188 protein-coding genes and 2 riboswitches (2 of these 190 running past the window's edge) are annotated in these 230,686 nt (G+C 54.9%); of the genes, 55 read left to right on the top strand and 133 right to left on the bottom strand.

The window, feature by feature from the left end:
* From MKZ15_RS03095 to MKZ15_RS03055, 9 genes are all read right to left on the bottom strand, one after another.
* Positions 1–1,408: the 5' portion of a glycoside hydrolase family 2 protein gene (locus MKZ15_RS03095; protein ID WP_339819758.1), read on the bottom strand. It extends 1,268 nt beyond the left edge of the window; 1,408 of the gene's 2,676 nt are visible here — the first part of the coding sequence; it begins with the start codon at positions 1,406–1,408; its stop codon lies off the left edge, out of view.
* 40 nt (positions 1,409–1,448) lie between these two features.
* On the bottom strand, positions 1,449–3,041 hold the full coding sequence (locus MKZ15_RS03090) for a helix-turn-helix domain-containing protein (RefSeq protein ID WP_339819755.1): 1,593 nt from the start codon (positions 3,039–3,041) through the stop codon (positions 1,449–1,451).
* A complete protein-coding gene (locus tag MKZ15_RS03085) occupies positions 3,038–4,921 on the bottom strand; it encodes a sensor histidine kinase (RefSeq protein WP_339819753.1) in 1,884 nt (627 codons plus the stop codon). The genes MKZ15_RS03090 and MKZ15_RS03085 overlap by 4 nt, the downstream gene beginning before the upstream one ends.
* Positions 4,922–4,961: 40 nt before the next feature.
* A complete protein-coding gene (locus tag MKZ15_RS03080) occupies positions 4,962–5,843 on the bottom strand; it encodes a carbohydrate ABC transporter permease (protein ID WP_193416865.1) in 882 nt (293 codons plus the stop codon).
* Positions 5,844–5,873: 30 nt separating this feature from the next.
* A complete protein-coding gene (locus tag MKZ15_RS03075; protein WP_339819752.1) occupies positions 5,874–6,752 on the bottom strand; it encodes a sugar ABC transporter permease in 879 nt (292 codons plus the stop codon).
* Between the two features lie 63 nt (positions 6,753–6,815).
* Positions 6,816–8,135: an extracellular solute-binding protein gene (locus MKZ15_RS03070; protein WP_339819750.1), complete on the bottom strand. Its 1,320-nt coding sequence runs from the start codon at positions 8,133–8,135 to the stop codon at positions 6,816–6,818.
* A gap of 108 nt (positions 8,136–8,243) precedes the next feature.
* Positions 8,244–8,624, bottom strand: a complete 381-nt coding sequence (locus tag MKZ15_RS03065) for a VOC family protein (protein ID WP_167521283.1) — start codon at positions 8,622–8,624, stop codon at positions 8,244–8,246.
* A 2-nt stretch (positions 8,625–8,626) separates the two neighbouring features.
* A complete protein-coding gene (locus MKZ15_RS03060; protein WP_339819748.1) occupies positions 8,627–9,388 on the bottom strand; it encodes a class I SAM-dependent methyltransferase in 762 nt (253 codons plus the stop codon).
* A 20-nt stretch (positions 9,389–9,408) separates the two neighbouring features.
* Positions 9,409–10,296 (bottom strand): TIGR01777 family oxidoreductase, encoded by an 888-nt coding sequence (locus MKZ15_RS03055; RefSeq protein WP_193416678.1) that lies wholly within the window; start codon positions 10,294–10,296, stop codon positions 9,409–9,411.
* Between the two features lie 163 nt (positions 10,297–10,459).
* Here MKZ15_RS03055 and MKZ15_RS03050 point away from each other — a divergent pair, with 163 nt between their 5' ends.
* The gene (locus tag MKZ15_RS03050; RefSeq protein ID WP_339822269.1) at positions 10,460–10,765 is read left to right on the top strand and encodes an antibiotic biosynthesis monooxygenase; all 306 of its coding nucleotides are present in this window, start codon (positions 10,460–10,462) and stop codon (positions 10,763–10,765) included.
* 261 nt (positions 10,766–11,026) lie between these two features.
* Here MKZ15_RS03050 and MKZ15_RS03045 read toward each other — a convergent pair whose 3' ends face one another.
* The 9 genes from MKZ15_RS03045 to MKZ15_RS03005 all read right to left on the bottom strand — a co-directional run bounded on the left by MKZ15_RS03045 (position 11,027) and on the right by MKZ15_RS03005 (position 22,392).
* A complete protein-coding gene (locus MKZ15_RS03045) occupies positions 11,027–11,893 on the bottom strand; it encodes an SDR family oxidoreductase (RefSeq protein ID WP_339819745.1) in 867 nt (288 codons plus the stop codon).
* A gap of 81 nt (positions 11,894–11,974) precedes the next feature.
* A complete protein-coding gene (locus MKZ15_RS03040; RefSeq protein WP_155608279.1) occupies positions 11,975–12,730 on the bottom strand; it encodes an AAA family ATPase in 756 nt (251 codons plus the stop codon).
* A complete protein-coding gene (locus tag MKZ15_RS03035) occupies positions 12,730–14,670 on the bottom strand; it encodes an ABC transporter ATP-binding protein (protein ID WP_339819743.1) in 1,941 nt (646 codons plus the stop codon). The genes MKZ15_RS03040 and MKZ15_RS03035 overlap by 1 nt, the downstream gene beginning before the upstream one ends.
* Positions 14,648–16,456, bottom strand: coding sequence for an ABC transporter ATP-binding protein (locus MKZ15_RS03030; protein ID WP_339819742.1), 1,809 nt, complete (start codon positions 16,454–16,456; stop codon positions 14,648–14,650). The genes MKZ15_RS03035 and MKZ15_RS03030 overlap by 23 nt, the downstream gene beginning before the upstream one ends.
* A gap of 145 nt (positions 16,457–16,601) precedes the next feature.
* The gene (locus tag MKZ15_RS03025) at positions 16,602–17,669 is read right to left on the bottom strand and encodes an ABC transporter substrate-binding protein (protein ID WP_339819741.1); all 1,068 of its coding nucleotides are present in this window, start codon (positions 17,667–17,669) and stop codon (positions 16,602–16,604) included.
* Positions 17,670–17,800: 131 nt separating this feature from the next.
* Positions 17,801–18,763: a galactofuranose ABC transporter, permease protein YjfF gene (yjfF, locus tag MKZ15_RS03020; RefSeq protein WP_155608282.1), complete on the bottom strand. Its 963-nt coding sequence runs from the start codon at positions 18,761–18,763 to the stop codon at positions 17,801–17,803.
* Positions 18,756–19,790, bottom strand: coding sequence for an ABC transporter permease (locus tag MKZ15_RS03015; protein WP_339819738.1), 1,035 nt, complete (start codon positions 19,788–19,790; stop codon positions 18,756–18,758). The genes yjfF and MKZ15_RS03015 overlap by 8 nt, the downstream gene beginning before the upstream one ends.
* Positions 19,787–21,298 (bottom strand): sugar ABC transporter ATP-binding protein, encoded by a 1,512-nt coding sequence (locus MKZ15_RS03010; RefSeq protein ID WP_339819735.1) that lies wholly within the window; start codon positions 21,296–21,298, stop codon positions 19,787–19,789. Before MKZ15_RS03010 ends, MKZ15_RS03015 begins: the two co-directional genes overlap by 4 nt.
* Positions 21,299–21,321: 23 nt before the next feature.
* The gene (locus MKZ15_RS03005) at positions 21,322–22,392 is read right to left on the bottom strand and encodes an ABC transporter substrate-binding protein (protein WP_193416687.1); all 1,071 of its coding nucleotides are present in this window, start codon (positions 22,390–22,392) and stop codon (positions 21,322–21,324) included.
* Between the two features lie 248 nt (positions 22,393–22,640).
* On the opposite strand from MKZ15_RS03005, the gene MKZ15_RS03000 reads away from it, so the two are divergent.
* Genes MKZ15_RS03000 through MKZ15_RS02990 form a run of 3 tightly spaced genes read left to right on the top strand, consistent with a single transcriptional unit; the run spans position 22,641 to position 27,162 of the window.
* Positions 22,641–24,437, top strand: a complete 1,797-nt coding sequence (locus MKZ15_RS03000) for a sensor histidine kinase (RefSeq protein ID WP_193416688.1) — start codon at positions 22,641–22,643, stop codon at positions 24,435–24,437.
* A gap of 3 nt (positions 24,438–24,440) precedes the next feature.
* Positions 24,441–26,111: a response regulator gene (locus MKZ15_RS02995; RefSeq protein WP_339819731.1), complete on the top strand. Its 1,671-nt coding sequence runs from the start codon at positions 24,441–24,443 to the stop codon at positions 26,109–26,111.
* Positions 26,086–27,162: a substrate-binding domain-containing protein gene (locus tag MKZ15_RS02990; RefSeq protein ID WP_339819729.1), complete on the top strand. Its 1,077-nt coding sequence runs from the start codon at positions 26,086–26,088 to the stop codon at positions 27,160–27,162. The genes MKZ15_RS02995 and MKZ15_RS02990 overlap by 26 nt, the downstream gene beginning before the upstream one ends.
* A 60-nt stretch (positions 27,163–27,222) precedes the next feature.
* Here the strand turns inward: MKZ15_RS02990 and MKZ15_RS02985 are convergent, their stop codons facing one another.
* The 7 genes from MKZ15_RS02985 to MKZ15_RS02955 all read right to left on the bottom strand — a co-directional run bounded on the left by MKZ15_RS02985 (position 27,223) and on the right by MKZ15_RS02955 (position 33,099).
* A complete protein-coding gene (locus tag MKZ15_RS02985) occupies positions 27,223–27,825 on the bottom strand; it encodes an AAA family ATPase (RefSeq protein WP_155608287.1) in 603 nt (200 codons plus the stop codon).
* 169 nt (positions 27,826–27,994) lie between these two features.
* Positions 27,995–28,537, bottom strand: coding sequence for an NADPH-dependent FMN reductase (ssuE, locus tag MKZ15_RS02980; protein ID WP_213623647.1), 543 nt, complete (start codon positions 28,535–28,537; stop codon positions 27,995–27,997).
* 156 nt (positions 28,538–28,693) lie between these two features.
* Positions 28,694–30,334, bottom strand: coding sequence for an NAD(P)H-hydrate dehydratase (locus tag MKZ15_RS02975; protein WP_339819725.1), 1,641 nt, complete (start codon positions 30,332–30,334; stop codon positions 28,694–28,696).
* 46 nt (positions 30,335–30,380) lie between these two features.
* A complete protein-coding gene (locus MKZ15_RS02970) occupies positions 30,381–31,049 on the bottom strand; it encodes an NAD(P)H-binding protein (protein WP_339819723.1) in 669 nt (222 codons plus the stop codon).
* A 343-nt stretch (positions 31,050–31,392) separates the two neighbouring features.
* Positions 31,393–31,770, bottom strand: a complete 378-nt coding sequence (locus MKZ15_RS02965) for a DUF1634 domain-containing protein (RefSeq protein ID WP_339819720.1) — start codon at positions 31,768–31,770, stop codon at positions 31,393–31,395.
* Between the two features lies 1 nt (position 31,771).
* On the bottom strand, positions 31,772–32,605 hold the full coding sequence (locus tag MKZ15_RS02960; protein WP_155607503.1) for a sulfite exporter TauE/SafE family protein: 834 nt from the start codon (positions 32,603–32,605) through the stop codon (positions 31,772–31,774).
* 65 nt (positions 32,606–32,670) lie between these two features.
* On the bottom strand, positions 32,671–33,099 hold the full coding sequence (locus MKZ15_RS02955; RefSeq protein WP_193416693.1) for a GNAT family N-acetyltransferase: 429 nt from the start codon (positions 33,097–33,099) through the stop codon (positions 32,671–32,673).
* A gap of 134 nt (positions 33,100–33,233) precedes the next feature.
* Between MKZ15_RS02955 and MKZ15_RS02950 the strand changes: the two genes are divergently transcribed.
* A complete protein-coding gene (locus MKZ15_RS02950) occupies positions 33,234–34,172 on the top strand; it encodes a hypothetical protein (protein ID WP_339819715.1) in 939 nt (312 codons plus the stop codon).
* Positions 34,173–34,264: 92 nt separating this feature from the next.
* On the opposite strand, the gene MKZ15_RS02945 is transcribed toward MKZ15_RS02950, so the two are convergent.
* From MKZ15_RS02945 to MKZ15_RS02925, 5 genes are all read right to left on the bottom strand, one after another.
* Entirely contained in the window at positions 34,265–34,489 is a 225-nt protein-coding gene (locus MKZ15_RS02945; RefSeq protein WP_155607421.1) for a YezD family protein, read from the bottom strand.
* Between the two features lie 767 nt (positions 34,490–35,256).
* Entirely contained in the window at positions 35,257–36,117 is an 861-nt protein-coding gene (gene cysW, locus MKZ15_RS02940) for a sulfate ABC transporter permease subunit CysW (protein ID WP_155607422.1), read from the bottom strand.
* Between the two features lie 27 nt (positions 36,118–36,144).
* Positions 36,145–36,975, bottom strand: a complete 831-nt coding sequence (gene cysT / locus MKZ15_RS02935; protein WP_155607423.1) for a sulfate ABC transporter permease subunit CysT — start codon at positions 36,973–36,975, stop codon at positions 36,145–36,147.
* A 36-nt stretch (positions 36,976–37,011) separates the two neighbouring features.
* Positions 37,012–38,088 (bottom strand): sulfate ABC transporter substrate-binding protein, encoded by a 1,077-nt coding sequence (locus MKZ15_RS02930; RefSeq protein ID WP_339819711.1) that lies wholly within the window; start codon positions 38,086–38,088, stop codon positions 37,012–37,014.
* Between the two features lie 526 nt (positions 38,089–38,614).
* On the bottom strand, positions 38,615–40,135 hold the full coding sequence (locus tag MKZ15_RS02925) for a beta-propeller fold lactonase family protein (RefSeq protein WP_339819708.1): 1,521 nt from the start codon (positions 40,133–40,135) through the stop codon (positions 38,615–38,617).
* A gap of 133 nt (positions 40,136–40,268) precedes the next feature.
* Here MKZ15_RS02925 and MKZ15_RS02920 point away from each other — a divergent pair, with 133 nt between their 5' ends.
* Positions 40,269–40,760 carry a cytochrome c biogenesis protein CcdC gene (locus tag MKZ15_RS02920; RefSeq protein ID WP_155607426.1) on the top strand — a complete coding sequence of 164 codons (492 nt, stop codon included), beginning with the start codon at positions 40,269–40,271 and terminating at the stop codon, positions 40,758–40,760.
* A 28-nt stretch (positions 40,761–40,788) separates the two neighbouring features.
* Here the strand turns inward: MKZ15_RS02920 and MKZ15_RS02915 are convergent, their stop codons facing one another.
* The 4 genes from MKZ15_RS02915 to MKZ15_RS02900 form a co-directional block, all read right to left on the bottom strand.
* Positions 40,789–41,268: a GGDEF domain-containing protein gene (locus MKZ15_RS02915; protein WP_339822266.1), complete on the bottom strand. Its 480-nt coding sequence runs from the start codon at positions 41,266–41,268 to the stop codon at positions 40,789–40,791.
* The gene (locus MKZ15_RS02910) at positions 41,269–42,222 is read right to left on the bottom strand and encodes an MASE4 domain-containing protein (RefSeq protein ID WP_339819704.1); all 954 of its coding nucleotides are present in this window, start codon (positions 42,220–42,222) and stop codon (positions 41,269–41,271) included.
* 195 nt (positions 42,223–42,417) lie between these two features.
* Positions 42,418–42,639 carry a cold-shock protein gene (locus MKZ15_RS02905; protein WP_193416699.1) on the bottom strand — a complete coding sequence of 74 codons (222 nt, stop codon included), beginning with the start codon at positions 42,637–42,639 and terminating at the stop codon, positions 42,418–42,420.
* A gap of 170 nt (positions 42,640–42,809) precedes the next feature.
* Entirely contained in the window at positions 42,810–43,010 is a 201-nt protein-coding gene (locus MKZ15_RS02900) for a cold-shock protein (protein ID WP_009223993.1), read from the bottom strand.
* Between the two features lie 303 nt (positions 43,011–43,313).
* Positions 43,314–43,426: riboswitch (TPP riboswitch) on the top strand.
* Between the two features lie 156 nt (positions 43,427–43,582).
* Between MKZ15_RS02900 and MKZ15_RS02895 the strand changes: the two genes are divergently transcribed.
* The 4 genes from MKZ15_RS02895 to MKZ15_RS02880 are packed head-to-tail and all read left to right on the top strand — an operon-like array spanning position 43,583 to position 46,610.
* Entirely contained in the window at positions 43,583–44,650 is a 1,068-nt protein-coding gene (locus MKZ15_RS02895; RefSeq protein ID WP_339819700.1) for an ABC transporter substrate-binding protein, read from the top strand.
* Positions 44,651–44,705: 55 nt separating this feature from the next.
* Positions 44,706–44,999 (top strand): MTH1187 family thiamine-binding protein, encoded by a 294-nt coding sequence (locus MKZ15_RS02890; RefSeq protein ID WP_339819697.1) that lies wholly within the window; start codon positions 44,706–44,708, stop codon positions 44,997–44,999.
* A complete protein-coding gene (locus MKZ15_RS02885) occupies positions 44,996–45,766 on the top strand; it encodes an ABC transporter permease (protein WP_339819694.1) in 771 nt (256 codons plus the stop codon). Before MKZ15_RS02890 ends, MKZ15_RS02885 begins: the two co-directional genes overlap by 4 nt.
* A gap of 28 nt (positions 45,767–45,794) precedes the next feature.
* Positions 45,795–46,610 (top strand): ABC transporter ATP-binding protein, encoded by an 816-nt coding sequence (locus MKZ15_RS02880; protein WP_339819691.1) that lies wholly within the window; start codon positions 45,795–45,797, stop codon positions 46,608–46,610.
* Positions 46,611–46,630: 20 nt separating this feature from the next.
* Here MKZ15_RS02880 and MKZ15_RS02875 read toward each other — a convergent pair whose 3' ends face one another.
* The 3 genes from MKZ15_RS02875 to MKZ15_RS02865 all read right to left on the bottom strand — a co-directional run bounded on the left by MKZ15_RS02875 (position 46,631) and on the right by MKZ15_RS02865 (position 48,899).
* Positions 46,631–46,960 (bottom strand): hypothetical protein, encoded by a 330-nt coding sequence (locus MKZ15_RS02875; protein WP_155607431.1) that lies wholly within the window; start codon positions 46,958–46,960, stop codon positions 46,631–46,633.
* 31 nt (positions 46,961–46,991) lie between these two features.
* Positions 46,992–47,612, bottom strand: a complete 621-nt coding sequence (locus MKZ15_RS02870; protein ID WP_155607432.1) for an HD domain-containing phosphohydrolase — start codon at positions 47,610–47,612, stop codon at positions 46,992–46,994.
* A 321-nt stretch (positions 47,613–47,933) separates the two neighbouring features.
* Positions 47,934–48,899 (bottom strand): tyrosine-type recombinase/integrase, encoded by a 966-nt coding sequence (locus tag MKZ15_RS02865; protein ID WP_193416703.1) that lies wholly within the window; start codon positions 48,897–48,899, stop codon positions 47,934–47,936.
* A gap of 213 nt (positions 48,900–49,112) precedes the next feature.
* Between MKZ15_RS02865 and MKZ15_RS02860 the strand changes: the two genes are divergently transcribed.
* Positions 49,113–49,937 carry a TatD family hydrolase gene (locus MKZ15_RS02860; protein WP_339819681.1) on the top strand — a complete coding sequence of 275 codons (825 nt, stop codon included), beginning with the start codon at positions 49,113–49,115 and terminating at the stop codon, positions 49,935–49,937.
* Positions 49,938–50,006: 69 nt separating this feature from the next.
* Here MKZ15_RS02860 and nfsA read toward each other — a convergent pair whose 3' ends face one another.
* On the bottom strand, positions 50,007–50,750 hold the full coding sequence (gene nfsA / locus MKZ15_RS02855; RefSeq protein WP_339819679.1) for an oxygen-insensitive NADPH nitroreductase: 744 nt from the start codon (positions 50,748–50,750) through the stop codon (positions 50,007–50,009).
* A 119-nt stretch (positions 50,751–50,869) separates the two neighbouring features.
* Positions 50,870–51,493: a LysE/ArgO family amino acid transporter gene (locus MKZ15_RS02850; protein WP_339819676.1), complete on the bottom strand. Its 624-nt coding sequence runs from the start codon at positions 51,491–51,493 to the stop codon at positions 50,870–50,872.
* Positions 51,494–51,655: 162 nt separating this feature from the next.
* On the opposite strand from MKZ15_RS02850, the gene MKZ15_RS02845 reads away from it, so the two are divergent.
* The 5 genes from MKZ15_RS02845 to MKZ15_RS02825 all read left to right on the top strand — a co-directional run bounded on the left by MKZ15_RS02845 (position 51,656) and on the right by MKZ15_RS02825 (position 56,173).
* Complete coding sequence (locus MKZ15_RS02845) at positions 51,656–53,104, top strand: PLP-dependent aminotransferase family protein (protein WP_339819673.1); 1,449 nt, start codon at positions 51,656–51,658, stop codon at positions 53,102–53,104.
* 61 nt (positions 53,105–53,165) lie between these two features.
* A complete protein-coding gene (locus MKZ15_RS02840; protein WP_339819670.1) occupies positions 53,166–53,840 on the top strand; it encodes a hypothetical protein in 675 nt (224 codons plus the stop codon).
* Between the two features lie 663 nt (positions 53,841–54,503).
* The gene (locus tag MKZ15_RS02835; RefSeq protein ID WP_155607505.1) at positions 54,504–55,355 is read left to right on the top strand and encodes an SPFH domain-containing protein; all 852 of its coding nucleotides are present in this window, start codon (positions 54,504–54,506) and stop codon (positions 55,353–55,355) included.
* 19 nt (positions 55,356–55,374) lie between these two features.
* Positions 55,375–55,581, top strand: a complete 207-nt coding sequence (locus MKZ15_RS02830) for a toxin-antitoxin system HicB family antitoxin (RefSeq protein ID WP_155607439.1) — start codon at positions 55,375–55,377, stop codon at positions 55,579–55,581.
* Positions 55,556–56,173: a hypothetical protein gene (locus MKZ15_RS02825; protein ID WP_339819667.1), complete on the top strand. Its 618-nt coding sequence runs from the start codon at positions 55,556–55,558 to the stop codon at positions 56,171–56,173. The genes MKZ15_RS02830 and MKZ15_RS02825 overlap by 26 nt, the downstream gene beginning before the upstream one ends.
* Before the next feature lie 76 nt (positions 56,174–56,249).
* Here MKZ15_RS02825 and MKZ15_RS02820 read toward each other — a convergent pair whose 3' ends face one another.
* The 3 genes from MKZ15_RS02820 to MKZ15_RS02810 form a co-directional block, all read right to left on the bottom strand.
* Positions 56,250–58,484: a heavy metal translocating P-type ATPase gene (locus MKZ15_RS02820; RefSeq protein ID WP_155607441.1), complete on the bottom strand. Its 2,235-nt coding sequence runs from the start codon at positions 58,482–58,484 to the stop codon at positions 56,250–56,252.
* 149 nt (positions 58,485–58,633) lie between these two features.
* Positions 58,634–58,834 carry a copper chaperone CopZ gene (gene copZ, locus MKZ15_RS02815; protein ID WP_155607442.1) on the bottom strand — a complete coding sequence of 67 codons (201 nt, stop codon included), beginning with the start codon at positions 58,832–58,834 and terminating at the stop codon, positions 58,634–58,636.
* A 66-nt stretch (positions 58,835–58,900) separates the two neighbouring features.
* Positions 58,901–59,197, bottom strand: a complete 297-nt coding sequence (locus tag MKZ15_RS02810; RefSeq protein ID WP_155607506.1) for a metal-sensitive transcriptional regulator — start codon at positions 59,195–59,197, stop codon at positions 58,901–58,903.
* A 281-nt stretch (positions 59,198–59,478) separates the two neighbouring features.
* Here MKZ15_RS02810 and MKZ15_RS02805 point away from each other — a divergent pair, with 281 nt between their 5' ends.
* Complete coding sequence (locus MKZ15_RS02805) at positions 59,479–60,618, top strand: site-2 protease family protein (RefSeq protein WP_339819664.1); 1,140 nt, start codon at positions 59,479–59,481, stop codon at positions 60,616–60,618.
* Between the two features lie 34 nt (positions 60,619–60,652).
* Here MKZ15_RS02805 and qoxD read toward each other — a convergent pair whose 3' ends face one another.
* The 5 genes from qoxD to MKZ15_RS02780 all read right to left on the bottom strand — a co-directional run bounded on the left by qoxD (position 60,653) and on the right by MKZ15_RS02780 (position 65,991).
* On the bottom strand, positions 60,653–60,937 hold the full coding sequence (gene qoxD, locus MKZ15_RS02800) for a cytochrome aa3 quinol oxidase subunit IV (RefSeq protein ID WP_155607443.1): 285 nt from the start codon (positions 60,935–60,937) through the stop codon (positions 60,653–60,655).
* A 1-nt stretch (position 60,938) separates the two neighbouring features.
* A complete protein-coding gene (qoxC, locus tag MKZ15_RS02795; RefSeq protein WP_155607444.1) occupies positions 60,939–61,535 on the bottom strand; it encodes a cytochrome aa3 quinol oxidase subunit III in 597 nt (198 codons plus the stop codon).
* Positions 61,532–63,505 (bottom strand): cytochrome aa3 quinol oxidase subunit I, encoded by a 1,974-nt coding sequence (gene qoxB / locus MKZ15_RS02790; protein WP_155607445.1) that lies wholly within the window; start codon positions 63,503–63,505, stop codon positions 61,532–61,534. The genes qoxC and qoxB overlap by 4 nt, the downstream gene beginning before the upstream one ends.
* A 24-nt stretch (positions 63,506–63,529) precedes the next feature.
* Entirely contained in the window at positions 63,530–64,486 is a 957-nt protein-coding gene (gene qoxA / locus MKZ15_RS02785; protein ID WP_339819661.1) for a cytochrome aa3 quinol oxidase subunit II, read from the bottom strand.
* A 530-nt stretch (positions 64,487–65,016) separates the two neighbouring features.
* Positions 65,017–65,991: a diaminopimelate dehydrogenase gene (locus MKZ15_RS02780; RefSeq protein WP_339819659.1), complete on the bottom strand. Its 975-nt coding sequence runs from the start codon at positions 65,989–65,991 to the stop codon at positions 65,017–65,019.
* A gap of 315 nt (positions 65,992–66,306) precedes the next feature.
* Between MKZ15_RS02780 and MKZ15_RS02775 the strand changes: the two genes are divergently transcribed.
* A complete protein-coding gene (locus MKZ15_RS02775) occupies positions 66,307–68,004 on the top strand; it encodes a copper resistance protein CopC (RefSeq protein ID WP_339819657.1) in 1,698 nt (565 codons plus the stop codon).
* A gap of 51 nt (positions 68,005–68,055) precedes the next feature.
* Positions 68,056–68,799 (top strand): YcnI family protein, encoded by a 744-nt coding sequence (locus MKZ15_RS02770; protein WP_339819654.1) that lies wholly within the window; start codon positions 68,056–68,058, stop codon positions 68,797–68,799.
* A gap of 79 nt (positions 68,800–68,878) precedes the next feature.
* Here MKZ15_RS02770 and MKZ15_RS02765 read toward each other — a convergent pair whose 3' ends face one another.
* The 10 genes from MKZ15_RS02765 to MKZ15_RS02720 form a co-directional block, all read right to left on the bottom strand.
* A complete protein-coding gene (locus MKZ15_RS02765; protein ID WP_155607449.1) occupies positions 68,879–70,105 on the bottom strand; it encodes an SLC45 family MFS transporter in 1,227 nt (408 codons plus the stop codon).
* A 3-nt stretch (positions 70,106–70,108) separates the two neighbouring features.
* Complete coding sequence (locus MKZ15_RS02760) at positions 70,109–70,846, bottom strand: glycerophosphodiester phosphodiesterase (protein ID WP_155607450.1); 738 nt, start codon at positions 70,844–70,846, stop codon at positions 70,109–70,111.
* 346 nt (positions 70,847–71,192) lie between these two features.
* The gene (locus tag MKZ15_RS02755; protein ID WP_155607451.1) at positions 71,193–71,759 is read right to left on the bottom strand and encodes a flavodoxin family protein; all 567 of its coding nucleotides are present in this window, start codon (positions 71,757–71,759) and stop codon (positions 71,193–71,195) included.
* 137 nt (positions 71,760–71,896) lie between these two features.
* Positions 71,897–73,603 carry a hypothetical protein gene (locus tag MKZ15_RS02750; protein WP_339819651.1) on the bottom strand — a complete coding sequence of 569 codons (1,707 nt, stop codon included), beginning with the start codon at positions 73,601–73,603 and terminating at the stop codon, positions 71,897–71,899.
* 1 nt (position 73,604) lies between these two features.
* Positions 73,605–74,495 (bottom strand): glycoside hydrolase family 43 protein, encoded by an 891-nt coding sequence (locus MKZ15_RS02745; protein WP_193416719.1) that lies wholly within the window; start codon positions 74,493–74,495, stop codon positions 73,605–73,607.
* Between the two features lie 18 nt (positions 74,496–74,513).
* On the bottom strand, positions 74,514–75,353 hold the full coding sequence (locus tag MKZ15_RS02740) for a carbohydrate ABC transporter permease (RefSeq protein ID WP_155607452.1): 840 nt from the start codon (positions 75,351–75,353) through the stop codon (positions 74,514–74,516).
* Between the two features lie 5 nt (positions 75,354–75,358).
* Positions 75,359–76,309 (bottom strand): sugar ABC transporter permease, encoded by a 951-nt coding sequence (locus MKZ15_RS02735; protein WP_155607453.1) that lies wholly within the window; start codon positions 76,307–76,309, stop codon positions 75,359–75,361.
* Positions 76,310–76,393: 84 nt separating this feature from the next.
* Complete coding sequence (locus tag MKZ15_RS02730) at positions 76,394–77,749, bottom strand: sugar ABC transporter substrate-binding protein (RefSeq protein WP_240908774.1); 1,356 nt, start codon at positions 77,747–77,749, stop codon at positions 76,394–76,396.
* 103 nt (positions 77,750–77,852) lie between these two features.
* Positions 77,853–79,430 carry a response regulator gene (locus MKZ15_RS02725; protein ID WP_339819643.1) on the bottom strand — a complete coding sequence of 526 codons (1,578 nt, stop codon included), beginning with the start codon at positions 79,428–79,430 and terminating at the stop codon, positions 77,853–77,855.
* Positions 79,423–81,222 (bottom strand): sensor histidine kinase, encoded by a 1,800-nt coding sequence (locus MKZ15_RS02720; protein WP_339819641.1) that lies wholly within the window; start codon positions 81,220–81,222, stop codon positions 79,423–79,425. Before MKZ15_RS02720 ends, MKZ15_RS02725 begins: the two co-directional genes overlap by 8 nt.
* A 316-nt stretch (positions 81,223–81,538) precedes the next feature.
* Here MKZ15_RS02720 and MKZ15_RS02715 point away from each other — a divergent pair, with 316 nt between their 5' ends.
* Together MKZ15_RS02715 and MKZ15_RS02710 are read left to right on the top strand one after the other, a co-directional pair.
* Positions 81,539–81,763 (top strand): PspC domain-containing protein, encoded by a 225-nt coding sequence (locus tag MKZ15_RS02715; protein WP_155607456.1) that lies wholly within the window; start codon positions 81,539–81,541, stop codon positions 81,761–81,763.
* A gap of 46 nt (positions 81,764–81,809) precedes the next feature.
* Positions 81,810–82,484 (top strand): PspA/IM30 family protein, encoded by a 675-nt coding sequence (locus MKZ15_RS02710; protein ID WP_339819638.1) that lies wholly within the window; start codon positions 81,810–81,812, stop codon positions 82,482–82,484.
* A gap of 54 nt (positions 82,485–82,538) precedes the next feature.
* Here MKZ15_RS02710 and MKZ15_RS02705 read toward each other — a convergent pair whose 3' ends face one another.
* Positions 82,539–83,117 (bottom strand): NAD(P)H-dependent oxidoreductase, encoded by a 579-nt coding sequence (locus MKZ15_RS02705; RefSeq protein ID WP_339819635.1) that lies wholly within the window; start codon positions 83,115–83,117, stop codon positions 82,539–82,541.
* Positions 83,118–83,260: 143 nt separating this feature from the next.
* Between MKZ15_RS02705 and MKZ15_RS02700 the strand changes: the two genes are divergently transcribed.
* Positions 83,261–84,274 carry an AraC family transcriptional regulator gene (locus MKZ15_RS02700; protein ID WP_339819632.1) on the top strand — a complete coding sequence of 338 codons (1,014 nt, stop codon included), beginning with the start codon at positions 83,261–83,263 and terminating at the stop codon, positions 84,272–84,274.
* Positions 84,275–84,332: 58 nt separating this feature from the next.
* Here MKZ15_RS02700 and MKZ15_RS02695 read toward each other — a convergent pair whose 3' ends face one another.
* The 10 genes from MKZ15_RS02695 to MKZ15_RS02650 all read right to left on the bottom strand — a co-directional run bounded on the left by MKZ15_RS02695 (position 84,333) and on the right by MKZ15_RS02650 (position 93,200).
* Positions 84,333–85,268: an SPFH domain-containing protein gene (locus tag MKZ15_RS02695; RefSeq protein WP_155607459.1), complete on the bottom strand. Its 936-nt coding sequence runs from the start codon at positions 85,266–85,268 to the stop codon at positions 84,333–84,335.
* Positions 85,268–85,702, bottom strand: coding sequence for an NfeD family protein (locus tag MKZ15_RS02690; protein WP_155607460.1), 435 nt, complete (start codon positions 85,700–85,702; stop codon positions 85,268–85,270). Before MKZ15_RS02690 ends, MKZ15_RS02695 begins: the two co-directional genes overlap by 1 nt.
* A 152-nt stretch (positions 85,703–85,854) precedes the next feature.
* Entirely contained in the window at positions 85,855–86,469 is a 615-nt protein-coding gene (locus tag MKZ15_RS02685; RefSeq protein ID WP_339819629.1) for a hypothetical protein, read from the bottom strand.
* Positions 86,466–87,011 carry a hypothetical protein gene (locus tag MKZ15_RS02680; RefSeq protein WP_339819625.1) on the bottom strand — a complete coding sequence of 182 codons (546 nt, stop codon included), beginning with the start codon at positions 87,009–87,011 and terminating at the stop codon, positions 86,466–86,468. Before MKZ15_RS02680 ends, MKZ15_RS02685 begins: the two co-directional genes overlap by 4 nt.
* Positions 87,008–87,967, bottom strand: a complete 960-nt coding sequence (gene pilM, locus MKZ15_RS02675) for a pilus assembly protein PilM (protein WP_339819624.1) — start codon at positions 87,965–87,967, stop codon at positions 87,008–87,010. The genes MKZ15_RS02680 and pilM overlap by 4 nt, the downstream gene beginning before the upstream one ends.
* On the bottom strand, positions 87,934–88,710 hold the full coding sequence (locus MKZ15_RS02670; RefSeq protein ID WP_339819621.1) for an A24 family peptidase: 777 nt from the start codon (positions 88,708–88,710) through the stop codon (positions 87,934–87,936). Before MKZ15_RS02670 ends, pilM begins: the two co-directional genes overlap by 34 nt.
* The gene (locus tag MKZ15_RS02665) at positions 88,710–89,159 is read right to left on the bottom strand and encodes a prepilin-type N-terminal cleavage/methylation domain-containing protein (RefSeq protein WP_155607465.1); all 450 of its coding nucleotides are present in this window, start codon (positions 89,157–89,159) and stop codon (positions 88,710–88,712) included. The genes MKZ15_RS02670 and MKZ15_RS02665 overlap by 1 nt, the downstream gene beginning before the upstream one ends.
* Before the next feature lie 44 nt (positions 89,160–89,203).
* The gene (locus tag MKZ15_RS02660) at positions 89,204–90,412 is read right to left on the bottom strand and encodes a type II secretion system F family protein (protein WP_339819618.1); all 1,209 of its coding nucleotides are present in this window, start codon (positions 90,410–90,412) and stop codon (positions 89,204–89,206) included.
* A gap of 50 nt (positions 90,413–90,462) precedes the next feature.
* A complete protein-coding gene (locus MKZ15_RS02655; RefSeq protein ID WP_339819615.1) occupies positions 90,463–91,524 on the bottom strand; it encodes a type IV pilus twitching motility protein PilT in 1,062 nt (353 codons plus the stop codon).
* Positions 91,521–93,200, bottom strand: a complete 1,680-nt coding sequence (locus MKZ15_RS02650; protein ID WP_339819613.1) for an ATPase, T2SS/T4P/T4SS family — start codon at positions 93,198–93,200, stop codon at positions 91,521–91,523. Before MKZ15_RS02650 ends, MKZ15_RS02655 begins: the two co-directional genes overlap by 4 nt.
* 292 nt (positions 93,201–93,492) lie before the next feature.
* On the opposite strand from MKZ15_RS02650, the gene MKZ15_RS02645 reads away from it, so the two are divergent.
* The 3 genes from MKZ15_RS02645 to MKZ15_RS02635 are packed head-to-tail and all read left to right on the top strand — an operon-like array spanning position 93,493 to position 95,743.
* Positions 93,493–93,978 carry a type II secretion system protein gene (locus MKZ15_RS02645; RefSeq protein ID WP_339819611.1) on the top strand — a complete coding sequence of 162 codons (486 nt, stop codon included), beginning with the start codon at positions 93,493–93,495 and terminating at the stop codon, positions 93,976–93,978.
* Positions 93,975–94,463 (top strand): prepilin-type N-terminal cleavage/methylation domain-containing protein, encoded by a 489-nt coding sequence (locus MKZ15_RS02640; protein ID WP_155607470.1) that lies wholly within the window; start codon positions 93,975–93,977, stop codon positions 94,461–94,463. Before MKZ15_RS02645 ends, MKZ15_RS02640 begins: the two co-directional genes overlap by 4 nt.
* Before the next feature lie 11 nt (positions 94,464–94,474).
* Positions 94,475–95,743 carry a hypothetical protein gene (locus MKZ15_RS02635; protein ID WP_193416731.1) on the top strand — a complete coding sequence of 423 codons (1,269 nt, stop codon included), beginning with the start codon at positions 94,475–94,477 and terminating at the stop codon, positions 95,741–95,743.
* 345 nt (positions 95,744–96,088) lie between these two features.
* Here MKZ15_RS02635 and MKZ15_RS02630 read toward each other — a convergent pair whose 3' ends face one another.
* The 3 genes from MKZ15_RS02630 to MKZ15_RS02620 all read right to left on the bottom strand — a co-directional run bounded on the left by MKZ15_RS02630 (position 96,089) and on the right by MKZ15_RS02620 (position 99,197).
* The gene (locus MKZ15_RS02630) at positions 96,089–97,042 is read right to left on the bottom strand and encodes a DUF4367 domain-containing protein (protein WP_193416732.1); all 954 of its coding nucleotides are present in this window, start codon (positions 97,040–97,042) and stop codon (positions 96,089–96,091) included.
* Positions 97,011–97,622 carry a sigma-70 family RNA polymerase sigma factor gene (locus MKZ15_RS02625; protein WP_155607473.1) on the bottom strand — a complete coding sequence of 204 codons (612 nt, stop codon included), beginning with the start codon at positions 97,620–97,622 and terminating at the stop codon, positions 97,011–97,013. Before MKZ15_RS02625 ends, MKZ15_RS02630 begins: the two co-directional genes overlap by 32 nt.
* Positions 97,623–97,805: 183 nt before the next feature.
* Entirely contained in the window at positions 97,806–99,197 is a 1,392-nt protein-coding gene (locus MKZ15_RS02620; protein WP_193416733.1) for an L-cystine transporter, read from the bottom strand.
* Between the two features lie 492 nt (positions 99,198–99,689).
* On the opposite strand from MKZ15_RS02620, the gene MKZ15_RS02615 reads away from it, so the two are divergent.
* A complete protein-coding gene (locus MKZ15_RS02615; RefSeq protein WP_339819608.1) occupies positions 99,690–101,399 on the top strand; it encodes an alpha-amylase family glycosyl hydrolase in 1,710 nt (569 codons plus the stop codon).
* A 328-nt stretch (positions 101,400–101,727) separates the two neighbouring features.
* Here MKZ15_RS02615 and MKZ15_RS02610 read toward each other — a convergent pair whose 3' ends face one another.
* The 4 genes from MKZ15_RS02610 to MKZ15_RS02595 all read right to left on the bottom strand — a co-directional run bounded on the left by MKZ15_RS02610 (position 101,728) and on the right by MKZ15_RS02595 (position 107,451).
* Positions 101,728–103,803, bottom strand: coding sequence for a methyl-accepting chemotaxis protein (locus tag MKZ15_RS02610; protein ID WP_339819606.1), 2,076 nt, complete (start codon positions 103,801–103,803; stop codon positions 101,728–101,730).
* Positions 103,804–103,898: 95 nt separating this feature from the next.
* The gene (locus MKZ15_RS02605; protein WP_155607477.1) at positions 103,899–104,744 is read right to left on the bottom strand and encodes a sugar ABC transporter permease; all 846 of its coding nucleotides are present in this window, start codon (positions 104,742–104,744) and stop codon (positions 103,899–103,901) included.
* The gene (locus tag MKZ15_RS02600) at positions 104,741–106,042 is read right to left on the bottom strand and encodes a sugar ABC transporter permease (RefSeq protein WP_155607478.1); all 1,302 of its coding nucleotides are present in this window, start codon (positions 106,040–106,042) and stop codon (positions 104,741–104,743) included. The genes MKZ15_RS02605 and MKZ15_RS02600 overlap by 4 nt, the downstream gene beginning before the upstream one ends.
* 89 nt (positions 106,043–106,131) lie before the next feature.
* The gene (locus MKZ15_RS02595) at positions 106,132–107,451 is read right to left on the bottom strand and encodes a maltose ABC transporter substrate-binding protein (protein ID WP_193416737.1); all 1,320 of its coding nucleotides are present in this window, start codon (positions 107,449–107,451) and stop codon (positions 106,132–106,134) included.
* A 615-nt stretch (positions 107,452–108,066) separates the two neighbouring features.
* On the opposite strand from MKZ15_RS02595, the gene MKZ15_RS02590 reads away from it, so the two are divergent.
* From MKZ15_RS02590 to MKZ15_RS02575, 4 genes are all read left to right on the top strand, one after another.
* On the top strand, positions 108,067–109,809 hold the full coding sequence (locus MKZ15_RS02590; protein ID WP_193416738.1) for an alpha-glycosidase: 1,743 nt from the start codon (positions 108,067–108,069) through the stop codon (positions 109,807–109,809).
* Positions 109,810–110,071: 262 nt separating this feature from the next.
* A complete protein-coding gene (locus MKZ15_RS02585) occupies positions 110,072–111,109 on the top strand; it encodes a LacI family DNA-binding transcriptional regulator (protein ID WP_155607488.1) in 1,038 nt (345 codons plus the stop codon).
* A 108-nt stretch (positions 111,110–111,217) separates the two neighbouring features.
* Entirely contained in the window at positions 111,218–111,877 is a 660-nt protein-coding gene (pgmB, locus tag MKZ15_RS02580; protein ID WP_155607489.1) for a beta-phosphoglucomutase, read from the top strand.
* Between the two features lie 135 nt (positions 111,878–112,012).
* Positions 112,013–114,337 (top strand): glycoside hydrolase family 65 protein, encoded by a 2,325-nt coding sequence (locus MKZ15_RS02575; RefSeq protein WP_339819598.1) that lies wholly within the window; start codon positions 112,013–112,015, stop codon positions 114,335–114,337.
* A gap of 416 nt (positions 114,338–114,753) precedes the next feature.
* On the opposite strand, the gene pulA is transcribed toward MKZ15_RS02575, so the two are convergent.
* The 8 genes from pulA to MKZ15_RS02535 form a co-directional block, all read right to left on the bottom strand.
* Positions 114,754–116,778: a type I pullulanase gene (pulA, locus tag MKZ15_RS02570; RefSeq protein ID WP_339819596.1), complete on the bottom strand. Its 2,025-nt coding sequence runs from the start codon at positions 116,776–116,778 to the stop codon at positions 114,754–114,756.
* 6 nt (positions 116,779–116,784) lie between these two features.
* The gene (locus tag MKZ15_RS02565; RefSeq protein WP_339819593.1) at positions 116,785–118,899 is read right to left on the bottom strand and encodes an amylo-alpha-1,6-glucosidase; all 2,115 of its coding nucleotides are present in this window, start codon (positions 118,897–118,899) and stop codon (positions 116,785–116,787) included.
* 175 nt (positions 118,900–119,074) lie between these two features.
* Entirely contained in the window at positions 119,075–119,899 is an 825-nt protein-coding gene (locus MKZ15_RS02560; protein ID WP_155607491.1) for a carbohydrate ABC transporter permease, read from the bottom strand.
* Between the two features lie 12 nt (positions 119,900–119,911).
* A complete protein-coding gene (locus MKZ15_RS02555; RefSeq protein ID WP_155607492.1) occupies positions 119,912–120,781 on the bottom strand; it encodes a sugar ABC transporter permease in 870 nt (289 codons plus the stop codon).
* A 64-nt stretch (positions 120,782–120,845) separates the two neighbouring features.
* A complete protein-coding gene (locus MKZ15_RS02550; RefSeq protein WP_339819591.1) occupies positions 120,846–122,132 on the bottom strand; it encodes an extracellular solute-binding protein in 1,287 nt (428 codons plus the stop codon).
* 12 nt (positions 122,133–122,144) lie between these two features.
* Positions 122,145–123,872 (bottom strand): glycoside hydrolase family 13 protein, encoded by a 1,728-nt coding sequence (locus tag MKZ15_RS02545; protein WP_339819588.1) that lies wholly within the window; start codon positions 123,870–123,872, stop codon positions 122,145–122,147.
* Between the two features lie 33 nt (positions 123,873–123,905).
* Positions 123,906–124,898: a LacI family DNA-binding transcriptional regulator gene (locus tag MKZ15_RS02540; RefSeq protein ID WP_339819585.1), complete on the bottom strand. Its 993-nt coding sequence runs from the start codon at positions 124,896–124,898 to the stop codon at positions 123,906–123,908.
* A 178-nt stretch (positions 124,899–125,076) separates the two neighbouring features.
* A complete protein-coding gene (locus MKZ15_RS02535; RefSeq protein WP_339819582.1) occupies positions 125,077–128,589 on the bottom strand; it encodes a DUF6359 domain-containing protein in 3,513 nt (1,170 codons plus the stop codon).
* 454 nt (positions 128,590–129,043) lie between these two features.
* On the opposite strand from MKZ15_RS02535, the gene MKZ15_RS02530 reads away from it, so the two are divergent.
* Together MKZ15_RS02530 and MKZ15_RS02525 are read left to right on the top strand one after the other, a co-directional pair.
* Positions 129,044–129,514: a DUF2628 domain-containing protein gene (locus tag MKZ15_RS02530; protein ID WP_339819579.1), complete on the top strand. Its 471-nt coding sequence runs from the start codon at positions 129,044–129,046 to the stop codon at positions 129,512–129,514.
* Between the two features lie 94 nt (positions 129,515–129,608).
* The gene (locus MKZ15_RS02525; RefSeq protein ID WP_339819576.1) at positions 129,609–130,985 is read left to right on the top strand and encodes a metallophosphoesterase; all 1,377 of its coding nucleotides are present in this window, start codon (positions 129,609–129,611) and stop codon (positions 130,983–130,985) included.
* 122 nt (positions 130,986–131,107) lie between these two features.
* On the opposite strand, the gene MKZ15_RS02520 is transcribed toward MKZ15_RS02525, so the two are convergent.
* Positions 131,108–132,547, bottom strand: a complete 1,440-nt coding sequence (locus tag MKZ15_RS02520) for an NAD(P)/FAD-dependent oxidoreductase (protein WP_155607498.1) — start codon at positions 132,545–132,547, stop codon at positions 131,108–131,110.
* A 65-nt stretch (positions 132,548–132,612) separates the two neighbouring features.
* Positions 132,613–132,712, bottom strand: a riboswitch (purine riboswitch).
* Between the two features lie 263 nt (positions 132,713–132,975).
* On the opposite strand from MKZ15_RS02520, the gene MKZ15_RS02515 reads away from it, so the two are divergent.
* Positions 132,976–134,280 (top strand): hemolysin family protein, encoded by a 1,305-nt coding sequence (locus tag MKZ15_RS02515; protein ID WP_155607499.1) that lies wholly within the window; start codon positions 132,976–132,978, stop codon positions 134,278–134,280.
* 74 nt (positions 134,281–134,354) lie between these two features.
* On the opposite strand, the gene MKZ15_RS02510 is transcribed toward MKZ15_RS02515, so the two are convergent.
* Together MKZ15_RS02510 and MKZ15_RS02505 are read right to left on the bottom strand one after the other, a co-directional pair.
* Positions 134,355–135,884, bottom strand: a complete 1,530-nt coding sequence (locus MKZ15_RS02510; protein ID WP_339819572.1) for a DUF4129 domain-containing protein — start codon at positions 135,882–135,884, stop codon at positions 134,355–134,357.
* Between the two features lie 199 nt (positions 135,885–136,083).
* Positions 136,084–137,052 (bottom strand): NAD-dependent epimerase/dehydratase family protein, encoded by a 969-nt coding sequence (locus tag MKZ15_RS02505; protein ID WP_339819569.1) that lies wholly within the window; start codon positions 137,050–137,052, stop codon positions 136,084–136,086.
* A gap of 209 nt (positions 137,053–137,261) precedes the next feature.
* Between MKZ15_RS02505 and MKZ15_RS02500 the strand changes: the two genes are divergently transcribed.
* Together MKZ15_RS02500 and MKZ15_RS02495 are read left to right on the top strand one after the other, a co-directional pair.
* The gene (locus MKZ15_RS02500; RefSeq protein WP_339819567.1) at positions 137,262–138,332 is read left to right on the top strand and encodes an LCP family protein; all 1,071 of its coding nucleotides are present in this window, start codon (positions 137,262–137,264) and stop codon (positions 138,330–138,332) included.
* On the top strand, positions 138,325–139,620 hold the full coding sequence (locus MKZ15_RS02495; protein WP_339819565.1) for a glycosyl hydrolase family 28-related protein: 1,296 nt from the start codon (positions 138,325–138,327) through the stop codon (positions 139,618–139,620). The genes MKZ15_RS02500 and MKZ15_RS02495 overlap by 8 nt, the downstream gene beginning before the upstream one ends.
* Before the next feature lie 595 nt (positions 139,621–140,215).
* On the opposite strand, the gene MKZ15_RS02490 is transcribed toward MKZ15_RS02495, so the two are convergent.
* From MKZ15_RS02490 to MKZ15_RS02425, 14 genes are all read right to left on the bottom strand, one after another.
* Positions 140,216–141,694 (bottom strand): sugar transferase, encoded by a 1,479-nt coding sequence (locus MKZ15_RS02490; RefSeq protein ID WP_339819563.1) that lies wholly within the window; start codon positions 141,692–141,694, stop codon positions 140,216–140,218.
* A complete protein-coding gene (locus tag MKZ15_RS02485) occupies positions 141,672–142,886 on the bottom strand; it encodes a glycosyltransferase family 4 protein (RefSeq protein WP_339819560.1) in 1,215 nt (404 codons plus the stop codon). Before MKZ15_RS02485 ends, MKZ15_RS02490 begins: the two co-directional genes overlap by 23 nt.
* A complete protein-coding gene (locus tag MKZ15_RS02480) occupies positions 142,883–144,070 on the bottom strand; it encodes a glycosyltransferase (protein ID WP_339819559.1) in 1,188 nt (395 codons plus the stop codon). Before MKZ15_RS02480 ends, MKZ15_RS02485 begins: the two co-directional genes overlap by 4 nt.
* On the bottom strand, positions 144,039–145,322 hold the full coding sequence (locus tag MKZ15_RS02475; RefSeq protein ID WP_213623217.1) for an O-antigen ligase family protein: 1,284 nt from the start codon (positions 145,320–145,322) through the stop codon (positions 144,039–144,041). The genes MKZ15_RS02480 and MKZ15_RS02475 overlap by 32 nt, the downstream gene beginning before the upstream one ends.
* Positions 145,319–146,455: a glycosyltransferase gene (locus MKZ15_RS02470; RefSeq protein WP_339819556.1), complete on the bottom strand. Its 1,137-nt coding sequence runs from the start codon at positions 146,453–146,455 to the stop codon at positions 145,319–145,321. Before MKZ15_RS02470 ends, MKZ15_RS02475 begins: the two co-directional genes overlap by 4 nt.
* Positions 146,452–147,915, bottom strand: a complete 1,464-nt coding sequence (locus MKZ15_RS02465) for a polysaccharide deacetylase family protein (RefSeq protein WP_339819553.1) — start codon at positions 147,913–147,915, stop codon at positions 146,452–146,454. Before MKZ15_RS02465 ends, MKZ15_RS02470 begins: the two co-directional genes overlap by 4 nt.
* Positions 147,916–147,919: 4 nt before the next feature.
* Complete coding sequence (locus MKZ15_RS02460) at positions 147,920–149,365, bottom strand: oligosaccharide flippase family protein (protein ID WP_339819552.1); 1,446 nt, start codon at positions 149,363–149,365, stop codon at positions 147,920–147,922.
* Between the two features lie 31 nt (positions 149,366–149,396).
* Positions 149,397–150,443 (bottom strand): DegT/DnrJ/EryC1/StrS family aminotransferase, encoded by a 1,047-nt coding sequence (locus tag MKZ15_RS02455; protein WP_240908736.1) that lies wholly within the window; start codon positions 150,441–150,443, stop codon positions 149,397–149,399.
* Positions 150,444–150,599: 156 nt separating this feature from the next.
* Positions 150,600–151,187, bottom strand: a complete 588-nt coding sequence (locus MKZ15_RS02450) for an acyltransferase (RefSeq protein WP_155606749.1) — start codon at positions 151,185–151,187, stop codon at positions 150,600–150,602.
* Positions 151,188–151,303: 116 nt separating this feature from the next.
* Positions 151,304–152,638: a nucleotide sugar dehydrogenase gene (locus MKZ15_RS02445; protein ID WP_339822260.1), complete on the bottom strand. Its 1,335-nt coding sequence runs from the start codon at positions 152,636–152,638 to the stop codon at positions 151,304–151,306.
* Positions 152,639–152,682: 44 nt separating this feature from the next.
* Positions 152,683–153,702, bottom strand: coding sequence for a Gfo/Idh/MocA family oxidoreductase (locus MKZ15_RS02440; protein ID WP_339819548.1), 1,020 nt, complete (start codon positions 153,700–153,702; stop codon positions 152,683–152,685).
* Positions 153,699–154,391 carry a GNVR domain-containing protein gene (locus tag MKZ15_RS02435; RefSeq protein WP_213623211.1) on the bottom strand — a complete coding sequence of 231 codons (693 nt, stop codon included), beginning with the start codon at positions 154,389–154,391 and terminating at the stop codon, positions 153,699–153,701. Before MKZ15_RS02435 ends, MKZ15_RS02440 begins: the two co-directional genes overlap by 4 nt.
* An 11-nt stretch (positions 154,392–154,402) precedes the next feature.
* Positions 154,403–155,464, bottom strand: a complete 1,062-nt coding sequence (locus MKZ15_RS02430) for a polysaccharide deacetylase (RefSeq protein ID WP_339819546.1) — start codon at positions 155,462–155,464, stop codon at positions 154,403–154,405.
* A gap of 125 nt (positions 155,465–155,589) precedes the next feature.
* Entirely contained in the window at positions 155,590–156,864 is a 1,275-nt protein-coding gene (locus MKZ15_RS02425) for a glycosyl hydrolase family 28-related protein (RefSeq protein WP_339819545.1), read from the bottom strand.
* 169 nt (positions 156,865–157,033) lie between these two features.
* On the opposite strand from MKZ15_RS02425, the gene MKZ15_RS02420 reads away from it, so the two are divergent.
* The 3 genes from MKZ15_RS02420 (at position 157,034) to MKZ15_RS02410 (ending at position 159,677) form a co-directional block, all read left to right on the top strand.
* Positions 157,034–157,957 carry a GNAT family N-acetyltransferase gene (locus tag MKZ15_RS02420; protein WP_339819543.1) on the top strand — a complete coding sequence of 308 codons (924 nt, stop codon included), beginning with the start codon at positions 157,034–157,036 and terminating at the stop codon, positions 157,955–157,957.
* 173 nt (positions 157,958–158,130) lie between these two features.
* The gene (locus tag MKZ15_RS02415) at positions 158,131–158,997 is read left to right on the top strand and encodes a hypothetical protein (RefSeq protein WP_213623207.1); all 867 of its coding nucleotides are present in this window, start codon (positions 158,131–158,133) and stop codon (positions 158,995–158,997) included.
* 2 nt (positions 158,998–158,999) lie between these two features.
* Positions 159,000–159,677, top strand: a complete 678-nt coding sequence (locus tag MKZ15_RS02410; protein ID WP_339819542.1) for a class D sortase — start codon at positions 159,000–159,002, stop codon at positions 159,675–159,677.
* A gap of 26 nt (positions 159,678–159,703) precedes the next feature.
* On the opposite strand, the gene MKZ15_RS02405 is transcribed toward MKZ15_RS02410, so the two are convergent.
* The 4 genes from MKZ15_RS02405 to MKZ15_RS02390 all read right to left on the bottom strand — a co-directional run bounded on the left by MKZ15_RS02405 (position 159,704) and on the right by MKZ15_RS02390 (position 162,699).
* Positions 159,704–160,789, bottom strand: a complete 1,086-nt coding sequence (locus MKZ15_RS02405; protein WP_244868478.1) for a DUF58 domain-containing protein — start codon at positions 160,787–160,789, stop codon at positions 159,704–159,706.
* A 3-nt stretch (positions 160,790–160,792) separates the two neighbouring features.
* Positions 160,793–161,770, bottom strand: a complete 978-nt coding sequence (locus MKZ15_RS02400) for an AAA family ATPase (RefSeq protein ID WP_213623205.1) — start codon at positions 161,768–161,770, stop codon at positions 160,793–160,795.
* 71 nt (positions 161,771–161,841) lie between these two features.
* Entirely contained in the window at positions 161,842–162,180 is a 339-nt protein-coding gene (locus tag MKZ15_RS02395) for a thioredoxin family protein (protein ID WP_339819541.1), read from the bottom strand.
* A 96-nt stretch (positions 162,181–162,276) separates the two neighbouring features.
* Complete coding sequence (locus MKZ15_RS02390; RefSeq protein ID WP_339819540.1) at positions 162,277–162,699, bottom strand: VOC family protein; 423 nt, start codon at positions 162,697–162,699, stop codon at positions 162,277–162,279.
* 147 nt (positions 162,700–162,846) lie between these two features.
* On the opposite strand from MKZ15_RS02390, the gene MKZ15_RS02385 reads away from it, so the two are divergent.
* Positions 162,847–163,806: a YafY family protein gene (locus MKZ15_RS02385; RefSeq protein WP_155606759.1), complete on the top strand. Its 960-nt coding sequence runs from the start codon at positions 162,847–162,849 to the stop codon at positions 163,804–163,806.
* 6 nt (positions 163,807–163,812) lie between these two features.
* Here the strand turns inward: MKZ15_RS02385 and MKZ15_RS02380 are convergent, their stop codons facing one another.
* Both MKZ15_RS02380 and MKZ15_RS02375 read right to left on the bottom strand, forming a co-directional pair.
* Positions 163,813–165,738: a beta-N-acetylhexosaminidase gene (locus tag MKZ15_RS02380; RefSeq protein WP_339819539.1), complete on the bottom strand. Its 1,926-nt coding sequence runs from the start codon at positions 165,736–165,738 to the stop codon at positions 163,813–163,815.
* 41 nt (positions 165,739–165,779) lie between these two features.
* Positions 165,780–166,640, bottom strand: coding sequence for a helix-turn-helix domain-containing protein (locus MKZ15_RS02375; RefSeq protein WP_155606761.1), 861 nt, complete (start codon positions 166,638–166,640; stop codon positions 165,780–165,782).
* 142 nt (positions 166,641–166,782) lie between these two features.
* Here MKZ15_RS02375 and MKZ15_RS02370 point away from each other — a divergent pair, with 142 nt between their 5' ends.
* Genes MKZ15_RS02370 through MKZ15_RS02360 form a run of 3 tightly spaced genes read left to right on the top strand, consistent with a single transcriptional unit; the run spans position 166,783 to position 169,640 of the window.
* Complete coding sequence (locus tag MKZ15_RS02370; protein WP_213623202.1) at positions 166,783–167,841, top strand: Gfo/Idh/MocA family oxidoreductase; 1,059 nt, start codon at positions 166,783–166,785, stop codon at positions 167,839–167,841.
* Between the two features lie 27 nt (positions 167,842–167,868).
* On the top strand, positions 167,869–168,747 hold the full coding sequence (locus MKZ15_RS02365) for a sugar phosphate isomerase/epimerase (protein WP_155606763.1): 879 nt from the start codon (positions 167,869–167,871) through the stop codon (positions 168,745–168,747).
* Positions 168,748–168,782: 35 nt separating this feature from the next.
* Positions 168,783–169,640, top strand: coding sequence for a sugar phosphate isomerase/epimerase (locus MKZ15_RS02360; RefSeq protein ID WP_339819535.1), 858 nt, complete (start codon positions 168,783–168,785; stop codon positions 169,638–169,640).
* Between the two features lie 398 nt (positions 169,641–170,038).
* Here the strand turns inward: MKZ15_RS02360 and MKZ15_RS02355 are convergent, their stop codons facing one another.
* The 12 genes from MKZ15_RS02355 to xylA all read right to left on the bottom strand — a co-directional run bounded on the left by MKZ15_RS02355 (position 170,039) and on the right by xylA (position 191,032).
* Positions 170,039–172,774: an alpha-mannosidase gene (locus MKZ15_RS02355; protein WP_339819533.1), complete on the bottom strand. Its 2,736-nt coding sequence runs from the start codon at positions 172,772–172,774 to the stop codon at positions 170,039–170,041.
* A 50-nt stretch (positions 172,775–172,824) separates the two neighbouring features.
* The gene (locus MKZ15_RS02350) at positions 172,825–173,823 is read right to left on the bottom strand and encodes a glycoside hydrolase family 130 protein (RefSeq protein WP_213623198.1); all 999 of its coding nucleotides are present in this window, start codon (positions 173,821–173,823) and stop codon (positions 172,825–172,827) included.
* Between the two features lie 26 nt (positions 173,824–173,849).
* Positions 173,850–175,169 (bottom strand): glycoside hydrolase family 125 protein, encoded by a 1,320-nt coding sequence (locus MKZ15_RS02345; RefSeq protein ID WP_339819532.1) that lies wholly within the window; start codon positions 175,167–175,169, stop codon positions 173,850–173,852.
* A 162-nt stretch (positions 175,170–175,331) separates the two neighbouring features.
* Positions 175,332–178,448, bottom strand: coding sequence for an alpha-mannosidase (locus tag MKZ15_RS02340; RefSeq protein ID WP_339819531.1), 3,117 nt, complete (start codon positions 178,446–178,448; stop codon positions 175,332–175,334).
* Positions 178,449–178,453: 5 nt separating this feature from the next.
* Entirely contained in the window at positions 178,454–180,751 is a 2,298-nt protein-coding gene (locus tag MKZ15_RS02335) for a glycoside hydrolase family 3 N-terminal domain-containing protein (protein WP_339819529.1), read from the bottom strand.
* A 152-nt stretch (positions 180,752–180,903) separates the two neighbouring features.
* On the bottom strand, positions 180,904–181,821 hold the full coding sequence (locus MKZ15_RS02330) for a carbohydrate ABC transporter permease (protein WP_155606770.1): 918 nt from the start codon (positions 181,819–181,821) through the stop codon (positions 180,904–180,906).
* Between the two features lie 24 nt (positions 181,822–181,845).
* The gene (locus MKZ15_RS02325) at positions 181,846–182,775 is read right to left on the bottom strand and encodes an ABC transporter permease subunit (RefSeq protein WP_213623194.1); all 930 of its coding nucleotides are present in this window, start codon (positions 182,773–182,775) and stop codon (positions 181,846–181,848) included.
* An 82-nt stretch (positions 182,776–182,857) separates the two neighbouring features.
* Positions 182,858–184,345, bottom strand: coding sequence for an ABC transporter substrate-binding protein (locus tag MKZ15_RS02320; RefSeq protein ID WP_155606772.1), 1,488 nt, complete (start codon positions 184,343–184,345; stop codon positions 182,858–182,860).
* 198 nt (positions 184,346–184,543) lie between these two features.
* Positions 184,544–186,076: a response regulator transcription factor gene (locus tag MKZ15_RS02315; protein ID WP_339819527.1), complete on the bottom strand. Its 1,533-nt coding sequence runs from the start codon at positions 186,074–186,076 to the stop codon at positions 184,544–184,546.
* Entirely contained in the window at positions 186,069–187,892 is a 1,824-nt protein-coding gene (locus tag MKZ15_RS02310) for a histidine kinase (protein ID WP_339819525.1), read from the bottom strand. The genes MKZ15_RS02315 and MKZ15_RS02310 overlap by 8 nt, the downstream gene beginning before the upstream one ends.
* Positions 187,893–188,110: 218 nt before the next feature.
* Positions 188,111–189,607 carry a xylulokinase gene (gene xylB, locus MKZ15_RS02305; RefSeq protein ID WP_339819524.1) on the bottom strand — a complete coding sequence of 499 codons (1,497 nt, stop codon included), beginning with the start codon at positions 189,605–189,607 and terminating at the stop codon, positions 188,111–188,113.
* 108 nt (positions 189,608–189,715) lie between these two features.
* The gene (gene xylA / locus MKZ15_RS02300) at positions 189,716–191,032 is read right to left on the bottom strand and encodes a xylose isomerase (RefSeq protein WP_193416783.1); all 1,317 of its coding nucleotides are present in this window, start codon (positions 191,030–191,032) and stop codon (positions 189,716–189,718) included.
* A gap of 239 nt (positions 191,033–191,271) precedes the next feature.
* Between xylA and MKZ15_RS02295 the strand changes: the two genes are divergently transcribed.
* The gene (locus MKZ15_RS02295; RefSeq protein ID WP_339819523.1) at positions 191,272–192,471 is read left to right on the top strand and encodes an ROK family transcriptional regulator; all 1,200 of its coding nucleotides are present in this window, start codon (positions 191,272–191,274) and stop codon (positions 192,469–192,471) included.
* 64 nt (positions 192,472–192,535) lie between these two features.
* On the opposite strand, the gene MKZ15_RS02290 is transcribed toward MKZ15_RS02295, so the two are convergent.
* On the bottom strand, positions 192,536–195,580 hold the full coding sequence (locus MKZ15_RS02290; protein WP_339819522.1) for an EAL domain-containing protein: 3,045 nt from the start codon (positions 195,578–195,580) through the stop codon (positions 192,536–192,538).
* 175 nt (positions 195,581–195,755) lie between these two features.
* Entirely contained in the window at positions 195,756–196,562 is an 807-nt protein-coding gene (locus MKZ15_RS02285) for a formate/nitrite transporter family protein (RefSeq protein ID WP_155606778.1), read from the bottom strand.
* A 241-nt stretch (positions 196,563–196,803) separates the two neighbouring features.
* Between MKZ15_RS02285 and MKZ15_RS02280 the strand changes: the two genes are divergently transcribed.
* Complete coding sequence (locus MKZ15_RS02280) at positions 196,804–196,962, top strand: hypothetical protein (RefSeq protein WP_155606779.1); 159 nt, start codon at positions 196,804–196,806, stop codon at positions 196,960–196,962.
* Positions 196,963–197,061: 99 nt separating this feature from the next.
* Here the strand turns inward: MKZ15_RS02280 and MKZ15_RS02275 are convergent, their stop codons facing one another.
* On the bottom strand, positions 197,062–198,213 hold the full coding sequence (locus tag MKZ15_RS02275; protein WP_155606780.1) for an HD domain-containing phosphohydrolase: 1,152 nt from the start codon (positions 198,211–198,213) through the stop codon (positions 197,062–197,064).
* Between the two features lie 336 nt (positions 198,214–198,549).
* Between MKZ15_RS02275 and MKZ15_RS02270 the strand changes: the two genes are divergently transcribed.
* Positions 198,550–199,536, top strand: coding sequence for a LuxR family transcriptional regulator (locus MKZ15_RS02270; RefSeq protein ID WP_339819520.1), 987 nt, complete (start codon positions 198,550–198,552; stop codon positions 199,534–199,536).
* Positions 199,537–199,609: 73 nt separating this feature from the next.
* Here MKZ15_RS02270 and MKZ15_RS02265 read toward each other — a convergent pair whose 3' ends face one another.
* Positions 199,610–201,091 carry a glutamate synthase subunit beta gene (locus tag MKZ15_RS02265; protein WP_339819519.1) on the bottom strand — a complete coding sequence of 494 codons (1,482 nt, stop codon included), beginning with the start codon at positions 201,089–201,091 and terminating at the stop codon, positions 199,610–199,612.
* A gap of 369 nt (positions 201,092–201,460) precedes the next feature.
* On the opposite strand from MKZ15_RS02265, the gene MKZ15_RS02260 reads away from it, so the two are divergent.
* The gene (locus tag MKZ15_RS02260; RefSeq protein WP_339819517.1) at positions 201,461–203,188 is read left to right on the top strand and encodes an EAL domain-containing protein; all 1,728 of its coding nucleotides are present in this window, start codon (positions 201,461–201,463) and stop codon (positions 203,186–203,188) included.
* A gap of 22 nt (positions 203,189–203,210) precedes the next feature.
* On the opposite strand, the gene MKZ15_RS02255 is transcribed toward MKZ15_RS02260, so the two are convergent.
* From MKZ15_RS02255 to MKZ15_RS02220, 8 genes are all read right to left on the bottom strand, one after another.
* Positions 203,211–204,506, bottom strand: a complete 1,296-nt coding sequence (locus MKZ15_RS02255; protein ID WP_339819516.1) for an MFS transporter — start codon at positions 204,504–204,506, stop codon at positions 203,211–203,213.
* A gap of 36 nt (positions 204,507–204,542) precedes the next feature.
* Positions 204,543–205,445, bottom strand: coding sequence for a polysaccharide deacetylase family protein (locus MKZ15_RS02250; protein ID WP_339819515.1), 903 nt, complete (start codon positions 205,443–205,445; stop codon positions 204,543–204,545).
* Positions 205,446–205,540: 95 nt separating this feature from the next.
* Complete coding sequence (locus tag MKZ15_RS02245; RefSeq protein WP_193416789.1) at positions 205,541–206,014, bottom strand: RDD family protein; 474 nt, start codon at positions 206,012–206,014, stop codon at positions 205,541–205,543.
* Between the two features lie 154 nt (positions 206,015–206,168).
* On the bottom strand, positions 206,169–206,939 hold the full coding sequence (locus MKZ15_RS02240) for a GNAT family N-acetyltransferase (RefSeq protein WP_339819513.1): 771 nt from the start codon (positions 206,937–206,939) through the stop codon (positions 206,169–206,171).
* Positions 206,936–207,934 (bottom strand): glycosyltransferase, encoded by a 999-nt coding sequence (locus tag MKZ15_RS02235; protein WP_339819511.1) that lies wholly within the window; start codon positions 207,932–207,934, stop codon positions 206,936–206,938. Before MKZ15_RS02235 ends, MKZ15_RS02240 begins: the two co-directional genes overlap by 4 nt.
* A 277-nt stretch (positions 207,935–208,211) precedes the next feature.
* Positions 208,212–209,183, bottom strand: coding sequence for a phosphotransferase (locus tag MKZ15_RS02230; protein WP_339819509.1), 972 nt, complete (start codon positions 209,181–209,183; stop codon positions 208,212–208,214).
* 159 nt (positions 209,184–209,342) lie between these two features.
* Complete coding sequence (locus tag MKZ15_RS02225; RefSeq protein ID WP_339819508.1) at positions 209,343–212,852, bottom strand: copper amine oxidase N-terminal domain-containing protein; 3,510 nt, start codon at positions 212,850–212,852, stop codon at positions 209,343–209,345.
* Positions 212,853–213,077: 225 nt separating this feature from the next.
* Complete coding sequence (locus tag MKZ15_RS02220) at positions 213,078–213,737, bottom strand: MOSC domain-containing protein (protein WP_339819507.1); 660 nt, start codon at positions 213,735–213,737, stop codon at positions 213,078–213,080.
* Between the two features lie 195 nt (positions 213,738–213,932).
* On the opposite strand from MKZ15_RS02220, the gene MKZ15_RS02215 reads away from it, so the two are divergent.
* Complete coding sequence (locus MKZ15_RS02215; RefSeq protein ID WP_155606789.1) at positions 213,933–214,352, top strand: hypothetical protein; 420 nt, start codon at positions 213,933–213,935, stop codon at positions 214,350–214,352.
* 67 nt (positions 214,353–214,419) lie between these two features.
* Here MKZ15_RS02215 and MKZ15_RS02210 read toward each other — a convergent pair whose 3' ends face one another.
* The 3 genes from MKZ15_RS02210 to MKZ15_RS02200 all read right to left on the bottom strand — a co-directional run bounded on the left by MKZ15_RS02210 (position 214,420) and on the right by MKZ15_RS02200 (position 220,322).
* The gene (locus tag MKZ15_RS02210) at positions 214,420–216,345 is read right to left on the bottom strand and encodes an LTA synthase family protein (RefSeq protein WP_339819504.1); all 1,926 of its coding nucleotides are present in this window, start codon (positions 216,343–216,345) and stop codon (positions 214,420–214,422) included.
* 272 nt (positions 216,346–216,617) lie between these two features.
* Positions 216,618–219,167, bottom strand: coding sequence for a glycoside hydrolase family 2 protein (locus MKZ15_RS02205; RefSeq protein WP_339819502.1), 2,550 nt, complete (start codon positions 219,165–219,167; stop codon positions 216,618–216,620).
* 108 nt (positions 219,168–219,275) lie between these two features.
* Entirely contained in the window at positions 219,276–220,322 is a 1,047-nt protein-coding gene (locus tag MKZ15_RS02200; RefSeq protein ID WP_339819501.1) for a tellurite resistance/C4-dicarboxylate transporter family protein, read from the bottom strand.
* A gap of 221 nt (positions 220,323–220,543) precedes the next feature.
* Here MKZ15_RS02200 and MKZ15_RS02195 point away from each other — a divergent pair, with 221 nt between their 5' ends.
* The 8 genes from MKZ15_RS02195 to MKZ15_RS02160 form a co-directional block, all read left to right on the top strand.
* Complete coding sequence (locus MKZ15_RS02195) at positions 220,544–221,542, top strand: substrate-binding domain-containing protein (protein ID WP_339819500.1); 999 nt, start codon at positions 220,544–220,546, stop codon at positions 221,540–221,542.
* Positions 221,523–223,487, top strand: coding sequence for a sensor histidine kinase (locus tag MKZ15_RS02190; protein WP_339819499.1), 1,965 nt, complete (start codon positions 221,523–221,525; stop codon positions 223,485–223,487). Before MKZ15_RS02195 ends, MKZ15_RS02190 begins: the two co-directional genes overlap by 20 nt.
* Complete coding sequence (locus tag MKZ15_RS02185) at positions 223,466–224,725, top strand: response regulator (protein ID WP_244868476.1); 1,260 nt, start codon at positions 223,466–223,468, stop codon at positions 224,723–224,725. Before MKZ15_RS02190 ends, MKZ15_RS02185 begins: the two co-directional genes overlap by 22 nt.
* A 149-nt stretch (positions 224,726–224,874) precedes the next feature.
* A complete protein-coding gene (gene chvE / locus MKZ15_RS02180; protein ID WP_339819495.1) occupies positions 224,875–225,969 on the top strand; it encodes a multiple monosaccharide ABC transporter substrate-binding protein in 1,095 nt (364 codons plus the stop codon).
* A 91-nt stretch (positions 225,970–226,060) separates the two neighbouring features.
* On the top strand, positions 226,061–227,590 hold the full coding sequence (gene mmsA, locus MKZ15_RS02175; RefSeq protein WP_213623173.1) for a multiple monosaccharide ABC transporter ATP-binding protein: 1,530 nt from the start codon (positions 226,061–226,063) through the stop codon (positions 227,588–227,590).
* 4 nt (positions 227,591–227,594) lie between these two features.
* The gene (gene mmsB, locus MKZ15_RS02170) at positions 227,595–228,758 is read left to right on the top strand and encodes a multiple monosaccharide ABC transporter permease (RefSeq protein WP_339819491.1); all 1,164 of its coding nucleotides are present in this window, start codon (positions 227,595–227,597) and stop codon (positions 228,756–228,758) included.
* Positions 228,759–229,052: 294 nt separating this feature from the next.
* On the top strand, positions 229,053–229,463 hold the full coding sequence (locus MKZ15_RS02165; RefSeq protein WP_339819489.1) for a TetR-like C-terminal domain-containing protein: 411 nt from the start codon (positions 229,053–229,055) through the stop codon (positions 229,461–229,463).
* 160 nt (positions 229,464–229,623) lie between these two features.
* Positions 229,624–230,686, top strand: the 5' portion of a protein-coding gene (locus MKZ15_RS02160; protein WP_339819486.1) for an oleate hydratase. 518 nt of this gene lie beyond the right edge of the window; the window shows 1,063 of its 1,581 coding nt (coding positions 1–1,063); the start codon lies at positions 229,624–229,626; the stop codon falls past the right edge of the window.

The following is a 230,686-nucleotide window of genomic DNA, read 5'->3' as shown; positions in this document are numbered from 1 at the left end:
TGTCACCCGCTGCCGACTTCATGTCAACCAGCCAGTCGATTTCATTGTTGCCGCACCAAAGCGCAAGCGAGGCGCGGTTCCGCAGCCGCTTGACGTTATCGATGATTTCCTGACGCACATTGTCCATGAAGTCGCGGTTAAAGTCCGGAAATAGCGCATTGGCAAAAGCGAAATCCTGCCACACGAGCACCCCGCGGCGGTCACATTCCTCGTAAAAAATCTCCTTCTCATAAATGCCGCCGGCCCAAACGCGCAGCATGTTCATATGCCCCTCCACGGCCAGCTCGATCAGTCCGCGATACATGGGTTCCGAGATCGATCCGATCATATGATCTGCCGGAATCCAGTTGGCTCCTTTGGCATAAACCTTAATGCCATTAAGGATAAAGGCAAACGACGGACTGCCGTCGGGATTTTGCAGCGATAATTCCAGCGTGCGTATGCCAAAAGGCTGCTCGTAGCGGTCAATCTCCTCGTCGTCGGCAAGAAGCGTCACCTCCAAAGTGTACAGATAAGGCTCGCCCAAATCATGCGTCCACCAACGCCGCGGCAGGGCGATCCACAGTTCGGCCGACGCCGATCCCTTCGTTCGAAAAGCCTCCGGAAAGGCTTGTCTCAGCCCTGCTTGAACGCCTAATAGAGCCCCGCATTCCTCCAGCACAGGAAGCTTGGCAGACGTTACCTCCGCCCCATCCCCGTCCAGCAATCGTACGACGGCCACCGCCGTCGTTCCGGAACGAAAGGCCTCCGCTTCGGCGCTCACCCGGATGACCGCCTCCTCCGCCGACGCGGATAACGTTGCGGCATATACGCCGGTCAGCTTCGCCCGTCTGCGCCGCTCCAGCCGAACCGGACTCCAAATGCCGGTCGTCACGATCCGCGGCCCCCAGTCCCATCCGAAGTTCATCGCCGCCTTGCGGATCCAGGGACGCTCCTTCGTATAGGAGGACCATTCGAACTGCTCTTTGTCCCGGTGATGTAGATCTAGCGGATCGAATCGAACCGCCAGCGTATTTCGGCCTTCACGGACGATCCGCGTGACGTCGAACGTATAGCAGCGAAACATGTTGGATGCCGAGCCAATCTCATGTCCGTTGACGTAAACAGTCGCAAACGTGTCCAGCCCTTCGAACGTGAGTTCCATCCGCTCTTCATCCCCCGGTACGGCATTCAACTCAAACGTCGTGCGGTACCACCATACTTTCCGCTCGATCCAGCGGCACTTCGCATCGTTATGCCCGTAATACGGGGGCTCGATGATCCCGCGTTCCAGCAGCGCCGAATGCACGTCGCCCGGAACGTTTGTCTCGATCCAGAAGCGGTCGTCCAGTCCGGGGGCGGCCAGCTCCAAAGGTGGTTTCTCCCCAACCTCAAAATGCTGCAGCTTCCATGGTCCCGATAAAATCATGAATCGTCCCTCTTTTCCCGATGGTGATGTAGGATGGCGATTAATTCTCGCTCGCTGTCACGCCTGCCGGATCATAACCCAACGCTTCCTCGCGAAATTCGCTGGGCGTCTTCCCCGTATGCTTCTTAAACAGCCGGCTGAAATATTTCACGTCCTCGTACCCGGTCATTCCGGCGATTTCGCTCACCTTGGCCGGGGATACGACCAGCAGGTCCATCGCTCGGCGCATCCGCAGAGCGGTGACGTAGTCGCCGAAGTTGCTTCCCGTCTCTTTCTTAAACAGCTCGCTAAGATGCCCGGGATGCAGGTGCACATAAGCTGCGATCTGCTGCAAACTTAGCTCCCCCGCCGGGCAGGACTCCATAAACGCCTTGGCCCGCTGCACATGGGAAGCCTGCCCTTCGCCGAGCTGGCTGTGATACAAGTTCATCACGGCATGCAGATGACGAAACAGCTCCTCTTTCAGCTTGCCCCCTTCGACCTGCTGCTGCAGCCATGGCTCGAAGCGCGCTTCTCCTTCTTTCCCTAAAGCCCGGAGCGTTCGCTCTAGCCAACGGTGCGCGGCGACGGCCGCCGATTGCAGACAAGCCTGATACGATTCCGGCGTACATTCCGGGTCCGCGGCCAGCTCGTCGGCCAACCGCTGTGTCCAAGCCCGCAGGGCCATCGGATCCTGCTCCAACAGGATCGCGCCAAGCCCGTTCTCCTCCTCTTGCGATAACACCGTCCTCCCGCCTTTGCGATCGGCGATTTCCCGGTAATCCAGCAATTTATGGCTCATCAGCAGATCACGGTAAGCAAGGGCGGCGGCCGCCGTCAAATAACTTCGATGGACCTGGTCCAGATCGTCCACGGCAATACCAGCCGCCAGGCGCAGCCGGCAGTTCAGCAGATTTTCGATCCGTTCAAGTACCCCCTTCAAACGCCCGACCGTAGCGAATGCATCCCCCCTGTCTAGCCCGGTCACGCAAACGATTTGACCTTGGTGGATCAATACCGCCGCACCCGGCAGCAAGTCCTCCAGCATATTTTGCACGGCAAATCGCAGCAGCGAATCGGCGTCGTCCTCCTGGCCCCAGCCGTCGGCGGACAAAAGTAAAACCTGCCGGTATCCCGGGCTAATAGAGATTTCCCTTTCCTGATTTTCCTGCTCGGAAAGAACCGGGACCGATCCTACCTCGCCTTCGATCACCCACTTAACCAACTGACGCCGCCGCTCTTCCCGAGCCTGCCGCTGAGCGCGGGAGTCCTCGGCCCGGCGCTCCTGCAGCCGTCGCTTGGCCCGAAGCACCGTTCGGATAATTTCCTCCGGTTTGCTGGTCTTCAGCAGATAGTCGCCAACTCCCTGGCGGATGGCTTGCTGGGTATAGGCAAAATCCCCGTAACCCGACAAAATGATCACCTCCAGCCCCGGCAGCCTTGCGGCCGCTTCCTCCGCCAGCTCCAAGCCGGTCTTGCCGTTCATTCGGATATCGGTGATCAGGATATCCGGCCGCTCCGCTTCCAGCCGCTCGAGCGCTTCCTCCGCGGATGCGGCCGGCGGAAGCAGATTCAACCCGAGCTCGCTCCAGGAAATAACGCTGGCTAGACCGGTCCGGATGATGACCTCATCATCCACTATCAATACGTTCATGGCGATCCCTCCATGATCGGAATAGAGAACGAAACCTGCGTCCCTTCGCCTTCCCGGCTATCTACGGTAAGGCCCGCTTCTTGTCCGTAATGCAAGAACAGCCGCTCGTTTACGTTGCGAAGCCCATATCCAGCGTTCAATTCTGCAACCGTGGCCATCATAGCCGCGGTCTCTGCCATAACCGCCCCCGGCATCGCCGCTTGATCCTGCGATTTCCCTGTCCCTTCAACTCCCGGCAGCGACAGCGCCTGACGGACCTCATCCAAACGCGCGGCGCTCATCCCCAGCCCATCGTCCATGACCATTACATGCATGCGTTTCCCCTCCGGCTGGATCAGGATGGTGATCGTTCCGATGCCCTCGCGTTTTTGAATCCCATGGATCAAGGCGTTCTCCACCAAAGGCTGCAGCAGCAGCTTCAGCATCCATTTATCCAGAAGCCCTTCCTCCACGATATACTCAACATCAAATTTATCGGGAAAACGAATCGATTGGACCCGAACATAGTTACGGATATGCGCCAGTTCCTGCTCAACCGGACAATAATCTCGGCCCTGATTAAGGCTGATCCGCAAGAAGTCGCTAAGCCCCTCGACCATATCGGCGATTCGCCGCTCCCCCGACATCAAGGCGATCCAATGGATCGAAGACAAGGTATTGTACAGAAAATGCGGATTGATCTGCGCCTGCAATGCCCGCAGATCGGCCTCCTTCTTGCGCGCCTCCCCGCGGATGACCTCCCGCTTTAATCGTTCGATATGAGCGCCGAGCATATTGTAGCTCTGACCTAGCCGGCCGATCTCATCATCCGAGGTCGCTGGAAAACGCGGCAAAGGCCGCTCCGGATCGATCCGCGACAAATGTCGGGTCAACACGCGCAGCGGCCGGGTGATCCGGCGCACCGTAAACCAAATCAGCAGCGTGCACGCCAGCACGGAGACACCAACCACCATAGCGGTTAACGTCAAGATATAGCGGTTCTCCGCTTGGTATTGGTCGTAGGGGACACTGCCCACCAGCATCCAGCCGGTCAACGGCTCGCGGCGGTACAGCACCGTCGATTTTGAATCCCCGCTGCCATAGATCACGCTCCCGTTCTCAATCAGGCGGTTGCTGCGCGGTTCCCCTCCGTCGTCCGCCGCCGCGACCCCGCCCGGGATCAAAGCGAACAGGCCGGGCGCAAAGGTATCCAGCGGCTGGCCTAACCTGGACTTGTCGGCGGATGACAGAATGGTACCGTCCTCTCCAATCAATTCGACTTTACCCATCCCCTGGCCAAACTCCGGCGATTCCAGATTGCGGGCAAGCTCCCGTTCGTCAAGGCTGATCGCCAGCCAACCCAGTCGGCGAAAATCATAGATGCTGCGAATCGGCCGGAACAAGGTCATGACCTGCTCCATCCCGGCGTAATCGCGAATTTCGTATACGCCAGACCATGTTTTCACGCCCCCGGCAATCGCTTCCGCCGCCGCAGGCGGGAGCTCATTTTCATACCATGTGGCCGTAGACAGGCGTCCGTCAAACCGTTCGGGATAGATGGCGATATTGGCGATATAAGGCTTGGAGGCCGCCAGATTCGTCATTCTCCCTACTAACTCGGTCCGCTTAGCCTCATTGTCCTCCGGGCCGGTCAGATAGGTCTGCAAATCCCGTTCCCCGATCAAGAAGATCGACAACGTTTCGATATCCTCCAGCATAAAGCGCAGATTGGCATCCATTTGCTTCAGCATGTCGCTGCCGGTCAGCTTCGTTTTCTCCTCTGTAATGTTGGAAGAGATCATAAAGGCGAACAAACCCAAAGCCAACATCGGCACGATCATGGACGCCGCAACCACCACCGACAGCTTGCGCTGAAGCGACGTAGTCAGCCATTTATGCATGTTGCGCTCCCCCTTTGCTCCGGTGTAGGATATTCCTCCCTTATCCTTTCACCGCGCCGGCCGTCATCCCCTTCATCATTTGTTCCTGAAACAGTAAATAGAGAACGATGGTCGGGATCACCGACAGCGTCATGCCCGCCAGCGACAAGCCGTAGTCCGTCTGGTAGCCGTCTGCGAAGTTAGCGATGGCCAGCGGCAGCGTCTTGAGCGCCGTCTTGTTGATAAACACGAGGGCGAAGGAGAAGTCATTCCAGGAATGCAGGAAGCTAAGAATGGTCACCGTGGCTAAGGCCGGAACCGACATCGGCAACATGATGCGGAAGAATAACCCCCACAAGCCGGTGCCATCGATAAAAGCCGCTTCCTCCAGCTCGCGGGGCACACTCGTCAGGTACGCCGTCAGCACGAATACCGCCGTAGGCAGCGCAAATGCGGTGTAAGGCAGAATCAGCGCCCAATACGTGTTCAGCAGCGACATCTGCTTCATGAGAATAAACAGTGGAACCAGGGTGCTATGAATCGGGATCAGCATCCCGATCACGAAGAAGGTCAAGACCCCACCTTTCCAGCGGAACTGGAAACGGGCCAGGATAAACGAAGTCAGCGCGGCTATGAACAAGGTCAGCACAAGCGATCCGAGAGCCACAATAAGCGAATTCCCGAATGCGGTACCGAGCCGCGAGCTCTCCCAAGCCCGCGTGAAGTTGTCGCCATGCCACACCTGCGGCAGCCCAAAGGGACGGGCGTAGAAATCGGCGTTCGTCTTAAACGCGCTGATCACCAGCCAGAAGAACGGGTACAGGGTCACCACCCCATAGAGCGTCAGCAGGCCCCAAAACAAAAGCCGGCCCGTTTTGCCCAGCACCCGCCCGCCGCCGCCATTCCCCGCGTTTTTCGCCGATAGAGGGGTTGTTAGATTCATGTTCATGTTCAATGGGTACCTCCTTTCATCTTAAGCGGCGTCTTTCTTCCGATTGGTCAGCCACTGGCTGGTGCCAATCAATAGCAGACTGATGATCATGATGCTGGTGGAAATCGCGCTCCCGAACCCATAACGATAGGTCGAGAAGGTCGAATTGTACATATATGTCGCCAGCAGCTCGGTCGCATGCGCCGGGCCGCCCTTCGTCATGATGTAGACCAGGTCGAAGGACTTGAGACTTCCCGATATGCACAGGACAACCGCCACTTGTACCGTATTCTTAATCATCGGCAGCGAGATCGTCAGGAGCTTGCGAACACCGGAGACGCCGTCGATCTTAGCCGCGTCGTGGATTTCACCTGGGATGTTCTGGAGCGCAGACATGAAGATGATTAGATAAAGTCCGACATAACTCCAAATCAGCGGCGGAAGAAGCGAATAAATGGCGATATTGCCGTCCGACAACCACTCCAGCTTCCAGCTGGATAGACCCAGCGCGTCCAGCAGAAAGTTCAGGATGCCGATCTGCGGATGATAAATGTACTGCCAGATCATCCCGATCACCACCGTGGACAAGACCATCGGAAGAAAAACCGCCGAGCGAAGGAAGCGCTGCAGCAGATTGCTTTTGTGCAACAACACCGCCAAGGCGAGAGCCAGCGGAATTTGCCCGAACACCGAAGCCAGCACGAACACGACATTATTTGTCAGCGCCCGCCAAAACACCGGATCCCGCAATATTTCCGCATAGTTGCTTAGGCCGGTATATTTCGCTTCGCCGATGCCCGACCAGTTGAAGAAACCGTAATACGCCGACCAGATCACCGGTACGAAAACAAACAACGAGTAAATCACCAGCGCGGGCAGCAGGCCGGTGATGATGAAGCTCTTGCTGCGTAAGGCGTTCATGCTCTCTCACATCCTTTAAGGGAAAAAATAATCCCCCTCCCCTGAGGGGAAGGGGGAACTCTGCTAATTCGAAGCCACAGCCGCGGCTTGTGCGTCCTGAATCTTGCGAGCGATTTCCTCCGCTTTGCCGCCCATGAGCAGCTCCTGCAGCCCGTTGTTCACCACTTCTACGGTTGCCGAGCCCAACTTGGAGTCGTAAACGGGTACGATTTTGACACGTTGGATCAGATCATACAGCTCTACGAACAGCGGATGCGCTTTGCTCTTGTCGAGCTCGATGTTGTAGCTGACTAAGGTGCTGCTGTCCAAAGTAGCCTTTTGCCCGTCGGGACCTGCCATCGCGTAGAACAGCTTCATCGCCGCTTCCTTCCGGGCACCGGTCAACTTCTTGCTGACGCCAAGGCCCGTACCGACGACGCCTGCGGTCGTATCTGCGGCTCCTTTGCCGCCATCAATCGTAGGGACGATGGTGATATGCGTGTTGTCCAGCACTTCCGGCGGCGCATTGTTGACCAGGTTGGCCAGCGCCCAACCGCCGTTGACGACCATCGCGGCATTCCCCTGGAAGTACAACTGCATCATCTGCGTCTCGTCGAGGCTATTGAAGCCATCCTGGAACGCCTTGATGTCGCCAAGCTTCTGGAACTTGGTCAACGCCTCGACGAACTCGGGATCTGTAAACTTGGCCCCATCCTGCGCAACGGCCTTCAGGAACCACTCCGTGCCGGTAACCCGGTCGCCCACGGTGCTGAAGAACGTCGATTGTGCCACCCAGTTCGCTTTGTTGCCCAGCGCGATCGGGATCACGCCGTTGTCATTAAACGTTTGGATCGCAGTCTCTAATTCTTCCCATGTTTCCGGTACCTTCACGTTATATTTCTTAAACAAGCTATCGTTGTAGTAAATAAAAGAGCTTGGCGCCAGGTTCATCGGCACGGAGTAGATTTTGCCGTCTACCGTGTAACCGTCCAGCGCATTCGGAATGAAGTTGTTCTTCCAATCCGGATTGGCATCCAGTTCATCGTTGATCGGCTGCAGCAGATCGCCTTTGACGAATTCCTTCGTCATCGCGTCCGGCCACATCACGAACAAGTCGGGCATTTCGTCTGCCGCGGCCACTGTCCGCAGCCGGGTCTTCAGCCCGTCCGTCGGCAGCCCTTCGTCAACAACCTCGATTTCGGGATGAGCTGTCCGGAAATCCTCGATAATTTTCCGCATCGCCACCGCTTTGGCATCTTGGCCTGTCCAGTTATGCCAGATCGAGATGCTCACTTTCTCTCCACCGTTATCTCCGCTGCCCGAAGCCTCATTTCCCCCGCCGCAGCCGGCGAGCAACAACGCCAACATGGCGGCACTGCACAATAGTGATATCCATTTTTTCATCGTATTCGAATCCCCCCTTGCTTTGATTAAACTCATTGTAATGTTAGCGCTCTCAAAACATAAGGAGACGAATCGCGGCACCAGGGGTGAAAAATTTCGGTTTGGAACTTAGACAAAGGGTTCTATTCTGCTTCTAAAGCACACGATATTGCCGTCCGGATCGCGAAAATGCATCGACCTGGCTCCCCAAGGGTACGTGGTAGGAGTCGCCACGAATTCAACGCCCAGCGCTTTTAACCGCCCATATTCCGCATCGACGTCCTCAACATTAAAACCCAAAGTGAAGTTCCCCGATCCCCAATAGGTGGAGAAATCAAACCCCATATCCGTTTCCGCCGCCCGCCGCGAGTAAATCGCGAGTCCCGTGCCCTCGGTCTTCATTTCCACGTGAATCTCGTCCCCCACCGCCGTCGCTTGCAGGACCGTTTCATAGAACCGGGTCATCGCCACCACCTGATCCGTTAAGATCGCGACATCTACAAATTTCATCCTCATCTCTCCTTCCGCGCCAGAATCAAAAACCGATGCTCCCGACTGGATACAAATCCGGTTTGATCTATAATGTTCTGCAACTCGCATAACTTCTCGAAACAACGTTCCACAGAGAAATCGGCAAACTCCCATTCTAGGATTTTGGCAAAATAGACGAGCGCACCCACATCGCGAAACTTCACCTCGGGAAAAGCCTCCTGCTGAACCTCGACGTCGAAGCCCGCTTCAATCATGTCTCGAACCGTATGGGCCAAATCGAACTCGGCGGGCGTCTTCATTGCCCCTTCGCCAAGTAGATTCCGCGACAGCTCCCGGTTGTTCCGCCCACCCACTTGCTGGGTGATAAACACTCCGCCCGGCTTCAGGATTCGATAGACCTCCTTGGCCGAAAACGATTCATGACGGTTAAGGACCAAATTGAAAAATTCATCCTCATACGGCAGCCGGTCATCCTCCTCCACCTTAGACACTTCAATCCCATAAGCCGGCAGCTTGGCAAGGCACAGCTCATAGTTGGGCGGGTACGCTTCCGTCGCATAGGTGCGGCCGGGTGGCGGTGACAAGGACAGCAGAAACTCGCCCCCGCCGGTTCCCATATCGAGCATCACTGCGTTCTCGCTCATCTCCTGCTGAACCAAGGTCCGATAATCCCAAGGCAATTCCTCTTCTTCCAACCGTCCGTCCAGCTCCGAGAAGTCCCAACCCTGAAAAGCCTTGGCCTCCTCCGCTTCCCACCGCTTCTTCAATTCGCTTCGATCCACTGCCTTTGCTCCCCCTTGTCCTAGTTACGTGCGACAATTTCTTGCAGCGCCTTCCCCAACGTATCGAATCGGAAGGTGAATCCCGCCCGTTGCAGCCGCTCCGGCAACACCCAGCGACTCTTCAGCACCAACTCGGTCTCCGTGCGAATTAGGCGAGCGCCCAGCTCCAGCAGCCAACTCGGCGCGGGCAGGCCGATTGGAACGCCCATTGCCCGTCGCAAGCCGGCCATCAGCTCCCGGTTCGTGACCGGATGCGGGGCGGAGGCGTTAAACACGCCGTCGAGCTCGGGATGCTCCTGCAGGAATCGGACGATCCGGAACAGATCCTCCATATGAATCCAGCTGAACTGCTGGCGGCCGGACCCTTGGGCTCCGCCTAATCCGAAGCGTACCAGATTACGCAATGGGCCCATCACCCCGCCGTCGTCCAGTACGATCGCAATACGCAGCGCGACCCGCCTTGTTGCCGGGAGGTCAAAGGCGAAGAACGCCTCCTCCCATGCTTTTGCGACGTCAACCGAAAAACCCGAGCCCACTTCTCCGCTTTCCTCCGTCATCGGACGGTCCTCCGCATGCCGGTAAATCGTCGCCGTACTGGAGTTGATCCATAACGCTGGCGGACGCTGGCAGGCCAGGATGCACTCCCCAAGCTGACGCGTTGTTTCCGTCCGTGACTCCAGAATAAGCCGTCGATTCTCAGGGGTGTACCGGCAATTCACCGATCTACCGGCGAGGTTAATCAGCAGATCCGCCCCTTCCAACGCCTGCACGATGGCACTTTGGTCCTCCCAGGGAATATGGGGCGCTTGTCTTGAGATTACCTTAACCTCGGCTCCCAGTTCCTTGAACCTCTGCGCAAACGCCTGTCCAACAAACCCGGTGCCCCCAGCCAATACCACTTTCGGCATGCGATCCGCTCCTTTGCCCTGACATTTAGTTTTATTATACCATGCCGTCACGGGGGATTTTTCCAATGAAGTTGTTGCTTGCCAGATGAGGTTAGGCGATAATTCTCCTAAGCAAAGTTAGAGTTACAGTTGAGTTTATAGACACTATATGAGGAGGATGACGGTGGACAAGTTCGGCATGTACGCTAAATTCACAGCCAAACCCGGGGAACGCGACCAGCTGGTCGGCATCTTGCTGGAAGCCGCCGCCGGCGCCGGGAGCGTTCCGGAATGCGAGCTGTATGTGGTGAACGTTTCGGAAACAGAGCCCGAAACCGTGTGGGTTACGGAGGTTTGGAGCAACGCGGAAGCTCATGCCGCTTCACTGCAAGATGAAGCTACGCGAGCGATGATTCAACGCGCGATGCCGCTGATCGCCGGAGTGGAATCCATTCCGATCCGCCCGGTTGGCGGGAAGGGAATCAAGTAGCCGCGCGCATGAGTGAGATGTAAAAGTGCAGTTCTTTTTCGCCAATTTGGTTCGATTCGGGCGATCAAGTGCAAAAGTGCAGTCTAAATCCGGCAAATCACCTCTTATTCCCGGATTCGTCCCTGAATCAAATGCACTTTTGCAGTTCAGTCGCGAGATACGAAGGTTTAGCGAAATATCAACTGCACTTTTGCAGTTGGCTGGCTAGGAGGATAGCCCCAAAAAAGCCCTGTTCCATATCGGAAACAGGGCTTTCGTTGTTTAGGCTTGCAGATCCTTCACGATGTCGCGTACCGCTTCAACGAGCGGGGTTGCCGGACGGCCCAGCAGAGTTTCCAGGTCACCGCTCGGAACGTCCAGCGCCCCTTCGCGGATCCAGCGCTGAATGGAGACGAGGAACGGCACCACTGGCTCCGGCACGCCCGCACCGCGCATTACATCGGCGTAAGTCGCATCGTCGACGTGTTGGACCGGAACTTCACGGCCCAGGGCCTCGCCAATGATCCGGGCCAGCTCGGCATGCGGAATCGGCGTGCCCGAGAGCTCATAGATTTTGTTCTCATGCCCGTTGCCGGTCAGCACGGCTGCTGCCGCTTGCGCATAGTCCTCACGTGTAGCCCAGCCGACTTTGCCTTCTCCAGCGGAAGTCACGAGCGGCGCTCCAGCCAAAACACCTTGGATCGTGCCGGTTTCGTTCTCGATATACCAGTTGTTTCGTAAGAACACATAAGGAATTCCCGTCTTCGCGATCGCTTCCTCGGTCGCTTTGTGAACAGGCGCCAGCTCCAGTGAATTATGCGCCGCATTTACCACGCTTGTATAAGCGATGAGCTGAACCCCCGCCCGCTGCGCCGCCGCAACGGCCGCCAAGTGCTGGCGGATCCGCGTGTCGTTATCGCCTTGCGTCGATACGATCAAGAGCCGCTCCACGCCGGCAAATGCCGGTTCCAACGAAGCGGGGTCCTCGAAATCCCCTCGGCGTACGTCTACACCCCGCGCGCTAAACGCGCGGGCTTTCTCCGGATCACGTACGCTGACCGCCAGCTGCTCTGCCGGCACCTTTGCCAGCAACGCTTCTACCACCTTTGCGCCGAGTTGCCCCGTCGCCCCTGTCACTAAAATCTTCATCCTGGAATCCTCCTTATCGATTGGGTTGCCATGAAGCCATCGATCTACCTGTAACCATTATAGTTACACTAGATAAGGAAGTCAATGATCTTCTCGCAACAGTTCCCTTAGCATACCCTCCCGATGATTGACGAACTCCTTCATGATGATGTAATGATCGGTCTCTTCCAGCGTGGTCTCCTCGATCCCGTCCGGCGTGAGCTCGTACATGAGGCTGTCCGGATACGCCATCAGGATCGGCGAATGCGTGGAAATGATGAACTGGGAGTGGCGTCCGACCAGCTCATGAATCCGCGCCAGCATCGCCATCTGCCGATACGGGGACAACGCCGCCTCCGGTTCGTCCAAGATGTACAGACCGCGCCCGCTGAAGCGGTTCATGAACGCGGCGAAAAACGATTCGCCATGCGACATTGTATGCAGCGATTTTCCGCCATAAGAGTCCCGGATAGGTGGACCGAAGCTTGGTTCCCGATCCAGATTATCGATTTCCGTCGCCAGATTATAATAGCTCTCCGCCCGGAAAAAGAACCCGTCCCGCGGCCGCATCGGCCCCCTTACGGTACGCAGATAGCGATGAAGCTCGGAATGGGTCTCGGCCGTCGCGAAGCTAAAGTTCATCGTGCCGCCTTCCGGGTTAAACCCCAGGGCGACGGCGATGCCCTCCAGCAGCGTAGATTTGCCCATCCCGTTTTCGCCGACGATGTACGTCACTTTCGGGTGGAACTCCAGCTGACCCAGCGACGAGATCGCGGGCAGATGAAAGGGATAGTCGGCAAACGTCGGCACCTCCTGCCGCTGCAGCGTGATCCTCCGCAGATAGGCGTTTAACTCCATTAAACGTCGCTCCCTTCCCCTTCCAGCGCACCGTGGTACAAGCTATGATAGAACCCGTGTCGTCGCAAGAGCTCCTCGTGCGAGCCCTGCTCGATCAAGCGGCCTTCCTTCAAGACCAGAATCTTGTCGGCCTGGCGGATGGTGTTCAGACGATGAGCGATCACGAAGCTCGTTCTGCCTTGCATCAACCACTGCAGGCCTTCCTGGATTTTGATCTCCGTCACGGTATCGATGCTGCTGGTCGCCTCGTCCAGTACAAGAATCGACAGATCCGCCAGTATCGCCCGCGCGATGGCCAGCAGCTGTCGTTGCCCTTGGCTGATGCCCCCGCCGTCTGCGCCGAGTACCTTGTCGTAGCCGCCAGGCATCCGCACGATGAAGGAGTGTGCGTTCGCCAGCTTGGCGGCTTCTTCCACCTCCGCATCGGTCGCATCCAATCGACCAAAGCGGATATTGTCGCGGATCGTGCCCTGGAACAGGAAGGACTCCTGCAGCACGAACGCCATCTGCGAACGCAGGCTGTCGCGCCGGATCGTCCGGATATCGCGGCCGTCGACCGTGATCGTCCCGCGCGATGGTTCGTAGAAGCGCGACAGCAACTGGATCAGCGTCGTTTTGCCGGCCCCCGTCGGCCCGACCAATGCGATCGTCTCGCCCGGATTTGCCGTAAAGCTAATCTCCTCCAACGTATCGCCGACCTCGTTTCCATTTTCCTCATAAGAGAAGTAGACGTCCGAGAAGACCACCTCGCCCCGAACGGACGACAGCTCTACCGTCTCTTCCTCGGCGCTAGCTTCGATCTCCTCGTCCAGCACCTCGAACACCCGCTCCGCGCCGGCAATGGCCGACAGCAACGTGTTCCACTGGTTCGCCAGATCGTTCAGCGGCCGGGTGAATTGCCGTGCATACTCAACGAACACAACGATCACCCCGACGGTCACTCCGGCACTCCCCTGAACCGCCAACACCCCGCCGATCCCGGCCACGATCGCGAAGCTCAGGTTATTGAGCCCGTTCATCAGCTTGGGGATGAAGCCGGATATCGTCTGTGCCCAGAAGCTGGAGCTACGAATTGCCCCGTTACGTTCGCGGAAGTCTTGCAGCACTCGCTGCTCTTGAGAGAACGCCTTAATGATCCGCTGCCCCGACAATGTCTCCTCAATGTAACCGTTCAGGTTGCCAAGATCCTGTTGGCGCCGCTTGTACAGCGGCCCCGTCCGCTTCGTGATCCATCGCATCCCGGCCATCATCAGCGGCACGACGAGGAACGTCAGCAGCGTCAGCAGCGGGCTGAGGTACAGCATCACGGCGACCGTGCCAACCAGTGTCAGTACGCTGGAGAAAATCTGGATCGCCGAGCTGTTCAGCGTCGAGCTGACATTGTCCATATCATTGGTCAGTCGGCTCATGATCTCGCCTTGCTGGCGTTTCCCATAATACGGAATCGGCAGCCGATGCAACTGGGCGAACAACTCGGAGCGCATGCGGTACACCGTCTCCTGAGCGATTCCGATCATCCAGATGTTTTGCAGCCAGGACGTGAGCGACGAACCGGCAAACACCAGCGTTAATCCGATGAGGAACATTACCCAAGGACGGCCGCCACCTGACTCCAAGTAATCATCCACTGCCATCCCGACCAGGTATGGGCCTAGCAGTGCTAATCCCGAACTGAAGACAACCATCAGCAAGACGGTCGCCAGCCGGGCTTTATGGGCAGATAGGTAACTCCAAATCCGCCCTAACGTGCCTGACCAATTTTTAGCCCGCACCTTGGGCCTTACGCCGCCGGGTCCGCCGCCATGTCCGGGCCGGCGCGGCGCAGCCGCCGTCGCAGACGGAGCGTCCTGACGAGCCCCTCCGCCCTGCGTTGCCTGCGAGGATGGACCCAGCTTCGGGTACGGATGGCGAAACGGTTCAGTGAAGGTCTTGAACGGCATGGGGATCCGCCTCCTTTCCTTGCTGGGATTCGCAAATCCGCCGATACAATTCCGAATGCTGCAGCAGCTCCTCATGTTTCCCGCTGGCAATCAGCCGCCCGTCATCCATAAGAAGAATCAAATCCGCCGTAGCTGTCGAGCTAATCTTCTGAGTAATAAGCAGCGTCGTGCAAGAAAGGCTCGAGATCTCCTCCAGCAAAGCTGCCTCCGTGCGGACGTCCAGCGCGCTGGTGCTGTCGTCCAGAATCAGGATGGCCGGCTGCCGCACCAGCGCCCGGGCGATCGACAAACGCTGTTTCTGCCCGCCGGACAGATTAACGCCGCGCTGACCGAGCCGCGTCTCGTAGCCGTGCGGTTGTCGCTCGATCGTCTCGTGAATTTGCGCCTGCCGAGCCGCGGCCTGAATTTGCTCCAGCGTCGCATCCTCGCGGCCCCAGGCAATATTCTCCTGGATCGTTCCGGAGAATAACATGACCTCTTGCGGCACATAACCGATGGCGCGTCGGAGCCGTCTCCGATCGAGCTCGCGGATATCGATCCCATCGATACGGATCGTTCCCTCCGTGGGCTCGTACATGCCGGGGATCAGCTGCACCAGAGATGTTTTCCCCGAACCGGTCGCGCCCATGATGGCGATTCGCTGCCCCGGCTCCACCGTAAACGATACGTGCTCCAGCGCCATCACGTCGCGGCCCGGATAACGGAAGGAGACCTCGCTAAACTCGATGCGGCCTTGGATCGGTGACACTCCTGCTGCTGCCGCCATCTCCGCCGTTGCCCCCAACTCTCCATCCGTTTTCTCACCAACCGCCTCCGTCAAACGACCTTCGCGCTCCCCGGCCGGATCATCCTCCTCCAGCACTTCGCGTACCCGTCCGCCTGATGCGGCTCCCCGCGACAGGGAGCTCATGATCCAGGATAACGCCGATAACGCGCCGATCGTCCGCAGCGAATAGTTGATAACGGCGACGACTTCGCCAATGCTGGCGCCCCCGTCCGCGATTTCGACCCGGCCAAACCACAGCACCGCAATGATCCCGGCGTTCATGATGAACAGCAGGAACGGCATCGTTGTCTCCGTCAGCTTCAGCGCGGCGACTGTGCCCTGACGCAAATCCCGGTTGCGCTGTTCAAAGCGCCCGATCTCATGCGACATCCGCACGAAGACACGGATGAGGCGCATGCCGGTCAGATTTTCCTGAATCAGGCCGTTGACGCTGTCTGTGCGCCGCTGCACCGTACGAAATAAAGCGGACGCTTTACGGATCATCCACAGGACAAATCCCAGCAGCACGGGAACCGTAATCGTCAGCAGCAGCCCCAGCTTCGCATGGACGACCAAAGCCATTACGACGCTCCCAATCACAACCAGCGGCACCCGCGAAGCAAAGCGCAGGCACATAAAAATCACATCCTGCAGAACCGTGATGTCCCCGGTCAGCCGGGTGATCAACGAAGAAGCCGCAAAACGGTTAAATACCTCATACGAGAAGGATTGCACCTTTTCGTACAGCTTGTCGCGCAGGTCATAACCGAAGCCTTGACTCACATGCGAGGCGAAGAAGGAACTGGTAATCCCGGCGAGAAACGCCACCAATGCGCTCGCCATCAGCACCCCGCCCCAAATCCAGGCGACGGACACCTCGTGCTGCCGAATCCCCTGGTCGATGATCCGCGAGATGATCAGCGGCTGAACCAGCTCCACCGCCAGCTCAATCAGCAGCATGACGATCGCCGAAATGGCGGCAACCCGGTATTTTCTAAAAATAGCGGTCATAACGGACATCCTGATTCCTCCAGTCCGGGTGATTCCGTAAGAATCGCCAAATTGGTAAACTCTGCTGTTTTATTATAAAACAGTTGGGGGTGCTTGTGTATTTAGGATAGACTTTGGCAATCCGAATCCGAACCGAATTCACCGGGAGGCCGCTCTAGTACTCTCGGTTATCCACCTCTAATTCAGCGGTTACTTCAGTAAAGACGGTTTCAGGGGTGACAATCCTTTTGGGCAGCGTCCGCCCTTCCGTCAGCTCTCTCACCGCCTGCATCAGATTCGGTCCAAGCAGGGGATTGCATTCGACCACCGCGTTGATTTTGCCTTCGGCCATGCTTTTTAGCGCCCTGCGCGTCCCGTCGACGGAAATGATCACGATATCCTTCCCCGGCCTAAGCCCGTAAGCCTCGATAGCTTTGATGGCGCCCAGCGCCATATCGTCATTATGAGCGTACAGCACATCCATCTCTCCACCGTGTTTCTGCAAAAAAGAGCGCATGACCTTCTCCCCCTGTTCCAGCGTAAAATCGGCATGCTCACTTTCCAGCACCTTGAATCTCTTATCCCCGAGAACCGTATCCGCAAATCCCCGGCCGCGATCAATGGACGGCGTCGAGCCCTCCGTCCCCTTCAGTTCCACGATTTGGATTGGCCCGGGGTGACCAACCATTTTATCCAGCAGGAATTTGCCCGCCTTCTTCCCTTCTTCGTACAAATCGGAACCGATCAGAGTCACGTAATTGGACGCATCGACCGCCCTGTCGACGATGATCACCGGGATTCCGGCCTCCTCGGCCTCGTCCAGGATCGGTACCCATCCGGTCTGAATAACCGGAGCGATCGCGATCACATCGACCTTGCGCGAGATAAAGCTGCGGACCGCCTCAAACTGCTTTTCTTGAGATTGCTCGGCATTTTCAAACAGCAGCTCGATCCCCGCCTCTTTGGCCGCTGTCTTGATCGATTGGCTATTCGCGTTCCGCCAGTCGCTCTCCGAACCGAGCTGGGAGAACCCCAGCACAATGCGGTGTTTCTCCGCAGCCGGCTCTCTTGAGGAAAGCTCAGGCCCCGAGGTGACATAGGTCATGGCCGTTTGATCCGCTTCAGGGTGAACCCAAGTCTCCTCCGCGGTTCCGGCCTGGCAGCCGGAGAAGATGAACAGAAGAGCAAGCAGGGCCAGAAGAGGCATGGGTTTCCATAATGTGAAGCGATTGCGCCTACGCATAACACGTCTTCCCCCTATTTCGTGATATCCCATTAACCGGAAGCTTATCACAAGCGATTTCACCGGAAAAGAGCGAAAAAAACCTGAGCGTTTCGCCACAGGTTTTTTTCGTAAGCCTCCCCGTTCGTTCCTTACCCTCGCTCGGCCAGCCGACGCTCACCAAGCAGCCTCTGCAGCAAGATAAACAGCAGGAGCAGTACGCCGATCACGATCCGCGTCCACCAAGAGCTAAGGGTACCTTCAAAGCTAATAATCGTCTGAATCACGCCCTGAATCATGACCCCAAAGAAAGTACCAACAACATACCCAACGCCGCCGGTAAGCAGCGTCCCGCCGATCACCACGGCGGCGATGACGTCCAGCTCCATCCCGTTCGCATGGAGTCCGTAGCCGGACAGCATATAGAATGTAAACACAACACCGGCCAATGCGGAGCAAAGTCCGCTGAAGCCGTAGACCATCAATTTCGTGCGGGCTACCGGCAACCCCATCAGCAAAGAGGATGCCTCACTCCCCCCGATGGCGTACGCGTTTCGTCCGAATTTCGTGTAATGGGCCAAATAAATGCCAAGGGCAACCACGACCAAAGCGATGATGACGCTAATGGATACGAAGTGATCGCCCGGCAGCTTGATCTTCGTCTGGGCCGCCGCCGTGTAAAAGGCATTATCGATCGTAATCGTGTTGATGCTGATGACGTAGCACAGGCCGCGGGCCAGGAACATCCCCGCCAACGTCACGATAAACGGCTGAATGTTGAAATAATGAATCGCCGCCCCCATCGCCGTTCCGAATCCCGTCCCCATGATCAGAACGAGTAAAATCACGAGCGCGGGCGGCCACCCCTGCTGAAGCAGGCTCGCGGAAACCATCGTCGTCAAGGCGATCACTGAGCCGACCGACAAGTCGATCCCCCCGGACACGATCACGAAGGTCATGCCGACCGCGGTAATAAGCAGAAAGGCGTTGTCGATCAGCAGATTGAGCAGCACCTGCCCGGAGAAGAACCCGGTATACCGGAACGAGCCGGCGACGAACATCAGCAGAAACAGGCCGATCGTTACCCCTAACGGAATGTAATTACGTTTAAGCATGCGGCTTCACCCCCGGTTTCGCCGCAGTCGGCGTTCCTGGCTTCTTCCGATTCCCGCTCAGGGCAGCCCGGAATTGATCGGATTGGATCAAACAAACCGCGAGAACGACAACCGCCTTAACGACCAGCGTGATTTCCGGCGGTACGCCCACCATGTAAATCGTTGTCGTCAGCGTCTGAATAATCAGCGCCCCCACCAGTGTCCCCGCCAAATGGAATCGCCCCCCGTTTAAGGAAGTCCCGCCGACAACCACGGCCAAAATCGCGTCCAGCTCGTACCATTGCCCGGCATTGTTCCCGTCCGCGCTCGAAACGTTGGAGCTGAGAAGCAGACCCGCCATCCCTGCGCATAAGCCGCAGAACGAATAAACGGCCAAGGTCACCGTCCGTGACCGGACACCCGCCAACCGGCTGGCCGTGGGCTTGCAGCCGACCGCCTCGATAAACAGTCCTAATGCGGTTTTGCGGGTCAGCAAGGAGGCGACCGCAAATACAGCCGCAACCACAAAGATCGAAAACGGCAGCGAAAGCCAAAATCCGGCTCCCAGATATTGATACTTGGAGCTCTGTACCGTAATGATCTGTCCGTTTGTAATCAGCTGCGCGATCCCTCGCCCGGCTACCATCAGGACCAGGGTGGCTATGATCGGCTGGATGCCGACCCGGGAGACCAGAAATCCGTTCCAGAGGCCAAGCACGGCGCACAGAACCAGCGCGAGGCCGACGGCGCACAGAACGGGAATCAAGCTATTCTGGTCCGTCGCCCGGCTAATCTGCAGACAGGCCATCGCTCCCGCAATCGCTACAACCGAGCCGACAGACAGGTCAATGCCTCCGGTCGCAATCACCAGAGTCATCCCGATCGCCACGAGAATTAGCGGAGAACCAAAATTCAGGATGTCGATCAAACTGCCGTAGAGATGGCCGTCCCGCATTTTGATGGAGAAGAAGTCCGGCGAATAAATCAAGTTAAACAAGAGCAACAAGGCGAGCACGAGCAAAGGCCATACCAAACGATGTTTTCTCATCCCTTCTCCCCTCCGGCGATCGCCTGCATCACCTGCTGCTGATTCATTTCGGCGCCCTTCATTTCCTTCACCTTCCGGCGGTCGCGGAGCACGGCGATCCGATCGCTCACCCGCAGCACCTCCTCCAGCTCGGAAGAGATAAACAACACGCTCATCCCCTTCTCCGCCAGCGTCAGTACCAGCTTCTGAATTTCCGTCTTAGCGCCGATGTCGATTCCGCGGGTCGGCTCATCCAGAATGAGCAGCTTGGGCTCGGTCACCAGCCATCGGGCTAGCAGAACCTTCTGCTGATTGCCGCCGCTCAAGTTGCGGATCAATTGCTCCGAATCGGGCGGATGAATATTCAGCAAGCGGATATACTCCTCCGCAATTTCCTCTTGGCGTTTGCGCGGAATTGCGCGAGACCACCCCTTCGCCGCCTGAAGCGCCAATACGATGTTCTCCCGAACGGTCAAATCGTCGATAATGCCTTCCTTCTTCCGGTTCTCGGAGCAAAAGGCAATGCCTTCGTCTATGGCCTGACGGGGGGAGTGAATACTCCCGCCGCTGCCGGCCATTTGAAGGCTTCCCTGATCGTGCCGGTCGGCCCCGAAGAGAAGGCGGGCCATTTCGGTCCGACCGGAGCCAAGCAATCCGGCTAACCCGACAATCTCCCCTTGGTGAATCTGCAAATCGAAGGGCTCGATTGACCCTTGCTTCCCCAGTCCCGCCGCGTTCAACAGCCATTCGCCTTCCGGCTTACCGCCGTCCGCCGCCGAGCTTGGGAATTCCTCCAGCAGCTCCAGTTCTTTGCCGATCATCTTCGACACCAACTCGATGCGGGGAAGCTCATTCACGAGATACTCCCCCATGAATTCCCCACCGCGAAGGATCGTAATGCGGTCGGAGATTTCGTAGACCTGATCCAAAAAATGCGTGACGAACAAAATCGCCAGTCCCTCTTCTTTCAGCTTCCGCATAATGGCAAACAACTGCCGAACCTCGCTCTGATCCAAGCTGGAGGTCGGTTCATCCAGAATCAACACTTTGGCGGAAATGCTGAGCGCCCGTGCAATGGCGACCAACTGTTGAACCGCAACCGAATAAGTTTCGAGCGAACGGGTCACATCGATGTCCAAATGCAGCCTTTCCTTCAGCAGACGCTCCGCGTTCCGGTTCATTTCCTTCCAACGGACCCGGCCGAACCGGTAAGGCTCGTGGCCGATATAAATATTTTCCGCAACAGACAAGTTCGGGCAAAGGTTGATCTCCTGATAAACGGTGCTGATGCCGGCAAGCTGCGCCTCCTGCGGACTATGCACCCTGATCGGTGACCCTACCATCTCAACAAGGCCTTGATCCGCGGCGTAAACCCCGGTCAACACCTTGATCAAGGTCGATTTGCCGGCACCGTTCTCGCCCATCAGCGCATGCACCTCACCGGGAAACAGCCGGAAATTCACATTTTTCAGTGCTATTACGCCGGGAAATGTTTTATGGATCCCCGACATGTGCAGAATCGGTTCCATAGGCTCCATATCCTTCATCTCGCTTAATACTTCCGGTTAGGCAGCTCACGCTTGGCGTCTTCAGAAGTAAACACGCCTTCTTCGGTCACGATCCGCTTCTCGATTTCCTTACCGTCGACGACATCTTGAACGGCTTGCATCAGTTGGGGTCCCAGCAGCGGGTTACATTCCACGATAAAATTGATTTTGCCTTCGCTGGCCGCGACGAACCCGTCTTTGACCCCGTCCACCGTGATAATGAGGATGTCCTCACCCGGCTTCAACCCGGCCGCTTCAATCGCTTGGATGGCTCCTAATCCCATATCATCATTGTGGGCATACAGCACATCGATCTTCTTATTCGCCTTCAGGAAGGACTGCATGACTTCCTTCCCCTTCGCCCGCGTAAAGTCACCGGTTTGCGAAGCAATCACTTTCAGATTCGGATTCGCCGCGATCACTTCCGCAAATCCCTTTTGGCGGTCGATCGCCGGTGCGGAACCCGTCGTTCCCTGCAGCTCCACGATGTTGATCTCCTCGGTCGAGTCCTTGAATCGATCCACCAGCCATTGTCCAGCCCGACGTCCCTCTTCCACGAAGTCGGAACCGATAAACGTCTTGTACAGCGAGTCGTCTGGAGAATCGACCGCTCGGTCAGTCAGAATCACCGGAATCCCGGCGTCCTTCGCTTCCTTCAGCACGGTATCCCAACCCGACTCCACCACCGGCGAAAAAGCGATGACATCCACTTTCTGCTGGATGAAGGTACGAATCGCTTTAATCTGGTTTTCCTGCTTCTGCTGGGCGTCGGAGAACTTCAGCTCGAAGCCGGCCTCTTTGGCCGAATCTTGAATCGATTTCGTGTTCGCCGTTCTCCATCCGCTTTCCGCGCCAACCTGCGAAAATCCAAGCACGATTTTTTTGCTTTCCGCCGTTGTGTCCTTCGCGTTTTCCGTCGTTGTGTTGCTTGCCGAATTGGATTGCTCCGCTTGTTTGCCGCCGTTATTCGCCGGCTCCTGGGCATTCCCGCCCGAGCCGCTGCCGCCGCATGCGGACGCCAAAAGAAGCAGCAAGGATGCCGCAACAATCAGTCCGGATTTTTTGATCGAAACCATCTTCAAATTCCTCCCCTTTTTGGATCACCATGGTCTGGCGTGATCCGATTATAAAACGCTTACATCCTCTCGAGATACGGAGTTTCATCGCAGACGTTTGCGTTTTCTTTCGTTTCTATACTCCACTTCGATCTGTCCAGTTTGTTTTTTTGCGGCGTTCCTTTGTTTTTTTATGAATGATTGCGTTTTCAAGGGGGTTGCTTCATAATATGGGATCAAAAGAGCCCTTCTTGAAAGGCAGGCCTCCCATGAAGCTGATCAATTGGATCTCCTCCAGCCTGCGCGCGAAGCTCCTCCTGATGTTCCTGTTCCTGACGGTCATTCCGCTCATCGCCATCGGGTTGGTCGCTTATCAGAAGTCTTACAACACGGTCTACGAGAACAGCAAAGCCAGCGCAGTGCTCACGGCGGATCAACTGGCGCGAAGCCTGGGAACGTTGTTCACCGACAGCAGTAAATTGCTTGAACTCGGCAACCATTCGCAGGTGCTGCATTTTCTCTACTCGCAAAACGACACCTATGAGGATGCCAAAGAGATCCTGCGGACGATCGACTCCTACCGTCAAACCTACAAATATGAAAGCGTCCTGAATATTACCATGATCAACCTGTATGGGAGGGGCATCAGCGAACGGCGCGGTGTATTTGTGCTGGATAAAAACCCGCTGCGTAATCCCCATTTCGCCTATTTAATCGACAATCCTGATGTCGTACTCACCGTCCCTCCGCTTGACGCCCTGACGTTGGACCATCCCGACGGACTTCAGGAGAAACCCGCCATTTCGATCATGGCCGCCGTCAAACAGCGGATTACGCACGAAACGATCGGCTTCATCGTCATCGATGTAGATGCTTCGGCGGTCAGCCGATTCTGCGACGAGGTCAAAGTGGGCGAAACCGGATTCTTCTATATCGTCGACGCCAGCGGACGTCCCATCTTCATGCCGTCCGGGCTCGTCCCGGATCAGGTCTTGCCGGAGCGGGACGTCTTGGCCCGAATGGCTACCGGCGCTTTGACCAGTTATGTCGATAAATCGAACGGAGGGCCGAAGTTCATCTTCGCCTCCTCCCCCCAGGCCGCTGGCTGGAAAATCATCGGCCAGGTCAACTTGCGCGAAATCGTCAAAGAGGCCGATTCGATTCGGCAACTCATCATCGTCAGCGTGGCGCTGAGCATTTTGTTTGCCGTTTCATTGCACTTTTTTATTTCCTCCCGGCTCACGCGCCCGCTCAAGCTGCTGAAGAACAAGATGAAGCTGGCCGCATCCGGCTTTCTGGAATCCAAGGTCACGCCCGCAGGCAATGATGAAGTCGCTGACTTGGGGCGCAGCTTTAACATTATGCTTGGGAAAATCAAGGCCCTGCTCGAGCAAAGCATCCGGGAACAGGAAGAGATCAAGAAAGCCGAATTGCGCGCCCTGCAAGCCCAGATCAACCCTCACTTTCTGTACAATACGCTCGATTCGATCCTGTGGATGGCGGAGGCGGGCAAGAACGACAGGGTCATCACGTTGGTGCAATCGCTCTCCCGACTGTTCCGCATCAGCTTAAATCGCGGGCGCGACTGGATCCCCTTGGAGAAGGAAATTGAACATGTCCACAGCTACCTGATCATTCAACAGATGAGGTATCGTGATATTTTGGAGTACCGGATCGAGGTGGAGCCGCATCTCCTCCCCTGCTCCGTTCTCAAAATGACGCTCCAACCGATCGTGGAAAACGCGCTGTATCACGGCATCAAAAATAAGCGGGGCAAAGGAATGATTACGGTATCTGCTCAGGAATCCGGGCGTGAGCTTCAGCTAACCGTAAGGGACAACGGGTGCGGAATTCCTGCGGATAAGCTCGAACGGCTGCGCCGCGATTTGCTGAACGGACGCCTGCCCGTGGAAACCGGCGAAGAAGTGTCGGGCGGCTTTGGACTTCATAACGTCCATCAGCGGATCAAGCTCTTTTATGGCGAACCCTACGGGGTCGTGATCGACAGCGTTGCCGGAGAAGGCACGACCGTAACGATATCCATTCCAAGAGGCAAGGAGGAATGACCGATGAAGAAAGTGCTGCTCGTCGATGATGAGATTCTCGTCAGGGAGAACATTCGGGATTGCATTCCGTGGGAACGGGAAGGGTTCGATTATCTCGGCGACGCTTCCGACGGAGAGATGGCTCTGCCGATGATCGAGCAGTTGCAGCCCGATATCTTGATCACCGACATTAAAATGCCGTTTATGAATGGCCTTGAGTTATGCCATGTGGTGCGCGCTAAATTCCCTCAAATCAAGATCATTATTTTGAGCGGACACGGGGAATTCGATTATGCCAGAAAAGCGCTCAGCCTTGGCGTGGAGGAGTATTGTCTGAAACCGATCAGCGCCTCGGATCTGGTTGGGTTGCTTCGGGCGGTAGGCGACAAGATCGATAAGGAGCGAAGCGAAAAGGAACAGCTCGCGGGGTTGATGCGCCGGGAACTGGAGAAAGCCGGGAATTCACGGCACAAGCTGTTAAGCGATTTATGCGGAGGGATGTTGTCCGCACCGGAGGCCATTCAAACGGCCGAAACTTTATCGGTTCCGTTGGTTGCCCGCTGGTATGCCGTAACGATTATCGATCTGCGTCCTGCGGAACCTTCAACCGGAGAAATGGATGTCGAGGGTGCCGCGGATTGGACCGATCTGTTAGAGCATATTCGGAAAGAGTGCGATCATCGCCAGATGCTGCAGTATCCAGCCAGCCGGACCAAAAAGGTATGTATCGTCAAAGGGGATACGGAAAGTGCGATCAAGAAATTGCTGGAGCCTTTTCGCCGAGTGCAGGCCATCCTCGAAGAACCGGCCTGCCGCTTCCCGCTTTCCCTCGGGATCGGCTCGGGACATGAGCGTATCCAGGGCATTCACCTTTCTTTTCTCGAAGCCGAGGAATCGCTTCACTGGCTACGGCTCACGAGGCAAAACCGGCAAAACCTGCTGGAGGCGACGCGCAGCTCCATTCAACACAATATTTTGCTGGACCGGCAGGCCTTTATTCGGTTTCTAAAGATCGGAACCTCCCGGCAACTGTCTTCCTTTATCCCTGAATTCGCCGCCGTACTTCAGTCGATCGATTGGGATGCCTCTCTGACCGGTTACTACATCCTGAACGACCTGACGTTGGAGGTGTTCAAGGTGGCCGAGGAGTCCATCCGGGGACCCGGGGACTCGGGCCAGAGCCTCCGGTCGTTTCAGGGGCGGATCGAAGCGGTGGACCGTTGGGAGGAAGCCTGCGCTTATTTGACCCACCTGGTGGAACAATTCTGGTTGTGGCGCGCCAGATCCACCGACCGTTACGCTGATTTACTTCATCGGGTGAAGGATTATATCGCCGCCAATTATGACAAGGGCTACATTTCCCTGCAGCATGCCGCCGAGCATGTCAGCATGAGCCCGAGCCACCTGAGCAAAATCTTCAGTCAGGAAACCGGTCAAACGTTTATTGAGTTTCTGACGGAAACACGGATTCGCAGAGCGATGGAGCTGCTGCAGTCGACGCAATGCAAAACGTATGAAATCGCATGTCAGGTCGGCTATAGCGATGCGCATTATTTCTCGAACCTATTTAAGCGGGTGACCGGGATGACGACAACCGAATTCCGTAAACATGGCGCGTTGACCGCTGTCAAAACCAGCATCCGCCTCACAAGGGAGGAGCCGCATGATCATGCCGTTTCAGAGTCGCTGGAATAAACGCTCGATAGGGGGCGCTTGGTTGGGAAGGCTGATGAGCGGACGTACCTTGGGGCCGGCGTTGGGTTTGCTGTTGGTGTTGGCGCTCACGGGATGCCAGAGGGCTCCGGCGTCTGTCGCGGAGGGTGGAGGTGCAAGCACTACGGTCTCAACCGCCGTCCCTGCCGCCGTCCTTCCGCCTTCAACTTCGTCTAAGCTCCAAGCGCCGAAGTACATTTTCGGCATCATCTATCCGATGGCGCATCCTTTCTATGAGGAAATCACCCGGCTTGCGGAAGAGGCGGGCTCTCCCGAAAAGGTGAGGCTTGTTGTCAAAGCCCCCGAAACGGTAAGCGTAGAACAGCAAATCCATATGATGGAGACGATGATCCAGCAGCAGGTTGACGGTATCGCGATTTCCCCGATCGATTCCGTCGCACTCACCCCGATGATCAACAAGGCGGTAGACGCCGGAATTCCCGTCATCTGCTTTGAATCGGACGCCCCGGATAGCCGACGTTCGGCTTATATCGGCACGGACAACGTGGAGGCCGGGGCGGAAATGGGCCGCGTGATCCAGAAACGGATGAAAGATAAAGGCATGGTCCTCGTCGCATCCGGCGTTTCTTCGATGAGTCAGGATCGGGACCGGCTGGAGGGATTGCTGGACTTTTTGCATGACGAAACGAATATCCAGGTGTTGGAGATCCGCCACAACGAGGGGGACGACGGCAAGGCGCTGGCCGACCTGGAAGCGATGATTGACGCCCACCCCCATTTCGATGCCTTCATCTCGGTCGATCTTACCTCCAGCTCCGCCTCCGTGCTCGTCTGGAAAGCGATGGGACTAAACCGTTATGCCGTGGCCTTCCATATGACGCCGGAAATGAAGGAGGGCTTGCGCAACGGACAGATCACTTCCGTGCTTTCGCAAAATGAGGATGGGTGGGGTGGATTGCTGGTCGGCCAATTGCTACGGTTGGCCCGTGGAGAGTCGGTTCCCGCCATTAGTGATACCGGGTGGACGGTCATCGATAGCTCACCCAAAGCGATGGCATCCAAAACGAAGTAAGAGGCGTAAGCAAAAGCCCTTCCAGCGGCACAACCGCGGAAAGGGCTTCTTTGTCGTTGATTAAGCTTGTCCTTCTTCTCCCAAAACAAAGCGATAAACGCTGTCGACCTTCTCCTCCGTCAAATCCCCGCTGTTGTCGAACACTAGGATAGAGGAAGCCGGGATGTCCCAATTGATCTCCGGTACGAACTGCACACGGTGCTTGAAATCATCCCAGTGCTCCAGCTTCCAGGTATCGCGGTCCGTGCGACGGTCAATAATTCTTTCCTTTTGGGTCTCCATGTCCTTCAGCGCGACGACCACAACCTTGACGTCCACTTCCCTTTTGGACAATCCCGCCTCTTGAAGGAGCGTTTCTAGCCACGCTTTGTTTTTCAGTTCCGCCGTGAATGGAGAAATCATAAATACGTTTTGGCCGGCCGCCAAGTTTTCAATGCAGATGTCCCGCGTCGTATCGTATTCCAGATCACGCAGATGCTTCTTGTAAAATTCGGAGTCCCGGTCGTTCACGTCCAGACCGTTCATCTCCAACATTTTCTCCACACAGCGTCCCCCTACGGTATCGCGGTCCAAAAAAGCCGCCGGTATCCGTCTTGCCAACTTGCGGGCCACCGTCGTTTTCCCCGTTCCAGCGACTCCTACGAAAAAGACCAATTTCAGCATGATGTCCAAATATCCTCCTTCGGCAATTGCGAGCAGTTATGTATTTTGTCCTATTGTAACATTTTTTCTCCCGTTTGCGCCGTTGGCTGGCCGCCACAAAAAAACCGGCCCGGGAAATCTCCCCGAAACCGGCGATTGAGGCCCGTGTTCCGCACGCCATCGCAATGGCTTAGGATTGCTGCTGCCGCAGCCGCGTCTCCCGGGCGAGCTCCTTGACGTTGTCCTCCAGTCGGCTGCGCAGCTCCTCGGCGATTTCGAAACCACCCGCTTCGGTGCGCGCCACTTGGGTGTCCACCGCATACACGCCGCCCAAGATATAACGTGCGCCCAGCACGGACAAGACCGGCTTCAATGCGTAATCAATCGTAAGCAGGTGAGCAAGACTCCCCCCGATAAAGAGCGGCAGAATCACTTTTCCGGCCAAGCCCTTTTGCGGCACCAGATCCAAGAACGTCTTCAATACGCCGGTATACGACGCTTGATAGACAGGGCTGGCGACGATCACTGCGTCCGCTCCAGCCACCAGCGCATTCGCTTTAACGATCGCTTCACTTTCAAATTTGGTGTGGATCAAATCCTCCGGCGGCAACTCCCCCACGTTCAAATGGCTGACTTCGAAGCCTTCCCCTCGCAACAGCTCCTCGGTCAACGCGATCACCGCTCCCAGCCGGGACCCCAGTGTTGGATTGCCGTTAATCACCGTAACTTTCATTTGGATTCTCCCCTTGTCTCATTCGGACGTTCGCCTTCCCTCGAATCCCCGACGAATTCCCTAAATTTTAAAACGATGCTATCAAGATTTGAATGAAAAGTCAATGCAAGCCGGGGCGCCTTCCCCACGCGGGCGAGCCGCTCGGTCAGGCTTTCTCTACAAGGCCTCGATGATGTCTCCGGCGAGCAGCGACGCCGGGTTGCCCGTACGGGCCGCGGCCGCGCGCTCGCCGGCCAGGCCGTGCAGATAGACGCCGAACGCCGCCGCTTGCACGGCGTTCAAGCCTTGCGCCAGCAGCCCGGCGATGAGGCCGGTCAACACGTCCCCCGAGCCCCCGGTCGCCATGCCGGGGTGCCCGGTGACATTGACGAACACGCGGCCGTCCGGGGCCGCTACGACGGTGCGCGCGCCCTTCAGCACGAGCGTCACGCCGTGCTGTAAGGCAAAGCGCCGCGCCAGGCCGATGCGGTCCCGCTGCACCTCGGCCGTGGACAGGCCGGCCAGCCGGGCCATCTCGCCGGGATGCGGCGTTAGGATCGTCGCCGCCTCCCGGCGCTGCCACGCCGCTAAGCCGTTCGCGGCGGCGAGGATGTTCAGGGCGTCCGCGTCCACCACGAGGGGACGCGGAGCGCCCTCCCACACGGCGCGCAGGAAGCCGTCTTCGCCCGGGAAGCGGCCCAGCCCCGGGCCAACGGCGAGCACGTCGCGCGCCGCCAGCAGCCGCAGCAGCTCGGGGGCTGCTGCGGCGTTCCACGCGCCGGCTTCGGGAGCGCCGCCGGCCGGCGCGAGCATCAGCTCGGGCACGGCCCCGAGCACATGCGGCAGCAGCGCCTCCGGCAGCGCCCATGTGACGAGGCCGCTGCCGGCGCGGAGCGCGGCTTTGGCGGCCAGCAGGCCGGCGCCGCTCATCGTGAGGCTGCCCGCCGCCAGCAGCACGTGCCCGTACGTGCCCTTATGGCCGTCGGCCTCGCGCCGCCGGCCGGGGTCCACCCCGAGCTCGCCGCGCAGTGCCTCCTCGGTGAGCAGCACCCCCGCTTCCGCCGCAAAGTCCGGCGGAAGCGCGCGGGGGATGCCGATATAGCGGACGATCACGTCCCCTGCGGCCTTCGCGCCCGGATACTGCGTCAGCCCCGCCTTCAGGAAGGCGAGGCATACGGTGATCCGGGCCTGGATGCACGGGTCGTGGACCGCGCCGGTATCGGCGTCCAGCCCGCTGGGGATGTCGGCTGCCACGATCGGCAGCCGGCTCTCGTTCGCCTCCCGGATGAGGGAGGCGTAGGCTCCCCGGGGCGCGCCCTTCGCCCCGGTGCCCAGCAGCGCGTCCACGATCCCGGTCACCCCGCGGGATCGGGCCGCGGCCACCGCGCCGGGTGTGTACGCCTCGCCCGGCAACCCCAGGGCTGCAGCGATGTTGTGCTGCAGCCCGGCTTCACCGCCGAGTCGCTCCGGCTCCTCGGCGTACAGCAGGCTCACCTGCACGCCCGCATCCGCCAGATGGCGTGCGCACACCAGACCGTCGCCGCCGTTATTCCCCTTGCCGACGAGGATCAGCCAATGCTCCGCCGTCTTCTCCTCCTCCGAGACCCGCTCCCCGCCGCTCACCAAGGCATGACGCTCGCGAATCGTCTCCGCCGGGCGCTCCGGAAGCCGACCTTCCCGCCGCAGCCGGCAAAAGGCCAACACCTCCTCGGCAATCGCCCGTCCGGCGTTCTCCATCAAGGCGACCGCCGGGATTCCGATTTGCACAATGGCATGGTGGTCAATGGCGCGCATTTGCTCCGACGTCACCAATTTCATGGTTTCTCCCCTCCCCCTGAACTTACTTGCGCCAAATCACTCTTCCCTAGTACCCCACCGTGAATCGGGTGCCGATATAATACGGGTCCTCCGCCTCGTCAAGCAAGGCTGCCGCGTAATCCTCCGTCGTAATCCGGCTGTTGTCGCGCTCGTCGGTAACTAATCGGTCTAGGCCCAACCGGAACATGCCCGTGCGGTTACCCGGCTCGATGAACGCCGGCGGGCTCAGCACGGTCCATTTGAGATCCGACGCCTGGTAAATACTCAGCGCCTCTTCATGGGCCCGGGCCAGCGGACGTACTTCCTCCGGGAACTCCGGCGTATCCATCAAGCGCACCCCCGGCGCGACCTCAAGGCCGCCGGCCCCGCCAACGGCGATCAGCCGGCAGACGCCGCCGCGCTTGACGCCTTCAATCAGCGAGCGCGTCGCTTCCAGCAGCTCGTCCTCTTCCCCGAAGCGCGGCCCGTACGCGCTGATCGCGAGGTCCTGCCCCTGGACCAGCCGGGCGATCGATTCAGGGACCAAGATGTCCCCTTCCTCCAGGAACAAATGCCCGGCCTTTTTGGTGTCCGCCGGGACGAGATCCGGCAACCCCATCTCGGCCGCCCGCGTCCGATCTCTGACCACCGCCGTCACTTCATGTCCGCGCCGCACCGCTTCTTCCGCAATTCTTTTTCCGATCGAACCGGTCGCGCCAAATAATACGATCTTCATCTATGTCTCGCCCTTTCCTCGCGTTGGATGGTAATCCCAGGTTTTGCTGTTTACATTATAATCATCCTGCCCCAGCAAGTCCAAAAGAACAAGGCCTCCCCGCTGCCGCGCAGCCAGAGAAGCCCACTGTCATCTGCAGAGGACCCATTGTTGTAGTTTGTGCAACATTTTCATCGGTCCGTGCTGGGATGGATCTATTTTGTTGTCCTTGTTGCAACATTTTCGGCACCTTTTGCAGCATTTTCACCTAAATTAGTTCGGGCTGTATGGATAGGTTGCCTAATTTGCAACAATTCGGGGATCGCTCGTTTTTACGTCGTACCCCGCGTACAATCGCAGCCCGTTATCCTGCTTTGCCTAACGCGAAGCTTAAGATCAAAATCACGAACACCACCGTGGTGATGATCACATACCGGTAATCCCGCTCCGCCCAAAACAGGAACAAGGAAACGAAAACGCGGAATACCGGCGTCAAGATCAGCAGCAAGAGGCCGGTCTGGATCACCGCTGCAGCCTTGAAGGCTACCAAGCCGGACACGATGGCGCCGAAGCTGGTCGGATACGTATCCCCCGGATACCCGCTGTCGCCGGTGACTAAATACTGGACGAGTCCGGTTACGATGACGATTGCGGCAAGCATGACGCCGATTCGTAGCATTTTGCTAATCGCCGTTTCGATTTCGAAGGTACGGCTTTGCGACGATTCGTTAGAGCCAGCCATATCAACCCCTCCATCCTTGGTAGATCATTTGAAATGCGACGTACACCATGACCGGGATAAAAAGCTTGCGGATCGTCTTGCTCTTCATCCGCTGCATCAGGCGAGACCCTACGGTTGCTCCTATCAGCACACCCAGCGCTACCGGCGCCGAAATGATCGGTATAATATCGCCGCGGAGCAAATAGATGCCTGCGCTTGCCGCTGCCGTTACGCCCATCATAAAGTTGCTGGTCGCTGACGACACCTTTAGCGGCATTTTCATAAACACGTCCATCGCCATGACCTTGAAGCTGCCGCTGCCGATGCCCAGCAGTCCGGAAATGACGCCCGCGCCGTACATTACCCCGAAGCCCTCGTATACCCGGTCCACGTTATAAGCGACGGTTTGGCCCAGCGCCTTATCGTAATACTCGCCCTGCAATCCGAGCTTTTGAGCTACCGGATGCAGCGGGACGTTCTCCGGAACTTCCTGCTTGCCCTTTTTGATCATGGCATACGCGGAGTAGAGCAGCAGCAGCGCGAAAATAATATACAGAAACCGCGGGGCAATCAAGACCCCGATAAACGCACCGGTAATCGCCCCGACGGTCGTGGCGATCTCCAGAAACATGCCGACCCGCAGATTGGTGATCCGATCGCGGATATACGCCACCGCCGAGCCGCTTGATGTAGCGATGACGGAGATGATGCTCGCCCCGATCGCATGGTTGATGTCAACGCCAAACAACAAGGTTAACGCGGGGGTTACGATGATTCCTCCGCCCAATCCGAGAACCGAGCCGACGATACCCGCCAAAATGGCGATCATGAAAATTTCAATTACTGTAGAAGTCAATCCGATGGCATCTCCTTTGCCCTTTACTTTCATGGTGGCGTGCCCCTACCACCGCGTTCATCATGTCATTGCTTTCTCCAATACATCCCAAGACCGCCGGGAGCGGTGTATTCGAAACCGAAGCTCCGGTACAATGGATCCGCCGGGACGTCGGCAATCAGACTGACGTAAGTTAGCGGCAGCGCATGCCCTTCCAGAAATCCCATGATTTCTCCCATGATCCTTTTGCCTAGGCCTTTTCCCTGAAGATCCGGACGTACGATGATATCGACGACCTGCAAAAAGCACCCGCCGTCGCCAACGATTCTTCCCATCCCCGCCAGCCCCGATGCATCATGCAACGAGACAGCAAATATGGAGTTGGCTAAGCCCGTGGCTGCTCCTTCTGCGCTGCGCGGGCTCATTCCGGCTTGCTCCCGAAGCCTCAGATAATCGTTAACTTCAGGGGCCACCCGTATGATTTTAACCTCAGCACCGGGTGTCCGTTCATTCATGTTGTTCCCTCCGTCTGCCGTTTATTTTCACAAGTTTTCATCAGTTTCCAAGTATACCATATTTCCGAATCTCTTGAACCAAGCTTGAATCCGAACGGCACGTGTGCAATAGTGAAAGGAGGAATATGGAAAGGGTGATCACCATGTCACTGTCGGAATGGGTTACCTGGCTGCAGACGTCTGAACATTCGGCAATAGCCGCTTTCCTGGCGTTATCAGCGTTTCTCGCGCTTTACGGTGCGACACGCCGCAAAATCGACCGGGATGAACACAGACGACTGGAATACGTCAACTCCACTTTGGATCGTTATGCTTCGGCTGCCGGGTCTTTAATGACAGCTATGGATCTGTCATCGCAAACTTCCCTGGACCCGGACCTAGGCCTCCTACGAGACAAGCTGCTCGCTTGCCGAGCCGCGCCTTATACCAGTGAAAATCTTCTGGCCCAAATCGCCGCTTTTGTCGAGGACAGCGATGCTTCCCGCCTTCCTCTGATGCTGAGAACGATCGAGCGGGAAAGCGAGGCTCTCATCGCCGAGCGGGACAAGTTGCTTCGCCTGATGGAACGGCCCGGCTGGGGAAGTTGGCTCTGGCGCGTTGTCCGGCCTCTTTTGCCGGTGTTGTTCGCCGCTGCTTTCTTTCTAACACTGCTTTGGTTATGGCGCTTGCTGGGAACGAGCCTCTCCAGCGAGACGGTAACTGAAGACGTATGGGAGGTGGCGACGGGCTGGATGCAATTAGCCTCATGCTGGTTTGCGTTGCTGCTGCTTTACATGGCAATCATGGGCGGGCGGAATCGGCATGACAACGCCGTCCCCGCTCGTCTGCTGGCCTCCTTCATCGCCGTGTTGGCTGCGGTCCATATAGCTGGAGGTCAGTTAGCCCCTTATATTTTGGGCACCCAACTGCTTCTGTTTCTCGGCGGGTTCCGCCTAAACAGCCGCAAGCCAAGGAAGGCGCGTCCATACGTCGGCCACGACCCGCTGCCGATGTCACCGGGGGCTGTTGAAACGCCCCTTCCCGGAGCCGTGCAGGCGGAAGGCCGACTGGGAGAAGGCGAAACGCCGCAATAAACACAAACAACCCCGATTCCTTGTAGGCGGCGCAGGCCTCGCTGCCTGACCGCCCGGAATCGGGGTTGTTCTTATGGAAACCGTTATGCGAGTTACCGCTGTCCGGATTCGCGCAAAGGTTTGGCCGTATGACGGGAAGCACCGGAAGCCCTGGAGGCGCTGCCTGGATTCAACTCGTAACGTTTGCGCTCCGTGCGTTCCATTTGCACGATTTGGCCTTCATGAACGACGATGTTCAGCGAACCGAATTCCATGCCGCCCAGCAGTTCCGCGATCCGTTCCAGCCAGATTTCGTCGACTTTCAATGGTTTCGCCATCCCCCTACCCCTCCCCTTATACAGGTAAATCAAAAGTTATCTTTGGATCACGAAGCTCTCTCATTAAGAAGCCTATCCGACAGCGAATCTTGAATTCAGCCGAGCCTTCCGTTGCTCACGTAGCTTACAGCTACGCTCCGCTACTCTGTCTCTAGCTTCATCCAACCTTCTTGGTGCTCCCAACCTAACTTTTGATTCTTGATTTGAAGCGGTAAATCAAAAGTTATCTTTGGATCACGAAGCTCTCTCATTAAGAAGCCTATCCGACGGCGAATCTTGATTTCAGCCGAGCCTTCCGCCCGCACACACGTCGTTAACCAGCGCCTAACGTCAACTCAACCGGTTACTCTACTAACTACTAACTTACGCAACGCCCTACTACCGCTGCTTCCACCGCATGAACTCCGCTACCTCCAACTAACTTTTCGCCTTCTAACGGAACCCAGAGCCGTTATTTGTCCGTTTCGCGAATGATCTAGTTTCTAACGGAACCAGGAGACCTTATTTCGGGCAAATACAGTCCATTCTCCGCGAGATGAGCCCAATAAGGCGTCTGAGTTCCGTTACAGCGGGAAATAGCCGGGAAATGAGCAAATAACGACGCTACGTTCCGTTAGAAGTTGGCTGCTCGGTTCACGGTTCACAGTTTACCGCACACGGCACCTACAACACGCTCTCGGCAAACCTCCGTATTACGTCCCCAAAAACCCTGAACCGCTTAACCTAACCCCATTAAGCAACTTGGCGGCGGAGCTTGCGTTTCTACCTTAATGGCGGCTTTGGCGCGTGAACCAGCCTTTGAGCAGCAGAGTCACGAGCGCCAGTAGCAGCAAAAGAGAGGCTACGGCAAACGATGCGGCAAATTGGTATTCGTTATACAAAATCTCCACATGCAGCGGCAATGTGTTTGTTTCTCCCCGGATATGGCCCGAGACGACGGAGACGGCACCGAACTCCCCCATCGCTCGCGCGTTGCAAAGCACAATTCCGTACAATAGACCCCATTTGATATTCGGGAGCGTGACCTTCCAGAAAATCCGGAAGCCCCGAGCTCCCAACGTGACCGCGGCCTCTTCCTCCTGCTGCCCCTGATCCTCCATCAAGGGGATGAGCTCACGGGCAACGAACGGAAAAGTCACGAACAACGTCGCCAGGATAATGCCTGGCAAAGCAAATATGATTGAAATCTGATGTTCGTCCAGCCACGGTCCAAACCAGCCGTGCGAGCCGTATACGAGCACATAAATCAGGCCTCCGATGACCGGAGATACGGCAAACGGCAGGTCGATCAACGTGACCAGCACCTGCTTGCCGCGAAACTTGAATTTGGTGACGGCCCACGCGGCGGCCACCCCAAAGATTGTATTCAGCGGTACGGTAATCAAAGCGACGAGCAGCGTCAGCCGCAACGCAGACAACGCATCCGGATCGCGGATCGCCGCAACGTACACGTCCCAGCCTTTCTTAAGCGCCTCCGTCAGCACGACGGCAAGCGGCAAGACGATCAGCCAGAGCAGAACGAGTGCGGCCGCCGTAATCAATACCCACTTCATGGCGCCGCCCCTCTTCCCCACCTGCCTACGCGGGGCCGTCGGCTTGCTTGCAGCTAATGGCACAGAACCGGCCATAATCTTCCCTCCTATCGAGTTCGTGTCTTACCGCGCGGTCTTGCGGATCCGGCGCTGAAGCGTATTGATGAGCAGCAGCAGCACGAACGAGATCATCAGCAGCATCAAAGCTACCGCCGTCGCTCCGGCATAGTCGAATTGCTCCAGCTTCGACATAATGAGCAGCGGAGCGATCTCCGTCTTCATCGGCATGTTGCCAGAGATAAAGACGACGGAGCCGTATTCGCCGATGCCGCGAGCAAACGCGAGCGCAAACCCCGTTAGGAGCGGCGGCAGGAGCTCCGGCAACACCACTTGGCGGAAGGTACGGAAGCGGCTTGCGCCGAGCGTCGCCGCCGCCTCCTCCACCTCGGCATCCAAATCCTGCAGCACCGGCTGTACGGTGCGTACGACAAACGGGATGCCGATAAACATCAGCGCAAGCGTGATACCTGCCGGCGTAAATGCGATGCGGATCCCCAGCGGTTCAAACAAGGAACCGATCCAGCCGTTAGCCGAATAGATCGCGGTAAGCGAAACGCCGGCCACCGCCGTAGGCAAGGCAAAAGGAAGGTCGATCATGGCATCAAACACGTTTTTGCCGGGAAAATCGTACCGGACCAGCACCCAGGCTAGCAGCAGCCCCAATACGGCATCAATAAGTCCGGCCACCGCCGCGGTCACAAAGCTCACCTTGTAGGAAGCCAGTACACGCGGGTCGGTCGCGACATCCCAAAATTTCTCCCAGGTTAGTCCTGTAGAATTCAGCAGCAAGGCGGAAAGCGGGATCAGCACGATTAAACTGAGATACAGCACGCTGAATCCCATCGTCAGCCCGAAGCCGGGCAAAACGCCGCGCTTTGTGGTGCCACTGTGCATATTTTTTCGCCTCCGATTCGTTACGGTCGGTTTGGATTATTGTGGTACATAGATCTGACTGAAGATGCCGCCGTCATTGAAATGCTTCGCTTGCGCTTCGGCCCAGCCACCGAATTCCTCAATCGTAAACAGCTTGATCTCCGGGAATTTGTCGGCATACTGCGTCTTCACGCTATCCAGTGTCGGGCGGTAGTAATTCTCCGCGGCTATTCTCTGGCCTTCTTCCGAATACAGGTATTTCAAATAAGCTTCAGCTACTTCACGGGTGCCCTTGGCATCCACGTTCTTGTCTACCACCGCGACTGGCGGTTCGGCCAGGATGCTCTCCGACGGATAGACGATATCGAATTTGTCCGGACCGAGCTCCTGCACAGACAACCAGGCCTCATTCTCCCACGCCAGCAGAACGTCACCCAGCCCGCGTTCCACGAATGTCGTGGTTGCGCCGCGTGCTCCACTGTCAAGAACCGGAACATGCTTGAACAGTTCCTGCACGAACTCCCGTGCTTTCGTTTCATCGTTATTGTTATGATGCAGGGCGTATCCCCATGCCGCCAGGTAATTCCACCGTGCTCCGCCAGAGGTTTGCGGGTTCGGCGTAATGACCTCGACTCCCTCTTTGATCAAATCGTCCCAATCCTTGATCTCTTTGGGGTTGCCTTTGCGAACTAGAAATACGATGGTCGAGGTGTAGGGCGAGCTGTTGTGCTCGTATTTTTGCTGCCAGCCTTCACCGATCAGACCGCTTTGCGAAATGGCGTCAATGTCGTATCCGAGGGCCAATGTGACCACGTCGGCTTTCAAACCGTCGATGACCGCCCGGCTTTGTTTACCCGATCCTCCATGCGACTGCTTGATTGTCACTTTCTGTCCTTTTTCCTTCTCCCAATAGGCCGCGAAGGCTTTGTTATAGTTCTCGTATAATTCCCGTGTCGGGTCGTAGGATACGTTCAGCAACTCCACCGCTTTGGGCTTCACCCCACTGCCGGAATTGCCGGCTGCCGCGCTGGCTGCCTCGTTGCCCCCGCTATTGTTCGCCGAGCAAGCCGCCAGGACTCCAACCAATATCAACGTCAAACCTATTAGAACCCCTTGCTTCAACCTTCTGTTCATCGTATCACTCCCCATACTCACTTTCTTCTCGCTTTACTAGGGCAGGGCTGTCATCTACCGCATCAGAATCCATTGGAAAAAGGAAAACGGAGAAACGCCCCACCCCCTACGGTCAAACCGAGCCACTACCCGTGTCTGCCAAGGCAAGTAGAGCGTTCCTCCGTCCGTACGGTGAGAACATTTTTAATTATTCCTACCTGTTTAGTATGCTATGGTGTTATTTTATATGCGGCAGCCTAAAAATGTCAAACCTTTTTATGCAAAAAAATCAAATTATTTATAAGCTCCCCTTATAGCCGGGACAGGCCCTGGCTTGGAGCGCTATATGCCCCCTTCCACAAGAAAAGAACCCGGAAGCCAGCGGAGTGCGGGCCTTCGGGTTCTTGGGTCGGAACCTTCGTCTTTCATTTGAAATTGAAGCTTCTGCCTCACTTGGTACCTGCCGGCCGCTGGGCGTTTTCCCTACTAGTAGAGATATGCCATTTCAGGCTTCCAGGTTCCTTGACGCTTCGAAATTCTTCCGGAGTTACTGCAACATCCCCGCCGCAAGGTTCGCCGGAAGCGGCTCGATGCAGGACGGCTTGTCGACCTTCAAGCTATGCGCGGTCGGCGTAAGATGGCCGCTCTTCGGATCCCGGCGTAAAGCGGCGATATTGCCGCTGTTCTGATTCGCCACCAGGACGTAATCTTCCAAGACCGCAAAATTACGCGGCCAACTCCCCTCCACACTCGTCCATGCCGGGTCATCCAGACGTCCGGTCTTGGGGTCCAGGTGGAAGCGAACAATGCTGTCATGTCCACGATTGGAGCCGTATACGTATCGACCGTCCGGCGAGAAGTGAATATCGGCCGGATAATTCTCCCCATGGAACTCAGTCGGCAGCGAGCTGACGTGCTGAATCACCTCAAGCCGCCCCTCCATCGGATCAAAAGCGTAAGCTGTCATCGTGTTGTTCAGCTCGTTCATGCCGTAAGCAAATCGCTCCGATGGATGGATTACGAAATGCCGCGGCCCCGCTCCCGGCGGCAACTCCGTCACCCCGTGCTTCACGAGTTGCCCGCACTCCAGACGGTAGATCACGATTTGATCGGTTCCTAAATCGGAGACGAATGCGAACCGACCGTCCAGACTTGGCACAGCGCTATGCGCATGAGCCGATTCCTGGCGTTGCCGGTTTACGCTGCTTCCCTCATGGCGGATGAGGGAGATCATGTCCCCCGGCGCACCCTCCGGATCGAGGGCAAACGCATTGACATGACCGCTGGAATAATTAGCGACCAGTAAGTGCCGCTCCGGCCCAGGCTGTAAAGCCAGATAGCAAGGATCTGCCCCAAGCGTAGCCTTTTCGCCTTTCATCGACAGCTTCCCGTCCTTCGGATCTACCTCGAAACCGGCGACCCGCCCTTCCGCTTGTTCACTTACCGCATACAACCGCAGTCCCTTGGCATCGAGTGTCAAAAAGGATGGATTCACGAGACCCGAAATGCTGTGAAGAATCCGCATTTCCCCGGTGCCTCGCTGCAGTTCGCAGAGATAAATTCCCGGATCCTTATTTTCGGCGTAGGAACCCGTATAGAACAGCCAGACATCTTGGCTTTTTTCACTCATTAAATCCTCTTCCTTCCTATGATCGGGTTCATCCAGCAACCGTTTCACCTCGGACAAAGGCAGCCGGTCAAAATACATCTCCACCTGATGCTCCGCCCCGCCATAAATCTGGTTCATGACGGCAGGGATATTCGAGGAAATGGCACAGGAGGAATGCTCGCTGCCGGAGCACCAACTCGGACGCAGCGAACCTTGGGCGAAGATGCGATACAAATCGCCGAGAGACACCTGAGAGAGCTCGGCCTTTAGCAAGTATCCGCCGTGCGCCCCCTCTTTGGTGGTCACGAGCTCGTGGCGGCGAAGCAGGCTAAGCACCTTGCGCACTCTCGCTGGATGTGTCGCCACACTGCAGGCGATCTGTTCGCTGTTGGCCATGCGCTCTTCCCTGGAATTCAAAAACAACAAGCAATGGACGGCAACCGTCAATTCGCTGTTCATCTTTCTTCCCCTTTCCCTTACCGATTTGAAACAAGTGCAGGTGAGTATGATATAATGTTCTCGCGAATCTCTATTACCTAGTAGCCATTATTGTTGGGTACAGCGCACAATTACCTACAGAAAGGGAACCTCTATGAAGCTGATGAATCCCTCTTATATGCAAATCTTTTTTACTTTCGGTGCGATGGCCATGGCCGTCGCAGTTCTGTTTATCCGTCTGAAAGCGAGCCGTCGGCCTGTCACCGTGAAGAAGATCGTCATTCCGCCGCTTGGGATGACTACCGGCCTCATCATGTTCGTCGTCCCGGAAACGCACATTCCATTCCTGTGGGGCGTGATCGCTTTCGCTTTCGGCTGGCTCCTGTTCTCCTATCCGCTGATTCGAACAACCAAGTTCGAGAAAATCGACGACGAGATTTATGCGGAGCGCTCTCGCAGCTTTATCCTGATCCTGGTCGGGTTGCTGGTCGTTCGTCTCCTGCTCCATGAAGTCGTGGAACAATATGTCTCCGTGATGCAAACAGGAGCGCTGTTCTTCCTACTCGCATATGGTATGATCATTCGCTGGCGTCTGTTTATGTTCAAGCAATACCGGGTCATGACCGAGAATATCGAGGCCTCCTGACCCTAATCAGGCGCAGGAGGCAAAACTCTTAACCTTCCACAACCGATCGGTTGCGCCCCTCTTCCTTTGCCCGATAGAGGCAGCGGTCTGCACGACGGATCAACTCCTCCGCCTCCATCGGATCAAAGGGAGCAAGGCGATATCCCCCGATGCTGATCGTAACGTATGGCTCCGCCTTGGAGCGTTTATGCTCGACGGCCAGGCTGGCGATCGCTTGACGCAGCCGCTCCGCAGCTTCCAAGGTTTCCTGCGTCTCAAGTCCTGACAGGACGACCACGAATTCCTCTCCCCCATACCTGGCAGCAAAGCCCTGCTCCTGCTTCGCCACACCATATATTGTCCAAGCGATCTCTTTCAAGACGTGATCCCCGCCTTGATGTCCATAATAATCATTATAGGCTTTAAAACAATCGATATCTATGATCAGCAGCGACAGCGCCGTGTTTCGCTCCTCCGGGGAGACCATTTCCCAAGCCAGTATCTCATCAAACCGCCGGCGATTAGGTATCTACGTCAACCCGTCGAGATTGGTTAACCGAATCAGCTGTTCGTTCGCATGCTCGAGCTGCAAGCCGGATTCCATCAACTGGCGATGCTGCTCCGATAACCGGATAAATAGTCGATTCACTTCATTTACCACTGCACAAATCACGACTGTCGAAGCGATAACCGAATTGATTTTGGCTACATACCACCCCAGAGTAAAGCGCATGCCGGCAAACAGCGTCAGCGTCACGTCCATCAGTAAGGCAAGCATCGCCACCGCCAACCATAAGTGCAACATCGACCATCCTTTGATTCTTCTCCATACCGCCATCAGGGCAAAGAAATTCAAAATCCACAAGACGGGTCCGATCCCTGAGGTGTTTAGTTTGCGGTAATCGTTCTCTTGAATGATGTCAGGCAGCCAGCGATCGCCTAAAGCGGTGAGCTCAAACACGGCAAATACGCTCAACAACGTCAATGTGATACCGGCTGTACCGTAATTGAAAATCATCTCTTTTGAGCTTAATGGCTTGGACCACTTTCGATTCACCCAAGCGTATAACAAGATACCAAAGGAAAATCCGCTATGCCAAAATACCCATAGCCAGCCCGCGGTTTGCCCCCCGGCCCCTATCATCTCCCCGAATCCGCCAAAGAGATCGGGAAAAGTTAATATATGCAAAAACGTCATCAATCCACTATATAAATAGGTGCAGGACAACACGAGCAACGCCGGAAGACCGGAGGCCCGATATTGGCTGTAGATGATGAAGGCCGTTAGCATATCCCCAAAAATCAGCCAGCCGATCGCGGCGGAGAGAAAGGTTTCTGTGGCGGGAAGCGCTGTCATCCCAAATGGCAAAGCCACGAGCGACACGGAGATAATCAGAACACCGATGAGAATGGCCAGCTTCCTTTGCTTGCTGCTGGAAGGAATATCGAAGACTTGAGAAGCAACCTTATAATTACCGTGCATCGATGCGGGGGTTCTCCCTTCTGGATGTCAAACATTGTAGTAGTTCAAACATATTAAATTTTTAATATAGATGCAATCCTTTTATGGATATTTCATTTTTGCATACCCAAAAAAAACAAAAACAGCCGTATTCGCTTTGATGCGAATACGGCTGTGGCTGCTGTCAGCGTCCACCGATTCCGGCGGCGTCCTCGTCTATGCCTTCTTGGCCGACGATCTTTGATCGGAGCTTGGATTACTCAGTTGGGGAAGCATGCGCGTTCCCATGACCATCTCAGACGAGCAAAGCGGACAAGCCGGACTATGTTCAAACGTGAAGTTGTCACGCATCCATCCATTGCAATCGTCGCTCGTGCAGGTCCATACCGGTGTATTTTCCTCAGGAATTTCTTCTAACGTTTTTTTACGGTAGTTCATAATTCCCCTCCTTCAAGGTGAGCGTTCTAACCGGGTGCATAGATGTGGTTCGTCATAGTGCTATATGTACCATCAGAAGCGAGGTTTCCGAATGTTAACCTCATGAATGATCTTTGAGTAGAAAAACTGCCCTCAATGCGAGAACGCATTAAGAGCAGTTTCTGGCTAGCTTACAGTTTTACAACGTTTTCGGCTTGAGGGCCGCGGTTGCCTTGAACCACGTTGAATTGTACGCGTTGGCCTTCGTCGAGGGTTTTGAAGCCTTCGCCAGTGATCGCGCTGAAATGAACGAATACGTCATTTCCGCCTTCCACTTCGATGAAGCCAAAACCTTTCTCAGCGTTAAACCATTTTACTGTTCCGGTTTCCATAGGGGAATACCTCCTGTTTAAAGATTAACATGATTCATTTTTTTAACAGAAGTCGCTCAAAAGGGCTGACCCTTATGAACATGCACCACTTGTATAAAAAAAATTCACACATTGAAAAAAGTTCCAGGTTTTAAATAGTGACACTCTTTTCAATGGGTGAATGATCTTCTTTCTAAAACACGAGATGAACTCATTATATCCTTTTGCCAGATAAAAAGCAAATCCCCTATTTTTGCAAACCTGTTCGGAAAGACTGGACAAATGCGGCAAGCGAAAACTATAATGACAGTTGTAATCTGCAGTCATACTGTTCAGGGGTGCTGGAATTGGCCGGCTGAGAGTGTATCCCTCAAAGATACTGACCCTTTAACCTGATCTGGATAATGCCAGCGTAGGGAGCTATACTATATGGATATGAACTCGTTATTCATTTCATTTCCATTGCCTATCGCGTCCCGGATCCGGGACGTTTTTTTGTATCCGAAATTTGGATTGCGCTTAAGGTCGCGTTTCCAGGGTTATACCAAGAACAAAGCTGCGGAAATTTAAACAATCGAAGGAGAGAATGTGTCGTGAAAGTTCAACTACGCACCGTGCTGGCGCTGTTCCTCGGCTGTATGCTGCTAATTCTGTCTGCCTGCGGCGGAGCCAACGGAAATAGCGCGGGCAAGGCTGCTGCAGGAAACCAAGGCGGGCAAAATGCCGAGAATGCCGCGCCTAACCAGGCGACCGGCGAAGAGCTGCGCAGCGTCAAGGTTGTGCTCGACTGGAGCCCTAACACTAATCATACCGGCCTTTACGTCGCTAAGGACCAAGGGTATTTCGCCGAGGAAGGGCTGAATGTGGATATCCTCCTTCCCGGCTCTGGCGGCGCTGAGGCGATGGTTGCCTCCGGGGAGGTCCCGTTTGGCGTCAGCGTACAAGAGAACGTCACCCAAAGCCGGCTCCAAGGCGTCCCGCTTGTATCCATCGCCGCAATCATTCAGCATAATACATCCGGCTTTGCTGCACCTGTTGCCAAGAATATCAAGACACCTAAGGATTTTGAGGGCAAAGCCTACGGCGGATGGGGGTCTCCTGTGGAAGAAGCGGTCATTAAATCCATTATGGACCTGCAGGGCGCCGATGTCGGCAAGGTAAAGTTCCTCAACATCGGGGATGCCGATTATTTTACGGCCGTGAAGCGGGATATCGACTTCGCCTGGATCTTCTACGCATGGACCGGCATCGAAGCCGAACTGCGGGGTGAGCCGCTGGATATGCTTTACGTTAAGGACTTCTCCGAACAGCTTGACTATTATACGCCGGTGCTTGTCACCAACGAGAAGACGATCAAGGACGACCCGGAGCTCGTGAAGGCGTTTATGCGAGCGGTGTCCAAAGGCTATGACTATGCAATCGCCCACCCTGAGGAGTCGGCGCAAATTTTGCTCAAGGCTGTACCGGAACTCGACAAGGACCTGGTAGTTGCCAGTCAAAAATGGCTGAGCCCGAAATACAAGGACGACGCTCCGCGCTGGGGCGAACAGAAGAAAGAAGTATGGCAGAACTACTCTGATTGGATGCATGAGCGTGGCTTGCTGGAGAAACCGCTTGAGGTAGATACCGCTTTCACCAATGAGTTTTTGCCGAGCGAATAACTCCCTGAAATTATGTTTTCAACCAATTCCCATTATCGAAAGGATGAACTCATCGATGCCAAACGCACTTTTAAGCATTCAAATCATTCCAAAAACGCCAAATGGTGAAGACGTGATACCGTATGTAGACCGGGCCATTGAAGTGATTCAGGCTTCCGGGGTGAAATATCAGGTCAATCCCCTGGAGACCACCATGGAGGGGAAACTCGACGAGTTGCTGGCTATCGTGAAGAAAATGAATGAAGCCGTCATCGAGTTTGGCAGTACAGGCATCATTTCGCAAATCAAAATCTCGTATAACCCCAAAGGCGTCAGCATGGATAAGCTGATTGAAAAATATCGGCCATGAATCTCCGCAGCCTTTGGCACAGCATCTGGCCGCCCCTTGTGGCGGTCATGCTGTTTTTGCTGATTTGGCAGGGCGCCACCGCCTGGTTTCACATTGAAAAATGGATCCTCCCCAGCCCGGTTGATATCGGGCGTGAAGCGGCCGCCGGTGCGGCCAGTTTAGGGGAGCACACGCTGGCAACACTACGGCTGATGCTGATTGGTTTTGCCATCGGAACGTTCGTGGGCTTGTTGATGGCGTTTGTGCTCCATTATGTCCCGTTTCTTAAAGCGTCGCTGTATCCGTTGATCATCTTGAGCCAAAACGTGCCGACCATTGCGCTGGCCCCACTGCTCATGATCTGGTTCGGGTTCGGGATCCTGCCGAAGATCATCGTCATTACGCTCGTCTGCTTCTTCCCTGTTGCGGTGGCGACCATGGACGGACTGAGCCGCACGGATCGCGCGATGCTGGATTATATGCGGATGATCGGTGCGTCCAAGGCGGATATCTTCCGCAAGCTGGAGGTGCCCTACGCGATCCCCTCGATCATGTCCGGGGTTAAAATCGCCGCAACTTACAGCGTCATGGGTGCGGTCATCGCCGAATGGATCGGTGCGGACAAAGGAATCGGCTATTATATGATGCTGCAAAAGGCGTCGTTCCGCACAGACAAAATCTTCGTCGCCATCGCGATCATCGTAGCGATCAGCCTGGCGATGTTCGCCTGCGTTGCTCTTTTGGAAAAATGGCTTATCCGCTATAAACCGTCGAACGACCGGAGTTAACGCAGCTTACAGAAAGGGTGGCTCGGTTATGAGTGAAAAATCAACGATAAGGGATCTGGCCGTACCGGCGCTCGAGGTCCGGCAGATCCATAAGACATTCCGCGACCGGCGACGGGAAGTCCCCGTACTGCGCAATATCTCGCTACGTGTGCCTGCCGGCGAATTCGTGTCGATGATCGGCCCATCCGGCTGCGGCAAAAGCACGCTGTTTCACATCATCGGTGGGTTGACGGCCCCGGAACAAGGAGAAGTCCTACTTCAGGGACGCCCGGTTACCGGTCAACGCGGGCATATTAGTTACGTGCCGCAGCAACCCGCGCTGTTCCCCTGGCGGACGATCGAGGACAACGTCGTTTTGGCGCAGGAAATCGCCGGAACCAGAAACCGCAGCGATCGTAAGGAAATCCAGCATTGGCTTGAAAAGGCCGGGCTAGGCGGTTTTGAACGAGCTTACCCCCATATGTTATCCGGCGGTATGCAGCAGCGAGCTTCTTTCCTCCGGGGGCTGCTCGCTCCCCAGGAAGTGATGTGCCTCGACGAGCCGTTTAGCGCCCTTGACGCGCTGACGCGCAGCGAAATGCAGCGCTGGCTGCTGGATATTTGGGAAGAGAATAAGCGTTCTGTCTTGATGATTACGCACAGCATCGAGGAGGCGCTGATGCTCTCCGATACCATTTATTTATTCTCGAGCCGGCCAGCGAGCATCCTGCATGCCATTCAAGTGCCTTTCCCCCGACCGCGGCGTGATGAAATGACGGAAGATCCCGACTTTATTCGTTTGAAGCGAGAAATCGCATCCATGATGGCAGAGGAACAACGCAAAACGACAGCAGGAGGAGTCTAGATCATAGACTCCTCCTGCGATTATGTATTGATTTCGGCGACAGTAACTTGATCCACTTCCAGCATCAATTCTACCCATCTTTGCAAATGCTCGGCTTCCCCTGCGAAGGCAATCAGCCAGGTCACGGATTCAATGGATTCATGAGTTCCCTCCGGATCCACGAGATCCGGCATTCGGGCAAGTACCCGCTCATAGGCGTTCAGCTTTGCGTCGATCAGCCGGAATCGTGCCAGCCTCTGCGCACAATCGGGAAATAAGGTCACGCGAAGGGACAGCAATTTCCGGTCTGCCCGTTTGGCTTCCTCCAGTTCCGCCGGAGATACAAGACGGTTCCAGGACCCATTATCCATGCCCATCCTCCCCCCCTTGTAACCGCGACATTTACATGATCGAGTAAATGTTCAACATCTCATCGGACAGCTGCATTAACGCATCGACAATCTCCGGGTCGAACTGGGTTTCACGATGACGGAGCAGCTCCTGCTTGGCTTCAGCCATCGTTAGCTTCCGCTCCCGGTAATGCCGATCCGATGTCATGGAATCAAAAGCGTCGACAACCCCGCAAATTCTCGCATTATAGGGGATTTCCTCCCCTTGCAGCCTGTCCGGATATCCGGCTCCGTCCCAACGCTCATGATGCCACCGGACGATATCCGCGATACCTGGGCCAAACGCCGGATCCGCTTCGACGAGTTCCGCCCCGATGACCGGGTGCAGCTTAATGATCTTCCACTGCGCTTTCGTAAGCGGCTCCCGCTGTTCGATGATCGCACGAGGAATCATCGTTTTGCCGATATCATGCATAAAACATCCGCGGACCAGCATGTCCTTCTCCGCCCCGCGAATCTCAAGCGGTTCGGCGATCTTCTCTGCCAGCATGGCTACTCGAATACTATGATGATAGGTTTCTGGATGTTTGCGCACGAGCAGGTTAAACCACTTCACTGCATCTGGGCTATTGTCCATATACAGTTCGTCAATGAACTCATTAAAAACAGTCAACCGTTCTGCCCCCTAAAACCTGTGTCTTCATTTGCCTTTCCCGTTCTGGATTCGCACTTTCCTTCCTTCCCTGAAGAAAAAAAGAACTTTTCCTAAAATCCAGTTAAATTTTTATGCTTTTTACCCGATGATGAATCAGAGCAAACGGATGAAAAACAGATCATGTCGTACAATAACAATTATGCGACAAATCTAAGTAAAAAATGGTCAAAATTTGGCAAGGTTTGTAATTAACTCTTGTTACATTATAGGACAAAAGGGCGATTTTTGCATTATTTTCAGCAAAAAAATAGACAAAAAGCACTAAAATTTTTGAGAGAACTACATAAATTCCATCAAGCAGTCCTGCACGTAGTCGGGGGCGGCTTTTTTCATTTGCTCGACGGTGTGTAAGTAACGTTGGGTCGTGTTGATATGAGCGTGCCCCAAGGTTTCTTGAACCTGCTGCAGCGAGGCGCCCTGAAGTAAGGCCAAAGTCGCGTTGGTATGCCTTAACCAGTGGGGTGTCGGTTGCTTCTGGATCCCGCTTGTGGTCCCCGCTTGTTTGATGATCCGTTCGATTTGCCGCGGCGTTATCGCAAACAATACCAGTTCCGGGTCCGGTTCAGGGGAACCCGCCAATTTTCGCGCATGCTCCTGATACATCCTCCAAAGGTCATGCGGAATCTTGACCTCGCGCGTTTTTCCGCGCTTTGCGTGAGAGACGGTCAACCACACGGACGTTTCTAGCAAATCAGCGTTAAAATCCTTCCATTTGATTCCGCACAACTCGGATACACGAAGCCCTAACAGCACCAACGAAAGACCGATCAGATAATTTCGCAGGCTTTGACGCCGCAATGTTTCCAGCAGCTTGCCGACTTCATTGCGTGTGAGATAATGCCTGCGGCTCGTAACGACAATCGCAGGGATGCGAATATTTTGTGCCGGGTTATGATCAAAAAGACCGATACCGCGGTCGCTCCCCCATTTGTAAAACGACTTCAACGGCGCGATAAATGCAGCCACGCTGGCCGGAGCAAGCGGTTTTTGGGCATCTCGGTAGAATCCTTTCGTCAGGTAGATTTTATACGCTTCGATTTCCCTCCAGGACACCTCTCGAAACGGGACCCCTGAAAGGAATTGCCTAAATTGCTCCAGCGCCCGATAATAGTTTCTGCGGGTATTTGGCGCTTTGGCGCACGCGGTCAGGAACATCTGAATGATTTGCTCATCCTGATATTCCTGTGCGGATGATAAATGAAAGGGATATTGTTGGGCTACAGCCGACAAATAGTTAATTGCCATATTTTGTAGTGGACCTCCTGTTGACGTAATTTTTGTCGCATAATTGTTATTGTACGACATGTCTGCTCGGCTGTAATAAAAAACCATTTACAGAGGGTCCGCTCCCCTTGCAAAAAAAGGTATAAAAGCCGCAGAAATCGCTGAACTGCATACCCAAAAAACAGGTATAATAAAGACATGCTGGTAACCTGTTTCTGGAAAGGGTCTGGTGAGATGTCCTGCGTTCTTCATGGTTTACCGTTGGAAACTCAAATTCCGTTGATCGACGCCCATATTCATTTGGACCTTTACGACGAGGTCACCCGGGAACGTCTGCTGCAGGAACTGCCGGGATGCGGGGTTGAATCCGTAATTGCCGTTTCGATGCATCTGGCCTCTTGCAAGCTGAACAGCGCTTTGGCGGAGCGCCATCCGAACCTGGTACGCCCGGCGTTTGGATTTCACCCTGAACAGCCAATTCCCGCGAATCGGGAAATCGATCTGCTACTGGATTGGATCAAGCGACATGCCGGGGAGATGATTGCGGTAGGCGAAGTCGGGCTCCCTTATTATGCTAGGCAGGAGGCGCTGGAACAAGGAAACCCGTTTGAGCTTGAGCCCTACGTGGATTTACTGGAGAAATTTCTAGTTCTAGCCAAGGAGACGGGTAAACCGGTCGTGCTGCATGCGGTATACGAGGATGCCGACCTTGCCTGCGACCTGCTGGATCGGCATGGTATCACCAAGGCTCACTTCCACTGGTTCAAAGGCGCGGAATCGACGGTCCAACGCATGGCTGAACGGGGCTATTTTATTTCGTTTACGCCGGATATCGTCTATGAAATGGAAATTCAGGAGTTGGCCCGACGCTATCCGCCCGAGCAGGTTATGGCCGAAACCGATGGCCCTTGGCCATTTGAGGGGCCGTTTGCGGGTCAGATCACCCATCCGCGTATGACCAGTCACGTCGCCATGGCTTGGGCGAATCTCCAGGGCATTCCCTCGGAAGAGGCTGCAAAGACGTTGTATCGGAACACGCGGCGTTTTTACGGATTGTGAAGGAAACGACGCTTAAAACAAAAGCTGTCCCCCAGGTCACCACAACCTGGACGGACAGCTTCTTTGCTGTTATTTCAATTCAAAACCGCGTTCGGCCAAAAATTCACGCATATGAAGGCGCGCCGGTTGAGCCAACTTCTCGGCCATCAGTTCAGACCAAGCCGTATCCTTCGCCCCGCCGGTCCGTTCGCGCAGATACTTCGACATCACCTCGTCGTAGGCGGCCACTTGTTCATCCTGACCGGCGGTGTCATAGCCGTTCCAATGCAGCACGGCCGGCAATGGAAGACGCGGCCGTAAACCCGGCTCCTGATCCGGGTAACCCAGACACATCCCGAAGACGGGATACGCCAAATACGGTAAACCAAGGAGCTCGGCCACTTCTTCGCTTCGGTTGCGGATACCGCCGATGTACACGATGCCAAGCCCCAGCGATTCCGCAGCTACCGCAGCATTTTGCGCCGCCAGCGCCACATCGACTGTAGCTACGATGAAGTTCTCCGTCGTGTCTTCGTAAGTTTTTTGCGATGGAATATGCCGCTCTGCTGCCCTTTTTAACCTGGACAGATCCGCGCACCAGACTAGAAACACGGGGCACTCCGCCACATAGGACTGTTGCCCGCAAAGCTCTGCCAGCTTGACTCTTCGACCCGCGTCCGTCACCGCGATTACGCTATAAGCCTGCACATTGCTCGAACTGGAGGCCATTTGCCCCGCGGACACGATTTGCTCCACCAGTTCTTTGCCCACCGGGCGATCGCTGTATTTGCGAATCGAACGATGCTCCATCAATCTGGATATCGTCTCGTTCATCTTCCACACTCCTGTTCCCTGCATGATGTTAGTCCCATTATGGAACTTTCCTCCACCGGAAGCAAGGCGACCACTCGATCACTAGCCCTGATTCATCAACCGCTTCTCCCAAAGCCCCACTACAATTTACCGACAGCAACCCCCGTGTACAGCATATAAATCGCCATTCCCCATACGATCAGTGCTGACACCCGATTGATCCCCCGCAGCATCGCGCCTCCCCGATCCAGGCTTCCAATGGTTTTCCCCGCCATCGCCAAGCCGAAGAACCATATCCACGATACCAGAATCGTAGCTAGTGTGAACGCCCATTTCGCGCCGCCCGCATATCCCAGCGAGCTTGTCCCAATCACGCCGATCGTATCCAGAATCGCATGCGGGTTCAAAAACGTCACCGATAAAGCGAACACCGCCTGCTTCTTGGCAGGCAACCCGGATGGCCCGGCGGAAGCCGGCGCGGAGGCGTCCCGCCAGATCGTCCAGCCGATAGACATCATAAAGACAGCCCCCGCCGCAAACAACGCGATCTTCAGCCAAGTCCAGGACAAGACCAGCACCGTTACCCCCAATACCGCCAGCAAAATCAGGATCGTATCCCCCACAGCAGCAGTCAGCACGGCCGGCAAAGCCCTGCGCAGTTTACGGCTGGCGGCCCCCTGGTTAAACACGAACACGTTCTGCACGCCTAACGGCAAAATGAGGCCAAACGCCAACAAAAAACCATGGATCACTGCACCCAGCATGCTCTCTCCCCCTTCCATCTCTATGCGACTAATTGTACCCGTCCATTCCCCATTTGGCTCCATCCATTTGGATGGAATTCAAACCAACCAAACGATATAATAGGGGAAAATAACGTCGTTCACGCGAGAAAGCGGCAATCTGCAAAAAGGGGGTTATCCAACATGAACCATTCGACTTGGCGTCCCAGCCGAAGTTCACCCTTCCCGCTCCATCGCCAAATCATGGAGCATCTGCGCGACCTGATCGCCGGCGGCGAATGGCCGGTTGGGACGCGTATCCCGTCCCAGCGAGAGCTTGCCGCGCGTTATGGCGTCAACCGCAGCACAGTGGTCGCTGCGCTGGATGAGCTGATCGCCGCCGGCTTGCTTCAGGGCGACCGCGGCGGCGGCACCCGCGTCGTCAATCGGACCTGGGGCGTGCTGACTGCTTCACCGCCGCCGGACTGGAACGAGTACGTCCGCGCCGGCGTGCAGCACCCCAATCTGCCGGCGGTGCAGGAGATTAACCAGGCCGAGTTCCGTCCGGGCATCCTGCGGCTTGGTACCGGTGAGATGGGGCCGGATCTGCTGCCGCAAACCGAGATGGCCGAGCTGTTGGGGCGAATGGCCCTACGTCCCCCAAACCTCGGCTATGGCGAGCCGAACGGGGATCTACGGCTGCGGGAAGCGATAGCCTCTCGGTTGAACCGGCTGGGCATCGCCGTATCGCCGTCCTCGCTGCTGATCGTCTCCGGTGCCTTGCAGGCGTTGCAACTCATAGCCGTCGGGTTGCTTCACCGGGGTTCGACGGTATTAACCGAACGGCCGTCTTACCTGTATTCGGTCCCCGTATTTCAGAGCGCCGGGATGAAGCTGCGAGGCGTGCCGATGGATGAACAAGGACTTCGCGCCGACTTGGTTTCTGTGTACGCCAAGCAATATTCAGGCGCGTTGTTATATACCATTCCGACTTTCCACAATCCAAGCGGAACGGTGATGAGCGAAGCCCGACGGAATCAACTGCTGGAGGTTTGCGAAGCGGCCCGCCTTCCCGTCGTCGAGGATGATGTCTACCGCGAGTTATGGCTGGACGAACCGCCGCCGCTTCCTTTGAAGGCGAAGGACGCCAGCGGCAGCGTGCTCTATCTTGGCAGCTTGTCCAAATCGCTGAGCCCCGGGCTGCGTATCGGCTGGATTGCCGGCCCTCAGCCCGTGATCGAACGGCTCGCCGACATCAAGATGCAAAGCGATTACGGCTCCAGCGCCCTTTCGCAGCAGGTCGCGGCGGAATGGCTGGAGAGCGGCCTGTACGACCGCCATCTCGAGCGGTTAAGATCTGCGCTCCGTCTGCGGCGCGAGGCGGCGCTCGACGCTTTAGGGCGGCATTTTCACGATATCGCGGAGTGGGAAGCTCCGCGGGGAGGCTTTTACATATGGTTGAACCTTCATGGATCCCCCTCCCCGCGCAAAGTGTTTGATGCCGCGCTGAAGGCCGGCCTTCTCATCAACCCAGGACACTTGTATGACCGCGAAGCGGAAGGCCGCTTGCGCCTTTCCTACGCGTATGCCACAGCCGATGAGTTAACAGACGGTATCGCCCGCCTTAGTGAGATCGTTCGCGCTTTGGAGTAAACCAATCAGGAAACTATTTACCGTTCGGAAGCGTCTACTATGTAACGAAGGAGGAATCTACATGCGTTTGCGAAAGGGGCTGCGGGGCTGCCTATTCTGCCTGGCCGCAGTGACCGTGTTGATCATGGCAGTCGCCTGCTCTCCTAGCAGCGAAGGAAACAAAACAACGGCTCCGCCGACAGTCGAACTGCCCGTTTCGGAGCAAGGCCCACCATCTGGCGAAACCGGAGAATCAGGAACGGGAACGGATAGCGGTAATCTATCGGACGCAGAGGACGAGGAAGAAACCGCAACCGGGGACGAGGAATCTGAGACGTCAGCCGAGAACATGAATGGATCGGCCGGACAACTCTATGCCATCACGTTTGAAGCGATGATGGAACTGGACGAAGGGTTGAACCATGAGATGAACTATATCGCCGTCGACCTGAGCGAGATGACTCAACTAACGGAAGACGACAAAACCTATATCATTGAATATTTGCAAGACTTCGGCACCGAAATCCGTGACCGGACGTTGGATCAGTTGATGGAGGAAGAAAATCCGGAACAGAGCAGTCCTTCCTTGAAAGGCGTGCTGCTGCGCGTCGACAAGGTCGAGATTAACGAGGACTCCGCCCAAATTGAGGGTTCCAAATACCGCTCCGGCACCGGCGCCGTCGGCGCCAAGATTACCTTGAAGCTTGAGGAAGGCGCTTGGAAGCTGTCCGGATCCGAGATGACCTGGATTAGTTGAGAAGGGGGCCGGGGCCGGACGCGAGAGCAGAGGCAGGCACGTGGAGAGCGGCGTGCAAGTCGAATGCGGCGAAGTTGCTGCGGACCACCGTTACCGTTTGGGATTACCAGTGACCAAGTACACTTCCGTTCCACCCCGAGTCCTCATCCAAAAAATGTTGCATTTTATACAACATTTCTTGGTGTTGTCGCCACTCTGAGCATAAATGTTGCTAAAAGCACAGCATTCTAGCCCGTTATCTCCAGCAACTCGATTTCGTCTCCACTTGCCCGCCCCCACAACCAGCTTGGTAGCCTCTATTCCCCCTCCCACCAAAACCACGAGTTAGTCAGAAATACGCTCCCCCTATCCTCTCCTAGCACTTTACGCACTTACGCATCTTCTCCGCCCATTCGCTCTCTCTAACACCAGCTCACTTCCTCACGATCCACGCACGTATACTCTCTCTACTTCTACCTCAAACACTTAACCAGCTTCTACTCCACATCCATTCCATCAAACGCCCTACGCACCTCTCCACCTCTCCCTCTCTCTCCGGACCCCTTTGGATGCCCCTCCAACTTGTCAAGTAACTTTGACTTCATCCACCTATTTACAATATATTGCAAAAGTGATATCATATCAGTATCAATTCAATATGCAGCTGAAGGAGTGTCATTCATGATGAAAGAAAAAGAGATTTCGTACCTGAACGGTTTTGTCGCCCTGCTGTTCATTTTGGGATTTGCCGCGTTGGGGACTTACCTTATTACGCTGAACGAGGTTTTACCGATTGCGGGCGGAGTGCTCTCCTGCGTTATCGCTCTCGTGCTTTTGACCGGTCTCACGACCGTGCAACCGAATCAATCGGCAGTGGTCACCTTCTTCGGCCGTTATCTTGGCGTCATCCGGAAGAACGGTTTCTATCTGGCGATTCCATTTTCGACCCGCAAGAAAGTGTCGCTGCGCGTTCGCAACTTCAACAGCGCCAAGCTGAAAGTCAACGATGTCAACGGGAACCCGATTGAAATCGCTACTGTCGTTGTGTTCTCGGTCGTCGACTCCGCCAAGGCGCTGTTTGAAGTGGACGAATACGAAACCTTCGTCGAAATCCAAAGTGAAGCCGCGCTGCGACATGTTGCCAGCAAATATCCGTACGACCAGTTGGATGACGTCGGATTCTCCCTCCGTGCCAATACGGAAGAGATTGCACTGGAGCTGACCGGCGAATTGCAAAACCGTCTGGCCATCGCCGGGGTTAAAATCATCGAGTCGCGTCTGACGCACCTGGCCTATTCGACCGAGATCGCCAGCGCAATGCTGCAGCGTCAGCAAGCCGAAGCCATCATCGCAGCCCGCGAGAAAATCGTCGACGGTGCCGTCACCATGGTGCAAATGGCCATCGAACGGCTGCAAGCCGGCCAGGTTGTCGAGCTGGACGACGAACGCAAAGCCGCGATGATCAACAACCTGCTCGTCGCCGTCGTATCCGACCGTTCCGCCCAGCCGGTCATCAACGCCAGCACGTTGTACTGATTAGGGGCATCCATTCACGATGGCCAGCAAAAAGAGCTTCCCACTTCGCCTTGACCCGACTCTCTATCAGGCTTTGGAACGCTGGGCAGCGGACGAATTCCGAAGCGTGAATGGTCATATCGAATACCTGCTGCGAGAAGCTTTGCGCCGCGAGGGAAGACTGCCTTCCACCCGGGCGCCGGGCAAGGAGGAGGAGAAGCATGACACAGACGAAAGAAATCCGTAAGCCGTGGTGGGAATCCAAGTCGACAGCCCTGCTGAAGGAGTATGCCAAAACCTCCGGGAGTGCTTACACCGCTGGGAAGTTCAGTGGCTGGAGATACAAGAGCCAGCATGTGCGCGTGCCACTCCCCCGCAGCTTCGGCAGCTGCGAGGTGGCGATCACCGATCCGAGTAACGACTCATCCGGTAATGAGTACGTTATCTCCGTGAAATACATTTACCGGCCGCGCCGCAAGCTGGAGTTTGTTTTATTTTCAGCCAAACGTCATCTCTTAGCTTGGTTAACCGGAGGACTCCGGGAAACGCCGCTCCCGAACTCCGCCATGAACAAGCGGTTTCAGGCCAAGGCTTCCCATCCCAGTCTGCTCCGGTCGGCATTGAAGCATGAGGGGCTTGAGGAGCTCCTAGACCTTCATCCCAACGTGCATTTTCGATTACGGATCAAGAGCGGACGCGCCACGTTAACCTGCACGGAGAAGTTCAAAAAGCCCGACGTGCCTGCCATCGCGGCTTCCGTCGAGCTGATGAAGAAAATGATCTTCGCCTTGGAGGAACAAGGAATCGTCGGCGATTCGCAACCCCACTCTCGCAAATAAGACAAAAAAACAAGCCTTCACGGCGCAAGGCCGGGATCAACCCGGAAACCTGCTCCTGAAGGCTTGTTTTGTTCTGTTACAGCTTCACCCGCTGCAAGCGGAGCGCGTTCAGCACCACCGAGACCGAGCTGAGCGCCATCGCCGCACCGGCCAGCCACGGAGCTAGGAAACCGGCTGCCGCCACCGGGATGCCGATCGTGTTGTACGCGAGCGCCCAGAACAGGTTCTGCTTGATGTTACCCATCGTGCGCTTGCTCATCGCGATTGCGTCCGGTACGCCTTCCAGGTCGCCGCGCATCAGCGTCACGTCGGCAGCCTCCATGGCCACGTCGGTGCCCGTGCCGATAGCGATGCCTACGTCGGCTACGGCCAGCGCCGGGGCGTCATTGATGCCGTCGCCAACCATCGCCGTCTTCAGGCCGCGGGCCTGCAGCTTTTTCACTTCGTCGGCTTTGCCTTCCGGCAGCACCTCGGCCAGCACCTCGTCGATCCCGACCTCGGCGGCGATCGCCTTAGCGGTGCGCTCGTTGTCGCCGGTGATCATGACCACGTGAAGTCCCATCTCCTTCAGCCGCGCCACCGCGGCTTTGGACGTCTCCTTCACGGTGTCGCTCACGGCGACCATGCCGGCGTAGACGCCGTCCACCGCCACGAGCAGCACGGTCTGGCCGGCCGCTTCCAGCGCGGCCATGCCGGTCTCCGCGGCGGCGACGTCGACGCCTTCACGCGCCATCAGGCGGCGCGTGCCGGCGAGCACCCGGCGGTCTTCCACGACCGCCGCAATCCCGTGCCCGGGCACCGCTTCAAAAGCGGTTGCCTCGGGCAGCTCCAGGGCGCGCGCCCGCGCCCCGGCCACCAGAGCATCCGCCAGCGGATGCTCGGAGCCGCGCTCGGCGGCGCCGACGAGCCGGAGCAATGCCGCGTCGTCCCAGCCCCCGGCCGGGACGACTTCCCGCAGCTCCGGCTGCCCTCGCGTGATCGTACCGGTCTTATCCAGCACGATCGCCTGCAGCCCCTGGGCGGCCTCGAGATGCTCGCCGCCCTTAAACAAGATGCCGTACTCCGCGGCCCGTCCGGACCCGGCCATAATCGACGTTGGCGTCGCCAGCCCCAGCGCGCAAGGGCACGCGATGACCAGCACAGCGATCGCCTTTTCCAGCGCCTCGGCAAAGCTGCCCGGCGCCACGAAGAAGAACCACACCAAAAACGTGACCACAGCAATCCCAACCACAATCGGAACGAAGATCCCGGAGATGACGTCGGCCACCCGCTGAATCGGCGCCTTTGAGCCTTGCGCCTCTTCAACGACGCGGATGATTTGCGCCAGCGCAGTTTCACTGCCAACCTTGGCAGCCTGAACGCGCAGCATGCCATGTTTGTTGACGGTCGCGCCAATGACCGCGTCGCCTTCCTTCTTCTCTACCGGGATGCTCTCCCCGGTCAGCATCGATTCATCCACCGACGAAGCGCCGCCGACCACCAAACCGTCGACCGGGATCTTCTCGCCCGGCTTCACAATCAGTACGTCACCCGGTACAACCGCTTCGATTAGCACCTCGGTTTCGACGCCATCCTTAAGGACGAGCGCCGTTTTCGCCTGAAGCCCCATCAGCGTTTTGATCGCCTGGGAGGAGCGGCCTTTGGCCAACGCCTCAAACCACTTGCCAAGCAGGATCAGCGTAATCAGGATCGAACTCGTTTCATAATACAGCTGGGGGGTATGCCCGTGCGGCATCGATAACGAATCCAAGCTCAAATACAAACTATAGAAATACGCCGCCGACGTTCCCAGCGCGACCAGAACGTCCATGTTCGCACTTCGGTTGCGCAGCGCCTTGTAAGCTCCGACGTAGAATCCGCGCCCGATGACGAACTGCACCGGCGTCGCCAGTACGAGTTGAAACCATGGGTTCATGAACAGCTCCGGCGTCCAGATCCACGAGGTGAAGGAGAAATGCCCGGCCATCGCCCACAGCAGCGGAAAGGCAAGTACCGCCGAGACGATCAGCTTATTTCGCTGTTTGCGGACTTCCCGCGTACGGATATCCTCGGACTCCTGTTCGGACGGCTTCAATACCGCACCGTAGCCTAACTGGCTCACTTTCTCAATGATCTGGTCCAGCGAGACTTGAGTCGGCTCAAACCGCACCTGCGCAGTTTCCAGAGCCAGATTGACGTTAGCCTGCTCGACTCCAGGTAATCGGTTTAGTCCTTTCTCGATCCGGGCGGCGCAAGCCGCGCAGGTCATTCCGGTAATTTGCAGCGTCGTTTGATTCGGATCCCCGCTGCCGATGGGCAATGCATTTTCCATGACCATTCCTCCATATCAATACCGATAATAAGTACCCCTGGGGGGTATATAAGAGGCGAACGAAATTTTCGCCTTCCGGAACCGCCGCATCCCGGGCCTGAGGCGCAAGGGGAATGCCGCACCCCAGTCCCACGATCCGCCGCAGCGGATTAAACGACGTCGTAACCTTGATCCTCAATTGCTTCTTTAATTTGCTCTACCGTCACTTTCGTTTCATCGAAAGTGACATCTACTTTCTTAGAGGCCAGATCGACTTTCCCTGTAGCACCAAGCCCGGCTACCGCCCCTTCTACCGACTTCACGCAATGATTGCAGGACATGCCTTCCACGTTTAACGTAATATTTTGCATCGCAAATTCCTCCTAGAGTATAAAAAATGGCTTAACCTTGCAGCGTACCCCCCTGGGGTTCCGCTGTTATTTCATGAGCTTGTTGACCGTGACCAGCAGTTCGTCGAGCACTTCAGTCTCGCCGGCTTGAATCCGCTCGATCACACAGCTCTTCATGTGTCCCTCCAGCAGCAGCCGACCCACGCTGTTTAGCGCGGACTGCACGGCGGCGATCTGGTTCAGCACATCGTCACAGTAAGTATCTCTCTCGATCAGCCCTTTGATACCGCGGATTTGCCCTTCAATCCGGTTCAAACGACTGGTCAGGTTGCTCTTCATCGCTTCGGAATGGTGGCTGTGTCGTACCAGCTTGCCATTCTCCATTACGTGTTGTCCCTCGCAATGCCCCTCACAGGACGCGGACGACGGATGTTCATGCCCCTCAATCTTCGCCATACGGCTCTCCTTTCCAAACCAGCGTGGTTTGCTGTGGTAAGCTCATTATAATATACCCCCATGGGGTATGTAAAGAGGTGATTTTTATTTTTCGCAATACGAATTGCACAGTGCTCTATCCTACGAATAGATTCTCATTTACACTAGATGTTGGGTTTACTTATCCCAGGTAAGCTGCAACTCCCAAGAAAGCTGGTGCCTACCTAAATATGAACCGTCTGTTAAAACCATTGCCGCTTCTACTAATGATGTCCCTGCTCTGTGTTCTTGGAGCCTTCTTGGCTCCGGTAACCGAGAAATTGTTCTCCCTTCTGCTTGATATCCTTCTGGCTTTCTTATTCGCCATCTTCGTTCACGAGTCTGGACACCTGCTCGTTGGACTCTCCTTTGGGTTAAAGCCGGAAGAGATGATCGTTGGTCCGTTTCGGCTCCTCTTTACCGGACGTACCCTCTCTTTCCAACCCAACAAGAACTGGCAGCGCTTTGGCGGGACGATGCGCTTCTCGCCTTGCTCTACAAAGCTGACAGAGATCGCCCGCAAGTGGTCCTGGATGGCCTTGGGAGGTCCTGCATTCAGTTTACTTACCGCTCTGCTTATTCTGGTCATCCACCGCTCATCACATCCATTAACAGAGCTGTTCATAGGGTTCAGCTTTGCGCTTGGTGCGGCTACGCTCGTCCCTCTAACCAATGGGGTTAACCCTTCTGACGGCAAGCTCTTTATGCTCCTGCGCCAGCGATCGGCAAGGGCCGAACGATTGATGGCCGGGGTGATTTTGCAAAAAAGCTACTTATCCGAAAAGCGACCATGCGAATGGAATTCCGAAGTCATCGCCTCGGCAGCCCGGCTGCTAAATGATTTATCGGAACGTTCACCCGAGCAACTAGCCGAGGAAGCTGAGCTCCGAATGTATTTGTACCTCCACTTTGCCGACACGGGACAACCGGAGGACGCACTAACCTATATTCGGCCGATTAGTCAGTCAAATCATCCCATTGCGTCCATCCCGGTTACCCGCCTCATGATCGACAGCCTATATGCCTGCCACCTACTATTGAACCCTTCTGGCTTTCATATCCAGGGGAATGCCCAAGCGATAGTTGAAGCGATGCCAGACAAGGAGCCCTACAGCTACCACAAAGCTTGGGCGGCGCTGATGTCCTTACAAGGGGAAAACGAAAAGGCGGCGAAGCATTTATCCCAAGCTCGAAGCCTGTTGGAGCGATGGTTCAAACCCTTTGGCACCTATCATTTTGAACAAGCGATCCTATCTCGTATCGAAAGACTGTCTTATCCACCACCTAGCGACCAAACCAACGTCAAAAAACCCGCTGCCACGAATACGTGACAACGGGTTTCTTTTCAGATAACCGACTATGCTCTTACTGATAACCCCAAATCATCGTCAACAAGGTCCCGAATACGGTAACCAGTCCGACGAACAAGGCGTACACAAGGTTGGCATACAATGCGCCTTTGCTGCGGTTCTCACCGATGTGCATGAACAGGAACAGCTGAACCGACATCTGGATGGCCGCGCAGACCAGCAGGATCGACATGCCGACGCCAAACGACATATCCCAGAAAACCACCGACAGCGCTACGGCAGAAAGGATCAGTGAGAACACATATCCCATGACGTGCTGAATCGGGAACAGTTTTTTCATGTCACATCAGTCCTTTCAAGTATACGAAGCTGAAGATGAAGATCCAGACGACATCCAAGAAGTGCCAGTACAGCGAGAAAATAAACGATTTGTTCGCCGTATCATGAGTAAATCCTTCGCGTTTCACCTGAAGCATGAGCCCACTGCCCCACAGCAGACCCATCGTCACGTGGGCGCCGTGGGTGCCTAACAGGACGAACAAGCTCGATAGAAATGCGCTGGTTTGGATCGTTGCACCTTCATGAACATAGGTGACGAACTCGGTAATTTCGATGCCAAGGAACCCAAGGCCAAGCAGCAGCGTGATGGCGAAGAAAGCCATAAACGGTTTTCTTAGCCCCAACCGCATGCTGTGTACCGCCAACCCGCAGGTGAAGCTGCTCGTCAACAATAGGAACGTTTCGCCCAGAACCGGTCCAATTTCGAAAATCTCCGCGCCGCTCGGTCCGTTACCGGTCCGATTCCACAGCGTCAGATAGACCGAGAACAGTGTGGCAAAGAGCACGATTTCCGCACCCAGGAACAGCCAGAACCCGAGTACCCGGTTACTGTTCTCTTCCGTTTGATATTCCAAAGGCAAAGTATGATCTACTTTCATGCGTGTTCACCCCGCAATCCTGCATCCGTATCCATCCGATCGGCTAAAGCCCGCTCGGTTTTGATGATTTCACTGACCGGAATGTGACGCCCATGGTCGCGTTCGAAAGAACGTACCGCCAGCATGACGACAATTCCCAGGCCGGCGATAATCGCCGGTACCCACCAGCTAAAGACCATAAAGAATCCGAAGAACATGAAAATCATGCCGAGGATAAACGGTTGACCACTGTTGTTTGGCATATGAATCTCTTCGATTTTATCCGTGAACAGCGGTTTTCCGCTTTTCTTCGATTCCCAGAACGCATCCAGCGAATCCACTTTCGGTACGATCGCGAAGTTGTATTCCGGAACCGGAGAATGCGTGCTCCATTCCAGCGTACGAGCGTTCCAAGGATCTCCGGTAGTATCCCGTTCCGCATAGCGGAAGCTCCAGTAGATGTTGTAAACCAGAACGATAAACCCGATGGCGAGTCCCACGGCCCCGATCGAAGCGATCAAGTTCAGCGGACCGAAGCCCGTGCTTTCCGAATAGGTGTACATCCGCCGAGTCATCCCCTTCAAGCCGAGGAAGAACAACGGCAAGAACGTGACGTTAAAGCTAATGGCGATAATCCAGAAGGCCAGCTTGCCCTGGCGGTCGTTCAGTCGGAAGCCGAACAGTTTCGGGAACCAGTAATAGAACCCGGCGATGACCGCGAATACCGTCCCCGGAATGAGCACATAGTGGAAATGCGCGACCAGGAACATCGTATTATGATATTGATAGTCGGCGCTCGCCATCGCCAGCATGACCCCCGTCACCCCGCCGATCGTAAAGATCGGAATAAAGGCGAGGGAGTACAGCATCGGCGTCGTAAACTCGATGCGCCCCTTTTGCAGCGTAAATAGCCAGTTGAAAATCTTGACCCCGGTTGGAACGGCAATCGCCATCGTCGTGATCGAGAAGATCCCGTTGACCATCACGCCGTGTCCCATCGTATAGAAGTGGTGCGCCCATACGACAAACGACAGCAGGGAAATGACGACCATGCTCCATACCATGGATTTATAACCATACAGATTTTTGCGCGAGAAGGTCGAAATGACTTCACTGTAAATCCCGAAGGCCGGCAAAATGACGATATAAACCTCCGGATGGCCCCATACCCAGAACAGGTTGGCCCAGAGCATATCCATCCCGCCGTTGGCCATCGTAAAGAACTGCGTGCCGAACAGCCGGTCGAACATCATCAGCGCCAGCGCCACGGTAAGTACCGGGAACGCGAACAAGATGATGACGTTAGTGATGAGCACCGACCAGGTAAACATCGGCATTTTCATCAGCTTCATCCCAGGTGCACGCATCTTCAGAATCGTCACCAGGAAGTTCACTGCGGTCATCAAGGTCCCGATCCCCGCAATCTGGATGGCGATCGAGTAATAGTTGTTACCCACCGTCGGGCTGAACTCGATGCTAGCCAGCGGGAAGTATGCCGTCCATCCGGCATCTGGGGAGCCCCCGATGACGAAGGAGATGTTAAACAACATCGCTCCGGCGAAGAACAACCAGAAGCTGACGGCGTTCAATCGTGGAAACGCAACGTCGCGCGCACCGATTTGCAGCGGAATGACTACGTTCATCAAACCGACAACAAACGGCATCGCCATAAACAGGATCATAATGACCCCGTGTGTCGTAAAAATCTCGTTATAATGCTGCGCGTCCAGCAGTCCGTTCTCCGGAATCGCCAGCTGAGCCCGCATGAGCAGCGCATCTACGCCGCCGCGGAATAACATGATCAATGCTGCAATAATATACATGATGCCGATCCGCTTGTGGTCGACAGTCGTCAACCATTCGCGCCACAGCCAGCCCCATTTTTTAAAATAGGTTAGTCCGATGAGAATCGCCAACGACACGACCACGATACTAACCATCGCGCCGTAAATCATCGGCTCACCTGTGACGAAAAATTCGTCCCATTTCATGTTAAGCTTCTCCCTTCTCGTTGATTAGTTATGAGCTTCGTGATCGCTGGATTCTGTCATGTCCATGTCGGAATGGTCCATCGTAGAATGATCCATTTCGGTCTGTCCGGACTCCTCAACAGCGCCATTCTCGCCGCCATGATTATGGCCGGCATTCTCCCCTTCCGGTGCAGGCCGGAAAGCCAAATGGGTGGAGGTATAAGTTTGGCGGCCGACATGTGCGGTCTCCAGCAATTTGTCAAACTCCGGTTCGGTCAGTTCAGAAGCCGTGTCCTTCACTTCTTTGACCCATTCGTCATATTTAGATGGCGTCATGGCCAACGCTTCGAATTCCATATGCGCGAAGCCCTCACCCGAGAAGTTGGAGTTCTTGCCCATATACGAGCCTTCATGCTCGGCAACGATGTTCAGCGTGTTGACCATGTCGCTCATCGCGTACTTTTGGCCAGCCAGCTGCGGAATCCAGAAGCTCGTAATCGACCCGAACGAATACAGCCGGAACTCAATCGGACGGTTCGTCGGGAAGTTAACGTAGTTAACCGTTTCGATGCCTTCCTCCGGATAGCTGAAATGCCATTTCCAGTTGGACGAGGCCGCATAAATCACAAGCGGTTTTTGATCCTCATAACCTTCAGGCACCTTTTCCACCGCAGAGGTACTGCGCACGGTCACGACCGAAAGAACGGCCACGATAATGATTGGAATCGTAATCCAAGTGATTTCCAGCCATTTGCTGCCTTCGACATGCGGCGGTTCGTAATCCGGAGCCGCTTTAGAGGCGCGATATTTCGTTAGCATGTAAATGTACAGCGTGTAAACGACCAGCAAAATAAACGCCATCGTTAAAATAGAAAAAATGATGACTTGCGATTGGGTCTTGGCCACCGGACCTTTCGGATTCAATACCGCCAGCTGGTTGCAACCGGTCAGGAGGACAAGAAGGGCCGAGAATAAAGCGAGCAGCAACCCTTTCCTTTTCATAGGATACCGATACCCCTTTCTTCATTATGAACGCCATCCCCTAGCTTAGAGGATCGCTTCGTTCGATCAGTTACTTTCATGTTAGGAAAGGGGCGGTTGAATAACAATTCATAGAGATTGTTATATCTGTAAATTTATAACAGTGTAAAGTGTGATTTTTGTCCTATACATCGCAGTGAAAGTTGATTGACGGCGATTTTCGGCCATTATCCGTCAAATTTGCCGATTTTGATAATTGTTCACAATGCGCCTCTCCCTCGTCAGAGTTCGCAGAATTGTCATATAAAATCCGTTATTTGTGATCTTGTTCACAATATAAACTCTGGAGACTTGCTTCGCGTTGCACACTCTTCCCTCTTACGTTAAGGGAATTTACGACATTTTCGTGACATTTTCCGTTTGTAATAATAGAAAAGAGGCTGTCCCAAGCAGCAAACTCACCTGCCCTCGGGACAACCTCTTAACTCATGCTTCAATTCTCTCTCAAGCGGACGGAACAAGAACCGCCCAGCATAAGGCTGAATATTCGACTACAGCAGCTCTTTGCGAAGCTGTTCCGGCGATTTCGGCGACAGCAAGCCAAACGGAATATCGAAGACGGTCTTTGCTCCCGACTGGCCAGCTTGCGACAGCTTGTACGCCGCACGAGCGTAAGCGACCAATACGCTAGCCGTAAATTCCGGATTGCTATCCAACTTCAGGCTAAACTCAATCAGCTGTGTGCTGTTCTCGCCGGTCCGACCGCTGCGCAGCACCATGCCGCCGTGCGGCATCGCGGAGTGGTTCGCCTTAAGTTCTGCATCACTAATAAAATGTACGGTCGTGTCGTAATCCGAGAAGTAGTTCGGCATCGACTTGATCTCTTGCTCAATCTTCGCCAGATCGGCTCCTTCCTCCGCAACCACGAAGCATTCACGCAGATGCTTCTCGCGCGTGGACAGCTCCGGATTTTCACCTTGGCGCACGCGCTCAACCGCCGCTTCCACCGGAATTGTATACTGAACGCCGTTCTTCACGCCCGCCACGCGGCGAATCGCATCGGAATGCCCTTGGCTGACACCTTTGCCCCAGAACGTATAGTCGTTCCCTTCCGGCAGCACGGACTCGGCCAGCAGCCGGTTCAGCGAGAACAAACCCGGATCCCAACCGGTCGAGATGACGCTAACCGTTCCCGCTTTCTCGGCAACCTCGTTCACCTTCGCGAAGTACTCCGGAATTTTCGCATGCGTATCAAAACTATCGACGGTATTGAACATGGCCGCCAATTGCGGCCCTTGCTCTGGCAAGTCCGTAGCCGACCCGCCGCACAAAATCAACACGTCGATGTCGCCCTTATATTTTTCGATCTCGGAGATGTGAACCACGCCGCTCGCCGACGCCACCGCGTCCGGTTGTCTGCGTGAGAAAATCGCTTTCAGCTGGAAATCCGGATTTTGCTTCAACGCCAGCTCCACGCCCCGTCCCAAATTTCCGTAACCTACGATACCTACCCGAATTGTTGCCACTGTATATCCTCCTTCATTATAGTCAATCTCGTCTTATGCTATGGACTAACCCCCATTGTAATTTACCCTTATCACTTTTTAAATAGTTAACATGCAAAGTTAGTCTTTTTGTTTAAAAAATATGTGCTTTTGTGCAAATGACACTGTATTTTTATGCAAATCTTAATTTCGACACTTCACAAATCGGTCACAATTGAGGTGCGATTTCTTTACGATATAGCCCATTCTAGTCATACCCACCCCTTATTAATCATTGTAAAATGTTAATCGTTGTGATGAAATTCATAGACTATTCCGAATAGGAGCTAGATTCGTTTGAAAATTCGGCTGTACAAATGGAGTTTCATGGCGGCGGTAGCTTGCGCTGTCCTCTTTGTTCTGGCTCCGGTTTCCGCTTTTGCCCATGCCTACGTCGTCTCTTCGGACCCGGCGGCCAATGTGATACTGGACACTTCGCCCGCTGAGTTTGTGATCGATTTTAACGAACCTCTCGAGGAAGGGTTTCACGAAATCGCCATCATAGGCCCAAACGGGGATAACGTAGCCGACGGGAAAGCCGAGATCGACCCCAACAAGCCTTCCCGACTGAGCGTCGCTATGCAGCCGGACTTACCAGAGGGATTGTATACGGCCAAATGGAACGTCGTTTCCGGCGACGGCCATGCCATCTCTGGAACGATTCCGTTCCAGATCGGGAAGGAGGCTTCAAACAGCAACCTTCCGATTCACCCCTCTACTGACGGTGGCAACTCCTTCCCGGACTGGAGTCTCGTACTAGTCCGCTGGCTGTTCTATGGAGGTACAGCGGGGTATCTTGGGGCTGTCGTATTTCATGCCTGGCTTCTCCCTCGCCGGTACAACACCTGGTCCGAACGTCTGAGAAGACGTAGCCGAACCGTATGGCTAACTGGCTTTATCGCTTCCACCACCAGTGTCCTGCTTAGTTTGCCTCAGCAAACGGCTAGCGATGCCGGGGGAGGATGGCGGGAAGCGTTCGCCCCCGTTCTTTGGCGTCAAACGCTGGCGTATACGACCTTCGGGGAGATTTGGAAAATTCAGCTTCTGCTGCTTGGAGGATGGCTCTTGTGGACTTTGTTCCTTCTCCGTGCCAGCCGAATGACCCGGCCACGTCTATTTCCGCTGGGCGGTGCGATGGTATTGAGTTTGGGCCTGCTCCTCACCAAGGCCTTCATCGGACATGCAGCCACCGCCGAGGCGCAGGGGATCGCCGTTACGGCGGACTTCCTGCATTTGGCCTCGGCACTGATCTGGCTGGGCGGCGTTGGCGCCTTAGCGTACTTGCTTCCGGTGACAACTCAACACGCCGCTGCAAGCCGTGATCACCCGTCCGTATCGCCTGAGAATCATTTGTATTGGCGTGCGATCCGGCGCTTCTCGATCCTTGCCTTCTTCATGGTCGCCATCCTGTTGGGGACCGGCGTTTATAACAGTCTGTTGCATGTGCCGACCTTATACTCGCTTACGCATACGGCGTATGGCCGCATCCTGTTGGGGAAGATTGCTCTGACACTAATCTGCCTGCTGCTTGGAGGTTTATCCTTCCTGCGTGGACGACGGGCAGAAAAGTCGCTAAACGCCGGCGTATGGTACGAATTTGGAACAGGTTTAGTGGTGCTCATTTTGGCCGCTGTCCTGGCAAATTTACCGACGGCCGCAACAACCCCAGGTCCTGCCAAGCTAACGGAGCGGTTGGATGACGGGACAAAGGTGACGATATACGTTACTCCAAATGTCGTAGGAACCAACCTTTTTCAAGTGTACGTTCACGGGCCAGACGGAAACCTACGCAACGACGTAGAGCAAGTGACGCTTGAGTTGACTTCAAAAGAAATGGATATGGGCAAAACGGAAATCATTTTCCCCGGCGATTCGCCGCCGGAAGCCCGTGAGCTCATGACAATGGGCGGCCGTTGGAACGTTCATGTCCATATTCTGACGAAATCGCTGGATCGCTACGATTACGATACGGAGCTGACGGTAGGAAATCCATAGGAATCACCGATTACCGAACTATCCATTTTTCAATAAAAAGGAGATTTAGCCATGTTCAATCCCACTCGTTTTTTCGGTAAGCGTGTTTGGCATTATGCCGCCGCCCCCGCTATCGCTTGGATTCTGATATTCACCATCTTCACCGGGACAGCCAGCGCACACGTTACCGTTAAACCAAGCCAGTCCACCCCAGGCGCCTGGGAAACTTACAGCCTCAAGGTACCTGTTGAGAAAGACATCCCCACCGTCAAAGTGGCGCTCAAAATCCCGGAAGGCGTTGCCTTTAAACAATACCGCCCGGTACCGGAGTGGTCCGTGGATCTAACGAAGGCGGAAGATGGAACGGTCACTGCCGTCACCTGGACGGCCGAAGGCAACGGGATCAGCGCCGGGGAGTTCCAGCAGTTTGAGTTCGTCGCACAGAACCCAAGCGAGAACGCGGAACTAGCCTGGGACGCCTTCCAGTATTACAGCGATGGCAGCGTGGTGGAATGGACTGGGGCAGAGGGTGACGATCGGCCGCATTCGCTGACGGTCGTAAGCGCCGCGGAGAGCAGCGAACAGGGCGAACATTCTGCCGCCGGGCATGATCACGGCAGCACCAAGGAGGATGCCACGACCAGCAACGTGGAGGCAAGCCCCGCTACCGTCGAAGCTCCCGGTGCCGTCTCCTCAAGCGGCATCAGCTCTTCTGCCGGGACCGTGGCCCTCGTGCTCTCGGCATGCGCTCTGCTTGTTGCACTCGCAGCCTTGTGGGCTGCACTGCGCGCCGGACGCAAACGCAAGACAACCTAACATTCAAAAAAGCAGCGGTTCTCTCGGATACATCGTCGCATCAGAGAGTCCGCTGCTTTTTTTATGGCAATATATCGATTTATCTCATGCCGACTGGGGGTTGATCGTAGGGTTCCCTGCCTATCTTCTGCCGTTCCCGGGGAACAACAAGCAGGCAGCACAGTGCCAGCAGCATCCCGGCCGATGCGCTGATGAACAACGCCGGGTAGCCGAAAACGTCAATCAGCCAGCCAAGCAGCGGCGGCGACGTAATCGCAGCCAAGGAGGACACGAAGTAATAGATCCCTGTGCGCGTCCCGATGCTCTCCTCCCGCCCGGTGGCAACAACCCAAGGGTAAGAGTTAATGTTGATGCAAGCCCAGAAGATTCCTCCGACAATGAGCAGTACCCGCAGCCATAGGACGGAATCAACGAAGATCATCGCTCCGAAAATGACGAACAATCCGGCAACCCCGATCGAGATGATCATCTTCTTCCCGAAGCGCGCTCCCAGCCAGCCGCTCGGCAGGGCAAACAGCAGGAAGGCTAACGAGAAGAACGTCAACGAAAACGAGGCCTCCGCATCGCTCATGCCGACCTGTTTCGTGCCGTACAACGTGAATAAAGCCTCAACTCCCTGATAAGCCACAAACCAGAAGAAAATTGCCGCCAAAATCAACACGGTCGTCTTGTCCAGTTGGTCCTTAATTCGAATTTGCGGCTTCGGTTCCTGGGCCGCCGCGGCGTGCCCTGCTAACCCCAACCCCAACGCGGCCGGTTCGCGAATGACCGCCTTTAACACAAACAAGCAGATGACCATCACGACTCCAGCAAATAGAAACGGTACATAGGATCCGATGCCATAGAGCTGGGAGCCGATTCCGAAGGCTAGCACCGAGCCGATGCCCCCCATAAAATTGATTACGCCGTTGGCTTGGGTCCGCTGCGGTTCCGGCGTAATGTCCGGCATCAACGCGACCGTCGGCGCCCGGAACAAGCTCATCGACAAATTCATTAATACCATAAACAATACCAGAGTCACGAATCCGGTATGCCACGGAATCAGCGTGGCAAACACGGCGCCCAGCGGCATGCCGATCAACAAATAAGGCATCCGCCGTCCGTACCGGGTATTTGTCTTATCGCTGCGGTGTCCGATCCATGGCTGCAATACAATGGCGAAGTAATTATCGATCGTCATCATGAACCCGATCATGGCGGCGCTCTTCAAATAGTCGTCCAAAAAAAGCGGAACGAACGCATTGTACAACGCCCAGGTCAAGCTAATACTAAAAAAACCAAGTCCCAGCAGCCATGTTTTTTTCATCCGCTACACCCCTTGTTTCGCCAGCAACTCCGCCAGGCGGTCTGGGAAATCGGTGATGATGCCGGCTACGCCAGCGTTAATCAACGCCAACATCACCTTCGGATCGTTTACGGTAAACGGGTGATACACAACCTCGTTGGCTTTAGCCAGGGTCACGAGCTCCGGTGTCAACGCGTACTGGTAAGCATGGAGCGCTTCCGCGCCGATCCGTTTCGCATAATCCCAAGGCTCGTACAAGCCTTCCATGTACAGAATGCCAGTGCGAATGTCCGGAGCCAGTCTTTTGCATTCAACCAGGGAGTAATGATTAAAACTTGAAATGATGACCCGTTCGCTCAAACCATAATGCCGTACCGCATCCACCACTTTCTGCTCAATGCCGGGATAGAGCACGACGCCGGTTTTCAGCTCGATGTTCACGATCGTGTCCGTGCCGCGCACGAGGTCCAGCAGCTCCTCCAGCGCCGGGATACGTTCACCCGCGAAGTCTTCATGAAACCAGGAGCCTACCTCCCGTTGCTTGATTTCGGCCAACGTCAAATCTTTGACCCACTCCGACGTTCCTGCCGTCCGTTGCAGCGTTTCGTCATGAATCAGAACCAGCTGTCCGTCGCGAGTCATCTGCACGTCTGTCTCGATGCCGGTTGCCCCCATCTCCAGGGCTTTGGCAAATGCCAGCATCGTGTTCTCCGGGTAATGCCCCGCCGCCCCGCGATGCGCGAAATTGATGATATCGGTCAAAAGGATCATCCTCCTAGGGATTTTATTTAAAATTAATATTATCCATCCCTATAGTATAATCCTGCATTGTTAGGCCCATATAAAAAAAGCTCCGCGATTTCCGGCCTTCTCCCAACGAGATTTGACCCTTTGCGCCTCTTTGCACGATTATCCCTTTCATTCAGGAATAGGGGATCTAGACCACAACCTGATGCAACGGGATAATCGTCAAGAGAGACACCCTAGCCTGTTTGGCCTAACGAAAACGAACTTTTTCTCTACTTCGAAAAAAAACGTGCGACTGCCAATGCAGCCGCACGTCCCGTTCTCGGACAGCCCACTCGTCCAATCACCTGCTTTCGTCCCGTCAGGAACGATTTACCGTCACCGGCTCAGCCTTCCGCAGCTCGGCGTTTAACGCCTCGGCGTCGCGAACCGCGCGGATATCCTTCAGCACCTCACCCGGCTTGCTACCTTTTCCAATCACGTAACCGGCAAAGGTTAAGCCGACGAAATCAAATGTATACTGCATCTGCTGAATGAGCGGCAGCGCTTTGATTCGCGGATTGTCGCCGCCAACCACGATGGCATATGCCGTTTTGGCCTCCATCCGCTCTTTGAAGTTGAAGCGAACGTCACGAAGGCTTTGTGACCAGCGATCGATGAAGTTTTTCATTAGACCCGATGCTCCGTACCAATATACTGGTGTGGCGAAGACCAGAATATCATGCTCCAGCACCTGCAAGATGAGATCGTCGTAATCATCATCCACCGGATCAAACCCGCCTTCTTCGTGACGTTGGTCGTGAATCGGCTTGATTTCTTTCTCTCGCAACACGATATTCGTAAAGGGGATCCCCTCTAATGCCAGTCGCGTCAACTCCTCCGTATTCCCTCCGGTCCTTGCACTTCCTTGAATGACTGCAATGCGCATTCCCCTGCACTCCCCTTCTTCATTCTCAAGCGAAAACTTCCCGAATTACGCCTACTTATGTTATACGATGGGCAGACTCATTTATGCCAATCTAAAAAAGTTTATGGCGGTTTTTCGCGAAACGTGCAGGGGGTTGTCTAGTAATGGGCGGGCAGGACGACGCCGGGCATTGCCGAGGGGCCGGAAGAAGTGCCCCCTGAACTTCTCTCGAGGCCCGATTCAGAGGCGTTCCGATCCATTGACCCTATCTCATTTCCGCCGAGACTTACCGGATAAGCTCGGCCGCCGAACTCCAGCAGGCCGTCTACCGTTCGAACGCTAAGGCCAACCAATGACTTGGGCTCGCCGCTGCGGTCCGTGACGAGCCGAGTTCCGTACGGAAAGCGGCAGTAGAGCTCCCCATTCCGGTAAACGGTGCTGCCTTCACGCGTATTAACTAGCTCGAACACTGTTCCGTCCACCGTCCGAGCATAAGCGGTTTCCTCCGCCGGCACTTCGCCGTGATCCATCGGATAAGGCAGCAGTCCGGTGAACCACAGCTCCTCCTCCGGCGTTGGCAAGATGCCGCACAGTCTCTCCACGTAGTCGAGCAGACACAGAATCGCAGGGGAGTAGGTCTCCGTGTAGCCTTCTTCTCCCGTCCACGGGCTAAGACATTGCGAGAACCGCTGCATGCGGACCATCGCCGAGAGAATCGGCTGCAGCACCCAGGTCAGCTCCACATACCTTCCGTGGTGCTCGAACGCGTGCGGCGCACGGATCAGGCTAAGGAAGTTCGTCGTTCCCGCCCAAGTGTTATAAGCCGACGACGGATCGAACCGCGGGTCGTCCAACGCGATCGAAGTAAACGGATATTTGGCGAAGAACTTCCGTGAGTTCAATAAATAGCGGCGCAACGACGAAGCAAAAAACTCCTCGTCCCCTACCTCGCAGGCCAATACGCGCAGCAGCACATCGGACTGGATACGAACAAACTGTCCGCTCGCATCCACATCGTAGAAGAATCCGTCCTCCGCATCGAAGCAAAACTTCATCAGGCTGGACAAGCTCTCCTCCGCTTTCGTCGCCCAATCCATGCCAGAGGCCATCCCGAGCTCTGCGGCGATGTCCGCCAAATAAGTTCGCTGGCAATATACATTGGCCGTCAGGTCCGGCGCCAAGAGCGGCAGCACCGGCGAATCCGGATCGTACCGACGCGGGTCGCCCAAATGCGGCGTATCCGGCACATGCCAGAAGCGCGGGGATAAATCATGACCCGTATCGAACGTGCAAAACGCCTCGACGCATCCCGTCCCCCGCGTATCGCGGAACGCGGCCAACCAGGCGTCATGCCGTTCCATGGCGCGGTACATCTTATCCAGGAATGCCCGGTCCGACCGCCCATTCAGCCGGTAATGGTTCCATACGGAACGGGCCAGCGGCGTGACCATTTGAATTTGCCGATACGCCGGCCCGGCTCCGGTCACTTTGTACGGCATCAGGCCATCGGACCTTTGGTAGTCGGCGAACAAAGCAAAGCTCGCTTGCGCCACCGACGGCACGAAGCGGCTGAGCAGCTCGGCATTGATCGTCCCGGTACTTTCCAGCCAGGTACCGAGATATACGCCGCCTTCATGCAGCACCGGCACGCCGCTCACCGACGGCACGATGCAGTCGAGCAGTTTTCGCACGCCGGCATAATAGACGATCTCCAGCGGACTCCCTTCGTTAGCTGCAAATTTGACGCCCGAGGCGGCAAACTCTTCCAGGATGGCGCGATCCGCGTTTTTGCGCAGCCCTTCTTCGCTCACAGTCGACAGTACATCCAGCTTGCGAAGCCGCTCTAGTACACCCGTCTCGCCCACCTCACATCCCCCCTTCTTTCGGGAACGCGCTCAATCGTCCGCCCCGCTCCTCCACCGGAATGAAGATCGGACGCTCATTCGGGCTATCGTTCGGCGTATGGATGGCCAGGCGCAGCTCCCCTGCGAATGTCCGGAATACCATGCCGTGTCCGCCGTCTCGCTTGTACAGCGGTTCAGCGTCCTGCACCCAAGATCCATCGATATCGTCTTCAGCCTGCCGGGCGCAGCCGATCGTATAGCCGCCGTCGCTGAAGCTGGACCAGAGCAGCAACAGTTCGCCGGTTCCGGCACGGTAAAGGAACGGACCATCCGTGACATAATTGGCCCCGCCGCGAATCCCCTCGGCCCATGGCGCCTCGGAGGCCCGGAACAGCAGCACAGGCTCGGACACTGCCCGATCTAGCTCACGGCTCAAGCGCACGGCGCAAATCTCCCCGTCCTGCACTTGAACCCATTCATGGCAGAACACCATCCAGGGCTCTCCATGCCGATCGACATAAAACGTTCCGTCCAGGCATTCCCAATCGCGCGGCGTTAACGGCCCATCGCCGAGCGGCCGAAACGGGCCAAGCGGGCCTTCCGCCACCAGCGTTTGCGTGCCCCGGCATCGCCCGTCCGCCTTGAAGGTGGCGAACATGTAGTACCGGCCTTGCCACTCGTGCACCTCCGGTGCCCAGTAGTTGAAGTCCGACCAGAAGTCCGGGGCCGGCCGGAACGCCGGGTACGGGCCTTCCCAGACCGCCAGGTCCGTGCTCACGTAAACGTCGAACCCGCGCGGCTTTCCTTTCCAGCATGTCTCACCAATCGTGCCGTACATATAATATTTGCCTTCCGCTGGCTCCGGCAGAACAAACGGATCTCGGATATGGATGTCCGATAACGTTAAGTTCACAACAGTTCCCTCCTATCCTTACTTCAGCCCCGTCGTGGAGATCCCCTCGACGATATAACGTTGGAAGATCAGGAAAATCACGATCACCGGTGCGACCGCCACCGTCGACATCGCCATCAGCGAACCCCAGTTCGAGGTGCTGGTGGAGTCGATTAACGAGCGCAATCCGATCATGACCGTAAAGAGCTTCGGACTGTTCAGGTAAATCATTTGCCCGAAGAAGTCGTCCCATGTCCAATAGAACGTGAAGATCGACGTCGTTATGACCGCCGGTACGCAAAGCGGCATGATGATTCGTAGATAAATTTGCAAAGGTCCGCAGCCATCGATCCGGGCGCTTTCGTCCAACTCCAACGGTAAACCGCGAATAAACTGCACCATCAGCAGCACGAAGAACGCATCCAGCGCAAAAAACTTCGGCACGACCAGCGGCAGGAACGTATTCACCCATCCGAACGTATGGAACAGAATATATTGCGGAATGAGCGTGACCTGAAACGGCAGCATCAACGTCATCAACATCATGCTGAACCAGAATTTCTGACCGACAAAATTCAAACGCGCGAAGGCAAAGGCCGCGAGCGAGCAGGAAATGACATTGCCGATCACCGCAAGTGCCGCGATGATAAATGAGTTCATTAGGAAATGCCCGAACGAATACCCTTGAATCCCCCGCCATCCGTTCACGTAATTGGACAACGTGAAGGAGTCCGGCCACAGGCCGAGGTCCGAGAAGATTTCCGCGTTTGGCTTGAACGAGCTGCTTATCATCCAAAGCACCGGGTAAATCATGATCATGCCGATCACGATCACCACCACATGTCTCCACAATTTGCTTAAGCTTAGCCTCAACACCATCTCTCTCAGCCCCTTTCGTCCTTGCCGTCACCGTAATAAACCCAATACTTGGAGGAGGCGAATACGACCGCCGTAAAGATGCCGATAATGACCAGCATCACCCAGGCCATAGCCGAAGCGTAACCCATGTTAAAGTACGAGAACCCCTTCAAGTACAAGTACAACGAGTAAAACATCGTCGAATCAATCGGCCCGCCGTGCCCATCCCCGATAATGTACCCGGAGGTAAACACCTGGAACGAGCCGATCATGTTCATGACCAGGTTAAACAGGATTACCGGGGACAGCAACGGCAGCGTGATCCGCATAAACTGACGTGTCCGGCTGACCCCGTCGACCGCTGCGGCCTCATAGATTTCGCCCGGGATTTGCTTGAGGCCGGCCAGGAAGATAACCATGGACGAGCCGAATTGCCAAACCGACAGCGCGACGATGGAGTAGATAATGTAGCCCGGATTCGCCACCCAATCGGGGGCATGAATATGAAAAATTTCGAGGAACCGGTTGAACAACCCGTCACCCGAGAAGATTTTTTTCCAAACGACGGCAATCGCCACGCTCCCCCCGAGCAAAGAAGGGATGTAATAGACGGTTCGGTACAACCCAAGCAGCCGCAACCCTTTATTCAAGATAATCGCGACCGCCAATGCAAACACCAGCCGCAAAGGGACCGAGAGGAACACGTACTGGAACGTCAATTTCAACGAATGCGTAAACGTGGCATCGCCGGTAAACATCTCCGTAAAGTTATGAAGCCCGATCCAATCAGGGGATTTCAACATGTTATAGTTCGTAAAGGACAAATACAGCGAAGCCAGAATCGGCCCGATCGCCATGCAAAAAAATCCGATCAACCAAGGGAGCAAAAACAAATATCCCGTCATGTTCCGTTTCAAGGATCGACGTTGCTTCCGTTTCACGCTTGCTTGGGTCGCCACGCCTGTCACTGAATTCATAAGTAGGCACCTCCGCATCAATCTATCCTCAGGTTCAGAAAAAGGGGAACCAAACGGATCCCCCCTCTCCTTGTGACAGACCTGTTATTTTGTCGTTGAACTCAAATTCAGCTGCAAGATCTTAAGCCCCTGAGCGTAAAACTCTTCTGCGGCCTTCGCAATATCCATGCGTCCGAAGGCGACGTTTTGGCTGGCTTTCAGCAGCTCCTGCTTGAATTCGTTTGATCCCGGAACGTTGTACAGCAAATCCACGTCATCAACGGCTACGATATCCAGGTAATCATAAACGACTTTATCCGTTTCGGAGGCTTCCGCCTTCAGGACCGCCCGCATTTCCGAGGAGACGGGCACGCCGCGGTTGTTGCCGAGGATTTTAGCCGCATCCGGATCGTTAACCCAGAAGTCCATCAACATCGCCACTTCCTTCGGATGCTTGGTATTCGCATAACCGACGATGTTCTGGCTCGATTGAACGGAGATCATGCTTCCGTTAGGCCCCATCGGAACCGGAATCAGGGTCAGCTTATCCTGGGACATTTTCTGGAAATCAGCAAACTGGTTGGTTGGAATAAACTGCATCGCTACTTGGCCTTTCGTGACCAGGGACATACTCGTGTCGTCCGGATCAGCCGAAATCTGCAGCTCCGGCGTTACGATGCTGCCCGCCTTGCGCATGCCTTCCCAGAGGGTAAACCACTCGGCTACGTCCGCGGCCTCGAAGCCCAGCTTCTGTTCGGGCTCATTGTAGATCATCTTGTCGCGTTGAGTCAGGTAGACGCCAAACTGGTCCATCTCGCCGGAATAATCGTATGACCCGTAGATCCCTTTGCCTGTCGCGGCGATTTGCTCATTGATCTTGATAAAATCATCCCAGGTCCAATCCTTCGTCGGCATGGTTAATCCGGCTTTCTCGAATAGTGCCGTGTTGGCCAGGATGGCCGTGGAGTTCGCTCCAATCGAGATCCCTTGCAGCTTGCCGTCAAAGGTATTCATGTTGATAAGCTGCGGTGAAATCTTGCTGGTATCGACCTCATTGCCGACGTACGAATTGATGTCCAATAGCACATTTCGTGTTGCATATTCCAAGATGTTGCTCCCTAACGTAAACAGGTCTGGCGCTGTTCCCGAAGCGAGCTGCGTATTCAGCTTGTCGAAATATCCGTCAAAAGGAGAAAACTCGGGAACCACTTTGATGTTCGGGTGCTTCTCTTCGAATTTCTTCAGCATGGCCGTCGTGATGTCAGCCCGAGTTTGGTCCCCCCACCACATGACGCGGAGCTCAACTTGTTCCTCGCTGGAGGCGTTCCCCGCCTCTGACGGCTGGCTTGAATTCCCGGTCGTTGCGCTGCCCGCATTGTTGTTACCGGACCCGCATGCCGAAACCAAGATGGCGGTTACGAGAAGCAAACTAGCCAACAACATCGCCTTGGTCTTCTTCATCTATACCTTCCCCCTTATGCTTAATGGTCTTGCTGGTTAAATGGTAGCGCATACAAAAGAGGAGAAGAATCCAATTTCTTTGGACATTGCACTTATACTTTTTTTAGCTTTTGTCTGATTGCCGGTGCTCCGAGGGACTGATTCCAAACACCTTCTTGAACTTCGTGCTGAAATAACTGGCATTGGAGAAGCCCGTCAGTTCCGCGATATCGCTTAAGGCGAGCGGCGTCTCATCGAGCAGCTGCACCGCTTTGTTCATGCGAACATCCGTCAGATATTGGAGAAAGGATTTCCCGGTTTTCGTTTTAAAGAGATCGGACAAGTAAGAAAGGTTATAGTGATATTGCTCCGCGATTTGCGACAAATTGAGATCATTCATGAAGTTCAGCTCGATCATTTCCTTCATCGCTTCCACGATGGAAGGTTCTTCTCGGGTGCCGCAGCCCTTCTTCAAAGCAAATAGCGGATCGGCCAGGCCGTAAAGAAAACGGCAGGCTTTAGGTACGGTTCCGAGCCCCCATACCCACTCCGGATCGATCCAAATCTCATCCTTGTCACGCAATGCGAACCCCAGGGTATCCGCAGCCAATTCAATCGACAAGCAGCATTGAAAAATCAGCTTCACGAACTGCGGATGCGACAGGGCGAGGGCTTTGGCGAGTTCTTCTTCAACCAGCTTCTCGAACGCTTCTTTACGGCCGTCGGCCAAATGACGTTGCAGCAGCTTCAGCTTATCCTGCATCGCCAGCTGGGTCGGATCCGCCGGGCCACGCATGGACTCGCCCTCGGCTTGCTGCGCATGCTGCCCCATATACCAGGCCAGCACAGAGGAGAGGTAACCTTCACGCCAGGCCTCAAGACCCTGTGTGGGTTCGCCCGCGGTAATGAGAGCCTCCCGCTTTAAGTAGCGGCGGACGATGTCGGTCACCTGAATCGAGAAGCGCTGCACGGCCTCCAGATCGCCCGGCACGATGGCAAACAGCATATCGGGATGCTTCGCTTCCCGAAATACCGGAATTCCGGGCCCGGTGTCGGACGTACCGGCGAGTTCCCGGCACAGCAGTTCAAACGGAAGACGAAGACCGGATTCATCCGGGGTCTCTAGCGGCGACAAACCGATCGCCACAAAACGCACCGGTTGCACGGCGAACTCGCTCAAGCCGAACAACCGAATCCGCTCCTGCCATAAATGACTGCCGCCCGGGTAAGCTTTGATCACGCTGTTGATAAACTGCTCTTTCATTTCCTCCAGGTAACGGGACAGCTTCCACTCGGCCAGCTTGCGTTCCTCTTGTGCCGAACGTTCTTGGTCCAGTTCGGAGGCGACCCGGTTCAACGTTTCAGCCAGCTCGCTTCGCGTCACCGGCTTTAGCAGCAAATCACTGGCCCGATTCTTGATTGCTGCATGCGCGTACTGAAAATCGTCGTATCCCGTCAGCACGATAAGACGAATGGAGGGATATTTCCGGGAGCAGCTTTCGAGCAACTCCACCCCGTCCATAATCGGCATCCGCATATCGGTAATAATGATGTCGCATGGCTGGGTTTGGAGCCACGCCAGCGCCTCCTGGCCATTCCCTGCCTCCCCGGCAATCTGCAAGCCAAGCTGCTGCCAATCGATCTTCAGCCTTAAGCCTTGGCGTATTTCCCGTTCATCATCAACCAATAACACGTTATACATCGGCATCCCCCTCCCCAATCGGCAAACTCAGCGTGATGGTGGTCCCTTCTTCCGGCGCGGATTGGATCGAAAACGCAAAGCCGGCTCCGTAATAAAGTGCGCAGCGTGCCAAAATGTTTCGGAGGCCGATCTGTCTCCCCCCGGTGCTTAATACCTGCTCCAATTGCGAATGCTGGTACTCCGCGTTTAACTGCCGTACCAGCTCCGGGTCCATACCTACCCCGTTATCCCTCACCTGCAAGAGCAAGCGTTGTTCCTCTTCCCAGATCCGGATGCGTACCACGGCGACGTCGCTTTTGACTTGGCTGTATTTGACCGCATTTTCAACGAGCGGTTGCAAAATAAACTTCACGATATAAACCGGACGATCGGGTACGGCGTTCTCCATCGACAAATCCAACTGCTCGGCAAACCGGTGGTTCAGAATAGCCGCGAAAGATTCGGTATACGTCACCTCGTCGCGCAGCGGGATCAAATCGCTCTTGGCATTCAGCGAGAAACGCAGCATTTTGCCCAGCGACTCGATAACGTCGACGGCATCATCCGTTCGCCTCTGGATGACCAGACTGCTAAGCAGCTCCAGCGTGTTGAACAGAAAATGCGGGTTGATCTGCATCAGCAACGCCCGATATTCCGCCTGTTGCCGTCGCAGCTTCAATTCGAACTCGCTCTTCAAATGGGCCCGCAGCCTAACGATCATATTGCGGAACGTGGCTGTTACGAACCCGACCTCATGGTTCACCTGCTGACGCTCGGGGATGCGCTGCTCGGCTTGGGCGAATTCCCCGCGTTGGACGAGCCGCATTGCCGCTACCAAGCCTCCCAGAGGTTTCGTGATGCTATAGGAAATCCAGACAGCCGCAAGGACGGCGAACACCAGCAACGTCCCGGTCGCGACCAGAATCCCTGATTTCAGATTGATCAGGTTGGCCAACAGCTCCTTTTCCGAGACGGCGCCAACCAGCATCCAATCGTTGAATTGCAGTTTTTTGTACACATAAATCATGTCTTCGCCTTGAGGTCTGGCGTAGAAAACGCCCTCCCGGGGGCCATGCCCTCGAATGTCCATCAGCTTGTTTAAGACCGGCTCGTCGAAATCCGACAACGGCTGACCTAACAACGGTTCGCCTTCGCCGCTGAGCAAGAAGATCGTGCCATGCGTCCCGAGATGGACCTGACTGAGCGGATCCTTGAAGTATTCCGCGCGAACGTTCACCTTCATGACGGCGGTAGCTTGCGAAATGCTAAACGTCCCGATGGGGATCAAGAAGCTAATCACCTCATGCTGCTTCAAGCGAACCGGTTCATAGGGATCCACGCTCGCTGGAGCCCAGTGCTGTTCAGACTTATAAAAATCGGTATACCAGTCCGCCTCCAAAAACGAAGGATCCTGCAGGATTCGATTGTCTAAACCGACGTAAAGCCCGTCCTTGCGATAAATCGAGGCGGTGGCGATGATGGAATAGTTATTCACCGTACGCGTCAGAAACTTGCTAAGTTGAATGTTCTTCAACATTTTCTGCCCGTCGGACAGCTTCGGATCGGAGACGTATTCGCTCCACTCGTTCGTGATTTCGCTGTTATAGATAATCGAGGAAAAATCGTAGATTTGGCCGATGGTGGAGTTGATAAGCGCGGTGTAGGCCGTCATTTTTTCCAGTGCCGCCGTTTCGCTGTCGGAACGCAGGATGGCGCTGGATTTGTTATAGCTGATCAGGAACATGACGCAAAAGGATATGACCAATAAGACGACAAATACGGCAATCAGCCGATTGCGCAACGAAAAAAACATCGGCGCCCCTCCCTTATGCACAACACTATAACCAAATCGGACAATTCTCGCAATAAGCGCTTACATAGGCGTTACGTCAAGCTTTTTTTCATCGTACCTGCCAAGAGTTCCCCGGTGTTGAAGCTCCTGCCCCGACTTCCAGACGAGGAGCCAACCCGACCAAGGTCCAGTTCACAAACCGTCCCCAGCCCGTTATGCCTTGCCGTCATTCCCGGTAGAATGAAGACATGAACAACGGATAGGAATTCGTTAGACCGAAACCTTGACCCCAATGATCCTGTGACATGTAAAAATAAATGAAAGCGAGTGGTTGATCATGAGAAAACTGTATCGTTCGGCAACGGATAAGCAAGTAAGCGGCCTGTGCGGCGGCTTGGCCCAGTGGCTGGGGGTTGACTCCACAGTCGTGCGGCTGGTGGCCGTCATTGCGGTATTCTTCAGCGTCGGCTCGGTCGTCGCCTTGTACCTGATCGCCAGCCTGGTCGTTCCGAAGGAACCGATCGGCAGCTACAGCTACGATGATCCGTTTTCCCCGTTTTGATCTGTAACGTATCGCAAACATTATTGAACTTAAAGGAGAGATTCGAATGAGTAGCGTATTTGATCGCATTGCCAATCTGGCGAAAGCTTCGATCCACGAAGTATTAAACAAACTGGAGGACCCGGTTCTGATGACCGGCCAATACTTACGCAACCTGGAGGACGACATTGCCGCCGCCGAGAAAATGATCAAGGAGCAGCAAATGACGGCTACCGTCCAGGACCGGAAAAGCACGGACATCGCGCATCTCGCCAAACAAAGCGAAATCCGCGCATTGACAGCCCTGGAGCAAGGCGATGAAGTTACGGCACGCCACGCTGCCGCGGAGAAAATCCGTTACGAGGAACAAGCGCAGCAGTACGCCAAGGAAGCTCAGGAAGCCCGCGATCGCGTAGCCGAGCTGGAGATTCGCCTTGCAGAAGGCAAAGCGGAATTCGCCCGCTTGAAGGAAAAACGGAACGAGTTAGCCGCCCGGGCCCGCAAAGCCCAAGTCAAAGCCGAAGCAGAACGGCCGAACTTCAGCCGCGGTATCGAAAGCGGCGCAGCGGCTCGAGGTTTCGAGCGGATGGAAGAGAAAATCCTGAACTGGGAAGCCCAGCAGGAAGTCTCGGCTAGCTATGGGAACGCGTCCGGCGTCGCGGATGCGGGCAGAACGCAATCCTCCGCCGTTAACGAAGAACTCGAACGCCTGAAGGAGCAATTGTCGAACCGGCATAACTGAGCCGTTGATATATAGAGAACCGCCCGATCGCATCTCATCGGGCGGTTCTTTAGGTTAAGCCAGCACAGAGCCCAGCTTTTTCACTTTCTCCAGCCATTTGAGGCGTGTGGATTCCTGAGAGGATGAGACCCTGTTGAACTCCGTAATGCGCACCGTCTTGATCCCGCAATAACCCAGAATATTGTTTCTCATCACTCGGTGCCCTGCTCGTTTATAGAACCAGCGATTGTACCAGGAAGGAGTGTCCATCGTCACGATCAAATGCGCGGTTTTCCCCTTGAGGAGTTTGTCCCAGAGCAAAGAGTTCGGTTGGTGCTTGTAGGCGAACCCGGGCAAGAAGACGCGGTCGAAGAACCCCTTCAATACAGCCGGCATCGTCCCCCACCACGTCGGATAAACAAAAACCAGATGATCGGCCCAGCGGATCAACTCCTGCGCTTCCCCCAATTCATCCTCGAGCTCGGTTCTTTGACGATAGCCGTATTTTAAATTCAAATCAAAGGCACTCCGGCTTAGATCGATTTCTCGGACCTTTGCGCTGGCTTGAGATGCGGCGGCATCCCGATAAGCCCCTGCCAGTGCGGTGCAATAACCCTCGGGATTGGGGTGCCCATTAATGACCAAGACATTCATTTGGTTGTCCTCCTTCGATTTGGAACTTTCGGTGCCATCGGCTTGTGAAGAATGGTATCTTTAGCATAAGGCGAACATCCGAGCGACGAAATGATCGATCGCGTAAAAATATTGAGGATTCGCGCAAAGGAGGGAAACGATTCATGGATCCCCTTGGTTTTGCGGTATCGATGGTATACCCACTTCGCAAAGCTATCGCCAGAAAGGGACTCAGTTTCGAATATCTCTGCCAACTGGCGGGATTTGATATTCATTTGCTCAGCGATGTGGAAGCGCGGATCCGTGAATCCGAGCTGGAGCGGTTAAACCTTGCGGCGGCCAAGTATGCGGAGGATGAGAACTTCGGCTTACATCAGGGGCAACTTACGGACCTCGCGGATCTAGGCATTCTTGGTTATGTCATGATGCATTCGGAACGTATCCTGGATGCCCTCCAGGCTTATCAAAGGTACCATGTCATTTTGTGCAGCGGTTACAATCTCGAATGGGAGGAACAAGGGAACGACTTGGTTCTTCGGATTTGTAGACCGCATTCGCTTCCGATATCCCGCTATTGCTTGGACGATATGGTGAGCTCGGTTTACCATCTGCTACTCCGGATGAGCCAGCGTCCTGTTCCGCTTCGCGAACTGCAGCTCACTTATTCCGCTCCGGAGGATCTCAGTGCGTATATTTCGTTGTTTGGGATTGAACCCAAGTTTGGCGGTAAAGAGGCCTACTTCCGGATGGATCGGGAAGTGCTGCAATTCCCGATGATGTATTCGGATCCGAGGCTGCTGAAATCCTTTGAAGCGATCGCGGAGGAAATCAAGACCAAGCTGGTGCGCGGAAAGTCGTGGTCCGATCAACTTCGCGAGTGGATGTTGACCTGCTTGCCCGGCTATTTTCCCACCCTGCAACAATCGGCAGAGGCGTTTGCGATGAGTCCAAGATCGCTGCAACTGAAGCTGAGTGAGGAGGGAACCACCTACCAGCAATTATCGGCGAGCATACGCATGGAGATGGCTAAAGCCTATTTGAAGCACCATGAATATTCCTCCAGCGATATCGCCTATTTACTGCATTTTTCCGAGCCCAGCGCCTTCCACAATGCCTTTAAGAAATGGACCGGATTTACTCCGGGACAATACCGGGCGAAGGAACTTAGAACCGTTTAGACGTGAAAAAGAGCCCGGCAAGAACAATCTCTTGCCAGGCTCTTTAGGTTTCATGCACTTATTTGCCGTCTTTGCCGGCCTTGAAGACTTCGCTGATGGCACCGAGGCTTCCCAGCGTTTCGATCGCATTGGACGGGATGAACACCTTGTTCGCCGGTCCCTTGGCCACTTCCTTCAACGCCTCGAAGGATTGGTACGCCAAGACCGCTTCGTTCAGGGCGGCATCGCGCAGCATTTCGATCCGCGCTTTTTCGGCAGCGGCAACCGACTCAATCGCTTTCGCTTGACCAAGCGCTTCGAGCTCTTGGGCTTGGCGGAAGCCTTCGGCTTCGCGAATCCGCGCTTCCTTGTCGCCCTCGGCTTTCAGGATTTTACTTTGCTTGTCACCTTCCGCACGCAGGATCATATCCTGCTTCGCAGCTTCCGCTTCCAGCACGATGGCCCGTTTGTTCCGTTCGGCCTTCATTTGTTTGTCCATCGCTTCTTGGATATCTACCGGCGGTCGGATATCGAGAACTTCCACCCGCTCGATCCGTACGCCCCATTTCTCCGTCGCTTCGTCCAAGGCGATCCGGATATCGGTCGAAATCTTCTCCCGACCGGACAACGTTTCGTCCAGCTCCATCTTACCGATGATTTGACGCAGCGTTGCCGTCGTAATGTTCCGCACCCCGTAGACAAAATCGGAGATGCCGTACGTCGCTTGCTCCGGATTCACCACTTGATAGAAGATGATCGTGTCGATCTGAACCTGAACGTTATCCTTGGTGATTACGGTTTGCGGAGGCACATTGGTTTGTTGAATCCGCAAATCATGATACGTCCGTACCTGGTCGATGACCGGGATCAGTACGTTAAGCCCCGGCGTCAGCAAGCGGTTGAATTTACCGAGCCGTTCGACGACTCCCACCCGTTGTTGCGGTACGATTTTGACCGTCAATGAGATAAATACGACGACAACAACGACAATGATCGCAATAATTGCCCATTGCATTAAGAAATTTCCTCCCATCGTTCTACTTCGATAATTGTACTGCCTCGCTCCAGCACCCGGACCTTCTCGTCCCGGCCGATCGGGACAGTCGCCGTAGCGCTCCAAGAATCTCCCCCGACCTTCACGATGCCGTATTGCCCGGGTTCGATCGGTTCCACCACAATGCCTTGCTTCCCTACCAGTTCGGTACCGATATCCTTAAACCCTTTTGCTGCGCGAAATTTTCTGGAGAGCGGTTTCGTAAATACCGTCAGGACCAAAGCGACCAGACAGCCCGCAACAACCTGCCAGAAATAAGCTTCGGGGGCCACCAAAGCCACGGCTGTCGCAACCAGCGAACCGATGCAGAGCCATAGCAGGTAAAAAGTCATCGTCATCATCTCAAGTACCAATAAGATTCCGGCGACGATGAGCCAAATTGCCCACATTTCCATCCCCCTGTTGCACCACCTTTCAGCATTATAATTATGTATACGGTGAACATAGCAGAAAGTATCAGGGAATGATAGGGATTTGCAAAAAAAAGCACCCCAGCGCCACGGCTGGAATGCTTCTTTGAGCTCAAAGGGTTTATGGCATTGCCTAATTAACGATATAAAGCCAATATCTGGAGGAAGGCCGCTTTCGTGCCTGTTGCTTCTTCGTCCCCATAATCTAAGGACTGGATGACGTAAAGCCGTTCAGCATCTTGCAGAGCTGCGGCGAAGCTTTTGACCTCGGCCAGCGTCCCCTTCAAGTTAAGCCGAAATGACATTACAGTGAACCCCGCCGAGTTGATGTCGGCTTCATTCAGCGGTCCGGGAGCGTCTATCGGCGAAGTCTCAGCCGAGGCAGCGGACGATTCGCCGATCCCGGACTCTTCGAAGACGACCTCCCTGATCTGCACACCGGAAGACTTGGCTGCCTGTTCCAGGTCAAGCAAAGTCCCTTCCCGATCGGGTTCGTCAGGTACGGCCGCCTCTTGCTTGGCCGTGTCGGCCGAAGCGTTCTCCGCCGCCAAATCCGCTCGTTTGGCATCCGCGATCGCCTGGGTCTTTTGTAGAAAGAGTTGCTTCTCTTCGTGGTCGGACTCCAACTTCACCGACTTCGCGACCTCCGGTCGGTAACCGAAGAAATAAAACGATCCTGCCGCCAGCATCACGAGGGCGGCAATCAGCATCCAGCGGACTCCGGCAGATCCAGACTGATGTTCCGTCTTCATTCTCCGTCACCTGCCTGTTCCGTCGTTACCGTCCCCAACCTCAGTTCAAACGTACCGATATATCCGCGTCCCGGCAACTCCTTCACCGATTGAATCAACTCCCCGTTTAATTCCGGCTGTTCACGAAGCGAGGATGAATAAGTGCTGGCTTGGCCCAAGCTGGTGAACAGGCAGGTCCAGGCCAGACCGGCATCGCCAAAGCGAACCGTCTCCAGCGTGCTGCCGGTGGGCAACGGAGCTTCCAATCTGCCGATCAACGTCTTCACATCGGGCCGCTGTTGTCGCAGCTTCTCGATCAACTCGACACCCGCGGCTCCGATTCCTGAAGCCCCCATGCTCTGCAGCTCGTTTTGCAGCTCTGCTTGCTGCTGCTCCGTTTCAGCGATCGAGGTTCGCAAAGCTGCCGTATCTTCCTGCACCCCCCAATACTCGTAACCGAGGTAGGCGCTGATAGCAAGCCCTGCGAGCAGCAACAAAACGGGCAGAACGAGTCCGGTTGATGCCGCACGGGGTTTGGGAGGGAGCAAATTGATGTCGATCATCGGCGTTCCGCTCCCTTCATCGCCAGGCCGAGGGCTATCGCATAACTGCCTTGGTCGGCCATGTCTTGCCCGACAAAATAAGGCGATACATCCACTTCGGACACGCTCACCTGATCAAAGGCCGCCGACAGCTGCCGGGCGATCTCCGGCTTGTCCGGCGCCGCGCCCGCGATCACGATACTTTGTACCCGTTCATGTCCTTCGTGCAGCGTATATTCGTAGAAGTTCATGATTCGGGTTACCGAGGAGACGATTTCTCCGTACCGCCACGTATTCAGCTTGTCCCCGGACATCGGCTCCAGCGGAAACGTGCGTACGAAATCGGGCAGACCGTGGTGGTACGTGTAAATCTCAGCTTCCTTGGCTTTAAAATTAATAGCCATCACATTGCTGGTCTCCCCGAGCAAGCGCTGCTGCCGGAGGATTCGCGATAGCGCGATTGCGGCCAAATCGACCGCTTCCATACGTAATCCGGCGGTTTCCAAAGACGAAACCAGCCCTTGTACGACCGGACGGGGGACGGCCGCAACGAAGGTGAGCAGAGTCTCCTCCTGTACGCGATCCTCCATCCAATGGTAATCGATCACCGGATCCTCGAAAGGCAAGCGAATGCTACCTTCGATCTCCAGCTCGGTTACGCGGCGCTGCTGTCTTTTGCTTACCTTGGGGACGTGGAGCAAACGAATAAACGACTGGGAGGTGGGGGCCGCCAAGCGAACCTTTTTCCCGGCGAGTCCCCGGCGGTTCACCCAGCGCTTCACCATATCGGTTACCCCGGTCACATCGGGAACTCCGTCCTCGTTCAGTTCGGCATCTACCGGCAGTAAGCCGGCCCGTTCCACGGTACCCCGTTTGGGGTTGTATTTGACGTAACGGATGCCATCCTCATCGATGGTAATTCCGATATGGGCCGGCCGTCGGCTCAGTAAAGAGGGATGACGTTTTGCAGATACCAATGGATGATCTCCTTTCCATACATGTAAACCACCAGGGTGCCGATCGCCAAAAAGGGACCAAACGCCAGCGTCTGGCCGCGGTTCCTGCGGCCTCGCGCCAGTTGCAGCAATCCGGCGGCCGCGCCGGCCGCGCTGGCCAGAAATAAGGCCAGGAGCACGCCGGGAAAGCCGACGACCCAGCCGAAGACGGTCAGCAGCTTCACGTCGCCCATCCCCATCCCCTTCCCGGAGGTGAGGAGGGCGATCAGCAGCAGCAGACCGCCGCCGCCAAGCGCGCCCAGCGCTTGGCTCCACAGCGGGACGCCGCCCGCCAGCGGGGCGGCGACGAGCAGCACGGCGCCGAAGCCGAGCACGGCGCCGTTGGGGATGATGTGCGCGGTCAGGTCCGTGACCGCGCACATCACGGCCAGGGCGGTCAGCAGCAGGCCGACCGCCCATGCGCCCGATGCACCGAACTGCAGGTGCATCAGCGCGAACAGCGCCGCCGTCGCGAGGGCGGCGGCGAGGTCTCCGGCCCGGCGCAGCCGGCCGGAGGCGGGGGCGGCGGCGCTGGCGTCAGCCGCGCCGCCCGCGGGCTCGCCCGTGGCGGCTGCTTCGCGCGCCGCCGGGCCTGCGGCTTCGCCGCCGACGGCGCGGAGCAGCCCGCGCCGAGCGACCAGCCGGCGCCCGTATCGCGCCAGGGCCGGCCCCAAGGCCAGCCCGGCGGCCAAATTCAGCGCCGTCAGGAGCAGATTAGCGTCCATTATGGCGCCTTCGCTGTACCCGGTTTACCGTTCTTCAAATCTGATGCATTAAAGTTAATGGTATCGCCACCTGTAACGACGAGCGTTACAACCGTTGCAGTACCTGTCGCTCCCAAGTTAACCGTTGTCGTATCAGCTAATGGGCTACCCGATTTCGGATCCGTAAGCCCGCTTTGGATGTACTTGTCTGTAACCAACTGCGCCAGCGTATGCGTTCCTGAGATCTCCCCATTATTTTTTGAAATCGATCTCAATCTCGCCGCCTCATACAGCTGATTCGCCGTCGCCGATCTGGCGTTTGCTTTCGTATCGTCCAGCAACCCCGTAATCAACGGCACCGCGATGGCGGCGATGACGCCGATGATCACGATCACGGCTAGCAATTCGACGAGCGTAATCCCCTTCTCTTCCTTGCGTAAACGTTGCAAACGTTGGATAAGTGCTGTCATGATTGATTAACCCCCTTAAATAATTCATAACATTTGAACCAAGATTAACTAATATTCCGATATAAGCTAAGCATCGGGATCATCACCGAGGCGATAATAAACCCAACCACGCCAGCCAGCAAAAGGATCATCACCGGCTCGATCAACTGCTTCAGCTTGTCCACGGTATTCTCTACGTCGCGTTCGTAGAAATCCGCTACCTTGCCCAGCATCGTATCAATCGAGCCCGTCTCTTCGCCAACCCGGATCATCTGAGTCACCAGCGGCGGAAATACCCACGACTGGCGCAGCGGCTCAGACAGGGGCCGGCCTTGGCGCAGCGAGGTCTGGCATTCCCGGAGCGTAGCTCCGATCACCCGGTTACCGACCGCCTTCTCCACGATGGCCAGGGCCTGCAGCACCGGCACCGCACTGGCGAACAGCGAGGACAACGTCCGTGTCAACTGGGCGATCGCGCTTTTTCGGTTGAGCATCCCGAACACGGGGGCTTTGAGCTTGAGGTAATCCCAAGCATAGGCACCTCGCTCCCACCGCAGGAGAAGATAGACGGTGGCGACCGCCGCCAAAGCGGTCAACAGCCATAGGATCCAATGCTGCTCCAGGCTACGGCTAAGGGAAAGCGTAAACTTCGTGATCGCCGGCAGATCCCCACCCAGTTGGGCGAACATCGCCTGAAACCGCGGAATCATAAATTTCAGCAAAAAGATAATGACAAACACGGCCATCACGCTGACGATCAGCGGATAAGTCATCGCCGACTTCACCTTTTCCCGCGTAATATGCGCCTTTTCAAAATACACGGCCAACCGCTCCAGCGTCTCCTCCATGCTGCCCGCCTCTTCACCCGCACGGATCATGTGCACGAAGATCGTCGGAAAGATCCGCGGGTACGCCGAGATCGCCCCGGAGAATGTATTGCCTTTGCGAAGCTCGGCCGTCACTTCGGCCAGCGTCTTCTTCAGCGGTTTGCTTTCAGATTGCTCCGCCAGGATCGCGGTCGCCTCAACGATGGAAATACCCGCCTTGATCATCGTGGCGAATTGCCGGCAAAACACGACGAATTGCTCGTTTTTGACCGGACTCCCTAGGTAAAACTCCTTATTCCAAACAGTCTCCCGCTTTTCGCGCAGACCGGTTACAACGATTTGCTGCCTCTTGAGCTCGGCAAGCGCGGCGGGTCGATCGGGAGCTTGCAAAGCCCCTTTGCGTTGTTTCCCCACCCCATCCTTGCCTTGATATACGTACTGGGGCATCTGGCATCTGTCCTTCCGCTTCTCACATCTGTCTTTGCGCCACTCATGAATTAGAGCGTGCTTTCCGTCAAGTACGGCCGGGCTGAGGCTTCATCCACCGCGCCCAGCCGCAACAGCTCACGCAGGCTCATCTCCAGCGTGTGCATCCCAAGCTGGAAGTTCGTTTGCATCACGCTTTTGATCTGGTGCACCTTCTCCGAACGGATCAGGTTGCCGACCGCCGGCGGATTGAGCAGCAATTCCGTCGTGCAAATGCGCCCCTTCCCGCTGCGGGATGGCAGCAGCCGCTGAGACAGGATCGCCAGCAGCACCGAAGCGAGTTGAATCCGAATTTGCCCCTGTTGAGCCGGCGGAAAAGCATCGATAATCCGATCGATCGTTTGTGGCGCATCGGCGGTATGTAAGGTGGCAAAAACGAGGTGGCCGGTTTCGGCCGCCGTGATCGCCGTCCGGATCGTTTCCGGATCGCGCATCTCCCCGACCAGAATAATATCCGGGTCCTGGCGAAGCGCTGCCCGGAGGCCGCTGTCAAACGATACCGTATCCAATCCCACCTCACGCTGATTGATGATCGATTTATCATGGCGATGCAGATATTCGATCGGGTCCTCCAACGTCACGATATGCTTACGCTGCGTATGGTTGATATGGTCTATCAACGAGGCCAAAGTCGTCGATTTCCCGCTTCCGGTTGGGCCGGTAACGAGAAACAAGCCTTGCGGCTTCTGGGCCAGCTTCAGCAGCACGGGCGGGAGATGTAAGGTTTCGAATGCCGGGATGGATGGCGAAATGACCCTAGCTGCGATACTGATCGAGCCCCGTTGCCGGAATACATTGATCCGGAACCGGGAGATCCCAGGCACGCCGTAAGAAAAATCCAACTCCCCTTGCTCCGTGAATTTCTTGTACTGCGCTGGGCTCATCAACTCCTGCACGATCTGCTCCAGCGTGGACGGCGACAACAGCTCCTCGCCCAGCGCTTGAAGCATCCCGTCGATCCGCAGTACCGGCGGCGAATTCACCGTCACATGCAAATCGGATGCACCGGCATCAAAAGCGTGTTTCAACAGTCCGTTAAACGTTTCGTCCGTTACGATAGGTTCCTGGTTCATCGCTCTTCCTCATCTACTTCGCGGATGATTTCCTGCAGGGTGGTTCGTCCCTCCAGCGCTTTCTGAATCCCGTCGGCAAACAGTGTCGTCATTCCCTGCTCCTTCGCCATCTGGCGTAGTTCAGGGATTGAACAGCCGTCCACGATAGCCGAACGAAGATCATCGCTAATGATCAGGGCTTCATGCACCGCCATCCGGCCGCGGTAGCCGGTTTTGCCGCAAGTGCCGCAGCCGGCGCCGCGGTACAGCTTGTCCGTGCGTATGCCAAGCCGCTCCAGGTAAATCATTTCCTGCTTATCTGGCGTATAGGCGGCTTTGCAATCCGGGCAAATGCAGCGCACCAGCCGCTGAGCTACGATCCCGATCAGCGAGGACGCGATCAGGTACGGTTCGATGCCCATGTCGCGCAACCGGACGACCGTACTTACCGCATCATTCGTATGTAAGGTCGAGAATACGAGATGGCCCGTTAACGAAGCTCGAATTGCAATTTCCGCCGTTTCCAGGTCACGTATTTCTCCCACCATGATAATATTAGGGTCCTGCCGCAGGATCGAACGCAGCCCCCTGGCGAACGTCAGTCCGGCCGCAGGATGAACCTGCATTTGGTTCACGCCGTCCAGCATGTATTCCACTGGATCTTCGACCGTTATGATGTTCGTTTCCTCTCGGTTCAGGTGCTGTAATGCCGAGTACAGGGTCGTCGTTTTCCCACTTCCCGTTGGTCCTGTCAGCAGGACCATACCGTGCTGCTTTTCGATCATTCGCCGGAACAAGCTTAACGAATGCTCCGTCATGCCCAGCTTGTCCAATCCCTTGACGCCGTCGGCGAGATCGAGCAGCCGCATGACGATTTTTTCCCCATGAACGGTAGGCAGCGAAGACAATCGAATATCAATGGGTTTGCCGTCCACCAGCATCTTGATCCGGCCGTCCTGGGGCAGCCGCCGTTCGGCTATGTTCAAGTTGCCCAATATCTTCAGTCTGGCGATGATCACGCCTTGCATCGACTTCGGAACGGTCCGCTCGTTGCGAAGCTGTCCGTCGATCCGGTAGCGGATCGCAAGCTGCGTATCCATCGGGTCAACATGGATATCGCTGGCCCCGAGGCGTACCGCCTGCTCAATCATTTGTTGCACCAGCCGGACGACGGGAGAATCCTCGCCCAAAATCACCGAATCTAGGGCATCGATTTGAGCGACGCCAGCTCCGAGATCCTTAATCATCTCGTTCATGGAGTCCTGCAGGCCATAGAGCCGGGCAATTCCTCGCTGCAGCTCGCCCCGTGAAATAATTGCCGGTTCGATCGTAAAGCCGGTGCTCATACGAAGGTCATCGATGACAAACAAATCCAAAGGGTCCGCCATCGCGACCATCAGCTTACGTCCGTCCACGCGGATCGGGAGCACTTGATAACGTCTGGCCATCTGCTCCGGAATGACCTGGCTCAATTTGGCATCGATTTGAAACCTTGACAACGTGACATGCGGGATACCAAGTTGAAACTCCAACACCTCGATGAGCTGGTGTTCCGTCAGGACGCCTTGCGCCAGCAACACGTCGCCGAGTTTTTTCTTTGTACGCTGCTGTTCCTCCAAAGCGGTTTGCAGCTGCGGTTCCGTGATGATTCCGGATTCCAGTAGAAGTTCACCCAACCTTTTTTTGATCGTGTACATGGTTCACCTCATCACTGTTGGAATTTTTAAGAGAATCTGAGAGTGCATGTGCTGAAAAAAAGCTGTTACGAGGTTAGTTCCAAAGGCCTATCCAAGTACGTTCGGGTCATTTGATAGATTACACGAGGGAAAATTATGCAACCTTAATTTCATAACGATTATATACCTTTCGCAAAAACGATGCTATCATTTTTATAGTAAAATATACCTAGAATACATAGCTCGACAGGACTCTCCATCGACTAACAAGACTCAACATTTTTTTATACCGTTTGAAAGCGAGTGGATCGTCATGAATTCCGCCTTAAACCCCAAAAAATCTTCCCTTCGGCATACGATTGCTCGGGAAGACGGTCTAACGCTACTCGAAGTGGCCCTTGCGCTAGTTATTCTCTCGATCGTCAGCTTATATTTTCTATCCTATTTCACGAACAGCGCCACGCAGAGCAAGCTTACGAACCAACGCCTGTCTGCGACCCATTTGGCCAACGCCCATCTGCACGAGATTCAGGCCATGGAGTTCTCAGTGCTGCAAACCTGGGCCAACCGCCCCCCGGGTACGCTGCCTAATGCGACTAAGGACATCTACCTCCTGACGACCGAGATCAGTGACCGAAATTCGAAATACGCTTCCAATCCCGACATTCTGTACATCACCGTAACCGCCTATTGGCAGCCCGATCCGTCCCAAGGAGCCGGCAAATATAGGCATAACGTCTCGATTACTGGCGCCGTCAAGAAGAACTATGCGACTGCTGCGGGAGGGAGTTTACCATGAAGCTTCGGATGGAGCTGATTCGCCGTGAAGACGGCATCACACTTGTGGAGCTGCTGGCCGCTTTGGCTTTGTCCGGTCTCCTGGTCATTTTGGTGTCCACCGTGTTGACCACCTCGCTGTTCGCTTTTGGACGAGTCAACCATGAAACCGAGCTGCGAAATGAAGCGATTACGCTGAGTTCCGCGCTCCAGGCCAAACTGAGAAACGCCGCGGCGATCTCAAGTTCTGGAAGCAGCTTTACCCAATTTCAGGCGGAGGTGGTCACCGACGCGCTTTCGGAGGCAACCCAGACGATCCGCTTCCAACTGAACGGTGGACAGCTTCTCCTTGACGGTGTCCGGTTCAGCGACGAAACGCTGGATTTAACCGGCACCACGTTCACCAAGGGACCCAACGATTTACTTCTGAACCTGAAAGTTGCGCTCAAGAATGAGCCCAAGGTGGAACCCATCTATTTATTCGTTTCGATAAAACTTATATCGTGAGGTGCGTAGGGATGAAAGGACGAGGACAAGCCGCTTTTCGCCAAGAGCAAGGTTATGCCTTGATCTCCGTATTGCTTCTGGTTGCCCTCCTTCTCGTGGTGGGCACTTTGGTCATGCAGTCGGTGACAAACTCCCAAGGCATGGTGAACGTCTCTGAAGATATCGTCTCCGCCCAAGCCGACGGCGAAACGAAGCTGTTGATCAAGCTTTCCGAACTCAGGGCTGCCGTGATGGCGCTGATGAAGAAGGACAAGGTCACGCTGGAGGATGTCAAAGCTGCCGCCGCTCCTTATGTAGAGTCAGATACGGTAACTTTGGACAAGGAAAACCAGCGATATGTCGCCATTGTCAAAGCCGACGGGGTGTCCGACAAAATCACGCAAACCTTTCGGCGGAAGGTGGCAATTACGCTATCCTTCACCCCGGGCGATCCTTCCCCGGGATCCGGAACGGGCGGGTATGCCGTTGTTAGCTTTGGAGCCCTGGCGTTGAACGGAACGACGATCAATGGCAACGTCTATTCGGCAGGTGCCGTCGCCAATAATCAGTCCAAAATCAACGGAGTGCTTGTATCCCCTACCATTCCGGGCGGATCTGGTTTAACTCCACCGGATAAGCTGGATATTTCCTCCATTGTCCATCAGGTCGATAAGGAAATGAAGACGACGAAATCCGCCCTCTTTTCCACTCCGGCCACACCCCTGGATTTCGAGGTCAAAGCCAACGCCAAGTATACAAAATCAACCGTATTGAATTCGATCAAATTGATGCCCAATGTCACTTTAACGGTGGATGGCGATCTTTGGGTGAACGGCGGGGTAACGATGGAGGCTAATTCCTCGATTGTTGCCAGCGGGATCATCTACATTAGCGGGGACTTGCTCATGAACAGCGGGAACAACATGAAATTACAAGGCAGCCGGATAAAAGTAAACGGCACAACCAATTTTAACAGCGATCCTACGGTGAACATAACTGGGGATTTCTACGGAAGCACGTTAAACACGAGCGGTACGTTACTGGCGAAAAACATCTATTTAACGGGAACCTCAAACGGCAACATCAATGGCAGCAATCAATTCGCCTTGTTCGCTGCGGGTTCGGTCAACCTGAATAACGGGAACTCCCCTTCGACCCTAGCGGGCAGCGTCTATACGAACGGAGCGTTAAATATCAACGGTAACGACAAAGTCATCATCAACGGCTCCACCGCTCCCCCTACGCCCCCCGACAAACCGTCGGAGATCAAGTTTGAAGAGAAGAACGTTGTGATCAACTGAATGGCCTCAGCGCGGAAACACTTTATGCCGTGAAATAGCGCACGGGAGCGCTTGGGCTATTCTAACGGACTCCAACGCCGTTATTTCGGGATAACAGCCAGCTATAAAAATGTAACGGACCCCACAGGCCTTATTTGGCGTTTTTGAGCTACATGCACGGTATTTTCGGTCAAATAACGGCTCTAAGGTCCGTTAGAATTTGGAAAGGCCCCATTTGGGGCAAATAAGGTCTCTCAGGTCCGTTAGAGTGACCACTAGTGACCAATAGCATGCGATGAGCCGATGAGCCTAACGCAGCGCACAAACAAACCGGCCGCCATCGCGAGCCGGTTTGTTCTTTGCAATTTACTTCAAAGACTCCGCGATCCGGATCAATTCGCTTTCGTCTAACCCTTTGGCGATCAGATCAAACATCACGCCATCCGCCTCCCAAGCAATCGAATTCCCATTCACGATGATAGCATCCGCACCACCGATCTTGGTCTTCTTTACCGCTCCCTCCGTAGAGCTGGCATAAGCGGTTTCTTCGTCGGCTAGCCGCTGCTGAATGTAAATTTCATTTCCGTTACTCGCTTCGGCAAAATACAAACTGATGTATTTCGGGCTCGCTGTCCCCTGTTCGTCGAGATATTGTTCGGCCCGTTTAAAGGCGTAACCTTCCGGCAAGAACGCTGGCATTTTGACCTGGAATGCGGTGTGTTGACTCAAGGCTTCCGGGTCGGACAACGTAAGAATCCCTTCCTTCACCTCAGCTTCCGCTTGGGCCTTGGTCACGATTTCCTCGTTGTCAAATCCGGCGATCTCCTCGCCATCCGCGGTATACAACGTCCCTATATGCGAGTTCATCTCGAAAACAGGTTTACCGTCCTTCGTGAACACTTTGCCCTGCAAAGCTTCCGGCAACGGGATTAACGCTTCCTCCGAAGGAGATTCGACCTGATAGACGGTGATATGTCCTAACGTAACCGTGGAAATAATCCGATCGAGCAAGCCGCTGGCAAACGACGAAGGCGTAAATCCGATCCCGATGACCAGAATCAGCGCCGCGGCAACAGCCACCGCTCCGGCAAGCTTGCGACCCGTAAAACCACGGACGGCGCCGCGAGCAGAAGTAGGGTTCGTGATCCGCTTTTTTACCGCCTCTTTATGAATTCCCGCACCCAGTTCGGCAGCGGCAAGCGCTCCTCCGAAAGCTACCAACTCGGCGTACTCTCCGGTCTGACTCACGGGATCCTCGCGTCCTTCCAGCAGTGCGTCCACTTCAGCTTCAAAACGGCGGTATTGTTCTTGGTTGTCCATCCTTATCCTCCCTTTCAAGTTCCAACTTTAACTTCTTCGTAGCGCGAAACAGCATCACACCGATATGGCTTTCGCTTAAGCCAATAAATTCGGCAATTTGAACATTCTTCAGACCAGCACCGAATTTGAGGGCTATCAAATGTCGTTCCTGGGGCTTTAACGTCTGCAAAGCTCGACTCATTTCCGTCTCCGCTTCTCGGACGAGGGTCCGGTCCTCCGGCCCTTGCTCTCGAGATGGAGACTCTTTAAACAGATCCAGGGAAAACCACTTCCGTCTCTGCTGCTTACGGTAATAATCGTTTACCGTATTGCGGGCTATGGCGATCAGCCATGCCTCAAACGGGGAGCGATCTGCCCGAAAGGTACCATAGCGGGTCAATACCTTCTCGAAGACCTGGCTGGTTAAATCCTCTGCCGTATAATCGCAGTCCACCCGGAAGCGAATATATTTAAAGATTCGGGTATAGTAGGTTTCAAAAATCACTTCAAACTCCGTATCGGCCGATACGGCTGTCCGCTCTTCTTGGTCTCGCTTGTCCTGCTCCTTCACGGATGGAAACAGCGCGCGCTGCTGCAGCATGTTCCTTCCCCTCCTTTCTCCAAGGGACGGATTTCTTGGGGCCACTTCCTCCGCGCGGCAGGATGCCGCCTCCAAGCCATCCGCATGTTAATACGTTTAAAGCACGGTAATCATTACACTTGCCTACAAAAAAAACCGCCGGGCTAACGCCCAGCGGTTCGAATTTATTCTCATTGCTTTGTATTACGCAGTCACGACGTCCAGATCCACATCGCGTTTGAATGCCTCGGTGTCGTTCTCGCCGAGGATCTTGCCGGTGATCACACCCGCGGTGATCGAGTCATTGACGTTCAAGGCGGTCCGGCCCATATCGATCAACGGCTCGACGGAGATCAAGAGGCCTGCCAAAGCGACCGGCAAGTTCATCGTCGACAGCACGATCAGCGAAGCAAACGTCGCTCCGCCGCCGACGCCGGCGACCCCAAACGAACTTATGACAACAACCAGGATCAACGTCAGAATGAAGTCCCAGCTCATTGGATTAATTCCTACGGTTGGGGCAATCATGACGGCCAGCATTGCGGGATATATCCCGGCGCAGCCGTTTTGCCCGATCGTTGCGCCAAATGAAGCCGACAAGTTGGCGATCCCTTCCGGTACGCCCAGACGTTTAGTCTGTGTTTCCACATTCAGCGGAATCGTTGCGGCACTCGAACGCGAGGTGAACGCAAACACCAGCGTCGGGAGCACTTTACGTACATATTGGATCGGATTGTAACCAAATACGGCCAACAGGATCAGGTGAATAATAAACATCACGATCAATGCCACGTAGGAAGCACCGACGAACTTGATCAGCTTCAAAATCTCTTCCGCATTGGTTGTGGCCGCGACGTTCGTAATCAATGCCAAGATGCCGTAAGGCGTTAAACGCAGCACCAGCGTAACGATCCGCATCACGACGGCATAAACCGCTTCAACCACTTTGCGGAACGTATCTGCCTGCTCCGGCTTCTTCTTATCCAACCCAAGCACCGCTACCCCGATAAATGCTGAGAAAATCACGACCGCCAAGGTCGAGGTGCTCCGCGCGCCCGTCATATCCGCAAACGGATTGGTCGGAATGAAATCCAGCACTTGCTGCGGAATCGTCTTGTCTTCCACCGTACCGAGCCGTTCCTCAAGCGCCGTCCCGCGCGCCTGTTCCCGTTCGCCCGCCTGGATTTCGATCGCCTTGAGATCGAAGCTCAAGCTGGTCACGATACTGACGCTCGCCGCGATCGCCGTCGTAATCAACAGCACCGCGATAATTAGTCCGCTCATTTTGCCCAAATTCTGCTTGCCTTTCAGGTTCATGATCGCTGAGATGATCGATACCATGATCAGCGGAATCACGACCATCTGCAGCAGCCCTACGTAACCTCGGCCAGCCAAGTTAAACCAGTCGGTTGACTTCGCGATAACCTCCGAGCCAGCCCCATAGGACAACTGCAAGATAATGCCGAACACCAGCCCAAGGCCCAGCCCGGTAAATACCCGTTTTGTAAAAGAAACGTGCTTCTTCTGCATCCAAATCAGAACGCCGATCAGCACCAGCATGACAGCTACATTAATGATGATACGCAAGGTATCCATAATCAGATCTCCCCCTGAAAAAATAATACATAAATTCGTCTTCGCACCCGCTGGGCAAACGCCCAGATGCGAATTACAAATCGTATGATATCACATATACGAGTATTTTGATAGGATTAATTTTTACAGAGCTTGTCATGGAATTGAAGACGTTCCATCCTCTCGTATAAGACCGTAAACCAGCGGCCATACCATACAGTGAATCCGTTCATCATAGTCGAGTTCCAACGTTTGCGCATTATTATTAGGTGATGATTTAACGATTATGGCTTATTTTAAGGTAAATGAATAGGATTGTTCTATATTCTATCCCTTAAATCAGCACTATTTGAATGAAGTAGGGAGTATTACTGAGAAATTCGAAGATAATGATGAGTATTATTAAAAAAACACCGAATTTTCATCGATTTCATTTGTGCAAACGTTTTAATAATGTCATGAAGTCAGGTATGATGGTGAAATAAAGGGACTATTCGGAAAGGAAGATGATCCATGCAAACCACAGGCCTTCTCCGACTTACGAAGTTACGGCGGATTGGAAGCGCTGTCCTCATCCTGCTGCTGCTGGCGGGTTGCACCGGAACGCCGGACGGCAACGCCTCAACCCCGAAACCAAAGGACAACAACACGGGAACAACGGCAGATTCAAGCCATAACTCGGACGGGGGTGCGAAAGCTGTTACAGCCGATGCCGTAGATCCCCAGCCGTCTACGGTATTCTATGAAGTCTTCGTCCGTTCCTTCGCCGATTCGAACGGCGACGGCATCGGAGATTTCAAAGGCTTGACCCGCAAGCTCGACTATTTGAACGACGGAAACCCAGATACCGACTCCGATCTGGGTATCGGCGGGATTTGGCTGATGCCGATTAACCCTTCGCCAAGTTACCACGGCTATGATGTGACCGACTATCGGCAGATTAACCCGGACTATGGTACATTGGACGATTTCCGCGAGTTTCTGAACGAGGCGCATAAACGCGGGATCAAGGTCATCATGGATTTGGTCGTCAACCATACCAGTAAGGAGCACCCTTGGTTCAAGGAGGCGGCTGCCGATAAATCCAGTAGTTATCGGGATTGGTACGTATGGGCCGAGGATAGCGGAACGGCCACGTCCGGCTCCAGCGCCGCTGGAAGCGGTAACCCTTGGCATAGTGTGCGGGGCGACCACTATTTAGGTATATTCTGGGAAGGGATGCCCGATCTCAATTTTGATAACCCGAAAGTACGGAAAGAAATCACCGCGACAGGTCAGTTTTGGCTGAAGCAGGGTGTGGACGGGTTCCGACTAGACGCCGCAAAGCATATCTATGAAGATCTGCAGACCGATAAGAGCCAAGCGACCACGGACAAGAACGTTGCCTGGTGGCAAGAGTTCCGTAGCGGGTTAAAGGAAGTTAAGCCTGACGCCTATCTCGTGGGGGAGGTATGGGATCCTTCGGCGGCGCTAATCGCTTCCTATTTGGATCAGGCGCTGGATTCCGGGTTCAACTTTAGCTTAGCCGAAACCATTCTCAGCAGCGTCAAGACGGAAAAAGATGCGAATATCCCCTTCACTCTGGAGCGTTCGTATAAGCTGTATGGCGAGAAATCCGGCGGCCAATTCGTCGACGCCACGTTCCTGACCAACCATGACCAGAACCGGGTCATGACCCAGCTGGAGGGGGATTTACCGCATGCGAAGATGGCGGCAAGCTTGCTGCTGACACTTCCCGGCAACCCGTTTATTTATTATGGCGAGGAAATCGGCATGTATGGCGCAAAGCCTGATGAGCTGATCCGCGAGCCGATGCGCTGGACGCAGGACGACAGCGAAGGGCAAACGACCTGGGAGACCGCGGAGTACAATGCCGGCAAGAAAGGCCTTAGCGTAAGCGAACAAGCCGGTGACCCGGCTTCGTTGCTGTCGCATTACCGCAAGATGATTCAGATCCGGAACGAGTTTCCCGCGCTCAAAGACGGTGCCATTCAGGAATATGAAACGGACCAGCCGGGAATAACGGCCTTTGTGCGCATCACGGAGGACCAGGCCGTACTGGTTGTTCACAATCTGACCGGTGACAAACTTACGTTCACATTGGACCCGAATCAAGCGGACGGTAAGAGCTTCGCCAAGCTGCTGGCTGAAACGAGCATTGGGGCGGAGCTTAGCGGGAACACGCTAGGAATACCGGCATATTCGACGGCCATTTTGGAATAAAGCTCGCTGCTTTAACGCAACCGTAGCTGCCGCTACCCCAACTTGTCATCGCTCCGTCGCTCCGTTCCGACTCCAAAGACCGCAGTTACATGGAGCCTCGTAACGGACTGTAACGGACTGTAATGACGTTATTCGATCCTATAATGCGGACTTCTTTACGTAACGGACTCCAGTGACGTTATTTGGGCCAAATCGAGCATTCGAAGCGAATCGAGACCCAAATAGCGTCTCCTGAGTCCGTTAGCTGCCTGCCAAAAATATAAACGCTCCGGCGGAAGGAAGCCTAGCTTTCCTTCAACGCCGGAGCGTTTTTAATTATGCAAACTAGTTAGTGGCTCCCCGCTCGTTCTCCCTGAAACGCGCTAAGCGAACGTTGCAATTGAGCTGCCAGCTCTTCCAGCCGAGCTGACAGATCGACCAGTTCGGCGCTAACCCGATGCTGCTCCTGAGACATCGAGGCAACCTCCTCAGTGGAGGCGTTGGTTTGCTCCACAACGGAACTGACCGTATCGACGAAATCATGCAGGATCGATTGCGAATGCAGCAGCTCCTGAACGGAGGTGGATGAACTCCGGATCTCCGTCACAAATTGCTCCATCTCCCTTTTGACGTTCTGGAAGATGCCGGCCGCCTCTTTCACGGCTTCCGTTTGCGCGGCAAACAACGGGGAAATGCCTGTCAGCACCTCAACGGTTTGTCCGATCGCCTCCTGGATCTCCTCGGTGATCGCCGACACCGTCTGGATCGATTCGCCCGAAGCTGCAGCCAGCTCGCGAATTTCTCCGGCGATGACCATGAACCCTCTGCCGGCCGACCCGGCTCGGGACGCTTCGATCGAAGCGTTGAGGGACAATATATTCGTCTGCTTCGTCATTTCAACCATCGGGGCGAGGATCGATCGAATCGAGCGGGTGCTGCGGCTCAGCTTGTCCGAATTCTCCTCCAGCAAGGCCGTCATACGCGCTACCGATTCGGTCTTCTCCACCAGCTGTTCCATGTACGATTCCCCTCGTTGGCTCACGTCGATGACCCGGCCAGCCGATTCGTCCATCGCCGCGTTGACCTGAGCCACCCGGCCCATCTGGTTGCCGATTCTCTCCGCCGTCTCGGTTCCTTTCTCCGCTTCCACGGCCAGGCTTTCCGCCCCGGCTGCAATTTCCCCGGTTGCTTGCGCAATTTCAGCAGCGGTTTGCGACGTGTCGCGCGAGGCTCTCGTCAGATTCTCCGCCGTAGTCAACAATTCTGCCGCAGACACGTTCGTTTGTTCCACCAGCCGAGATATTTGCTCTAACATCCGGTTAAAGCTGTGGCCCAAACGTCCGATTTCGTCACGTCCCTTGAAATGAGTGCGAACCTGCAAATTCCCGCTTTCGCCTTCCTCCATCAAACGGCAGAGCTTCTCCAAAGGCCGGCCGACCATGCGCACCAGTAAATAGCCGATCAGCACGGCAACCACTACGGCACCCAATAGCACAAATAACATCACGACCAGCAGCCGGTCCGCCGCACTTAGAAAATCACTCTCCGGGGCATACCCCACGATTCTCCAGTCGACCGTCTTTAGTTGTCTATAGACGACCAGTTGCTGTACCCCTTGCTCATCCGCGGCTTGGAATGAGCTCTCTCCCGATTGTGCATGCTTCGCGTCAATATGGATCACAGAATCCGTCTCCAAGAGGGTCTTATCCGCCGCATGGACAATGCGGTTATCTGCGGTAAGCACCCGAACCTGACCGCTCTTTCCGATTTGCAGGTTACCCAAAATGTCGCCCACTGCCTGCGCTTTGATCTCAAACAGCAGGATGTACTCCGCCTCCGGGTGATTCATGTTCCTCAGCAACCTGGCCATCGTAATCGTCGGCTCGGTGTAAGCGCCAAAAAAGCCCTTCTGCAACGCCGGAAACCATACGGGTTCTCCTTCGGCCTCCAGCACCGATTTCACCCGCGCTTCCACCGCCTCGTCCGTACGCACCGAGCTGACCCCCGAGGACTTATACGATTTCACATCCTCCAGACCTTTGGTGACCAGACGCACCCCTTGAAGTCGATCGTCAGCCCCCTTCAACGTATCGAGTTTCTTACGAATTCGATCTTCGGCTTTCGTTCTGGCGACGGTTCCGATCCCCGGTTGGTTAACCGTTTCCAAATCGCTCCGCAACGTTTGATCGACGGCTAACTGCCGCGAGGACGCCTCATATTGGTCAAACAGAAAGTCCAGCTTGTCCGCGGCCTGCTCCACCGCCTGAGTGGATGCCGATGCCACCTGCTCACGGATAATTTCCCGCGACGCCCGGTAAGAACTGAATCCTAGTACTGCCGACAACAATACAACTGCAGCAAATACAATCACAAACATCTTCAAACCCACGGAATTCCAATGCCACTGACCGCGAAGCTTCTTCATACCCCGCATCCCCTTTTACAATATATGTATACAAAAAAAGGGTATAGCCCAGCTCGACTGAGGCTATACCCGGGTGTCTATTCTCTCTTGCTGCGTTATCCTTTGCTAGCGCCTGATGTTAAGCCGTCAACAAGCAACCGCTGCAGGAACATGAACAGGATGGTAATCGGCAGTGCGATCAGAACCGCCCCTGCGGCAAACAAGGTAAAGTTACTGTTTTGGTTACTGCTGACCATATCCCACATGCCAACCGCCAGCGTCCAGTTTTCCTTCGTCCGCAGCACGAGCCGAGCAAAGATAAAGTCAACCCATGGACCGACAAACTGGGTTAACGCCATATAAGTCAGCATCGGCTTGGACAGCGGGAGGATGATGCGCCGGAAGATCAGGAAGTTGCTGGCGCCGTCAATCCGCGCTGCTTCATCAAGCGATCGCGGAATCGTATCGAGAAAGCCCTTCGCGATAAACGTACCACCGAGCGGGGCCCCTGCCGCATACACGATAATCAGCGCTATATGCGTATCGAGAAGCTGCAGCTCCCTGAGCAGCAAGTAAATGGCGATCATGCTCATGAAGCCCGGGAACATCCCCAGAACAAGCATCCCGGATAGCGCCGTTTTGCGTCCACGGAACCGAAACCGGGATAACGCATAGCTGGTGAGCAGTGTCAGCAGCACGCCTAGGAGCATGGAGAACACAGCGATTTTCAACGTATTTAAGTACCAGGTGCCAAACAAATACGTTTTCGATGTAAATAGTTCGGTATAGTGATCAAACGTAAACTTCTCCGGAATCAGCGTTTTGCTATATAGCGATTTACCTGGCCGCAAAGAACCGAAGACGACCCATAGCACCGGGTAAACGGCGGCAATGCACAGTATAACCAGCATCACGTAACTGGCACCCAGCCGAATCGCGTTTCGTATTTTCCGTCCGCTCATTGGATCATATCCTCCTCTTTAAACGACTTGGTTCTGCGGTAGTTGTAAATCGAGAACGAAGCGATAATGATGAAAATAATGATCCCGATAGCAGAGGCCATGTTGTATTTGTTTTGGTTCAAGGTCAGTTTGTAGAGCCACGTAACCAGGAGGTCGGTAGCCCCGGCGTATTGATAATCGCCTTTGACCGGATCACCGCCCGTTAGCAGGAAGATGGCGTTAAAGTTGTTGATATTACCGGCAAATTGAGTAATGAGCGTCGGTGCGGTCGTGAACAGGATCATCGGAAGCGTAACGATTCTGAACTTCTGATATCCGGTAGCTCCGTCCACTTCGGCCGCTTCGTACAGATCCTTCGGAATCGTGGTCAACACGCCCAGGATCAGCAGCATGGAAACCGGAATCCCGACCCACATATTGACGACGATGACCGTAACCTTCGCCCAGAACGGGTCAGTCAACCACGGTAATCCGCCTAGCCCGAAATATCCGAGGTATTGGTTAATCGGACCAAACTGGCCATTAAACATATTTCTCATGACAAGCAGCGAAATCAGCTGCGGAATGGCGTAAGGAAGAATTAAAATCGTTCTCCATAGCCCCTTAAAGCGAATGCCCTTCTGATTGATAAGCAAGGCCACAAGCAACCCGCCGAAATAAGTCGTTACCGTCGACAAAATCGCCCAGATAATCGTCCAGGTTAAGACGCCGTAAAAGGTATGGCTCCAGGTTTTTAGCGCCACCAGATTCTTAAACGTTCCGAATCCGACCCAATCAACCAGCATGGCTGGCGGAATGTGCTTCGGCGCCGAGTAGTTGGTAAACGCGAGCAAGATCATAAAGATGATCGGCATCACGGTAAAAAATAAAATCCCGACAGCGGGGATACTCAAAAAAGCAACAGCGAATTTATAATCTAGCACATAGCGAACCGATTGCTTAAAGTTATTTGACTTCTTGCCTTTATCTCTCTCTTCCCCGATTTTGCGGGCGTCTCTGACGTTCATGACGTATACAAGAATGAACACCGCCAAGAACAGTAAGGTAATCAAGCTCTGAATCATGATGAAAATAGAGTGATCTCCATCCACCCATTTTCCTTTGACAAGCATTCTAGGCACTTCGCCAAGCGTAATCATACCCCAAACCGCATTGCCCAAATTACGAATAAAATAAGTGATCCCGAACGCTTCAATCAGCATCATCAACAAACCTTTGATGATCTGCCGATTATACAGCTGACCGAGCCCCATGCACAGTATCGACAGGATCGTCGCGTTTCTCTTGTGTCGGTCCATTTCCCTTCCTTCTCCTCTCCTACGGGAAATTAAGGAATGACCCGCCGCTAACAGCGGCGGGCAGATCGCTTCCCTCGTACGTCGTTTACTTATTCAGCCGCTCCGTTATTCAAATCCTTAATTTGCGTTGCGGCCTTTTCCATAGCTTCTTTCGGATCGGCATTATTATTCCAAATCTCCGGCAGTGCCGCATTTACAGGAGCCCATACGTTAGCCATTTCCGGAATAGAAGGCATTGGCTGCGAGTTCTTCGCTTGCTCAGCAAACGCCGATACGTAAGGATCGTTTTTGATTTGATCAGTTTCCAGCGCTTCAAGGTTCGTAGGTACTGCGCCAACTTTTTCGTTCAGCAACAATTGAGCGTCTTTCGTGGAAGCAAAGTTCGCGAACAATTTCGCTGCGTTCGGGTATTTCGTAAAGGAGTTCACGACCCAAATTTTAATCCCGGAGAAAGTGATCGCCGTTTTGCCGTTAATGGACGGATAAGGAGCCAGACCCAGGTTGTCGCCGAGAGCTGCCTTGTAGCCGGCCAATTCCCAAGGACCGTTGATGTCCATTGCTACGTCGCCTTCGTTAAACAAGCTGCGTTTAATGTCCGGGTTGATGTCGCCGCTATTGATCGGGAGAATTTCTTTCAAGCTTTGGAACACTTTCATACTTTCGATGGCTCCATCGGTGGTTAAGCCGATATCGTCAGGGTTTGTGCCATTATCGCCGAACAGGTAGCCTCCCGTGCTGGCAATAAACGGATAGTTAAAGTACATGTTCCCAACTTCCCACATGATGCCGTATTTATTCTTCGACTTGTCGGTGAACGTTTTGCTAAACTCGATAACGTCACTGAAGTCTTTTGGCGCTTCGGGAAGGATCGATTTATTGTAATACAGAGCCATCGTTTCGGCTGCCCGCGGATAACCATAGAGCGTACCGTCGAAAGTTGCGCCTTGGATCGAAGCTTCTGTATTGTTCTTCGTCGTTTCTTCGGCAAACACGTCGTTCGCCAAAATCAGACCGGAGGTTGCTGCGTTGCCCAAGTGATCGTGAGGAACGATCAGAACGTCGGCAGCGAGACCGGATGGTCCGTCTTGCGTCAATTTACCGATTTGATCGGTTGGAGCTACTTCTTCGATTTTTACGTTTACGCCGTATTTCTCCGTAAATTGTTTGGCGATTTCTTCTGTAAATACTTTCTCTTCTTTACTTTCCCAAACGACCAGTTCCGCGCCGTCTTCCGGAACGATCGACTCTGCGGAAGCATTGTCAGTTCCCGCATTTCCAGTGTTTTCGGTTTGGTTCGCCGGAGCATTCGCACTTCCGTTGTTGCCACCGTTATTATTCGATCCGCAAGCTGTGATGGAAATAACCAAGGACAGCGCCGCAACCAAGGTCAATGCTTTTTTGAACTTCATTACAATAACCCCTCCTAAATGTTTATATAGACGTTTTTCAAGAATTTTGCGCAAACGTTTTCAGAAAGTGCTTGAAACTATTTCGCCGTTGCGACTTCTATCTCCAATAGTTTAGCATTTCCCGCCCGAAAGCGCTTTATCCACGTAACACATCATACATCATGGCATGCTACTTGTAAAAACGTTTGCACAGTCCTAAACTGGGGGTAAATCATTTCTTTTCTCCTTCTCTCTTTTATTTTCTCCGATATTCGCATTTTTTATGTATTCACGACCTTGCCATACGCTAGCATTCGAGGCATGTTTTCGCGTTTTCCCCCTATGTATCAAGCGGTATTTGTCCTTTTTGTCTACGATTACTTCCATACTTTCATTCAATACAACTCTCTTTGTGCTTCTGTCTTGTGCAATGGTTTGAACAGTGTTATAATCCGGATCAATGAGAGCAATACTAGCTTTGCCGCTCGGTTCAATAAGTTGAAGGCGCTGTTATCGAAAGGTACATCCTCGGCCCGTTACTTGGCTTGGATGTGCTTTTTTTGCTTATGCACAAAACAGCCGGGACGGAGCCTGGCGGACGAAGCGATCTAAAAACCGATTTAGGAGGAATTTATTATGTTACTCGAGGCCGTGTATCATCGTCCCAAACTCAATTGGACTTATGCTTACGACAACAGAACACTCCATTTGCGCCTGCGGGCCAAGAAGAACGATCTCACCGAGGTTTATGCTTTTGTTGGAGACAAATACATGTGGGATCAAAGCAAAGAGCTGATTCCGATGACCCTCATGATCAGCGACGAGATGTTCGACTACTGGGAATGCGCTTATCAACCGCCGCTGCGCCGGACGAGATACGGCTTCCTGCTGAAATCCGGCGAAGAGCAAATCTGGATGACGGAAAGCGAATTTACGAAGGAACGTCCGGCTGGTCCTGAACGGCTGTTCGAGTTCCCGTTCATTAATCCGATCGACGTGTTCACGCCGCCTGCATGGGTGAAGGATGCCATCTTCTATCAGATCTTCCCGGAACGCTTTGCAAACGGCGACCCGAGCAACGATCCGAAAGGGGCATTGCCTTGGGGCGGCAAGCCGGAACGGGATAACTTCTTTGGCGGAGATCTGCAAGGCGTCATCGATCACCTTGATCACTTAAGTGAACTGGGCATTACAGGAATCTACTTCACCCCGGTCTTTGAAGCGACAACCAACCACAAGTACGACACAGCCGATTATATGAAGATCGATCCGCATTTCGGGGACATCTCCACGATCAAGAAGCTGGTGCAGGCTTGTCATGAACGCGGCATCAAGGTGTTGTTCGACGCGGTGTTCAACCACTCCGGTAAGACGTTTGCTCCCTTCGTGGACGTGATGGAAAAGGGCGAAAAATCCCGCTACAAAGACTGGTTTTACGTGCGCGAATACCCTCTGCAAGTGAAGGACGGCGTACCAACCTATGATACGTTTGCGTTCGAACCGCTAATGCCAAAATTGAATACCGAAAACCCGGAAGTCAAAGAATACTTGTTGAAAGTCGCCGAGTTTTGGATTAAGGAAGTCGGAATCGACGGCTGGCGGCTGGACGTAGCTAACGAAGTGGATCATGCCTTCTGGCGCGATTTCCGCAAAACGGTAAAAACTGCTAACCCAGACGCCTACATCTTGGGCGAAATTTGGCACGAATCCTCCGGCTGGCTGCAAGGGGACCAATTCGACGCCGTGATGAACTATCCGTTCACCGAAGCCGTGCTTGATTTCGTCGTGCGCGGCACGCTCGATGCCGAAGGTTTCGCCAATGCGATCGGCAAGCAGTTGTCCCGATACCCTCTTCAGGCAAGTGAAGTGGCATTTAATCTGCTCGATAGCCACGATACCCCTCGCCTGTTGACGTTATGCAAAGACAACAAAGCCCAAATGAAGCTGGCGGCCCTGTTCCAGTTTACTTACAGCGGAACGCCTTGCATTTATTACGGGGACGAAGTTGGCCTTGACGGCGGGCAGGATCCGGATTGCCGCAAGTGCATGGAGTGGGATCCGAAACGTCAGGATCGCGACTTGTTCGCGTTCTACCAGAAGCTGATCGCCGTTCGCAAGCAGCTCGCTCCGCTGCGCACCGGCAGCCTGAAATTCCTGCTCGCAGAGAAGGAAGGCTCGAAGCTCGCGTATGAACGCGTATTGAACGGGGAGAAAGTGCTTGTCCTGTTGAACAACTACGATGCCGGACAGATCCTCGAGGTTCCTGCGGCGGGGCAAGCTTGGCGCGACGCCTTCAGCGGTCAAACCTACGGCACGAACGACGGCAAGCTCGCCGTTAAGCTTCCGGCTTACGGTTATGCCGTGTTGACTCTGGCGTAAACGATCCTTCCTACGCTAAATCAAGCTTCACCTTTTTTGTGGCCGGCCTAATTCCTTCTGGAAATGGCCGGTCGTTTTTTTGGGGTAAATCGTTTGCGCAATCCGAACAGTTATTTACTCCCAATGATGTTTAATTTCGATGAAAACACCCTGATCACAAGGCGGATGTATGCGATTTATCCCCAGATTCTCTATTTACTTTCCGTTTTCTTTAGATTAATATTACAGTGTAAAGCAAACGGTTCCACAGAGGAGGTTTTTTATGGCTGTCACCATTAAGGATGTTGCCAAAAAGGCCGGAGTATCGCCCTCTACCGTGTCCCGGGTGCTGTCCAATCACCCCAGAATCAGCGCGGAAACCTCGCGCAAAGTGAAGCTCATTATGGACCAGCTTGGCTACCATCCAAACATCATGGCCAAGAGTTTGGTCTCCAAAACGACAAACAGTATTTGCATCATGCTGCCAAAGTCCGCCGAGGAATTATTCTCGAACTTCTTCTTCATGGAACTGATCCGCGGCATCGTAACCCAGGCCAGCCGCCTAGGCTATGATGTGCTCATCAGCTCCGGAGCCAATGAGAAGGAAGAACTCGAAAGCGTCTCCAGACTTTTGAACGGACGCCGGGTGGACGGGGTCATTTTGCTGTATTCACGGCAGAACGATCCGGTGATCGATTTCCTCCATGAGGGGGGTCACCCGTTCGTGTTGATCGGACGCAGCGAGGAATATCCTGATATTTTAACGGTGGATAATGATAATATCCAGGCGTCATACGACGCCACAAAACATTTGATCGCCTTGGGACATGAACGAATCGGGTTCGTCAGCGGACCGCCGGAGCTCGTCGTCTCCAAAGACCGGTTGAAGGGCTATCAGGATGCGCTCAAAGATTCAGGCTTGGAGTGCCGGCCCGAATGGATTGTCGAAGGTGAGTTTTTACAGGACAGCGGCTATCGGGCCATGTCGTTCTTCATGAATCTTCCAGACCGTCCGACGGCTCTGGTCATGATTGACGATGTTGTAGCCTTTGGCGTGCTTCGCGGCTTGCATGAACTGAAATTCAAAGTGCCTGAAGATTTGTGCCTGGTCAGCTTCAACAATATCCCGCTGTCGGAGCTTTCTACGCCACCGCTCAGCAGCATGGATATCGGCATTTACAACTTAGGTTACACCGCTTCTCAGGTGTTGATTCAATCGATTCAAAACAACAGCGACAAGGTGTATCCGAAGCGGCAGATCATTCCGCACCGCCTGATCGTCCGCGATTCGTCCATGTATTCGGTCCCCAAGAAATCCTAAGGGACGCATGGACCTGTTGGTGAAAATAAATGGGAGCTGAAGCTTCCTTTATTTTTCACCTTTTGTTCAAACGTTTGCGCTAATCGATGACCTTACAGGAGGTTGGTTATGAATCCCATTCAAGCTTGTTTGTTTGACCTCGACGGCGTGCTCGTCGATACCGCGAAGTATCATTTTCTGGCCTGGAAACGGCTAGCTGCGGAACTTGGCTTTGAATTCACGGAACAGGATAATGAGAAGCTCAAGGGCGTAAGCCGCATGGCTTCGTTGGACATTTTGCTTGGTGTTGGCGGCCTTCAGCTGGAAGACAACGTGAAGCAGGAGCTGGCCGAACGCAAAAACAACTGGTACGTCGAATACATTTCCCGGATGGATGCGTCGGAAATTTTGCCGGGGGCGCTCGAGTTCCTGCAGCAATGCCGTGAAAACGGGCTGAAGACCGCACTGGGGTCGGCCAGCAAGAACGCGCCGATCATTTTGCAAAACACCGGGCTGACGCCGTACTTCGATGCGATTATCGACGGTACTCGCACTTCCAGCGCCAAACCCGACCCTGAGGTATTCCTGCTCGGCGCCTCGGAACTTGGCGTTCCCCCGGAAGCTTGCGTCGTATTTGAAGATGCGGAAGCCGGAATCGAAGCTGCTCGTCGTGCCGGCATGCGCTGCATCGGCATCGGATCGCCGGCAACGCTTGGCGACGCCAACCGAGTAGTCTCTTCGCTAGGCGACGTTTCGGTTGCCCTGCTTCAGCAGCTGGCTGCCGAGTAAGCATAAGAGGCCCATAGTACAACTTCGAGCAACGTGACTCGCCATTCGCCAAAAAAATGCGAGTCTCTTACGGCGAATAGCTCTCGTTCTTTTTTGCATAAATAATCTATTAGAAAGACTAAAGGAGCGGTTAGAGTGAAACAGTATTTAAAAGTGGATCCTTGGTCCATCCTGGAGGAATCCTTTGATCCGGCGAATCATGAAATTTCTGAAAGCATTTTCAGCATTGGCAACGGATATATGGGCCAGCGTGCAAACTTCGAGGAGCAATACAGCGGTCCTTCCCTGCAAGGCAGCTATATGGCCGGCGTGTATTATCCGGACAAAACGCGAGTGGGCTGGTGGAAAAACGGCTATCCCGAATACTTCGCCAAAGTGCTCAACAGCACCAACTGGATCGGCATCGGCGTGTTCGTGGACGGCGTGGCGCTGGATTTGGCCGAGTGTCAGGTCAAGGATTTCGTCCGCGAGCTCAACATGAAGGAAGGTACTCTCTCCCGCCGTTTTACCGCTGTCATGAAGGACGGCAAAGAACTGGCAGTGGAATCCGTGCGTTTCGTCAGCATCGTACGCCATGAAATCGGGGCGATCCGTTATGCCGTGACGCCGTTTAATTTCAGTGGTGAGCTTCGTTTTGCGCCTTATCTCGATGGGGATGTGAAGAACAAGGACTCCAACTATGAGGAGAAATTCTGGCTGGAGGTGGAGAAATCCGCCGGTGCCGACCTCTCCTACTTGACCGTGAAAACGAAGAAACTCGACTTCCACGTGACATCGATCATGTCGTTTGATGTGGAGCAAGGCGGGAAACGCCTGGAGCCGACTCCCGCGTTCCACGAACAGGAGAAATTCGTCTCCGCCGAAGTAGCCGTAACCGCTTCTGCGAACGAAACGGTTACGTTGTTCAAATATGTAGCGAATGTGACCTCTCGCGATCACGGATTGGGCGATCTGGTGAAGGCTGGAACGGAAGCGCTCCGCTCTGCGAAGCAAGCCGGGTTCGATACGCTGAAACGCGAGCAAGCCGAAGCCTGGGCAAAGAAATGGGAAATGAGCGACATCATCATCGACGGCGACGTATCGGCGCAACAGGCGATCCGCTTTAATATTTTCCAATTGAACCAAACCTACAGCGGCGAGGACGACCGTCTGAACATCGGACCGAAGGGCTTCACCGGGGAAAAATACGGCGGCAGCACCTACTGGGATACGGAAGCGTATTGCCTGCCGTTCTACCTCAGCACGGCCGAGTCCGACATCGCCCGCAATTTGCTGATCTACCGCTATAAACACTTGGAGAAAGCCAAGGAGAACGCTCGCAAGCTGGGCTTTACCAAAGGTGCGCTTTACCCGATGGTCACGATGAACGGCGAGGAATGCCACAACGAGTGGGAAATCACGTTCGAAGAAATCCATCGGAACGGGGCGATCGCTTACGCGATTTTTAACTACGTAAATTATACAGGCGATAAATCCTACCTGGGCGAATATGGCCTCGAGGTGCTCGTGGAAATCTCCCGCTTCTGGGAGCAACGCGTGAACTTCTCGCAGGCGAAGGGCAAATACGTGATGCTCGGCGTAACCGGACCTAACGAATACGAGAACAACGTCAACAACAACTGGTATACGAACCGGATCGCGGTCTGGACGATGGAATACACGCTGGAAGCGCTGGGCGAGGTCAAAGCACAGGATTCCGCACACTATCATGCACTGGTCGAAAAGCTGGGCCTGGAAGAAACGGAAACGAAGCAATGGCAGCACATCATCGACAACATGTATTACCCATACGATGAAGAGCGCGGCGTATTCCTGCAACAGGACGGCTTCCTCGACAAAGAGCTGATCGCTGTGAAGGATCTGGATCCGAAGCATCTGCCGATCAACCAGAACTGGTCTTGGGACCGGATCCTGCGTTCGTGCTTCATTAAGCAGGCTGACGTGCTGCAGGGCTTGTTCTTCCTCGGCGACCGTTATGACCTGGACACGAAGAAACGCAACTTCGACTTCTACGAGCCGATGACCGTCCACGAGTCCTCCCTCTCCCCTTGCGTGCATTCGATCCTCGCCTGCGAGCTTGGATATCAGGAGAAGGCGTACGAGATGTACCTGCGCACCGCGCGCCTGGACCTCGACAATTACAATAACGACACGGAAGACGGCTGCCATACGACCAGTATGGCCGGCACGTGGATGGCGATCGTGCAAGGCTTCGGCGGCCTGCGCGTGAACGACGGCGAGCTGGTGCTGCGTCCGTTCATCCCGTCCCACTGGACCTCATTCTCGTTCAAGGTGATGTTCCGCGGATCCCTGTTGCAAGTAAATGCAACCGAAGACAACATCATCGTTACGAACGAGTCGGATGCACCGGCGGCGATCCGCATCTACGACCAAAGCTACACGGTCGCGGCGAAAAGCCAAGTGCAAGCGCAGCGTCTGGAGCCTTCGGCGCTAAGCTAAACGATTGTAACAGCCCCCATCGGCTTGGCCGTGGGGGTTGTTTTTTGTGTGAGGCGGGGGCGGGGGCGGCCCCGAGTGAAATAGCGGTAAAAAATGGCCTTATTTCTGGTGATTGGAGTTGCGATGAACAATTAACGGTAAAAAATGGCCTTATTTCTGTCCGACAGGGGCAAAACCGCCCATTTTGGGGCTCCTCTGGAGAAATAAGGCCATAAAATACCGCTATTTTGTTCAAAAGAGGCCCTTTCGCAGAAATAAGGGAATTTTTTACCCTTATTTGTTGGGGCCGCGGCAGCGTGGCGATGCCTGTAGCGGCCGAGCCACCTGGGCCGGACGCAGGCCAGCCCCCCAGCGCCGGGCTGCGCCGCGGCGCTAACCCAAGGGCCGCGGGGCTCCCGCCCCTGGCCCTTGCGCGGTTACCGCGGGACGGCGAGTACCACGACGCCGACCCCGCGAACCTCCAGCCGTGCCCCGGCTGGAGGCAACCCCGCTGCAGCGCCCGCAGCCGCTGCAGAGCTACCGCTCGCGCCCGCTTGCAGCGCGAGCACATGCTCGCCGCCGAACCGGACCTCCCACGGTCCGAGGGCGGGCAGCTCCAGCGACAACGCGCCGGGGTTCGCGTTGTAGAGCACGTACAGGTGGCGGTCCGGGTCGCCACCGGCGTGGTCGCGCAGCGTATACGCCACCGCATGGGGCGGCGCTGCTTCAAAGCGCAAGTGCGCGCGGATCTCGTCCGCCGTCCGCAGGCGGAACGCGGGATGCGCCCGGCGCAAAGCGATCAGGCTGCGCATATAGGAGACGTCGTCCTGATGCGCAGCGCAGCGTTCCCAATCGAGCCAGTTGATCTCGATCGGCGATTTGTAGCTGTTCTCCACGCCGCCTTTCGAGCGCAGGAATTCCTGACCGGCGTGGAGGAACGGGACGCCCTGGCTCGTCAACACGATCGCCGAGGCAAGCCGGTGCATCGCCCGGCGTTCGTCGTCCGAGGCGCCCGGCGTGGACAGCTCGATTTTGTCCCATAACGTGTGGTTATCATGGCATTCCACGTAGTTGACCGACTGAATCGGTTCAACGGCAAATTGCCGAAGCTCCGCCCCGTCATAGTCAATGCCCCCGGCTACGCCGCGCTTCACCCCGTCCTCGAAGCCTTCGCCGGCGCTGATGAATCCTTTGCGGTCAAAGATGAAAATATCCCCCTTCACCGCATCCCGCAGCCCATCATTAAACATGCCGATGCCCGGTACCTTCCCGGCGTTATCCTGGTTGGCCCGGCGCTCTTTGGGAAGCACCGTCTCCATCATCCAACCTTCGCCGATCGTCAGGATCGAAGGATCGATCTCGTCCAGTTGACGGCGAATTTCATTCATCGTCTCGATATCGATAAGTCCCATCAGATCGAAGCGGAACCCGTCAACATGGTATTCGCGTACCCAATGCAGGATCGAATCAACGATATATTTCGTCATCATCGGCCGTTCCGAGGCGCACTCATTCCCGCAAAACGCCCCGTCCGAGAACGTCCGGTCCGCCTTGTACCGCAAATAATACCCCGGCACCAGCTTAGTAAAATGAATCAGGTACCCATCATATACGTGGTTGTAAACCACGTCCATGATTACCCGGAGCCCGCGAGCATGCAGCGTCTGGATGAGGTGTTTCAGCTCGGCGATGCGGACATCCGGAAGATAAGGATCTGTGGCGAAGGAGCCTTCCGGCACATTATAGTTCTGCGGATCGTACCCCCAGTTGTAATGGGGCTCATCCAGACGGCTTTCATCCACGCTCTCTCGGGAGTAATCGAAAATCGGCAGCAGCTGCACATGCGTCACGCCCAGCCCGGCGATGTGGTCGAGGCCCGTCGGAATCCCGTCCGGCCCCCGAGTTCCTTCCTCAGCCAGGCCCAGGAACTTGCTCTTCTCGCGGATGCCGCTGCTAGGGTGAACCGACAGATCGCGAAGGTGCAGCTCATAAATCACGGCATCCACCGGCGATTCGAACGGCGGCTTCACATCTTGCTCCCATCCTTGCGGGTCGGTGCTCCGCAAATGGAGGATCGCCGCTTTCTCCCCGTTCACGCCCACTGCTCTTGCGTAAGGGTCCGCCGCCTCATTCCATTGCTTCCCAACCTTGACGCGATACGTATATAATAATCCCCGGCAATCTTCCGCTACCGTAAGAGTCCATGTCCCTTGTACATCCCGCTGCATCGGCAGCTCATTCACCGGCTTGCCGTCCCACCTGTCGTATAAAACAACCTTCGCCTCTGACGCCGTTGGCGCCCATAAGCGAAACCGGGTTTGCTCCGGCGAATAAACCGCCCCCAGATCATCCCCATCATAGTCAAACTTCTCATCAAACTCGGCGTCAAACACCGAGATTCCCTCGGTGACCGCCAAATCTCCGTAATCGATGGTGCCTTGGTATTCTTTTTGTACCGACATCGTTCATCACTCCCATCCCGTCAAATTCGGCAGCACGTCTTCCGTATAAGCGCGAAGGATTTCGCCTACGCTCCAAGCCTGCGTAAAGCAACCGCGCCCGGTGCAGGCAAACTCCCCGTCAAAAATCTCGGCAATGCCGCCAAGTCCGCCGTCATGCATATGATCCTCAAACACGCTGCACATCTCCTTCGCCGTCCGTACGGCTTCCCGGCTGTAGCCATTCACTTTGCAATAAGACGTGATGAACCCGCCAAGCGGAAACGCCCACGTCGTTCCCATATGATAGGCGCCGTCCCGATCGATCAGCTTGCCGATATAGCGAGGCTGGAACCGTGGGTCCCGGTTGGACAATGACCGAAGTCCATACGGCGTGTACAAATGCTGATACACCGTTCCCACAACCGCCTTCTCCTGTTCCGGAGGCAGCATCGTAAACGGCAGCGATACCGCCCATATCTGGTTGGGCCGAATCGAGGGGTCATCTTCCAAGCCGCCGCCGTCTTGCGGCACGTCCACTACATCGTAAAGGCATTGATCCGCCTCGTTCCAGAACCGGCGGCAGAACGATTCCTGCACTTTCTGTGCTAATTCATCATATGGCAGCTTATCCTCAAAACGTTCCGCTAAATGTGCCATGATCCGCAATGCGTTGTACCACAGCGCATTAATCTCCACCGGTTTGCCGTGCCGCGGCGTAACCACCCATTCGCCAACTCGCACGTCCATCCAGGTGACCTGATCGAGGCCCCCGCCGGCATGAATCAGCCCATCCTCATCCATTCCAATGGAAAAGTCCGTGCCGTCCCGGTAAGCAGCGATGATTTCCTTCAGCTTCGGATAGATTTTGTCGTGAATGAACCTGTAATCATCTTCCCCACCGGTATGTTTCAAATATTCATAGACGGAGTGAACATACCATAAGGAGGCGTCAACCGTGTTGTAGAGCGGCTCCTGACCGTCGTCGGGGAACATGTTGGGGATGAGCCCGCGCCGCACGTAATGGGCAAAAGACTCCAAAATCTCGCGGGCTTCCGCGAATCGTTTGGTCGCCAGCGCTACCCCTTGAAACGCAATCATCGTATCCCGGCCCCAATCGGTGAACCAGGGGTACCCTGCCAGAACCGTCTTCAACCCGGTAGACTCCCGATCCACGATAAAATGATCCGCTGCCTCCACTAGGCGGTTAGCCAGCCGATCGCTGTAACCGGCCGTCTGTACGAGCTGCTCCATCCGTTCGCGGTATTCCCGCACGATCGTAAAGCCATCCTTTCCGTCCAGGGCCAATGGTTCAGTGGAGCATTTGAGATACACTCTCTTACGCTCATATGGCTCAACGGTCACCTGAATTTCATACGGTGTATAGTGATTGTCGATGCCCAGAAAACCGTTCCGGTTCTCGAAGGGGTAATAATGCCCTTCTTCGATGACATAATTCGGTGTCGCCATCGTTACGGGCAGCGTGGAACGATCCAGAAACTCCCCTTCCGAAGCCAGGAAAGAGATCGTCACCGCCGGATCCCGTTCGGGAATAAGCTGCAACAACCGACCTCTCAGCTGCTTCTCGAAGCGTAAACTTCCTTTCTCGGACACATCCCCGGGCGAACGGTAATTAAACAGCGGAACCAGCTTGATTCGCGCCGGCTCCTTGCCCCCGGTGATGTCATAACAAACTGCGACCGTATTATGGCCGTACTCCAGTGCGATCGTTTTGACGATACGCACGTCTTCGACCTGGTAATCGTATTCCGGCACAGTATCCAGTTTGAAGCGGCGCAGATGGCGTTGTCCGTTTTTTTGCCAGTTGATGTATTGTTGGGAAGTCAGGTCATAGCTGCGGTCACCGATGTCCACCTGCTCCTGCGAACGCGTAAACACCAGCATCCGGTTCACCGGCGCTTTCGCCGAAGCCACCAAATAACCATGCGACATCCGGTAACCGCCGCCCGGTACAGAATGATTGGCATATCCGCCGATGCCATTACCGATCAGCCACTCCCGCTCGTTCCCTTCCTCGATTGTCCTCCAGGCGTTGCGTCCCAGGACGTAGGCCCGATCGTTTGCCAACTCCTTGACGAAGGCACCGCCTTCCTCGATTGCTCCTTGCATGAACTCGTTCTCCATATGCCAAGCTCTCTCCTTCCGCTTTCCAGCGAAGCGAACAACTGCTCCAAACCAACGTTGCCCACACTTAGGCTAGTAAACGTTTACTTTCCTCTATTGGCAGGATTATATCACCGCTTTTAAGGTTAGGTCAATCGTTTGCACAATCAGGTGAATCGAGCTTGGCTGACATAGTCTACCCCTTCACCGCCCCGGCCGTAATCCCGGCGATAAAGTATCGCTGGAGCAGCAGAAACAGCAAAATAATCGGGAGCACGGCGATCAGTGAACCTGCGAACACGATGCCCCATTGCGTCGTATATTGCCCTTGAAAATTTGCCAACGCGATCGGCAATGTCCGTTTTAGCGGATCATTGATGATGGTCAGCGCCCAAGGGAATTCCTCCCACACCGTCAGTGCGTTAAAGATGGTGGCCGGAACAAATGCCGGCTTGGAGAGAGGCAAGATGATCGAAGCGAACAACGTCCAGGCGCCTCCTCCTTCCATCTCGACCGATTCATCGATGTCGCGGGAAATCGAGTCGAAGAAGCCCTTAAGCAGGAAGGTGGTAAACGGTATCGCGCCGGCAGCGTATACGACGATGAGTCCCCACCGCGAATCGAACAAGCCGAGCTGACGAATCAGGACGAATTGGGGGATCAGCAGCGTCAAACTCGGGATTACCAAGCCGCCCATGATGATCGCAAAGCTCAGACCTTTTCCCTTAAAGTCAAAACGCGAGTAGGCAAAGGCCAACATGGAAGACAGCAGAAAAATGAGCGCGAAGCTAGCCAACGTCACCCCAACGCTGTTCAACAAATACAGAGCGAAATTTTGGCTTCCCCAAGCCTCCCTGAAGTTGGACCAGGTCATTTCCGAAGGCAAAAACCGGGGTGGAAATTCGAATAGCAGAGTCATGGGTTTGAGCGCGGTCAAAAGCATATACACTAACGGGTAAATGGAGATTACTCCGCCCGCAACGAGCAAGACGTAGACGCAAAATGTTTTCAGCGAGCGCATATGGTTCGCCCCCTATTCCTGTTTCTTCAGACGGAACTGTACATACGTTAATCCGGCAATGATGACCGCAAACACGTAGGATAACGCCGATGCGTAGCCCAAATCGTATTCGGAGAACGCCTTTTGGTACATTCTCGTCAACATCACTTCGGTCTGGTGCAGCGGCCCGCCATTGGTAATGAGATAAACGGATGTAAACACATTAAACGCGCCGATGATCAACATCATTTGAATAAAAAACGTCGTATTTCGAATCGACGGCAGCGTAATATAACGGATTTGGTTCCAAGCGTTGCAGCCGTCTAAGGAGGCCGCCTCATATTGATCTTTGGGTACTCCCTGCAGTGCGGCCATGTAGATGACCATCGCCCAGCCGACCCCTTTCCAGATGCCCAGTGCCCCGATCACGATCATGGCTTTTCCCGGTTCGCTTAGCCAACTGATCGTACGGTCCGTAAGGTGAAGCATATCCGTAATCGCATAATTCAAAAAGCCCTGATCAGCAAATACATACTTAAAAATTAACGAGGCGACAACCCAAGACGTAATGACCGGCAAAAAGTAAAGCACCCGAAATGTTTTAGTCCCGGGACGGTTCTGGTAAAGCGCGTAAGCCACCAGAAACCCCAATATCATTTGGCCGGGTACGGAAATGATTCCGTAGATGAAAATATTCCGGATCGAAATCCAGAAAACTTCATCCCCGAACACATGCTTGTAATTGTCCAATCCAACAAAATCAAGTTGATGAATGTTCGTGAGCCGAAAATCATAAAAACTGTAGATCAAATTCCGGATCAACGGGTAGAGAATAAATAGGGCAAAAAATAGAAATCCGGGCAAGAAGAACAAGTATCCAGCTGCTCCGTGTTTTTTGCGCATGTCGTGTTGACTCCTTCGTTGAAGGGAGCGCCTCCCTTGCGGAAGACGCCCTCCCGAGAATTGACTAATCCTTTAACAAAGCATTGATGGCACTTGCAGCCGCATCCAGCTCCGTCTTCACATCCGCATCCGTCATGAAAATTTTGCTCATTGCATCGTTGATGACACCGTCGATTTGCGGCCAAGCGCTCACCGGAGGGCGCGCCTTTGCCGTCTTCAGCTGTTCAAGAAACGGCGGATAATAATCGATCGCCTTTACATCAGCATTCTCCATCGAAGCGAGATTGACTGGAATTTGGCCGATTTTGCCCATTTCGACCTGTGCCGCTTCCGATACCATGAACTTCACGAATTTCCAGGATTCCTCTTGCTTGTCTTTACTAAAGATCCCGATATCTTCTCCGCCCAGTACCTGAATAGATCCCGTTGACCCTTTTGGAAAGGAAGACATTTCCACGTCGAAATCAGGGAACTGCGACTGGAATTGGGCAACTGCCCACGGGCCTTCCGCCATCATGGCGTAGCTTCCGCTCGCATGTCCTTCCGTAACTGCAACATCTCCCGGCTTGAACCCGGAAATTTGTCCGGCTGCGAAAGCAGTTTTGAGTTTCGTGATAATGTCAACCGTAGCCGGGCTGTTCAAGTAGCCGTCAGCCGTCGTGAAGTCCGGCGAGAGCACGTCGCCCCCATTGCTCCAAATCCACGGCAGGATATTCCAGCCTTGAAGGGCCGGTTCGCCGAACCCCCAGCTTTTTTCATACTTGCTATTAATTTTGCCCAAGGCCTCAAAGAACTGTTCCGTGGTTTCCGGCGCTTGTTCTACTCCGCTTTGCGTCAGCATCTCCTTATTCCAGAACAAGACCTTGGTATTCGTATTTAAGGGAAGTCCGTAATAATGGTCGCCTACTTTAGCTGTCGAAAGAGGTCCTTCCAGCAGGCCGCCGGAAACCTCGGCAAAATCTTCGAATGCATCAAGCTGCTGCAGCAATCCGCTCTTCTGGAACTCCGGAACCCAGATGATATCCAACCGGGCTACGTCCGGCAATTCGCCGGCACTGCCGCTGATTTGCAATTTCTTATGCAGGTCCTCCCACGTGAAGGCAACAGGCTTGACCTTAATCCCGGGATTTTCCTCCTCAAATTTCGGGATGAGCACCTCTTTCAGCGTCTTCTCTTCCGGTGATGCGGTACTATAATGATGCCAGAACGTTAAAGTGACTTCCTTGTCGGGCTTTGTATCTCCCGAACCTGCGCTGTTAGCAGCCCCTTGCTTGTCCTTGGATCCGCAGCCTGCTAAGACCAGGATCACGGCAAGCAAAATTGGCAATAGTTTACTCCATTTATTTATCATAGGTCGATCTCCTTAATCCCGTTTTTGGAATACCATCGTTTCTCCGGGGCCAATCGTCGCCGGCAAGCGCCCGGTATCATCCGAATTATGAATGAAATACTCGACGTTCAAATCAAACCGCTTCAACACGGCGTCCAACTCCAACGTTTCTGGCGAAAAATTGATCAGCAGCACCGCTTCCCCAGATTCAGCGTAACGCCGAATGACGTAACACTCCGAACCTTCCCGGTATCTGAGTTCCGTGAGCCCGTGCTGCAACACCGGGTCCGTCGTTTTACGACGAATCCAGCTGCGGAACTCCCTAAACAACGGTGTTTCCACCGGGACGAGATGCCATGGCATACTTCCTCGGCATCCCGGATCATTCTCCCCGGTATTTCCCAGTTCGTCCCCGTAATAAACGGTAGGATTGCCCGGCAAGAAGAATTGAAATGCCAGTAGCTGCCGCAATTTGCTTTCGTCGTTCCCGCAGCGAGTCAAAATTCGCTCCGTGTCGTGGCTTCCCAGCAAGTTAAACATCTGATCTAGTTCTGCTAAGGAATAACGATGCAGTAAGTTCACAAGTCTGGAGTGGAACTCGGCAAGCGTCAGGGAGCGATCCAGGCAATAGTCGAACAAGGCCGTTCTCAGCTCATAGTTCATCACGCTGTCGACGCCACCGGACGCCATTAGGCGCTTGGCATCGTCCCAAATTTCTGCAATAATGATAGCGTTAGGATTTAATTTCTTGACATAGGATTTCAGCTCCCGCAAGAAGCTGATCTCCACCTCATCTGCGACATCGATTCTCCAGCCGTCGATCTCCGTCTCCTTCTGCCAAAAGGAAACGATATCGTATACGTATCGCTGAACATCGGGATTCGATGTCCGCAGCTTAGGCATCCATTGATAATAACCGACTGAGTCATAACCGTCCTCGCTCCGTTGGATCGGGTATTGGTTAATATAGAACCAGTCTTTGTAAACCGAATCCTCCCCTTTTTGCACGACATCCTGAAAATAGGGATGATAGAATCCGCAATGATTGATAACAAGATCGAGGATCACCTTGATATCGCGCTCATGGCATTTTCGGACAAGCTCTTGCAGGTCATGCACCGTCCCGAATTGCGGATCGATTTGAAAGTAATCCACCGTGTCGTATTTATGATTCGACGTGGCCGCAAATATAGGATTCAGATACAGCGCGTTAATGCCCAAACCACTCAAATAATCCAATTGTTGAATGATGCCTCGCAGATCACCTCCCATGTAATTGTCCCGGGTCGGCACGCTCCCCCAGGGTTCCGTAGAGTCCGGGTCATTTCCGGGATCCCCATTACAGAACCGTTCAGGGAAGATCTGATACCAAACCCGTTCCTTGATCCATACCGGAGAACTCACCACATCGCGATCTCCCGCATAAGCGAAGGAATAGCTACCTTTGGTTCCCTCGGACTTTTGCAATCCCTCGGCACCCAGCCAATAGGATTCCCCCTTTTCTACAAACTCGAATTTATATTGAAGGTACCGAATGCGAGATTCCATACCCGTCAATATCGTGCGATAATACTTGAATTCTCCCGATTCCGCCCATAACGTCATCGTTTGCTTTCGGATGCCGTACTCCGGTTTATATTTATTCCAGTAGTTTAACGTCACCTGAGCAGCCTCGGCAGGAAGCTTCAGGCGAACTTCCAGCTCGTTAAGAGAAATTAGGGTAGCATCCACTACCGGTTCGTGATACAGATATTGGGTCATCAACTTATTACCTCTTATGTTTAGTTTGTTCAATCATTTTCCGATTTGCGTCCGAATCGATATGGATGGCGGAACTCCCGGTTCTTTATTCATCAACGAAAATAACATTTGGGCCGCCTGCTTTCCCATCATTTCCAGATCGATTTCCACGAAATGCACCGGGTATTTCAGGTATTTGGACATCGGGAAGCTATCGAATGTAGCCAAAGCAAGCTCCGCTAATAGAGGATTACCGTTCTCCCAGTCCAATATCTCAAAAAGCTGTTCGTGCGTGCAGCAGATCAAAGCATCGGGCCGTTGCCCTTCAGATGCATATTCCTGAGGATCATGAAACGATTTTAAAAGATCGACATGCTCAATCACCTGAGCTTCCAGATGATGTTGCCGCATCGCTTCCCGATAACCGGTCAGGCGATCGGCCAGGAATTTGTCCCGCAGAGCGGCTGACCCGCCGGCATAAATCATGATGCTGCGGCAGCCTAAATTCAACAGATGCTCGGTCAAGACCCGGCCGGCCTGAACGTTGTCGATATCCACCCAAGGTACGTCCACTTGAGGCAGCGTGTTTTCTCCGGACACCACAAAAGGCATATTATGTTTGGCAAGCAGTTCATAATTCCGCTCATTGAGCAATGTATTGGGAATAATGACGCCGTCAACCCGGTGCTCAACCACCACGCGCTCAAACGTGGATCTGTCGCTTTTCCCGTCATGATCGCTCATCATTAGGAACATGTGATCACGATCGTATACAACCTCTTCAATTCCCTGAAGGACTTTGTAAAAAAACGGGTTGGCATAGGCCTGTTTATTGGTGTAGTCAAAACAAAAGCCGACCGTTAACGTCTTGTTCGTCGCCAATCCGCGCGCGATGGAATTGGGGACATAGTTATACTGCTTCATGATGTCTTCGACCTTCTTCCGGGTTTTCTCGGAAATGTTCCGATTCCCGTTAATCACCCGCGATACGGTCGCCTTATTTACACCCGCCAAAATTGCAATTTCCTGAATAGTTATCTTAGACACGATTGATCTCTCCTTAACCTGCAACCGGTTGCATAACTTATTATACAAAACGCTTTCATTCTTGGCAAGCCTGGTTTTTTCGTACCGTTCCCTTCCGGAGTGGACCTATGGCAGGGCAAAAAAAGTCGCCCAGGAGTGTGCTCCTGAGCGACTTTTTCATAAACCATGGCAGCGAAGATTACGCCGCCTCCCCTCCGATAACCTCCAAATCCTTCAGCAGCAGCTTGGCGAAGCTTTCCTTAATGGTCAGGCCGCTTTGGACGTTAATGGTCAACTTCAGCGCTTTCAGTTTAATGTCGCGCTCCAGCGAAGTTTTCGCTTTTTGCAGAGAGGTGATTTGAGCTAGCAGGCTAGTGGCCGTGCCTTTAGATTTGAAATAGCCGTGCTCCTTGCCCAAATCCACCAGTTCGTCCAGATGGGCAATGTCGATCGTAACCTTGAACGCAAACTCCACCGTAGCGGTATGTCCCGCCGCATCCGTTGCTTGAACCGCCAGCTTGTGCGTGCCGACGGCCAGGGAGAACGGAACGATTTCCGCGATCCCCGAGATGCTGCGACCGTCAAGCCGGTAGGCCGTAGATTTCGAGCCGCTGACCGCGTCATGGACGGCAATGGTGAATGGAACGCTCGAAGCAACCTGCAGGACTTGACTGTCTCCCCCGAACGTCACTTCGGGCGCCAGGCGATCTACATTGATATACAGCGACTTGGAGGCTTCCTGGTTCCCCGCCTTATCCATGGAGCGGTATTCGATGGTATACTTGCCGTCGGCCGTCAGTACCAGCGGATCGGCATAGGAAGTCCACTCCCCGCCATTCACCCGGAACTCAGTCCGGTCCAATCCGCTGCCTCCATCATCCTCCGCGTAAAAAGCCACGGTGACTTCCGTTTGGTTATATACATCCGCGCCTTCTATCCCCGTAATATTGCTTTCCGTCACCGGAGCGGTTAGATCCGCTTCCACCGCGCTAGGCACAACGTGGTCCAAGGCGAGCGGCTTCAGTTGGTACGTTCCCCGGAACACCGAAGCGATTCCGCTGATATCCACACGCGTGCCTGCAGGGTACAACGCCGTAAAAGCATCCATCGCCGCACCGGTTCTCCCGTCGAAGCGTACCCGCGTCGAACTCCCGTCTTCCTGGACGGCGTTGAATTCAAAGGAACCGGTTGGCGCGGCAGCAACAACGTCACGCACCTCCACGTTCGTTAAGGTGATGAATTGCCCTTGATTGGCTTCCGTCACCGCCTCCTGGACTAGCGGCTGTGGCAGCGGGGCCGTGCCTAACTTTTCGATCAGCACCGGATTCTCCAGCTCCACTTCACCGTTGTACAACGTTCGGGTTGCGCTGATTCGGACCAGATCTCCGGCATGGTAACCCGCTGCCGTTTGAAAGACATAAACCCCAGCCGTCTCGTCCTGTAAATAAAAACCCTGACCGCCAAACACACCAGGTTCGGAGGTAATCACCCCCTGCGCTGTAACGACCGTCCCTTCCGCTGCCCCGCGAATTGCAGCTATCGTGCTCAGCTCCGGCACCGGCGGATGATCGCCTGGCAACGGCTCGGCATCCACGTTAGCAATTTCGATTTGCTTCGTGATCTCGTTCGCACTGCCTTGCTTCAAACGCAAATTGGCGCTTGCGGCCGTCACCCCCGGTTTCAGCTGTACGGTCAAGTCTTTGGATGCATGCCCTTGGGCGTTACCCGTCAAAGAAAACGCCGGACTGTAGTTGTAATCCGACCAGCTGCCGTCGGCATTCTTGAACCGGGCAATTTGTTCTCCTCCCGCTAAGTAAATGCCCACGCGCAAATCGGACTCCGTCTGCCCCGGTGTCAAGCCGTCCGCCGTTACACGGAGTTGGAACTCCTGCTGGCTTGGCAGCTGCGTTTGATGTACGAAAGCAAACACCGGCTCCGTTTCTGGCGCTTGCGACGAGCCGTAAGATCCCGGTTTAAAGGTCGCCGGATCATACCATTTGTATCCGGCGGCCGGCTGCGACCAAGGTTCCGGCTGCGGTTCCGTTGTGGCGGCGGGTTCCTCGTCAGCACCCACCACCGTCGGCACGTCCAGCGTTAATCCCGGTACCTCCCCAAAGGAGGTGTAGTTCTCGTCGTACGCCAGCCATTTTACGGTTTGCACCAGGAACAAGCCGTCGTCGACTTCCTTGAATCCGTCATACGTCGTTTTCTTTTGGCCATTCTCTTCCCGCACGTATTTCGGCGTTGCATCTTCTACCGGCGACGAATCGCCGATAAAGGCCGCTTTGCCGAGGCCTAGCTTGGCGATGGCAGCATAAGGACCTTCCGCCCGGCCGCCTCCGTCATAGACTCCTTCGTCAACCGCATTCCCCCAAGCCGGAACGCCGGTCGGGACGTAGACAAGCCCCTTGGCTTTCTGTGGATCAAGAATCGCCACGGTTGACCCCGCATGCATGGCGACGGCTTCTACGCCGGCCGTGATGCCAAACGATTGCGACGGGGTGACGATATCGGCTGCATTGACGTCGCCAAGAGCGTTATAACGGAAACGAACGCCAAAGTTATTGGCCAACCAGTCGGAGCTATTCAATCCCTGCATCGCAGGCGAGTTTGCTTCTTCGGCCGTCATCCCCTTGGCTGGATTTTCATAAGCTCCACGGCGATAGCCGTTAAACACCTCTGAAGCGTCCCAGCGGTTCTTGTTTCGGTCGGCATTATAATGGTCCGAGATGAAGAAAACGGCTCCGCCATTTTCCACGTATTGTACCAACGCCGCTTGTTCAACTGCTTTAAAGGGTACGTTCGCTTCGGGAATAATGAAGACATCGTAAGGTTGCAAAGCCTCATAGGTGATCGTTGTTTCCCCGAAATTGTACGGTATCGGCCGATCCAGCGATTCTACCGTAAAGCCAGTCGCCCGCAGTCCCTCCGCAAAATCCGAGAACCCGCCGTCGATAACCCAGTCCGCAGCGCCGGAGGTTTGGCCGTGAGCATTGTCAAACAGTACCTTCTTGCCGGTACCGTCCGGTAACTCCGGAGTTTCACCCGGATCTGTTCCTTGGCCGGGATCCTCGCCAGGGTCTTCACCAGGATCTTCCGGTTGAGCCTGTGATAATGAAATTGTTGTTACGCTTTTTAACCCTGGAAAATTGTTGTATGCCGCAAGAGATCCCGATACGACCACCGATTTCCCGATCAAATCCGGATGGCTTTGCAGGCCGAACTCCGCTCTTAAGCCGGAAGGGACCTGAACATCGATGAGCTTGGCTTTGTCTCGCTCCCCAGCCGTATCAGCAATGAGAAAGTTGAAGTCGTTGCCGAAGGGAGCGTCGAAATCCGCGGTGAGTGAACCTGTCGCATGACCGACGATAATACCGGCCACTTCGGCAGCTTCGCCGCTATTCCCTTTCGCGATCGCTGCAGCAACGCTGTCCGGTGCTGTGCCAGCTTCCGAAACCGCCTCGGTCTGCGGAACACCTCCATCCGATAGATCGGACGGCAACTCGCTGCCCGGCACTTGTACTTCCGAAGCAAGCGGCAGCCCCGCACCGTCGTCAACGGTTCTTTCACTTACTTCCGCCGCTATTGACGGATCGGCAGACTGCGCTGCCGCCTGCGGTGCCCATCCCGGCAGACCGGTTACGATTATCGCACCGGCCAATAAGAGACTCAGCCATCTGTTGCGCCTAGCTTTCGCGTTGCCCTTACCCATAAGTCATCGATTCCTCCCTATTCGCCTATTAATTGGACTACCCTCTCATCATATTTATTATAAAATTGCAGATTATTTCCTTGTTGTAAAAATAATGTAAAATCGCCGATTCTGGACATTTTGAGCTAAAAGACATACAGGTCTAAACCCCATGCCTTGATCCTCCGATAAACAATCTCAGGTATAGTTCTTCCGAACTATACGAAAACCATCTACGAATTCATCTGGACGGAGGCTGTCTATGTACTGCACCAACTGTGGGAATGTCCTACATGAAGAAGATCGTTTTTGCGCTAGTTGCGGTTCCCCGGCGAAGCCGAGCAGTGAAAGGAAGGATATCCTGCTCACCCAACTCTTCCCCCCGTTAAATCCTCAACAAGGACGAAACACGACCGAATTCGGAGTCTCGGAAGAGGATCTGAGAAGCTTTGTGGGGCGCCGAGCAGAATCCTACTTGCAGAAATGGCGGGAAGATAACCGCTGGAATTGGCCGGCTTTTCTATTCGGTGGATATTGGCTGTTATACCGTGGAATGTATTTATATTTACTTCTATATCTGGTTGCAAGCTCGCTTGCGATGAACATTGCCGGACCTCTGCTTTTTTCGAATTCAGGAAGCACCTTTTCGGGCGGAATGGTGGTGACCGTGCTTACCGTATATTTAGCTATCAAAATCGGTTTGGCTATTACCGCGAATCGACTTTATCTAAGCCAGGCCAAACGTAAAATCAACGTACTTTATCAACGGTATCCTTCGGATCCTGTCACCCGTGAAGAGAAAATCGTATTAGCCGGGGAAACCAGCCTGTACATTCCAATCGCACTGGCAGTTCTCCCGTTATTAGTCGCCCTCGTATTCGGAGCGTTCACTTACCTCCATTACTATAAACAAGTCCAAACTGAAATCGAACAACTGCAGGAATAGGCGTGAGTCCCCGCTCGCAAGGAAAAACAGCACAGCACCACCTCAGTTCTCCCTATACAGTGGTCTTAGCCCGGCTTTCCGGAGAACGGCTTAAATGGGAGTGAGCTCTGCCGATATGTTTCGTTCGTTAAAAATAGCTGCTATTCTCACCGCCGGCTTAAGTTTACTTGGACTTAGCGGTTGTATGGCTTCTTGGTCCTCGCATGACCAGCCCGAGAAGCTGACGGCGGGACAACCGCTAACCCTGTACGTCGCCACCGATATCCATTACCTAAGCCCCCGCCTGCATGATGATGGGGAGGCCTTTCATACCTATATCCAAGCCGGAGACGGCAAGCAACTGAGCTACATCGACCCGATGAGCGAAGCCTTCGCCGAGGAAGTTAAAGCGAAGAACCCGGCCGCCCTGATCTTGAGCGGCGATCTAACCAACAACGGGGAGAAAGCTAGCCACGAGGACCTGGCCGCCAAACTGAAGAAGATTGAAGCCGCAGGAACTCAAGTCTACGTGATTCCCGGTAACCATGATCTTTCGAATCCTTGGGCACGCCGGTTCAAGGGCGACTCCCAATACAAAACCGAAGCGATTACCCCGGAGCAGTTCGTCGAGATTTACGGTGCTTTTGGTTATCATGAGGCCATTACCAGAGACACTTCAACTCTAAGCTATTTAGCTAAGGTTTCTCCCGATCTTTGGTTGCTGATGCTCGATACAAGCCAGTACGATCTAAACGAGTTCGCCGGCTTTCCCCAAACCGATGGGGAGATCCCGCCCGCAACGCAGGAATGGATCCAAAAATGCACCCGCCTTGCCAGTGAGAACGGCGCCCGCATCGTGACCGTGATGCACCATAACCTGGTCGACCACAGCACCGTACCCATCAAAGGGTTTACACTCAACAACAGTAAAGAAATAAACCACTTATTTGAGAAGCTGCGTCTTAATCTTGTATTGTCGGGCCACATCCATATTCAAGATATCCGCCAGACGAATCACGGCCTCTACGATATTGCGACCAGTGCCTTCAGCGTCTATCCGCATCAATACGGTGTGCTGCAATACGATCCGACCGGAAGGACGATCGAGTATGAATCCACTCAGGTCGATGTAGAGGCATGGGCCCGTAAACGGCAGGTATCAGACGGGAACCTGACAGGTTTCGCGGAATACAGCCGCAAGTTTTTCGCTGAGCATTCTTATAACAAGGCTTATGCCTCCTTGGGGGAGCTCCCCTTATCCGAAGCGGATAAGACGTTGATGGCACGGACCATGTCGGACATCAACCTGCTGTATTTCGCGGGCAGGGCCGCATCGGGGCCCGAACGCGAGCGCCTGCTAGCCTCGCAAGGCTATCGATTATGGGAGAAGGCCGATTCGACCTTTCTGCAAGGGTATGTCCAAAGCATGCTAGAACCGAAATCTCCATACAACACCAAGCTGCAAATGACGTTGCAAGGCGGATTGGAGTAGCCCTAACCTCTTCGTACCATTGAGCGGTGACATCGTGTCACCCTCATCCATCCTGAAACTATAAAAATGGGCACGGCTCCTTGATCCAAGGTCCGTGCCCATTTCCGTATCCGTATATGTTCCTATACCGCTCCCGCTTTCTCGATCATACCCCTGGCGATCCACACGCCGGCCGCTCCCGCCTGGGCCAGCCCGCGGGTAATCCCCGCGCCGTCACCGCCGCAGAACAAACCGCCGATCTCGGTTTCCAGCGATTCGCTCAGCTTCGGCCGGGCCGAGTAGAATTTCGCTTCCACGCCGTAGAACAACGTATGCTCGGAGGCGATGCCCGGCGTCACCTTGTCGAGCGCCTCGACCATTTCGATCAGACTCTTCATCGTATTGTACGGCAGCACAAGCCCGAGGTCGCCCGGCACCGCTTCCTTGAGCGTGGGTTCAAGGAAGCCTTCCGAAATCCGGGCGGCCGTGGAACGGCGGCCGCGCAGAATATCACCGTATTTTTGCACGATCACCCCACCGCTGGACAAATCGTTGGCACGCTGGCAGATTTCCCGCGCGTACTCGTTTGGCTTATCGAACGGTTCGGTAAACCGGTGCGAAACGAGGAGCGCAAAGTTGGTATTCCTTGAACCCAGCGCCGGGTCTTTGTAAGAGTGGCCGTTGGCCGCCATGACGCCGCTGTGGTTCTCAACCACGACATGTCCGGATGGATTGCTGCAGAACGTACGAACTCGCGTGCCGACCGACGTGTTATAGATAAACTTTCCTTCATACAGGTGCTCATTGATCTCCCGCATGACCACGTCAGAGGTTTCCACGCGGACCCCAACGTCTACCTGATTGTTCGTCATCTTCAGCCGGCGCTTCTTAAGGATGTCGGTCAGCCAGGCCGAGCCGTCACGGCCCGGAGCTACCATCACTAGGTCGGCCTCATAGGTTTCGCCGTTCTTTAGCGTAATGCCCCGAACTTGGTGGCTTCCGTCGATTTTTTCCGTGATCAGATCCTCGACCTCCGCCTTAAACAACATATCGACGCGGGTATTCAGATATTCGTAGATCGATTTCAAAATCTCCAGGTTCTGCTCGGTCCCCAGATGCCGTACCTGTGCCCGAAGCAGCTTCAGTCCCGCTGCGTATCCCCGTTGTTCGATCTCCCGCACGGCCTCCGTCATCGGATCGGTAACCGCGGTTGTCGCCCCGTGCTCCAAATTGATCGAGTCGACGTATTGGATCAAGTCCAGCACCTTGGACGGCGCGATATAATCGCTCAGCCAACCGCCAAATTCCGTCGTGATATTAAATTTCCCGTCGCTGTAGGCTCCGGCCCCACCAAACCCCGCGGTAATGGAGCAGGCCGGCAGGCAGCCGGCAAATTCCTTGCGCCCGGCCGCAGGCGGGCAAAGCGTGATTTTCTCCTCCAAGATCGGACAGCGGCGGCGATAAATATCATGCCCCTTGTCCACCAGGAGCACCTTCCAATGCGGCGCTTTACGGGTCAGTTCATAACAGGCGAAAATCCCGGCAGGTCCCGCCCCCACCACAATGACATCGTATTTACTCATCTGTATCCTCCTGAGGCGATATGAATTCATGCCATAAACATAAAAATTCCCGACCACTCATAGGTATGCGAATGCACCCTATTCGTAGTCAGGAATTTATGGTTCCTTGTAGAGACCCTCAATCCATATTACTGAGGATATACGAATTCGATAGTTTCGTTTAGTCTTGTCTGTGCTTCAGAACAATCTGAGTATAAGTGAAATAAACGGATGAGTCAAGGTGGTTTTTTATTTAATATTCGTGTTTTGTTGATTATTACGTGCGACTAATTGCATTTTACAATAACAATAATACAAAACACGAACATTATAACCGAATAACCCCGACTTTTTACCTAGGGCAAAATTCGCGTTCCTATGGGGTTGTATTATATAATAGTGATAGTTTTATGCCTTTATATTTAAAAATTGAGGAGTAGATGCATCGAATGGACAGTGACAGGCAATTGGTATTAAATTTATTTTTAGTCGCGATTCTCATCGCGCTCACGGCATTTTTCGTGGCGGTCGAATTTGCGATCGTCCGCGTCCGGGGCAGCCGGGTTGATCAATTGATAGCGGAGGGACGTAAAGGAGCCCTCGCCGTCAAACAGGTCACCTCTAATCTGGACGGATTTCTATCGGCTTGCCAGCTCGGAATCACGATTACCGCGCTGGGACTTGGATGGCTTGGAGAACCAACGGTGGAGAGCATGCTGCATCCGTTGTTCCATCGCCTGGAGGTACCCGAGACCGTTGGCAGCGCGCTCTCTTTTATTATTGCGTTTGTCGTCATCACGTATTTCCACGTTGTTGTGGGCGAGCTGGCTCCCAAGACGGTGGCGATTCGCAAAGCGGAAGAAATTGCTATTCTTACGGCCAAGCCTTTGATTCTATTTACGAAGGTTATGCGCCCTTTCATCTGGGCCTTGAACGGATCGGCCAACCAACTGGTGCGCCTGTTTGGCGTCAAGCCAGCTTCCGAACATGAAGAAGCGCACTCGGAGGAAGAACTGCAAATCATCATCAATGAAAGCTTCGAAAGCGGCAAAATCAATCAGAGCGAATTTGGCTACGTAAACCGGATTTTTGCATTTGATAATTTGCTCGCCAAGGAAATAATGGTACCTCGCACCGACATGGTGTGTTTATATACGGACAAGACGCGCCAGGAGAACCTGGATATCATTCGGGAGCAGCAATATACCCGTTTTCCCGTCGTCGAAGGCAGCAAGGATAACATTATCGGCATCGTGAATACGAAGCAGTTTTTCCTGGCTTACGAGGGCAATCCGAACGTCGGTTTCGCCGCTCTGCTGCAGCCGGCGATGACGGTTTCGGAAGTCACCCCGGTGAACGAACTGCTGAAGAAAATGCAGCAGGAAGGCACCCATATGGCGATTCTGATCGACGAATATGGAGGAACAGCCGGCTTGGTGGCGCTTGAGGACATTCTTGAGGAGCTCGTCGGGGAAATCCGCGACGAATTCGATAAGGAAGAGGAAGATCCGATCGTTCAGTTGGATGAGTCACATGTGGTCGCCCTTGGCACGGTGACGGTGAATCAGATCAATGACGTACTTTTGACCGACTTGAGTACCGAGGAAGTCGATACGATCGGCGGCTGGCTCTATGGCATGAACCCGTCTATGGACGTTGGGGAAACGCTGGAGCATGAAGATTTGACGTTTAAGCTGCTAGAAAAGGAACCGCATCGTTTCAAGAAACTCGAAATCGTTAGGCACGACGCCTAAGGCAGGCGTAAGAAAGCGCGAGCGCAGAGGGAATCTCTGCAGGCTCGCGCTTTTTGGGTTTATGTGACCTAAGATTACTGCGGCCAGCGCCGTCTCAACTCCGCCAGTTCTTCGTCAAGAGGTGTTTCCCCGCCGTACCGTACTTGGTAGTATAGCCGAAGCAACGGGCTTAATGCGGCATCCGAGTCCACTCGGACCCGACTGTTCTCCCTCTCCGAATTCCCCGCGCCAAAGCTGAAACGCCGTCTCCCGGGTTTGGTCGCTTTCGTGGCTTCGGACTTCCGCCCTGTTTCCAACCTTAACTCCTTCACCATTTCCTGCGGCGTCAGATAGGGCTTCATCGGATATCCGCGCTCCTGCTCCTCCCGCAAAAATAAACGATACAAGTAACGAACCCTTTCTCGGTTATCCTTCATTCCCTCCCAACGCTCAGGCGGCTTCCCGGAACGCAGCAGGCGGGATCCCATCTTGCGCCATCCTTGCAGAGTAGACTCCCAAGTGAACAGGCTCGTCTCCTCGTCGAGGTAAGCTGCTTGCTCCGTCGTAGCGCCTTCCCGACGCAACAGGGAGAGCAAACGGTCGATCGCCTTACGCCAGATCCCGCCGGCGTTCTTGTAGAGCCAATACAGTACAAAGCCCAGCAGTGCGGCTATGATCAAGCCACCGAAAGCATAAAAAGCAAAATTTAGGATGCGCGAGAGCAGATCCGGATCGTGAGTTTCCACCGGGATCATGGGCTCCAGCGGCTGAACCCCCACCTCCGGCTGCTCCAACGGTTCGGGTTCTTTCGGTTGCCTAAGCAGCCAGCGTACGACCGCTCTTAGCCATCCTAATAGCAGGCTGCCGATCCAGCGACCGGCTCCGGCCGCTAGCAGCAAGGCGAGTACTAGGATGACGCCGACGAACAAGCGGTTATGGCGGCGGAGACTCGCGGGCAGACGTTCTCCCGAATCACCGGAATGCGAGCTGTAGCGTAAATACTGGTGGTTGGTTACGAACAGGGCGGTGGCCAAGCTGAATACGCCGACCCAGGTAATCAACGGGACGGTTCCTTGAAGCGCCTCGATTCGCGGAAAAAAAATCCCCGCAAGGAAATAAAGGCCAAGCCCGTCCCAATACAGCCGATAGCTGCCCTGGCGATTGCGGACTGTCATCCCCTGCAGCGAGCAGAGCACGCCGGCGGCAAGCAGCGCGGCGGTTTGCAAGAGAAAGACAGCGACGGAGGGCGCGTTGCCGTAGCCAAGTGCCCCCACTCCGCCGGCCCAGGCAAAGGCGGCCGCGGCAAAGGCCAAGCCGAACCCGAGGGCCACCGCCCCGCGTTGCCACAGCTTATGGAGGCGCGGGCCAGCCAGGACGCCGGCTAGTGACAACAATGGCAACAACCCCAGCCCCGCTACCGGGAACTCCGGCGGCCGGAGAAAGGCCGCGAACAAAATCCAAGCCGGCAGCAGCAGCACGTATTCCATCAGGCAACCTAACCCTATCCGCAGCGTCTGCACAAGGTAAGCGGATTCATTTCCCCCGTCACGTTGGTGATCGTCGGCGCGTTCTCCCTTCCCGGCCAGTTCGCGGTCCCGTTCGTCATATTCGCCCCTGTTGCTCATCCGATATCCCTCCCGATCTCCCTGCGAGCGCATCTTCCCTCTTCCCCTCCGACCGGAAGATACTCTTCTTCATTAGCTTCATCATACCACAGAGCAAGGCGCTGCGGGCGTCGCTGAAACCGACGCAAAAAAAGAACCCCGCTCCTCTCGCAAGAGGCGGGGTACATTCCACTGCTGGCGTGAGTGAGCCGTAAGTCATTTAGATGACTGACGTTTCACTGTAACCGACTCGCTCGACGAGCAAAGGGTTTTTTCGCGCTTCCGTTTCGAATTCCATCATTTCCAACAGTCCGTCATACAGCGAATATCGGGGCTCCCACCATAGGACATCCCGAACTTTGCCGTTGTCCAGTAAGCTCTGCTCGATATCCCCTGCCTGAGCAGGCCGAAATTGCGGCTGGACATTGCGTCCGGAGATCTCTTTCAACATTCCGAGTGCCTCCAGGAGCGAGATGCTTCGTCCACTGCTGACATTTAAAATTTGATTGCCTGAGCTTCGCAGCGCCAGCACATTCGCTTCTGCGACATCTTTGACGTACACGAAATCCCGTGTCTGCAGCCCATCCCCGTACACCTCCAGCGGAAGTCCCGCCAACAACCGCTCCACAAACGCTGTCAGCACCCCATCCTCCCCGGTACGCCGTTCCCGGATCCCGTAAACATTGGCGTACCGCAGAATGGAATAATCCAAGCCGTAGCGTTCGCTGAACGATTGGATATACATCTCCGAAACCCGTTTGGAAACGCCGTAAAAAGACAATGGCTCCGTGCCGTGCGACTCCTTGATCGGCAGATGATCCGGATTTCCGTAGACCGCGGCCGATGAGGCAAACACGATCCGCCGCACTCCAAAGCGTACGCATTGCTGCAACAGCTGAATGGTCCCCAGAATGTTCGTCTCGGCATCGGCCGACGGGTTCTGCAGCGAGCGACGAACGCTCGTTTGAGCCGCAAGGTGAATAACGGCATCCGGGCGTTCCTCTGCAAAAATAGACTCCAGCTCCTCCGAAACGATATCCACCGAGTAATAGGAGACCGACTCGTCCATTTTTCTCGGATTTCCGGTTTGGCCCGTATCGACCACAACCACCTGTTCCCCCTCTTCCAGAAGCCGTTTGACCGTGTGACGGCCAATAAATCCCGCTCCCCCCGTGACTAGCACTTTCATCGACTCGACTCCCCTATTCCCTAAAAATACCGGCGTTTGCCCCGTTTCAACCACCTTATGTAGGCCTAGCCCGAATTAGACTAGGAAAGTGCTGGATCTTCGTCTGTTTGCACGTATTCGCGTATAGAATCCCGATTCCACTAATATACTGCTATGAATTCTTTTAACGAGATCTTAGCCTATTTTCGCTAGAGACGGAGTGGAACCCAATGAAAATGAAAATCCGTAAAAAAGTGGCGATACCGGTAGTTCTTCTACTCCTCGTGGCTGGCGGACTGCTGACCGCCTATTTAAAATACGAGCCGTCCCGGCATTTTCGGGAGACCGATATCCCCGTGTTGGCGACGCCGGAGCCAGTTGGCGGGAAAGGGCAGGAGGATCTGTCCGACGGATCTGTCGAGAAGTCGGAACGGTCCGGGGTAGCAAATACGGGGACGACCGTTGAAGCTGCAACGGCAAATCCCGCACAGACGGAAGAAATCCGCGGTGATCGCGGCAGCTTTAACCTGCTGCTGCTCGCCACCGATGCCCGGGCAAAGGAAGCCTCCCGCACCGACGTGCTGATGCTGGCTCACGTCAATCCGGGACAAAATAAGGTAAGCCTAGTATCGATTCCCCGGGACACCCGGGTCCACCTTCCCGGGATTGGCTTGACCAAGATCAACCATGCGCACGCCATGGCAGAAGCGGGCGGAAAAGGCGGTCACGCCGGTACCCTTGCCGCGATCCAGGCCGTCAGTAATTTATGCCGTTGCTCCCTCAACTACTACGTCAAAACGGACTTCGACGGATTCGAGCATTTCATTGATACGATCGGCGGCGTAGATGTGAAGCTAAACGCTCCCGTCAAGCTAACCTACAATTATCGGACCTTGCCTGCCGGGGAGCAGCATTGGAACGGAGAAACCACTCTCGATTTCGTCCGCGAGCGCAAATCGCTGGATGACGGCGATAACGCCCGGCAGCGAAACCAGGCGCTGGTCGTTCAGGCGATCGCCCGCAGGCTGCTCGTGCCAGACAACCTGGCCCAGCTGCCTGAGCTGATCCGACAAGTAAAAGAGGACATTTTGGATACCAATCTGACCGATGCCGATATGCTTAGCCTGGCTTGGATGGTTCGCGGCATCGATCCGGAGGAGATGTATTTCGTGCAGTTTCCGGGGAGCAGCGGCAAAGCCCATGATCCGCTGGTGAATGCCGAGCTTTATTATTGGATCCCGGATATGAAGGCCTGGTCCGAGCTTTCCCGTGAGATCTTAGGGGATGCGCCCGATGAGTAAATCGACCTCGCCTCTTCCCAACGGCCGGCTGCATCCGGGTGGAGGAGGACCTCGGGGGCTTCAGCTTCGAGTGCTGCTCCTCGTCATGTTGATTCTGGCCTTGAGCTGGGGCCTGTTGCTGCGATGGGGACCTGCCCTCCCCTTCCCTGCGCCTACCTTCAACGTGAAGGAAGCCGGCGCTAAGGGCGACGGGATTACGGACGATACCCGCGTATTTTTGCGCGTGTTGCGGCAAGCGGCGGCCACCGGCAGGGACACGACCGTCATCGTGCCCCCCGGTACGTACCTGCTCGCCTTGGACGAGCCGCTGCCGCTCCGCAGCGGCGTAACCCTCCGCGGCCTGGGCCGACCCGTCTTGAAATTCCGTGCGGTCTCCGGCGCCCGCTACGCATTCGAGGCCGTCTCGATCCAAGGGCGGAGGATCCGCATCGACGGCGTTGTGATCGACGGCGGCGCACGGCTGACCCGCGGCATCGGCGTTCACAGCGGTTCGTCAGATGTGGCCATCGTGGGCAGCACGATCCAGGACTTGAACCAGCCGGCGGAGCCGCGGCACCCGTTGTCCACCACGGTCGTCGCCGGCATTATGATCTATGGGGACACCGTCGACATCAAGATCCTCGGCTGTACGCTCACCGAGATCGCTGCGCGAGAGGCTGCTCCTGTCGCTCGGGGAATTATGACTTGGGGCGAACCCGGGCGAACGATCGCTCGCCGCGTTAACATATCGGGCAACCTCATCTCTTATATTTCCCCGCGGGAGGATGCGGACGGTATTTATTTCGATCAGCCGCCGGGCTCCTCGCCTTTGTCGGATTCCGTGATATCCAATAATATCATCCACCATGCCGCCAAACGCGGGATCAAAATCTCCGCTCCCGGCGTCGTCGTGAAGAACAACCGAATCGTCAACCCTTACTCCGGGAACAACCGCTATCTCACAACGCCTAGGGACGCGCTGCCTCAGGACATGTACGCAGCGATTTCCGTTTATGCCGGCGATGTGACCGTGTCCGGCAATATCATCGGGGGATCCGGCAGCTACTATGCCGCCATTGAGGCTGACGTCGGTGCGGCGGACGGCATCGTCATTGAGAATAACGTCATCGAAAGCGGTGTGAGCCCTCCTTTTCCCGATTCGAGCGGGATCCGCCTCGACCAGATCGGTGGCTTCCGGATCACCGGCAACGCGATAAACGGTGCAGAAACGCCCATCCGCTTATCCGACAATGCCCGCCGGGCGCTCGCCTCGGGAGCGGGGACGCTGACGGACAATATAGCAAAGTAAGTAGGGGGAGTGAAGTCGGGTTGGGTATCGTTTTGGATGGCATCTAGTATGCGTGTTGTGTGTCTGGCGGGTGCCTGGTGAGTGTCTGGCGGCTTGGTGGTGTTCGGTGAGTGCCTGGTTAGTGCCTATTGAGTTCCTGGTGAGTGTTCCTGTTAAGTGCCTGTTGAGTTGCAAGTGAAGCTTGATTAGTGACCGTTGAGTGTCTGTTGAGCTAGTTTTGTCCCTTTTGGGCTGTATCGTGCACCTGCTTGGGCTCCTTTTCCCTTCAAAATGTTGCATTATATGCAACATTTCAGACGCTAAACTGCTTAAAAACCCCAGAATGTTGACATTAGTACAACATTCTGGGGTCATTTTGCCTGTGGCGCTCTAATTTGTTGTACTTTATGCAACATTTCGGCCATTCGTCTCTAGTACCGAATAAATTGTTGCACAAAATACAACATTTCCCAGATAGGCACAGGTGGGATAAGATCCATTTAGTTTAACGCGGCCAAGGTGGAGGAATGCGTGAGGAGAACTGCGATCGCGAACTGTGGGCTGTGGACTATGGACAGCGACGTTTAACCTCCTGTTGGTGAAGGTACCAGGCAAGCTAAGATGGCGGCAAGCTTGTCGTCGATGCCATCGTTGTGGCCGTAGCCGTCCCGCTGGACGCGGATACGGGTGAAACGGCAACAGCCGTACTCAACGATGTCGCCGCCATCTCCGTCCCTCCGCCTGCCTCTACACCCTTGGCCTGCTCTCGCTGGACTACAACCCGGATCGTCTGGAACAGGATCTTCAGATCGAGCAGCAGCGAATATCTTTTGATGTACATCAGGTCGTAACGGAGCTTGTCGGAGGGCGTGGTTGCATACCCCGCCATCACTTGGGCATATCCGGTTAACCCCGGCTTCACCATCAGGCGGTAGGTGTAATGCGGCAGCTCCTCCTTGAAGCGGTTAATAAAGAACGCCCGTTCCGGCCGAGGTCCGACCAAGCTCATTTGACCCAGAAGCACGTTAAACAGCTGAGGCAGTTCATCGATACGGGTGGCGCGGATCCATTGCCCCAGCCGGGTTACCCGTGTGTCATTCCGCCCGGCCAGCACGGGTCCAGTTCCAGTTTCCGCCCCTTCCACCATGCTGCGAAACTTATACAGCGGAAACGGTTTTTCTTGCAATCCGATGCGCTCCTGCACATACAACGCCTTCCCCCGGGACGTCAGCGGGATCAGGACGAACATCACCAACATGACAGGAGACGCCATAAGCAGCAGCAGCGAGGACACCGCAAGATCTAGCAAACGCTTAAACACCCGCTCCGGCAGCGTCAACTGCGGCGGCATAAGCGAGTAAACAAGCAAATCGCCAATTTGCTGCGGTTCGGCGTCGGCCAGATAGAGCTCGTAAAAATCAGGAACGATGACCACTTCCATATTCCGTCGCCCCGCGTTCCGAGCCCACTCCGCCTTCATTTCGGGGGTGAGCCCTGGCCCGATGAGCAGCGTCTCCATCCCCTCCCACGCTTGCTCTGGCAGCGCTGCACCCATCCCGGGGCCCTCCTCGCGAACGATCCGTTCAACACGGAACCACGGCTTACCCTGCTCCAGCATAATGCGAAGCACCTCATCGTCCGGGGCCTCATTGCTGATGACAGCTAGTGTCTTTTTGCGACTAAACCCTTTGCTCTGAATATAAAACAACAGGAGGCGCAGTCCGAACGACAGCAGCAGTTGGGCCGCAAATGCGTAGAGAAGCAGGCTGGGGGTTAAACTGAACAGGTTGCTCGCATACCCAAATACGATGAGTTCCGCAGCAACAAATAACTGCGCCAGCAGTAAGTTCCACAGGAATTGCACCGGCTTCCGCCGTCCCGCCAAATCATATAGGTTAAAAAAATAATACGTCATCACCGTAAACATCCCCAGCCAAGGCGCGCTGCGGAACCGACTATCCCCCAGAACGGCGGGCGAGTGCAAATCCTCCTGCGGCAGCAGCGCGGCTGCAAGCCGGTAGCTGGCATAGATCACCAGGAGATCAAGCAGCAAGAGAACCGCCTTCATCCCGTTATTCCGATAAAGCTTGATCATAAGCTTCCCCCTCCTCCGCTTCCCCCAGGTGCGGCCGTACCCTGCGAGCTTCCGCTCGCTCCATCAACCCAAGCCCCGCATAGACCGCCGTCAAATCGCGGCGAATCCGCTCCAGATCGTACAGCCCCGCCAGCTTGCGGCTGTACTCGCCCATTCGCCTCCGCAGCCCGGCGTCCTGCTGCAGCCGCTCGAGTGCAGCGGCGGCTGCCGACACGTCCCCGACCGGCACGAGGTACCCGTTGCGGCCGGGGACAACGAGGTCGCGGCTGCCCCGTACCTCCGTCGCCACCAGCGGCTTGCCTGCGGCCAGTCCCTCCAGCAGCGCCTTGGGCAGACCCTCCCGCCTTGACAGGAGCGCTACGGCGTCGGCGGCTTGCAGCAGCTGCGGCACATCGCGGCGGTATCCGAGGAAGCGCACCGCCTGTGCTGCGCCGGACTCCGCGGCGAGCTGTCGGCAGCGCGCTTCCTCCCCACCAATTCCCGCCAGCAGCAACACGGCGGGGAGGCCCCGGCGGCGAAGCTCAGCGATGGCTCCAATCAGCTGACCCTGATTTTTGTTGCGGTTCAGCTCGGCGACGCAAAGCACGGCAAAATCGTCTGGGGCCAAGCCCAATTCGCGGCGCAGCCGCTCGCGTTCTCCGTCCTCCAAGGCCGAGTGCAGCGGCAGGTCGACGCCGACCCCAGGGACGTAAACCGATCGGCCGCGCACCGGAAAAGCAGACGCCTGTCGTTCATCCTCCCGATTGATCGTGACAAGAACATCGGTCCACCGGGACAGGAATCGCTCTAGCGGATAATACAGCAGCCGGTTACGCCAAGGAGCCCCGGCATAGAAATGAAAACCGTGCGCGGTATATACGACTTTGGGAAAGGGTTGACCCGCCAGCCGAGCGGCCAGCCGGCAGACCACACTCGCATTAGGCGTATGCACATGAATCAGGTCGTACCGCTCCCGCTTCAACCAGCCGATGAGCTCCCGCAGCGCCCGGAGGTTACCGGGAGCGAGCGGGTTACGGCTAAAGGGCAAATCTCGGCACTCGAACCCCACATGGTCCACATCCGCCCGGCCATGATCCGGGGCGGCGTAGGCATGAACCGTAAACCCGGCATCCCGGAGGTCGCTCATAAAAGGAAGGTGGAACGCCGCCAAATGGGCGTAGACCGTTGCGACATAGGCTGCTTTTCGCGTCATCCCTCATGCGCCTCCTTCGGCAGGGCCCGGGATGCCGGAAGCTTCCGGCCGGACGCCTGCTCGTAAAGCTCGATCCACTTCCCGGCGACGCGGGACATCTCATAGTTTGCCGCGGCATGCTCCCACCCGCGCTGCCCCATGGTTCCCCGCTCTTCCTGCGGCAGAGCCATGACCCGTTCCATCGCACGAGCCAGCACTACCGGATCCTCCGGCGGTACGAGGTAGCCGTTCACGCCGTCCAGCACCACCTCGGCGTTGCCGCCCACCGCAGTTGCGACAATCGGAAGTCGCCCGGCGCAGGCCTCCAACAGCACGATCGGGAGGCCTTCCCATTTGGAGGAGAGCACGAATCCGTCGGCCGCATGCAGCAGTGCCGGCATATCCGTACGGATCCCGAGGAACCGTATGCTGTTTGACAATCCCAGCTCAGCGGCCTGTCTTTCAATATGCGGACGTTCCGGCCCGATCCCGGCGATCCAGAGCATGCTATTCGGGAAGCTCCTCCGTGCGTCGGCAAAGGCGTGCAGCATGGCGGGGTAATCTTTTTCGGGAACGAAGCGTCCGGCTGCCAGCCAGATAAATGGGCTTGGACCGTCAACGGCCGGCTGACCTTCCTCCTCCCCCGTCATTCCCAGCTCGGCTCGCAGTTGCAGGCGCCCCCGCTCGTCCCCACCAAAACGGCTGAGATCGATACCGTTCTCCATCAACCGAATTTTGCGGGCCGGAGCAATCCGGCGTTCGGTATAACCGCGCACAGCTTCCCGGCTGACATTGGTCAGCAAATCGCCCAGCGGATCGGTCATTCGATACAGCAACTCCCGCCGCCAGCCTCCCTCATTTACGTTGTGGGCGGTGCAAACCAAGTAGGGGATGCGCACGAACAACCGCGTGACGCGAGCCAAAATATTCGCGTGCACCAGATGGCTGTGGACCACGTCGGGCCTCGTTCGCCGAATGATACTGGCCAAGCGAACTATGGCTCGGGGGTCCGGCACGCCCTTCTTCATGCCGAGGCTGACGACATCGACCCCTAGTTTCCCAAGCTCCTCTAAGTACGCGACCGGGGGGATCATCGTCACCAGACGGACCTCGCAGCCTCTGGCCCGTAGCTCGCGGCACAGAAGCAGCACCTGATTTTCCGCCCCCGCGTAATCAAAACCGGTGATCAAAAACAAGAGCTTCATGTTTCATTCCCACTCCTTCCTGTTGCTTTGCTGGCAGCAGCGCCAAAGCTGTCATGGCCATCACTACATATTCATAGTTGAAGCCGAAGTCCCCGCTAGCCAAGGCGTAACCGATCGACTGAACCAGCAGGATGGCCAGCACTGGCGTGCGCTGAATAGCGGCCCACAAGGAGAACAACACGGCGAACGTCCACAACGTCAGACCCGCAAATCCCCCTTCCGCGGCGATCTCCAACACCAAATTATGCGGAAAATCCCGAGCTAAAGGCGGCGTCACGCTACCTAACCCGGCGCCGAGAAACGGGGAGGACTCCAGCTTCTCTAAAGCTCTCGTCTGCAAATCTAACCGGCCGATATAATTGTCGTCGCCCTGCAGCTGGTTCCGGTCGAACAGGACCATAAACCGGCTGCTCTCCACCCAAACCGCCAGTTGCTCCGCATAAGCCGATGCGATCCCGCCTGCGATAATCAACAGGAAGAGCAAGGGCATAGCCAAGCGAGTCAACTTTCCAAGCTTACGCTCCCGAAATTTGCGAATAAACCATAGGCCGAAATACAGCGCGTTGGCGAGCAAGAATGCAGCCAGCGGTCCCCTTGACTGCGTGGCTAAAGCCGAAGCCAATGCCGCCCCCAGGGACAGTAGCCTGACCGGCAACGGAATTCGCGGAGCCCATAGACAGACCGTCGCCGTGATCAGCGAGGTTCGAGCGTTAAAAATCGGATTCCCGCCGGGAAGCGTTAATCGGCCTGGATATTCCTCGCTATACTCGCCAAGCAGTAAGTGTAAGATCGCATAAGCCATCCCCGCCAAAGCAACGACGGTCCAGGAAAATCGGCCGTACTTTCGATAGATGAGATAGACATACAACGCCGGAATCACTCCGTGCGCCAACAGAATGACTTCCTTCATGATTCCATTCGACTCCGCCGGGGCCCAAGTGAGCGAAATCAAGGCATAGGCCAGAAAAATTCCCCATAGCCAAATCCCTTGATCCCGCAACGTTTCGAGCACGATGGACGGTTTGAGCAGCAAAGCAACGCCTACGGGCAGCAGCGGTGCCCCGATTAACAGGACTAACGATTCGCCGGGAATGGCCAATTTATAGAAATAGGCAAAGAAATCAAAGTAGATGCAAAACGCAAACAGGTAGGCGGCGTCTACCTTCATTTTTAGCGACAGCAGGCATTGGAGAGTGAAAAATACAACTGTCGCAACAAGTAACGCCACCCATACTAAGCTGATCTCCGTCATGATCCGTTCCCTCTTTCCCTCTCTCCAGCAATACGCCGCATATAGGCCACACGAGCCGCCTCCTTGACGGTGATGTCCAAATGACGCACATGCTCCCGACTCACCCGCCGCCCGCGCCACTCACGGGCAAATCGCTCTATGGCGGAGAGATGGCGAATCCCGTTCTCCGGCTCTCCCGGCAGCTGAAGAAAGAACGGCACCGGCTCCGGAAAATCCGTCTCACGGTAAGCGGCGATGACCGGTAAGCCGTTAGCCAAATATTCGCGAACCTTCAGCGGCGAAGCCTCCTCCATGCCTTTTCGGTACAACGCCAGCGTGCCGATGGCGAGATCGGCACGGTCGAGCAATGTCTGATAACGATCGCGCGTCAGTTGACCGTGGAACACCATATTCGCCGGGGCCTGCAGTTTGGCTGTCTCCAACTCCGTGCGCTCCGGCCCGATGATGTCGAACCACCAGTCCGGTTTCGCCGCAGCCAACCGGGCGATCTCATCCAAACCCTGCCAAGCCTGGCCTGGCGAGCTGATGAACACGAATCGGACAGGTTCCTCGCTCGCGGAGGTGTCCGCATCCTTCCAAGCGGTCACCTCCGCAAACTGATCCAACGGGATACCGTTGCCGATGACCGCGTAACTTTTGGCGTATCGACGGAAGCCGTCGGCTTCGGCCAGCTCGCCGCTAACGAAGACGAAGCCCCCTGCAGCCGCCAGCACAAGTCGGCGTGTCAACAAGTGGTAGAAGCGGCGGAGTCTCAAGACTCCTCCTTCCAATGCCAGTTCAGCCACATCGTTCGTGTTGATCTCGAGTACGGAGGGATAATCGCGGAGCAGCCGGGGCAGAGAAGGATAAAACAAGTCGAAGCGATGGTAGATGACATCCGGATTCCAAGCCCGCACCTGGGCAGTCAACGCCTTAAAGCGAGGGGAACGGCCCAGCCAGCCGCGGTACTCCTCACGGAATACCGGCAGCCCTCCGGTTTCTGCCTCCGTCCACGCAGCAGCGGTTCCGCGGCTGAACAGAAACAACGCCGCTTCATGCCCTAACGCTTGCCAGCTAAGGGCTTGGCTGATGATTTTTTTGAACACACCGCTCTCCGGCCCTTCGTTCCAATGAATCAGATAGGCAATTTTCACGACTTCTCCCCCTTGCGGCTGTTAGGCCCCAGCAGTTCCAACACCAATCTTCGGTAAACGGATCGGTCCGACGATTTCACGAGCTGGCTGTTGTGCCATAACAGGGTGAAATCGCCGTTATATTTTCGACATTCCAGGTATAGATCGCGGATCGTTTCATAGGCTTGCTCGGGGCCTAGCCCCATATACTCCGGGTGCAGGATCGTCTGATCCATCACGATCAACGGACGCTCCCGAAGCGCCAGCTCCCGGCGGGTCTTCAGGTTAAAGATCGGGAATTCGTAGCAGACACCGCAGCGGAAGCCCGCGCGATCCGCATAGCTAAGCGTACTGTCGTAGTCCAGCCCGGCATCCTCCCAGAACTGCCATGTATCCGGCGCCCGCCACCGCAAATAATGCTGCCGCCCCCCCCACACCGCCTGGCGGATTCCATTGTCCTCTGCAATCTGTCGCAGTTTCTCATATTGTCTGCGGATGCGCACAGGGTTCAAAAACGTGTGGTAGCCTGGATGCAGTCCGATCTCATGCCCCCGTGCATGAATCTCCTGCAGGAGACGTTGAATCACAGGGTCGTCGATGGAGTAATTCCCATCCAAACCGGATTTCGCCCTATGCTCTTCGGTAATGAAAAAAAAGGCGCTGCGAAGTCCGGCTTCTTCACTTAGTTCCATCAACCAGTCAAACGTGTTGTACGGATCCCGGTCCAGCGCGCGCCGGGATCGAAGGATTATTCCGGCTTTCTTGCGGGCGGACTCAAAATCCCGACGGCGAAGGGCGTCCATCAGAATGTCGCGAATCATACGCAGCCGGCTGCGGCCATAAACGTAAAATGGATAATCCACGTCATGGCTGAGGTAGACGGATGCCTCCCGCTTCCTGCGAGCCAGTTCCGGCCAAAGCTTATGCAACAATTCCCACAACAGCTCCACATACTCGTTGACGATCGGACGATGCAAGAAGGACTCGCGACAAGCCAGAGAGCGCCGTCCCGGAAACCGGCCATGCCGGTCTCGCTCCCGAAACGCAACCTCCTCATACCTTGTCAGCATAAACAAGCCGCTGCCAAATACATCGAGACCGAGATAGAACCCTGCCTCGCCCTCTTCGCCAAGCGTCTCGAGGTAGCGGCCGGCGCGGCCCCTCTTCCCAAAGATGACCGGTAACGGTTTCTCCTCGGGTCCTTTCGCAGGCGGCGTAAACCGATCCAGCGGCTGTTTCGGTAAGGAGGCAGGAGTGAGCCACAAATGGTCGGGTGTTTGCAGCAGCACGTCCGGCATGCGGAGCCTGCGGACCGGAGCATCTCCCCGTTCCACCGTGGCTTCCGAAGTCAGTGCCAACTCGACATGTTCCCCATCTCTATATGCGATGGTATAGTCCAGACCAAGAAACTCGCCCAGGATCACGCGGTAGATGTACTCTCTCTCGGCGGCCCTTGCTGGAGGTGAATAAATCGTCAGCATCCCGTTATCCTCGCTCCTTGCCCAGTAGTGATAGCTCTGCAGAGGCTTCGGTGGAAGCTTCTGCGGAGGTGCCTATGGAGGCCTCCCCTTCGCTGTCCGCCCCTTTGTACTTCCGCACCGAATGCCACGACAGCCCCAGATGCAGCACGTATCCCAGCGTGGACGCTGCGCTGAACAGCCCGATGGCAACCTCCACCGACTGCTGCGTATACCAGGCGAAGTACAGGGAACCCAAGATCAACGCCGTGCGAATGATCTCCCGATACAAGTGCAGGTCCTGACGCTCCATGACATCGATCGTAGAGCCGACGGAGTTGGCCACAAACTGGCTCAGGTACATGATCGACAGGATGCGAATAAAGCTGCCCGACCGGGCCCACTCCTCGCCGAACAGGAAGGAGAACATATACGGGCCGACGGCTACGATGAAGAAGATGACCAATGCGCCGAACAGAAAGACGTTGCGAACCGTTTTGCGGAACAAAGGATAAAGTCTGTGGGGGTGATTGATCATGGAGTCGGCGGATTCCGCCAAATACACGTTGCGAACAGAGGTCATAATCAACGTCATCGGGGAGCCGAGAATGCGCTGGCAGAGCGCAAACCAGCCGGCTACCTGCGGACCGTAGAACGAAGCGAGCAGGATGGTTGGCACGTACAGCACAACGCTATTCAACAGACCGGCGGCCATCGACAGAAACGGAAACCTCCGGTACCGGTAGGCGCTCTCTTTCAGGTCGGCCCAATCCGAGGTGATGGCCTGGCTTTTGACATCCCGGCGCCACAGCCTCCACTGCGGCAGCAAACCGCCGAAGCGTCCGATGATGTCACCGATGATCAACCCCAGCGGGCCGAGGTTGAATAAGCTAAGCCCAATTTGCGAGGAAACCTGGCTTAGGCTTTGCGTATATTTCGTCCGTGCCAGCGGTTTGAAGTATTTTTTGCGGATCGACCAGTAGTTCAGGATTTGGTAAAACCCGGCGCCGAACAAGCTGACGATAAAGAACAGGTAATAGTGCGTCAAATAGGACTCGTGCAGCCAAGCCGACAGAGGCTCCTCTAAGATATGAATCCCGATGCCGCTGGCGATGCTGACCCCGACGCAGATGCGCAGCGACAAACTCAGCACGTTGGAGGCGGTGCGGTCATCCTCTGGCAGCGTTATGGCATTTTCGTAGGAAAAAGAGATGACCATCAGCAAAATCCCGATGATGGACAGGTACATGGAGTACGTGCCGTATTCCGTCGGCGAATAAAGACGCGTCAACACCGGCAGCGTCGCCATCACGATCACCTGGCTGATCATCGTTCCGCTGGCCAGCACGGCCACGTTCCGCAGGAACCCGTCATTCATGAGCTTCCGCAGCAGGCCGGGCAGGTTCCGGATCCGCAGCAGCTTCCCGAGTTGCCTGAGATAGCGGATGAATGGGGAGAAGAGATTCTTCATCATGTTTGGCATAGCCGTCCTTTAATAAAATAAATTAGCCCATCAGCCTGCGAAGGTGTCCCGCGATGTGTTCCTGCACGTCCGCCTCGATCTGCGGCCAAATCGGCAGGGACAGCACTTCCTGCGACAACCGTTCCGCCAGCGGAAACGTCAGGCCTCGGTCGGCATAAACGGGAAGCCGATGGACCGGCAGCGGGTAATACACGATGCTGCTGATACCGGCTTCGGCTAACCCCGCCTGGAGCGCATCCCGCTGGCCGTTCAGCACGCGCACCGTATATTGGTGGAACACCTGCTTGTTGCCGTCCGGCACCTCGCCTGGAAGCATCAACCCGGGGATGTCCCGCAGCAGATCATGATAGCGCGCCGCGGCCTGACGGCGGTCTTCGTTCCATGCCTCAATATGGGGCAGCTTGACCCGGAGGATGGCCGCCTGAATCTCATCAAGCCGGGAATTGAAGCCCACACGTTCGTTGTAGTATTTTCGCTTCGAGCCATGGGTCCGCAGCATCGCCGCAGTTTCGGCCAACCTGGAATCGTTTGTCACCAGCAAGCCGCCATCCCCATAAGCCCCAAGATTCTTCGACGGAAAAAAGGAATAACAGCCCATCTCCCCAATCGTTCCGATCTTCCGTCCCCCTGCTTCGGCGCCAAACGCCTGGGCCGCATCCTCAATCACGATCAACCCCCGGCGGCTGGCCAGGTCCATCAACCGCTCCATGTCCAGCGGACGGCCGAACAGGTGCACGGGGATAACCGCCTTCGTGCGCGTCGTTAACGCCGCCTCCAGGCTGTCCAGATCTAGGTTGTACGTCAACGGATCGACCTCGGCAAAAACCGGCTCCGCCCCCACCCGACTGATGGCTTCCGCCGTGGCGAAGAACGTGAACGGCGTCGTAATTACCTCGTCGCCAGGCCCGATTCCAGCCGCCAGCAAAGCGATGACCAGCGCGTCTGTGCCGGAATTCAACGCAATCGCATGTTTGGTTCCCAGGTATTCGGCGGCTTCCTGCTCCAATTGTTTGACCTGGTTGCCCATAATGAACGCCGCTTCGTCCAGCACACTTTCGATGGCCTGCATCACCTGCGGCTTAAGCTCCGCAACCTCCCGCTTCAGATCCAGCAGGGGAATCGCCGACTGCGGTTTTCCTGCGGCCGTCGCCGTTCCCGAATCCGTCAGATTACCGACCGTGCTGTCTGTTTGTTGTCCTCCGATACGTAATGGTTCCATGCCCGCTCACCCTTCCTTAATAATCGCCACGGCGTCCTGCTCCAGCCGGTATTCCCGCCCGCAATCGCCGCACCGTCCTGCCCCGCCGCTAAAGCCCAGCGTCTTGCCGCAGCGGCACACCCAGCCAATGCGCCGACCGGGTACTCCGGCGATTAGCGCATAAGGCTGCACATCACGGGTGACGACAGCCCCGGCTGCGACCAAAGCCCACTCCCCGATCGTTACCCCGCATACGATGGTAGCGTTCGCTCCGATCGATGCGCCGCGCCCGACCCGCGTCCTGAGATAATCCTCGCTGCGGTTGCGAGGAAACGCCGCACGTGGTGTCCGCACATTGGTAAAGACCATGCTTGGCCCGCAAAACACCTCGTCCTCCAAAATGACGCCTTCGTAAACGGAGACGTTGTTTTGGATTTTGACTCCGTTGCCGATGCTGACGCGGTCTGCGATGTAGACATTCTGCCCCAGACTGCACCGGCTACCGACGACCGCGCCGGACGACACGTGGGCGAAATGCCACACTTTCGTCCCTTCCCCAACCTGTGCCCCCGGGTCGACAACCGCGGTTTCATGAATATATCCGTATCCGTTCATGTGATTAACTCCTCATAAGGTTAATGGGTGAGTCTCCGCGCCAAACCGCCTATTGATGTAATAGTAAGCGTTCTGTAACTGAACCCTCCGACAGCACCAAGCCAGGCGAGCGAACACTACAGCAAGTAATACCGCTCCGGCTTCGCCTGGTTCTTCATGGCGTTCCGGGTATCGAGCAGACAGCGGCTGGTGCGGCCGATCAGCTCATAGTCAAAGCCCGAATGATCGGTCGCGATCACCGCGATATCGGCCTCCCGCAAGCGCTGCTCGGTCAGTTCCTCGCACGTATAGGTGAGGCCATGGTGCTTGAACTCCGCGATATGGGTGTCACTGGTCCATACGGTAGCGCCCCGCTCCTCCAGCAGCTCGATCATCTTCAGCACCGGCGATTCGCGGTAATCGTCGATGTCCTTTTTGTACGCGACGCCCAGCAAATAGACGGTCGAGCCGCTCAGCGATTTGCGATCCCCGTTTAAGATGTCGCCGATCCGCCGCACGACGAACTCGGGCATCGCATTGTTGATCTCCCCCGCCAACTCGATCAATCGGGTATGGTATCCGTACTCCCGCGCTTTCCACGTCAGGTAAAACGGATCGACGGGGATGCAATGTCCGCCCAGCCCCGGGCCCGGATAAAAAGCCATAAATCCATAGGGCTTGGACTTCGCCGCTTCGATCACTTCCCACACGTTGATTCCCATCCGGCTGCAGAGAACAGCCATCTCATTCGCCAAAGCGATGTTGATATGGCGGAAGGTGTTCTCGTAAATCTTCTCCATTTCCGCGACAGCCGGGCTGGATACGACGTGCACATCACCGTTCAGGACCTGCCGGTACAACGCTTCGGCTACCTCCGAGCATGCAGGCGTGACGCCGCCGACGACCTTGGGCGTATTCTTTGTGTTGTAGGTTTTGTTGCCGGGGTCCACCCGTTCCGGGGAATACGCCAGGAAAAAATCCACCCCGCACCGAAGTCCCGTCGCCTCGAGGATGGGCTTCACCAGCTCCTCCGTCGTCCCGGGGTATGTGGTGCTTTCCAGCACGACCAGCATGCCCGGATGCAGAAAACGAGCGATCTCCCGCGTGGAATTCTCCACGTAGCTCGTATCCGGCTGCTGATAAATATCCAGCGGGGTCGGTACGCAGATCGCTACGGCGTCCACTTCCTGCAAAAACGCATACTCGGCGGTGGCCAGCAGCCGCCCGTCTTCCACCATCCCGCGCAAGTCCTCGTCTACGACATCACCTATGTAGTTGTGACCGCGGTTCAGCATTTCGATTTTCCGGCTCTGCACGTCAAAGCCGATGACCCGATAGCCCGCTTTCGCTTTCTCGACCGCCAGGGGCAGACCGACATACCCCAACCCAATCACACCGATTACCGCGGTTTTGTCCCTTAGCTTACGCAGCAGTTCGGCTTGCCCGTTCCCGGAATTCTTCGTATTCTCCATCCAACTGCTTTGCATCCCGCTATGCATCAGCTATCGCCTCCTTCCTATCTAAAGGTATGGGCAGGTTCACCGCTGCCCCCGCCGGTCATGTCCAGGGCTAGTTTCACGGCGCGAATGCCGTCCTCCAGCGAGATCTCCGGTTCCCGGTCTTCCCGAACAGCCCGGACCAAGTCAGCAATGATACACTGGTGACCCGGCACGCCGTAAGGATCCTCGTCCACCCTGCGGATCAACGCCTCCGTCTCTTCCCGTGACATTGAAGCGCATACCCAATGCCGGATCCAATTAGCCGTCTTGCCGCCGATCACGGCGTAGCCTTCCTCCCCGAACACGGAGATGCTTTCCTCGAGGTTATGCCCGTACACCGTGGTGGCGGCTTCGATCACGCCCAGCGCGCCGCTGTCCAGCCGGATCGCCGCGATCGCCACATCCTCCGCTTCGATCTGCTTCAGCCGTGTGGCTGTCAGCGACTTCACCTCTGCAACCGGGCCGAACAACCATTGCAGCAAGTCCAGGCCATGAATCGCCTGATTCAGCAGAACACCGCCGTCCATTGCCTTCGTTCCCCGCCAGGCCGCCTGATCGTAATAGGCTTGGCTGCGGTTCCAGCGAACGGTCATGTTCACGTGGCTCAGCTTGCCGAACCGCTGCTCTGCCAGCGCCGCCTGAAGCACTCTCATCGCCGGTCGATACCGATTCGGATGTACGACCGTTGCTTTGACGCCGCTGAAGCGAACGGCTTGCCGCAGCTGCTCCGCCTCCGTCAGGTCCAGCGTCACCGGCTTCTCCAGCACGAGATGCTTGCCCGCCCGGAGCGCCTCCAGCGCCAGTGCCCCGTGCAACCCGCTGGGCGCGCAGATGCATACCGCGTCAATGTCCGGCTGCTGCGCCAGCATGGTGCCGAGGTCCGGATAAGACGCGGCCGGCGTGATCGCTCGCAGCTCCTCCAAACGGGCCGGATTCGGATCGCACATAGCCACTAGTCTAGCGCCTTCCGTTTTTTCGATCGCGTCGATATGCTTGTAAGCAATATGCCCGCAGCCCGCGATGGCGAAATTCATCATTTGACCGCCCTCCCTTTATATTTCTTCTCCATCCGGACCAGGGCGTCTCCAAGCTCCGAATAGTCATCCGGCAGGTGCCGACGAGCCTGTCGGCTTTTTTTGTTGCGCATATGGCGGGCATCCAGAATCAGCGCCAAGCTCAGTCCCGCAAACAAACCCACGAAGCTGGCGAGCGCGAGATTCAACGCCTTGCGCGGGCTGACCGGCGTCTTCGTCTCCTCCAGACTGGCGTAATCGAGAATGGAAACATTGGCTCCTTCCACGATTTCTTTGGATTTGGCGATAAACGTTTCGGCGAAGGCGTTGGCGATGGCTACCGCCTGCTTAGGCTCGTCTCCTGTATATGACAACAGGATTACCAGCGTGCCCGGATCGGTGCGGACTTTGATCTTTTTCAGCATTTGGATGACCGTGTCAGGGGTGGATACCTTCTTTTTGACCTCGGCGGCGACATAACGGCTTTGAATGGTATCCTCATAGGTTTTGGTCAGCATTTGGCTGGCCAGAAACTCATTGTACGTACTCGATTCCGGATTCGAGGCGATATTGGCGACCAGACTTACATTCGCGCGGTAGGAGGGAGTCACCACTTCATTCAGAAGAATAGCCAGTCCGACGCAAGCCGCCAATACGATGATAAATGCCAGAAAATGCCGCCGGACGGCGTTCCACACGGCTACCATATCCATGATTGTTCACCTCATTCGATTAATGCCTGCAAGCTCCGGTTCTCTGTAAATTCCACAGGTTCATCCGGGATAGCCATTGCCGCTTTCTCCGCTCCCGCCAGAACCCGTTCCCCAAGCTCTTCCATGTTTAGGCTGATCATCCCGTACTGTTCGGATAAAAGGCGGTAGTGTTTCACTACGGCTTCCAACGATCTGAACGTCTCATCTTCTGCCGCGTTGTAGGGATGAAGCCAGAGATGATACACCTGTCCCTGCCGGGCGGCATGGGTCATACTGTCCTTGATCCTCTTGATTCGAAGGGGCTCCAGCCGCCTAAGCGGTCCTGGCGGTGTCCGGAAGAAGAAGCTTGCCGGCAGATCGATCGGCAGTCTAGGCGAAATCGAATCCACCGGGTATGTGTGATGCCCGGTCAGGTTCATGTAGCTGTCGCCGAGCCTGAGTGCCCGGCGCAGAAAGTGATCGGAAACCGAATATCCCGCCCTGTATAGCGAGTGGCGTGGATTTCCCCGGTAGGTCTTGAAACCGAGTTCCGGGAGTTTGCGCATGTACTGACTGCGCAGCTGGTTGCGCGGGAGCACTAGGCTTTGGAGGTGAATCCCTCTTTTCTCCGCTACAGCTACGGCAGCCTGCAGGTCGCTGTAAAACTCGTCGACAGTCTGTCCTTTCTCCATACAGTAGAAATGCGAAAACGTATGCGAGCCAATCGCTTGGCCCGGGGTTCGGCGGATATGCTCGATCAGCGTTGGAGCAAAGAAGTAAGGATCTTCTGCCTCACCCTCCCCAACAGATCCGGCTTCGATCTCACCGTAAGGCGAAAGCCTATTGTCGGCGTAACTAGGCCTAAGTGCCGGCAGACCGGCCAGCAGTTCGTGACGATCCGCAAAAAACAGCATTCCCACCGTCGCCCAAGTTGCATGGACGCCGGACTCCCGGAACAACTCTAGCACGTCGGAAATCCGTTCCCTCTCTCGCAACCATTTCGTTCCATACTCCGCCTTGGTATAAAGATCGCGGACTCCCCAATAGAGCTCGAAATCGAGCGAAACGACTAAGATTCCCGCTTCCTCCGCCAATTTTGACTCACCTCTTTTCGGGCCAAGCTGTGGTATCTACCGTTCTACCAAGTTGGTTGCTATATAGTCTTATATTCCGCGTCCTGCCAATTTAGTAGCCCGATTTATAAAATTCACCTTACGTTTTATTGAACCACCACGTTTTGATTGGTCGTCGAGGAGGTCTTCACCTTGAAAGAGGCAGCGGTAATTCGGTTCCCCGTACAGAGGAGATTCCTTTGCGAGTACCCGCGCAGATACGTCGTCAGGTCGATCCCGCCGCCCTTCGGCATGCGGATCACGTTGTTTTCGATTCGCCCATTCTCGGCGTTTTGCCAAGTCCAAATCCCTCGCTCGCCGTTTTGCAGCTCATTGCCCCCGATGACGAAATCGCGAATATTCCCGAGGCGAATCGCCGTCGTTCCTTTGATCTCACTTTGGCTCCCCATGGTGATGGCATTGCCTTGAATGGTCACATTCTCAACGACCGGCCCAGCCCCGACTTCGATCGCGGCATAGAAGCTGCCCCTGCCGGCAATTTGGTTTCCCTCTACTTCGCTATCTCCCCCGTAGATGCTGATCGCCGCATACATGTCCGGAGCCAATCGGCCTTTTTCCACGCCCATATAGAAGTTGTTGCTCAAATAAGGATTGTTGATCGTATTGCCGCGCACAGCGACCCCTTTCGCAAACACCTTGACCGCCCGTTTGGCGCAATAATCGAAGCGGTTTCCGACGATTTGACTACCGACTGGGGTACCGCGATTCTCTTCCATGGCCGGGTCCTCGTAATAAATGCCGTCGCCATCGTCCGCCGGCCCGATATGGTGAATGCTGCAGCCGATGATCGATACCTTTTGTGCGGCCCGCTCCTTGCTCCCCCAGGTTGTTGTGACGTAAATTCCTCGGGCGACAAGACCGGCTCCGCCTCCGTTTCGAGCGATGACGTCCGCAATCTCTGCGCCCTGGATGGCAATCGACTCTGTGTTGCCGAGTACGACGATGCCGGACACAACCCCCGCATAATAATCGCTGCGCCGGTCACTGCTATGCGTGGCCCCCTGTACGAGCAACCCTTGAACCGTAACTCGTGCGCTACCCCCGGCGATCGTCAGCACCCGGTTCACCCGCCGATTGCCATCAAGGACAAGGCCGGTCAACAGAGTGTCTTTGCCCGTCACCCGCATAAGTTCCCACCCAAAGCCGCTGGACCCCGCGCGAATGATCGAGGTACGTCCGTCTCCCTTGAGCGTGGTATTGCCCCCAACCCTCAACGTTTTGGCCGGATTGACCAGGTAAACTCCCTTGGGAAAATAAACGGTATCTCCGGTTGACGCCGCCTGGTTCAGCGCTTTCTGAATCGCCGCGGTATCGTCTGTAACTCCGTTCCCCTTCGCCCCGAAATTCGTTACTGTTATCATGGTCTTCCCTCCTATGCATTCGTTTGATTATATATAATGCCAAGTCTCTCCGAAGGGAGCGGCTGATGGCCATGTTGGTCCCGCCCGCCTCCACGCATATTCGTATGGACAAGATCATAGGCTGGCAGTAAGGCACGGTATGCCTTAAAAAGAAACCAGAGGTAATCCTATGGACAATCGCGATGTATTGGAAAAATGGGCGGAATTTCACGTCCGCAAATGGGGCTGCAGCGCACGCCTAACCCATTGGGAAGCCCCAAATTCGGCTGCGCGGGCGGAGGGACTGTTGTTCTTCAACCGAAAAGGCCACTTGTATTTGCCGCCGTTGAACCCTTACCACCCCTTTGCCTTCTACCCGACCCCGACAGACAAGCCTTACAAGCTGACTCGCCAATGGCACGAAGCAGCCAAAGCGATGATTCCGGATTTGCTGAAGGCGCAGCGTAGCGCAAGCTTCGTACTTCCTCCTGAGATTGCCGACATCCGCCCTTTCTTGTGGAGCGGTTTTAAAGCTGAGGTGAAGTACACGTATATCGTGAAGCTCCCCTACACCCTCGATCAGGCCAGTACGGAGATCCGCGCGAAAATCAAAAAGGCGACCGCCGCTGGCTACCGGACGGCGGTGACGCGGGACATGGGCGAGGTGCATCAGTGCTTGCAGGGCACGGAGTCGCGGCAAGGCTTCAGCCACCAGCTTACCCTGCAGGATCTTGAGCGGGTCCAGGACCTGCTTGGGGATCAAGCTTTTCGCGCCTATGTCTGCTATGCGCCAAGCGGAGAGCCGGTCAGCGCCAGCGTTGTGGTTGTATTAGACGGCCGGCGCGCATTCGGGTGGATCGCTGCCAGCAAGACGGAACATTTGAACCGCGGCGTGGTTCAGCAATCGCAAAGCTTCGCCCTGCAGGATTTATCGGATGCCGGCTTCGCCGAATTCGATTTCGCCGGGGCCAATCTCCCGACCGTCGCATACTCCAAGACCAACTGGGGCGGCCAGGTCACGCCCTACTATCTCGTCCGCCCTCCGGGAGTTAAGGAAATTCTTAGAGCAGGGCGCGATTGGGTACGGTTTGTTCGAGGAACCCGGTCCCGCTGAGAGATGAAACGTTCGCCCGATTTTCCCCCTTCCCATTTATTGAAATTTATATATAATAGACATAAGTATTAGTTCGTTATAACGAACGTACCAGCGAATGACACTGACCTTCCATCATTATCAGTCTGCTGCAAGCTAGGAGGGCCGAGTTTTAAGGGAAAGGATGGGATCATTTGAAGAGGGTGAGGGTTCGGGGCTACCGCAAATATGCCATGGCTGTGTACGCCGCTTCCATCCTGGCTGGGGTCGTGTGGCATGCAGGACAGGCCAGCGCCGCAGACCAAATCAAACTGCGGATCGGAACGGAGTTAAGCAGTGAGCTGCCGATGAGCAATTTAAAGCCCGGGGACCGGGTAGAGCGCACGTTTACGGTCGCCAATGACGGCACCGTCGCTTTCGATTACAAGGTGCGTACGCGCTTCGTCACGGGGGACACGGAGTTCTTCGATGTTCTGCAGTTAACGGTGAAGGACGGAGACACCGTCATTTATGACGGCGCGCTGCATCTGGAGCAACAGGATATCGCCCTGGGACGCCTTGCGGCGGGCGGGGAGAACGAGCTGGATTTAAGCGTGGTATTTCCGGAAGAGGCCGGTAACGAGTATCAAGGCAAATCGGCGACGATCGCATTCAGCTTCTCCGCTTATGCCGAGGAGCCTTCGAACGGCGGAGGCGGAGGTTCGAATCCTCCAGGCGAGGGGCCTTCCCAGCCGAATAATCCAACTCCGGTGGACGGCGGTAATCCTCCAGGCAACCCTGAGGTGAAGCCGGATTTACCAGGCGGGCAACCTCCGGAGAATCCCTCCGCGGACAATCCCGATTCCACCACGCCAGAGCAGCCGGAAGACCCCGCTCTCCCGCCGCAGGAGCAAACCCAAACGCCGACGGAACCGGGACCAGGGCCGGGGCCGGGCGACAGCGGCTCGGGTATGATGGAAGAGCTGCCACAAACAGCGAATCCGTGGTTTAACCTGATTCTGATCAGTTTGTTCGCCACGGTCGGAACCGGAATGTTCCTACGCAAATCCGGACGGGGATAAACATGCGGCGCAAACGTTCGTTACTGCGAATGGCCGCATGGCTGGTGTTTTCCATTTCCTTGGTTGTTTTGGCCTACTCTACGTACCAAGCAGTCAGTGCCCCGCTGGAGGCACAGCAAGCCCTGCGGCAATGGGATGAGCTTCAGCGGGAAACAGAGGGTGGCAACGCGGCGCGGACAACGGACGAAAACCCGCTTTCCCCGGCGTTAGTCGGAAATCTTCGGCAGACGGGCGGCGATGGAAGTTCGGCAACGCCTGCCCGAACGGCGGCGGAAGGCGAACTTCTCGGCGAGATCGCCTTCCCCTCCCTTGATCAGCGCTATGCGATCTTAGAGGGGACGGGGAGCGAACCGCTTAAACTGGGGGCCGGACATTATACCGGCAGCCCGCTCCCCGGTGAAGACGGCAACAGCGTGCTCGCCGGACACCGGGATACCGTTTTTCGCAATCTGGGTAAGTTGAAAGCGGGCGATCGGATTGAGGTGGAAACGACCTCCGGACGTTACACCTATGAGGTGACGGGGCGGAGAATCGTCGACGAGAGCGATGCCGATGCGGTCCAGTCCTCCGCCGAGCCGCTGCTCACACTGATTACCTGTTACCCGTTCACCTATGTCGGGCCAGCTCCAGAACGGTTGCTGCTTACGGCAAAATTAATAGAAAAAGCTCCGGATTCCTAACCGGCGCTTTTTCCATGTCTATCGAGTTAATCTGCGGGAATCTCCATCCATTCCACGCCGTTGCCGTTTTGTCGCAGCAGCTCGGCGGTTTCCGCCAGCTTCTCACCCTGGTGGCAGGAGATGATCAGGTAGTCGGTATCGGTCGCCCCTGCCTCGATTTCTATCTCCAGCATCCGAATCATCGAGGCGGTTCTGTCCAGCACCATCCGAGCCATGGTTTCAAGCAACAACGTAAGCTGATCAGAGGAAGTATGCGGCTCGATGCGGATGGGCTCATTTGGGCCGTCGGCCAAACGCGCATTGCTGGCAAATCCCGCTGCCAGGCCGCTGCGCAGCGCATGTTCAGCCACGGTCGCGGCATAACGGATCCCCATCTCGATACGCTCCGGTTCGATGACCGTTCTCCACATCGAATCGCTGGTCTCCAGGTTCAGGTAGATCATCAGCCGATGGTCGGCTGTATAATCGCGTTTATGTACCTGCAACTCGCCTGTACGAGCGGTCGCTTTCCAGTTGATGTTGCCTAGCGGGTCACCGGCCCGGTATTCGCGAATGCCCGCCGTCAGGAACGGATCCTCTATGATCCAGCGCCGTACGGGCAGCTCCCCCAGCCAGCTGTGGTTCGGCAGCGGCAGCTCCTGCAACTCCAGAATCCGCGGGTACACCAGCAGTTCTAAATCCAGGGGGAACCGCTTGACCTCAGCATTCAGCCCCAGCGGATCGCCCGTCGTCATCGTAGCCGACTCTAGCCGGTATTGTCCCCGGCGTGAGCAAGTCACCTCGTGGCGCCGGGTAATTTGTCGGTAGGACCGCAAGTAAAACAAGCTGCTGTGGTTCTGATAGATTTCCCCGGCATGGATATTTAGATTGCTCTGCCGCCCGAACGTCAGGCCTGCGGCGATGCTCGACTCGAGGCGCAGCCACGGCAGCGGCAGCAGCTTGGCGTTGGCGATGACCTCGACCATTTCGACGGTATCCCCTTCGAACACCGCCCGCTCGGTGAAATAACGTCGATAGCTTATGCCTTTAAGCGCCCGCCTGCGATACACGAACGCCAGCAGCAAGATAATCAGCACGGCGCTGACAAGTAGCCATGGTAGCTGCATCGACATTGGTTAGTCCCCCTGTCTCCCCTTTGCCGCAAGCACGGTCTCCGCCGGCACCTCCACCTGCTCGAGTGCCTGGCGAACCACCTCGGCGCCAGGCTGGTCTGCGCCGCGCAACCCGTGGCGCAAGAGCAGCCGATGCGCAAGAACCGGCGCAGCCACCGTCTTGATATCGTCCGGCGTCACATAATCGCGGCCGTGCAGCAGCGCAAATCCTTGCGAGGCGCGCAGCAAGCTCATGCTCGCCCGCGGGCTCGCCCCCAACTTAACCTCCGGATGCTTGCGGGTCGCCTCGGTGATCGCCACGATATAAGCGAGCAGGTCTTCCTCCACGCGGACGGATTGCGCGAACCGCTGCGCCTCCGCCACCTCCGCGGCGGAGGCGGCTGGACGAAGCTCCGTTAGCGGCTGGCGTTCCTTAAAGCGCCGTAGAATGGCTACCCCCTCATCGGACGTCGGGTACCCCATGGCGATCCGCATCAGGAAGCGATCCAATTGGGCTTCCGGCAGCGGGAACGTCCCCTGCTGATCGACCGGATTTTGCGTTGCCATAACGAAAAACGGGGCCGCAAGCGTATGCGTGACTCCGTCGATCGTCACCTGCCGCTCCTCCATGCACTCCAGCAAGCTGGACTGCGTTCGCGGTGTCGCCCGGTTAATCTCGTCGGCCAGCAGCACGTGGGTGAACACCGGCCCGGAGCGGAACTCAAATTCGCCGGTCTTTTGATTATAGAAATTAATGCCGCTCAAGTCCGATGGCAGCAAGTCCGGCGTAAACTGAATCCGCTTGAATTCGCCGCCGAGCGATTTGGCCAACGCCTTGGCTAACAGCGTTTTCCCGGTACCCGGCACGTCCTCCAGCAGCACATGCCCGTTCCCGAGCAAGGCGGCGAGCAGCAGATCAACCACGTCCTCCTTCCCAACCACCACCTCACTGATATTGCGGCGAATCCGCCCGATGATCTCTACCGCTTCCCGTAGTTCCATAGTAAAACCACCTTTATCGCAAAATTAAGAGTCCGTTGTTACCGCTTTCCTTTTACTATTGACCAAAGCGATCAGGCCCGAAGCCACTCACTTAAGTCCACCACCGAACGCATGGCGTATTCCTGTCGGACCGGCACGCCGTCTTGCAGCACGACCAGACAGGGGACGCTGGCAATCTGCCACCGCTCCCGCAGCTTCGGGGTATAGTTGATGTTCAGCTTGGATACTGGAATGCAGGGGCCGGATGCCAGGACGATCTCCAGCATCTTTTCCGCCAACTGGCAAGTCCCGCAGAGAGCCGTTACGAACAATAAAGCCTCTCTGCCGCTTGCCTTCTCCGCATTCTCTGTCTCCACCATCTTCTCCGTTTGCATCAGCCATTCCTGCTCAGTGATTTCGCGTAGGGGCACGGGCTCCCACCTCCCTGTCATTCTCCTAATCCCTATCATAGCATAGGAAAACGGCCCTTTCGCCAAAAAAGCGAAAAGGCCGCCGAGGATCCGGCTTTACGCCGGGCGTTTCGTAAACACGTAGAAGGTGACGCCAAATTTGTCGGTGACGATCCCATACGCCGGACTGAAAAAGATCGGCTGCAGCGGTTGGTGCACCTCGCCCCCCTGCTTCAGGGCGTCAAACAACCGTTGCGCGTGCTCCGTCGTGTCTACCGTGAGGCACACGGTCACCTGGTTGCCGACGCTGTGCGTCTCTCCCGGTAACTTGTCCGATACGTACATTTCAGCGTCTCCCAGCTTCAGTACCGAGTGGTTGATGCGCTTCTGCATCTCTTCGCTTATCGGCTCCTTGGGCTCCGGTATTTCGCCGAACGTTTGCTTGAAGACTACCTTTGCCTCCAACGCTTGTTCATAAAACGCAATCGCCTCTGCCGCTTCTCCATTCATCGCAATCAACGGGCTAGCCAACATGATCATTTTCGATCCGCTCCTTATTAGTTGTCACTTCCCCGGACACCGAAGCGCCGGTTCAAGTCCGTTTCGCTGGACTTTGTACTTAGTGTAGCTCATAATAGTGACAACTATTGTCATAATTAAAAAAATGATGAATGGAGCTTTAAAAACATGTCCAAATCGAAACGGCTCATGGAGCTGATGATGACCGTCAACCGCAAACGAAAGTTCACCGTCAAGGAATTGGCCGATGAATTCGGCGTCTCGCCCCGCACGATCCTTCGGGACCTGCAGGAGCTTGGCGAACTCGGGGTCCCCTTATATTCCGAGGTTGGACCGCACGGCGGATACCAGGTGCTAAACGAACGCGTACTGCCTCCAATCGCGTTTACCGAAGAGGAAGCGGTGTCGATCTTCTTCGCCAGCCACGCCCTGCGCCATTATGAGTTTCTCCCGTTCGAAACGGAAGCCTCCTCGGCGCTCGGCAAATTCTATCACTATATGTCCGGTGACGTACGGGACCGGATCGATCAAATGAAGAACCGCATCGACTTCGTGACCCCGTCGCGACAATCGGCTTTTCCTTTTCTAGGATTGTTGCTCGAAGGAGCCATTCAGCAGCAAGTCCTCCGTATCAACTACGAATCGCGCCACGGCGTCTCTACCTGCCGCCAGATTCAGCCAGTCGGTATCTTCGCCAGCGGTGGCTTGTGGTATTGCCCTGCCTACTGCTTCGAGCGCCGCGATTTCCGCTTGTTCCGCTGCGACCGCATCGTCGCAGCCGAACCCGCCGAGGGATCCGGTGTTCCGGAACCGCTCGATCTGCGCCATGTGCACCTCGGCAACTGGGAGGAACACCTCGGGCGCAAGCCGGCGCGGGTCAACTGCGTTGTCGAGCTCAGCCGGCTGGGCGTCGAGGCGTGCGAAGGCCTGCTTATCCGCCGCAGTCTGAAGCTGAACGTCCGCGAGGACGGCTCCGGCCGGCTGGAGGGACCGATCCCGGCCAGCGAGCTCCCGTACCTCACTTCGTTCTTCATCGGTCTCGGCCAAGATGCCACCGCCCTCGAACCGCCGGAGCTGGTGGACTCGATCAAGCGGAGGTTGACCGAGCTGCTGGAGAAGTATTCTTAGGCCATATTACATCGACAGCGAACCCGCCGTCGCGATCTGGTGGTACAGGCCGTTTACGTCCAGCGTGCCGAACACATTGTTCTGGTTAAATACGAGGCGCTCCGCCTCCAGCTCTTCCAGCAACAAAACGCGGCCGTTCACATAGTCCAGCAGGCGGTCGCGCGCCGACGCGGCGCGGCTCAGTACCCCGCCATAGCGGATGTCGAGCACTTCCCAGCCAAACGGCTTATACGTTCCAAGCCACAGCTCCCGATGTGCCACCCGCAGCTCTTCGACCCGATGACGCAGCTCCGGCAGCGTCTCGTCGGCGATCTGCCGCAGTCCGTCCCGGTCCCCGGCGTCGTAAAGGCGCTTGATCGTCACGCCCAGCGTCGACTTCACGGACAGCGCGGCGGCGAGCTTTTCGTAGAAGGCAAACATCGCGGCAAACAGCTCCGTCAACCCGCTTCCTTCTGCCTCACGGTAGCTCCGCCATTTCTCGGCCAGTCCGCCATAATAATCCGGCAACGTCCCTTCCATGCCTTCCACATGCTTGTCGAACAAGCCGATCAGCGGATCTTGCCAAAGCAAGAACTTCGACGGATTCGCGCCGTAATAGTTCCCCTCGTGGACCTCCGGCACTTCGTCCATCCCCTTCAACGCTTCGAGCGGCCCGAACAAATCGAGCCCCGTGCAGGCGGCAAGCCGCTTCTGCAGATGCTCGTCCGTCACCTCGCCGTCATGGTACCCGTACTCCGCAAACAGCTGCAGCCCCGGCAAAATCACGAAATGATTCGCCTCGTTCCCGTTATCGCCCCACGCGGTCGCAAACACCTCTCGCAGGCCGCTCCGCTTCGCCGCACGCAGCGCCGGGTGCATGGACGACCACGTTTTGCCGTGGTTCGGGGCCATCAAATTCCACATGTGGATGCCCCCCGCGAAGAGCGGCTCCGACCCGAGCAGCCGGTGCTTGTCGAACACTTCCTTGTACGCGTTCTCGTCTGTCCCCCAGTAGTTCCAGTAGACGAACCGGAGGCCGTCCGGGATCTTCGCCATATTTTCCGCGGAAAAATCCGCCTCCATGTTGTACAACCCGCCCTGCACGTCGTTCGACAGCAGGTTGAAATACATGTCGCTCCAGATCATCGGTTCAAGCCCTAGCTTCCCGGTGATCTCCATGACCCGCCCCACGTGCTCGTTCATCACCTCGAACCGGTCGCGGAAGCCGTTGTCCCGCAAATAGCGGCCCAGTCCGACCTGGAACGCCTCGTCCATGCCGATATGGATTCGCTTCGACCGAAACGGGGCCGTAGCCGCCCGAATCGTCTGCTCCAAGAATTCGTACGTCGCTGGCGTACCCGGCAGCACAATGTCGGGATGGTCCCGAAGCGGCTCGGCATAAAGCCATTTCAGCGCGTGAAATAAATGCCCCAGCGTTTGAATGCACGGAATCATCTCGATGCCGAACAGCGCTGCGTAGTCGTCGCACTCCCGCAGTTCCTCCGCGGTGTACCGTCCCCGCATATAGCCGAAGTAAGGCAGTTCCGGTACCTCATACGTGTCCTCGGTATACATCATCAGCCCGTTCAACCCCATGACCGCCATATACCGCAGCATCTGCTTGATCGCGTCCACACGCATCACCGCATTGCGCGAAGCATCCAGCATCGCCCCGTTGTAATCGAAGTTCGGCCGTTCGGTCAGATCAAACGCCTCCGATATCTTGGCCTGCTCCAAAAACAACCCTAACGCACGGAAAAAATGAATCTTCTCCCCATACTCGATCCGGCCCTTCCCTCCGCTGAGCGACACCCGCAAATGCCCAGCGTCCTGCGGCAACCGCACAACTTCCACCGGCAGTCCCGCCGGGTCCGACTGGAATCCGAGCTGAGCCTCCAACTCTTTCACGCCATCAACTAATTCCTTGTCCATCCCTTGAAAATAAAGCTTCATCCCGTGAACCTCCTCTATAGTGTAAACCCCTACGCTCAGACCTACTGTCCGCCCCGGCTCCGATAGCTCCGCGGCGAGTACCCGGTGATTCGCTTGAATACGCGCGAAAAGTAAAACGTATCCTGATACCCTAGCGCCTCACCGATTTCCTTGACGCTTTTTTCCGTGTTGAGCAGGACGTTCTTGGCCTCGGCCGCCTTCAGCCGGTGTATGAATTCGTTGAGCGGATAACCCGAATATTCATGCACGATCCGCCGCAGCGTCGACACCGAGATATGATGCCGCGCCGCCAGTTCCTCCGGCGTTGGATCCGCGTACAACGAAGCGGAGATGTCCTCGATCACCTTGAGCACGAACCGCCCCCGGTTCCCGGCCTCCGCCTGATCCGCTTGCGACACCAGCTCGTAGAGAAACGCCTCCAGCATCAGCGAAGCCCGGTCGAGATTGCTGGGCATACCGCTGTCGATCAACATGAACATCAGCTCCATCCGGTTGATGACCGAGTCGTCGATCGTTGCTTTTTGGACCTGATCGGGATGCTGCAGCCAGCTGCCAAGCCACTCCTCAACCCGTGAGCCTTCCACCGTGAAGTAATACTCATCCCAATGCCCTTCCGCGTGCGGACCGTAATGGAACGTTTCGCCCGGGAACAAGCAGAACCATGAGCCGGCCGTGACCTCCTGCCTGTCCGCGCTGCCGACCTGGTAATACCCGCTTCCGCCCGTGATCACCACAAACGCCCAATACCGGAACCTCGCATCTGCGCGCTGCATCGTGCGCCCAGGCAAATGGCCGGCGTTCACGACAGCTAACGATTGGATTTTGCGCCGGCTGGCATCCACCGCGGGATTGAACAGTCGGATCGGCTCAGGACTGATCATATAATCCAGATACTTTGTCATCCTGAACATTCTCCCTTTAAAATGCCTGTGCTAAATTAGGGGTGCCTAATCATAACTTTGAATAAATAAAACATATCCTAGCGAATGAATGCTCTCATTGTAGCAAACTCGCGCGGAGAACGAAAGGGTGCACCTGCGAAAAATGAGTGAACTGAACATCGGTTTGATCGGCAGCGGTTCGATTTCTGAATCCCATCTTCAGGCTTACCGCGCCAACCCGCGGGCCAAGCTGTTGGCGATCTGCGACATTAATGAAGAACGGGCCCGTATCATAGCGGGCAAGTACGACATTCCCCACGTTTACACGGATTATCACGACCTGCTAGCCAACTCGGATGTTCAGGCGGTCAGCATCTGCACCTGGAACAACTCCCATGCCGCCATCAGCATCGACGCCCTGGAAGCGGGCAAACAAGTCCTCTGCGAAAAACCGCTTTGCATCACCGTGGACGAAGCGTTACAAATGCAGCAGGCGGTTGAGCGGACAGGCAACTTGTTGCAAGTCGGTTACGTGCGCAGGCATGCCTCCAACATCGCGGTACTTAAGAAATTCATCGACGCCGGCGACCTCGGCGAAATTTATTTCGCAAAGGCGAGCCTGATCCGGCGGCTAGGCAATCCGGGCGGCTGGTTTGCCGACAAGGCGCGCTCGGGCGGCGGTCCGCTGATCGACATCGGCGTGCACGTCATCGACCTCTGCTGGTACCTGATGGGCCGACCGAAGGTGAAGTCCGTGAGCGGCAACATTTACGCGAAATTGGGCAATCGCTCGAATATCGAGAACTATGCCTTTTATCAAGCGGCAGATTACGACGCTTCCTTCAACACGGTCGAAGACATGGCCAATGCCTTGATCCGCTTCGAGAACGGCGCTTCGTTGATGGTCGACGTCAGCTTCTCCCTCCATGCCAAGCAAAATTCGGCCCTGGTTAACATTTATGGAGACAAGGGCGGCGCTGAAATCGAACCGGCGTTATCGATCGTGACCGAACGCCACAACACCATTCTTAACATCGAACCGCAAATCACCTCGCCGGGATTCGATTTTCAGGGTGGCTTCCAGAACGAAATCAACCATTTCGTCGCCAGTTGCCTGGATGGCATCCCGCCAATCAGCCCAGTGGAGGACGGCGTAGAAATGATCAAAATCCTGAACGCGATTTACGAATCGGCTGCTGAAGGCCGGGAAATCCATTTCTAATTTGGAATCTAAGGAGGCGCGAACGGAATGAAGCTGAATAACAAAATCGGTATTATCGTCGATAGCTTTGGCGTAGGCGTTAAGGAAGGCTTGAAAAAGGCGAAGGCGGCCGGAGCCGAAGGCGTACAGATTTATGCCGTTTCCGGCGAGATGGACCCGGCGGTACTGATCGGACCCAAGCGCAAGGAGCTGCGCGATTACATCGACAGCCTGGGGCTAGAGATCTCCGCCCTGTGCGGCGACCTCGCCGGCCACGGGTTTCAGGACGCCACCGCCAATCCGTCCAAAATCGAAAAGTCGAAGCGAATCCTCGATCTCGCGGTTGAGCTGGGCACAAACGTAGTCACGACGCATATCGGCATCGTACCGGAGGACACAAACAGTCCGATTTATGCGGCCATGCAGCAGGCTTGCGAGGAGCTGGGCGTTTATGCCAAGAGCCTGAACGCTTATTTTGCCATCGAAACCGGACCCGAACCGGCCGCCCATCTCAAAAGCTTCCTGGATACCCTCACCACCAATGGCGTCTCCGTCAATTTTGACCCGGCCAACATGGTGATGGTCACGGGAGATGACCCGGTCCAAGGCGTTAAGACGCTTCGAGATTACATCGTCCATACGCATGTCAAAGACGGCATCCGCCGCCGCTCAGTTGATCCGCGAGACGTGTACGGCTTCCTCGGCTACGACAAGATGAGCCACGAGAAAATCGCCGAAATGGCCGCCTCTGGCGCGGGCTTCGAAGAGGTGCCGCTCGGCGCGGGCAGCGTCGATTTCCCGGCCTATTTCGCCGCCCTTCAGGAAATCGACTATACCGGCTACCTGACGATCGAACGCGAAGTCGGCGACAACCCGGAGGAGGATATTCGCCAAGCGGTTGGTTTTATCCGCTCGTTCCGGGGATAGACGGCCACACTACCACTAAAGGAGATGAACCTTTCATGAAACTGGGAGTCAGCTCTTACAGTCTCTATCAAGCGATGCAGTCCGGATCGATGACCCTTCTTGAGGTGATCGATTGGGTTGCCGGCATCGGCGGAGAGCATATCGAAATCGTACCGCTGGGGTTTGATTTTGGGGAAACCCCCGAGCTGATCGAGCAAATCCGCGAGCGCACGGCGCAGGCTGGGATTGCCATATCCAACTACGCGATCGGCGCTAATTTCATCGTGGATTCGGAGGAGGCTTATGCGGCGGAGATCGCCCGGGTCAAACGCGAGGTCGACCACGCCCATGCGCTTGGCGTCAAGCTGATGCGGCATGATGTCGCTTCCCGGCCGGACACCTCGATTGTCCGGTTCCAGGAGGACCTGCCGCGGATCGCGGACGCTTGCCGGGAGATCGCCGATTATGCCGCGCAGTACGGGATCACGACCAGCCTAGAGAACCACGGCTATTACGTGCAGGCCAGCGACCGGGTTCAGGCGGTGATCCATGCCGTCGATCGGCCAAACTACAAGACGACGCTTGATGTCGGCAACTTCGTTTGCGTCGACGAGAACCCCGTCGTCGCCGTGAAGAAGAACATCGGCTACGCCTCGATAGTCCACGTCAAAGACTTCTACGTTCGGCCCGAAGGCCGCAACCCCGGCGCCGGCTGGTTCCGCAGCGCAGGCGGCCAATACCTGCGTGGCGCGATCGCCGGCCAGGGCGACCTCGATCTGTGGGAGATCCTGCGCATCGTGAAGGCATCCGGCTACGATGACTACCTCTCCATCGAATACGAAGGCATGGAGGACTGCCGGCAAGGTGCGCGCATCGCCTTTGACAATGTCCGGCGCATCTGGGACGAAGTCTAACTCAGATTCATCTTCAGCGAGGTATACTTTCGTATACCTCACTTTTTTTGAGCTCTTCCACCCCTTACTGACCAGGGCTTTGCATGATTATCCCCTTGAATCAGGCTGCACCGTATAGATCTAATAGTCACTCCCAGCCCCGCTCCTTCCTCCCCCTCCACCCCTGAACAAAAGGGATAATCCTGCAAAGGGGCTGCAAAGACAAACTTTTCGAGAGCATTGCACGATTATCCCCTTGAATCAGATGGAATCAGGCTCCTGAACAAAAGGGATAATCCTGCAAAGAGCTCTCAAAGACAATATAGACAAAACAAAAAGGTTATCCCGCCATTACAAGTAATGGCAGGATAACCCTATAATCCTTTTTCCCGGTTTAGGTTCAACAGGGTTTCCCCGAATTATCGGCGAATCCCGATCGTGACGATTTCACAAGGGCCGGCCAGCAGCGACAGGCAACCTGCCGCGCTCTTGGAGAGCGGCGTTGCGGCTTCTTCGAGAATCGTTGTTTTATAGAAATGCTCATGCGGAATGTTTAGCCCAAGCGTCAGCTCCGAAGACTGCTTGCTCATGTTGTACCAACGGAGCAGCAGGTCGCCGGTCGCCTCGTTCATTTTGAGCGAGGAGAACGCCAGCTCTTGGCCTTCCCATTGGAACGGAGCATACGCCGGGGACAATGTCCCCTCGTGCATTTCTGTTTGGCTGACCGTCCACGGAATCTGGAACTGGTAAGCCTCCGTAAACGCGCCGGACGCAACGCCGTCGCCGTTATGCGGGATCAGTTCCATCCGAGCGGTGTGTACGCCCAGGCACTGGGCCTCCGGCGTCGGGAACAAGCCCCAATCGCCAAGCTCGCCTACGGAGCGCAGCAGCGTGACCGCGATCGTGTTTCGGCCGTCGCGCAGCACTTCGTATTCGTTCAAGCCGAGGTTGGCCACCGTCAAGCCGGCTCCCTCGCCGCTGACGTCCACGAACGCTTGCTGATGCTGCGTGTTGCTCGGATTTTCCCATTCCGGCGCCGGTTCGATGCTGCGTTCCGCGATTTCAAACATCGAATCCACCTGATGCGTCGATGCCTTCAGATCGGTTGGGAACAGCGCGCGAATCCGATGATCCTTCGCCGTGTTATCGATCGTCGTTTCCATGTGAACGCCTTTGCCGGCGGCTTCAAGCGAAATGACTGTACGGAGCTTCAGCGTCGTCAGCTTGCTGCTGCGCTGGGCTTTGCGATACGGATAGTACACTAACTCCCGCATCTCCTCGTCCAGCTTCTCGTCTGCGGACGCCGGGATCTCCCAGTCATGGCACACTTCCACGGAAGCGCGGAACGGAGCATCCTCCAGCACACGGATTTGCGCCGCCAGCCCTTTCGTGGTCAGAGGCTTTTCACCCTCCGGCTGCTTGTACATGTATTCGTTCCCGATATCGCCGGTATTCTCATACACGCCAAGGTCCCGATACACCTGGCCCGTCGCTTTATCCGTTATCACGAAAGATCCGTCTTCCGCGATTTCCACCTTCAGGTTCGCATTCTCCATCACCCAGTGACCGGTGAACAACGAAGCTGGCTTAGCAGCCACAGCCGCCGACTTCCGGCGCACCCACGCGTAGGTACGCAGGCTCAGAGCAGCGACATCCGTCGCCTGGAACGTCAGCTTCACGCGGCGGCACATGTACGGCTGGCGGAACTTGTCGTCCGGCAAGTCATAGCCGAACAGCAGCCCGAGATCCTCCACCGCACAAGGCACCGTGTTCCCCTGCTCGTCGACCAGCTCGCGGCCCGACAGATCCACCGCCTTCATGCGGCGGCCGGTCTCTTCAAGGCCAAGGCCGTCACGCAAATACAGGCGAGCGGCGTCCAGCTCAATGGACACCGTGCCCGTACGGCTCCAGCCGGTCGTATTGAACACGACCAGCGGCAACGTGTCTTCGCCATATCCGGCGAAGACGGAGGTGTTCACCGCATCGGCGATCACCCGCTTGCTGTCGTCGATGAGCGCCTCGGCAACGTGGCGGCTCTTTGCGAAGCGGGTGACCATCTCGCGGTGAACCTCGTCTACGCTGCATCCGCAGATGCTGTCATGCGGATGGTTTTGCATCAAGGTTTTCCACGCATACGTAAACAGGTGATGCGGGTAATCCTTCCCGAGCAGGTTCGCCATCGAGGCGAGCGGCTCGGCGACTTTTTCCAGCAAAGCCTGGCCTTCTTGGTTCATTTGTTTCAGGTACACGCGTGCGGAAGCGGTGTTCACGAGGGTGCCCCAGCCATCCGTACGTTGACTGCGCAGTTCGCCCTTCACCGTGGACAGCTCGCGGCCTTCCAGCGCCGATTCCAGCTCGTTCAAATATTCCGGGAAGTTCGAATGAACGAACTTCGTGTCCGGGTACAGCTTCTCCGCCGTGCGAATCGCTTCTGGGAGGTCTAACTGCAGCGGCTGATGATCGCAGCCGTTCATGAACAGGAGCTCGCCGGTGGCTGCGTATTTCTCTGCGTCCGCCAGCTTGCGATCCCAGAACGCCTTCGCTTCCGTCTCATCCACCGGCACTTCGTTGCCGTTGGAATACCAGTTGGCGAACAGGATACCGAGCACCTTGGAACCGTCCGGACCTTCCCAGATGAGCTCTGAGAAGGAAGACTCGTACCCGCCGTCGGACACGGTATTGTTGAAGCCGGTCGGCTTCACGCCGCGGCCAAAAAAGGCATTCCCAATCCCGGACTGCTGCATCAGCTGCGGGATTTGCCCGACTAAGCCAAAGGTATCGGGGAAATAACCGATCTTCGCTGGAGCGCCGTATTTTAACGCGTCCTGGTGGCCAATTTGCATATTCCGGACATTCGCTTCGCCACTCGTCAGAAACGCATCCTGCAGAATGTACCAAGGCCCGATTAGAATACGGCCTTCACGGATATATTTCTCCAGACGTTCCTTGTTCTCCGGCCGCACCTGTAGATAGTCCTCAAGAATGATCGTTTGACCGTCAAGGTAAAAGCTGCGGAACGCCGAATCGCCGTCCAGTTTATCCAGCAGCGCGTCCACCAGCTCCACCAGGCGAACGTGATGCTTCTCGTAAGGCAAATACCATTCCCGATCCCAGTGTGTATGGGAAATGATATGGGCCGTTCTCTGCTTGCTCATTTATCTAAACCCCCACTTTCCTCCGTGGTTTGATATCCTCACGTGACGGCTTACGCTTCCGTCTCCAGCGGATATTCTTCCATGTACTTCAGCAGCTCGTCCACGGTGGTGAACGCGAGGCCGGTTACCGTATCGGCGCAGCCATAGTAGATAGCGATGCGGCCAGTCTCGGCGTCGGTCAATGCTGCGCAAGGGAAGGTGACGTTCGGCACGTCGCCAACTAATTCATACAGCTCTTCTGGGCCGAGGATGTAGTTACGCGAACGCGCTTTGACGATCCATGGCTTGTCGATGTCCAGCAGGGCGCAGCCCATGCGGTATACGAAACCGTTACAAGTATTGATAACGCCGTGGTAGATCAGCAGCCAGCCTTGGTCGGTTTCGATCGGAACCGGTCCTGGGCCGATTTTTTTCGATTGCCATGCGGAAGCATCGCCGTTAATCGTCCCCATGACGTAACGGTGTTTACCCCAGAACGTCAGGTCCGGGCTCACGCTGTAGAATATATCGCCAAACGGCGTATGCCCCGTGTCGCTTGGACGGCTGACCATCGCGTAGTAACCGTCGATTTTGCGCGGGAACAACACGCCATTGCGGTTGTACGGAAGAAAGGCGTTTTCCAACTGATGGAACGTCTTGAAGTCGGTTGTGTAAGCAATCCCGATCGTTGGGCCGTGGTAGCCATTACACCAGGTGATGTAGTAACGGTCGCCGATTTTGGTGACGCGCGGATCATAACGGTATTCGCGTTTGGTGATTTCCTCGTCGCCTTCGAATTGGATCGGCTCGTGGTTGATTTTCCAGTTCACGCCGTCGTCGCTGAACCCTGCAAAAATATCCATGCTGACCGAACGGGAATCGCAGCGGAACACGCCGGCAAATCCGCCTTCAAAAGGCACGACTGCAGAGTTAAACACGCTGTTGGAGTTCGGGATCGCGTGACGCTGGATGATCGGGTTCTGGGAGTAACGCCATACCGGCGCGTTCGAACCGGCCGGTTTGTCTTGCCAAGGGATATTTTTCAGGGCTTCGCCGATAATTTTGCTCATGGTCAAGTCTCCTTTGGGATATGAGTTTACAAAATACCTTCCTGCATTGCACGATACACCAGCTGCGAGAACAAGCTGTTCGACCAAGCGAACCATTTGCGCGTAAACGTGTTGGGATCATCGGCGTGGAAGCCTTCATGCATATAGCCGGTACCGGCGTCGGTGGCCTCCAGCATCGCGATCATTTCCAGCTTCTCTTCCTTCGTTTGCGCCGTGATGCCTTGCATCGACAGGGCCATATGCCAGATGTAGTTCTCCGGCGTATGCGGGCTGCCGATGCCCTTGGCTGATTTGCCTTCGAAGTAGAACGGGTTCTCTTTGCTCAATGCAAAACGCCGTGTATTTTGATAGATCGGATCGTCTGCGCCAACGTAACCCAGGTACGGAATGGACATGAGACCCGGCGTGCCGGCGTCGTCCATCAGGCAGTAGTTGCCGAAGCCGTCGGTTTCGTAGGCGTAAATCGGACCGAATTCCGGATGGCGGTAAATCCCGTACAGCTGGATCCCATGGTTGACTTCAAACTCCAGCTCCTTCAGTTCGGCCAAGAAGTCCATGTCGCGGAAGACCCATTCGGCGAATTCCTGCATTTGACGCAGCGTTACAACCGCAAACATGTTGCCTGGAATGTTGTAGTGGAAATCGCAGGCGTCGTCGCTGGAGCGGAAGCCCGACCAGATCATTCCCGTATAGTTGACCGGCATCCCCAAACCATTGTTCCGCAAGGAATCGGTTGGGATCCCATTGTTGCGGCTGAAGCGGTAAGGCGATTGCTCGAAGTGATGCTGCTCGGTTTTAAACAACTCGTAGATTTTCCGCATTGCGGCTTTAAAGCCGGCGTCAAAAATATCTGTCAGCTCGGTTTCCTTCCAATACGTATAAGCCAAGCGGACCACGAAGCACAAGGAATCGATTTCGAATTTGCGCTCCCAAACCCAAGGGGACATCTCCGTTACGTCGGTCGTGTTCCAGTGCCAATCGTTGGCCGATTCGTTAAACGCGTTGGCGTACGGATCGATATGCACATAGTTGATATGGCGTTTGATCAACCCGCTGATGATCCGCTGCAAATCGGGATCGTTCTTGGCGAACGGCACATAATGGATCACCTGCTCCACGGAATCGCGCAGCCAGGAGGCCGGGATATCACCGGTGATGACGAAGGTCGTTCCGTCGTCCATCAGCTTCGTCGTTGTTTCCAGCGTGTTCGGGAAACAGTTCTTGAACAGCTGCAGCAATTTCGGGCGATGCGCCAGTTTCGTTTCCGCTTCAGCCAGCACGTCCTTGACGGCTTGCGGCAATTCCAGCTGCGGCATCGGTATTTTCGGGAGTCTAAATTGTTCCATGAGCTTGTCTTCTCGCTCCTTTATAGGTCATTTCATTTCATATCACTAATCGAGTGAGGGGGGCTGGGCGACTGGGCGGGTGATCTTACATATTAACGGTACTTTATCCTGTTAATTTACCTGCCGAGCAGCCCCACGCCACCCCAACTCGTCAATTCCTACTTACTTCAACTTCAACGTCTTGATCTCATATGGGGCAAAATCGAGCTCGACCCGCCCAGCGTCCATCGTCATCGGCTCAAGCTCCCGCTCTAGCGCGTCGGACAAGAACGCGGCCGAAACCGGCTCGTTCCAATTCAACGCCACGCGTTCGCGGCCGCCTGCCGACTCGTACAGACGCAGGATCACGCCATCGCCATCCTCGGCAGGTTTCACGGTGTCGAGCACAACATGCTCTCCCGCAAATCCTAACAACGCCCCTGTGGAAGGCAGCGAGCCTTCCTGTACTCCGGCCGCCAGCACGGCCGGCATGTGGTTCAGCTCGGCTGCAGCGCGCACCGTATGAGCAGTCTGCCAATCGCCTTGATGCGGATACAGCGAATACGTAAATTCATGCTCCCCTAGATCGGCGGTCACGTCCGGCCATTTCGGCGCCCGTAGCAGCGACAAGCGAATCGTGCTGCCCTGGATGTCGTAGCCGTATTTGCAGTCGTTCAGGAGGCTGACGCCGTAGCCGCGTTCGGAAACGTCGGCGAACCGGTGCCCACACACTTCGAATTGCGCCTGCTCCCAGCTCGTGTTGCGATGCGTCGGACGTTCCAACGCGCCAAACGGAATTTCGTAAGTCGCTTTGTCCGTGACAACGTCGATCGGGAACCCGACTTTCAACAGCTTATGGGCTTCGTTCCAATTCACCTTCGTTTGGAAATCGATCCGTTTATCGTGATGATACAGGATCACATCCTGCGTGATTGCCGATTGGCCGATACTCCAGCGGAAGCGCAGCACGTCTTGGACTGGACCGCTTGCGACCAGACCGCTCTCCAGCAATACAGCCTCACCGGCCGGCTGCTGTTCATAACGCGGGTCAATGTCCCAAGCATCCCACAGGGTCGGACGGTCGTGATAGAAGTGGAAGCGGTTCGCGCTTTCGCCCGTCTTCACGATCTCCCGTCCGGCTTCCTTATCCCACAAGCTAACGATCTCGCCGCGGTCATTAAATTTCAGGCGGTAGAATTCCGTTTCCCACTCGCCTTGGAAACCCTTGATTCCGGCCGATGAAGTCGCCGTCGTTCCAGCGGCTGCAGCCGCCTCGGCCCGTAACCAAATCGTCTTGTAACCAAACGCCGGAACCTCCGGCACGCGGACCCAAGCCGCCGAGTCGCCGCTAAGTCCGGTCCGGACGTCCAGCTCAAGCCGCGTACCGTGCTCATCGTAAGCAGCCGCGCCGCTGCGATAAGCTTGGTCCGGAAGTGCCACAACCGCGTCGCGAGTCCAACCCAGGCTGTTGAAGACAACGTATGGCGTACCTTCACCCGTGGTGGTTACCCGTTCGACCAACGCTGTTAGGCCGTGACGCAGGCCGGTGTTGCCTTTTTCAAAAATATCCGTATATTCCTTCGTTGACGTCTCGTACGCTTCGGTAATCGCCGAGCCCGGAATAATGTCGTGGAACTGATTTAACAGGATCAGCTTCCAGCCCGCCTGCAGCGTGCTTTGTGCCTCGCGTTGCTGATCCTTCGGCATAGCCGGAGCGGCCAACGCGTTCCACAGCTCGGCCTCGCGGTACAAAATTTCCGCCTTGCGGTTGCTGCGCTTGTTACGTCCGTGGGTCGTATACGTCCCCCGGTGCAATTCCAAGTAGAGATCGCCGTGCCACGCTGGCAACTTCGGCTGCGCCGCTTCAATGCCAGCGAAGAACTCCGTCGCCGTACTATATTCGCTCGCCGGCTGACCCACCATCAGCTCAGCGCGGTTAATGTACTCCAGCATTTCGCGAGTAACCCCACCACCGCCGTCGCCATGTCCGTAGAGCAGCATTTGCTCCGGATGGACGGCCTTCTGACGGTAGGACTGCCAGTGCTCATGAACGTCCTTCGGCAGCGTATTCTCGTTTACGCCATGGTTCAGATAAGACAGCATAGGCGTACCGTCAATACCAACCCAATGGAACAGATCGTACGGGAATACGTTGGTATCATTCCAACCAAGCTTGGTCGTCATGAAATAACGAATCCCGCCGTGCTTCAAAATTTGCGGCAACGAGGCGCAATAGCCAAACGTGTCTGGCAGCCATTCGATCTCGGAGGTGAATCCAAACTCCTCTTGATAGAAGCGCTGCCCGTAAAGCATCTGCCGCATCAGCGATTCGCCGCTTGGCAGGTTCAAATCCGGCTCCACCCACATGCCGCCAACCAATTCCCAGCGGCCTTCCTTAATCCGCGCCTTCACCCGCTCGTACAACTCGGGGTCGTTCTCCTTCAGGAAGGCGAACAGTAGCGGTTGGCTTTGCGTGTAGCGGTATTCCGGATACTCGCTCATCAGCGCGTCGACCGTCGAGAAGGTCCGGCTGGTCTTGCGCACCGTCTCCCGCACCGGCCACAACCAGGCGATGTCGATATGCGACTGGCCGACCATCTGGATCAGTCCCTCGGCATTACCGCCAATGGCCTTCACTCGCTCCGCAAGGCTTTGCTCCAACTCGGCAATCGCTCCGCCTTCGCGAACCGCTTCCGCATCCAGCGTCACAAACCCGTCCATGGCGCTATATAGTGCCTCGATCAAGCGGGTACGCCGAAAATCCTGTTCCGGCAACAGTACCGCCGCATCGCGGACGATCGTCGCCGTATACATCAGGCTTTGCACGGGCCGGTTCACCAGCACGAGTCGGCTGTCAATCTTCGTAATCGGCGGCTGAATCACCGCTTGTTGGTTCAGCGGATCCACCGGCTCGGGGATCGGATCATACAGCTCGATTTCCAGCGAGAGCGGGCCTTGTCCCTGCTCCTGCGGCAACGTTACGAACGTATGGTTCCGGTCCAAACCCTGGGTTGATTTCCCGTTGATTCGCAACAACCCTTCGCCGCCGGAAGCAAAGATGAGACCCACCTGTCCGCCGCGCCATCCTTCCGGAATATCCAACTGAGTCCGGAAGAAATACGTTGTTCCCTGCGTGCTCGGGAACCGCTCGAAGGCTTGCCCCTCCAGATAAGGCGTTTCTTTGGTATAACTTCCGGGAACCTGGTATACGGATGAAGTAATCTCCCACCCGCGCAGCTCGATCTGATCAAGCCACTGAGCTTCCGACAGCTCCCGGATGAAACGTCTGATGCGTTCCATATATATTAACCCTCCCGCACAAAGAGATTGGCGCTCAGCGTATCATTCACATTCTTGCCGACATGCACCCGGAATTCTCCCGGCTCCACCACCGGTTTATAATCCCGTCCGATGTACTGCAGCTGTTCCGAACCAACCTGGAACTCCACCGTCTGCGTCTCACCTGGCTGCAGGAATACCTTGCGGAACCCCTTCAGCTCCTTCGCCGGCCGAGTCACGGTACTAGCAACGTCGGAGATGTACAGCTGTACCACTTCCGCGCCAGCCCGGTCGCCCACGTTCGTCACTTCAACCGTCACCTTCGTTGTGCCGTCCGTATCGATCGTTTCAGACTCAACCTTTAAGTTGCTATAGTTGAATTCGGTGTAGCTCAGCCCATATCCAAACGAGTACCGCGGCTGCGAATCATTTTCCAAGTAGCGTTTGCCCCGCGAACGTTTGCCGTTGTAGTAGACCGGAAGCTGTCCGACATGCTTCGGAACGGAAATCGTTAGTCGCCCGGAAGGATTCACGTCGCCGAACAGGATATCCGCGACGGCATGCCCGCCCTCCTGACCCGGGTACCAGGCTTCCAGAATCGCATCGGCATGCTCGTCGATCCACGGCTCGGCAATCGGCCGACCGTTGATATAAACCACTACAAGCGGTTTACCCAATTTATGAATTTCTTGAATCAACTCCAGCTGTACGCCGGACAAACTGAGGTTCATCCGGTCAATGCCTTCGCCGCAGTCCATGTCGCTTTCTGCATTGCCAGTCACTTTGGATGCACCGGTTCGGAGGTCAATCGTCCCCTCGCCGAAATCTCGCGCGCTGGAGCCGCCAACGACCATAACCACCGTGTCTGCTTGCTCCGCGCAAGACAAGGCAACTTCGAATCCTTCCCGAGAGTCGCCATTAATCCGGCAGCCTGGAGCATACAACACCTGCTCCGGCGTTCCAGCCAGCTTGTTGCGGATCCCGCCCAGCACGGTCGTTACCGTAGAACGCGGCTGCGGCGAGGTATAATCGCCCAGCTGATTGTAGCCCACATCGGCGTTCGGGCCGATAACGGCAATTTTACCTGTGCCTGCGGACAGTGGCAGCACGCCGCCTTCATTCTTGAGCAACACGATACCTTCGCTGGCTAATTGCCGTGCCAGCTCCACATGTTCCGTGCTGCCGATGACCCGCTCGGCCCGCGCCGGGTCGGCGTACGGTTGTTCGAACAGCCCCAGTCGGAATTTCAGCGTCAATACGCGGCGTACCGCCTGATTGAGCACTTCTTCCTCCAGCTGTCCCGAACGTACCGCCTCCACCAGGTGCTTGCCGAACATCACGCCGGACATCTCCATATCGATGCCCGCGCGAATCGCCTGGATCGCTGCGTCCCGTCCATCTTCCGCCACGTCATGGCCGGAAGCGAGCATGTCGATCGCGCCGCAGTCGGTGATGACCATGCCGTCAAAACCCCACTCGCCGCGAAGAATGCCGTCCAACAATTCTTCGTTGGTCGTACAAGGTACCCCGTCGATCTCGTTATAGGCCGGCATAATCGAAGCCGCACCGGCTTCCACCGCCTTGCGGAACGGCAGCAGGTCGACCTCCAGCAGTTCGCGCCGCCCCATATGAACCGGGCCGGCATTGCGGCCGCCCTCGGAGCTGCCGTAGCCGACGAAGTGCTTCAGCGTGGCTGCCACGCTGTCCTCTCCGTCCAGACGTTCCCCTTGCAAGCCTTCGACCGAAGCCACGGCCATTTCGCCGATCAAATAGGCGTCTTCGCCAAAGCATTCTTCGGTCCGGCCCCAGCGGGGATCACGCACGACATCGAGGACCGGGGAATAGGTGACCGCACCGCCTTGGCTGCGCGTCTCCCGGGCCACTGCCCGGCACATCTCGCGGTACAGCTCCACGTTCCAGGTGCTGCCGAGCGACAATGGCACCGGAAAGACCGTGGCGCCGATCGCCATATGGCCGTGCGAGCACTCTTCCCCGATCAGGATCGGGATGCCGAGGCGCGAGTTCTCGATGGCATAACGTTGGATTTCGTTGACCGCCTCTGCGCCCTCGCGCGGCGACAAGCCGGTTTCCAGCGTCACGCCTGTCCACGGATCGGCGCGTAACACGCCGTACAGCGAGCCGATTCCTCCGCTTTGCACCTGCTCTTTAAACGAATCGGTCAGCTTGATCTCTCCGTCTTTATGCTCATAGGTCTGCCAACCGAAAGGCTGGACCAGCTGGCCGGCCTTTTCTTCCAATGTCATCAGTCCGAGCAAATGCTCCACTCGTTCCGGGACGGGTTTCGATCTGTCTTTGTAAAGCAACGTCTCCACCTCGCTCCTTACATTTTTGCTTTCATTCCAAAAGAGTTCAAAAGGGGTTCAAACAAGAGTTAGAATTGGGTTTTAATTGCGTTTTAATAAAGTTCAAATCGAGTTCAAAAAGTTAGGTTTCCAGCACCGAGAAACCACCACTATTATTCTTTGACAGCGCCTACCGTAAGTCCTTGTACAAAATACCGTTGGAAGAACGGATAAGCAAAAATAATTGGCAATGTCGCAAGCACGACCATCGCCATCCGCGACGTATCTTGCGGGATGGACTGCAGTGCGGTCAAACTCAGCGAGCTGTTTTGCGAGTTCTGTTGAATAAAAGCAATACTCGATTCGATCCGCATCAGCATCGATTGCAACGGTACCAAATTCGGATTGTCGATATACAGCAGCGCGTTAAACCAGTCGTTCCAATAACCTAATGTGCTAAACAATCCGATTGTCGCCAAGCCCGGCAGCGACAGCGGCAGGACGATGCGCAGGAAGATAAAGAAATCGCCGGCGCCGTCAATCCGCGCCGATTCAATGATCGCTTCCGGAACGCTCGTACTATAGAACGTACGTAAAATCATGATATAAAATGCATTCATCGCAAGCGGCAAAATTAGCGCCCACAACGTATCTTTCAACCCCATCAACTGGGATACCACCATGTAAGTCGGGATCATCCCGCCGTTAAAGAGCATCGTAACGATCGCAAATACGGAGAAAAATCTCCGGTAACGGAAGCTCTTCCGCGAGATGGCGTAAGCGTAAAGCGAGATCATGATCAAACTGATCACGGTTCCCACGAGGGTAATCAGAATCGTCACGCCGTAAGAGCGAAGCAGCGAATCGCCGCTTTCGAACACGAAGCGGTAAGCTTCCAGACTCCATTTGGCCGGAAACAACCGGTAACCGTCCGTTGCCAGCGTTTTTTCATCCGTGAAAGAAATAATGACCACGAAGATAAAGGGGAACACGCACAAGAACGAGAAAATCCCTGCAATCAGGTGCAAAACGGCGTTCCAACCGCGAGAGACGTTATGAAAATCTTTGGTTTTTCTAGCAATCTCCGCCATTCTCTGACACTCCTTTCAGCTGTTTTAAAATAGGGCGCTGTCCTTATCAATTTTTCGCACGACATAGTTGGAAACCATGACAAGAACAAAGCCTACCACCGATTGATAAAGGCCAGCTGCCGTACTCATGCCGATTTCCCCGGTTGTTTTCAGACCGCGGTATACGTAAGTGTCGATGACGTTAGTCACTTGATAAAGCGTGCCCGAATCTCTCGGTACTTGGTAGAACAAGCCGAAGTCAGCATAGAAGATCCGTCCTACCGCAAGCAGGGTCATAATAATAATGATCGGGGAGAGCAGAGGAATCGTAATGTTCCGAATTTGCTGCCATTTGGTGGCCCCGTCGATCATCGCCGCCTCGTAAAGCGATTTGTCGATCCCCATAATCGAAGCAAGGTAGACTACGCTGTTATAGCCGATCGATTTCCACAGGTTGACGAAAATCAAGATATAAGGCCAATACTTCGGCTCCGAATACCAGTTAATCCGCTCCGCGCCAAACCAGCCTAGGATTTGGTTAATCATCCCCCGATCCATGCTCAGGAAGCTGAACGCGAAATAGCCGACGATAACCCAGGAAAGGAAATAAGGCAGGAACATCCCGGTTTGATAAACTTTTGCCATCGTTTTGCCGACCAGCTCGGACAGCAAAATCGCCATAGCTACAGAAAGGACTAGTCCGATGAAGATAAAGGCAAGGTTATAAAACAAAGTGTTGCGAGTAATGGTAAAAGCATCGTTGGTGCTGAACAGGAATTTGAAGTTATCCCAGCCTACCCATTTGCTATGGGCAATACTGGCCCAAAAACCGTCACGGCTGAAGCGGTATTGCTTAAATGCCGTAATCGTACCGACCAACGGAAGGTACGAGAAAAAGAAAAACCAGACGGCACCCGGCAACACCATAAATAACATGACTTTATTCTTGAGCAGGTTTTTGAAAAATGCAGTCATGATGTTCCCCTCCTGTCGAAAAATAATGAAAAAGGATCGGGCGCAACAATCACCCGCCCGATCCTTTTCGTTTCTTTAATTGTTACTTGTTGTTCGCAGCTCTCCAGGCATCGAGCTGAGCTTGGGCTTCAGCAATGACCTTGTCAAGGCCGGCCTCTTTGAATTTTTCGATTGCTTTCGGCAAGTAATCTGCCGGATCAACCGTACCGGTCATCAGCGAGGACCAGAATTGTTCTTTTACGTTCTGTACGGCTGCCATTTCAGTTGCTACTTTCGTGCTGTCGAAGTTGAAGCTCAGGATCGGCGAATTGACGCCTTCTGCGTTAAACTTCTTGAATTGCTCCCATTTGTCGTCTGCGTCGTTCGGGTTCAAGTAGAGGAGCATGTTGTTGCCCAAAGAGTAAGATGGCATGTCGTAGTTTTTCGATTCTGCCAAGTTTTCGTAGTGCGTGTCGTCAAGTTTCTTGTAGTGAACGCCTTCGATCCCGGAGTCAACCATGTTACGCAACACTGGATCGGTATTCAACAGATTCAGGAATTCCATTGCTTTCTCTGGATGCTCGGAGTTCGCGGAGATCGCCATGATCGAACCTTGAACGGAAGTGTTCGTGATGATCGCATCACTAGCCGGTGTGGAAACCACAGGGTAGCCATAGCTTGCAGACCACAGGTTATCAGCCAGCGGCTGGGTTTGCGCACGGTCCATGAACCATTGACCGGAAGTCATCAGGTCGCTGGTGGAACCGGTGGTTGCAGCTTCAGGAGCTACATAGCCTGCTTGATAGTACTTGTGCATTTGATTCAGAGCTGCTTGCATTTCAGGCGTTTCCAGGATGTTTACGATTTTATAATCGGTCGTATCCAGTTTCACAGCCATCGGCAAGTTCTGGATGATGTAATCATAAGGCACGTAAGGAACGTAGTTCTTGTCCATTGCAAAAGGCGTTACGCCTGGTTCGTTTTCCTTGATCGTTTTCAGCAATGGCTCGATGCTTTCCAAGGAACGAATGCTAGTGATGTCTACGTTGTATTTGTCAGCCAACGTTTTGTTAAAGCGCCATACCTCTTGTTGTGGCAATTCTTTGTTGGCAGGAATGCCGTAGTTATGGCCGTCGACTTTGGAACCTTCCAGGAAGGCCGGGTCGATGGTGTTTTTCAGATCTTGTCCGTATTTCTCGAGCAGATCATCAATCTCCAGGAATGCACCTTTTCTAGCGTTTTGTACGTAGTCGAAACCGCCGGCGGAAGTGAAGACGATGTCCATCGGCTCACCGGAAGCAACGTTAACTTGCATTTTTTGCGTGTAATCGCCCCAATCGATCATTTTCATGGTGATCGTTGCGTTGATTTTCTCTTTGGTGTACTTGCTGACTTCTTCCATAACGCGGTCTACGTCTTTTTGAGGCGTCCCGATTGTGTACCAAATCAGGTTGACCGCTTCTTCCGAATTGCCCGCTGCAGAACCGTTATTGCTTTCAGCGTTCTTGTTGCCGCCGCATGCGCTTAGTACAAGCACTAAGGCCATCAGAGTGGCAAGTACGAAAGAAAAACTTCTTTTGTTTTTACTCATGCTGATCCTCCCTTTTGAAGCTCTTTTGTTTTGTTTAACTACCTTAACCTTACCGGATGAAAGCCATTACAAAAAGAAGATAAACTTAAAAAATCGAGGTACAAATTAAAGAAAAGAACAATACCCCGGATCCAAGGAAAACCTACCTTTCCGGCAGGCCTAAATCTCCTTGATCCAGGGTACCCATCCCCTTCCTATCTAATGCAGCGCTTTAAAGTCGGTGGGGGAGATCCCCACGTATTTTCGAAACTGCTTATAGAAATAACCAATTTCCCAATACCCTACGTTCCGGGCGATTTCGTGCACCTTGAGATTGGTGTTCTTGAGTTGCTGCTTCGCCTTATCAATCCGATATTTATTAATGTACTCGGCAAAGGACACGCCGGTCTCCTTGTGAAATAACTGTCCGAGATAAACCGGATGTATATGGTATTGCGCTCCTAGCGTTTTTAGCGACAACTCATCGGCATAATGCGTATCGATGTAAGTCAACACTTGATGCACAACCGGATTTTTCGCGTCCTGCAGCAAGGAGCAAACCGTCTCCTCTGCTAAGCCCTCAAGAATTTCGATCAGTCCCTGGTATGTTTCACAGCGTTGCACACGTTGGAGTGCTTTCTTAAACAAGTCCGTCTCTTCTGTATATTTAATATGCTGAAGCTCCATCTTAAAGCGGACAACCAGCTCCAATGCAGCGTTCTGCAAATCCTCAGGGCGGACCCCCTCCAACTGCTTCAACTGCTCGAAATCACGGCAAATACACTCCTTCAAGCCTTCCTTATCCTTGGCCAAAATCAACTTGGCGTAATCATCCCATGCTAGCGGATAACCGCTCTCCAGAGCGCTGTTGCCGCCGTGGTCGCCTTCCAGCAGCTTATATTCAATCGTCCGCCGATCAGGATAAATCAAGTAGTACTCTAGAGCGCGTTTGGCTTCCTTGTAACTGAGTGAAGCCGCCTCGGGAAGCCGGCCCACACTCCCAACGCCGATTTGGATCGTCCGGTTCATGACAGACAGCTCGAGGGACAGGTGCTCCATCCACTCTGCAAATGTCCGTTTTTCCACTGCCCCTTTGGGGAGGGAACCCACAATCACGATATCGCCGTCCACATCACGGAACAGGGTAATTCCCCGTTGCTCTTTGAGATAACGTTCGGTTCGTTCGAATATTTCGGCCGAATTGCCATCCGTGCGCAATACGGCAACCGCAGCGCAAGGCCCATGTAAATTCAGTCCGAGCAGCTCGGCCCGCTCCTCAAATTCGGCGGCTGCGATTTGCCCGTTCAGCCAGCGGTACAGCGTGTTATCCTTTAGAATCTGGACATCATAGGCGTCATATAGTCCGTCCGACTGCAGGCTGTCCAGCTTCTGCACGGTGTTGCGCAGCGTCGACTCCAGCTCCTCCAGGTTAATGGGTTTCAGCAAGTAGTTTTCGATGCCTAGCTTCATGCCTTCTTTGAGATAATCGAACTCGTTAAATCCGCTTAAAATAATGACTTTCAGTTCCCGGTGAAGCTTCCTCGCCTCGGAGATCAGCGTTAACCCGTTCATCACCGGCATGGAGATGTCTGTGATCAATACATCGACCGGCGTTGAACCCAGAGCATCCAATGCCTGCTGACCGTTCTCCGCATGCCCGACGATTTCGAGGCCAAACTGCGGCCAGTCGACAATATCATATAAACCTTCGATGATAAATGGTTCATCATCGACGATAAACACCTTATACATCTTCGCCCTCCATTCCTTCCCGATTGGGGTAACGAACGATGATCGTTGTCCCTGAACCGGGCACGCTGTCGATTTCTATCCCGTAAGCCGGACCGTACAAGAAACGCAATCGCGTATGCACGCTACGCAAACCGAACATTTGCCCGGTTTCTTCCTCCCGCTCCAGTTCCCGGCGGATTTCCGTAAGCCGATCCGGTTCGATGCCTTTCCCGTTATCATGTACCACGGCCACCAGGGTATCCCCGTCTTCCCGCACATCGATCGAGATCTGATTATCAAATTGGTCCGTTCGAATCCCATGAACGATATAATTCTCCACAATCGGCTGCAGGGAAAGCCGGACGAGCGCTTTGCCGTAGAGCGCCGGATCGGCTTCGATCTCATAGTTAAAGCGATCTTTGTAACGGATGCGGAACAATTCCAGATACAACCGGCAGGCTTCCAGCTCGTCTTTCAGCGTATAGTTTTTCTTTTGCTGCACCATGCTTTTGAACAGAACGGATAAGCTGTAGATCATCTCGCCCACATCCCTGGCCCCTTGGGAGATCGCACGCATGCGGATGACCTCAAGCGTATTGTACAGGAAATGCGGGTTGATCCGGGCCTGTAAGGCAACAAGCTCCGTTTGCTGCTGCTTGATCTCTGCTTTAAACACCCGGTCGATATACAAATTCAACTCGTCCAACATGTCGTTAAAGCTTTTCGAGATTTGCCCCAGCTCGTCCTCCCGTACATCGGCGATCCGTGCCGTGAAATCGCCATTGCGAACTCTCCGGGTAAACCGGATAATGCCGTTCGTTCGTTTCGCGAAATTGCTGATGAATAGAGCCGGGATGAGGATGGCAAACAGAATGCAAATGGAACTGATCGTTAGGATCGTGTTGCGCAGTCCTTGATAGGTTTTGGCCAACTCCTCTTTCGGGACCGTACTGAGCACCGTGAATCCCCCCTGACTTTGCGTCAGCTTGGTGGCGATCATCCCGTTGCCGAGCACCCCGGTGTCGTACAATGAGTTAATTTGCTCGGTATAGGGATATTTCCGGCCATAATTAGTTCCGGAGGTATCGAACAGCACGTTGCCATCCGCGGACAAGACCAGGATTGAACCTTTCAGGTCTTCTCTGTACATCGCCAGACTGCCCCACACATTCGCCGTATCGAAATAAACGTCCAGTTGACCAATGTTGCGAAGCGTAAGCTTATTACTGATCGGGATGCGAACCGAATACATCGGGGTATTCGGTAAACCCACCGTTTTGCGCACCCATATATTGGAGATCCCCACGTTCATCCCTTCCTGTTGATACATCACATCGGGCACGAACGATCGGGCCTGATTGGTGGGGATAATCTTAAACTGCTTATCGCTGCCAAAGACATACAGCTGCTGCAGATCCGCGCTATATAACATCAAACTACGAATGTCCGGATCATCATCGACCACGTTGCGAAAATACAACACGGTATCCGTAGACGAACTATTTTCCATATAGAATCGGTCTAGACGGTAATTCACGTAATCCTGATACGGATGCTCCAGGAAAAAGGAAGTGTTCGAGGCCCGCTCCTCATCGCGATAAATGTCCCGCACCATGGACTGCACGGAGTCGTATTTGCCACCGATGTAATCGCTGACGCTTTCGATCGCTCGCTTCTGGATATCCAGCTGCCGTTGCACCGCGGACTCGGACATAAACATGAACATTAAATATGAAAACGTAATGATCGTAACGATCGTAATCACCGAGAAAAACAAGATGATCTTCATGAACAAGTTGTTCTTGAAGTAATTCCGATAAATGTTCCGAATGAACATGTCTTCCCTCCTCGTGCAAGGTCAATTATACCATGCCTTTGGGGCTACATGGGATTAGCCGTTCTTGACGGGTAGCGGCAAGCTCCCGGGGTGCCACCCTGTAATGCGGCGAATAGGCTGAAATGTTGCACGTACTGCAACATTCCTAAATTTAAAACGCCTGTTCCTCATAGGAACAGGCGCTTCTCATGTATAGCGGATTGATCCGAGCCGGGATCTTACCCGCGGAATTCCTGCAGCCCTTCGTTCAGCGAACGGGTCGCCGCGTAGACTTGCTGGTAAAGCTTGAAGAGGCGAGCGTACTTCTCCACGTTGGCCGGGATCGGCTCATACGTCTTGGCGTAGCCGATAAAGGCGTCGGCGCATTCCTTCAAGCTGCCGAACCAGCCGCTGCCGACAGCTGCCATCATCGCGGCACCCATCGCCGGGCCTTGCTCGTTCTTCAACGCCACAACCGGCTTGCCGAAGATATCCGCTTGCATTTGCAACCAAACCGGATTCTTGGCGCCGCCACCGATGGAGATGACGCGTTCGACCTCGATGCCGGCTGCGCCGAACAGGTCAAACGACTCCTGCAGCGAGAAGGTGATCCCTTCCATCACCGCGCGAGCCAAATGCTCCCGGCGATGCGTGCCGGACAGGCCGATGAAGCTGCCACGGATCACGCTGTCCGCGTGCGGCGTACGTTCCCCAACCAGATACGGGGTGAACAGCAGCCCTTCCGAACCCGGCGCGATATCGCCCACCGGCTTCAGCAGCTCGTCGAAGCTAAGCTCCGGCGCCAGCGATTCCTTGAACCAGCTCAAGGAATAACCTGCAGCCAGCGTCACGCCCATGGCGTAAAAAGCACCCGGATGCGCATGGTTGAAGAAATGCACCTTCCCGGCGAAATCCTTGTTCTTGTCTTCTTCGTACGTCAACACGACACCGGATGTGCCGACGCTGCAAAGCGCGTCGCCCTTGCGGACGATGCCCGCGCCAACCGCGCCGCAGGCGTTATCGGCGCCGCCGCCGAATACCTTCGTGCCGGCCGACAAACCGGACTCTGCGGCAAACTCTGGCTGCAGCGAGCCGGTGTTCTCGGTACTGCCTACGAGCGGCGGGCAGAAGCCAGCCGGAAGCCCGAAGGTTGCAGCGATCTCTTCGCTCCACTGGCCTTCCGGTACGTTAAGTAACAACGTTCCCGCCGCATCGGAGATTTCCATTTGCACTTGGCCGGTCATGCGGTAACGCAAATAATCCTTCGGCAGCACGAACCGCGCAGCTTTAGCGAACAGCTCCGGCTCATTCTCCTGAACCCAGAGGATCTTCGGCAGCGTGAAGCCTTCCAGCGCGGCGTTGCGGGTAATGTCGAGCAGCTTGCTGCCCAGCTTTGCATCAATGTCACGACATTGCTTCGTCGTCCGTGTATCGTTCCACAGGATGGCGTTGCGCAACACATTGTTCTGCTCATCCAGCAGGACCAATCCGTGCATTTGACCGGAGAAGGATACGCCCTCCACGTCTCCAGCCGCTACGCCGCTCTCTTTCAGCAATTGCTTCAAGCAAGTCATTGTTCCTTTTACCCATTCTTCGGGATCTTGCTCACTGAACCCAGGACGCTCTTGAATCAGCGGATAAGAAGCCGACGCCTCCCCGGTGATCTCCCCGTTTTGGTTCACGAGCAGCGTCTTGACCGAGCTGGTCCCTAGATCGATGCCAATCACATACTTCATTGCGATACTCTCCCTTCGCATGTCCCCGAAAGGGGCTTTATACCACAAAAAGGGACGGCAAGCGTCCCTTTTTGAAAAAGTTGTGCGTGAAAAGCCGACTTTTGAATCTTATTTCGTTCCGAAAATGTATTCGTTCAGGCGGGCTTTAACCAGCTCGAGGTGGTTCGACTTGTTGACGATATGGCTGTGCTCCAAAGCATAAGCTTCCAGTGTTTTGAAGTTGGCTTTGCCGGATACGATATCCGCGCCAATTCCCGTCTTGAAGCTGGCATAACGATCATTCAATAGGTTCTCGATGAACTTGTCTTCGATCATTTTGCCGGCTACTTTCAAGCCTTTCGCAAAGGTATCCATCCCTGCAATATGAGCATAGAACAGGTCTTCCGGCTCGAAGGAGCTACGTCTTACCTTCGCGTCGAAGTTGACGCCGCCGGAGCCCAGGCCGCCGTTTTGCAGGATTTCATACATAGCCAGCGTTACGGAATACAGGTCAGTTGGGAATTCGTCGGTATCCCAGCCCAACAGCATATCGCCTTGGTTGGCATCGACCGAACCCAACATGTTGTTGATGCGAGCTACGCGCAGTTCATGTTCGAACGTATGACCAGCCAGCGTCGCATGGTTTGCTTCCAGGTTAAGTTTGAAGTGGTCTTGCAAGCCGTATTTTTGCAGGAACGCAATCGTTGTAGCTGCGTCGAAGTCGTATTGGTGTTTGGTTGGCTCTTTTGGTTTCGGCTCGATCAAGAATTGGCCTTTGAAGCCGATTTCCTTCGCGTAGTCGATTGCCATTTGGAAGAATCTCGCCAGGTTGTCGAGTTCCAGACCCATATCCGTGTTCAACAGGGATTCGTAACCTTCACGTCCGCCCCAGAACACATAGTTTTCAGCGCCCAATTCAAGAGCCGTTTCCAAACCTTTCTTCACTTGAGCTGCAGCATAAGCGAATACGTCTGCGTTCGAAGTTGTTGCTGCGCCATGTACATAACGCGGATTGGAGAACATGTTCGCTGTGTTCCACAGCAACTTCACGCCGGTTTGGTTCATGCCTTCCTTGATTTTAGCAACGATAACGTCCAGGTTCTCGTTCGATTCTTTCAGCGTAGCGCCTTCCGGAGAAACGTCAACGTCATGGAAGCAGAAATAAGGAGCGCCGATCTTTTCCAGGAATTCAAAGTTCACTTCTACGCGGGCTTTCGCAAGATCCAAGCCGCTTACCGTTTCCCAAGGACGAATCATGTTACCTTGACCGAACGGGTCGCTACCGTTCATCGTCAGCGTGTGCCAGTAAGCAACTGCAAAACGCAGGTGCTCTTTCATTGATTTGCCGAGGATGACTTCATTCTCGTTATAATGTTTAAATGCCAGCGGATTGTTGGAACCTGCGCCTTCATACTGAATTTTGCTAATGTTCTTAAAATAACTCACCACTAATTCCTCCCAGCCAGAAATTAAATTTTAAGTAAGCCTTTACATCATGTGGATTATAAGTAGCATGCCCACCCGATCACGGGAGCATGCTTTCTACACCTAGATCGTATCACGTTCCACTTAGTTTGTCTAGTAAACTAACAAAGTTATTGATTAAACCCGGGTCATTTATGTTATGATGCGTATAGACATACATTCACCGTGCCTAGAGGCATGGGTATAACGAGGGAGTTTATATGAAAATCACAGGCGACCAGCAGCTCATCAAAAAAATGAATAAAACCATCGTCCTGGATACGATCCGTCAACGTCAGCCATTGTCTCGCGCGGATATTTCCGCCGCGATTGGGTTGAACAAGGCGACCGTATCGTCCCTCGTCTCTGAATTGATCGACAGCCAGCTTGTCACCGAGATCGGCCCCGGCGAATCTAGCGGCGGACGCAAGCCTACTCTGCTTCTCTTTAACCGCAGCGCCGGTTATGCGGTCGGCATCGATATCCGCGTAAATGATTTGCTGGCCGTGCTCGTCGACCTGGAAGGCCACGTTCTGCTGGAAAAAACGGTTGCGCTCGCCGATTTCACCCCGGACCATGTGGTCGAACAGATTCGCAAAACGATCCGCCAGTTTAGCAAAAAACTCCCCGAATCCCCGTACGGTATCGTTGGGATCGGGATCGGGGTGCCTGGGCTCGTCGACGACAAGAGCCGCGTTGTATCGGCGCCCAACCTGGACTGGAACCAGGTGGACCTGTACGATCCATTGGCCTCCGAATTTGGGACCAATCTGCATATTGATAACGAGGCCAACGCCGGAGCCATTGGCGAGAAGCTTTACGGCGCCGGCCGCGAGGCCCAAAATCTGATTTACTTGAGTATAGGCATTGGTATCGGCTCCGGTATCATCGTTGGCGGCGAGTTGTACCGCGGCACGTCGAATTTCTCCGGCGAGGTTGGCCACATGACCGTCGCCGAGAACGGTCCCCTCTGCCGCTGCGGTAACCGCGGCTGTTGGGAGACGCTAGCCTCGGAGAAGGCGCTGCTCGACCGGGCAGCCAAGCTGTGGAACGATTCGCACCCCGATCTGGAGGAAATTATCCGGCTCGCTCGCGACGGCGAGCCTCGGGCCGTTCAGCTCCTGAATGAAATCGGCGCCCAGCTTGGCGTGGGATTGGCCAATTTGGTTAACATCCTGAATCCGGAGCTGATCGTGATCGGCAACCGCCTATCGCTTGCCGGAGACCTATTGCAAGACGCCATGTTGCACACCATCGAGAACCGCAGCTTATCCTATCACCGGAAGAAAAGCGGAGTCGCCTTCGCCAATCTAGGTATCCGTTCTACAGCGCTGGGCGCGGCATCCATGCCGATTACCATGTTCCTCAGCGAGCCGGATCCCGTTCCAGCGCAGGAGGGCAACACGCCGGCCGGAATTTAAGCGATAGATAATAACCCGCAGGATTCGTGAGTTTACTTCACGATCCTGCGGGTTATTTGTTGCGTTAGATCATTTGTGGCCGATAGCTTCGCAGCAACTCGCGGATACCGGCCTCCGGAAGCGGCTTACTGATATAATACCCTTGAATAATATCGCATTTGGCTCGCCGAACATGCTGCATCTGTTGCTCCGTCTCCACGCCTTCAGCGACGACCTGAAGTCCCATTTTTCGTCCGATGAGCACGATCGCTTTGGCGAGGGAGCGGCTGTCGTCCTGCTCCGGCAAATGCTCGATGAACGTTCTGTCCACCTTCAGCGTCGTAATCGGCATCTGCTTCAATGATCCCAGTGACGAATAACCCGTGCCGAAATCGTCTAAAGCGATTTGAATACCGAAGGCTTTCAGTTCGTTCAGCTTAGGCACAAGCGAATCGACCGTTTCCATAATCATGGACTCGGTAATTTCCAACTCCAGACACACGGGTGCCAGCCCCGTCTGCTGCAGGATGCGCAGAACTCTGCTGACGAAGTCTTCTTCGAGAAGCTGAACGACCGAGATATTAACGGCGATTTTGTACATCCCGAATCCATCGTCCTCCAGACGTTTGGCGAAGGCGCAGGACTCTTTCAGCACCCATTCACCGATCGGTACGATCAGGCGGCTGTCCTCGGCGATCTTAATGAAAGATAAGGGCGACACGTAACCGAGTTCCGGGCTGTTCCAGCGAATCAGCGCCTCGAAGCCGCAAATATGGCCATCGCGCACCCCGAGTTGAGGCTGATAGTGGATGGTAAACTCGCCCCGGGTCAGGGCTTGCCGAAGGTTTTTTTCCAAATGTACCCGTTCATTAAACGCTTGCAAAAATACGGGATCGAAGACGACGTATTTGCCTTTCCCCGCCTCTTTAGCTGCGTACATCGCCACGTCGGCGTTCTTGAGGATTTCTTCCGGCGTGCGGCCGTCTTGCGGATAGAACGAAATCCCGATGCTGACCGACACGAACAGATCGCTGTCGTCGATCCGGAACGGCTCACGGAAGCCCTGGAGTAGCTTGTCCGCCAGCGCTGTCGCCTGTTCCCTCTCCACATCTTTCAGCAAAATCACGAATTCGTCCCCGCCCAACCGAAATAACATACCCGTATCCTCGATCAGGGAGGTCAAGCGGGAGCTTGCTTGCATCAGCAGACGGTCGCCAAATTTATGACCTAACGTATCATTGATATACTTAAAATTGTCGGTATCCACGAAAAAGAGGGCCGCTTTGGCGTTCGTCCTGGAAACCAGGGCATCCATTTCTTCGAGCAAATACAGCCGATTCGGTAAATCGCTAAGCGTGTCGTAATAAGCGAGATGCCGCATCCGCTGTTGGTACATTCGCAATTGGTGCACCTCGATATTCGAGCCCACCATCCGGTAGGCGCGCCCCTGTTCATTAAACAGCGCTTTTCCCCGACCCAGGAACCACCGGTATTCCCCGTCTTTACAGAGCAGGCGGTATTCGCACTCGAAAACTTCCTTTTCCCTTGCCTGCAGTGCCGTGATCTCCTGCTGAATTTTCGGGGTATCGTCGGGGTGGATCACCTGTTCCAGCATCTCGGTGCTAATCGGGTCCTCTTGACTATACCCAAGCAGCTCAAACCACCTTGGCGAGTAGTACCGGCGATTTCGTTCCAGATCCAACTCCCAAATGCCGCCGTTCGAGGCTTCAGCGACCAGCCGATAGCGTTCCTCACTTCGTCTCAGCCTCTCCTGGTTTTCCAGCAGCTTATCGTAGTTCTCCTTTAACTCCTCTTGGGTGGCGGTTAGCTCCAGATTGGCGGACTCCAGTTCCTGATAGCTTTGATGCAGTTTATTCTCGAATTGCTTCCGCTCCTCGATGTCCACGCCGGTCATGATGAAGACGTCCGGATCGCCCTGTAGTCCGGGAATGACCGCCGTTCGGAACAAAAACGCCTTCGCTTTCCCTTGGTTCGCGCAAAACAGGTTGAGCTCGCGGTTATCAACAAAGCGATGGGATAACGCCTCGTCCAACAGCGGAATCAACTCCCGGCAAGCATGCTGCAGCAGGAGATGCTCCATGTAGGACCGTCCAACTGCTTCTCCCTCCCGGATGCCTGTAATCCATTCGGCATATCGATTGAAACGCACCGTTGTCCGGTCGCTTTGCACCGCCCAAATAAATAGATTGGTATGATCCAGCACTTCCTTGGAAAATCCCCGTTCTCCATGAATCGTGCGCCGCAAACGGATGATGTAGACCCGGATTAGCCAATAACTAGCTGCCACTCCACCGACTAACAAGCCGACGACAAGGATAAGTCGATTTCGCATCGCGTTCGAGAAAGACTCCGAATGGGTGAAAAAATACTTCAGATAGAGCTCCTCATAGACCCCCGAGCGCTTCAGTTCATCCATTCGGCCGTTGATGTAATCGACCAGTTCCGGCGTCTTTTTGCTGACTCCATAAGCCACATCCCGAGGATACAGATCCTCCAATACCTTATGAACCTCACCGGTCATTTCCCGCTTCACGATCAAATAATCGACGACGTTCTCATTCTCAAACAATAGGTCGATTTCTCCCCGGTTTAAAGCCATAAGGGCCGCTTCAACGGTAGGGTATGTACGGTAAGACGTTACGCCGGCTTCCGACTGCAGAATCTCCTCGGAATATTGACCCGCGCCGACCCCCACGGTATATTGATTCAATTGATCCGTACCCAGCCTGCCCTGAAAGCTCTCTCCGGCATAGACGCCTATGTAGGTCTGCATGATCGGTTTAGAAAAAAGAATATCCTGCTTCCGATTCTCCTGAACTGCCATCAAACCTGCCGTATCCGCCGAACCGCCAACCAGCGCCTGATAAGCTTCCTTCCAATCGGAGGCGGAATAGAACAGCGTGTAGTCCCGCTCCTTAAAAATCAGATGAGTCAATTCCAGATCGAAGCCCATTTCGAACCCATTCTGGCTGAATTTATAGGGCGGATAGTCCAGCTCCGTCTGGTAACGAACCACCTTTCGTTCCGCCTCGACCGTCGCAGCGCCTAACCCCGCCATGATCGAAAATACGAGCATACCTGCTATTAACAACATTCGGACCCGCTTCATAAGCGATACACCCTTTACGGTAGGATAAGAGTGGGGTTCCCCCATCGAATCGCGAAAATATGCATATTTTGTTTCATCTTATCATAGTTAGGCTGGAACCCATAGGCTAAAATACCCGGATCGACAAGAAAAATAGGCCCCTCCGAAAGCGGAGGCGCCTACCTTGAAAATATGTTTATTTATGCGGGGTTTTGGAAGCTTCCTCCGCATCCAAATACGGTTTATTGGCGAAATAGTACATGAAGCCCATCAGCAGCACTCCGCCAACCAAATTGCCGAGCGTTACCGGAATCAGATTATGCACGACACCGCCAAACGAGATTGTGTCCGGGTGATCCAGTACCAAAGCGATGGCAAAGGTGCACATATTGGCGATGCTGTGCTCGTAGCCGGAAATAAAGAAGCAGAAGACGAACAGCATCATGGCAAACATTTTGGCCCCGTCTCCTTGCAGTGCCATCGGGATAAAGAACGCCAGACATACCAGCCAGTTACATAGAATCGCCCGGAAGAACAACTCCATGATCGGGGTAGCCATTTTATGTTCGACCACACTTAACAAGAAAGTGTTGACCGAGGCATCGGCAAATAAGCCGGTCAGATAGATTAATAAGGCGAAGGCCCCTGCTCCCAAGATGTTACCGATATAGCTGAACACCCATAACTTCGTGATGTCGCGCCATTTCAGCCGCTTCCTTAAAGCGGCGTATGTATAATAAAATGTATTCCCGGTAAACAAATCCCCGCCACCGTATGCGATCAGAATAATAGCAGCGCCAAAGGTGATGGCGGCCATCGGATAGGTCAGCGGCGAATGCTCTAGGTAAAAGTAGTTCCCGCTCTTGAAAGCAACGATCACCCCAAAACCGATAAACATGCTCGCCAGCATGGCTCTAGCAATATAGCGGAGATGGCTTTGCATAAAAATTTTATACTTCTTGAGCGCCAGCTCCTCGACTTTCAACAGTGATTCTGTCTCCATAACGCCTCCCATTGTTCTCTGTTCTGTTATTCGTGTTCATTTAGCTTATCCGTTGTTAGCCATTGCCATCCGGCAATGTGCCAATTCATTCAAATTTTAGATTAAACGGTCTCGCCGCTATTTACAAGGGGCACGAAATTGTGCATAATAAAAAAAAGACTCATTTGATAATGATTATCATTATTATCTTTGAGATCACTCCGGTTTATCACCGAAAACGGCCAAGAGGAGACGAACGCCCATGAGATTGCTATCCGCCCGCAGAAAGACAAGGCTGAACATCGATGACTACTTGGATCTGCTCAATCTTGCCGCCCAATTAGGCGACCTACAGTGGCAAAAGGAAATTATCCGCAAGCTGGAAATGATGCAGTCCGAGTTCACCGACGTCAGTCAATAGAATAGATAGGGTTCACATAAAAATAAGCGCGTGCTTAGGGAAAGCTTCCCAAGCTCGCGCTTTTTGCATGAACACGAATTCCATGAAGCCCAGATGGGGTTAGACCCTTACAGACATCTGCAAGTCTTCTCCGCTAGACTCCATCATTTCAGTAATCACCAAATCCGTTTTACGCATGAGGTCCACTTCATAAGGCGATCTTACGTTTGAACCGTCTGCTTCGCGGATGATCTTAACCACCGGACGATGCACCAGGCTGGAATCCAGAGAGGATACGATGCCGAGCTGGCCGTTGCTGAGCTTCACTACGGAGGAAAGAGGATAAATGCTGATATTTCGCAGATAAGTTTGAATGAGTTCCAGGCTGAAATAACGATCTCCAGCAGCCAGCAAATATTCAATCGCTTCTCCCGGAGTATAGGCCAGACGGTAGTTCCGCCGTGAGATCAAGGCATGGTAGGTATCGGCAATGGCGACGATTTGCGCGTATTCATCAATTTCGTGATGTTTCAGCCGGGAAGGATATCCCGCCCCGTTATACCGCTCATGATGCTGCAATGCGCATAGGGCCGAACGTCTCGATACGCCTTCCATATCGCAAATGATTTGGAAGCCCGCCTCCGGATGCCGACGCAGCGCCTCACGGTCGGCTCCGGTCAAGCTGCCGTTTCGCCGGATCGTGTGGGCTGGCAATTCGGTCATTCCGATATCGAATAATAACGCGCCGACGCAGAGATCGATCATTTCCGCCCCGGAGTATTGACCCGCGATGCCAAGAATAGCCGAATACGCTGTCACATGAAAGGAATGCTCCAGCAAGTAGGGATCGCTTTGTTGCAGGCGGATCAAGCCATCCAACACTTGCTCATGGCTTGTGATTTCGTATAAAATGTTCCGGAACATGCGGCGAAATTGTTCGTCCAACTGCGGGGTGGACGGTCGCCCAAAACCCAAGTCGGAATCGGCCAAACGAACCAGCATTTGCCGGATTTGCTTGCGCGCCTCGCGTTTCTCTTTGAGATCCTGAAACTTCATGATGGGGCTTGTCCCCTGGATGTCTTCATCGCGGAAGGAACCGACCGGTTCTTTCTTGCCAATCATGGCCGTTTGAATCCCCAACTTCTTAAGGCGTACGATATGGCCTTCGGTTAACGCGGTTCCCGCTCCTAGCATGGTCATCCCGTGTTGATTTAGTATAGGCTCGGCTAAAACGTCGCCTGGTTCGAGCATTCTGACATGAACCTGTCTCATGACATCATCACCTCATCCTTATTGCAGATCAGCTAGTTATGACGAACGCCTTCGCCCTATGTCATGATCTATTAACTGCGCCTTTCGGCCTAATCATCGTTTTCTTCCTATCTTCCTATAATAATTCAAGAATTGTAGTCCAGACCACAGAAATTTCCTATTCGACAAAATAAAATTTATCATGACGGCAGCAATTGAGACATTACCCCAAAGTATACTTTGTAAAAGGGTCTTTCGACATTACTATACAAAAAGTCACTATTCTATCTTACATTTCAACGATATTCTAAATTATAATAGCGAAAATTTGAAGTAGGTGAGGGGGGATGAAGAACTATGAATTCGACACTTCATGAGTACGAGGACTTGGAACGACTCCCTCGATTGCTAGGACGAGAGTGGGAGTCGGAGATCTTTTCCGTATATCTAAAGCACTACTCCAATATGGAACGAATCCTTAATATCTACGGCTCGGCTGGCGTAGGAAAAAGCGCGTTGGCTGAGGAGTTTCAAAAACAAGCCACCAGGCTAGGAGCTACCGTTATCGCCATCGACGCCGCGAAAATCAGAACCGTACCGGAAGATTTCAGCAGGCAAGTCCTGTTCCAGCTTGATTTATTGGACTCCCTCTCCTCCCTTTCCGATCCTGACTTTATCATCAGAGCCTCCATCGATGCCATCCAGAAACGATCCAAACTTGGTCCTGCGTTCTTATTTATCGATACGTATGAGCTTCTAGAACCGATGGATGATTGGTTTCGCGATTTTTATATCCCGCAAATCAAAGACCGCTGCCTTTGCGTCATTTCCGGCCGAAACCCACTGTCCAGTCAATGGACGGAAAGTCCCTTCTGGAAACGATCCATCTATCGGATGCCGCTCACGAATCTGGATTTTAACAGCGTTGTCGCCTATCTGCGGACCTGCGGCATCGTTGAGCCAGAGCAGATCTACCGCATCTGGAAGCAAACCGACGGTTTGCCCCTGATGCTGGCCTCATGGCTTAGCGGGCATAACAACGGGGAAGTGGTCTTCCCCAGTTTACGAAATGACGGCGATCACAGACATCCTGAAGCGATAACATTCGGTTTAACGCCGGAGAAGATGCCGATGACGAAACCAGAGGCCGCGATTTACGCCCGTACGGATTTGACCCATCGTGAGAAGGAGGTTGCCGCTCTGGCCGCCGAAGGGTTGACCAATCGCGACATCGCCTCACGCCTCTTCCTTAGTGAAGTCACGATCAAGAAGCATATGCGGTCCATATTTCAAAAGGTAGGCGCTAGCAACCGGACACAGCTGCTCAAGCTGTTGATGGATTAAACCGCCAATGGGGGTCCTATTTCGAAAAAAAACCGTCCGATTCGGACGGCGTAAAGTGTAAGACGATATAAAGTTACGGCAGCATGGTGCTGCCCATCAAATATCGGTCGACCTCGCGGGCGGCGAGCCGCCCCTCATACATCGCCCAAACAACAAGACTTTGACCTCTCCGCATATCTCCGGCGGCAAATACGCCCTTTACATTCGTTCGAAAATCGCCAAGTTCCGCTTTCACGTTCGTGCGTTCATCCTGATCCAGGCCGAGTTGCTCGGGTAGGACCGCCTCCGGACCTGCAAATCCTAATGCTAACAACACCAGATCGGCAGGAAGAGCCTGCTCGCTTCCCGGAGTTTCCACCGGTATCCGGCGCCCGTCTACCTGGTTCCACTCCACGCGGACCGTATGGACTCCGGTTACTTGGCCCTGTTCATTCCCCTGCAGCGATTTCGTCGAGGTTTCATACCTGCGGGGATCCTGTCCGAACATCTCGGCCGCCTCCGCCTGCCCGTAATCCGTCTTTTGCACCTTCGGCCACTCTGGCCACGGATTATCCTGCCCCCGGGACAGCGAAAGCTTCGGCATGATTTCCAGCTGAGTCACACTCTTACAGCCTTGACGGATGGCCGTAGCGACGCAGTCGGTTCCCGTGTCTCCGCCGCCGATAACCACGACATGCTTATCTTTAGCCGATAGGAAGTTGCCATCCTGAAGCCCCGAATCCAATAGACTTTGGGTATTCCGGGACAAAAACTCCATGGCTTGATGAACGCCGTTCAATTCCCGGCCTTCGATCTTCATCTCCCGGGCTTGCGTCGCCCCGCAGCACAGCACCACGGCGTCAAACTCCGCCCGCAGCCGGTCGGCCGGAAGCTCCTCGCCGATCTCGACCCCGGTGACGAAGCGAATCCCTTCGGCGGCAAGCAAATTAACGCGGCGCTGAACGATTTGCTTATCAAGCTTCATGTTCGGGATGCCGTACATCAACAGCCCGCCGATGCGATCCGCCCTTTCGTACACGGTCACGGCATGCCCAGCTTTGTTCAATTGATCCGCACAGGCCAGCCCCGCAGGACCGGATCCCACGACCGCCACCTTCTTACCGGTGGATGCGGCAGGGACCCGAGGCCGTATCCAGCCTTCCTCGAATCCGTGGTCGATAATGGCCCTTTCAATGCTTTTGATCGTCACGGGCTGACCGCTTTTGCCAACGGTACACGCTCCTTCGCACGGCGCCGGGCAGACCCGGCTGGTAAACTCGGGGAAATTGCTCGTCTTTTGTAGTCGTTTTAGCGCTTCCTTCCAACTGCCGCGGTACACAAGATCATTCCATTCCGGAATCAAGTTGTGCGCCGGGCAGCCGGAAGCCATTCCCGACAGCAGCTGTCCTGCATGACAGAACGGAGTCCCGCAGTCCATGCATCGCGCGCCCTGCATTCTCAGCTTCTCCTCCTCCAGCGGTACGACGAATTCCTGCCAAGAGCCGATACGCTCTTGTGGCCGAATCTCGCCCGGTACCTCTCGACGGTATTCCAAAAAACCGGTAGCCTTTCCCATCTCCAACCTCCTGATCTAAATGACGCTCGTTTTTGCATGAACCGGAACTACCATCGCCCTCTCGCGTTATCGCTATAAAGCAATGAAATGTACAGCTGCAACTTTACGCATTGCATTTAAATAAGCCCATGTTATCACCGTGACCTGACCGTTCAGAATGAAGAAGATCACCATCGTGAAAAAAATTACTTATCTAGGCATATGGGCATGCGACGATTGTCGTGTCTTTTCGAAAAACCGATTGCCAGCGGCACTATGCCGCATGTATGATGGGGTTATAAGCTTTGGCTTTGATCGGACGCTCCCGTATGACGGACATCGTCGGTTAACTACATCTCAAGCGGTTCATTTCGAGGAGGCTTTTATTTCGTGGAAGACGACCAGGCTAGCTCCCCATTCCGACCAGAATCCATGCTCACTGCCTCGGCCCTGCTTCGCGCCATTGATCGGATGGGCGTCGGCTTGGCCATCACAGATCCTAATCTCGAGGACAACCCTCTCGTTTACGTAAATCAAGGGTTCGAACATCTTACCGGGTATAATCGTGAGGAAGTCTTGCGGCGGAATCTCCGTTTTCTTCAGGGAGAAGAGACCAACAAAGAACATCTCGACGTTATACGGAAAGCGGTAAAGGAGATCGAATCGGCTACAGTAAGAATTAAGAACTACAAGAAGGACGGCAGTACTTACTGGAACCAGTTCGTCATCAGCCCCATACTGGATTCAGAGGGCCACCCTCTCTATTTCATCGGACTTCAGTTCGATGTGACCCAAGAAGTGGAGCAACAGCAGGCATCAACAGAACGACTTCGCCAGCTGTCCCATTTCGATCCGGTCACCCGCCTGTTGAATTCCAATCGTTTTAAGGAACTCATGCACGCCGAGCTTCGTTCTGCCCAAGCCGAGAATACAATGGCGGCGGTCATGTGCATCAATCTGAATCGGTTCCGGCATATCAACGAGAGCTATGGCGAATGCGACGGCAATGAGCTGCTTCGGCAGGTCGCCGAAAGATTGGGCCGTGCCTTTCCAGAAGGAACGCCGATGTGCCGCAACTTTGCGGATGAATTTTTTGTGCTGGTATCAAACGTGTCCGATCCCTTGTATATACATACACTTGCACTTGATTTGAATGACGCGCTAAAGGAGCCTTATACCCTTTCCGGTGAAACATTCCATGTCGGTTTGGGGATGGGGATCAGTCTCTACCCCGATGACGGGTCCGACGTAAATCAATTGCTGCAGCATGCCGAAATGGCGATGAAGGAAGCGAAGAAGGAAGCGCTGGAAGGCCCGCACTACTTTGATTATTACTTGATGGACCGTCTAATGGCCCAGTTGACTTTAGAGAAGAAGATGATTCGAGCTTTGGCGTCAGGGCAGTTCGAGCTGCATTTCCAGCCCAAAATCGATGCGGTCACCGAGAAGCTGACCGGCTTTGAGGCGCTGATCCGTTGGAACGACCCCGTGCAGGGATACATTCCGCCGGTCACTTTTATCCCGATCGCCGAAGACAATGGGTTTATAGTTGAATTGGGCAAATGGGTTCTGCTTGAAGCCTGCAGGGTGAACAAACGATGGCAGGAGGCCGGGCTTCCAAAGCTGCCGATGTCCGTCAACGTCTCGGCGGTACAATTCAGACATCCGCACTTTTTGCGTACGGTTGAACAGGTGCTAGCCGAAACGGAGCTCGCTCCACAATTTCTGGAGCTCGAAGTGACCGAATCGCTGCTGAACGAGCACGTGCTGATCAGGGATACCTTAACCGCCTTGCAGAAACGCGGCATTTCGCTGTCCGTGGACGATTTCGGGACCGGTTACTCTTCCATCCATTACTTGAAGTCGCTGCCCGTTCAGGTGCTAAAAATAGACCGCACCTTTGTGCAGGAAACGCCATGCTCGGAACGCGACAATTCCCTGCTTCGTTCCATCATCCAGCTTGGGAAATCGCTGGGCATGACCGTGCTGGCCGAAGGCGTCGAGACGAAAGCCCAGTTCGAATTCCTGCAGCAAAACGGCTGCGATCAGATTCAAGGTTACTACTACAGTCGACCGCTGAACGCTGAAGCGATAGAGGGATTGTTGAAGTCTAGTTAATGGCCGCCACGGTATCAAGTGACTACGACCTTGACTGCCGCTTGCCCAAAGGGTACAAGTAAAAAAACAGCAACGCCAGCAGCAGCGCCGCAGCCGGTATCCCGCTGAGCATCCATCGGATGCCGATCGCGGCCGATGCCGGCTGTTCTTTTAAGCCGGCTTCATACCCGCTTGCCTCCAGGATGAGCCCCATGCAGGCAGCCTGCAGCGAAACGCCCCACCTCACGATAAATCCGTTCATGCCGAAGTACATACCTTCCCGGCGTGCGCCGGTACGCCGTTCATCCTCGTCGATCACCTCGGACAACATGACATCAAGCAGCACCAGCAGCCCGGCTAATCCAATCCCCACGGCAACTGCGGTGGCAATCGCGCCGCCCTCCTTCGTAACCCAGCCAAACGGCAGCAGGGCGGACGCATAGCAAGCAACAGCGATCAGAATACCCTGCCGCGCTCCGTATTTGGCTGTTAATCGTCCCCACAGGAATACGCACGGAATGGCAGATAGAAAAATCGCCCCTAACAGCAGGGTGTTAAAGCTTTCCTCACGGCCCAACACGTATTTGGTGTAAAACGGTATGCCGGCCGGCAGCAGGGCAAACGTGAACTGCACCAGAAAACTACCGATCACATACAGGACAAACGCACGGTTCCCCAACGTATGCCGAACCGCCGTGGTCAAGCGGAACGTTGTGCGGGATGCATCGGGATTTTCCCGGCTGCCCCAAAGGGACAAGGCCAGGAAAACGGCCGACAACGCTGCGAATATGCCCCCCATTGCACCCCAGCCGATTTGCGAATAGAGGAGCGGCGGAATCGCCACACCCACGATCATGCCGACGATGCCCAACATCTGCCGCCAGGAGGATACGTAAGCCCGGTCCTTGATGCTTTGGAACATCTCCGGGAACAATGCGGAGTAGTTCAGCACCACTAACACGAACAACGCATCATACAGCATTACGGTTCCTATAAAATAGGGAAAAGCCGCACCTTCATCCGCCGGAGGCGTCCATAACAGCGCAAAGGCTGCGGCCAGTGGAACCAGGCCGAACCCGATATAAGGGAGCCGTCTGCCGAACCGTGTGCGGGTCCGATCGGACAAATGGCCAAACAGCGGATTAAGCAAGGCATTAAGCACGCCGTGGAACACCATCGCCAAGCTGATTAAGGCCGGGCGGACGCCCAGCACGTCGACATAATAGTAAACGAGATAGGTGGCAAAGGCCTGCGACATCAAATTTACCGCCAGATTCCCCGAACTATAGGCCACCTTATGAATCTCCGACCGCTTGCCCCGCTTCACATGACGTATCATCCGCCCCACCTCCTTATTTTTGAAATCCGTCCTGTTCTAGGGCCGCTGTTGCAACTGCTGCAGATCCTTCCAGCGGATCAATTCGATGTCCTCTTCCGCCAGAACCGCCTTGATCTCCGGATCGCGGAAAAGCTGAAAATCCCAGTGTCTTTTTTCCCACTCGGAATGGATGGCCTTCAGCTCCTCCGTTGCCAGCGCAGGATGTATGATGATTTCGGATACACCGGGGCGCAGCGCTTTAAGAACGGCGATCATCTCCCGCTTGTAGCTTTCGTACGTTTCACCCGGCTGCTTGCCGAACGGCAGACCGATCAGATCGTCGAGAAGGATGACGCCCATCCGGTCGGCCAGCTCGGTGACCTGGCGGGCTAAGGCAGCAGCCTCCGGCGGCAGTTTGCCTACCTGTGGCAACGAGCGTGGCAAACGGAACGGCAGACCGTAATCGGCGCAAATTTCGAACGTTACGTCGAGGAAATGTTGACCCGTTGCCAACCCGTATAAACTGCCCATGTGGTTGTCGAGATGCGTAGGCGCGAGGCCTAACGCCAGCGCGGTCTCCACCTGATTGATCATCTCCAAGCGCACCTGAGGGCGACTCGCCTGCAATTCGAAGCGGGCCACGTCTTTGGGAAAATAACCTTCCTCCGTAACCAGCGTTCGCACGTCTCCATCGCGGGTGACCGGTCCCCATTTATAACCGTTCCATTCACTGGTGAACGTCAAATGCACCCCTACGTCGTATTCTGGATTGGCGACGCTCCAGGCCGCAGCTTCCTTAGCCCAGGCGCAAGGGACCATGACCGTAGCCGAGGAAACCGCACCTTCCTGCAGCAGTTGGATAATCGCCGTGTTCTCCGCATGGCACATCCCAAAATCGTCCGCATTGACGATTAACAATTTGGTGTCCTGCCCATACCCCAATCGCTCTGCCAGTGTCATCTGTCTTCCCCCTCCGTTTTCGCAAATAGCTTTTTCCGTTCCCGGAATAAAACGCTTACATAACACATGAGGCCGATCATCGGCCGCCCTTTGGTTTACGGATACAACTCCGAGTCCCGATTCAGCACGAACGTATTACAAATCCAATCGTGCAGGCCACGCTTCTCCGCGCTGAAAGCAATCATGAGGAAACCAATGAACAAGAGCAATGCCGATAAGAACTGCGAAAAATATCGACCAATGGATCGCAAAATGGAGATTCGTTCTCCCTCCCCATCCACGATCTTCGCTCCTACCGCCAGTTTCCCGATCGTTCCTTGCCAAGAGGTGGCCGGCAGGATCACGAAGTACAGCAGATCAAGCAGCCTTTGCATGAAGTCGGAGAAAGGGAGGATCCAATCGATCACTGTCAATATCAGCCCATCAATGAAAAAAGCGAGCAGCCTTCTCCAGAAACCGACATACACCGGATTGGGATCTCGGTAAATCATTTCCCTCCGCGCCTCACCTTCCGGCGATGACGGCTCAAAATGGTCAGGGCCGTATTGGTACAGCAGTGTTTGTGCCATGCATTCCAATCCTTTCTTTGGCCGATACGTCTACTCCATGTTTATGTAAGAAACCCAGCCTCTAGTTCCCTGGATAGTAAATTTCGCGATATCCCCAAATTATTCCTCCCGACGCAAAAAAAGGCGACCCTTGTTAGGTCGCCCTCGCTTCCTGCTATTTGCGAATTCGGTAATGATAACCCGAAATCGTCTCAAAGCCTAGCTTGCCGTAAAGCTCCAACGCCGGCGCATTACCCGCCAACACTTGCAAGTACATGCCTTCCGCGCCGTGCTCGGCCGCCCATGACGCCAACGCCTGCAGTAGACGGCCAGCAACGCCTTTGCGGCGATGACGCGAGTCGACGACAACGTTGCTGATTCCCGCCCAGCCTTCCTCGATCACCACGGTGGCCACTCCCATCGGCTTTCCCGCCTCATAAATGGCGGCAAACGACTTGGGCTTCGGCATGGCCTTGAAGATCGCCAAATACCCGGCCCGCCGTTCCTCCGGAAATCCTTCCATCCGCAGGAAATCATTCATCCAAGGCTCCTCCGGCTGTGCGGTCAAAGTAACTTTTGCTTCGCCAATCTCGTAAGTTGTCGAGCGCTGAAGCACCTCCTTGATGGAGGCTGCCAGCAACAGACAATTCATCGAAACTTCGTAACCGGCCGCAGCAAGGAGCCCCTCCAGTTCTTTGGGCGAGGAGTCGCTGACATGAAAACATGGTGGAAGTCCACGCTCCCGGTAAAACCGCTCAACTCCCTCCAACCACTCGCCCTCCGGAAACGGCCCCGCCGCCAGCACGCTGTTCGCCCGCGTCGTAACACCACCGTTGGCCCTCAGCCTCCAGGTGCCAAGTGACTCGAGTTCGCTCGGTGGCCACCCGCTCGCTGCCAACTGCTCTATCGCGCTGGCAAGCTCAGGCCCCACAGATAAACGTTTCATTTTAACCACTCCCCAAAGAATCGCTCGTATCCTTGCTTCATCACTGTAGCCGAAAACTTCGAAAACGCGTATTCCCGGTTGTCGGCGGAATATTTCTGCGGCGAGGCCGCCGCCATATTCACCAGCTCGAACCAGTTCTTCTCATTGCCCGCAAAGGCATGGCGGGAGCTAATATGCCCGTAGCAAGGATGCTCCGGCTTGACGACGATTTTGCCCATTGCCAGCGCTTCGGTCAGCGGCATGGCAAAGGTATCGAATTTAGAGCAACTCCAGTACACCTTGGCCGAGTTCATCAACGCAAACACCTCGTCCTGGCTTAACGCGAACTGCAAGGTGACATTAAGCGGGACGTCGTATTTTTTCACACTTTCCTTGTAACGCTCCCCGCCGAACACCATCACGACATCTTTGTCCGGATTTTGCCGCGCGTACTCCAGCACCAGATCCGGCCGCCGGTTCTCTTCATCGCGTCCGATCCACAATACCCGGTTATCGACGACGGCTGCCGGGTCAAAATGACGCTCCGCCAGCGATTCGTTAAATCCGATGGGGATCACATCCACATCACTTACTCCGAACACGTCGTTCAACTGTCGTCGCAAAAACTCCGTTTGCACGATCGCCTTGTCCACGATTCCGTAGAAAGGCTTCATCATTTCGTATCCGGTTAACGCAGGGTCAGGGAAACTATGCGGGAACAGTACGCTGTTCGGGAGGAACATTTTCAGAAAAGTAAAACCGGAGACCGTATAAATCACATGCTCGATTTGGTGCGCATGGATTTGGTCCAATACGACATCGTAATTGACCAGATCGCCTTTCTCGTGCTCGTAGCCGGGAAGCCAATCATGCCCGCTGACATGGCGTTCCGGGGAGATAAATACAACGTCCACGCCAAGTTCACGGCCGATATCGCGCAACCGCTCCGCAAACACACGTGGGCCTTGGGCTTCCGCGAACTGGATTTTTCGCATCACTAAACCGACTTTCTTCATAGGATCCCGCCTCTAGTTTATATTGTCTTGTAGTGGATGGATTGCCACGTCACGTCTTGCTTCGTCAACCGCTAACGGACCTGAGGGACGTTATTGGCTACGAATCCGGGACTACGAGGTTTTAACGGACTTGAGAGACCTTATTGTAGGCAAATCCGGCAAAAACACCTCTTTGTAGCCCAAATAGCGGCTTACAAGTCCGTTACTCCGGGAAATATTCGGGAAATGAGTCGATAACGTCACTACGGTCCGTTAGCAGATCGTAAGTGTTCTTATATTACCCATGGTTTTCCAGCAGTTCCAAACATCCAGTCAAGCCTTTCGCCGTCTCTTCCCGCTGCCGCAGCAGTCCTTCCTTCGTCCAAACGCCGCCTCCCCGCCGCAAGTCGTTTTCGACCAACAGCAGCATCCATAGAGAAAAGATCGCAGCGAACCAGGCATACTCCCGGACCAATACCTCCCTCGCCCATGGCGTGCCTTGCTTGTCCGCTTCGTCCATATAAGTCTCAAGCAGCTTCACCCGATCCTCGACTGGCATCGCTTTTGGAAACCGCGGGTGCGACATGTCGATGAGGTGGTACAGATCCCAGTAGGGGAGATTCCGATGCGTGTGCTCCCAATCGAGCAGAACCACGCCCCCTTCCTTCGTCACGGCATAGTTGCCCAGATGCAGGTCGCCATGCGACAACACCTGCCGCCTGACGTTGAAGCCGTACCCGTCCCGAACCGCCGGGACGATCTCCCAGTCGAGCCATTGTATCGGTAGTCCCTGCCCGCCAAGGACGGCCAGTGCCTCGTCCCGCCGTCGCAGCACATCAGCGGCGATGACCTCAATGCCCGGCTTGGGGCCTTGGGCCGTTAAGCCCGGCCATTGTTCCGCCGGTGCGGCGTGTAGGCGGGCCAGCTGTCTAGCCGCCGCTTGAGCATACTCTAGCCGGTAGGAATGTCTCAGCGGCCCCAAATCCTCGAAGATCGTCCAGCCCCGGGTTCCTTTCCCATCCAGGGAGACCGCCAACAGCTTGGGTGCCGTAATCTCGGGGAGTTTCGCCAGAATGTTCCGGTTCACCCACGCCTCCCGATCCACCGATTCGCCGTTCGTGAGCGGCTTGAAGATATAGCTGTGCTCCGGATCGGTATAGAACCGCTCCACCCATCGCCCGTTCATCCCTTGATACATCGGTTCCCTGCGCCATATCCGGTTATCGTCCAGCGTTCCATCTGCTTTGACTGCTTCACCCAAGTTCCGCATTCGCTATCCTTCTCGCTCCCTAGTTTGACCTTAATGGTACATAAATTTTGAAAAGATTGTCAATCTACTGTCTTGGAACGGGGGTTGTGGGCAAAAAAAAGAGCGGCGCCTTTAGGCGAACCGCTCTTTTTAATCAATATAGAGTTGATTTGATTCTGGTTACGGATTAGTTGGCGTCGGAGATGTAATTGGATCCGTGCCCGTTGGCGCTGCAGCTGGAGCAACAGTTACCAGGACTGGGTTGGAGAGCGCATATCCCTTGGCATTAATCATATCCGGTTCTGACAGGATATAGACCCTATAGCTCTGAGCAGTAATCGGAGAATCATAAACGTCTACGCTAACCGTGCCCGTAAGCGGACCATTAGCAGCCACCTGTATGCCCTTATCTTTGAGACCGACAGCCGCATCTACGTTAAGGGTTTGGCCCTCGGTAACTACAAGAATTCGATACGAACTAATACGACTATCACCGGGTGAATCAAATTCAACCGTTATGGAGGAAGCATTAGCTACAGCACTCACCCGAGTTACAGGTGCGACAGCAATATTATCCACTTTGAGAATAGGCTGAACGGCATTGGAGGCCGCAGACAAATTATTGGCTCCGCTCCGTGCAACCGTCAATACAAAGAATTGATAAGATGTATCTTTGTTGATCGGGTTACCGTTGACATCGTTTGGTTTATCCAAGGTTTTCGTAATGTTACTTGCATTCGGAACTCCTACCGATGTGTATCGGTCTGGTTGGGTTACAGCGTTGGCATCGGAAATTTTATAGTTGCCGGCGTTTCCTACCGGAACCGCCAGAATCCGATACTCAGCCACGTTATTCTCATTGGCCAACTTATTAAAGCTAACCACGATATTGCTATATGTGCCATTATAATTCGAGTTCAACTGAGCATACAAACCGGAAACGGCACCTACGGAACTGTTGTCATTCAACGTAACCTCATTCGAAACCCCCGACAACGCATTCGATCCACCGCCGCTAACGGCAAGCGATAGGACGTAAACCCGATAAGCCACACCGTTGCGGAGAAGCTCCCCGTCGGTATCTCGTGCCCCTGCCCCAAGGTCAGCGGTCAAGGTTACCCCATTTTTATTGACGGGTGTATAGTAATTAGACGAATTGGCTACGTTCAGATTAAAGCTTCCGTACTTCGATGCCTTCACCACGAACACACGATATTGATTGATATAGGTTTCGTTCGAGGCCCGGGTAAACGTCACCCGCAGATCCCGGCCATCGCCGAAATCATTTGCGTCATTGGCCGCTACATTTGAAGCCGTCCCAACAGCCGCTCCCGATAGCGTAATGACGTTGGAAGCAGGAGAAAGCGTGTTGCTGCCTGTATAGCCATTGCTGCCAACCGACAAGACAAAGACTTGGTAGCTGACGCCGTTTTTGATCGCTGCTCCATCAACATCTTTGGCCCCCGCAGCCAGGATACCGGTTAACGTATAGTTGCCCTTGCTGATATACGTGTATCTGTCACTGGATACGGCATTCGCCTTCGACAGATTAAAGCTGCCGGCGTTTGCCGATTTCACTACCATGATCCGGTAGTGGCTGATATTCGATTCATCGGCGGCACGGTTAAACGATACCCACAAGTCGCGGCCGTCACCGTAATCGCTGACGTCAGCGGTATTCAGATTCGAGATGGAACCAACCGCATTGTACGACAGCGTAATCGGCGAGGAGTAATAAGACAACGCGTTACTCAGGTTATATCCGCTGCTGGCTACCGAGAGAACAAACACCCGATAGCTCACCCCGTTACGAATCGTCGCTCCGTCGACGTCCCTTGCCCCCGAGTTAAGGACCGTGGAAAGGGTGTAGCCGTTTTTGCTTACGGTGGTATAGTTCGAGCTGCTGACATTATTAGCTTTAGACAACGTAAAGTTGCCTGCATCCGAGGTTTTGACGACCATAATCCGATAGTTGCTGATGTACGTCTCGTTTGAAGCCCGGGTAAACGTCACCCGAAGGTCGCGACCATCGTTATAATCACTCACGTCTTCAACGGTGACGTTCGATACCGTATCCACCGTGTTGCCGTTCGTCAGCGTTATGGCGCTCGAAGCGGCGGATAATGTATTCGTTCCTGCATAATTTCCGGTGCCCACGGCCATGGCGAACACCCGGTAGCTGACGCCGTTGCGAATTGTCGCTCCATCCACATCCCGCGCACTAGAGGACAAGGCATACGATGTGATGTTCGAGCCCGTCTTATTGACCTGGGTGTAGTTCGCGCTGGATACTCCGTTCGCCTTTGCCAGGCTGAAGTTGGCATAATCGCTGGCCTTGACGACGAAAATCCGGTAAGAGCCAATCCGCGTTTCGTCCGAAATTCGATTGAAGCTGACGCGCAGGTCACGGCCATCGCCGTAGTCGTTCCAGTCTTCGACCTTCGTAATGACCGGCGAAATGACCGAGCCTATCGCAAGCGAGATCGCGGAAGAGGCAGACGACAATTTGTTAGCGAAGCCTGAATTATTACTTACCGATTGCACAAAAATGGTGTAGGACACACCGTTCTTAATCAGATCGCCGGATGTATCCCGAGCGGAAGAAGCCAACTGACCGGTCAGCGTCGAACCGCTGCCCGATTTGGACACGACCGTAGAATACGAGCTTGGCACGTTGTTCGCCGTACTCAGGGTAAAGCTTCCGGCGTCCTTCGTCTTGACGACGAACACCCGGTAGTTAGCGATGCTGCTCTCGTTCTGAGCCCGCGTAAAGGTGACGCTCAAGTCACGGCCATCGCTGTAATCGCTCACGTCACTGACCTTCACGTTCGTTGGAGCGGCCACGGCCGCGCCGTTGGACAACGTAATGGCCGGAGATGGATTCGACAACGCATTAGCGCTATTGCCCTTCCCAATGGCCAATACATAGGCAACGTAAGATTGATTTTCACGGATTGCAGCCCCATCGACGTCTCGTGCACCGGAAGACAGGTTCACGACCGGATCCGTTCCCGACGGCGACAACGACGTGTAATTGGCCGACGAGATCCTTTGCGCTGCCGTCAGATTAAAGACGGAAGCATTCGAGGACTTCACGATCATCACGCGGTACTGTTCAACGCGCGATTCGTTCGAGGATTTCGAGAAGCTGATTTCCAAATCCCGGCCGTCCCCGTTATTCCCCACATCGCGGGCTGATACGTAAGCGACCGGACTAGGATCCGAGCTTCCACCATCCGATCCGCCTGTGCCCGAGCCGGAGTTGATCGTGACGATTTTGGTGGAGTTGTTCCACCCGACTTGCTGGCCTAGCGCCTCGCTGACGAAGCGAACGGGCACCATCGTTCTGCCTTTGATGCTTTGCGCCGGCACGTCGAGCAGCACCGCGTCGTTGTTGATCGTAGCCGAACGCGACTTTAGCTTCAGCACGATGGTCGTGCCGTCCTTCTGGGCCGTGACGGTTTGCAGCGTCTGGTTATAGTTGACCGTAGCATCCAGCGCTTCAAAGATGGCCCGCAGTGGCAGCATGACCCGCCCGCTGATGACAACCGGCGCCTGATCAGTGGTCAACCGGCTGCCATCGATGTAGATGCTGATCGGCGTAGCCGCCTGCGCCGTCGTTTGTTGAAACATTGGTATGATTAGAAATGCGGCTAAGAGCGAAGCCCATAGTTTTTTCAAAAATCTCATCCTCCCCATGCTCATGAACAGAGCTACAGAAAAATAACTCTTCCCATTTGACGTATCATCTCAGGTAAAAGTTTCTATGTTTTCCTGTCGTATAAAAAAATTACCCCTGGACGCCTAGCCTTGAACCAAGAAGCCCGGAAGTCCCGGGACTGAAGCCCCCTAAACTGATTCGAAAGGCGCAAAAAAACCGCTCCCCCTCATGGGAAAGCGGTTGAGCATGAGGACCTATTCCCCCGCGAGCCTATCTAACCGGGCGCTCAACGTTTCACGCCAGCTGTCCGACAGTTCCTCCACGGCCAAAACGCGCCGAATTCCCTCGGCATCCTCCTTGTCCAGGTGCATCACGCGATTCGCGAAGGCCAGCGTGACGCCTGCCGAGTGACTTTCGATCAGCTCCAACCGATCCCCGGGGCGAACCTCCCCCTCACGAAGAACCCGGAAGTAATACCCGGTATAGCCCGTTTGCTGGATTTCCAGCGGCAGCTCGGGCAAGCCATGCTTAACGCCCACCTTGAAGCAGGGCTGTCTGGGTTGGCTAACCTGAACGACGGCTTCGCCCAATCGAAACCGGTCGCCGATGTGGATCTCCTCTTCGAGCATCCCTTCGGTCGTGATATTTTCCCCAAATGCCCCTAACTCCAATGCGATCCCAAACCGCTCCTCCCAGTAGGCATACCGCTCGAAGGGGTACACGCAAACGGCCTTATCCGGCCCTCCGTGAAATCGGAGATCTGCCTGCGCGTCCCCGGCAAAATTCACCGTCGATAGATGCAGCGCGTCCTTCACCGGCATTTTGAAAATCCCCGAACGGACCGTCTTGCCTTGATGCTCAACCTCAATCGGCTTCCCTACATTCAGCGAACGGATCGCTACTTGCTCTACCATCTTCGATTGCACTCCTCTGCTCCGAAATCACCTTTATATTGAATTCCATTATACGGGAGGACCTCTGACAACACCACCCTACATTCCAAGAGACGACCCGCCAACTGAAACTTACAGGGCAGCTCATCCGTATTACTACTAGGAATCATTGCTTCGCGCATGTCCATCCCTTATTCAAAGAGAGGAATTCAATCCATGAAATTCAAACTAAAAAAAGTGGTCATCCTCGGTACGATGGCCCTCGTCATTACCATAAATCCCAGTATGTCCGGGTATTTGACCAGCCTGGCCTATGCGGCTCATCCATCTAAGCAATCCAGCACTAGCAATCATGCGGAGCGTCCGGAGGACGAGCTTAACGGACTTCTCGGCGCTGCCTCCGACAAGGAGGTCTACGACGCCTTGCTAGAAGGCGAGTCGTTGGCGGACATCGCCGAATCCCGTGGTCAAGACGCGGACCGGGTGATCCGGCTGCAGGTCGCACAGCTGCAGGAGCAGTTGCAGAAACGCTTGAACGAAGGAAGCTTAACCCAAGAAGCTTATGAACTTCAGTTGCAGGAGCTCCCGGAACTCGTGGCACAGAGCGCGCGAACCAGGTATACCATCCTCGGTTAACCTGACGAAATCAAAGTGAAGGCCCTACAAGATAACCGCTTGCGGTATCCGGTAGGGCCTTCTTTGGTTATTTTCCCCGCTTGGGGAGCAGCTTGACGTATTCGTCGGAGAGCTTCATCAACTGCGTAATGTAATCGTAATCGCTGCGATACGACGCGATATCGGCAACCGGCTGCAGCGAGTCCAGGGAGATCGCGGTACCGTCGTCAAAGCCGGCTCCCGGCACGAACATGACCTCATCATTAAAGAAGGAGCCTGTCGGCAGATAATACCTCATTCCAACCACGTTGCGGTCCATATTCAGCAGGTCATGCCCAAACGCGGTAAACCCTTCCTTTTCCAGCGAAATGCCAAGGAGATTGGCTACCGTCGGCAAAATATCAACCTGTCCGCCAGCACGCTCCACCACCTGGCCGTGCTGCTGTCCTGGGATGTGGATGATCAGCGGGATGTTGAATCGGCTGATCCGCTCGTCGTAAGCGATCCCCAGCTTCTCGCTGATTTCCTTCGCGGGAACGTCTTTCTCCTGGAGGCCGAAGTGATCTCCGTAAAGTACCAGCATCGTGTTCTCCCACAGACCCGTTTCTTTCAACCGTTCGATCAGCTTCCCAATTGCGTAATCAGTATAGTTGGCTGCCTCGATGTAATTCCCGAGCATCGTGTCTTCCATGTCCGCCGGAAGATCGAAATGGCGGCGGTCCTTCGGCACCACAAACGGATTATGACTCGAAGTGGTGACAAACTGGGCGTAAAACGGCTTGTTCTGCGCTGTCAGCTCCGTCAGCTTTTCCATGCCAACCCGGTACATTTCCTCGTCAGAGGCTCCAAAATCGTTAAAATGATCGTTCGTATAATACGGCTTGTCATAATACTTATCGAAGTTCAACGCCGGGTACATTTTATGGCGGTCCCAAAAAGTCACTTTATTGATGTGGAACGTGTTTGCCGTGTACCCGCGACTTTGCAGCAAGCGCGAAAGGCTTGGGATCTGCCGATCGCCGTAACCGGTCGACATCGCTTCTGCGGCCGTCGGATAAATCGACGTATTGGACATAAACTCGGCATCCGACGTATTGCCGGGTCCGATTTGCTGAAACACGTGCGGGAAGTAGAAGCCTTCCTTCGCTAAACCGTTCAACACAGGCGTGATCTCTTGACCGTTCAGCTTGAGATTGATCGGGAAGTTCTGGAATGATTCCATTTGCACGATCATCAGATTCATCCCTTGGGCGGCGCCGAAGTATGCCGGATCCCCCGTTGCCGCTACCTCTTGGTAAGGATAGCTGCTCTGGAGCTGACGGACCTTGGCTGCCGTCTCTTGCAAATTGCCTTCCGCGATCATCCGCTCCTCCTCTTGGTCGCGGATTGCCGCATCGACCTGGAAGTTAAAGAACCCGACGCTTTCGGCCCGCACCAGTTCGTTATCGATGCTCTTCCCCGAACGGATGTACAGCCCGGAAAGCATCAGACTGACGATCAGGACGAACGCAACTCCCACCTTCCACATCAACGAGGCGCGCGGCCGGTCCGTGCGGAAGCTGAGGCTTCCCGACAGATGGAATCCTCGCGAAGCCCGGCGACGCCGCCCTGACTGGAGGATACGCACCGCAATCAACACCGGCAGGTCGATGAAATACAGAAATTGTTCAGGCCGCAATAACGAGGCTACGCTCGCTTTGACCTCAGGCACCTGGTTTAACCCGCTTAGCACCGCATAGGTAGGTACCGTACCAAAATAGGCATTATACACCGTTGCGGCAAACAGGATGAAGGATAGGGCAAAGTTAAATCCTAGATATACCCCCCATTTGCCCTTGATCGGCGTTAATAGCTCAACCAGACACAGCAGCGCCAGCACCGACAGCCACTCGCCGGGTAATCCCTGAGCTCCAATACTTCCATAGAAAAAATAACGCAGCAATAACAGCTTCGCACCGATCAGCGCGAACGTTGCAATAAAATGAATTCGGTTTGAGTTACGTATGATTCCCATCTCTTTTCTCCGGATTGTTCCCGTGTTTACATAAATTACGAGTTGAAAAAGTCGGGGTTTTCAGGACCGAGAAGGTTGAATGAAGCTAGGGACTGAGTAGCGGAGCGTAGACAGATCTACGTGAGCAACGCAAGGCCCGGCTGAATTCAAGATTCGATGTCGGTTTGACTCCATGAACTACTTCGTCATGGGAAGACGACTTTTTGAACATCCTCTAATAACACACGATTTTCTATTCGTTTATTATAACACGGTAAAATCCAGAGTCGAATTCACACGAAATCAGCCATGGAGCGAACGATTAGCTTGCCCGGATGCCCCGCTACGAACGGTTCCCCGCTGCCCTCACCGCCCCGCTTCCGGAACTCCACCGTCAACGGTATGCCTGGGATCAGGTCGAAGTAGTTGTCGGAGAAGATCCCCTCCTCTTCCGCCGAAATCCACACCTGGCGCGCCAAGGTGTCGCTTACCAAGGTATACCGGCTGCCACCGCTGCCGTCCTCCTCCAGAAGGGTAATGCTCGCCTGCGGCAACGAAAGCTCTTTGTCGGATACGAAATAAAAGGATTTGCTGTCTACTTCATGCCCGTCCACTTCAAGAACGGCGTGCAATACGACCTGGCGCGGATCCCGGCCTTCCAGCCATTCTTCCCGAGTGAACGCGGCAGCTTCAACAACCGAATCCGCAGTTGCGCGAACTTCCGACACCTGTTTTTTTAGTAAGGCACCATGCATGTCGTATAGCGATAACCGTAGCTGACCTCCCACTGGTTTCTGCAGATCGGAGATGAGGTTGACCGAGATTGGGCCTTCCTCCGGCTCGTAGATCACCAGCATCAAGTCGCGGTAACTTCTGCGAACCGTATACTGCAGTGCCTTCCAGCGTCCGTAATAGTCCATCCCCGCCCAGGACGCCACCGGCCAGCAATCGTTCATCTGCCAGTACAGCGTTCCCATGCAGTAAGGCTTGTTGCGGCGGTGCGCTTCAATCGCTGTACGGATTGCTTCGGCCTGGAGCACCTGGCTCATATACAGGAATGATTTGAAGTCCCTTGGCGCAGGCAAATAAAGATCCATGTATTCCTTGATCAACTGGTTGCCGCGGCCGTTCTTCTGGTGAGCCATCATGATATCGGATTCGAGCGCTAGCTCGCTCTCCGGGGCATAGGTTAGCACCGATTTCAGCTCCGGGAAGGATTGGAAGCCGTATTCGCTCATAAATCGACCGACTCGGTGATTATAGTTGTCGAACGGCTCGACCGCATGCCACACGCCCCAGTAATGGACGTCGCCTTCACCGGTCACTTGGAGCGCATGCTGGTTTGCATCCCCCGTAAGCTCACGGAGTGGCGAAGACGGCCAATAGGCCACACCGCCGCCATAACGTTCCACCACCTGCGGCAGGATGCGATGGAAAATCGCATCGTAATCGGCCCATAGCTTCTCACGCTGCTCCGAGGTGTAATCCTTCTTCCATCCCCAGCCCCCATCTTCCTCATAATGAGCCCAAGCCGAGTCAATCTCGTTGTTGCCGCACCATAATGCGATACTTGGATGATTCCGCAGCCGTTTGACGTTGTCCTCCGCTTCGCGGGCAATGCTGTCCAAAAACCCTGGTTCGCCCGGATACATACTGCAGGCAAACATGAAGTCCTGCCATACTAGAATCCCGTATTCATCACACAACTCGTAAAAAATGTCCTGCTCGTAAATGCCGCCGCCCCAGATGCGAAGCATATTCATACCGCTTTCGGCGGCTGAGGCAATCTCATGGCGATAGCGTTCGTCCGTTACTTCCGTTAAAAAACTGTCGTTCGGGATATGGTTTGCACCCTTGGCGAACACCGGTACACCGTTCAACTCGAATCGGAAGGAAGCTCCGGCAGCGTCCTTCTCCCGAACCAGCTTGATGTCACGCAGCCCGGTATGGACGGACGCCTCAGCGACCGTTTCCTGCCCGCCCACCACGACGAGCTCGGCCCGGAAATGGTACATCGCCGGTTCTCCCAGCCCCCGGCACCACCACAGCTTCGGCTGGGCGATCACCGCGGACACCTCCACAATGTGAGTTCCCGGTTCCAAAGCAATCGAACGAACCCAACTCAGTTCGCCGGTGGATAACTGTAGCTGGCCCTCCCATCGCTCGGCGGTTTCGATCTCCACCACGGCGGTGAGCTCTGCAGCCGTGGCGTTCACACGGTCCTGGCGGATGTGCATGTCACGGATCACCGGACCGCTCCATCCTTCCAGCCGAACCTCGCGCCAGATTCCGCTGGTCACGAAGCGGGGCCCCCAGTCCCAACCGTAATGATACGGTGCTTTACGGGCAAACACGCTGACCCGGCGGTCGCCTAAACCGCCCAGCTCCGATTGGTCGTTCGACGCCGGGAGGTCGTAACCCAGCTTCTCAAGCTTGGGCAAATCCTCCGCGATCGGCGAGCGGAAGCGAACGGCAATTGTGTTGGTGCCTTGGCGCAAAAGCGGCTTCACATCGATTCGCCAGACGCGGAACATATTGTCGGCCGACAAGGCGTGTACCCCGTTGACCGTTACGTCGGCATACGTATCCAAGCCGTCAAAGACGAGTTCAATTTGCGGCAAAGCGAACCAAACCTCATCCAAATCGAAGGAGGCCTCGTATTCCCAATCTTTTCGATCAATCCACTGCAGGTCATGTTCGTTGGTTCCATAGAACGGATCGGAGATGAGCCCGTTGCTGAGCAGATCCGTATGCACCGTGCCCGGTACTCGGGCCGGCTTCCACTCCTTTTCGTCGCAAGCCTTGAATTTCCAATGTTGGATCGCATAGCTATGATTGTTCATAAGCCCTCCATGAAGTCGTAAGTTATGCTCTATTATATACTAATTTAGATGAAACTTGTTATATTTTTGTTATTCACTTTCACTCAACAAGGAGCGATCTTGTTATTGTCATCTCGTTTTCCCTTCCCGTCGGAACGAGCGAACCTGGTGATGGAGAAAACCAGTCATTACAACGACCCAAGCCGTCAGGGCAACGACGATCATGACGCGCGGAATCGCGACCAAGAACGGCAACTTCAATGCCTGTGACAACTGATACGTACTGGTTGTATACATGGCCAACGGAAACACCATTCCCCAAAACTGGGGGTCGTACGTCAAAGGGTAACGATGGTAGGCGTGCCGCCATATCATCAGAATAAACAATAACGGAATCCACCAACTGCCGGTAATCCAGAAGAACAACGTAAATCCGCGCAAAAAGGGGATCAACTCCGTCAAAAACGGCCATTTTTCAGCATGCAGCATCAACGTGGAGCCGGCCAGGGTCGTAATCGCAACGGCGCCCATATTGATCCAATAGGGCGGGGTCAACGCAGCATATTTCAGATCGACAAAGGTAAACCGGTAGAATATTAAGGTGATGATATTCAGGTAAAGCATACACCCCAGCAAATACATGCATAGCGTAAAAAACAACACGACCTCACGCCCCTCCGTTAGGTAGGATGAGATCAGCGTACCCAGAATGGATACGGATTGGGTGGCGACAGCGGCAATTAACCACGCGCCGTTGATCCCCTCGGCCAGGGACGGCTTTTCTTTTCTCACGGTAACGGCCGTAAAGAAGGTGTACATAATAACAACCCAAAGCAAAATGCCAAAAAACCACAACCCGGTCGATATCGTACCGTTATGCGCCACAATGAACCACTGGCTGCCATATACGCAGGTCGCTGCCGTGCAGGTAAAAAAACCGGGACCTTGGCTATGGCTCGTCAAATCGGCCCGCACTCGCGGGAAAAATTGGATTAGGCGAATCAACGTGAGGATCCACAACGTGATATAAATGCAGGTGTTCAGATATAGCAGAATCTCGGGAGCAAGCGGAATCTTCAGCAACTTCATCGCAATCGACAAGGCTCCGGTCGCCATTGCCATGGAGAAATACCCCGGAAATAAACGTTCAATTTTCTGTTCAATTGTCTTCCACATTGTTATCCATCCCCGCCTCAAAAGACTCAGCCCCCGGTGCTTACCAGCCAACGAGAAACCTAATTTCAATTTAGCACGATGAGAATCTACGGCTTTGTGACTCCGCTAACCCCAACCCGATGGATCTCCTAAATTACATCATTATCTTTTATGGCGAATCATAGTATGATGATGTCGAAGTCCATCTCTTTTTTGGAACGTTCTCATGAAAGGGGTTACATATGAAGAAGATTTGGATTGTATATTTGCTGTTATTTGCCTGTTTTGCGTTATACGTGCTGGATTATCGCTCGCAGACCCGTTTAAACGACCAATGGAATTCCGGTGGCCTGCAGGGATCCATCGACGAGAAGTATGTGATGGTGACGTTTCAAAGGGGGATCGATTATTGGAAAAGCGGGTTGAAAGGATTTGAGGACGCGGCCCAAGCGCTCAACGTCTCCGTGGAATACCGCGGCTCCACCCAGCGCGACATTCACGAGCAAATCACGGTGCTGGAGCAAGCTATCGCCAAAAAACCGGCTGGCATTGCCATTTCCGCCATCCATCCGACCGAGCTGACCGCCACGATCAATAAAGCGGTTGACGCCGGCATCCCCGTTGTTCTATTCGATTCCGACGCCCCGGGTAGCCGAGCCTTTTCCTTCCTCGGTACGGATAATTACTCCGCCGGAGTTGAGGCTGCACGAAAAATGGCCGAGCTCACCGGCGGACGCGGCGAGGTGGCGATCGTGACCGTCCCGGATCAGCAAAATCACCAGGAGCGCACAGACGGCTTTGCGGACACTGTCTCAAAGGAGTTCCCCGACATGCACATCGCCGCGATAAAAAACGGAAAAGGCGACGAGCTTTACTCCCGGCAGTCGGCAGAAGAGATTTTGCGAGATATCCCCGGGATCGCCGGCATCTTCACCACCGAAGCCAACGGTGGCATCGGCGTTGCGGAGGCGGTCCGTGAATATGGCTTGACCCCCTCCGGTCCGAAGATCATCAGCTTTGACACCGATAAAGGCACCCTGGACTTGGTCAAAAGCGGAGACATCTCCGCCACGATGGCCCAGGGAACCTGGAATATGGGGTACTGGTCGCTGCAATTACTCTTTTCGCTGAAGCATGATCCGGACGGATCCCAGCATCCCGGACCCCGCGTCCCGCAGCGGTTGGATACGGGCATCACCGTCGTTACGCGGCAGAATGTGAATGATTACTATGCGAAATAGCTATGGAAAACGGTCCTGGGAGTTCCGCGATTTTTCGCTTAACAATCTGCCGATCCGTTATAAATTAATCGTTCACTTTTTGCTGATCAGCATCCTGCCTTCCATCGGCCTGGGGGTGCTGACGAATTGGACCGTCGACCGCATCATCGAACGCCAGATCACGGACAATACGCTTCAGCTCATCGGCAAGGTCAACCGGTCGCTGGAGACCTATGTGGAAAATTTGCAAAACATGACGTTCTTTATCTCCTTTAACCCGGAGGTGCTGCAGTTCCTCGAGGGCCGCACTGATATGGGGATAGACGATTCAACGACACCGTCTGGCGGGGAACCTCGCCTCACTGGAAGCACGGACGCCCAGCCGCGAACCGTAGCTGAAGCCGAAGCCGACCACTACGAAATTCGCAAGTTCCTTCAGGGCTTTACCACCTTGTATTCAGAAGTCGCGGGGGTGCTGATCGTCAACAGCCGCGGCGACTACATCAGCAATGAAATGTATGCCAGGACCGATGGAAGCCTGACCCGGGAAGAGTGGTATCAAGAGGCGGTTCGCAATAAAGGAATTTTTAAGATTATCGGCCATCCGCGGGGCCGTAACGTGACCACGCATGTGAACTACAAGGACAGCGAGGTCGTTTCGGCCGTAAGGGCGATTCTCGACCCCGAGACCCAGCAGGTGAAAGGTGTCGTATTAATCGACCTCAAGCTGCGGGTCATCGCTGAGACCGCCCAGGACGTCCGTTTGGGGAAAACGGGCTATCTAACGGTGGTGGACGGAAACGGCGAATTGATCTATGCCCCGCCGGATCCCTACATCGACCGTGTCCCGCTGGAACGGCTTAGCCAGGACGCTTCGGGAACCTACGCGGAGCGAATGGGCGGACGCGAGCTGCAATTCATTTACCGGCACTCGCCGTTTACGAACTGGACGACCGTCGGCGTATTTTCCATGGCGGAGTCCGCCTCCGAGATGCGGGAAATTCGCTTTTACGTGGTTAGCTTTGTTTTTGTCGTCTGCCTGTTGGGGATGACCGCCTCCTTCTATTTGGCCCATACGATTTCCAGGCCGATCGGTCAATTGGCTTCCTTTATGCAGAAGGCGCAATCCGGGGATCTGACGATTCGCCACTGGAGCGACCGAACTGACGAAATCGGCCTGCTCGGTCGCCGCTTCAATGCCATGCTGCAGCAAATTCACCGCTTGCTCTCTCTAACCGAACTGCAGGAGCGACAAAAACGGGAAGCGGAGTTGCGGAGTTTACAGGCGCATATCAAACCGCATTTTTTGTACAATACGCTGGATACGATCCATTGGATGGCCCGCCGCAAAGGAGCGGAGGATATCGCAGAAATGGCGGAGTCCCTCTCCAAGCTATTCCGAATCGGACTCAGCAAAGGGAATGACATCATCCCGCTGAATGATGAAATCGAGCATGTCCGTAGCTACTTGCAAATTCAACATGTCCGTTACCAAAACAAACTCGAATACGCTTTGCATATCGCCCCGGAAATTCGCGGCGTCTATGTCTTGAAGCTGATCCTTCAGCCCATCGTAGAGAATGCCATCTACCATGGAATCAAGGAACGCCGAGGACCGGGCCATGTCGTGATCGAAGCGGTTGAAGACGGCGGCATGCTGGTGATCTCTATCCGGGACGACGGGAAAGGAATCCCGCCGGATAAACTGGCCCAATTGCAAAAGGACCTCCAAGCCGCGGTTGCCGCCGATGGACGGGAACAGGGACTTGAACCGATAGGCTCATCCGGCGCAGGTGACGTCGGCCAGGGTTATGGGATGCTGAACGTGCAAGCCCGAATCGCATTGACCTTCGGCGCCAAATATGGAATGACGATCCAGAGCGAAGTAGGCCGTGGAACGGTCGTTACCGTCACCCACCCTATCATTCGGGAGGAACCCGCCCGATGGGAAAGGAGCGAATCATGAACGCAGCATTATCCGATTTCCGCTGGAAGGTGCTCATCGCCGACGATGAGCAAATTATCCGCGAAGGTATCCGCGACAGCGTCGACTGGGAGGGCATGCGCCTTACCGTAGCCGCCGAGGCGGAGGATGGCGAGGAAGCCCTGGAGTTAGCTATCCGGCATGGCGTCCATATCATGCTCGTCGATCTTAACATGCCGATCATGGACGGCATCGAATTGATGAAACGGGTCCGCGAACAACTGCCGGATTGCAAAATCGTCATCATCACGGGTCATGACGAGTTCGCATATGCGCAAAAGGCGATCCGGCTTCAGGTGAAGGATTATATTCTAAAGCCGGCCAATCCCGCGCAACTGGCGAAGGTGCTGCGCCAAGTTCGCGGAGAACTAGAGGAAGAGACGTCCAGACAGCAACAGTGGCAGGAGGCCTCCCGGCAGATTACGCGCAGCTACCCGCTTCTAAGAGAGCGATTCTGCCAGCAATGGCTAGACGGTGGGATGACCGCCGCGGAAATCGCCGAGCAATTGCAGTTCTTGAAGCTGCCGGATGCCTGCCCCGATTGGCTGGGTGTCATCCGTTTGCCAGAGTCGGCGAGCTCCGCCGCTGTCCTCAAGGAGGACGATCGACAGCTTTATGGATTTGCCGTCGATAATATCGCGGCCGAGGTGCTCGCCCCTTACCCCAAGACGATCTTCCGGGATCCCTTCGGCCTCATCGTCATCCTGCTCTGGAGCTTGGAAGCCGAAGCCGATTTTTACCGCATCGAAACTTTGGTTCGTACCCACTTGAAAATTGCCGCCGAGGTTCACTTGGCCGAGGCTACCGGCGACGTACTAGGGCTCCCTGCCGTTTACCGGAAAGCCAAATCCGCCGTGATGAGAGAAACCGTCGTTTCGCCGCTGGTGCGCCGGGCCAAGCAGTACATGCTGGAGCATTTCGGCGATAGCGGATTCACGTTGGAAGCGATGGCGCAAGCCTTGCAGTCTTCCCCCGCTTATTTGAGCCGCATGATCAAACAGGAGCTGGGGACCACGTTCAACAGCTATTTGACGCAGCTTCGCATTCGCCGGGCGACCCGGCTGTTAAATGCCACGGACCTGACGATCGGTGAGATCGCTGAACAAGTCGGCTACGAAACCCAGCACTACTTCAGCACGGCGTTCAAGCGAGCGACCGGCCTTTCCCCGCTGCAATACCGCAAAGGCGCGTTTGGACGCGAAGACGCTCAGGGGGAGTAACGCTCCCCCTGAGATATAAATCCCCTCCGACCTCCACAAAGGTACGATTTTTATAAAAAGAGTCAATTCACTGTAAATACGACCTCCCCCATCGATTGCTATACTCCCTACTGTAAACGCATTCATTTCAGGTATAGGGGGAATCGGTTTTGAAAAAGGTAACGGCCATTTTACTTGCACTGGCAATGGTATTGGCCCTCGCGGCTTGCGCCAATGGCGGAAACGACGGTGGCAGCGGATCGGGCAACAGCAAAAAGGGAACGATCGGCATCGCCATGCCCACGAAATCGTCCGAACGCTGGGTGAACGACGGCAACAACATGGTCAAGGAGTTTAAGGCGCTTGGCTATGGTACCGACCTGCAATACGGGGAAGACGTCATCGAAAACCAGGTGTCGCAGATCGAAAATATGATCACCAAAGGTGTAAAGGTCCTCGTCATTGCTGCTATCGACGGCGGCGCTTTGACCGACGTCCTGCAAAAAGCCCACGACCAAGGCATCCAGGTTGTTGCCTATGACCGGCTGATCATGAACAGCGAATACGTCGACTACTACGCCACCTTCGACAACTTCAAGGTTGGCGTGCAGCAGGCCTCCTACATTGAGGAGAAGCTTGGCCTGAAGGACAGCAAAGGCCCGTTCAACATCGAGTTGTTCGGCGGCTCGCCGGATGATAACAACGCCTACTTCTTCTATGACGGCGCCATGTCCGTACTACAGCCTTACATCGATTCCGGTAAGCTGGTGGTGCGCAGCGGACAAACGAAAATGGAGCAAATCGCTACCCTGCGCTGGGACGGCGCCACCGCCCAAGCCCGCATGGACAATTTGCTGAGCGCCCATTACAGCACGGAGAACATTGACGCCGTTCTTTCCCCTTATGACGGGATCAGCATCGGCATCCTCTCCTCGCTCAAAGGGGTTGGTTACGGCTCCGGAAGCAAGTCGATGCCGATCGTGACCGGCCAGGATGCTGAGCTGGCTTCGGTCAAATCGATACTTGCCGGCGAACAAACGCAGACCGTCTTCAAGGATACGCGCGAGTTGGCGAAAAAAGCAGTCTCCATGGTCCAAAGCATTCTGGAAGGCACAGAGGCCGAAGTCAACGACTCGAAGACCTACGATAACGGCGTCAAAGTCGTTCCATCCTATCTACTCGAACCGGTTTCGGTTGACAAGGATAACCTTGAACAAGCACTTGTCGATACCGGCTATTACTCCAAAGAGGATCTGGGACTCTAACATCAACTTACGGTGACTGGCATAGCGGCGGACGCGGATTGGGGCGGCCGTCGCTATGCCCTTACCATGAGCGAAAGGCCAGGTGGCGCAAATGAGCAACACGATTTTGGAAATGAGGGGCATTACGAAAACCTTCCCGGGCGTCAAGGCGCTGAACAATGTCAACTTAAAGGTAACCTCCGGGGAAATTCATGCCCTGTGCGGAGAGAACGGGGCCGGTAAATCGACGTTAATGAAAGTGCTCAGCGGCGTATATCCTCACGGCTCCTATGAAGGCGAGATCCTGTTCGAAGGGAAGGTCTGCGAATTCAAGGACATTAAGGAAAGCGAACAGCTAGGGATCGTTATTATTCACCAGGAGCTCGCGCTGATCCCCTATCTCTCTATCGCGGAGAACATTTTTCTCGGTAATGAGCAAAGCAAACGTGGGCTAATCGATTGGAACGAAACGACGGTCAAAACGAAAGCGCTGCTGGAACGCGTTGGTTTAGATGAATCACCGGCCACTCACGTATTAGAACTCGGCGTCGGTAAGCAGCAGTTGGTGGAGATCGCCAAAGCGTTGTCCAAACAGGTCAAGCTGCTGATTCTGGACGAACCCACAGCGGCCTTGAATGAAAACGACAGCGAAAACCTGCTGGAGCTGATCCTCGAGCTGAAGAAACAAGGCATCACCTCTATCATCATTTCGCACAAACTGAACGAAATCAGCAAAGTCGCCGATTCGATCACGATTCTGCGCGATGGCAAGACGATCCAGACTTTGGATATGAAAGCCGATCAGGTGACCGAGGATCTTATCATCAAGGGCATGGTTGGCCGTGACCTCACCCACCGCTATCCAGAGCGGGTTCCCCGGATCGGCGAGGTGATCTTCGAGGTGCGGGACTGGGAAGCAACCCACCCGCAGCAAGAGGATCGCAAAGTGCTGGACGGCATTAACCTGAATATCCGCCGCGGGGAAATCGTCGGGATCGCCGGTTTAATGGGCGCAGGCCGGACAGAACTGGCGATGAGCCTATTCGGCCGTTCCTACGGAAGGCATATAAAAGGCCAACTCTTCTTGCATGGGAAAGAGGTGCGGTTTAATGACATCAGTCAAGCGATCAAGCATGGCGTCGCTTATGTCACGGAGGATCGTAAACAATACGGATTGGTTCTGATCGATGATATCAAACGCAATATTTCATTGGCTTCGTTAAGGAAGCTCTCCCGTCGCGGTGTCATCGACGAACGCGAGGAAGTAGGGGTCGCCGAGGAATACCGGAGCAAGCTCAACATTAAAACGCCGAGCATTTTGCAAAAAACGGTCAACCTGAGCGGCGGCAATCAACAAAAGGTTGTTCTCAGCAAGTGGATTTACGCACAGCCGGAAATTCTGATTCTTGATGAGCCGACGCGCGGCATCGATGTCGGAGCCAAATACGAAATTTATTCGATCGTCAACCAGTTGGCGGACGAAGGCAAGGGCATTTTGTTCATCTCCTCGGAGCTTCCGGAAATTCTTGGGATGTGCGACCGCATTTACGTCATGAGCGAAGGCCGGATCACCGGAGAAGTCAGACGGGAGGACGCCACCCAGGAAGTACTGATGAAATCAATGACTCGAGGCAGGGGGTAGACCGATGCAAGCGGTTAGCGAGATTTTCAGAAAAAACATCCGCCAGTACGGCATGATTATCGCTTTAATCTTCATTACCGTGCTGTTTCAAATTTTGACAGGCGGCATCTTGTTGAAGCCACTTAATATTACGAACCTGATTTTGCAAAACAGCTACATTCTAGTGTTAGCCATCGGGATGGTATTAGTCATCATCACAGGACATATCGATTTATCCGTCGGCTCCATCGCCGCCTTCATCGGGGCTTTGGCCGCCATCATGATGGTCGATCTTCAGTTGCCTACGTTCCTAGCCATTATCATCTCTTTGGTGATAGGGGGATTGATCGGCGCCTGGCAGGGATTTTGGGTTGCTTATGTGAAAATACCGGCCTTTATCGTCACGTTAGCCGGGATGCTACTGTTCCGGGGCTTGACGATGATCGTGCTGGGCGGCCAATCGATCGCGCCGTTCCCGAAATCGTTCCAGCGGATCAGTTCCGGCTTTATTCCCGACTGGTTCGGCGGCGGCAGCCTCCACACCCTGACGGTTCTCCTTGGCCTGGTCCTCTCCCTCCTCCTGATTTGGCAGGAATGGAAGGAGCGCCGGACCCAGCTCAAATACCAGTTCGAGGTAGCGCCGATTTGGATGTTCGTAACCAAGCTCGTGCTGCTCGTTGCCATCATCAACGTGTTTACCTTTGTGCTGTCCACTTATAACGGGCTGCCGAATATCTTGATCATCTTGTTCTTCCTGATCGTCATTTACTCGTTCGTCATGAACCGAATGATCGCCGGACGCCATATCTATGCGCTTGGGGGCAATGAGAAGGCCGCCAATCTCTCCGGCGTCAAGACGAAGAAGGTGACGTTCTGGGTGTTCGTCAACATGGGCGCCTTGGCCGCGTTATCCGGACTGATCTTCGCCGCCCGCCTCAATTCGGCGACGCCGAAAGCCGGGACGAACTTTGAGCTCGACGCGATCGCGGCCTGCTTTATCGGCGGCGCCTCGGCCTCCGGCGGGATTGGCACCGTCATCGGTGCCATTATCGGCGGTCTGGTCATGGGCGTCATGAATAACGGCATGTCGCTCATCGGTCTCGGGGTCGATTGGCAGCAAGGGATCAAAGGTCTTGTTCTGCTCCTTGCCGTCGCCTTTGATATTTATAATAAGTCGAAGACGAATTAAACCTAGGGCCCTCCGGAAACCGAGGGCCCTTTTTGTATACGCACCCATGCCGGAGTATAATGGGAGGCAGGATTATGCACCTATTTTTTCCATAAGCAGGTGATTCTCATGTCCAGTTCCCATCTCACCAAAAGGGCGCTTGCCGCCGCGCTGAAAAACAGGATGAACCATACCCCCCTCAATAAAATTACCGTTAAGCATCTCGTGGACGATTGCGGCCTAAACCGTCAAACGTTCTATTATCATTTCCGGGACATTTACTAGCTCCTGGGTTGGATTTACCAGACCGAAGCGGTGGATGCCATCGCCGGGGAGCACGGCTACCACACCTGGTCCAGCGGCTTTCTGAAAATATTCAAATATATCGAAGAGAACCGATTATTTTGTTTGAACACGCTGAATTCCCTGGCACGAAGCCATCTGGACTCGTACCTGTATAACGTCACAAACCATCTGGTCATGGAGGTCGTGGAAGAAGTGTCCGTAGGAATGCAGGTGGATGAAGCGGATCAACGGTTTCTGGCAAATTTCTATGCGTTGGCGTTTGTCGGGTTGATCGTTAGATGGATGCAAGATGGCATGAAGGAACGTCCGGAGAACATCGTCGATAAGCTTGGTGAACTGGCTGACGGCCATTTCGAACGAGCGCTGCAGCGATATGAACAGAAAGCCTGCACGTCCAAAGTTTCAAGTCATCAACGTTAATGGTTTTGCTCGAAATAGGGCCGATTTCGTCGGAATCCTAGACACTCCCTGAGGAGTGTCTTTTTTTTATACAGCCGCGCTCCATTGATGATTTTGTTTCCTTCAAAGAGAGATTACATTGAGATTGTTCCATTCATCACATTCCTTGGAGGCGAAGGTAATGTCAGCAAAACTTAACACGAGACAGGTTTATTTGGTCGGCGGAGGAATCGCTTCGCTGGCGGGAGCCGCTTTCCTGGTGCGAGACTGTGATTTTCCCGGCCAAAATATTCACGTATTGGAGGAAATGAAGGTGCTGGGCGGCAGCAACGACGGCGCCGGTATCGGTGAGCAAGGTTATGTGATCCGCGGCGGCCGGATGCTGAATGATGAGACTTACGAAAACACTTGGGATTTGCTGCGTTCCATCCCTTCGATAGACCATCCGGGGCTTTCGGTGCGGGATGAAATCATCGCTTTCGATAACGCCCACCCGACGCATTCCAACGCCCGATTGGTGAACCGCGAAGGCCAGGTGGAGGACGTCACTTCCATGGGCTTTGATATGGCGGACCGGCTAGCGATGGTCAAGCTGATGATGACCCCCGAGGAGAAAATGGGCAAAGCGCGGATTAACGATTGGTTTGGGCCACATTTTTTCGAGACGAATTTCTGGTACATGTGGGCGACGACGTTCGCCTTCCAACCTTGGCACAGTGCCGTGGAGTTCAAAAGGTACATGCTTCGATTCATGCATGAGTTCCCAAGAATCCATACATTGGAGGGAGTCACCCGCACGCCGTATAACCAGTACGACTCTATTATTTTGCCGCTGCAAAAATATCTGGAGGAGCACGGCGTGGACTTTTCGCTGAAATGCACGGTCACGGATCTGGATTTCCGCGAAGGCGATGGGATCACCGTTACCCGAATGCACTATCTGAAGGAGGGGGTTCCGGGGGAACTAGATTTGGCAGAGGGAGATCTGGTGATTGTGACCAATGGTTCGATGACGGAGGGCTACAGCTTAGGCGCAATGACCTCGGCGCCGAAGCTGAACGGCAAAGGGAGCTCTTGGCTGCTGTGGGAGCGCATGGCCGCAAAGAAACCGGGGCTTGGTCGTCCCTCCTCTTTTGACGATCATATCGACGGGTCAAAATGGGAGTCGTTTACGGTCACCTGTCAGGACTCGCGCTTCTTTAACCGGATGGAGGCCTTCTCCCGCAACAAGGCGGGAACCGGCG

Origin of the sequence: Paenibacillus sp. FSL R7-0216 (genome assembly GCF_037969915.1) — a bacterium.
Taxonomy (GTDB): Bacteria; Bacillota; Bacilli; order Paenibacillales; family Paenibacillaceae; genus Fontibacillus; species Fontibacillus rhizolycopersici.
This window is presented reverse-complemented; position numbering and strand designations above follow the sequence as displayed.

What these genes read in the sequence shown, in the direction of transcription:
- MKZ15_RS02400 (WP_213623205.1), bottom strand. Translation starts at nt 161,770, where the DNA reads ATGGAACTACGGGAAGCGGTAGAGATCATCGGGCGGATTCGCCGCAAT.
- MKZ15_RS02290 (WP_339819522.1), bottom strand. Translation starts at nt 195,580, where the DNA reads ATGAAGCGGGTCCGAATGTTGTTAATAGCAGGTATGCTCGTATTTTCG.
- MKZ15_RS02765 (WP_155607449.1), bottom strand. Translation starts at nt 70,105, where the DNA reads ATGAAAAAAACATGGCTGCTGGGACTTGGTTTTTTTAGTATTAGCTTG.
- MKZ15_RS02465 (WP_339819553.1), bottom strand. Translation starts at nt 147,915, where the DNA reads ATGCTGACGATTTATTCACCTCCAGCAAGGGCCGCCGAGAGAGAGTAC.
- MKZ15_RS02450 (WP_155606749.1), bottom strand. Translation starts at nt 151,187, where the DNA reads ATGAACGGATACGGATATATTCATGAAACCGCGGTTGTCGACCCGGGG.
- MKZ15_RS02665 (WP_155607465.1), bottom strand. Translation starts at nt 89,159, where the DNA reads ATGACAGCACTTATCCAACGTTTGCAACGTTTACGCAAGGAAGAGAAG.
- MKZ15_RS02640 (WP_155607470.1), top strand. Translation starts at nt 93,975, where the DNA reads ATGAAGCTTCGGATGGAGCTGATTCGCCGTGAAGACGGCATCACACTT.
- MKZ15_RS02820 (WP_155607441.1), bottom strand. Translation starts at nt 58,484, where the DNA reads ATGGAAAATGCATTGCCCATCGGCAGCGGGGATCCGAATCAAACGACG.
- MKZ15_RS02660 (WP_339819618.1), bottom strand. Translation starts at nt 90,412, where the DNA reads ATGCCCCAGTACGTATATCAAGGCAAGGATGGGGTGGGGAAACAACGC.
- MKZ15_RS02265 (WP_339819519.1), bottom strand. Translation starts at nt 201,091, where the DNA reads ATGGGAAAGGCTACCGGTTTTTTGGAATACCGTCGAGAGGTACCGGGC.
- MKZ15_RS02735 (WP_155607453.1), bottom strand. Translation starts at nt 76,309, where the DNA reads ATGAATTCAGTGACAGGCGTGGCGACCCAAGCAAGCGTGAAACGGAAG.
- MKZ15_RS02635 (WP_193416731.1), top strand. Translation starts at nt 94,475, where the DNA reads ATGAAAGGACGAGGACAAGCCGCTTTTCGCCAAGAGCAAGGTTATGCC.
- MKZ15_RS02805 (WP_339819664.1), top strand. Translation starts at nt 59,479, where the DNA reads ATGAACCGTCTGTTAAAACCATTGCCGCTTCTACTAATGATGTCCCTG.
- MKZ15_RS03030 (WP_339819742.1), bottom strand. Translation starts at nt 16,456, where the DNA reads ATGTCCGTTATGACCGCTATTTTTAGAAAATACCGGGTTGCCGCCATT.
- MKZ15_RS02920 (WP_155607426.1), top strand. Translation starts at nt 40,269, where the DNA reads ATGAAGCTGATGAATCCCTCTTATATGCAAATCTTTTTTACTTTCGGT.
- MKZ15_RS02705 (WP_339819635.1), bottom strand. Translation starts at nt 83,117, where the DNA reads ATGAATGTCTTGGTCATTAATGGGCACCCCAATCCCGAGGGTTATTGC.
- MKZ15_RS02885 (WP_339819694.1), top strand. Translation starts at nt 44,996, where the DNA reads ATGAATCTCCGCAGCCTTTGGCACAGCATCTGGCCGCCCCTTGTGGCG.
- MKZ15_RS02710 (WP_339819638.1), top strand. Translation starts at nt 81,810, where the DNA reads ATGAGTAGCGTATTTGATCGCATTGCCAATCTGGCGAAAGCTTCGATC.
- MKZ15_RS02485 (WP_339819560.1), bottom strand. Translation starts at nt 142,886, where the DNA reads ATGACGCGAAAAGCAGCCTATGTCGCAACGGTCTACGCCCATTTGGCG.
- MKZ15_RS02975 (WP_339819725.1), bottom strand. Translation starts at nt 30,334, where the DNA reads ATGAAATTGGTGACGTCGGAGCAAATGCGCGCCATTGACCACCATGCC.
- MKZ15_RS02840 (WP_339819670.1), top strand. Translation starts at nt 53,166, where the DNA reads ATGCGTTTGCGAAAGGGGCTGCGGGGCTGCCTATTCTGCCTGGCCGCA.
- qoxD (WP_155607443.1), bottom strand. Translation starts at nt 60,937, where the DNA reads ATGAAAAAACTGTTCCCGATTCAGCACGTCATGGGATATGTGTTCTCA.
- MKZ15_RS02330 (WP_155606770.1), bottom strand. Translation starts at nt 181,821, where the DNA reads ATGGCGGAGATTGCTAGAAAAACCAAAGATTTTCATAACGTCTCTCGC.
- MKZ15_RS02235 (WP_339819511.1), bottom strand. Translation starts at nt 207,934, where the DNA reads ATGAAGAAAGTCGGTTTAGTGATGCGAAAAATCCAGTTCGCGGAAGCC.
- MKZ15_RS02240 (WP_339819513.1), bottom strand. Translation starts at nt 206,939, where the DNA reads ATGAAACGTTTATCTGTGGGGCCTGAGCTTGCCAGCGCGATAGAGCAG.
- nfsA (WP_339819679.1), bottom strand. Translation starts at nt 50,750, where the DNA reads ATGAACGAGACGATATCCAGATTGATGGAGCATCGTTCGATTCGCAAA.
- MKZ15_RS02525 (WP_339819576.1), top strand. Translation starts at nt 129,609, where the DNA reads ATGGGAGTGAGCTCTGCCGATATGTTTCGTTCGTTAAAAATAGCTGCT.
- MKZ15_RS02495 (WP_339819565.1), top strand. Translation starts at nt 138,325, where the DNA reads ATGAGTAAATCGACCTCGCCTCTTCCCAACGGCCGGCTGCATCCGGGT.
- MKZ15_RS03035 (WP_339819743.1), bottom strand. Translation starts at nt 14,670, where the DNA reads ATGCCGTTCAAGACCTTCACTGAACCGTTTCGCCATCCGTACCCGAAG.
- MKZ15_RS02990 (WP_339819729.1), top strand. Translation starts at nt 26,086, where the DNA reads ATGCCGTTTCAGAGTCGCTGGAATAAACGCTCGATAGGGGGCGCTTGG.
- MKZ15_RS02695 (WP_155607459.1), bottom strand. Translation starts at nt 85,268, where the DNA reads ATGCAATGGGCAATTATTGCGATCATTGTCGTTGTTGTCGTCGTATTT.
- MKZ15_RS02545 (WP_339819588.1), bottom strand. Translation starts at nt 123,872, where the DNA reads ATGACCCAATATCTGTATCACGAACCGGTAGTGGATGCTACCCTAATT.
- MKZ15_RS02720 (WP_339819641.1), bottom strand. Translation starts at nt 81,222, where the DNA reads ATGTTTTTTTCGTTGCGCAATCGGCTGATTGCCGTATTTGTCGTCTTA.
- MKZ15_RS02560 (WP_155607491.1), bottom strand. Translation starts at nt 119,899, where the DNA reads ATGCGCTCGCTGAAAACATTTTGCGTCTACGTCTTGCTCGTTGCGGGC.
- MKZ15_RS02255 (WP_339819516.1), bottom strand. Translation starts at nt 204,506, where the DNA reads ATGATACGTCATGTGAAGCGGGGCAAGCGGTCGGAGATTCATAAGGTG.
- MKZ15_RS02925 (WP_339819708.1), bottom strand. Translation starts at nt 40,135, where the DNA reads ATGAACAGCGAATTGACGGTTGCCGTCCATTGCTTGTTGTTTTTGAAT.
- MKZ15_RS02595 (WP_193416737.1), bottom strand. Translation starts at nt 107,451, where the DNA reads ATGAAGTTCAAAAAAGCATTGACCTTGGTTGCGGCGCTGTCCTTGGTT.
- MKZ15_RS02310 (WP_339819525.1), bottom strand. Translation starts at nt 187,892, where the DNA reads ATGTTCATTCGGAACATTTATCGGAATTACTTCAAGAACAACTTGTTC.
- MKZ15_RS02850 (WP_339819676.1), bottom strand. Translation starts at nt 51,493, where the DNA reads ATGCTGGGTGCAGTGATCCATGGTTTTTTGTTGGCGTTTGGCCTCATT.
- MKZ15_RS02505 (WP_339819569.1), bottom strand. Translation starts at nt 137,052, where the DNA reads ATGAAAGTGCTAGTCACGGGGGGAGCGGGATTTATTGGCCGTCACACG.
- MKZ15_RS02490 (WP_339819563.1), bottom strand. Translation starts at nt 141,694, where the DNA reads ATGATCAAGCTTTATCGGAATAACGGGATGAAGGCGGTTCTCTTGCTG.
- MKZ15_RS03085 (WP_339819753.1), bottom strand. Translation starts at nt 4,921, where the DNA reads ATGCATAAATGGCTGACTACGTCGCTTCAGCGCAAGCTGTCGGTGGTG.
- MKZ15_RS02550 (WP_339819591.1), bottom strand. Translation starts at nt 122,132, where the DNA reads ATGATAAATAAATGGAGTAAACTATTGCCAATTTTGCTTGCCGTGATC.
- MKZ15_RS02770 (WP_339819654.1), top strand. Translation starts at nt 68,056, where the DNA reads ATGTTCAATCCCACTCGTTTTTTCGGTAAGCGTGTTTGGCATTATGCC.
- MKZ15_RS02970 (WP_339819723.1), bottom strand. Translation starts at nt 31,049, where the DNA reads ATGAAGATCGTATTATTTGGCGCGACCGGTTCGATCGGAAAAAGAATT.
- MKZ15_RS02625 (WP_155607473.1), bottom strand. Translation starts at nt 97,622, where the DNA reads ATGCTGCAGCAGCGCGCGCTGTTTCCATCCGTGAAGGAGCAGGACAAG.
- qoxB (WP_155607445.1), bottom strand. Translation starts at nt 63,505, where the DNA reads ATGAAATGGGACGAATTTTTCGTCACAGGTGAGCCGATGATTTACGGC.
- MKZ15_RS02295 (WP_339819523.1), top strand. Translation starts at nt 191,272, where the DNA reads ATGAAAATCACAGGCGACCAGCAGCTCATCAAAAAAATGAATAAAACC.
- MKZ15_RS02320 (WP_155606772.1), bottom strand. Translation starts at nt 184,345, where the DNA reads ATGAGTAAAAACAAAAGAAGTTTTTCTTTCGTACTTGCCACTCTGATG.
- MKZ15_RS02275 (WP_155606780.1), bottom strand. Translation starts at nt 198,213, where the DNA reads ATGAGACAGGTTCATGTCAGAATGCTCGAACCAGGCGACGTTTTAGCC.
- copZ (WP_155607442.1), bottom strand. Translation starts at nt 58,834, where the DNA reads ATGCAAAATATTACGTTAAACGTGGAAGGCATGTCCTGCAATCATTGC.
- MKZ15_RS02835 (WP_155607505.1), top strand. Translation starts at nt 54,504, where the DNA reads ATGAAAGAAAAAGAGATTTCGTACCTGAACGGTTTTGTCGCCCTGCTG.
- MKZ15_RS03090 (WP_339819755.1), bottom strand. Translation starts at nt 3,041, where the DNA reads ATGAACGTATTGATAGTGGATGATGAGGTCATCATCCGGACCGGTCTA.
- MKZ15_RS02345 (WP_339819532.1), bottom strand. Translation starts at nt 175,169, where the DNA reads ATGGAACAATTTAGACTCCCGAAAATACCGATGCCGCAGCTGGAATTG.
- MKZ15_RS02610 (WP_339819606.1), bottom strand. Translation starts at nt 103,803, where the DNA reads ATGAAGAAGCTTCGCGGTCAGTGGCATTGGAATTCCGTGGGTTTGAAG.
- MKZ15_RS02945 (WP_155607421.1), bottom strand. Translation starts at nt 34,489, where the DNA reads ATGGCGAAACCATTGAAAGTCGACGAAATCTGGCTGGAACGGATCGCG.
- MKZ15_RS02380 (WP_339819539.1), bottom strand. Translation starts at nt 165,738, where the DNA reads ATGAAGCTTTATTTTCAAGGGATGGACAAGGAATTAGTTGATGGCGTG.
- MKZ15_RS02865 (WP_193416703.1), bottom strand. Translation starts at nt 48,899, where the DNA reads ATGGCAATTAACTATTTGTCGGCTGTAGCCCAACAATATCCCTTTCAT.
- MKZ15_RS02455 (WP_240908736.1), bottom strand. Translation starts at nt 150,443, where the DNA reads ATGCAGGCCATCGAAAGTGTGCTGGACGAAGCGGCGTTCATTATGGGC.
- MKZ15_RS02270 (WP_339819520.1), top strand. Translation starts at nt 198,550, where the DNA reads ATGAATTCGACACTTCATGAGTACGAGGACTTGGAACGACTCCCTCGA.
- MKZ15_RS02365 (WP_155606763.1), top strand. Translation starts at nt 167,869, where the DNA reads ATGAAGCTGAATAACAAAATCGGTATTATCGTCGATAGCTTTGGCGTA.
- MKZ15_RS02355 (WP_339819533.1), bottom strand. Translation starts at nt 172,774, where the DNA reads ATGAGCAAGCAGAGAACGGCCCATATCATTTCCCATACACACTGGGAT.
- pulA (WP_339819596.1), bottom strand. Translation starts at nt 116,778, where the DNA reads ATGTCGGTACAAAAAGAATACCAAGGCACCATCGATTACGGAGATTTG.
- MKZ15_RS02515 (WP_155607499.1), top strand. Translation starts at nt 132,976, where the DNA reads ATGGACAGTGACAGGCAATTGGTATTAAATTTATTTTTAGTCGCGATT.
- MKZ15_RS03070 (WP_339819750.1), bottom strand. Translation starts at nt 8,135, where the DNA reads ATGAAAAAATGGATATCACTATTGTGCAGTGCCGCCATGTTGGCGTTG.
- MKZ15_RS02280 (WP_155606779.1), top strand. Translation starts at nt 196,804, where the DNA reads ATGAGATTGCTATCCGCCCGCAGAAAGACAAGGCTGAACATCGATGAC.
- MKZ15_RS02810 (WP_155607506.1), bottom strand. Translation starts at nt 59,197, where the DNA reads ATGGAGAATGGCAAGCTGGTACGACACAGCCACCATTCCGAAGCGATG.
- MKZ15_RS02600 (WP_155607478.1), bottom strand. Translation starts at nt 106,042, where the DNA reads ATGGACCGACACAAGAGAAACGCGACGATCCTGTCGATACTGTGCATG.
- MKZ15_RS02890 (WP_339819697.1), top strand. Translation starts at nt 44,706, where the DNA reads ATGCCAAACGCACTTTTAAGCATTCAAATCATTCCAAAAACGCCAAAT.
- MKZ15_RS02500 (WP_339819567.1), top strand. Translation starts at nt 137,262, where the DNA reads ATGAAAATGAAAATCCGTAAAAAAGTGGCGATACCGGTAGTTCTTCTA.
- cysT (WP_155607423.1), bottom strand. Translation starts at nt 36,975, where the DNA reads ATGCACAGTGGCACCACAAAGCGCGGCGTTTTGCCCGGCTTCGGGCTG.
- MKZ15_RS02685 (WP_339819629.1), bottom strand. Translation starts at nt 86,469, where the DNA reads ATGAAGACGGAACATCAGTCTGGATCTGCCGGAGTCCGCTGGATGCTG.
- MKZ15_RS02650 (WP_339819613.1), bottom strand. Translation starts at nt 93,200, where the DNA reads ATGTACACGATCAAAAAAAGGTTGGGTGAACTTCTACTGGAATCCGGA.
- MKZ15_RS02875 (WP_155607431.1), bottom strand. Translation starts at nt 46,960, where the DNA reads ATGGATAATGGGTCCTGGAACCGTCTTGTATCTCCGGCGGAACTGGAG.
- MKZ15_RS02360 (WP_339819535.1), top strand. Translation starts at nt 168,783, where the DNA reads ATGAAACTGGGAGTCAGCTCTTACAGTCTCTATCAAGCGATGCAGTCC.
- qoxA (WP_339819661.1), bottom strand. Translation starts at nt 64,486, where the DNA reads ATGAAAAGGAAAGGGTTGCTGCTCGCTTTATTCTCGGCCCTTCTTGTC.
- MKZ15_RS02755 (WP_155607451.1), bottom strand. Translation starts at nt 71,759, where the DNA reads ATGCGCATTGCAGTCATTCAAGGAAGTGCAAGGACCGGAGGGAATACG.
- MKZ15_RS02590 (WP_193416738.1), top strand. Translation starts at nt 108,067, where the DNA reads ATGTTACTCGAGGCCGTGTATCATCGTCCCAAACTCAATTGGACTTAT.
- MKZ15_RS02210 (WP_339819504.1), bottom strand. Translation starts at nt 216,345, where the DNA reads ATGGGAATCATACGTAACTCAAACCGAATTCATTTTATTGCAACGTTC.
- MKZ15_RS02880 (WP_339819691.1), top strand. Translation starts at nt 45,795, where the DNA reads ATGAGTGAAAAATCAACGATAAGGGATCTGGCCGTACCGGCGCTCGAG.
- MKZ15_RS02510 (WP_339819572.1), bottom strand. Translation starts at nt 135,884, where the DNA reads ATGAGCAACAGGGGCGAATATGACGAACGGGACCGCGAACTGGCCGGG.
- MKZ15_RS03045 (WP_339819745.1), bottom strand. Translation starts at nt 11,893, where the DNA reads ATGAAGATTTTAGTGACAGGGGCGACGGGGCAACTCGGCGCAAAGGTG.
- MKZ15_RS03025 (WP_339819741.1), bottom strand. Translation starts at nt 17,669, where the DNA reads ATGCGTAGGCGCAATCGCTTCACATTATGGAAACCCATGCCTCTTCTG.
- MKZ15_RS02715 (WP_155607456.1), top strand. Translation starts at nt 81,539, where the DNA reads ATGAGAAAACTGTATCGTTCGGCAACGGATAAGCAAGTAAGCGGCCTG.
- MKZ15_RS02740 (WP_155607452.1), bottom strand. Translation starts at nt 75,353, where the DNA reads ATGGTGTTGAGGCTAAGCTTAAGCAAATTGTGGAGACATGTGGTGGTG.
- MKZ15_RS03015 (WP_339819738.1), bottom strand. Translation starts at nt 19,790, where the DNA reads ATGAGAAAACATCGTTTGGTATGGCCTTTGCTCGTGCTCGCCTTGTTG.
- MKZ15_RS03000 (WP_193416688.1), top strand. Translation starts at nt 22,641, where the DNA reads ATGAAGCTGATCAATTGGATCTCCTCCAGCCTGCGCGCGAAGCTCCTC.
- MKZ15_RS02475 (WP_213623217.1), bottom strand. Translation starts at nt 145,322, where the DNA reads ATGACGGAGATCAGCTTAGTATGGGTGGCGTTACTTGTTGCGACAGTT.
- MKZ15_RS02680 (WP_339819625.1), bottom strand. Translation starts at nt 87,011, where the DNA reads ATGATCGACATCAATTTGCTCCCTCCCAAACCCCGTGCGGCATCAACC.
- MKZ15_RS02620 (WP_193416733.1), bottom strand. Translation starts at nt 99,197, where the DNA reads ATGGATACCTTGCGTATCATCATTAATGTAGCTGTCATGCTGGTGCTG.
- xylB (WP_339819524.1), bottom strand. Translation starts at nt 189,607, where the DNA reads ATGAAGTATGTGATTGGCATCGATCTAGGGACCAGCTCGGTCAAGACG.
- MKZ15_RS02250 (WP_339819515.1), bottom strand. Translation starts at nt 205,445, where the DNA reads ATGACACTGGCAGAGCGATTGGGGTATGGGCAGGACACCAAATTGTTA.
- MKZ15_RS02385 (WP_155606759.1), top strand. Translation starts at nt 162,847, where the DNA reads ATGTCCAAATCGAAACGGCTCATGGAGCTGATGATGACCGTCAACCGC.
- MKZ15_RS03005 (WP_193416687.1), bottom strand. Translation starts at nt 22,392, where the DNA reads ATGGTTTCGATCAAAAAATCCGGACTGATTGTTGCGGCATCCTTGCTG.
- mmsB (WP_339819491.1), top strand. Translation starts at nt 227,595, where the DNA reads ATGCAAGCGGTTAGCGAGATTTTCAGAAAAAACATCCGCCAGTACGGC.
- mmsA (WP_213623173.1), top strand. Translation starts at nt 226,061, where the DNA reads ATGAGCAACACGATTTTGGAAATGAGGGGCATTACGAAAACCTTCCCG.
- MKZ15_RS02985 (WP_155608287.1), bottom strand. Translation starts at nt 27,825, where the DNA reads ATGCTGAAATTGGTCTTTTTCGTAGGAGTCGCTGGAACGGGGAAAACG.
- MKZ15_RS02900 (WP_009223993.1), bottom strand. Translation starts at nt 43,010, where the DNA reads ATGGAAACCGGAACAGTAAAATGGTTTAACGCTGAGAAAGGTTTTGGC.
- pgmB (WP_155607489.1), top strand. Translation starts at nt 111,218, where the DNA reads ATGAATCCCATTCAAGCTTGTTTGTTTGACCTCGACGGCGTGCTCGTC.
- MKZ15_RS02440 (WP_339819548.1), bottom strand. Translation starts at nt 153,702, where the DNA reads ATGATGAATTTCGCCATCGCGGGCTGCGGGCATATTGCTTACAAGCAT.
- MKZ15_RS02325 (WP_213623194.1), bottom strand. Translation starts at nt 182,775, where the DNA reads ATGACTGCATTTTTCAAAAACCTGCTCAAGAATAAAGTCATGTTATTT.
- MKZ15_RS02845 (WP_339819673.1), top strand. Translation starts at nt 51,656, where the DNA reads ATGAACCATTCGACTTGGCGTCCCAGCCGAAGTTCACCCTTCCCGCTC.
- ssuE (WP_213623647.1), bottom strand. Translation starts at nt 28,537, where the DNA reads ATGAAAGTTACGGTGATTAACGGCAATCCAACACTGGGGTCCCGGCTG.
- MKZ15_RS02225 (WP_339819508.1), bottom strand. Translation starts at nt 212,852, where the DNA reads ATGAGATTTTTGAAAAAACTATGGGCTTCGCTCTTAGCCGCATTTCTA.
- MKZ15_RS02930 (WP_339819711.1), bottom strand. Translation starts at nt 38,088, where the DNA reads ATGAACAGAAGGTTGAAGCAAGGGGTTCTAATAGGTTTGACGTTGATA.
- MKZ15_RS02830 (WP_155607439.1), top strand. Translation starts at nt 55,375, where the DNA reads ATGGCCAGCAAAAAGAGCTTCCCACTTCGCCTTGACCCGACTCTCTAT.
- MKZ15_RS02420 (WP_339819543.1), top strand. Translation starts at nt 157,034, where the DNA reads ATGGACAATCGCGATGTATTGGAAAAATGGGCGGAATTTCACGTCCGC.
- MKZ15_RS02995 (WP_339819731.1), top strand. Translation starts at nt 24,441, where the DNA reads ATGAAGAAAGTGCTGCTCGTCGATGATGAGATTCTCGTCAGGGAGAAC.
- MKZ15_RS03055 (WP_193416678.1), bottom strand. Translation starts at nt 10,296, where the DNA reads ATGCCGAAAGTGGTATTGGCTGGGGGCACCGGGTTTGTTGGACAGGCG.
- cysW (WP_155607422.1), bottom strand. Translation starts at nt 36,117, where the DNA reads ATGGCCGGTTCTGTGCCATTAGCTGCAAGCAAGCCGACGGCCCCGCGT.
- MKZ15_RS03010 (WP_339819735.1), bottom strand. Translation starts at nt 21,298, where the DNA reads ATGGAACCGATTCTGCACATGTCGGGGATCCATAAAACATTTCCCGGC.
- MKZ15_RS02185 (WP_244868476.1), top strand. Translation starts at nt 223,466, where the DNA reads ATGGGAAAGGAGCGAATCATGAACGCAGCATTATCCGATTTCCGCTGG.
- MKZ15_RS02435 (WP_213623211.1), bottom strand. Translation starts at nt 154,391, where the DNA reads ATGGATATGGTAGCCGTGTGGAACGCCGTCCGGCGGCATTTTCTGGCA.
- MKZ15_RS02670 (WP_339819621.1), bottom strand. Translation starts at nt 88,710, where the DNA reads ATGGACGCTAATCTGCTCCTGACGGCGCTGAATTTGGCCGCCGGGCTG.
- MKZ15_RS02535 (WP_339819582.1), bottom strand. Translation starts at nt 128,589, where the DNA reads ATGGGTAAGGGCAACGCGAAAGCTAGGCGCAACAGATGGCTGAGTCTC.
- MKZ15_RS02315 (WP_339819527.1), bottom strand. Translation starts at nt 186,076, where the DNA reads ATGTATAAGGTGTTTATCGTCGATGATGAACCATTTATCATCGAAGGT.
- MKZ15_RS02655 (WP_339819615.1), bottom strand. Translation starts at nt 91,524, where the DNA reads ATGAACCAGGAACCTATCGTAACGGACGAAACGTTTAACGGACTGTTG.
- yjfF (WP_155608282.1), bottom strand. Translation starts at nt 18,763, where the DNA reads ATGCTTAAACGTAATTACATTCCGTTAGGGGTAACGATCGGCCTGTTT.
- MKZ15_RS02615 (WP_339819608.1), top strand. Translation starts at nt 99,690, where the DNA reads ATGCAAACCACAGGCCTTCTCCGACTTACGAAGTTACGGCGGATTGGA.
- MKZ15_RS02445 (WP_339822260.1), bottom strand. Translation starts at nt 152,638, where the DNA reads ATGGAGAATACGAAGAATTCCGGGAACGGGCAAGCCGAACTGCTGCGT.
- MKZ15_RS03080 (WP_193416865.1), bottom strand. Translation starts at nt 5,843, where the DNA reads ATGAATCTAACAACCCCTCTATCGGCGAAAAACGCGGGGAATGGCGGC.
- MKZ15_RS02375 (WP_155606761.1), bottom strand. Translation starts at nt 166,640, where the DNA reads ATGACAAAGTATCTGGATTATATGATCAGTCCTGAGCCGATCCGACTG.
- MKZ15_RS03065 (WP_167521283.1), bottom strand. Translation starts at nt 8,624, where the DNA reads ATGAAATTTGTAGATGTCGCGATCTTAACGGATCAGGTGGTGGCGATG.
- MKZ15_RS02245 (WP_193416789.1), bottom strand. Translation starts at nt 206,014, where the DNA reads ATGGCACAAACACTGCTGTACCAATACGGCCCTGACCATTTTGAGCCG.
- MKZ15_RS02645 (WP_339819611.1), top strand. Translation starts at nt 93,493, where the DNA reads ATGAATTCCGCCTTAAACCCCAAAAAATCTTCCCTTCGGCATACGATT.
- MKZ15_RS02220 (WP_339819507.1), bottom strand. Translation starts at nt 213,737, where the DNA reads ATGGTAGAGCAAGTAGCGATCCGTTCGCTGAATGTAGGGAAGCCGATT.
- MKZ15_RS02195 (WP_339819500.1), top strand. Translation starts at nt 220,544, where the DNA reads ATGAAGAAGATTTGGATTGTATATTTGCTGTTATTTGCCTGTTTTGCG.
- MKZ15_RS02690 (WP_155607460.1), bottom strand. Translation starts at nt 85,702, where the DNA reads ATGGAAATGTGGGCAATTTGGCTCATCGTCGCCGGAATCTTATTGGTA.
- MKZ15_RS02480 (WP_339819559.1), bottom strand. Translation starts at nt 144,070, where the DNA reads ATGAAGCTCTTGTTTTTGATCACCGGTTTTGATTACGCGGGGGCGGAA.
- MKZ15_RS02460 (WP_339819552.1), bottom strand. Translation starts at nt 149,365, where the DNA reads ATGATGAAGAATCTCTTCTCCCCATTCATCCGCTATCTCAGGCAACTC.
- MKZ15_RS02215 (WP_155606789.1), top strand. Translation starts at nt 213,933, where the DNA reads ATGAAATTCAAACTAAAAAAAGTGGTCATCCTCGGTACGATGGCCCTC.
- MKZ15_RS02730 (WP_240908774.1), bottom strand. Translation starts at nt 77,749, where the DNA reads ATGAAGAAGACCAAGGCGATGTTGTTGGCTAGTTTGCTTCTCGTAACC.
- MKZ15_RS02405 (WP_244868478.1), bottom strand. Translation starts at nt 160,789, where the DNA reads ATGTCGATGCAGCTACCATGGCTACTTGTCAGCGCCGTGCTGATTATC.
- MKZ15_RS02630 (WP_193416732.1), bottom strand. Translation starts at nt 97,042, where the DNA reads ATGGACAACCAAGAACAATACCGCCGTTTTGAAGCTGAAGTGGACGCA.
- MKZ15_RS02700 (WP_339819632.1), top strand. Translation starts at nt 83,261, where the DNA reads ATGGATCCCCTTGGTTTTGCGGTATCGATGGTATACCCACTTCGCAAA.
- MKZ15_RS02955 (WP_193416693.1), bottom strand. Translation starts at nt 33,099, where the DNA reads ATGAATGAACGGACACCCGGTGCTGAGGTTAAAATCATACGGGTGGCC.
- MKZ15_RS03040 (WP_155608279.1), bottom strand. Translation starts at nt 12,730, where the DNA reads ATGGAGTTAAACGCCTATCTGCGGAGGATCACGCTGCAGCGGCAGGAG.
- MKZ15_RS02230 (WP_339819509.1), bottom strand. Translation starts at nt 209,183, where the DNA reads ATGCGGAACTTGGGTGAAGCAGTCAAAGCAGATGGAACGCTGGACGAT.
- MKZ15_RS02605 (WP_155607477.1), bottom strand. Translation starts at nt 104,744, where the DNA reads ATGAGCGGACGGAAAATACGAAACGCGATTCGGCTGGGTGCCAGTTAC.
- MKZ15_RS02585 (WP_155607488.1), top strand. Translation starts at nt 110,072, where the DNA reads ATGGCTGTCACCATTAAGGATGTTGCCAAAAAGGCCGGAGTATCGCCC.
- MKZ15_RS02340 (WP_339819531.1), bottom strand. Translation starts at nt 178,448, where the DNA reads ATGGAACGCATCAGACGTTTCATCCGGGAGCTGTCGGAAGCTCAGTGG.
- MKZ15_RS02555 (WP_155607492.1), bottom strand. Translation starts at nt 120,781, where the DNA reads ATGCGCAAAAAACACGGAGCAGCTGGATACTTGTTCTTCTTGCCCGGA.
- MKZ15_RS02350 (WP_213623198.1), bottom strand. Translation starts at nt 173,823, where the DNA reads ATGAGCAAAATTATCGGCGAAGCCCTGAAAAATATCCCTTGGCAAGAC.
- MKZ15_RS02905 (WP_193416699.1), bottom strand. Translation starts at nt 42,639, where the DNA reads ATGAACTACCGTAAAAAAACGTTAGAAGAAATTCCTGAGGAAAATACA.
- MKZ15_RS02390 (WP_339819540.1), bottom strand. Translation starts at nt 162,699, where the DNA reads ATGATCATGTTGGCTAGCCCGTTGATTGCGATGAATGGAGAAGCGGCA.
- MKZ15_RS02205 (WP_339819502.1), bottom strand. Translation starts at nt 219,167, where the DNA reads ATGAACAATCATAGCTATGCGATCCAACATTGGAAATTCAAGGCTTGC.
- MKZ15_RS02425 (WP_339819545.1), bottom strand. Translation starts at nt 156,864, where the DNA reads ATGATAACAGTAACGAATTTCGGGGCGAAGGGGAACGGAGTTACAGAC.
- MKZ15_RS03075 (WP_339819752.1), bottom strand. Translation starts at nt 6,752, where the DNA reads ATGAACGCCTTACGCAGCAAGAGCTTCATCATCACCGGCCTGCTGCCC.
- MKZ15_RS02860 (WP_339819681.1), top strand. Translation starts at nt 49,113, where the DNA reads ATGTCCTGCGTTCTTCATGGTTTACCGTTGGAAACTCAAATTCCGTTG.
- qoxC (WP_155607444.1), bottom strand. Translation starts at nt 61,535, where the DNA reads ATGAAAGTAGATCATACTTTGCCTTTGGAATATCAAACGGAAGAGAAC.
- MKZ15_RS02370 (WP_213623202.1), top strand. Translation starts at nt 166,783, where the DNA reads ATGAGTGAACTGAACATCGGTTTGATCGGCAGCGGTTCGATTTCTGAA.
- MKZ15_RS02825 (WP_339819667.1), top strand. Translation starts at nt 55,556, where the DNA reads ATGACACAGACGAAAGAAATCCGTAAGCCGTGGTGGGAATCCAAGTCG.
- MKZ15_RS02190 (WP_339819499.1), top strand. Translation starts at nt 221,523, where the DNA reads ATGATTACTATGCGAAATAGCTATGGAAAACGGTCCTGGGAGTTCCGC.
- MKZ15_RS02725 (WP_339819643.1), bottom strand. Translation starts at nt 79,430, where the DNA reads ATGTATAACGTGTTATTGGTTGATGATGAACGGGAAATACGCCAAGGC.
- MKZ15_RS02965 (WP_339819720.1), bottom strand. Translation starts at nt 31,770, where the DNA reads ATGGCTGGCTCTAACGAATCGTCGCAAAGCCGTACCTTCGAAATCGAA.
- MKZ15_RS02200 (WP_339819501.1), bottom strand. Translation starts at nt 220,322, where the DNA reads ATGTGGAAGACAATTGAACAGAAAATTGAACGTTTATTTCCGGGGTAT.
- MKZ15_RS02565 (WP_339819593.1), bottom strand. Translation starts at nt 118,899, where the DNA reads ATGGAGAACGAGTTCATGCAAGGAGCAATCGAGGAAGGCGGTGCCTTC.
- MKZ15_RS02910 (WP_339819704.1), bottom strand. Translation starts at nt 42,222, where the DNA reads ATGCACGGTAATTATAAGGTTGCTTCTCAAGTCTTCGATATTCCTTCC.
- MKZ15_RS02285 (WP_155606778.1), bottom strand. Translation starts at nt 196,562, where the DNA reads ATGGAGACAGAATCACTGTTGAAAGTCGAGGAGCTGGCGCTCAAGAAG.
- MKZ15_RS02410 (WP_339819542.1), top strand. Translation starts at nt 159,000, where the DNA reads ATGCGGCGCAAACGTTCGTTACTGCGAATGGCCGCATGGCTGGTGTTT.
- MKZ15_RS02520 (WP_155607498.1), bottom strand. Translation starts at nt 132,547, where the DNA reads ATGAGTAAATACGATGTCATTGTGGTGGGGGCGGGACCTGCCGGGATT.